This window comes from Paenibacillus tyrphae, assembly GCF_000722545.1.
In the GTDB taxonomy this organism is placed as follows: Bacteria; Bacillota; Bacilli; order Paenibacillales; family NBRC-103111; genus Paenibacillus_G; species Paenibacillus_G tyrfis.
The window spans coordinates 341,245-502,994 of record NZ_JNVM01000010.1 but is presented as its reverse complement, the minus strand read 5'-3'; the positions used below and the strand labels follow the sequence as shown (position 1 = coordinate 502,994).

Annotated in this window: 158 protein-coding genes, 1 tRNA gene, 1 pseudogene, 3 riboswitches and 1 other annotated feature (1 of these 164 running past the window's edge); of the genes and pseudogenes, 52 read left to right on the top strand and 108 right to left on the bottom strand. The window is 53.1% G+C overall.

The window, feature by feature from the left end; genetic code table 11:
* Positions 1 to 189, top strand: a 189-nt coding sequence (locus tag ET33_RS39750; protein WP_235206715.1) for a hypothetical protein, incomplete at its 5' end; no start/stop codon positions are given.
* 22 nt (positions 190 to 211) lie between these two features.
* Here the strand turns inward: ET33_RS39750 and ET33_RS14705 are convergent.
* From ET33_RS14705 to ET33_RS14695, 3 genes are all read right to left on the bottom strand, one after another.
* Positions 212 to 5,575, bottom strand: coding sequence for a S8 family serine peptidase (locus ET33_RS14705; RefSeq protein ID WP_036682449.1), 5,364 nt, complete (start codon positions 5,573 to 5,575; stop codon positions 212 to 214).
* 375 nt (positions 5,576 to 5,950) lie between these two features.
* Complete coding sequence (melA, locus tag ET33_RS14700; RefSeq protein WP_036682447.1) at positions 5,951 to 7,249, bottom strand: alpha-glucosidase/alpha-galactosidase; 1,299 nt, start codon at positions 7,247 to 7,249, stop codon at positions 5,951 to 5,953.
* A gap of 117 nt (positions 7,250 to 7,366) precedes the next feature.
* The gene (locus ET33_RS14695) at positions 7,367 to 7,795 is read right to left on the bottom strand and encodes a disulfide oxidoreductase (RefSeq protein WP_036682444.1); all 429 of its coding nucleotides are present in this window, start codon (positions 7,793 to 7,795) and stop codon (positions 7,367 to 7,369) included.
* A gap of 61 nt (positions 7,796 to 7,856) precedes the next feature.
* Between ET33_RS14695 and ET33_RS14690 the strand changes: the two genes are divergently transcribed.
* Positions 7,857 to 8,717 (top strand): AraC family transcriptional regulator, encoded by an 861-nt coding sequence (locus ET33_RS14690; RefSeq protein ID WP_036682441.1) that lies wholly within the window; start codon positions 7,857 to 7,859, stop codon positions 8,715 to 8,717.
* Between the two features lie 77 nt (positions 8,718 to 8,794).
* Positions 8,795 to 9,298 (top strand): hypothetical protein, encoded by a 504-nt coding sequence (locus ET33_RS14685; protein ID WP_051775340.1) that lies wholly within the window; start codon positions 8,795 to 8,797, stop codon positions 9,296 to 9,298.
* Between the two features lie 70 nt (positions 9,299 to 9,368).
* Here ET33_RS14685 and ET33_RS14680 read toward each other — a convergent pair whose 3' ends face one another.
* From ET33_RS14680 to ET33_RS14670, 3 genes are all read right to left on the bottom strand, one after another.
* Complete coding sequence (locus tag ET33_RS14680; RefSeq protein WP_036682439.1) at positions 9,369 to 10,586, bottom strand: glucose 1-dehydrogenase; 1,218 nt, start codon at positions 10,584 to 10,586, stop codon at positions 9,369 to 9,371.
* Positions 10,583 to 12,622, bottom strand: a complete 2,040-nt coding sequence (locus ET33_RS14675; protein WP_036682437.1) for a glycoside hydrolase family 15 protein — start codon at positions 12,620 to 12,622, stop codon at positions 10,583 to 10,585. Before ET33_RS14675 ends, ET33_RS14680 begins: the two co-directional genes overlap by 4 nt.
* Positions 12,623 to 12,917: 295 nt before the next feature.
* Complete coding sequence (locus ET33_RS14670) at positions 12,918 to 13,355, bottom strand: hypothetical protein (RefSeq protein ID WP_036682434.1); 438 nt, start codon at positions 13,353 to 13,355, stop codon at positions 12,918 to 12,920.
* Between the two features lie 222 nt (positions 13,356 to 13,577).
* Between ET33_RS14670 and ET33_RS14665 the strand changes: the two genes are divergently transcribed.
* The gene (locus tag ET33_RS14665; protein WP_235206714.1) at positions 13,578 to 14,192 is read left to right on the top strand and encodes a helix-turn-helix domain-containing protein; all 615 of its coding nucleotides are present in this window, start codon (positions 13,578 to 13,580) and stop codon (positions 14,190 to 14,192) included.
* Positions 14,193 to 14,459: 267 nt separating this feature from the next.
* Here ET33_RS14665 and ET33_RS14660 read toward each other — a convergent pair whose 3' ends face one another.
* Complete coding sequence (locus tag ET33_RS14660; RefSeq protein WP_036682428.1) at positions 14,460 to 15,719, bottom strand: helix-turn-helix domain-containing protein; 1,260 nt, start codon at positions 15,717 to 15,719, stop codon at positions 14,460 to 14,462.
* On the bottom strand, positions 15,716 to 16,387 hold the full coding sequence (locus ET33_RS14655; protein ID WP_036682426.1) for a class I SAM-dependent methyltransferase: 672 nt from the start codon (positions 16,385 to 16,387) through the stop codon (positions 15,716 to 15,718). Before ET33_RS14655 ends, ET33_RS14660 begins: the two co-directional genes overlap by 4 nt.
* A 1,201-nt stretch (positions 16,388 to 17,588) precedes the next feature.
* Here ET33_RS14655 and ET33_RS14640 point away from each other — a divergent pair.
* The 5 genes from ET33_RS14640 (at position 17,589) to ET33_RS14625 (ending at position 21,191) form a co-directional block, all read left to right on the top strand.
* Entirely contained in the window at positions 17,589 to 18,176 is a 588-nt protein-coding gene (locus ET33_RS14640; protein ID WP_036682418.1) for a CPBP family intramembrane glutamic endopeptidase, read from the top strand.
* Positions 18,177 to 18,365: 189 nt separating this feature from the next.
* Positions 18,366 to 19,040, top strand: coding sequence for a hypothetical protein (locus ET33_RS14635; protein ID WP_036682415.1), 675 nt, complete (start codon positions 18,366 to 18,368; stop codon positions 19,038 to 19,040).
* On the top strand, positions 19,037 to 19,594 hold the full coding sequence (locus ET33_RS14630) for an accessory gene regulator B family protein (RefSeq protein ID WP_036682413.1): 558 nt from the start codon (positions 19,037 to 19,039) through the stop codon (positions 19,592 to 19,594). The genes ET33_RS14635 and ET33_RS14630 overlap by 4 nt, the downstream gene beginning before the upstream one ends.
* Entirely contained in the window at positions 19,591 to 19,713 is a 123-nt protein-coding gene (locus ET33_RS38425; protein WP_127485958.1) for a cyclic lactone autoinducer peptide, read from the top strand. The genes ET33_RS14630 and ET33_RS38425 overlap by 4 nt, the downstream gene beginning before the upstream one ends.
* 326 nt (positions 19,714 to 20,039) lie before the next feature.
* Positions 20,040 to 21,191, top strand: coding sequence for a phosphodiester glycosidase family protein (locus ET33_RS14625; protein ID WP_036682410.1), 1,152 nt, complete (start codon positions 20,040 to 20,042; stop codon positions 21,189 to 21,191).
* A 68-nt stretch (positions 21,192 to 21,259) separates the two neighbouring features.
* Here the strand turns inward: ET33_RS14625 and ET33_RS14620 are convergent, their stop codons facing one another.
* The 4 genes from ET33_RS14620 to selD all read right to left on the bottom strand — a co-directional run bounded on the left by ET33_RS14620 (position 21,260) and on the right by selD (position 24,435).
* Positions 21,260 to 21,664 (bottom strand): YtxH domain-containing protein, encoded by a 405-nt coding sequence (locus tag ET33_RS14620; RefSeq protein WP_036682408.1) that lies wholly within the window; start codon positions 21,662 to 21,664, stop codon positions 21,260 to 21,262.
* A 6-nt stretch (positions 21,665 to 21,670) separates the two neighbouring features.
* Positions 21,671 to 22,114 (bottom strand): DUF948 domain-containing protein, encoded by a 444-nt coding sequence (locus tag ET33_RS14615; RefSeq protein WP_036682644.1) that lies wholly within the window; start codon positions 22,112 to 22,114, stop codon positions 21,671 to 21,673.
* Positions 22,115 to 22,278: 164 nt separating this feature from the next.
* A complete protein-coding gene (mnmH, locus tag ET33_RS14610) occupies positions 22,279 to 23,310 on the bottom strand; it encodes a tRNA 2-selenouridine(34) synthase MnmH (protein ID WP_036682405.1) in 1,032 nt (343 codons plus the stop codon).
* Positions 23,311 to 23,376: 66 nt separating this feature from the next.
* Positions 23,377 to 24,435, bottom strand: coding sequence for a selenide, water dikinase SelD (gene selD, locus ET33_RS14605; protein ID WP_036682402.1), 1,059 nt, complete (start codon positions 24,433 to 24,435; stop codon positions 23,377 to 23,379).
* A gap of 151 nt (positions 24,436 to 24,586) precedes the next feature.
* Here selD and ET33_RS14600 point away from each other — a divergent pair, with 151 nt between their 5' ends.
* Positions 24,587 to 25,222, top strand: a complete 636-nt coding sequence (locus tag ET33_RS14600; RefSeq protein ID WP_036682400.1) for a bifunctional 4-hydroxy-2-oxoglutarate aldolase/2-dehydro-3-deoxy-phosphogluconate aldolase — start codon at positions 24,587 to 24,589, stop codon at positions 25,220 to 25,222.
* 679 nt (positions 25,223 to 25,901) lie between these two features.
* Here the strand turns inward: ET33_RS14600 and ET33_RS14595 are convergent.
* From ET33_RS14595 to ET33_RS14580, 4 genes are all read right to left on the bottom strand, one after another.
* A complete protein-coding gene (locus tag ET33_RS14595) occupies positions 25,902 to 26,468 on the bottom strand; it encodes an NAD(P)/FAD-dependent oxidoreductase (RefSeq protein ID WP_036682394.1) in 567 nt (188 codons plus the stop codon).
* A 74-nt stretch (positions 26,469 to 26,542) separates the two neighbouring features.
* Positions 26,543 to 28,009 (bottom strand): sensor histidine kinase, encoded by a 1,467-nt coding sequence (locus ET33_RS14590; protein ID WP_036682391.1) that lies wholly within the window; start codon positions 28,007 to 28,009, stop codon positions 26,543 to 26,545.
* On the bottom strand, positions 28,006 to 28,713 hold the full coding sequence (locus tag ET33_RS14585; protein ID WP_036682388.1) for a response regulator transcription factor: 708 nt from the start codon (positions 28,711 to 28,713) through the stop codon (positions 28,006 to 28,008). The genes ET33_RS14590 and ET33_RS14585 overlap by 4 nt, the downstream gene beginning before the upstream one ends.
* Positions 28,706 to 29,968 (bottom strand): hypothetical protein, encoded by a 1,263-nt coding sequence (locus ET33_RS14580; RefSeq protein WP_051775350.1) that lies wholly within the window; start codon positions 29,966 to 29,968, stop codon positions 28,706 to 28,708. The genes ET33_RS14585 and ET33_RS14580 overlap by 8 nt, the downstream gene beginning before the upstream one ends.
* 296 nt (positions 29,969 to 30,264) lie before the next feature.
* Here ET33_RS14580 and ET33_RS14575 point away from each other — a divergent pair, with 296 nt between their 5' ends.
* The 3 genes from ET33_RS14575 (at position 30,265) to ET33_RS14565 (ending at position 33,201) form a co-directional block, all read left to right on the top strand.
* On the top strand, positions 30,265 to 31,392 hold the full coding sequence (locus ET33_RS14575; protein ID WP_036682387.1) for an LCP family protein: 1,128 nt from the start codon (positions 30,265 to 30,267) through the stop codon (positions 31,390 to 31,392).
* A 63-nt stretch (positions 31,393 to 31,455) separates the two neighbouring features.
* The gene (locus ET33_RS14570; RefSeq protein WP_036682385.1) at positions 31,456 to 31,668 is read left to right on the top strand and encodes a hypothetical protein; all 213 of its coding nucleotides are present in this window, start codon (positions 31,456 to 31,458) and stop codon (positions 31,666 to 31,668) included.
* A 123-nt stretch (positions 31,669 to 31,791) separates the two neighbouring features.
* Positions 31,792 to 33,201, top strand: coding sequence for a DUF2339 domain-containing protein (locus tag ET33_RS14565; protein ID WP_036682381.1), 1,410 nt, complete (start codon positions 31,792 to 31,794; stop codon positions 33,199 to 33,201).
* Between the two features lie 51 nt (positions 33,202 to 33,252).
* Here the strand turns inward: ET33_RS14565 and ET33_RS14560 are convergent, their stop codons facing one another.
* Positions 33,253 to 33,891, bottom strand: a complete 639-nt coding sequence (locus tag ET33_RS14560) for a helix-turn-helix transcriptional regulator (RefSeq protein ID WP_036682379.1) — start codon at positions 33,889 to 33,891, stop codon at positions 33,253 to 33,255.
* Positions 33,892 to 34,163: 272 nt separating this feature from the next.
* Here ET33_RS14560 and ET33_RS14555 point away from each other — a divergent pair, with 272 nt between their 5' ends.
* Positions 34,164 to 34,784: a GyrI-like domain-containing protein gene (locus ET33_RS14555; protein WP_036682376.1), complete on the top strand. Its 621-nt coding sequence runs from the start codon at positions 34,164 to 34,166 to the stop codon at positions 34,782 to 34,784.
* A 31-nt stretch (positions 34,785 to 34,815) separates the two neighbouring features.
* On the opposite strand, the gene ET33_RS14550 is transcribed toward ET33_RS14555, so the two are convergent.
* Together ET33_RS14550 and thiD are read right to left on the bottom strand one after the other, a co-directional pair.
* Positions 34,816 to 35,253, bottom strand: a complete 438-nt coding sequence (locus ET33_RS14550) for a DUF86 domain-containing protein (RefSeq protein ID WP_036682373.1) — start codon at positions 35,251 to 35,253, stop codon at positions 34,816 to 34,818.
* A 136-nt stretch (positions 35,254 to 35,389) separates the two neighbouring features.
* Positions 35,390 to 36,199, bottom strand: a complete 810-nt coding sequence (thiD, locus tag ET33_RS14545) for a bifunctional hydroxymethylpyrimidine kinase/phosphomethylpyrimidine kinase (RefSeq protein ID WP_036682371.1) — start codon at positions 36,197 to 36,199, stop codon at positions 35,390 to 35,392.
* A gap of 198 nt (positions 36,200 to 36,397) precedes the next feature.
* Between thiD and ET33_RS14540 the strand changes: the two genes are divergently transcribed.
* Together ET33_RS14540 and thiO are read left to right on the top strand one after the other, a co-directional pair.
* Positions 36,398 to 37,042: a thiamine phosphate synthase gene (locus tag ET33_RS14540; RefSeq protein ID WP_036682368.1), complete on the top strand. Its 645-nt coding sequence runs from the start codon at positions 36,398 to 36,400 to the stop codon at positions 37,040 to 37,042.
* The gene (thiO, locus tag ET33_RS14535) at positions 37,039 to 38,187 is read left to right on the top strand and encodes a glycine oxidase ThiO (protein ID WP_036682365.1); all 1,149 of its coding nucleotides are present in this window, start codon (positions 37,039 to 37,041) and stop codon (positions 38,185 to 38,187) included. Before ET33_RS14540 ends, thiO begins: the two co-directional genes overlap by 4 nt.
* Here thiO and ET33_RS14530 read toward each other — a convergent pair.
* Positions 38,182 to 38,847 carry a tetratricopeptide repeat protein gene (locus tag ET33_RS14530; RefSeq protein ID WP_036682363.1) on the bottom strand — a complete coding sequence of 222 codons (666 nt, stop codon included), beginning with the start codon at positions 38,845 to 38,847 and terminating at the stop codon, positions 38,182 to 38,184. The genes thiO and ET33_RS14530 overlap by 6 nt on opposite strands.
* A 164-nt stretch (positions 38,848 to 39,011) precedes the next feature.
* Between ET33_RS14530 and ET33_RS14525 the strand changes: the two genes are divergently transcribed.
* Positions 39,012 to 39,287, top strand: a complete 276-nt coding sequence (locus tag ET33_RS14525) for a hypothetical protein (RefSeq protein WP_036682361.1) — start codon at positions 39,012 to 39,014, stop codon at positions 39,285 to 39,287.
* Between the two features lie 191 nt (positions 39,288 to 39,478).
* On the opposite strand, the gene ET33_RS14520 is transcribed toward ET33_RS14525, so the two are convergent.
* Positions 39,479 to 39,718, bottom strand: a complete 240-nt coding sequence (locus ET33_RS14520; protein ID WP_036682359.1) for a hypothetical protein — start codon at positions 39,716 to 39,718, stop codon at positions 39,479 to 39,481.
* A 134-nt stretch (positions 39,719 to 39,852) separates the two neighbouring features.
* On the opposite strand from ET33_RS14520, the gene ET33_RS14515 reads away from it, so the two are divergent.
* From ET33_RS14515 to ET33_RS14500, 4 genes are all read left to right on the top strand, one after another.
* The gene (locus tag ET33_RS14515) at positions 39,853 to 40,479 is read left to right on the top strand and encodes an FMN-dependent NADH-azoreductase (protein ID WP_036682357.1); all 627 of its coding nucleotides are present in this window, start codon (positions 39,853 to 39,855) and stop codon (positions 40,477 to 40,479) included.
* A 238-nt stretch (positions 40,480 to 40,717) separates the two neighbouring features.
* Positions 40,718 to 41,857 carry an MGDG synthase family glycosyltransferase gene (locus tag ET33_RS14510; RefSeq protein ID WP_036682355.1) on the top strand — a complete coding sequence of 380 codons (1,140 nt, stop codon included), beginning with the start codon at positions 40,718 to 40,720 and terminating at the stop codon, positions 41,855 to 41,857.
* Between the two features lie 39 nt (positions 41,858 to 41,896).
* Positions 41,897 to 43,075 (top strand): MFS transporter, encoded by a 1,179-nt coding sequence (locus ET33_RS14505; RefSeq protein ID WP_036682352.1) that lies wholly within the window; start codon positions 41,897 to 41,899, stop codon positions 43,073 to 43,075.
* Complete coding sequence (locus tag ET33_RS14500) at positions 43,068 to 44,441, top strand: polysaccharide deacetylase family protein (RefSeq protein WP_051775339.1); 1,374 nt, start codon at positions 43,068 to 43,070, stop codon at positions 44,439 to 44,441. The genes ET33_RS14505 and ET33_RS14500 overlap by 8 nt, the downstream gene beginning before the upstream one ends.
* A gap of 154 nt (positions 44,442 to 44,595) precedes the next feature.
* Here ET33_RS14500 and ET33_RS14495 read toward each other — a convergent pair whose 3' ends face one another.
* The 10 genes from ET33_RS14495 to ET33_RS14450 form a co-directional block, all read right to left on the bottom strand.
* The gene (locus ET33_RS14495; RefSeq protein ID WP_036682349.1) at positions 44,596 to 44,916 is read right to left on the bottom strand and encodes a hypothetical protein; all 321 of its coding nucleotides are present in this window, start codon (positions 44,914 to 44,916) and stop codon (positions 44,596 to 44,598) included.
* Positions 44,917 to 45,302: 386 nt separating this feature from the next.
* Positions 45,303 to 46,274: an ROK family protein gene (locus tag ET33_RS14490; RefSeq protein ID WP_036682347.1), complete on the bottom strand. Its 972-nt coding sequence runs from the start codon at positions 46,272 to 46,274 to the stop codon at positions 45,303 to 45,305.
* Positions 46,275 to 46,318: 44 nt separating this feature from the next.
* Positions 46,319 to 47,128, bottom strand: a complete 810-nt coding sequence (locus tag ET33_RS14485) for a DeoR/GlpR family DNA-binding transcription regulator (protein WP_036682345.1) — start codon at positions 47,126 to 47,128, stop codon at positions 46,319 to 46,321.
* 166 nt (positions 47,129 to 47,294) lie between these two features.
* The gene (locus ET33_RS14480) at positions 47,295 to 47,555 is read right to left on the bottom strand and encodes a YciI family protein (protein ID WP_010491653.1); all 261 of its coding nucleotides are present in this window, start codon (positions 47,553 to 47,555) and stop codon (positions 47,295 to 47,297) included.
* Positions 47,556 to 47,595: 40 nt separating this feature from the next.
* Positions 47,596 to 48,558, bottom strand: a complete 963-nt coding sequence (locus tag ET33_RS14475; protein ID WP_036682340.1) for a D-2-hydroxyacid dehydrogenase — start codon at positions 48,556 to 48,558, stop codon at positions 47,596 to 47,598.
* Positions 48,559 to 48,777: 219 nt separating this feature from the next.
* Positions 48,778 to 50,517: a hypothetical protein gene (locus ET33_RS14470; RefSeq protein WP_036682337.1), complete on the bottom strand. Its 1,740-nt coding sequence runs from the start codon at positions 50,515 to 50,517 to the stop codon at positions 48,778 to 48,780.
* 49 nt (positions 50,518 to 50,566) lie between these two features.
* Positions 50,567 to 51,805, bottom strand: coding sequence for an efflux RND transporter periplasmic adaptor subunit (locus ET33_RS14465; protein ID WP_036682334.1), 1,239 nt, complete (start codon positions 51,803 to 51,805; stop codon positions 50,567 to 50,569).
* Positions 51,806 to 51,863: 58 nt separating this feature from the next.
* Entirely contained in the window at positions 51,864 to 53,438 is a 1,575-nt protein-coding gene (locus ET33_RS14460) for a DHA2 family efflux MFS transporter permease subunit (protein WP_051775338.1), read from the bottom strand.
* A 33-nt stretch (positions 53,439 to 53,471) separates the two neighbouring features.
* On the bottom strand, positions 53,472 to 54,125 hold the full coding sequence (locus ET33_RS14455; RefSeq protein WP_051775337.1) for an efflux RND transporter periplasmic adaptor subunit: 654 nt from the start codon (positions 54,123 to 54,125) through the stop codon (positions 53,472 to 53,474).
* Positions 54,126 to 54,143: 18 nt separating this feature from the next.
* Positions 54,144 to 54,593 carry a MarR family winged helix-turn-helix transcriptional regulator gene (locus ET33_RS14450; RefSeq protein WP_051775336.1) on the bottom strand — a complete coding sequence of 150 codons (450 nt, stop codon included), beginning with the start codon at positions 54,591 to 54,593 and terminating at the stop codon, positions 54,144 to 54,146.
* Positions 54,594 to 54,808: 215 nt separating this feature from the next.
* Between ET33_RS14450 and ET33_RS14445 the strand changes: the two genes are divergently transcribed.
* The 4 genes from ET33_RS14445 (at position 54,809) to ET33_RS14430 (ending at position 57,699) form a co-directional block, all read left to right on the top strand.
* Positions 54,809 to 55,246 carry a MarR family winged helix-turn-helix transcriptional regulator gene (locus ET33_RS14445; protein ID WP_036682329.1) on the top strand — a complete coding sequence of 146 codons (438 nt, stop codon included), beginning with the start codon at positions 54,809 to 54,811 and terminating at the stop codon, positions 55,244 to 55,246.
* Positions 55,247 to 55,351: 105 nt separating this feature from the next.
* Positions 55,352 to 55,534, top strand: a complete 183-nt coding sequence (locus ET33_RS14440) for a hypothetical protein (RefSeq protein ID WP_036682327.1) — start codon at positions 55,352 to 55,354, stop codon at positions 55,532 to 55,534.
* Between the two features lie 207 nt (positions 55,535 to 55,741).
* The gene (locus ET33_RS14435) at positions 55,742 to 56,446 is read left to right on the top strand and encodes a FadR/GntR family transcriptional regulator (RefSeq protein ID WP_036682324.1); all 705 of its coding nucleotides are present in this window, start codon (positions 55,742 to 55,744) and stop codon (positions 56,444 to 56,446) included.
* On the top strand, positions 56,443 to 57,699 hold the full coding sequence (locus ET33_RS14430; RefSeq protein WP_036682321.1) for a CynX/NimT family MFS transporter: 1,257 nt from the start codon (positions 56,443 to 56,445) through the stop codon (positions 57,697 to 57,699). The genes ET33_RS14435 and ET33_RS14430 overlap by 4 nt, the downstream gene beginning before the upstream one ends.
* Positions 57,700 to 57,831: 132 nt before the next feature.
* On the opposite strand, the gene ET33_RS36405 is transcribed toward ET33_RS14430, so the two are convergent.
* Together ET33_RS36405 and ET33_RS14420 are read right to left on the bottom strand one after the other, a co-directional pair.
* Positions 57,832 to 58,869 carry an HD-GYP domain-containing protein gene (locus ET33_RS36405; protein WP_235206719.1) on the bottom strand — a complete coding sequence of 346 codons (1,038 nt, stop codon included), beginning with the start codon at positions 58,867 to 58,869 and terminating at the stop codon, positions 57,832 to 57,834.
* A 162-nt stretch (positions 58,870 to 59,031) separates the two neighbouring features.
* A complete protein-coding gene (locus ET33_RS14420; RefSeq protein ID WP_036682319.1) occupies positions 59,032 to 60,603 on the bottom strand; it encodes a basic secretory protein-like protein in 1,572 nt (523 codons plus the stop codon).
* Between the two features lie 209 nt (positions 60,604 to 60,812).
* On the opposite strand from ET33_RS14420, the gene ET33_RS39745 reads away from it, so the two are divergent.
* A complete protein-coding gene (locus tag ET33_RS39745; RefSeq protein WP_235206713.1) occupies positions 60,813 to 60,941 on the top strand; it encodes a DUF6254 family protein in 129 nt (42 codons plus the stop codon).
* A 45-nt stretch (positions 60,942 to 60,986) separates the two neighbouring features.
* Here ET33_RS39745 and pflA read toward each other — a convergent pair whose 3' ends face one another.
* The 5 genes from pflA to ET33_RS14395 all read right to left on the bottom strand — a co-directional run bounded on the left by pflA (position 60,987) and on the right by ET33_RS14395 (position 68,003).
* Positions 60,987 to 61,712, bottom strand: a complete 726-nt coding sequence (gene pflA / locus ET33_RS14415) for a pyruvate formate-lyase-activating protein (protein ID WP_036682316.1) — start codon at positions 61,710 to 61,712, stop codon at positions 60,987 to 60,989.
* On the bottom strand, positions 61,709 to 63,982 hold the full coding sequence (gene pflB / locus ET33_RS14410; RefSeq protein WP_036682314.1) for a formate C-acetyltransferase: 2,274 nt from the start codon (positions 63,980 to 63,982) through the stop codon (positions 61,709 to 61,711). Before pflB ends, pflA begins: the two co-directional genes overlap by 4 nt.
* 33 nt (positions 63,983 to 64,015) lie before the next feature.
* Positions 64,016 to 66,640, bottom strand: coding sequence for a bifunctional acetaldehyde-CoA/alcohol dehydrogenase (gene adhE, locus ET33_RS14405; protein WP_268808317.1), 2,625 nt, complete (start codon positions 66,638 to 66,640; stop codon positions 64,016 to 64,018).
* A gap of 190 nt (positions 66,641 to 66,830) precedes the next feature.
* Positions 66,831 to 67,361, bottom strand: a complete 531-nt coding sequence (locus ET33_RS14400; RefSeq protein ID WP_051775334.1) for a hemerythrin domain-containing protein — start codon at positions 67,359 to 67,361, stop codon at positions 66,831 to 66,833.
* A gap of 363 nt (positions 67,362 to 67,724) precedes the next feature.
* Positions 67,725 to 68,003 (bottom strand): alpha/beta-type small acid-soluble spore protein, encoded by a 279-nt coding sequence (locus tag ET33_RS14395; protein WP_036682308.1) that lies wholly within the window; start codon positions 68,001 to 68,003, stop codon positions 67,725 to 67,727.
* A gap of 110 nt (positions 68,004 to 68,113) precedes the next feature.
* On the opposite strand from ET33_RS14395, the gene ET33_RS14390 reads away from it, so the two are divergent.
* On the top strand, positions 68,114 to 69,064 hold the full coding sequence (locus ET33_RS14390) for an SPL family radical SAM protein (protein WP_200879209.1): 951 nt from the start codon (positions 68,114 to 68,116) through the stop codon (positions 69,062 to 69,064).
* On the opposite strand, the gene ET33_RS14385 is transcribed toward ET33_RS14390, so the two are convergent.
* Positions 69,059 to 69,535 carry a hypothetical protein gene (locus ET33_RS14385; protein WP_051775333.1) on the bottom strand — a complete coding sequence of 159 codons (477 nt, stop codon included), beginning with the start codon at positions 69,533 to 69,535 and terminating at the stop codon, positions 69,059 to 69,061. The genes ET33_RS14390 and ET33_RS14385 overlap by 6 nt on opposite strands.
* A 64-nt stretch (positions 69,536 to 69,599) precedes the next feature.
* Here ET33_RS14385 and ET33_RS14380 point away from each other — a divergent pair, with 64 nt between their 5' ends.
* The 4 genes from ET33_RS14380 to ET33_RS14365 all read left to right on the top strand — a co-directional run bounded on the left by ET33_RS14380 (position 69,600) and on the right by ET33_RS14365 (position 73,654).
* Positions 69,600 to 69,935, top strand: coding sequence for a hypothetical protein (locus ET33_RS14380; protein ID WP_036682306.1), 336 nt, complete (start codon positions 69,600 to 69,602; stop codon positions 69,933 to 69,935).
* A gap of 105 nt (positions 69,936 to 70,040) precedes the next feature.
* Positions 70,041 to 71,366 (top strand): glycosyltransferase family 2 protein, encoded by a 1,326-nt coding sequence (locus ET33_RS14375; RefSeq protein ID WP_036682304.1) that lies wholly within the window; start codon positions 70,041 to 70,043, stop codon positions 71,364 to 71,366.
* Between the two features lie 42 nt (positions 71,367 to 71,408).
* A complete protein-coding gene (locus ET33_RS14370) occupies positions 71,409 to 72,509 on the top strand; it encodes an acyltransferase (RefSeq protein WP_036682301.1) in 1,101 nt (366 codons plus the stop codon).
* A gap of 5 nt (positions 72,510 to 72,514) precedes the next feature.
* A complete protein-coding gene (locus ET33_RS14365) occupies positions 72,515 to 73,654 on the top strand; it encodes a glycoside hydrolase family 18 protein (protein ID WP_036682299.1) in 1,140 nt (379 codons plus the stop codon).
* A 60-nt stretch (positions 73,655 to 73,714) separates the two neighbouring features.
* Here ET33_RS14365 and ET33_RS14360 read toward each other — a convergent pair whose 3' ends face one another.
* The 4 genes from ET33_RS14360 to ET33_RS14345 all read right to left on the bottom strand — a co-directional run bounded on the left by ET33_RS14360 (position 73,715) and on the right by ET33_RS14345 (position 77,352).
* Positions 73,715 to 74,377 carry a hypothetical protein gene (locus ET33_RS14360; RefSeq protein ID WP_036682297.1) on the bottom strand — a complete coding sequence of 221 codons (663 nt, stop codon included), beginning with the start codon at positions 74,375 to 74,377 and terminating at the stop codon, positions 73,715 to 73,717.
* A 131-nt stretch (positions 74,378 to 74,508) separates the two neighbouring features.
* Entirely contained in the window at positions 74,509 to 75,303 is a 795-nt protein-coding gene (locus tag ET33_RS14355; RefSeq protein WP_036682295.1) for a sugar phosphate isomerase/epimerase family protein, read from the bottom strand.
* Positions 75,304 to 75,465: 162 nt separating this feature from the next.
* On the bottom strand, positions 75,466 to 76,323 hold the full coding sequence (locus tag ET33_RS14350) for an amidohydrolase family protein (RefSeq protein WP_036682292.1): 858 nt from the start codon (positions 76,321 to 76,323) through the stop codon (positions 75,466 to 75,468).
* A 63-nt stretch (positions 76,324 to 76,386) separates the two neighbouring features.
* On the bottom strand, positions 76,387 to 77,352 hold the full coding sequence (locus ET33_RS14345) for a Gfo/Idh/MocA family protein (RefSeq protein ID WP_036682289.1): 966 nt from the start codon (positions 77,350 to 77,352) through the stop codon (positions 76,387 to 76,389).
* Positions 77,353 to 77,599: 247 nt separating this feature from the next.
* Here ET33_RS14345 and ET33_RS14340 point away from each other — a divergent pair, with 247 nt between their 5' ends.
* Positions 77,600 to 78,367: a hypothetical protein gene (locus ET33_RS14340; RefSeq protein WP_036682287.1), complete on the top strand. Its 768-nt coding sequence runs from the start codon at positions 77,600 to 77,602 to the stop codon at positions 78,365 to 78,367.
* A 97-nt stretch (positions 78,368 to 78,464) separates the two neighbouring features.
* Here ET33_RS14340 and ET33_RS14335 read toward each other — a convergent pair whose 3' ends face one another.
* The 10 genes from ET33_RS14335 to ET33_RS14290 all read right to left on the bottom strand — a co-directional run bounded on the left by ET33_RS14335 (position 78,465) and on the right by ET33_RS14290 (position 87,405).
* The gene (locus tag ET33_RS14335; RefSeq protein WP_036682285.1) at positions 78,465 to 79,217 is read right to left on the bottom strand and encodes an ABC transporter permease; all 753 of its coding nucleotides are present in this window, start codon (positions 79,215 to 79,217) and stop codon (positions 78,465 to 78,467) included.
* Entirely contained in the window at positions 79,199 to 79,981 is a 783-nt protein-coding gene (locus ET33_RS14330; RefSeq protein WP_036682283.1) for an ABC transporter ATP-binding protein, read from the bottom strand. The genes ET33_RS14335 and ET33_RS14330 overlap by 19 nt, the downstream gene beginning before the upstream one ends.
* 27 nt (positions 79,982 to 80,008) lie before the next feature.
* Positions 80,009 to 80,896 carry a cation diffusion facilitator family transporter gene (locus tag ET33_RS14325; RefSeq protein WP_036682281.1) on the bottom strand — a complete coding sequence of 296 codons (888 nt, stop codon included), beginning with the start codon at positions 80,894 to 80,896 and terminating at the stop codon, positions 80,009 to 80,011.
* Between the two features lie 186 nt (positions 80,897 to 81,082).
* Positions 81,083 to 81,460 carry a (2Fe-2S) ferredoxin domain-containing protein gene (locus tag ET33_RS14320; protein ID WP_036682279.1) on the bottom strand — a complete coding sequence of 126 codons (378 nt, stop codon included), beginning with the start codon at positions 81,458 to 81,460 and terminating at the stop codon, positions 81,083 to 81,085.
* 178 nt (positions 81,461 to 81,638) lie between these two features.
* Positions 81,639 to 81,839: riboswitch (cobalamin riboswitch) on the bottom strand.
* A gap of 73 nt (positions 81,840 to 81,912) precedes the next feature.
* The gene (gene rpmG / locus ET33_RS14315; protein ID WP_010491717.1) at positions 81,913 to 82,062 is read right to left on the bottom strand and encodes a 50S ribosomal protein L33; all 150 of its coding nucleotides are present in this window, start codon (positions 82,060 to 82,062) and stop codon (positions 81,913 to 81,915) included.
* A gap of 33 nt (positions 82,063 to 82,095) precedes the next feature.
* Positions 82,096 to 83,319, bottom strand: a complete 1,224-nt coding sequence (locus tag ET33_RS14310) for a GTP-binding protein (protein WP_036682277.1) — start codon at positions 83,317 to 83,319, stop codon at positions 82,096 to 82,098.
* 193 nt (positions 83,320 to 83,512) lie between these two features.
* The gene (locus ET33_RS14305; RefSeq protein ID WP_051775332.1) at positions 83,513 to 84,475 is read right to left on the bottom strand and encodes a ferrochelatase; all 963 of its coding nucleotides are present in this window, start codon (positions 84,473 to 84,475) and stop codon (positions 83,513 to 83,515) included.
* Positions 84,472 to 85,545: an ABC transporter substrate-binding protein gene (locus tag ET33_RS14300; RefSeq protein ID WP_081890323.1), complete on the bottom strand. Its 1,074-nt coding sequence runs from the start codon at positions 85,543 to 85,545 to the stop codon at positions 84,472 to 84,474. Before ET33_RS14300 ends, ET33_RS14305 begins: the two co-directional genes overlap by 4 nt.
* A 13-nt stretch (positions 85,546 to 85,558) precedes the next feature.
* Positions 85,559 to 86,359: an ABC transporter ATP-binding protein gene (locus ET33_RS14295; RefSeq protein WP_036682275.1), complete on the bottom strand. Its 801-nt coding sequence runs from the start codon at positions 86,357 to 86,359 to the stop codon at positions 85,559 to 85,561.
* Entirely contained in the window at positions 86,356 to 87,405 is a 1,050-nt protein-coding gene (locus tag ET33_RS14290; RefSeq protein ID WP_051775330.1) for a FecCD family ABC transporter permease, read from the bottom strand. The genes ET33_RS14295 and ET33_RS14290 overlap by 4 nt, the downstream gene beginning before the upstream one ends.
* A 223-nt stretch (positions 87,406 to 87,628) precedes the next feature.
* Here ET33_RS14290 and ET33_RS14285 point away from each other — a divergent pair, with 223 nt between their 5' ends.
* The 5 genes and pseudogenes from ET33_RS14285 to ET33_RS14270 all read left to right on the top strand — a co-directional run bounded on the left by ET33_RS14285 (position 87,629) and on the right by ET33_RS14270 (position 90,828).
* Positions 87,629 to 87,976, top strand: coding sequence for a hypothetical protein (locus ET33_RS14285; protein WP_036682273.1), 348 nt, complete (start codon positions 87,629 to 87,631; stop codon positions 87,974 to 87,976).
* Positions 87,977 to 88,100: 124 nt separating this feature from the next.
* Positions 88,101 to 88,236, top strand: a riboswitch (cyclic di-AMP (ydaO/yuaA leader).
* Positions 88,237 to 88,242: 6 nt separating this feature from the next.
* Entirely contained in the window at positions 88,243 to 89,004 is a 762-nt protein-coding gene (locus ET33_RS14280; protein WP_088834040.1) for a CAP domain-containing protein, read from the top strand.
* Positions 89,005 to 89,146: 142 nt separating this feature from the next.
* Positions 89,147 to 89,230: riboswitch (cyclic di-GMP riboswitch) on the top strand.
* A 66-nt stretch (positions 89,231 to 89,296) separates the two neighbouring features.
* Positions 89,297 to 89,479: a hypothetical protein gene (locus ET33_RS14275; protein ID WP_036682270.1), complete on the top strand. Its 183-nt coding sequence runs from the start codon at positions 89,297 to 89,299 to the stop codon at positions 89,477 to 89,479.
* Between the two features lie 312 nt (positions 89,480 to 89,791).
* Positions 89,792 to 89,872: pseudogene (locus tag ET33_RS39740) on the top strand (helix-turn-helix domain-containing protein); the annotation flags it as partial.
* Positions 89,873 to 89,970: 98 nt separating this feature from the next.
* The gene (locus tag ET33_RS14270; RefSeq protein ID WP_036682267.1) at positions 89,971 to 90,828 is read left to right on the top strand and encodes an NAD-dependent epimerase/dehydratase family protein; all 858 of its coding nucleotides are present in this window, start codon (positions 89,971 to 89,973) and stop codon (positions 90,826 to 90,828) included.
* A 48-nt stretch (positions 90,829 to 90,876) separates the two neighbouring features.
* On the opposite strand, the gene ET33_RS14265 is transcribed toward ET33_RS14270, so the two are convergent.
* From ET33_RS14265 to ET33_RS14225, 9 genes are all read right to left on the bottom strand, one after another.
* On the bottom strand, positions 90,877 to 91,275 hold the full coding sequence (locus ET33_RS14265) for a DoxX family protein (RefSeq protein WP_036682264.1): 399 nt from the start codon (positions 91,273 to 91,275) through the stop codon (positions 90,877 to 90,879).
* 81 nt (positions 91,276 to 91,356) lie between these two features.
* A complete protein-coding gene (locus ET33_RS14260) occupies positions 91,357 to 91,668 on the bottom strand; it encodes an ArsR/SmtB family transcription factor (protein WP_036682262.1) in 312 nt (103 codons plus the stop codon).
* 438 nt (positions 91,669 to 92,106) lie between these two features.
* Complete coding sequence (gene htpG, locus ET33_RS14255) at positions 92,107 to 93,987, bottom strand: molecular chaperone HtpG (RefSeq protein ID WP_036682259.1); 1,881 nt, start codon at positions 93,985 to 93,987, stop codon at positions 92,107 to 92,109.
* A gap of 165 nt (positions 93,988 to 94,152) precedes the next feature.
* Positions 94,153 to 94,638: a YbaK/EbsC family protein gene (locus tag ET33_RS14250; RefSeq protein ID WP_036682256.1), complete on the bottom strand. Its 486-nt coding sequence runs from the start codon at positions 94,636 to 94,638 to the stop codon at positions 94,153 to 94,155.
* Positions 94,639 to 94,676: 38 nt separating this feature from the next.
* Positions 94,677 to 96,215, bottom strand: coding sequence for a 2-isopropylmalate synthase (locus ET33_RS14245; RefSeq protein ID WP_036682254.1), 1,539 nt, complete (start codon positions 96,213 to 96,215; stop codon positions 94,677 to 94,679).
* A 97-nt stretch (positions 96,216 to 96,312) separates the two neighbouring features.
* Positions 96,313 to 96,542: a binding site (T-box leader), on the bottom strand.
* Positions 96,543 to 96,590: 48 nt separating this feature from the next.
* Positions 96,591 to 97,160, bottom strand: coding sequence for an isochorismatase family protein (locus ET33_RS14240; RefSeq protein ID WP_036682249.1), 570 nt, complete (start codon positions 97,158 to 97,160; stop codon positions 96,591 to 96,593).
* The gene (locus ET33_RS14235; RefSeq protein ID WP_036682247.1) at positions 97,157 to 98,269 is read right to left on the bottom strand and encodes an AbrB family transcriptional regulator; all 1,113 of its coding nucleotides are present in this window, start codon (positions 98,267 to 98,269) and stop codon (positions 97,157 to 97,159) included. Before ET33_RS14235 ends, ET33_RS14240 begins: the two co-directional genes overlap by 4 nt.
* An 80-nt stretch (positions 98,270 to 98,349) precedes the next feature.
* Positions 98,350 to 98,751, bottom strand: a complete 402-nt coding sequence (locus tag ET33_RS14230) for an Rrf2 family transcriptional regulator (protein ID WP_036682245.1) — start codon at positions 98,749 to 98,751, stop codon at positions 98,350 to 98,352.
* A 172-nt stretch (positions 98,752 to 98,923) separates the two neighbouring features.
* A complete protein-coding gene (locus tag ET33_RS14225) occupies positions 98,924 to 99,829 on the bottom strand; it encodes a DMT family transporter (protein ID WP_036682243.1) in 906 nt (301 codons plus the stop codon).
* Positions 99,830 to 99,925: 96 nt separating this feature from the next.
* Between ET33_RS14225 and ET33_RS14220 the strand changes: the two genes are divergently transcribed.
* Positions 99,926 to 100,804, top strand: a complete 879-nt coding sequence (locus tag ET33_RS14220) for a LysR family transcriptional regulator (protein ID WP_036682241.1) — start codon at positions 99,926 to 99,928, stop codon at positions 100,802 to 100,804.
* A 70-nt stretch (positions 100,805 to 100,874) separates the two neighbouring features.
* On the opposite strand, the gene ET33_RS14215 is transcribed toward ET33_RS14220, so the two are convergent.
* Complete coding sequence (locus ET33_RS14215; RefSeq protein WP_036682239.1) at positions 100,875 to 101,237, bottom strand: winged helix-turn-helix transcriptional regulator; 363 nt, start codon at positions 101,235 to 101,237, stop codon at positions 100,875 to 100,877.
* Positions 101,238 to 101,433: 196 nt separating this feature from the next.
* Here ET33_RS14215 and ET33_RS14210 point away from each other — a divergent pair, with 196 nt between their 5' ends.
* The gene (locus ET33_RS14210; protein WP_036682237.1) at positions 101,434 to 102,600 is read left to right on the top strand and encodes an MFS transporter; all 1,167 of its coding nucleotides are present in this window, start codon (positions 101,434 to 101,436) and stop codon (positions 102,598 to 102,600) included.
* Between the two features lie 70 nt (positions 102,601 to 102,670).
* Here ET33_RS14210 and ET33_RS14205 read toward each other — a convergent pair whose 3' ends face one another.
* Together ET33_RS14205 and ET33_RS14200 are read right to left on the bottom strand one after the other, a co-directional pair.
* Positions 102,671 to 103,141: a VOC family protein gene (locus tag ET33_RS14205; RefSeq protein ID WP_036682234.1), complete on the bottom strand. Its 471-nt coding sequence runs from the start codon at positions 103,139 to 103,141 to the stop codon at positions 102,671 to 102,673.
* A gap of 133 nt (positions 103,142 to 103,274) precedes the next feature.
* Positions 103,275 to 103,946: an O-methyltransferase gene (locus ET33_RS14200; RefSeq protein WP_036682232.1), complete on the bottom strand. Its 672-nt coding sequence runs from the start codon at positions 103,944 to 103,946 to the stop codon at positions 103,275 to 103,277.
* A 125-nt stretch (positions 103,947 to 104,071) separates the two neighbouring features.
* Here ET33_RS14200 and ET33_RS14195 point away from each other — a divergent pair, with 125 nt between their 5' ends.
* The gene (locus ET33_RS14195; RefSeq protein WP_036682229.1) at positions 104,072 to 104,974 is read left to right on the top strand and encodes a LysR family transcriptional regulator; all 903 of its coding nucleotides are present in this window, start codon (positions 104,072 to 104,074) and stop codon (positions 104,972 to 104,974) included.
* A gap of 7 nt (positions 104,975 to 104,981) precedes the next feature.
* On the opposite strand, the gene ET33_RS14190 is transcribed toward ET33_RS14195, so the two are convergent.
* From ET33_RS14190 to ET33_RS14145, 10 genes are all read right to left on the bottom strand, one after another.
* Positions 104,982 to 105,518 carry a DUF5991 domain-containing protein gene (locus ET33_RS14190; protein WP_036682227.1) on the bottom strand — a complete coding sequence of 179 codons (537 nt, stop codon included), beginning with the start codon at positions 105,516 to 105,518 and terminating at the stop codon, positions 104,982 to 104,984.
* Positions 105,519 to 105,694: 176 nt separating this feature from the next.
* On the bottom strand, positions 105,695 to 106,927 hold the full coding sequence (locus ET33_RS14185; RefSeq protein WP_081890322.1) for an ISL3 family transposase: 1,233 nt from the start codon (positions 106,925 to 106,927) through the stop codon (positions 105,695 to 105,697).
* A gap of 19 nt (positions 106,928 to 106,946) precedes the next feature.
* Complete coding sequence (locus ET33_RS14180) at positions 106,947 to 108,128, bottom strand: MFS transporter (protein WP_036682222.1); 1,182 nt, start codon at positions 108,126 to 108,128, stop codon at positions 106,947 to 106,949.
* Between the two features lie 79 nt (positions 108,129 to 108,207).
* Positions 108,208 to 108,498, bottom strand: coding sequence for an ArsR/SmtB family transcription factor (locus ET33_RS14175; RefSeq protein ID WP_036682219.1), 291 nt, complete (start codon positions 108,496 to 108,498; stop codon positions 108,208 to 108,210).
* Positions 108,499 to 108,640: 142 nt separating this feature from the next.
* Entirely contained in the window at positions 108,641 to 110,017 is a 1,377-nt protein-coding gene (locus ET33_RS14170; protein WP_036682216.1) for an MFS transporter, read from the bottom strand.
* A 177-nt stretch (positions 110,018 to 110,194) separates the two neighbouring features.
* A complete protein-coding gene (locus ET33_RS14165) occupies positions 110,195 to 110,620 on the bottom strand; it encodes a MarR family winged helix-turn-helix transcriptional regulator (RefSeq protein ID WP_036682214.1) in 426 nt (141 codons plus the stop codon).
* Between the two features lie 194 nt (positions 110,621 to 110,814).
* Positions 110,815 to 112,176, bottom strand: a complete 1,362-nt coding sequence (locus tag ET33_RS14160; RefSeq protein WP_051775329.1) for an MDR family MFS transporter — start codon at positions 112,174 to 112,176, stop codon at positions 110,815 to 110,817.
* Positions 112,177 to 112,205: 29 nt separating this feature from the next.
* Positions 112,206 to 112,874, bottom strand: coding sequence for a FusB/FusC family EF-G-binding protein (locus ET33_RS14155; protein WP_036682612.1), 669 nt, complete (start codon positions 112,872 to 112,874; stop codon positions 112,206 to 112,208).
* A 265-nt stretch (positions 112,875 to 113,139) separates the two neighbouring features.
* Positions 113,140 to 114,066 (bottom strand): NAD(P)-dependent alcohol dehydrogenase, encoded by a 927-nt coding sequence (locus ET33_RS14150; protein ID WP_036682210.1) that lies wholly within the window; start codon positions 114,064 to 114,066, stop codon positions 113,140 to 113,142.
* A gap of 98 nt (positions 114,067 to 114,164) precedes the next feature.
* Positions 114,165 to 116,819 (bottom strand): LuxR C-terminal-related transcriptional regulator, encoded by a 2,655-nt coding sequence (locus ET33_RS14145; protein ID WP_036682610.1) that lies wholly within the window; start codon positions 116,817 to 116,819, stop codon positions 114,165 to 114,167.
* A 197-nt stretch (positions 116,820 to 117,016) separates the two neighbouring features.
* Here ET33_RS14145 and ET33_RS14140 point away from each other — a divergent pair, with 197 nt between their 5' ends.
* Positions 117,017 to 117,904, top strand: a complete 888-nt coding sequence (locus tag ET33_RS14140; protein ID WP_036682208.1) for a fructose bisphosphate aldolase — start codon at positions 117,017 to 117,019, stop codon at positions 117,902 to 117,904.
* A gap of 63 nt (positions 117,905 to 117,967) precedes the next feature.
* Here ET33_RS14140 and ET33_RS14135 read toward each other — a convergent pair whose 3' ends face one another.
* The gene (locus tag ET33_RS14135) at positions 117,968 to 118,558 is read right to left on the bottom strand and encodes a DJ-1/PfpI family protein (RefSeq protein ID WP_036682207.1); all 591 of its coding nucleotides are present in this window, start codon (positions 118,556 to 118,558) and stop codon (positions 117,968 to 117,970) included.
* Positions 118,559 to 118,661: 103 nt separating this feature from the next.
* Here ET33_RS14135 and ET33_RS14130 point away from each other — a divergent pair, with 103 nt between their 5' ends.
* Entirely contained in the window at positions 118,662 to 119,540 is an 879-nt protein-coding gene (locus ET33_RS14130; protein ID WP_235206712.1) for a LysR family transcriptional regulator, read from the top strand.
* 175 nt (positions 119,541 to 119,715) lie between these two features.
* On the opposite strand, the gene ET33_RS14125 is transcribed toward ET33_RS14130, so the two are convergent.
* Positions 119,716 to 120,705, bottom strand: a complete 990-nt coding sequence (locus ET33_RS14125; protein WP_051775328.1) for a translation factor GTPase family protein — start codon at positions 120,703 to 120,705, stop codon at positions 119,716 to 119,718.
* Positions 120,706 to 120,741: 36 nt separating this feature from the next.
* The gene (locus tag ET33_RS14120; RefSeq protein WP_036682202.1) at positions 120,742 to 121,653 is read right to left on the bottom strand and encodes a LysR family transcriptional regulator; all 912 of its coding nucleotides are present in this window, start codon (positions 121,651 to 121,653) and stop codon (positions 120,742 to 120,744) included.
* 180 nt (positions 121,654 to 121,833) lie between these two features.
* Between ET33_RS14120 and ET33_RS14115 the strand changes: the two genes are divergently transcribed.
* Positions 121,834 to 122,298, top strand: a complete 465-nt coding sequence (locus tag ET33_RS14115; protein WP_036682197.1) for a DinB family protein — start codon at positions 121,834 to 121,836, stop codon at positions 122,296 to 122,298.
* A 137-nt stretch (positions 122,299 to 122,435) separates the two neighbouring features.
* Here ET33_RS14115 and ET33_RS14110 read toward each other — a convergent pair whose 3' ends face one another.
* The 3 genes from ET33_RS14110 to ET33_RS14100 form a co-directional block, all read right to left on the bottom strand.
* Positions 122,436 to 123,458: an alpha/beta hydrolase gene (locus ET33_RS14110; RefSeq protein ID WP_036682192.1), complete on the bottom strand. Its 1,023-nt coding sequence runs from the start codon at positions 123,456 to 123,458 to the stop codon at positions 122,436 to 122,438.
* A gap of 133 nt (positions 123,459 to 123,591) precedes the next feature.
* Positions 123,592 to 124,236, bottom strand: coding sequence for a PadR family transcriptional regulator (locus ET33_RS36400; RefSeq protein ID WP_051775327.1), 645 nt, complete (start codon positions 124,234 to 124,236; stop codon positions 123,592 to 123,594).
* Positions 124,237 to 124,590: 354 nt separating this feature from the next.
* A complete protein-coding gene (locus ET33_RS14100; RefSeq protein WP_036682187.1) occupies positions 124,591 to 125,745 on the bottom strand; it encodes an MFS transporter in 1,155 nt (384 codons plus the stop codon).
* Between the two features lie 129 nt (positions 125,746 to 125,874).
* On the opposite strand from ET33_RS14100, the gene ET33_RS14095 reads away from it, so the two are divergent.
* A complete protein-coding gene (locus ET33_RS14095; protein WP_036682184.1) occupies positions 125,875 to 126,765 on the top strand; it encodes a LysR family transcriptional regulator in 891 nt (296 codons plus the stop codon).
* A gap of 73 nt (positions 126,766 to 126,838) precedes the next feature.
* On the opposite strand, the gene ET33_RS14090 is transcribed toward ET33_RS14095, so the two are convergent.
* Both ET33_RS14090 and ET33_RS14085 read right to left on the bottom strand, forming a co-directional pair.
* Positions 126,839 to 127,537 (bottom strand): formylglycine-generating enzyme family protein, encoded by a 699-nt coding sequence (locus ET33_RS14090; protein WP_235206711.1) that lies wholly within the window; start codon positions 127,535 to 127,537, stop codon positions 126,839 to 126,841.
* Between the two features lie 5 nt (positions 127,538 to 127,542).
* The gene (locus tag ET33_RS14085) at positions 127,543 to 128,196 is read right to left on the bottom strand and encodes a TetR/AcrR family transcriptional regulator (protein WP_036682178.1); all 654 of its coding nucleotides are present in this window, start codon (positions 128,194 to 128,196) and stop codon (positions 127,543 to 127,545) included.
* Between the two features lie 188 nt (positions 128,197 to 128,384).
* Here ET33_RS14085 and ET33_RS14080 point away from each other — a divergent pair, with 188 nt between their 5' ends.
* The gene (locus ET33_RS14080; protein WP_036682175.1) at positions 128,385 to 129,008 is read left to right on the top strand and encodes a flavin reductase family protein; all 624 of its coding nucleotides are present in this window, start codon (positions 128,385 to 128,387) and stop codon (positions 129,006 to 129,008) included.
* 239 nt (positions 129,009 to 129,247) lie between these two features.
* Here ET33_RS14080 and ET33_RS14075 read toward each other — a convergent pair whose 3' ends face one another.
* Complete coding sequence (locus ET33_RS14075) at positions 129,248 to 129,688, bottom strand: Lrp/AsnC family transcriptional regulator (protein ID WP_036682172.1); 441 nt, start codon at positions 129,686 to 129,688, stop codon at positions 129,248 to 129,250.
* 148 nt (positions 129,689 to 129,836) lie between these two features.
* Here ET33_RS14075 and ET33_RS14070 point away from each other — a divergent pair, with 148 nt between their 5' ends.
* Positions 129,837 to 130,814 carry an oxidoreductase gene (locus ET33_RS14070; RefSeq protein WP_036682169.1) on the top strand — a complete coding sequence of 326 codons (978 nt, stop codon included), beginning with the start codon at positions 129,837 to 129,839 and terminating at the stop codon, positions 130,812 to 130,814.
* Positions 130,815 to 130,856: 42 nt separating this feature from the next.
* Here ET33_RS14070 and ET33_RS39230 read toward each other — a convergent pair whose 3' ends face one another.
* The 4 genes from ET33_RS39230 to lpdA form a co-directional block, all read right to left on the bottom strand.
* On the bottom strand, positions 130,857 to 131,213 hold the full coding sequence (locus tag ET33_RS39230; protein ID WP_152570634.1) for a hypothetical protein: 357 nt from the start codon (positions 131,211 to 131,213) through the stop codon (positions 130,857 to 130,859).
* Between the two features lie 186 nt (positions 131,214 to 131,399).
* Positions 131,400 to 132,536, bottom strand: coding sequence for an ABC transporter permease (locus ET33_RS14060; RefSeq protein ID WP_036682162.1), 1,137 nt, complete (start codon positions 132,534 to 132,536; stop codon positions 131,400 to 131,402).
* A complete protein-coding gene (locus ET33_RS14055) occupies positions 132,520 to 133,152 on the bottom strand; it encodes an HlyD family efflux transporter periplasmic adaptor subunit (protein WP_036682159.1) in 633 nt (210 codons plus the stop codon). Before ET33_RS14055 ends, ET33_RS14060 begins: the two co-directional genes overlap by 17 nt.
* 25 nt (positions 133,153 to 133,177) lie before the next feature.
* Positions 133,178 to 134,578: a dihydrolipoyl dehydrogenase gene (gene lpdA / locus ET33_RS14050; RefSeq protein WP_036682154.1), complete on the bottom strand. Its 1,401-nt coding sequence runs from the start codon at positions 134,576 to 134,578 to the stop codon at positions 133,178 to 133,180.
* A 153-nt stretch (positions 134,579 to 134,731) separates the two neighbouring features.
* Between lpdA and ET33_RS14045 the strand changes: the two genes are divergently transcribed.
* Positions 134,732 to 135,304, top strand: a complete 573-nt coding sequence (locus tag ET33_RS14045; protein WP_036682149.1) for a TetR/AcrR family transcriptional regulator — start codon at positions 134,732 to 134,734, stop codon at positions 135,302 to 135,304.
* A gap of 293 nt (positions 135,305 to 135,597) precedes the next feature.
* Here ET33_RS14045 and pdxR read toward each other — a convergent pair whose 3' ends face one another.
* Positions 135,598 to 137,079: a MocR-like pyridoxine biosynthesis transcription factor PdxR gene (gene pdxR / locus ET33_RS14040; RefSeq protein WP_036682145.1), complete on the bottom strand. Its 1,482-nt coding sequence runs from the start codon at positions 137,077 to 137,079 to the stop codon at positions 135,598 to 135,600.
* Positions 137,080 to 137,188: 109 nt separating this feature from the next.
* On the opposite strand from pdxR, the gene ET33_RS14035 reads away from it, so the two are divergent.
* Positions 137,189 to 137,818 (top strand): pyridoxamine 5'-phosphate oxidase family protein, encoded by a 630-nt coding sequence (locus ET33_RS14035; protein ID WP_036682140.1) that lies wholly within the window; start codon positions 137,189 to 137,191, stop codon positions 137,816 to 137,818.
* Positions 137,819 to 137,848: 30 nt separating this feature from the next.
* The gene (locus ET33_RS14030) at positions 137,849 to 138,457 is read left to right on the top strand and encodes a LysE family translocator (RefSeq protein WP_036682138.1); all 609 of its coding nucleotides are present in this window, start codon (positions 137,849 to 137,851) and stop codon (positions 138,455 to 138,457) included.
* A 319-nt stretch (positions 138,458 to 138,776) separates the two neighbouring features.
* On the opposite strand, the gene ET33_RS14020 is transcribed toward ET33_RS14030, so the two are convergent.
* Positions 138,777 to 138,852, bottom strand: a tRNA-Ala gene (locus ET33_RS14020).
* Positions 138,853 to 138,981: 129 nt separating this feature from the next.
* Entirely contained in the window at positions 138,982 to 139,464 is a 483-nt protein-coding gene (gene nrdR, locus ET33_RS14015; RefSeq protein ID WP_036682132.1) for a transcriptional regulator NrdR, read from the bottom strand.
* Positions 139,465 to 139,563: 99 nt separating this feature from the next.
* Here nrdR and ET33_RS14010 point away from each other — a divergent pair, with 99 nt between their 5' ends.
* Positions 139,564 to 139,788, top strand: a complete 225-nt coding sequence (locus ET33_RS14010; RefSeq protein WP_036682129.1) for an alpha/beta-type small acid-soluble spore protein — start codon at positions 139,564 to 139,566, stop codon at positions 139,786 to 139,788.
* 85 nt (positions 139,789 to 139,873) lie between these two features.
* Here ET33_RS14010 and ET33_RS14005 read toward each other — a convergent pair whose 3' ends face one another.
* The 5 genes from ET33_RS14005 to polA form a co-directional block, all read right to left on the bottom strand.
* Positions 139,874 to 140,455: a lytic transglycosylase domain-containing protein gene (locus tag ET33_RS14005; RefSeq protein ID WP_036682126.1), complete on the bottom strand. Its 582-nt coding sequence runs from the start codon at positions 140,453 to 140,455 to the stop codon at positions 139,874 to 139,876.
* A complete protein-coding gene (gene coaE, locus ET33_RS14000; protein WP_036682122.1) occupies positions 140,452 to 141,048 on the bottom strand; it encodes a dephospho-CoA kinase in 597 nt (198 codons plus the stop codon). Before coaE ends, ET33_RS14005 begins: the two co-directional genes overlap by 4 nt.
* A 41-nt stretch (positions 141,049 to 141,089) precedes the next feature.
* Positions 141,090 to 141,773 (bottom strand): sporulation membrane protein YtaF, encoded by a 684-nt coding sequence (gene ytaF, locus ET33_RS13995; protein WP_036682118.1) that lies wholly within the window; start codon positions 141,771 to 141,773, stop codon positions 141,090 to 141,092.
* A gap of 87 nt (positions 141,774 to 141,860) precedes the next feature.
* Entirely contained in the window at positions 141,861 to 142,724 is an 864-nt protein-coding gene (gene mutM / locus ET33_RS13990; protein WP_036682114.1) for a DNA-formamidopyrimidine glycosylase, read from the bottom strand.
* 45 nt (positions 142,725 to 142,769) lie between these two features.
* A complete protein-coding gene (gene polA / locus ET33_RS13985; RefSeq protein WP_036682111.1) occupies positions 142,770 to 145,457 on the bottom strand; it encodes a DNA polymerase I in 2,688 nt (895 codons plus the stop codon).
* 181 nt (positions 145,458 to 145,638) lie between these two features.
* Here polA and ET33_RS13980 point away from each other — a divergent pair, with 181 nt between their 5' ends.
* On the top strand, positions 145,639 to 146,409 hold the full coding sequence (locus ET33_RS13980; RefSeq protein ID WP_036682108.1) for an HAD family hydrolase: 771 nt from the start codon (positions 145,639 to 145,641) through the stop codon (positions 146,407 to 146,409).
* Here ET33_RS13980 and ET33_RS13975 read toward each other — a convergent pair.
* The 12 genes from ET33_RS13975 to ET33_RS13920 form a co-directional block, all read right to left on the bottom strand.
* Positions 146,406 to 148,208 (bottom strand): GGDEF domain-containing protein, encoded by a 1,803-nt coding sequence (locus tag ET33_RS13975; RefSeq protein WP_161783542.1) that lies wholly within the window; start codon positions 148,206 to 148,208, stop codon positions 146,406 to 146,408. The two genes, ET33_RS13980 and ET33_RS13975, sit on opposite strands and share 4 nt — an antisense overlap.
* 117 nt (positions 148,209 to 148,325) lie before the next feature.
* Entirely contained in the window at positions 148,326 to 149,348 is a 1,023-nt protein-coding gene (locus ET33_RS13970; protein ID WP_036682106.1) for a response regulator, read from the bottom strand.
* A 37-nt stretch (positions 149,349 to 149,385) separates the two neighbouring features.
* Entirely contained in the window at positions 149,386 to 151,209 is a 1,824-nt protein-coding gene (locus ET33_RS13965; RefSeq protein ID WP_036682103.1) for a cache domain-containing sensor histidine kinase, read from the bottom strand.
* Positions 151,206 to 152,231 (bottom strand): response regulator, encoded by a 1,026-nt coding sequence (locus ET33_RS13960; protein WP_036682098.1) that lies wholly within the window; start codon positions 152,229 to 152,231, stop codon positions 151,206 to 151,208. The genes ET33_RS13965 and ET33_RS13960 overlap by 4 nt, the downstream gene beginning before the upstream one ends.
* Before the next feature lie 166 nt (positions 152,232 to 152,397).
* On the bottom strand, positions 152,398 to 153,951 hold the full coding sequence (locus ET33_RS13955; RefSeq protein WP_036682095.1) for a type 2 periplasmic-binding domain-containing protein: 1,554 nt from the start codon (positions 153,949 to 153,951) through the stop codon (positions 152,398 to 152,400).
* Positions 153,952 to 154,101: 150 nt separating this feature from the next.
* Complete coding sequence (locus ET33_RS13950; RefSeq protein WP_036682091.1) at positions 154,102 to 154,971, bottom strand: carbohydrate ABC transporter permease; 870 nt, start codon at positions 154,969 to 154,971, stop codon at positions 154,102 to 154,104.
* 14 nt (positions 154,972 to 154,985) lie between these two features.
* Positions 154,986 to 155,942 carry an ABC transporter permease gene (locus ET33_RS13945; RefSeq protein ID WP_036682089.1) on the bottom strand — a complete coding sequence of 319 codons (957 nt, stop codon included), beginning with the start codon at positions 155,940 to 155,942 and terminating at the stop codon, positions 154,986 to 154,988.
* Between the two features lie 169 nt (positions 155,943 to 156,111).
* On the bottom strand, positions 156,112 to 156,771 hold the full coding sequence (gene phoU / locus ET33_RS13940; protein WP_036682086.1) for a phosphate signaling complex protein PhoU: 660 nt from the start codon (positions 156,769 to 156,771) through the stop codon (positions 156,112 to 156,114).
* A gap of 35 nt (positions 156,772 to 156,806) precedes the next feature.
* Complete coding sequence (gene pstB / locus ET33_RS13935) at positions 156,807 to 157,595, bottom strand: phosphate ABC transporter ATP-binding protein PstB (RefSeq protein WP_081890320.1); 789 nt, start codon at positions 157,593 to 157,595, stop codon at positions 156,807 to 156,809.
* Positions 157,596 to 157,597: 2 nt separating this feature from the next.
* Complete coding sequence (pstA, locus tag ET33_RS13930; protein WP_036682079.1) at positions 157,598 to 158,455, bottom strand: phosphate ABC transporter permease PstA; 858 nt, start codon at positions 158,453 to 158,455, stop codon at positions 157,598 to 157,600.
* Positions 158,452 to 159,390: a phosphate ABC transporter permease subunit PstC gene (pstC, locus tag ET33_RS13925; protein WP_036682077.1), complete on the bottom strand. Its 939-nt coding sequence runs from the start codon at positions 159,388 to 159,390 to the stop codon at positions 158,452 to 158,454. Before pstC ends, pstA begins: the two co-directional genes overlap by 4 nt.
* Positions 159,391 to 159,584: 194 nt before the next feature.
* Positions 159,585 to 160,514: a phosphate ABC transporter substrate-binding protein gene (locus tag ET33_RS13920; protein WP_036682075.1), complete on the bottom strand. Its 930-nt coding sequence runs from the start codon at positions 160,512 to 160,514 to the stop codon at positions 159,585 to 159,587.
* 211 nt (positions 160,515 to 160,725) lie between these two features.
* Here ET33_RS13920 and ET33_RS13915 point away from each other — a divergent pair, with 211 nt between their 5' ends.
* Positions 160,726 to 161,750: the 5' portion of a methyl-accepting chemotaxis protein gene (locus tag ET33_RS13915; protein ID WP_036682073.1), read on the top strand. The gene runs 955 nt beyond the window's last position; only the first 1,025 of its 1,980 coding nucleotides appear in the window; it begins with the start codon at positions 160,726 to 160,728; its stop codon lies off the right edge, out of view.

Genomic DNA, 161,750 nt, shown 5'->3' with positions numbered 1-161,750 from the left:
GACTTACAGGAATACTTTGAAATCCGTGAAAATACCGCTAATTCTAATCAAGTTCACGGGTTTCAAGAGCGGCTGGAGGGATATACCCCACCGCGTATGCAGAGAATTTCTACGCGAAGCGGGTTTCTCGACAAGCTAAGACCCCTGCGGCTAACCGCAGAGGTCTTTCAACTGGTACGCATCGCATAAGCCGAAATGAAGTAGCCTTCGCTTACTTGATCGTAATTTTGTGCACCGCCGTATTTTGAGCCCCTTTATCGTCGGTGACGGTCAGCTGCACCGTATAAGTTCCAGCCGTTGTAAAACGGTGCTTCGCTTTGACGCCGGTGGACGTTCCGCCGTCGCCGAACTTCCATTCGTAACGGACGATTTTTCCGTCCGGATCGCGGGAGGCAGAGCCGTCAAACGTAACCTGCTGCTTCTTCTTTGCCGTATCCGGCGCAGAAATGGCCGCAACCGGTGGCACATTGGCCGGAGGCTGGGTGCTGGTTACGTACACTTTGCCGGGCGCTTCGAATTCCGCTTGGTTGCCTGCCCGATCCCAGACGCGGACAACGACGACTCCGCCGTTAAGCACTAAGGACGATGGGGTCTGATAAGTGCCCTCGTAGTGTCCCGGTCTCGTTTCCGTCAACGGAATCTCGTTTCGCGCCTTGCTGCTCAGCAGAAGCGGCACTTCGACGCGGAAAGAGGCATTCAGGCCGGGCGCGCTGTCGAAGGAGACATGAAGCGGCTCTCCTGCCTTAAGACGAACATCGGCCGCAGGCGAAAGATTATTGATTTTCGGCAGGGACAGATCGACGTACACGGAACGGGTGACCGTCGTTTCATTGTCGGCAAGGTCTTTCGCCGTTACCGTAACAAGGTTCTGGCCTGGATTGATCAAAATGCGGTGAGCGAAGGTGCCGTCGTTGCCAATCTCGGCCCGCTGCCCGTTCACCGTCAGCGTGCTGAGGAACTGGTCGGTTGCCGTCCCCGTAACATGAAGCACCTCACTATTGGTTCTTGCTCCCTCCACCGGAGAGAGAACGACCAGTTCCGGCGGTGTTTGGTCCAGCGTGACCGTGACGGGCTCCGAACGGTCCGTCGCTTTGCCGCCTACGACCGCTTCGGCGCTCAGCAGGTTCGCCCCGGGCTTAAGCTGCACGGTCAAGCTGAACTGTCCGTTCTGCACGGTCGCGGTTCCTGCCAATTCCGTCCCGTTATACAACTGGACGGTCGCTCCGTTTGCCGGCGAAGTTCCCGTGACGGCAACGGTCGGCTGCTTCGTGTAGAGGTCATCGGCAGGCGCCGTAATGACGGGAGCGTTCACCGAATAGCGAACGATCGCGCGGATCATGTAGTTGCCCTCTTCTTTGGGAGAAGCGCTCCACACGCCGCTGACGCGCTGCCAGCTGCGCAGTGCATTCTTCCCGTTCTCGTCGGTTGCGAGCCCAGGCGAATTCGGATTGGCAACAGTCTGGATATAGACGACGTAGAAGTCGCCCTGTACGGTCACGGGGTCGGCCAAATCCAGCGTCGTCCATTGATTGTTGCGAAGCGCGGTGCCGTCGAACGGACCGGCAAGCTGACGTCCGGGAGCCCCACCGGCGCCGGAAGCGTCATAAATGGCGTATTTGAACGCCGTCCCGCCTGGCTGCGGCCATTCCGTGTTCCAGAAGCGGAGCGATACGCCCGTCACTTGCGCGGAACCGGACTCCGGCGTCATCCGAACGGCCCAAGCATTGTCGGCCGCATTGAAAGCTCTGGCATTTTCGGGCGTGCCGTCGTCGTAGGCGATTTCACCGGGGAAGCCGATGAACGGTTTCAGAGTGACCGGAAGCTCCACGGTGCCTTTCGGCGTAACGGTGACCTTCGCGGTTTTGCTATAGTAATCCTGTGCCGAAATGGAGAGCGTATAGGTGCCTTCCATCACATCCAGATTGAACCCGCCATAGGCATTCGTCGTCACAGGGGCGACTCTGGGATCTTCCAGGAGAAGCACGACTGCGCCTGCAATCGGCTGACCGGTACGCTCATCCTTCACGGTGCCGTTAATCTGGCCGTGAGGAATGGCTTCCAGATTAAAGTTGGCTTTGACGTTGGTCCTGTCGGTAATCGTGACCGACTGTGTCCGCGGATAATACCCGTAAGCTTCCGCTTTCAAAGTGTAGCTGCCTGCCACATGATTCAAGCTGTAGCGTCCGGTAGAGGCATCCGTTTTGACGGAACGGCCGGTCTCAAGCACGGTGACGGTTGCGCTCGCAGGCAAGCTTTCCGTTCCGATGCTGCCGTTGTTCACGACAGGCTTGAACTCGCTCTTCTCGGTTCTCGAGATTTTGTAAAGCGGATTGTCATAAACGGGCTTCGGCTTTTGCAGATTCAGCTCGGGAGCCGTATTCTGCGTCTGCACGGCGGTCGTCACATTTAGTACTTGGAAATTGTCAATGTACCATCCGGCTTTCGTTACGGTGCCGTCGCTCTTCAGCCTGAAGCGGATTTTCACTTCGTTCCCGGTGTATTTGTCTAGATTGTAATAAACGGGGCTCCATTGCTTTCCGTTCGTGCTATGCGAAAATTTGCCCAGCTCGGACCAGGTGTCTCCCCCGTTTGTGGATATTTCCACATATCCGTAATCGTAGCCGCTTTCGATTTCATACCAGTGCTGGAACGCCAGCGTCGCATTCGTCACATTCGTCAGATTGATGCTCGGGGAGACCAGCGAAGCATCCGCATTGTTCTCGTAAGTCCCGTCCAGATCGGTTCCCCATACGTTAGGCTTGGATACGGCTTCAGCCGGTCCGGGAGCAGAAGGTACTCCCCGTTCCCATTCGTCTTTGGCTCCACTGTGAGTCCAGCCGTTATCCGTATCCGAATCGAAAGAGTCGCTGAACAGGACAGCGGGACGACGAACGGTCAGCGAGACTTCGTTCGACTTGACGCTTTCGTTACCGCTGTAATCCTTGGCGGTCACGGCATAATAGTAGGTGGTATTCTCCACCGTATTCGTATCGGTATACGTTGCCGACGTCACCGTGCTGATGGCTTCATAACCCGAACCGGAGCGTGTGGAACGGTACACCTTATACTCCTTCAGATCTTCATCGGCGGGTGGAGTCCAAGTCAGCGTGACATTGCCGACAGGGTCCGCCGAAGCGCTCAAACTGCCAGGGGCTGCCGGGGCGGTACGATCCGGCGGCTGGATGGAAAGATCGTCGATATACCATCCCGCCTTCTGCATCGAGGCGTCGCTGGTCAGATTGAACATCAGGGAAATTTCTTGGCCCGCGTAAGGCTTCAAATCCACATACTGCGTTTTCCAGCCTCCGCTGCTGCCCGTGAAGGTTAACAGCGGCACGAAGGCATCGTCGCTGGACTTGGAGGCGATGTACACCTTGCCGAAGTCGATATTATTTTCCAAGTCGTACCAATGCTTGAAGGAAAGCAGCGCTCCTTCCGGACTTGTCGTAAGATCGATCGGTGGGGCTAGCAAATAGGAATTGGCGTTGGCCGGATAAGTGCCTGTCAGATTGGTGGCGACCACCTTTTGTCCGGAATAAGCGCGTCCCGGACCGCTGGTCGGAACGCCCCAAGCCCAAGTATTCCCTTCGCCTCCCGTGGTAAAGCCCATAAAATCTTTCTCGAAATCCTGAAAATATCCCGGCTTGACGCCGCTGGATACCGGGATTTTATAAACGTTGCTGTTAAAGCCGTTGTTGCCGTAATCGTTTACGCGGATATAATATTCCAGCCCTTTCGTATCAAGCAGAAACGCTGGGATCGTCGCTTCATAGATACCGTCCTTGCTGTCGCCCGACTTGCGCTCCATCGGAATGTACGTATAATGGTCCGTTCCGGAAACTTTGGCAAACAATTCGACGGCGTTCACAGCCACATTATCGGTAACATGGGCAGACACCCGGGCATCCAGCCCTTTGAAAACGAGAGTCAAAGGCGTATGCTCCAGTACGGGAGGTTCGTCATCGTCCCCGGCGACTACGACCTTGCCGGATACGGTGCCGACTCCCTGCAGGACGGACCCGACCGCATCAAGCGCGTTGACGATGCCGTGACCGTATCCGTTGTTCGGGGTCGCAGGATATTGGCTATCCGTTCGCTTGGTTGCCGTATCCATAAGGATTTGCTCGAGTTGATCCACCGTCAGGGAATGGTTGGCTTGCAGCAGAAGCCCGGCAATCGCGGTCGTATGCGGACCGGCCATGGAGGTACCGTTCCAGCCGCCCTCATATTTTCCGCCCGGAACGGAAGAACGGATGTTGACCCCGGGAGCCGAAACCTCCGGTTTAATCTCGCCGTAAGGAGAAGGACCGAGGAGTGAGAAATCGGCCAAATTCTTGTTGATGTCGGTCGCTCCGGTGGCGAACGCTTCCGGATAGTTGGCCGGATTGGCTACAGAGCCGGGTCCGCCGGGATTCGTCGCTTTCTTGTTCCCTGCTGAAAATTCGGGGAAAATTTGCGCGTCCCGCCAAGCTCGAACCATAGGCCGGAACCATTCGTCGAGTCCCGCGCCGCCGCTCCAAGAGTTGTTCACGACATCCGGCGCCAGCTCGGGGTGAAGATTGCCTTGCGCATCTTTGGGAGCCAGCAGCCATTGGGCGCCGTCAAGAATAATGGCGTCGGTCGTGCTCGGATTGAAAATCCGCACCGCGATCCATTTGGCCCCGGGGGCGACGCCGATTTGGTTCGAACCGTTCACTTCCGAACCGACCATCGTTCCCATCGTATGGGTGCCGTGGCCGTCTCCGTCCGCAGGCAGCGGCGATCTGCTGTGGGGGTCGTACCAGCTCAGCTCCGGATTCACGACATTCCCGGAAGCGTCCAGTCCCCGCCACTTGCGCTGCAGCGCGGGATGCGTGTACTCCACGCCCGAATCGAGGTTGGCCACAACGATGCCGGTGCCGTCAATGCCCTTCGCCCAAACCTCGGGAGCATTGACCTGCGAGATGTTCCACTCCACATTGTCCGGCTTGATGGCATCCGGTTTCACATGGTCCTGTTTGACTGCATCTGTTTTTGCCGCGGCCTCTTTGTCGATTTCCACTTTATCCAGGAATCGCTCTTCATTCGGCAAAATTTTGTCGACTTCCGGGAGCTGGGCGATATTGTCCATGACGGATTTGCTGCTCGTTACCGCCATGGCATTGACAATATAGAAGCTCTTATAGTCCTTGACTCCCCCCTGCTCAAGCTCTTTCTTCAGATAGTGTTCCAAAGATTGCTGCGAGCGGGAAGCCGTTTCGCGGAGCGAGCTGACAACGGAGCTCCGTCTGGCGAGCTTGATTGCGGCCGGTGTGGCCTTTTCGAGAGTCAACTTTTGCAGGGCATTTTTGGAAGCGGCTGTCGTATCCGCCTGCTCTTTCATTTTAACGAGGTAAGTGACGTATTCGTCATCGGCAAACTGCTTGCTGAGCTTCGAAGAAATTTTATCGATGGCGATGCGGGGAGAGCTGGATTTGAGATCGGTCTTTTGAGAGACGCTTGTGTTATCGGCACTGGCCGGATAACTGAAGGTGAGGGAAAGAAGAATGGCCATCCCCAGGGAAAGATGCTTGCTTAACTTTTTGTGCTTCAACAATATTCATCCGCTCCTTTGACTTGGTTTCAGCAAATTCGTGGCAGCCTCCAGAGAACATCTGCGGATTCTGGTTGCTTTCAAGTCATGCCTTACCGGAATGAGAGTTTGCGGACAATCACCTCCAAGCAGGGACGGAGCAAGGGAATTCGTTTGTCAAAGCATATCCCTATGAGATTTTAATAGAGTAGTTGATAATGATGATAGTATAATATTGTAAAATAAGATGTACAAGAACAATTATGTAAATTTATACAATAAAATAAAAAAATGGTATGCAAGCACTACAAAAAAGCGCCCAAGAGATCGATAGTCCGGCCCCTTCGCGCGCTTGAAAATTTTCAATGTATCTTATTTACCATACTTTCGACAGCTTATTCACCGATATTTCGGCAGCCAATCGCCATGAGCCTCGATCAGATCGTCGCACAGCGCCACGATGTCGTCGATCGACAGCTCTGCCGACGTGTGCGGGTCCAGCAGCGCGGCATGGTAGATGTGCTCTTTTTTGCCGGTGATGGCCGCTTCCAGCGTCAGCAGCTGAGTGTTGATGTTCGTGCGGTTGAGCGCGGCAAGCTGCGGCGGCAGATCCCCGACATACGTTGGCGTCACGCCGCTCGCATCAACAAGGCACGGTACCTCGACGCACGCTTCCTTCGGCAAATTCGTGATAAGTCCGGTATTCATCACGTTGCCGCCGATCTTGAACGGCTTATCCGTCTCCATCGCTTCGAGCATATACGATGCGTACTCATGCGAACGGCTGTGTGTCAGGCTCTTGTCGTTGACCAGTTCCTCGCGCATCGTCTTCCATTTCTCGATCTGGTGGATGCAGCGGCGCGGGTATTCGTCCAGCGGAATGTTGAACTGCTCGATCAGCTCGGGATACTTCTTCTTGATAAAGTAAGGGTGATATTCGGCGTTATGCTCCGAGGATTCCGTGACATAATAGCCAAATCGGAACATCAGCTCGTAGCGCACCATATCCCCATGCTTCTCCTTCTGCTTCTCCGAAGCGCGGCGCTTGATCTCGGGATACAGGTCTACGCCGTCCTTCGTCGCCTCCAGCAGCCAAGCCATATGGTTGATGCCTGCGATCTTCGCCTGCACCCCATCGCTGTCCAGCCCCAAGCAGTGGAACAGATGCGGCACGCAGGCCTGTACGCTGTGGCACAGCCCCACCGTCTTGACACCGCCGTATGTAATCATCGCATTGGTCAAGACCGCCATCGGGTTCGTGTAATTGAAGAACCAAGCGTCCGGACAAACCTCTTGGATGTCCTTAGCAAAATCCAGCATGACCGGTATGGTGCGCAGGTTCCGAAAAACGCCGCCGATCCCTATCGTATCGGCAATCGTTTGACGAAGGCCGTACTTCTTAGGAATTTCAAAATCCGTAATCGTGCAAGGATCGTACCCGCCGACCTGGATGGCGTTCACGACATATTTCGCGCCGCGCAGCGCTTCCTTCCGGTTCGTATACGCTTTCACCGTGCAGCCGCTGCCGAGCGAGCTTTTCAGATTGTTCAGCATGTTCTCGGAATCCTTCAATCGCTCCAAGTCGATGTCGAACAATGCCAGCTCGAACTCCTGCAGCGCCGGCGTGAGCATGACGTCGCCGAGCACGTTTTTGGCGAATACGGTACTGCCTGCCCCAAGAAAAGTAATCTTTGCCATCTTTTTTTGCCTCCCCGCTTGTGGAAACGTCATTGTCTTGCTGCTTTGACTATACTCCGCTTCGCCGGGAATGCATATGGACACAAACCACTTTCGTATGGAGAAATGTAGTTCGCCTTATTTCTTTTCAGCAACCCACATCAAAATTTGCAGAACCGTAATCAGCACGAATGCGACCAGCGCCAGGAACGGAATCGTGACGAACCCGAACCAATCGATATAGTCCAAGTCGCATGGAACCGGGCCGCACGCCGCTGCTCCGGTCTTGAACCAGTCGGTCTTCTGCATGAGGTAATGGTATAGCGAAATGCCTCCGCCCCAAATGGACATCGGCAGAACATACAGGTACATATGTCGTTCCTTGCGCACGGCTGCGATGCCCAGTATAATCACGAGTGGATACATCAGGATGCGCTGGTACCAGCACAGCTTGCATGGGGTAAACTGCATAATCTCCGAAAAATACAGGCTCCCCAGCGTAGCCGTGAGCGCCACAACCCATGACAGATGGTGCCCGTTCTCCCGGATGGTCTGTCTCCATTTCATTCGACGATCTCTCCCTTCTTTCTTGTCTACATCATATCAGAACTGACGGAGGTGTACCATCATAGCTCACGTCTATCACGAGGCGGCGTTTAACCCTCACCCCGGCAAAGGCGAGCTGACCGCGCTGTTCGCTGGCCACGCCCAGACCGCGGTGCAGCACAAGGTCGGACCGCAGGTGCTGGACTATTATCTGGTGCATACGGTCGTTTCGGGCCGGGGCAATTTTCGCTGCCTGCATCGGGATTACCGTCTGGAACGAGGGAGCAGCTTCTTTATTTTTCCCGGCGAGCTGGTCACCTACGTTTCGGATTCTTCGGAGCCGTGGGCGTACCGCTGGGTCGGCTTCAAGGGCGAACGGGCGGCCGAGTTTTTGAGCAAGGCCGGCATCTCCCCGGATAAACCGGTGATTTCCTCCGACCGGCTGCGCCGATTGACAGCGCTTTATTATCAATTGGAAAAGACGCTGCAGCTCGCCAAACCCGGCTGCGATATGCAAGCAGGCGGCTACTTGCGCCTCATGTTCGGCGAATACGCACAGGACCGGATGCGCGAGGAGGTGCCGAAAGAGGAAGGCTCCGTTATTCAGCAGCAGGTGGAACAGGCGATTCGGTGGTTGACGTTGCAGTATTACCAGCCGATCTCCATCGAGCAGATGGGCCGAACGCTCGGATACCACCGGACGCACCTGTCCAAAATGTTCAAGCAGCACACCGGCCTATCGCCCATGCAGTTTTTGTTGAAAATTCGCATGGAACGGGCGAAGCTGCTGCTTCAGGGGCCACTGACGATTGAGCAGGTCGCTTCCTCCGTCGGCTTCGGCGATGCGCTGTACTTTTCCAAGCAGTTCAAAAAATATTGCGGGCGCTCGCCCTCCGAATACCGTCTCAGCCATCAGGTCCATCCGTACGACTGCGAAGGCTAGCAACCTTTGAGCGGACTGGCGCGTCTTGAGGGGAGGAAGACTCCAACACCCGAGCGGAAAGGAGAACTATGTTCCCGATGAGACGCTATTTCCCGGCAGCCTTGCTTCTGATCTGGGTCCTTGGGCTGATATGGCCTGTGGGAGAGGCAAACGCGCTATCCTGCGCCAGACAACCGTCCGTCAATGAAGAATTCGCCCGCAGCACGGTCGTATTTCACGGCAAAGCCGTTGGCGAGAGAAAAAACGGAGCAACCACGTTCGAGGTGACAGAAGCCTGGAAAGGCGTCGCTTCCGGCAAAATCGACGTGCGGGTAAGTACCATGTGGATGCCGGTGCAGCAAGGCGAGGCGTATCTCGTCTACGCCGCCCAGAAAAACGGGGTGCTGACCGCGCACCTCTGTGGCCGAACTGCGCTGTGGGAGCAGGGACTCGCAGATACGGCGTCATTTCCCCCGACATCGGCTACGTTAAAAAAACCCCCGGCAGCACCTTGGAGCTTGACGGTTGCAGGAGCGATCGCGGCACTCGTATGTTTGGTTATGCTGACGAGCTTCATCGTTGCTCGCCGTGATCCCAAATAAGATAAGCGGACAGTCCTTTGCCAGAAGGCGCTGTCCGCTTATTTTCTACGCATGTTAGAAAAACAGTGCCTTACACCGAGAAGCTGTACGCCACCTCGTCCGCTTCGTGCCGGACCAGTCCGGACCATTGCTCCCTCGGTACAAGATCGACCACGGCTTTGACGGCGATCCGGCCGAAATCCAGCTGTGGCACCTGCTGAAGCGTCAGCCGGTCGGTCATCAGTCTGCCCAGCAGGCCGGGAAAACGGGCTTCCATCTGCTTCAACCGGTACAGCCCGGTTTCAAAATCCTTGCGCGACGCGTTCACCGAGCCGAGCACGCATTTATTCTCCAGCACCAGCTCCTGGTTAATCTGATCGGAGGAAATCCGGATGCTCCGGTTGCCTGGGGTTACCCCGAGGAGCGCCAGCACGCCGTTCGGCCCCAAGGCGGCCATCGCGTCGAACGCGAGCGGGCTGTAGCCCGTGCATTCGAAGATGAGGTCCGCGCGCCGGCCGTTTCGCTGCAGGAACGTTCCCAGCGCGGATACGGCGGGAGCTGCCCCGGAGCCCGCCGGGGCGGCCGCTTCGTCTTCCGCCCGCGCGTACGTCGCTCCGCAGGCCCGCACCAGCTCGGCCCCGATCGAATCGTCCGGCGACTTGGACCATACCACGGTATCCAGGCCCAGACACCGGCACGTCAGCGCAGCGAGCAGCCCAAGCGGCCCCGAGCCGAGCACCACCGCCGTCCTCGGCTGCCAGACGAGCCGCTGCTGAATGCGCTGCACTTCGTTCCATACTTTCTCGACAATGCTCTGCGGCTCGGCCAAGATCCCGTAGGCGAGACTTCCCGCGGGCACCTTGACCAAATATCTCGCATCCTCGACATAATAGTCGGATAAATACCCATGGGCGCCCCGAATGCCGCGTTCCGTATACTTCCCCGTTTCACAAAAGTCCTGCTGCCCGTTGCGGCAGTTGACGCATTCCGGTTCCGCGCACGGCCTGCGCACCAAGGCGCAGACCGCGTCTCCCGGCGCGAACCCCGTGGCCGGGTCCGCCTCTTCCACGACGCCAAGCGATTCGTGCCCGATCGTCAGCGACGTTTCGCCCGCCGGCGGCACGCCGTACTTTTCGCTCATAATCTCGCGGTCCGTCCCGTCAAGCCCGATGCAGAGCACGCGGACGAGCACGTCCGTCTTCGTCTGCCGCCCGAGACGCTCGACCTCGACCAGCTCCAGCTTCGGCGAAGCTGCCCCGGCACCCGCTCCACCTGCGGGTGCAAGGCCGGTTACGCGCACCGCCTTCATCGCTTCTCCCCCGCCGCATGGAGCAGCTTCGCGTCGCTTCGATCCTCGCGGCCCCGTTCCTGGTGCCGGAACAGCTTCAGCTTCGCCAAATATTCCTGCACCACCTTGACGAACGTCGCGTGGGACCAGGTCAGCGGCGAAACGGACATCGGCTCGCCGCTGAACGGATGCACCTGTTCGGCCAAAATCCCCGAAGGCAGCGCATGGCTCATCGTCCATCGCAGCAGATCCTCCGCCTCCTTCAGCTCCGCTTCGCTCTTCGCCGCGGCAATCACGTATTCCGCATACCAGAGCGTGCAAATAAACCACGGGTTGCCCGGCACCTTGGAAACATCCTTCGTCACCTGATGATAATAATCGTTGGAATACCGGGCGAGCCCTCCCACTTCCGTCTGTACCCAGAGCTGCTTACGGATTGCTTTCATGGTGGAAACAACCCGCGGGTCGTCCGGCTCAAACATCCCGAAGTCGAATATCGCGTACATGCTCGCATCTAGCGTTAAATCCGGCTCGTACGCCTGCTTCTCGTCATTCCAATAGAGCGAACGGATAAACCGCAGCTCCTCCTCGGAATAAAGCGAGTGCTCGACCGCCTGCTTCACGCTGCCCGCCTTATCCCGGTAGTGCATCGCCCTCAGCTTGTCCCCGAAATGCTCGGCGAAGCCCGCGGCGGCAAGCAGCCCCGCATAGACGCTCGCAACCGTGAACAAATGCACGCCGTAACGTTCCTCCCACAGGTCGTGCGAAGGCAGCGGCAATCCCGAAGCATCGGTATACCGCGCTATAAAATCGGCCGAAGGCAGGACGAGGTTGTCGTAATCGTCGCGCGCTTCGTCCAGTGTCCGAGCCTGCCGGTGATGATGCCACAGCGCGAACAGCACAAGCGCCGTCTCGTCCTCCTGGATGGCAAGCTGCTTCTCGCCGCGGGCATTGACCCACGGGTGCCAGCTTGAACCGACGGACCCGTCCGGGTTGTACTTGTGGAGCAAGTAGCCGTCCTCCGACAATCCCCCCTTGCAAAACTGGAAAAATCGTTTCGTCAGCGCATGGTAGCCGCTTCGGTCAAGCGCATGCGCGATCAGCGCGCCGTCCCGCGGCCACATGTACGAATACGTGTCTCGTGCAAACTTCAAAATATCCGAATCGTTAGCAGCCAGAATGGCCCCCCGGTTGTCCGTATTCGTGCGGACCACGAGCAGGCTGCGTTTGTAAAAGGAAGCGATGTCCGGCTCAAGCAGCTTCAAATCGTGCCGGTCGTGTCCGAGCCACTGCCCCCAGTAGTTGTACGTGCGCTGCAGCAGCGCTTGCGGCGTAGCCGAACGGACCGTGCGTTCCAGCTTGCGGAGTTCCTGATCTTCCCGGGCGAAGCAAATCCAGAACCAGGCTTCCTTCGCCCCCTTGGCCGGTACCCGCAAGAGCAGCTCGACCGTTCCGTCAACCGACCCTTGCGCAATCGGATTGCCGCCGAGCCGTCCGTCTTCCGCATCCCGCCATGTCCCTTCGAGCCGGTTCATTTCCTTTTGCCCGGTCGCATACGAAGTAATTCCCGCTTCCTTCTGATCCTGCCCCCGGCCCGACAACGACAAGTACCGGTGCCCCTTGTAAAATACAAGCGATCTTAATTCCGGATCGTAGTAGACCGTATCGCCCATGCCGTTGCCGTACAAATGCAGGTCCAGATGGAAATACAGTTTCACCTCGCGTTCCCGGTCCCAGTCGTTTTCCACGATCACCTTACGGATGAATACATTCTCCTGTACGTCCACGCCATCGCGGAGCTGTAGCCTGAGGCCGAGCCGCTCGTGCGTGCAGTCGACGTTCGTAATCAGGGTATCGTTCAAATAGCCGGACTGCTTCTTCAGCTCCGGGTGATCGATCCAGAAAAAATCTTCCGCCGTCCATACGCCAAAATGCGATAAATGATCCAGCGCTTGATTCTCCTGACCGACATAAGGGAAATAAATATCCCGAACATTGTAATGGACGTCAAAATTCATAAGCACGTTGCCGTTGCCTATAGGCAAATCACGGGCCATAACGCTTCATCCCCTTCCTGCTCACCCTAATTTTCCCCATGAGTGGAAGGAATTTATGCATTCGACATAAAAACCCGTCGCATCCTTTGGTATATTATGGTATACTAAAAGTAAATGTAAGAAAAACTTTTATCGAAGTCTATTCATGGATGAGCGACCGCGGTTTAGCGGAAGTTTTTCTTGTGATATAGAATTTGTTCAGCTTCGCTGAAAATTTATAAATTCTATATCGTTAAGAAAAGGCCGACCTGTAGAGGCCAGCCTTCGTATGAATATGGTTATGGGCAAGTGCCGCTTATTTGCGTTTTCTTCCGTGTTTCACTAAGGTCATGCGACGGGTGTGGCGCAGCCAGGAGTAATAGGCTTTCAAATCACGAAGTTGTATATCCTGAGACACGCGGCCCAAGAACGTCACGACAATCATTTTATGCAGAGGATTGCCTGCGATATCGGTTTCATCCTTCAATTCAACAAACTCGGCGACCATCACAAGGTCATCGTCAATCAGGTAAACATCTTTTTCATTTGCATAATAAGGTTGGACTTTACAGTTCTTCAGTCTTTCCCACAAAAAGGAGCAAATATGTTCAATTCCGCCCTGCTCGTTCTCCACACGCTCCGACCATCGGCTGAGCGCATGGCTGGTAATGACGATATCTGCTACTTTATAACCATTAAATTCAATATAGTAGGGTTCGTAGGTGCTCCAACGGTTCATAACTTTGTCTCTCATTACAATCCCACCCCCTTTTGTAAAGCTAAAAAAGTGTGCTACTTCTAATGTAGTATTCGTATTACATAGAGTCAAGAGGCAGATCATCAGATAAACGCTTTTTTAGAAATTGCTATTTCTTTTCATACGTTTGTCCATTACAATAGTTTCAGAGAGGAGTGACCAGGTTTGGGACAACCAATTCCCGATTTCGGAAAATTTCTTGAGGGTCTTCGAGGTTCGATGTCTTTGCGAGAAGCGGCTCGCAAAAGCGGTCTTTCCCATGCCTACATTCGGGATCTTGAGCTTGAGCGAAATCGTTCGACCAATGACAAAATAACCCCGTCGCCTGACACGCTTCAGAAGCTGTCGGCTGCATACGGCTACCCCTATACCGACTTGATGATTAAGGCAGGGCATCTGATGAGCAGTCATGTTGCATCGTCATTCGCCCCCAAGCAAAACGAGGATATGGACCTGTCGAACGTTTACTTCATCGAGATCGGCATGAAAGAAATTACGTATTACCAGAAAGGAGCGACAATTACGAGGAGCATTGAGTCGCTGCTTGATTTCAGCAGCTTTTTGGACCGGTTGGAAGAGAACGATTTCAAGAAGATGGACACCGATCTTTACGTCAATTTCAATCACATCCGCAAATATGACGAACGGCACGGCCGGCTTTATTTTAATGAAAACGGCGAGGGACCGCACGTCACCATCTCAGCAATCCGCCAACGGAAATACCACGAACAACTTCTGCGCAAAGTGGCGATCAACACCAAAAAAAGCCTGGAATTTTCCTTCAGTAAAAGCGGCAAATCGGCAGCTTTCTCCACAGCGGAGAAGAACGTCTAGTTTCATCCTACACCAGTGTGCCTATCACCGCCCGCGAGCGCGAACGACTGCCGCGGGCTATTTTTGTATCCGATCCTGCCAGTAAGAGCGCGAGTAAATAGCGGTTTGTATTATTCTATGCTTCTGGCTCCCGTTTAGAATGGATTCGCTGAGAGTGTTCATAGTTTTTTAGCCGCTCGCCCTGGAGCTTGTCCTTCTTTATTGCTACCATACTCCAAATTAATCCACGTTACGAAATTTGTCACCCCCTTAAAAGTGTAACCTCCCTTAATAAATTCGCACCTGGGTACGAAACAGCTTCTCCGTATCCTCAGGCGCCATGTTGACTTTGGCCAGCAGCTTATACGCTTCCTTCAAGTATTCGACGGAATCCGTTCCCGGCTGCTCTTGAAAAAACTGAACGACCTCCAGCAGCATTCCGGTACAGCTCTCGTCCCCCAGAGCGAAGCGTGTTTCCGATAAAATCAGCTTGGCTATATGGATGTTACGGCTATTCCAGCTTTGCTCGATAATCTGGCGGCAGATCGTCTCCGCTTCCTCGTATTCTCCGCATCGGTTATGCAGCTTCGCCAGCCGCAGCCGCGCGATCTCGACAAAATAAGGCTGCTTGGTCGCCTCTCCGATTTCCAAAGAACGGCGCTGATGCTTGAAGGCCAGCTTGTACTCTCCCATATCAGCATACAAATCCCCGATATTATTGTTAAAGATCAGCTCAAACGACGGATGATACGCAAAATAAGCGGCAGTCTGCTTGTATTCTTCCTCCGCATCCGTATACTTCCCAACGGCCTGGTAGCTTTTGCCCAGCAGATTATGCGAGCGGAACCGGGAGATCGGGGAAAGCCTCTTCCTGCTTTTGACAGCCTGAAGGAGCGAAATGGCGGTATGGTATTCTCCGATTCCATAGCGATAGGCAGACATTGTCAGCTGAACCGAAATCGCAAGCTCCTGCGGAACGCTGTGCCGCTGCACAAGAGCGTAAGCTTCTTCAATCCATGCGGAGGCATGGCCCGGATCGATGTTCACATACATGAACGAAAGCCGGTTTAAGCCGGCGGCGAGCATGGGAATGTCCTGCAGCTCTCGGGCCAAATCAATCCATTGCTTGTATTCGATCTCGGCTTCCTTGAAATTTTGCCGAACGTCTTCGACAAATGCCTGTAGTGCATGCAGGTCGGCCCGGTACACCGGTTTTACCTCGAACCGTATCCCCTTCAACTGTTCCATCCACTTCCGGATCGTCTCGTAATCTCTTTCTTTCTCGTATCTCTCCTGGAGATAATCGAGAATAAGCCCCAGCGCTTTCTGGTCGGGGTCCTTCCGACTCATCCGTTCCAGCCAATCGAGAATCGGCATTCCAAGCCGGTCCAGCAGCTTTTCGACGATCGTGATGTGCGGAAAGTAGTCCTCATTTTCAATCCGTGAAATCATACTGCGGGTACAAATGCCCTCGGAAAGCTCCTTTTGCAGCATCGGGACGGCTTCGCGCCTGGAGCGAACGAGCTGTCCGAAATGATCCAGGTTCATAGCAAGCTTCCCTCCTTATCCGCTCCGATCATCCATAGATTGCTGCAGTACGATTTGGTGATCCAATCAAGCTTGGCATACGTCTCTTGAGAGATATGACGGCTTCGCGCGCCGGTCATGGATCGGATCTTCAGCCCGCAGTCCAAAAGCAGCCGATGCAGCTCGACCGGCATCAGCATATTGTAATTGGTCGGCTCGCCCCGTAGACGCTTCAGCGCATCTTCGTGCGGCAAATTACCGGGACCAAGGCAAGCGACGACCATTCCGCCTCCCGGCTTGATCACCCTGGCCATTTCACGAATCATTCCGTACGGATTCCGCACCCATTCCACCACCGTACAGCAGAAGACATAGTCGAAAGTCCCGTCTTCCTCGGGAATCGGGTCGCAATCCGATAAATACGCCTTGACCTGCCTTGCCTTGGCACTTTCGACCATGGCCGGAGAAATATCGATGCCCGTCGCGAGAAAGCCCATCTCGTTCAAGCGCTTCGTACCGGTCCCCGGCCCGCAGCCGACGTCAAGCACGCGCCGCCCTCCATCCCGGACCGCAAATTTCGCAAAATATTTTAGCAGCAAGCTTCGGCTGCCGTTATCCCACAAGTCTTCATTCGAAAAGAAGGCGCTAAATTCGTCCCACCATGCTCCGCTATAAACGTCAACCGTCATTAGGCGTATCCTCTCTTTGTCTGCAGACGATCGCTCCATCCCTCTTCGGACCGAGCCGTTCCTATGCCAAAACATGGCATAAGGTCGCTTGAAGTTCAACACGGACTCTTGTACACTGTAGCTTTGGAGCAAAAAAAGCCTGCTTTGGTTACGTGCAGTCCACTATCTCTAACACTACCAAAGTCCGGGCTTCTTTGCCATGATTGCTTAAACCAAACGTAGTGATAGATTAGAGAGTTTGTCGAAAAGCAGGATAATACGGCGTAAGGATGTGTACTATGGAGCAGCTTGGTTTGTTGGCGGTTTTGTCGGTGGCATTCTGGTTATCGTTATTTACCATGACTCTGGCGCTGTTCAGGCAAAACATCAAACCTCATCTTAAAAGCATAATTATCAGTTCCCTCATCATGACTCAAATTTCTATCATTACTCAGACAAAGTTTTTAATTCTCGGATTAGTCGTACTACAACCTGTTTTTACCGTTCTATGCTTTTGTCGTTTTTCAGACTTCGTCTGATTCATGCATTTCTTGTAAGTTTAGTTGTTTATCTGTTTGTAATTATCTCCGAAATGTTGTTGCATGCGGTTGTTAGTCGTTTTCATATTGAAACTTTCATTTTATTAGCTCAGAAAAGTGCGTTACTCCCGGCTGGTGTCTTAAGTATTTTAAATTTTGTAGTGACTGTCATTTTATTAAAATTACGAGTCGGCTTTACTTTTATCTCCTTTAATCGAAAACATAAGGTAAACATTCGTTTCGCTATAAGTCTATTTGTTATATTGGCTAGCGGGCTTATTACAATGATGCTCATCATTTCTTCTTTATATTTATGGGAGACCCAGACCTTGTTAGCTTACGGGATGGGTACGATTCTATTAATAGGCCTCATACATTACTTGTACGTCAAAGAACTGTCGGATACATAAGGGGAGAGATGAAACAAATATTAATTTCGGAGGAAGTGTATCATGGAGCACATCGGTCTGTTTTCTGCTTTATGCGTCATATTTTGGTCCACGGTATTTCAATGCTCAGTATTACGCTTTTTCATTTTGAAAAATGGATTTCTCTTAGTCTGCTTGCAGTTTTTTTCGTTTTTCTGCTGATTATTTTCTATCTATATATAAAAGATTCGAAAGAAGATTAGTTGTGGAATTAGAGAGGTGTCCATATCATCAACATTAACAGGAGTAACAAAAATGAATAGACGATATGCATATATCTTAATAGTATTCTATTTATTTTCCGGACCTGGCCCAATATTATTTTTCTTGAATAAATTTACTGTTTCTTTCTTGCCAATCGTTACTCTAAGCGTAATCCTTTGCTTATTAAAAAATGAAATACTCTTAATCAATTTCAATCAAATTATAAGAAATATACAAAATTATAGCTTAGCTTTTAATGGTTTAAAATATTGTATTTTTTCACATGCCCTATCAACTTTGATATTTGGGTTTAGTGCTATTGTCACTGACGATTTAATAAACTCCTATCTAATCGTATCTGTGAATTCCGTTATTATTGCGCCTATTGTAGAAGAGACGGTATATAGGAAAATTATATTTGGATTTTTAAATAAACAGTATAACTTTTGGATAGGGTCAATCGGTTCATCATTTATATTTTCAATCGGTCATTTAAATCTAGATCGTTTCCTCGCTTACTTTTTAGTTGGAATGGTTCTTTGCTTCGTTTACAAAAAGGCAGGCAATCTATTCCCGGCGATGCTAGCTCATGCCTCATTAAACTATATTTCCATTTTAGTAAGAACATTAAACGGATAATATACAACAGTTAAAATTCGCTAATTTTCGACAAAAATTTTCTTGTGTACTTATTATGTGTATATTAAACTTATCTTGAAGTAAACGATTCTAAAGTTTTCCAAAAACAATTTAGTATTATGATAGGACTTTTTTACCACATGAATTGTAATAGCCATCTAACTAATAGTTTTTCAAAGGGGATTCCTCATGGTTACTTTTCTTGTAAAAATGGTGTCTACGACTATTGAATTTTTCGCAATGGTGTTGTTGGTTTTATCCGCTTTCCGTATATATTTTCGATATGCACTACATAAAGTATTTTTTATCGCTTTAATTCTATCTTTAGTTTCGTTTTATGTACGTGATTTTCTGGGACAATTTAACTATGCTTTTTTGTCTATATTTGTAATCGAAATCGTGCTGCTAACCTTATTTTTTAGACTTCCTATTCTTTTTTCATTTTTCATGTGCATCATTGCCAATATTGCAACAGCCATTTTCGAAGGTGTTGTCACTGCTATAGGTATGCAGATGAATTTAACGTCAGTGCAATTAATACAGACCAATCTAGTTCACTTTGTTACTTGGCAATTAGTTGTTACAGCCCTTCAAGTGTTGCTAATCCTTTTTTTACAACGCTATAAAATAGGCTTTCACTTCACAATAAATGATTCGATGAAAAAATACAATTTTTGGTTGTCAGCTATACTTATCATAAGCGTATTCGCACTTCAGGTGCAAACTTTAATATTCGGAGAATTAAAATACCATGTTGCAATTCCAATCATATTGGCAATCATTTTTCTTATTGGTATCGTGCTTTCGTATAAACATAATCAAAAACTATGGAAAGCAAGAAGAGAAAGGCTATCCAAGAGATGAATCCTATCGATTCAATGGCAACGTACTTGGCAAAAGTTATACGAAAGCATAATGAACATGCCGGATCAGAAATAGCTTTAAAATATGCGTTGAGTTTAACAATCAATACGAGTCTTGCTATAATCTTTTCCTTGTTGATATCCGTTTTTACAAATCGTTTCGACGAAACGCTTATTGGTATAAGTATATTTTTGTTGATTCGCTATGTTAGCGGAGGAGTTCATTTATCTTCTTCGCTGGCTTGCTGTATTATTTCAATTTTTATTTTTACAACTATCGCCAATGTACCATCTGAGTATACAGAAATATCCATGTATCTTAATACTATTTCCTTTATGATCTTGCTGTTTACAGCCCCTAACAATATTAAAGATGTCAGCCGAATTCCTCAAAAATTTTACCCTTTACTGAAAATAATTACATTACTAATTATATTCAGTAACTTTTTTATCAAATCTACAGTTTTTACTGCCGCCTTCATGATACAAGCAGTTTTAACAACACGATTTTCCTACAAAATTATTAATTATTTTGAGAGGAGGCAACCGCATTGAAAAAAAAATTAGCTATTATTGCAAACTCACTGCTAATGGCTCTGGCCGCTTTTTTTGTAGGAACAAATTCATTAACTATGAACCGCCCAGAAACACCGGAAGAACTTCTTAAGAAATAACGCCTTGGCTTTCTGGGCTGGTAGTCCGTAGATCTGCCAGCCTTATCCATGCCCGTCGACGCCCCGCGAAGGTCGATTATCTCTCGCCTTTTGAGCCACCCTCCCTCTTCCTCCAATAACGCCTCTAAATTTTCCGAAGGGCTTATTACACACATCGACAAAGAAACGGACGATTACCAGCTTCTCCGCTAAGAAGCAGCTCGAATTCCGTTCTTCCCAAGGCTGCGACAAGATTCACATTTTAAGTTTTCTTCATGCAACTTTTTTCGCTGTATTTCGTTTATAAAGGAGGATGGAGTCTAACCACCATGGAAAGGATTTGAATTATGTCCGTACCGATGCCCGGCAGTCCTCGTACTCAAACGACCTCTGCCGCTGCCGCAAAGAAAAAAAAGAAGCCGGTTAAAAAGAAGAAACGGCGTTCGTCCACCTTGGCCTCAATTACACTTTATACGTTCTTTTTCATGTTTTTGTTCGGAAGTGTGTTCAGCTTGTGGTTTTTTCTAACGGAAACCGGCACGAATCTGCGCTTGATGATGGCTGATACGATCATTTCGACACAGCATCGCGATTGGGCGAAATACCTCATCGGCGAGGAAGAGCTCAAAAAACGGGTTGACCGGTACTGGGCGCAGTTCGACACGTATTCCGAAATCAAGGATAAGGACCTTGTTCGTGTAGACCATAAACCAGCGACAGCGGCTGTCGAAAAAAAGCCTCCGGTTGAAGTAGAAGACATTGAGGGGAAAAATTTTAAAGGCAAGCTGCTGATCGTGAACGATCCGAAAACGCTGCGCATCGCCGTTCCGGGCACACGCAGCAAGGGAGAAAAGGTTTCCTCGATGGTTAAACGATTGGGGGCCATTGCCGGCGTCAATGCGGGCGGGTTCGTCGATCCGGAATGGAAAGGCAACGGCTTTCAGCCGACCGGCCTCGTCATGTCGGGAGGAAAGATCTTCTATAACGACGGCGGCATGAACACGCGCAATCACATCGTTGCCATCGATAAGGAAGGCAAGCTGATTGCGGGCAAATATACACCGAACGAGCTGATCAAGATGGGCGTTCAGGAAGCAGTCACCTTTGCTCCCAAGTTTATCGTTAACGGCGTGGGCATGATCAAAAATCAGGCCGACGGCTGGGGGATCGCTCCCCGCACCTCGATGGCGCAAAAAGCCGACGGCACCATCATGTTCGCCATCATCGACGGACGCCAGCCGGGATACAGCATCGGGGCGACGTTGTACGATATCCAGAACATTTTTCTGGAGCATGGCGCGGTGACAGCGGCCAATCTGGACGGCGGCTCCTCAACCGTACTAGTCAAGGACAACCAGATCTTGAACAAGCCATCCAGCGAATACGGCGAGCGGTATTTGCCTACCGCCTGGCTGGTGTTCGAAGACCCGGCCAAAGCCAATATTAAAAACATTTGGGAAGGACTCGACCCAAACAAGATCGATCCGTCCAAATGGTAAAAATACGCCAAAATCAAACGGGATCTTGGGCATAACGCCGAAGATCCCTTTTTTTTGCAAGTCAAGCTTTAGTGCTCCTCTCGTTCCACCGTCGTGGCTGCGATAGACGCTTCGGCTGCAGCTACATCGTCTGTACCGTTTTCCGGTTTACTGCTGCGCCACGATTTCACTTCCTGACTCACTTGAACCGTCGCCTGCTTCGCTTTTCCCGTCACCTCCGACGTTGTGCGTCCGATGCTTTCCGCCGCAGCCTGCGCTTTATCCGATACGACGGAGACGATCCGCTTCGATTTTTCCGCAACGTCACCTGCGATTTGCTGCGTCTTCTCGCTCACCTGATGATAGCCCTCTTTCAAGTCGGCGCGTAGCTCGCGTCCGGATTTAGGCGCAAACAGCAGTGCCGTCACCGCACCAAGCACACCGCCGATTACGGCTCCGACGAGCAAATCCTTATTTCTTTTTTCCGCTGCCATCGTTCTTCACTCCTTTGATTTCATGGGTCTGGAAGCTTGCAGGCGATGCCAGAGCTGCAGGCCAGAGGCTGTCAGCTCCATCAGGTCGTTTGCGGTATCCCGATGGCTATGTAACGCTTTGCGCGCCTCAAGTGCCGTGCTTTCTATGGACTGCGATACGGACTTCACGATTCGGGATACACGCTGTACCGCTTCTCCCGTCTCCTCCGCTGCCGCAAACCAAGCATCGACCGCTTGCATTTTGCCTTGCAGGTCCCGCATAACCTCGGTTGACACAAGAAGTAAGCTTTCCGTGCTCTCCGCGGTTTGCCGTACTTGCTGCTGCATCGTGTCAAGCGCGGTCTCCGCACGCCTCAGCGCAAGAATCGCCAAATACGCGAAGCGTATAGCCAGCCCGATGAGCACCAGAAATGCAAAAATGCAGGCCGCCACTCCCCATTGCCACCACATGGCCTTCACCTCCGTCATCCCATCCGCTTCTAGACGAATGCCTATGAGATAGTACAGTATAAGACGGAGGCGCCCATTTTGACACAACTTCCGGAAAAAAGGACGAGGAGCTTGCCAAAAAAGGCAGCAAAAAAAGCCCGGCTGCCCGGGCTTTAAAGTTTGGCTTAGAACAGCCGCTTCAGCTCTTGCTCGATTCGCTGCACGGCTTCATCCGCATGACGGACGCGGAGTCGGATCGGCTCCGTGGTGTAACTTTCTTCCGCATGCTCGTAGCGCGGATCGTAGTAATATTCGAGCAGCAGCCTCGTGGCTTCCTCGAATTCATGATCCAGCAGATGCCGCTCGATTTGCGCAGCAATTGGCGTATGAAGCCGGCGGTGAATTTGCCGAAATGCGGCGAGACAGGCTTCCGCGTGCTCCTCCGGCCGATATTCCTGTACGATGTGCCGTATCCGTTCTTCCAATGGTACCTCGATCCGGATCGGGATGCCGCTTGTTTTGGCTTCTGCCAAAAAGCCGGGCATCACCACCCGGCCGATTCGGCGGCTTTCAGCCTCCATCAGCACGAAAGGTCGGTCCTGATAGCGCAGCAGCTCGTGGACAAGCAGCGATTCGAACGTCTTTTGGTTGTTCGGCACAAGTCCGATCTGCCCAAAGATGGAGCCGCGATGTCCGGCCATCCGTTCAAGATCGAGCACAGGGTAGCCCCGCTCGGCCAGCTTGTGGAGAATCAGCGACTTGCCGGTGCCGGTATGACCGGCGATGACGACGACCTTGGGCTTGAGCTCGAACGACTCAAGCGTCTGTACGACCCACTGACGGTAGGCCCGGATGCCTCCGGCTAACCGGTAGGCCCGGATGCCCATAAGCGACAGCAGCGTGGCCGACGTCCGGCTTCGCATGCCGCCCCGCCAGCAGAAAACGGCTTTGTTCGGACCAAGCGCCTGAAATTCCCGGATGAAGGCCGGAAGCTTGGCGGACACGATCTCAAGCCCGCGCTGCTTGGCTTCTTCAATGCTAATCTGCTTATAGGTTGTGCCGATCTCCGCCCGCTCCCGATCATCGAAAAGCGGTATGTTCAAGCTGCCGGGGATCGTAAATTCTTTGAACTCTCCCGGAGAGCGGACGTCGACGAGCGTCAGCTCCCGTTCCTGATGCAGGCGCAGCAGCTCCTGCACGGTAATGTCTTGTTGCAACGCGTCCTCGCTCCTTTACTTCATATGGGACGTGCTGCAGCATAGCTGCACGTCCTAGGCGGCTGCTTACAGCGATTCCAGAACGCGGATTTCGCCCGGATGGTCGGCAGTCGTCTCGCCGATGATCGCAGCCTCGACGCTTGCGCGGCGCAAGTCGCCCAGCAGGGCGTCGGCCTTGTCCGCGGCGACGGCGATCAGCAGCCCGCCAGAGGTCACCGCGTCGCAGAGGATCCATTGATCAAACTGATCGATGGATTCGGCGAAGGCGACGGTGCCTTCGAGGTGCGCATAATTGTTCTTGGTACCGCCCGGGACAAAGCCCGCCTCGGCCAGCTCGCGGACGCGCGGCAGCACCGGCACTTGAGCCTTCCCGATGCGCACGCCTACGCCGCTGCCTTTGGCCAGCTCGGCCGCATGGCCGAGAAGTCCGAAGCCGGTCACGTCGGTACAGCCGTGCACGTCGTACGGCTCCATCGTTTCCGCAGCCGTCTTGTTCAACGTGGTCATTACCTTGGTGACCCGTTCGATTTCTTCCGGACTAAGGGCGTCTTTCTTGATTGAGGTCGTCAGGATGCCGACGCCAATCGGCTTGGTCAGGATCAGCTTGTCCCCCGGCTGGGCCCCCGCATTCGTCTTCGCTTTGGCCGGATGCACCAGTCCGGTGACGGCAAGACCGAACTTCGGCTCGTTATCGTCAATGGAGTGGCCTCCTACGAGCGTCGCTCCGGCTTCTTTGACCTTATCGCCCGCGCCGCGCAAGATGTCGGCCAGTACTTGTTTATCCAGCTTTTTGATCGGAAAGGCCACGATGTTCAGCACCGTTAGCGGCTTCCCGCCCATCGCATAAATGTCACTGAGCGCGTTAGCCGCCGCAACCTGACCGAAAGCGTAAGGATCGTCGACGATGGGCGTAAAGAAGTCGACGGTTTGGACCAGCGCCAGCTCGTCTGTCAGCTTGTACACCCCGGCATCGTCGCTCGTATCGAGACCGACGAGCAGGTTCGGGTCGGGCGTCGCCGGCGGAAGGGTCCGGATCACCTGCTGCAGATCCGCGGGACCGATTTTGCAGCCGCACCCGCCTTTTGTAGAATAAGAGGTTAATTTGATCGGTTCGTTAACGCTCATCTTTCAGATCAGCTCCTAAACATGATTTCCATAAAGTACAGGTTAGCACAGTTGGCATTTAAAAAAAAGCAGGTATAATGAAGTCAATGAAATGGCGGCCTATCTCTGCGATAACAGGATAAAAACAGGTCATAACGGGAGGATACAGCGGATGAATCGGGAACAAGGACTGCAGTTGATCGAGAAAGTAAAGATCGTCGCCATTGTGCGCGGCGTGGAGGAACAGCATATCGAGGGATTAGCGGATGCGCTGGTCAGCGGCGGAGTGCCGGTCATGGAAGTGACGCTGAACACGCCGGGAGCGCTTGGCATGATCGAACGGCTTCAAGCCCGGTTCGGGGAACGGATGTACATCGGCGCGGGGACCGTCGTGGACGTGGACGACGCACAGAAAGCGCTGGACGCCGGGGCGTCGTACTTGGTTACTCCGAACACGGACGAGCAGGTGATCCGTTACGCTGCGGAGCGCGGCGCTCCGATTTTCCCGGGAGCGATGACGCCGACGGAAGTTGTGAAAGCATGGAAAGCCGGAGCGACGGCGGTGAAAATATTTCCGGGCGCCAGCCTCGGAATCGGCTATATCAAGGAATTGATGGGCCCGCTGAATCACATCCCAATGATGGCGGTCGGCGGCGTAAACGAGGATAACATCGCCGAGTTTATGAAGATCGGCTGCTACGGGGTTGGCATCGGCGGCTCGCTCGTGAACCTGAAGGAAATTGCCGCCGGCAACTTTGATTGGGTGCGGGATAAAGCGGCCCGGCTCGTAGAGCGATCCAGAGAATGAATCACGTCGGAGGAGCCCTGCTCCTGCTGCTTTTAAAGCAACCCTTGAATCGGCCTGACCCGCACTTTCGGCGCAAGTGTAAAGGGTTCCTTAGCGACGAAAGTTACAAGTGGCGAGTTGGAGAGTTATAAGCAGCACTGGACTTTACAAGTCGTGAGTGGGGAGTTACAAATTGAAGAGATATAAGCGATGGGTATCACAGAGGATAGTTACAAGTGACGATCTACGAATGGCGAGTTACGACCCGAGAAAGTTATCGGCGGAGAGACGGGTTGTCGAACGCAGGCGTTTGTAACTTGGGTCCATGACAAAATAGAGGAAATACCGTGCGTTATTCGATTGAACTTCGCCGGCATATCCTCAATAGCGGAACCGGAAATACCTTAATGCCTTCGTTCTCGGCAGCTTGAACATTTTTCGACAAGGTTAAAGCACTTTGAGTTCCGCTATGTACTCGTCAACAGCCCAAAGCATTCTAATAACGCATCCGGGTTCCTCTATTTTTAAGCCCTATCGACCAGCCCCCTTGCTACCCTCTCAGATTGCGCATTTGGACAGCTACAAATGTAGCCTGTCGCGAAAAGGAAATCAATCCGATGGCCCGCAGGAAGCCGAAAATGAAGTATAAACTCTAAAAAAACGGCGGCCCTCCATAGCTGGAGGCCGCCTTTTTGCACATTTACGCTTTCAACACGTCATGGTCGACATACCGTTCGCCGTTCAGTTCGCTGATCAAATTGATCGCAACCTTGACCCCGTCGCCCGCGGTAATGATCGTATGCACGCTCACGCCCGCTGCGGTCCCGGCCGCCCAGATGCCCGGCACGTTCGTCTTGCCCTCCGGGGTAGCGTCGACTACGGTCTTGATCCTCGGCTCGGTTCCCGGCTTCGTATTTACGCCGATCTGCTGCGCCAGCTCGGCGTTAAGCCCCGTGGCGAGCACGACATGCTTCGCTTCGTAGCTTCCGTTTTCCGTCTCCAAGCGGAATCCTTCGCCTTCCTTCGCAACGGTGACGACTTTGCCTTGTACCAGCTCGGCTCCGAACTTGGCCGCCTGCTTCTTCCCGATCTCCACCAGGTCCGGCCCGGTAATCTCCGCTACGCCGTAGTGGTTCTCCACCCAAGCGCGTTTCGTAATGCTCTGATCGCTATCAATCACCAGCGTCTTCTTGCCCGCCTTCGCCGTGAAGAGGGCAGCGCTTGCTCCTGCAGGTCCTGCTCCGATAATCGCTACATCGTAAGACATCATTCATCCTCCCTTTCCAGAAAGTGAAAAAGTCGAACGTGCGAATGGATGCGGATTCGCCTCGATCTTTTCCATTATCCCCCATTGGAATCAGGCTTGTCAAATGACGTGCCGGAGACTTCCGCCCCCTGAGCCTCAGCCTCTTCCAACGGCAGACGGACCGTTACGGTCGTTCCTTCCCCTTCTGCCGAATCTAGCCGAATCGCGCCTTGATGCAGGTCGACGATTTCCCGGCAAATGGCGAGTCCGATGCCGGTTCCTTCCGCTTTCGGGTCCGCCTGATAAAACTTCGTTTGGACGTTTCCTAAATGCTCGCGCGATATCCCAATACCGTTATCCGCAACGCGCACGACGGCGTCCCGGTCCTCCCGCTCCAGAGAAATAGCAATGTGTCCATCCGGCCCGGTAAATTTGAGCGCGTTATCGATCAAATTCAAACAAACCTGCTTCAGCCGATTCGTATCCCCGATGACCGTCACAGGTTCGGAAGGTACGCTCAATTGAAGGTCGATCCGCTTTTGCTCCGCCTTGGAACGCATTTGCAGCACCGCCTCCCCCAGCAGCTCGTTCATCGGCACCCGGGCGAGATCAAGGGTAATGCTTTTCTCGTGCAGCCTGGAGAAGTCAAGCAGCTCCTCGACGAGACCGATCAAGCGGTCGGTTTCCTTCGTAATAATGCCGAGCCCGAGCCGCGTCTCTTCCTTGTCGTCCATGCCGCCGGTCAGAATCGTTTCGCTCCAGCCCTTAATGCTGCTTAGCGGCGTCCGAATCTCGTGAGAAATGGAAGAAATAAAATCGTTCTTCAGCGCTTCGCTGCGCACGATCTCGCGGGCCATATAATTCAACGTCCCCGCCAGCTCGCCGATCTCGTTGTCATACGATTCGTTGACCCGTACATCGAAGCGGCCTTTGGCCATCTCGGCGGATGCAGCCGTCATCCGTTTGATCGGTCGGACGATCGAATTGGCGAAGGGAAGGCTGACGAGCAGCACCAGCAGCAGCACGACGACGCCGACACCCGCCGATACGGCGTAGATCGTGCGCAGCACCCGGTCTACCTCCGTCAAGGAAGTGACATACCGGATCACCGCCAGCGTCTGCCCTTGATAGACGAGCGGATTGGAGACCGCCATCACGCGCTCGTTGGTTACCGCTTGATTGCCGGTCCACACCCCCGTCCGGCCCGACCAAGCCTCCTTCACATCGCTAGTCCGAATACTCTCCTGGACGGCAAAACCGCTGGATGCCGCCAGCACCGTGCCGTTACGGTCCACAATTTCCAGCTCCGCCGTTTCGTAAGCGAAATACTGCACCATGCGGTTCAAATGCTGGCTCAAATTATTGTAAAACAAATCCCCCGCAAAATTGGCGTAAAAGTTCGCCGAAACGACGGCATGGTTGGTCAGCACATTGGCGATGCCGTTATAATAAAACTGGCGGACGGCAAAGAAAAAGACGCCTTCCATCAGAATAAGCGTTAGCAGAACGATCCCCAAAAAGCGCATGACGACCTGCCGCCTCAGACTTCTCCGCAGCTTCATGTCGAGGCGTCCCGCCCTTGCCAGCGGTAGCCGAAGCCCCATACCGTCTCGATGAATTTCGGAGCGGACGGGTCCTCCTCTACTTTTTGACGGAGCCTGCGGATGTTGACATCGACGATTTTCGGATCTCCGATGTATTGGACGCCCCAGATCTCATCGAGCAGATCGTTTCGGCTCAGCGGGGAGCCTTCTTTTTCGATCAGGCGCTGGATCAAAGCAAACTCGGTTGGGGTCAGATCGATCCGTTCTCCGTTTTTGCGGAACTCGACTTTCTCCGGATGAATTTCGAACGGACCGGAGCGCAGCGTGCCGCTGTCCTCCCCGCCGGCCGGCTGCCTACGGACACGGCGCAGCAGCGACCCGATGCGCGCCATCAGCTCCCCCGGACTGAACGGCTTGCCGATATGATCGTCCGCTCCGAGCGACAGCCCCATCACTTTGTCCTGCTCCTGTACTTTGGCGGTCAGAAAGATGATGCCGATCCGCTCATTAAATTCCCGCACCCGCCGGCATACCTCGAAGCCGTCGATTCCCGGCACCATGACGTCGAGCAGCGCAATATCGAAGCTATCGTCCTGCTTCAGCAGTGCCAGCGCCTCGTCTCCGGTAACCGCCTCCGTAATGTCGTACCCCTGCCGCTTCAGGTTGACGACGACAAAGCTGCGGATCGAATCTTCGTCTTCCAGAATAAGTATTTTACCCATGCGTCTGGTTCCCCCCTTCGGCTCTTGCTTCCGATAGCAAGCGGAAAAAGCTTCGATAAGCCGCCCCGTTCGCATCGATGGCATACACTTGATCCATCGTCCGACTCAATACGGTCCATGACTTATTGTCCTCCGTCCATTCCGCCTGCGGAAATATCCGAATCTCGGCCAGCAGCTTCCCGTCCCCGGTATTCACGAAACGGACGGCCCCCTCTGTCTTCTTCACCGTAAACCGGCCTTTCCACTCCGGCGGAATGTCAAAGGTATATCCGTATTCACCGTTAAAATAACGTTCCAGCACCGTCGTAAGTCCCCGTACGCCGTCCCATTTGGCAAACGTCTCGATCCAAGGGATGTTGACCATCGCCTCGTTCTCGTAGCCTGGCGGATCGTACATGCCGGATATTTCGATGATGCCGTCGCCGTCGGCGTCTTCGCTTTTGCCCGAGTAAGCTTTGTAGGTCGTTTGAGGATTTAGCGCCCGTTTGAGCTTCCCTCCCTCGTACACAAGCAGCTCGGTATTCGAGGAATGAGCGCCTACCGAAGCATCGAGCACGACACCCCGCTTGTCCGCCGACACGCGCCCTCCGAGCACGTTATAATAATCGTTTACGGTCGAATCCAAACGGACGCTTCCCAGCTTGCGCAGCTCGTTATCATATTGATAGAGGGTTGCGTTGGACGACACTCCCCTGTCGTGTACAATGACCGTTAGATCTTTCTTTCCGTCTCCGTTCAGATCGTCAATGACATAGTCCGTATACGGCAGCTCCAGCTTCTTCACCATCCGTCCGGCCTCCAAGGAATAGACCGCCAAGCCTTTGGCCGATTCCGCTCCCGTCGAATAGCCCGCGATAACGTCCTTCCGCCCCTTTTGCACCACATCGTCAAACGTCAGCGAATCCAGCTCGAAGCCGGCGCCCTCGAACCGGTCAAGACGCTGCCACGAGCCATCCTTCATTCTCCATATTTCGCCATTCAGCTGTTCCTTGTTTTTGATCTTATAAAAGAACACCGCTTCCTCGCTGCCGTCACCGTCCAAATCGATCAGCGAGAACGCTCCCTTCTGCTCCGCCTTACGGGGGCGGATCAACGCCGCGCCTTCCGGCAGCGACCGTTCGATCGTTAGCTTCAGCGCCTCCTGCTCGGCCGGGAGCTTCGGCAGCCGCATATATGCCCCCGGCTGCTCCATGAAGCCGCAGCCCGTACAGCCTAAAACCAGCGCCAGCCAAGCCGCCGCCGCTTTTCTCTTCATCGTCATATGTCACTCCCCAAGCGGTGGTCCGAACGTCCGGGTTTCGTTTTTTTCACATGATAGCCTTTCCTCTTGCAAAAATCAATCGACGAGGCCGGGAGGCGTGTGATCCGGCTCATTTTTTAGGATGAAAAAGAGCACCTCTATTCCATTGTAATCGTTTGTCAAAAGAAGAAGGTAACAAAACGATGACAAAAGATTTGGCGAATTTTTAATATTTTTGTAACCTTTTGCTCCATGTTTTGCGTTATTATGGTAGACAGTGTTTCGAAAGAGCCTTGACAGGAGGTTGAATGATGGTTCCTTCCCGACAAAATCTGACGATCAAACCCCGCAAAACCTTGCGGAATGTTATTATAGGTCTTGCCCTGCTTGGCGTAGGCGCCGTCGCTTACGCCGGATATTTGCTGCATCAAGCCGACAAAGCGCTGGAAAATATGTCCGTGGCCCCGCCGGTAAAGACGACCCAGCAAGGATTTAACGGTCTGGTTGGTTCTACGGAGAACTTCAAGCCGATGACCTTTTTGCTGACAGGGATCGACAACCGCGAAGGCAGCGGCGGCTCACTGAACACCGATGTGCTGATGCTTGTCTCGCTGAATCCGGAGACCCGCTCCGCCACAGTCGTTTCCATCCCCCGCGATCTGGAGATGAAGCCGAAGGAGTTCGGTCTTTCCAGCCAAAAAGCGAACTACTATTACGCATACTATTACATACAGGATAAGGACACCGCGATTCAGAAGACGAAAGAGCTGTACGGCAACATGTTCAACGTACCGATCGATTATATGGCGGCGATCAACTTCGACGGCTTCCGCAATGTCGTCGACGAGCTCGGCGGAATCGAAATGAACGTCGATATGGATATGCGCTACGTCGACGATGAAGACGGTACGGATATCAATCTGAAAAAAGGGTTTCAGACGCTAAATGGCAAGCAAATGCTTGATTTCTTACGCTACCGCAAATCCAACCGGGGCACCGAAGAGTCCTCGGACCTCGCCCGCAACCAGCGCCAGCAGGAAGTACTCGATAAGCTCCTGCAAAAGATGACGTCGTTCAGCGGGATTACCCAATGGAGCGGATTGCTGAAAATCGCCGGAGAAAGCGTAAAAACGGATATTCCTTCTGATGAGCTTCGCCGGTTTGTGCTTTCCTTCCAGAAGCTGAAGCCCGACCATATCGAATTCATCCATTTGGACGGACGATGGGACAGCCCTTTCATTGTTGTAAAAGAAGACGAGCTTACCGCAGCGATCGCCTCTTTGCGGACGCAGCGGGGCCTTCCGGCCGAAATCCCGGGGACTACCGTAACCGGTTCGACCTACAGCTTGTACAGCAAGCGCTTCGGAATCGACCCCACTCCTGTAAAAATTAAGGAAAAGGAAACCGGCACGATGATCAAGAACAGCAGGTCCCGCTAACCGCGGCAGACCTGCTGTTTTTTTTATCTAAAGATGATAGCCAGCCGGAGGGAGGTCCATTCCATGATACTGAATGTACTGGTCATCTGCTTTGCGGGGATTTCGATATGCGTTCTGCTGAAACCGTCGTCCGAGAAGCGGCACAAGCAGTCGGAGCCGTCGGCGATCGTCGCCGATGAACGCCCCGCCTTCGAACTTGCGGCAGTCCATTTGAACGAGCTTTCCGCCGCTCCCCGTCAGCAGCTCGGTTCGGAAAGCGTTCCGTTGAACAAGTAACCGGCGAAATCAGAACATGCGTTCCAGTACTAGATGAAATTAGTACTTATCCCCTCCTCCCCCGTTCCCTTACAATTATTGTAACTCAGTACGGAACACGATATCGGGGGAGGAACGTTAGGCATGAAAGAACGGCTGCACAGGTTGCCGTCATTTTGGCCCGGAGCCGTGGTAATTCTGGGAGTCTTTTTATACGGGCTCTGTCTTACGCTAGGGCAAGGGCCTCCGTCGGGTACAGGCATGCTGGCCACTGCGGCAGGAGCCGGCTGGGTCGCCTTCAAATGGCGGTCAAGACTCCTCTTGAACGTATCGCTGCTCGGAGGATGGCCGGCGCTCCTGATTGTAGGCCCGGGCCCGGATGAAGGCTGGATGCTCTGGGCCGGCTTATTGGCATTGAATATCGTCTATTTTACACTCAGTCTCCGGCTCGATTGGAACGAGTTAAAATTCACCGCATTCGCAGGCACCTGGCTGTTGTATTTCGTACTTTACTTGAAGCTCCAGCCAGACGCCGAAGGTTGGAGCCTTGCGTACCGTTATGCGCTTCTGATTTATATTTTTTACATTGGCGCCTTGTCCGTCTCGATATGGAAGAAACGGGCAGACGAAGGCACCGACCTGTTTCTGGGTATCGCGAACGCCGCCGTCTTCGGCTTCTGGGCATTCGTCTTAGGGGAGCGGGTCGTACCGATCGCCTACCCGATGCTGTTCATGGGGATGCTGTACGTCATCCTGGCCTGCCTGATCCGACGCTGGTTAGCCGAATTATCCACGATCGTCCTGATGAAGCTGTTCGGCGGGATGATGCTCATCCTCCTCGCATCGCTCCACTTTCTCAAGGAACAGACCCTGGAACCGGTCACCCATGTATTTCTGTGGCTTCCCACCGCTATCGCCATGCTGGGACTCGGCACCGTAAAACGATGGGACGCGCTCCGAGGGGGAGCGGCCGTCGTCTGGCTGGGCGTCTTCGGCTACTGGCTTTTTAGCGCATGGAATGCGGCAGAGGCGAGAGACCCGTTCGGCAACCCCTCCCCGTTCGTCCACGGGAATATGCCGGCTTGGGCGCTGCTGGCCGCCGTAGGGTTTTATTTGTCGGCCAAAGGCCGCTTCGAACGATTGCGGGAAGACGACAACCGGATGTTGTCCAATGGATTCGCCTTCCTCAGCCATCTGGCCGTCGGCGGAGGACTTGCTTGCGGAACGCACAACTTCTTCGCCTATTACGGGCTATCCCCACGGCTTAACCTGCAGCTTACTCTATCGGCCGTCTGGGGCTTGTACGCGCTATTGCTGCTGTTGTGGGGCGCTTACCGGGGGCGAAGGCCGCTTCAGGCCCTGGGCTCCCTGACGCTGATCTGCCTCGCTGTCAAAACGATACTGTTCGATCTGTCCGGGAGTCCGGCGTTGGATAAGGTTATCGCGTTTTTCCTGTTCGGACTGCTGTCTGCCGGCATTACTTATACGACGAACCTTCGAACGGTCCAAAACCAACGACCCAAGTCCGAAAACGACGCGGCTCCCCCTTCCTGAAACGGCAAAAAACCATCTCTTGCGGAAGATCCGGCAGAAGAGATGGTTTTTTTATTGGTTTGGCCGAATGGCATACGTACATTTGCCGCCGCCTTTGGCGAGACATTCCGTCCGTTCCACTTCGGCTTCCGGACCGAGCAGACGCTGAAACATCGCGAGCTCGCATTGGCAAGCGTGGTTATATTGATTGGCTACCTGAGAGATCGGGCAATTGTACTCCTTCAGCAAATACCCGCCACCCTCTGTCGGCTCCAATTCGACCATGTAGCCATTCGCATTCTGAATCTCGGCAAGCTCTTGAACGCGTCCGTCGAACGGCTTGTCTTTCATGCGCTCCCCATAGCGGCCGATCAGCCTCTCCTTGCGCCGCTCGAACAGCAGGTTCACGTTGCTTTCCCCCAAGGAAGCTTCCAGCTCTTCCAACAGATCCAACGCGAGATGCTGATACTTTTTAGGAAATAAGTCGTCGGCATTCGATGTCAGCGAATACAGATTCGAAGGTCGTCCCATCGCCTGCCGCACCAGCTTCGATTCGATCAAATTATCCCGCTCCAGCGTGTTCAGGTGCCGCCGCACCGCCATTTCCGTGATGCCTAGCTGCTTCGACATGTCCCCGACGCTGAGTGCCCCTTTGGTCTTGAGCATCGTGAGGATCACGCGCCGCGTCGATACGTCCGTTTCCTGGTTCATGCGGTCTCACCGTCCTTCTTGTATGCAGGCCGCCTGTTTCATTCTGGCGAAGCTATGCTGTACCGTATGAATAAAAATATTGTATACGAAATGAGACGATAAGTAAATTAATATACTACTATGTATGTAAAATACTAACCGAGGAAAAGGCTGGCGGAGAATAAAATAGAGCAAAATTCGAAGCTGCTCCGTTACCCTGACAATAGGTTGTCAGGGATAACCCGTTATGCTGGGGCTATATCCTATTCGAAACGAAGAGAGGACGTGCACGAATGGACAAGCTCGATCTTGCCAAAACGTACAAAACCTATTACAAAGCCGGCACGGAGCCGGAGCTTGTAGGCTTCGGCGAAGCGCGATACTTGACGATTGCCGGGCAAGGCGACCCGAACGGCGAGCGGTTCGCCCAGGCTGCCGCGGCGCTGTACGCAGCCGCTTACGGTGCCAAGGCACTTGGCAAAGCGCAGGGGACCGATTTTACGGTACCGAAGCTGGAAGGGCTGTGGTGGATGGATTCCGGCAAGCCCGCACTGGAAGTCCCGCGGCAGGAATGGCACTGGAAGCTGCTGATCCGTATGCCCGACTTCGTTACCCGGGCCCTGGCGGCCGAGGCCAAGGAGAAGACGACCCTGAAGAAAAAAGAGCTTGCCGACGACATCGCTCACGTGGCCTACGAGGCAATGGCCGAAGGGTTGTCCGTGCAGATGCTTCACGTCGGCCCTTATGAGACGGAGCCGGAAACGGTGGAGCGCATGCACGCTTACATGGAAGCGCGGGGACTGGTTCAAAACGGATTGCATCATGAAATTTATTTGACCGATCCCCGAAAAACTCCGCCCTCCGGCTGGAAAACGATTCTGCGCTTCCCGGTAGAACAAAGGGACCTGTCCTGATGCGGACGGTCCCTGATCTGCAGCAGCGGCGCTACAGCATTTCTTTGCGGATAAATGCCGGTACGGCTTCGGCAAAAGCACTCAGCGCCCCGGGCAGCTTCGCGATCATCGGATGCAGCCCGCTGCGCGGCAGCGTGTTATATTCCTGCGTTAGCGGACGGCGCAGCTTCACAAGCTCCGTCAGCACGAGCGCGACGTCGGCCCCGAACACGCCTTCGCCGGCGAGGATCTCGACGATGTCCTCATAGCTGCTGGCGTCCCGCATCATGAACGCGTCGATCAACAAGCTGCCGACGTCGGTCACCGTCTCAATCGCCAGATGCAGCGTCCGCTCCTGCGCCAAATGCAGCAGCAGCTCCGAATCCGCTTCCGGGGTCCCCCAAGCGGACTCCAAGGCAGCGCAAGCTTTCAGTAAATCCGGCACGAAGGCCAGCCGGGCATCGATTTGTTCTTGATTGACATAGTACATATCGCTTATCTCCGTTTCTTCTTTTTCCACTTGGACCACAGCACGATGGCGGGGAAAAAGGCGATGAGCAGGACGATGAGCAAAACCGCCTGCATCAAGTATTCATAGCTCATGATATCGGATGCTCCTTCGTCTGCTATTCGGCCGTGGTGCGCTCGCGCACGTACGCCCAATGGTTTGTCGGACCGTGACCGGCGCCGATGCCGAGCGTATGCCGGATGGCAAGCGTAATAAATTGCTTGGCCGTATGGGTGGCCTCCAGCAGCGTCTTCCCTTTGGCAAGCTCCGCGCAGATAGCCGCAGAAAAGGTGCAGCCTGTCCCATGCGTATGACGGGTTTCGTACCGCTCAGCCGTCAGCAGGTGGAACGCCTCGCCGTCGTACAGCACGTCTGTCGGATCGCCGCTTCGGTGGCCGCCTTTGACGATCGCCGCACCCGCCCCGAATTCCTTGACGATGCGCCGCGCGGCTTCCTTCATGTCCTCTATCGTCGTAACCGAAAGGCCAGTAATAACCTCCGCCTCCGGGATATTGGGCGTCACAAGCGCAGCCAACGGCAGCAGCTTCTCGCGCAGCGCGTTCTGCGCATTGCCGGCAAGCAGGCTGGCTCCACCCTTGGCGACCATCACCGGGTCGACGACAAGCCGCTTCAGCCCGTGCTTGCGGATGCATCCCGCGACCAGCTCGATAATTTCCGGCTGCGACAGCATGCCGGTTTTAGCCGCGTCTGCTCCGAGATCGGACAGCACGGCGTCGATCTGCTTCTCGATCCCCTCCAGCGGGATATCGTAAATGCCGTGAACGCCCAGCGTGTTCTGCGCGGTGATCGCCGTGATCGCGGACATCCCGTACACGTCGAGCATTTGGAACGTTTTCAAATCCGCTTGAATCCCCGCTCCGCCTCCGCTGTCCGAGCCTGCGATGGTCAATGCTTTGAAGATCGTCATGCTGCACCTGCCTCCCGAGTCGCTATACCTTCCATAAGTTTAGTCTTCTCCTTCCCGACCGTCAAGAAGCCCGTCAGGGTCGCGGCCCCGGGTTCGTGATCATTTTATGACAAGTGGGACAAACGCTTTGACGCCGCGGAAGCGAAAGCGTTATGATGAAACTACATTTTAATGGAGAAAAGGAAGGTCCGATCCCGTATGTCCCGGAGAACCCATGCGCTGCACGTCATTACGACCGGCAGGCAGGAGCTGGAAGAGGTAGCCGCCATTGTGTCCCGCTGTCCGTTCGAGCTGGTCGACGCGCTGCACATCCGCGAAAAGCACCGCAGCGCCAGCGAGTTGGTGCGTTGGCATGCGCGGCTGAAGCCGCTGCTGCCGCACACGGCGGTCCTGCTGAACGACCGCCTGGATGCCGCGCTGGCCGCTGAAGCGGATGGCGTACAGCTTACCGGCGGCAGCTTGTCGCCGGCCGAAGCGCGGGCCATCGCTCCGCGCGGCATGACGCTCGGCTGCTCCGTCCATTCCGCCGAGGAAGCGGCTGAGGCCGGCCGGCAAGGAGCCGATTACGCGCTCTTCGGCCATGTGTACGCAACCGGCTCGAAGCCCGGTTTGAAGCCACGCGGCTTGGCCGGACTGGCGGAAGCCGTGGAAGCGTCGGACGTGCCTGTCCTGGCGATCGGGGGCATCGAGCCGCATCTTGTGGACGACGTCTTGTCCACCGGAGCGGCCGGCATTGCCGTGCTGTCCTCAGTGCTGCAGCACGCGGACCCGGCGGGACAAATTGCCGCATTCCGGGAAGCTCTCGATCGGACGAAGCATACCCCAAGGAGAGGATTGTCATGAGTACGGATTCAAGTCATAGCGGTACCAAGCCGACCGTTATCATCGTCGGCGGCGGCATAATCGGCTGCAGCGCGGCCTACGAGCTCAGCAAGGCCGGCTTTGCCTGCACGCTGATCGAGAAAGGAGCGCTGAATCAGGAGGCGTCCATCGCCGCCGCAGGGATGCTGGGGGCGCAATCCGAAACGCACCGGCCCGGCCCTTACTACGAGCTGTGCCGACTGAGCCAGCAGCTATACCGCGCTTGGACGGACGAGCTGGAGCAAGTCAGCGGCCTTACAGCGCAGTATGTCGCCGAGGGAATCATCCGCGCGGCCCTTACGGAAGAAGATGAGGCCGAGTTGCGCGGCCGCTTGTCGTGGATTCAGGACGCCGAGTGGGTACAGCCTGCAGAGATGCTGAAGCTGGAGCCCGAGCTGACCGCTGCCGTGCACGGCGGGCTGTATTTGCCTGCCGATCATCATGTGCATCCGGTATGGCTCGCCAAGACGCTGCAAGCCGCGATTGCCAGACAGGGCTGCACGATCCGCGAGTGGACGCCGGTCATCCGGCTGCTGACGGAGCCCGGAAGCGGCCGAATTCGCGGCGTACAGACGTCGGAAGGCCCGCTGTATGCAGACCTCGTCGTGCTCGCTACAGGCGCTTGGAGCCCGGCGTTGACCGAGTCGCTCGGGCTGAGCCTGCCCATGTTCCCGGTCAAAGGCCAGTGCATCTCGCTTAAAACCGAAGCGCCGCTCATCCGCTCCACCGTCTTCACCAAGGGCTGCTATGTCGTGCCGAAACGGGATGGCAGCTACATAGTCGGCGCAACGCAAACGGAAGCCGGCTTCGACAAGCGGCCGATCGCCAGGGTCATCGGCGAATTACACGCCAAAGCGGCAGCGCTGCTGCCGCGGCTGGCCGATGCCGAATTCGTCTCCACTTGGGCAGGGCTGCGGCCCGGCACGCGGGACGCCCTGCCGTTCCTCGGAACGTGGGACGCTGCGCCAGGTCTAATTTTCGCTACGGGCCATTACCGCAACGGCATTCTGCTCGCGCCGGCCACCGCGCGGATTGTCGCCGAGCTGGCGCAGGGCCGGCCGACTTCGGCGGATTTGGCGCCGTTCACGCCCGCCCGGGCTGCTGCAGATACAGCCGCCGTTTTATGATTTCATACGGGCGAGAAGCGCCCAGCGCCGTTCGTGGCGCCGCTTGTATTTGGGAAGCCCCCGGTATAGTTCCATCGCTTCGCGGAACGCCCGGCGGGCTTCTTCGTTTCGCCCGAGCCCCCGGTACAGCAAACCGAGCCTGTAGTACGCTTCACAGGACGAAGAGTTGACCTCCCTGAACCGTTCCAGATACCGGATCGCCTTCTCCGGATCGCTTCCTGCGAATACTTCGCCGAGCCGCAAATAAGGCTCGCCGTATTTGACCCGCGGGTTCAGCTCCAGCCCACGCAGCAGGAGACACTCGCCCTCCTCCGTCCGTCCCAGCTTCAACTCACAGATGCCCTGCTCGCTGAGCACGTCCGCGGAATCGTCCATCACTTTCGCCACCTCAACCAACAGTTCGAGCGCCGCGCCGTATTTTTTTTGCTCCATATAAATTCGGGCGATTTCCAGCTTGGTCGACGTATGATGCGGATTGAGCCGAAGCTCATCTTTCAGGCGGGATAAACGCCGCGCCCGCTTCAGCGGCTGGAAAATGCTAGGGGTCAAGCCGACAAAACGGCGGTCAACCATATACAGGATGATCAGCAACACGAGAAAGGCCACAAACGGATTTCCGGTGACCCACCATAATAAAGAAAAGATGAAGATTTTGCTCACGCCTGGCGACCTGCCTTTCGCTTGTTCTCCCACCGATTATACCACAAATTGCCATAACCGGTCAGGCAAAAAATCAGTTGTGAACGTTTCCCGAACAAGCAGGAATTTACCGGCTGCTTCACGAATGGTTTGTCCATGAAGCAATCGGGGGGAACAATCAGTCCATGAGTACAGCAAATGAAGACAAAGCCGCCAAGTGGCAAAAAACGCGGCAGTTGGGCAAAGCGAAATATGTCATGTACTACGGCGTTGCCATGTGGGGAATCTCGCTGGCGGTGCTGTTTACGGCAATCGAATGGCTGACGCAGCAAACGCTTACGCCGTCCTGGTTTACAATCCGCATCATCGTATTCGGGATTATCGGCTTTCTTGTCGCGAACTTCCGATGGGACGGCAACGAGCGCAAATATGCGCCGCGCCCGCCGAGCAAGAAACGCTGAACTGCGCAAAATAAGAAAAGCTTCTTATCGAAGCCTTCTCGAAGAAGATACATTCGTGTCTTAGCGGAAGCTTTTCTTGAAATGATAGAATGGTTCAGCTCCGCTGAAAACTTATACATTCTATCATTATAAGAAACAGACGGCCCGCCTCAAGGCGCAGACGTCTGTTTTTTGTTTCCGCGCCGTACAGCTTACACCTTCTGCAGCCGCGCTTCCCCTAGCTGCAGCCGGATCTGCTCCGTAGGCGGCATGCAAATCGTTGTCGTACCAAGTCGATATCGCGGTCCGCGTCTTTTCCAGCTTTCCAGCACCATCGCCATATTGCAATCGTTATCCTGCGACTCCGCAAACAACACCACCAGATGGTTGTCCCGCCCTTTCCTTTCCGTCGCTTCGCTGCGATTAGCTTCCCACTCCCGGAAACCGGCCATACCTTTTTATTTTAAATTTAAAATAACACTTGACTTTAGTAAGTTACATGTTTTATTATACTTACATAAAGTAAGTTATTAATTTTGATTGACCCTAAACCTTTTTCGCCAAATTAAAAGGAGGCTTTATTTTTATGTCCAACGTACTTTTTATTAAAGCAAACGACCGCCCGGCCGATCAGGCAGTAAGCGTAAAACTGTATGACGAATTCCTGAAATCGTACCGCGGAACGCATCCGCAAGACCAAATTACCGAGCTCGACCTGTTTGCAGCCAACCCGCCTTATTACAATTCCGTCATGATGACCGGCCTGTTCAAGCAAGGTAAAGGCATGGAGCTGACAGCGGAAGAAAAAGCAGCGGCCGATGTCGCCAACGCTTATCTGGATCAATTCCTGGCTGCGGACAAAGTTGTCTTCGCGTTCCCTCTCTGGAACTTCACGATTCCGGCTCAATTGACGACGTACCTGTACTACCTCTGCCAAGCCGGCAAAACATTTAAATATACGGAGCAAGGGCCGCAAGGTCTCGTTACCGATAAAAAGGTCGCTCTGCTGAACGCGCGCGGCAGCGTTTATTCCGAAGGACCGATGGCGTCCATTGAAATGTCGCTGAATTATGTTAAAACGATCATGGGCTTCATCGGCGTAACGGACCTGACTACGGTCGTTGTCGAAGGCCATAACCAATTCCCGGATCGTAACGCAGAAATCGTGGAAGCCGGTCTTCGCCAAGCCGCGCAAGCCGCATCCACATTCTAATTTCACAACTGCCATACACCGTCGGCCCCTGCTCAAGGGGCCGATTTTTTTGGCTTTGAGCCTAAGTTGCGCTCCGGGCGAATAGGATGTCCTATGGGACAAATCAGAAAATTTACTCAATTTTTTGTACCTTTTCGCAAACTCGTATATGATAATGAAGGGGCCTTTCATTGCCCTCCTTCCCCAACTTCACCATTGTTTCGCGAATCTGAATGAGAACTAAGGTGCGTGAAAAACTATGACTGAAGCCAACCCCAATATTTTGATTTTATATGCCAGCTATGGCGACGGACATCTTCAGGTCGCCAAGGCGCTGCAGCAGCGTTTTGCCCGCTTGGGAATCGACCGGGTCAAACTTGTGGACCTGCTTGCGGAGGCCCACCCCTTCATGAACGCCATTACCCGTTACGTTTATCTGAAGAGCTCTACCCTGGGGCCGGATTTATACGGCTGGAGCTTTTATTTGACCCAGCATTTAAAGCACGATACGGCGTTTACCAAAATGCTGAACCGGTTCGGTACGCGTAAATTCAAGCAAATGCTGCAGGCCGAACGGCCCGATGCGATTATTTATACGTTTCCGCTGCCGGTCGTCTCCGGACTGATATCCAGCACAGGCAGCACCGTCCGGACGTATACCATATTAACCGACTTTGTCCTTCACCAACGCTGGATTCATCCGGACATTGATAAATATTACGCAGCCACGGAGCAGCTAAAGCGGCAGATCGCCGCTTCCGGCGTGCCGGAGCACCGTATCGACGTGAGCGGCATCCCGCTCCGCAGCGCGTTCAGCGAGCCGATCCGGCGGCAGCACGTCTGCCGGAAGTACGGCCTTGAGCCTTCCAAGCCCGTCGTTTGCCTGATGGCCGGAGCCTACGGCGTCTTGAAGCACATCAGCGGGATGGGACGGGCGCTGCTCCAGTTGGACGAAATCGAGCTTGTTTTTGTATGCGGCAGAAACAAACCGCTCAAGGAGCAGATCGAAGCGTCGTTTGACAGGCATCCCCGCGTCCGCATTCTCGGATACGTGGAGCACATTCACGAGCTTATGGCGATCTCGTCGTGCTTAATTACGAAAGCCGGAGGCATTACACTCTCAGAAGCCTTGGCCATGCGTCTGCCAGTTATCGTCTTCCGCCCCCTCCCCGGCCAGGAGAAAGAAAATGCCCGCTTTTTGGCGCAGCAAGGAGCAGTCGAAATTGCGCAGCGCCCGGAGGAGTTGACTTCGCTCGTGAAGCGGATCGTCTCTCTCCCCGGACAAGCGGAACGAATGAAGGCAGCCATGGAGGAATTGTACCGCGGAGATGCGGCGAAGGCGATCGTCTCGGATATGCTCGCAGATCTCTCCCCGACCAAGACCGGACTTTTCGGCTAGAGCGGGAGCCCGGCTTTTGCTTTGTCATTCAGGAGGTGTATGGATCAGGTGCTGCGAAAAATCGCAATGGACAAAGACGTACTACCGCTTGCGCTCATTTTGTTTTTAGTCGAATTCGTTCGGGGCGCCTATCTGGTCTCCTTTTTGCCGACCTATGCTACGGGTATCCTCGGTCTTTCCGTGGCCGTTGTCGGCGCCGCCGTGTCCGTCCATTACGTCTCGGATACGGCGATCAAATGCTTGGCAGGTTATTTGCTCGACCGCTTTTCGCTGCGGCTTATTCTTCATTCCGGGTTGTTCGTTTCGCTGCTCGGCCTGCTCGCCATGTACTACTTCCATCAGGCATGGGTGCTTATTGCAGCGGCCGCCGTATTCGGCATCGGCGTCTCTCCGGTATGGCTTGTCTGCCTTAGTAAAATTAAGGAGGAAAATCGGGCGTCCCAAATGGGCATCCTTTATACGATATGGCTGATCGGCTTAGGGTCCGGACCGGTCGTTATCAACTTTTTGATCGATAAAGGATACCGGCTGTCCTTTTGGCTGATGGTCGGCTTGTGGGCTCTCGGATGGGTGCTTGCGCTGCGGATGAAAAACGAAGTCTCCTCCAAACAGACCTACATCCCGCTAAAACGCCAGGCCGAGCTGCTGTGGGAACGAATGAAAACGATGAAGCCGCTGCTTCCGGGCATGATTCTGCAAACGGCGGCCGCCGGCATGCTCGTGCCGATCCTGCCCAGCTTTGCCGCGAATACGCTGGGCGTCAGTCACAGCGGCTACTCGCTCATCCTGATGGCCGGCGGCGCTTTAACGGTCCTATTCCTGATCCCGATGGGAAAATGGTCCGACCGCCGGGGACGCAAATGGTTTCTTATCTTCGGATTCGGGGCGATGGCCGCCGCTCTCTTCCTTCTGACCCGGGTTACGTCGCTGCCTACCGCCGTCTTGATCGCCGCGGTCCTCGGCTTTGCCTACTCCGCCGTCCTTCCCGCGTGGAACGCCCTTCTGGCGGACTATGTGCCGAAAAACCAGCAGGGCCTCGGTTGGGGATTGTTTTCGAGTGTGGAAGGGATCGGTGTCGCTATCGGTCCGGCAATCGGCGGATGGCTGGCCGCCGCGTTTCATGAACCGGTCGCCGTATTGACAAGTGCAGCTCTGTTAGGGGGGATTGCTTTGTTTTATTGTTTCGTTCCCGTAGAAAGAGTGATGGAACATGGCTGAATCGATCACGATTCTCGTTATCGTCCTAACTTTATATACGCTGATCCCTACATTTCTCATGCGCGTCTTCTCGCTAGGCGCGTACCCGAAAGAAAACACCGAGCACGGCATTGCGCTCACCTTCGATGACGGTCCCGACCCGAAATATACGCCGATTCTGCTCGACCTGCTGGCGCGGCACGGCGTCAAAGCGACCTTTTTCGTGCTCGGTTCCAAGGCTGAGCGTTTCCCTGAATTGATTCTGCGCATGCACAATGAGGGTCACCTGATCGGGGTTCATAACTATGTTCACCGTACCAACGCCTTGATGATGCCTTGGAAGGTCAGAAAGCAAATTAACCGGACCGCCAAGGTGATCGAGAAGATTACCGGCAAGTCCCCTCAATTTTATCGTCCGCCCTGGGGGGTTGTGAACATCTTTGACTTTTTCCTGTCCCGTCGTTTCCGCATCGTGCTCTGGTCGCTGATTGTCAGAGATTGGCTCAACCGGACGGGCAAGGACAAAATCAAGCAGCGGTTGTTCACTCAGCTTCAGAGCGGTTCGGTGATCGTGCTTCATGACAGCGGCGATACGCTTGGGGCGGACCCGGATGCGCCGGAGCTTATGATCGCCGCGCTCGATGAATTTTTGACGGAAACGGCGCGCCGCGGCTTTACGTTCGTCCGCATCGACGAACGGTTTCCGCTGAACGAGCCGGAGGATCGCCTGCCTTCAGACCGGTCGAAGCGAAAACGATGGATTGCTGCGGTCTGGCTGCAGTGGGAGCGGCTCTTTCAAGGACTGCTTCATGTGCGGCCGATCGATCCGTTTAACGCGCTGCTCCAGTTTCGGCTGTGCCGGTATCAAGGTAAACGGATTCCGCTGAATGACGGACAATTCATCGAACCGGGCGACTGCGTCATGGAGCTTCACCTCGACAATGCGACGCTGCTTGGCTTGGGGATGCAAGCCAGATCAACGATACAGTTGGCCGTGCAATTGATCCGCGCGATGGAGCGCTCCTTGCCGCTCGTATCTGAACGGCTGGCAAGCGATCCGACGCTTCGGGACGTGAAAGGCTTATACGGCGTCTCAATCATCCATCGCGGCGCTTCCCAGCTCGGATTTACCGTCTCCGATCTGCCCAAGGGCATCTTTTTATTCTGCTCCAAGCTGTACTTACGGTGGCTGCTGTACGTCATCCACCCGCAGGGCAAGCGAAGACTGGATACGAAGACTGCGCTGCTTACGCCGAAAATGATCGCGATCTCCGCAAACGAGGTGCGCCGAAGATACCCGTCGAGAAGCTTCCACAATCCGGAGCTGACCTCCAACCCGCTGACGGCCGGAAGAGGCTACGACGAAAGCATGTATCAAGGGATGTAAACGCCAAAAACAAAGAGCCTGCAATCGGGAAGATTGCAGGCTGTCAAGGAATTTATATATTAAAAAAGGGGGTCGATTGTTATTATAGGCAAGGAACGTTAACGCAGGATGAAATTCAGATTACAGTTTTGTTACATTTGAATGATTGCTGTAACTAGGCGTCTGCTTCTGAGGCCGGGTCGCCGCCGATCTTTTTTTTCATGATCAGTTGAGCGAAAAACAGCAGCACCTCATTATTCGCAAACGAAACGCCCAATCCGAACAGGCCGAACATCCGAGAAAACTGCTGTTCGGAGCCCGCAAAAGCCGACGACCACCACCAGACCGCACCCGCCGTCAGCACAATGTTGACCGCCGTCCCCGCCAGAAACGAGAGCAGCAGCTTTTCCGTCTTCCACATCATCATAATTCCAACGAGTCCCGTTACTACAAATCCGGCTCCCAACATGAGCCAATAAATCGCATCGTATGTCAAGGCAAGTCCCACTCCTGTTCCGTCGCATGTTTATCCCTTCCAAGGTTACCATGAAAGAAGAAGCGGTACAACCGGTTGATTAGTTCGCCGCAAAACTGTCAAACTCCCGCCGTCTGGTCATCTTCCTTCAAGAAGCGTATAATAGAATGGATTACCCATTCAGGAGGTGCCGAGATGGCCAAAAGTCAAGCATGGAAACAACGGCGGAAGCTGGAGCGTGAAGGCTCTCACAATCCCGAGCTGAGCCGAGGAAGCTGGCATGGCGTCGTTCCTGTCGAACGTACGACCCCGACGCTGCATGAGAAACAGAGACGTTTAATGGATAAGCACAAAAAGAAATGGAACCGCACGCTGCCCCCGGACAGTGACGGTTCCATTTTTTATTATTATACAATATCGGTTCCGTTCAGACGCTGCTTCGCATACAGTGCGCTGCCGACGATGCCCGCATCCTCAATCCGTTCCGCAGGCTTGATGACGAGATTGTCCAGGTAGAACGAAAGCGTGGACCGCTCGATTTCTTTGCGCATCGGCGCGAACAATCTCTCGCCTGCCAGCGACCCGCCGCCGCCGATCACGATCGCCTCCGGGCTGAACAGCGGAATCGCCGCCGCCAAGCCCCGGCCAAGCAGCGTCCCCGTACGCTCCATTATAGCAATCGCCGCAGGGTCTCCTTCGTCGTACGCGCGGGATACGTCCGCGGCCGTCAATTTCTGGAGGTTGTCTCCGGAGAAACGCTCGGCCAATATCGTCGATTCGCCCCGCTGTACCGCTTCCCTCGCTTGACGGGCAATGCCCGTTGCCGAAACAGCCGTCTCCAGGCACCCGATCATCCCGCAATTGCAATGGTAGTCCAGATCCGGAACGGGAATATGTCCAAATTCGCCGGCGCGTCCACCGCTGCCGTAATACAGCCTGCCTTCGTTCACCATCGCCGCCGCGAGGCCCGTCCCGACCGTAAGGCCGAATACGTGCTTGTAGCCTTGTCCGGCCCCGGCGACCGCCTCACCGTATACATACATCCGCACATCGTGGTTGAGGTAAACCGGCAGTCCGCCGAGATGCTTGCTTAGCTCCGACGTTATCGGGACGTTTTTCCAGCCGAGGTTGACGGCGAGCACCGACACTCCGTTCACATGGTCGACGAACCCGGGAATCCCGATGCCGACCGCCTCCGGCGATACGCCGGATTCCGCGATTAATCCGCTCACGGCCTTCCCCAGCCGCTCGATCACGTTCTCGCTTCCCCGCTGCGCCTCGGTCGCCACCTTCGTCATGCGCAGCGTCCGTCCCGTCTCGTCCGTCAAACCGCAAACCATATTGGTACCGCCGATATCGATTCCTACGTAATGTTTCACCGGATCTCCTCTTTTCTATGCGTTTCGCTCTAGTAATCTCCCCATCAGAGGACGGGAGCCGCCAGCTCCGCCAAGTACAGCGCGATCCCCTGCTCTTCCAAATACCGCTTCAGCTTCCCGTCGACCGGCTGGTTCGTAATGCAGCCCTCCACGGCTGTCAGCGGCGCGATGCTGAACAGCGAAGTCCGGCCGACCTTCGTATGGTCGAAGACGGCCACCGTCCGGCGCGACCGCTTCAGCATCAACCGGGCGATATCGGCTTCCTGCTCGGAGAAGGTGGTTAAGCCTTGCTCCTCCGTAACGCCGTCCACGCCGAGAAACATAATACCGATGTTGACGCTGTCCACAATTTTCTCCGCAAGCGGGCCGCACAGCTCGAAGCTGTTGCTTCGCATCACTCCGCCGGTCAGCACCACTTGAATGCCGTCGCTCTCGGACAGCTCCATGGCGATGTTCACCGCGTTGGTCACGACGGTGATGCCTCTGCGCAGCTTGAGCTCCCGGGCGATTAGAAACGTTGTGGTCCCCCCGCTAAGCCCGATGACGTCGCCTTCCTCCACCAGCGAAGCGGCCTTGGCTGCAATGGCTTCCTTTTCCAGCCACAGCAGCTCCTTCTTCTCGTTGAAGGGAACTTCCCTGCCGGTAGACGGAGACGGCGTATCCAGTTGCGCACCGCCCAGGCTGCGGATCAGCCCGCCCTGCTTCTCCAGCAGGTCCAAGTCGCGCCGGGCGGTCGCTTCCGAGCATGCGAACTTGTCAATAATGTCTTGAATCGTAATTTTTCCTTGGCGTTTCAGCAGGTTCATAATTTGCTCGCGCCGCCGGTCGCCTTTGCTGAGCATCTTTCCGCTCATGGCGTCCCCTCCTGTCGTTCCCATCCGTTTGACAATCTAATGAAATAATAAAGCATTTTTTTGACGATATCAATCAATTTCAATCAAACGGGAAGAAGGGGGCGTTTCTTTGGGAGCGAACGCTTCCAAGCTGTTCCAAGGAGCGGCAGAGCGAGTTGAAACGAGCTTACTGCACCATGTCCCACTCGTGAATCTCATAGCGGCGGGCGCCGTGGAGCACGTACGGATCGTTCTCCGCCCAGGCGGTCGCCTCTTCCAGCGACTCGGCCTTGTAAATGACCATGCCGCCGGCGCCGTCCGTAAACCGTCCACTGGCGAAAATGCGCCCTTGCCCGCGCTGCGCCTCCAAATAAGCCAAATGCTCGGGACGGTAAGCCGCGCTCTTCGCTTCATCCAGCATCGGCAAAAACACAACGAAATGCTTCATTGCCCATCATCCTCGTTTCTGTATTATACTGACGGGCCGATTATTCCGGCACCGTATTGACGGGCTTTCCTTCGAGGAAAGCCCGGACATTCGCGCACGCCGTGTCCATCAGGCGGGACCGCGCTTCCTTCGTCGCCCAAGCGATATGCGGGGTGACGATGCAGTTCGGGGCCGCGAGCAGCGGGTTGTCCGGGTGCGGCGGCTCCGCCGACAGCACGTCCAGACCCGCGCCCGCAAGGCGGCCTTCGCGCAGCGCCGCGGCTAGGTCGCTCTCGACGACGAGCGGGCCGCGGGCGGTGTTGATCAGCATCGCCGAAGGCTTCATGAGGGCGATGCGGTCTTGGTTGATCAGCCCGTGCGTCGCGGGCGTGAGCGGGCAGTGCAGGCTGATGACGTCAGCCTGCTGCAGCAGCTCCGGCAGCGTCACCCATTCCACCCCCTCCACGGGGGTGGAATGGGTGCGTCCGCTGCCGACGGCGATGACGCGCATGCCGAACGCTTCGGCGATGCGCGCGGTTTGCCGCCCGATGCGGCCGAGCCCGATCAGGCCCATCGTTTTCCCCGCCAGCTCCACGAGCGGCGTCTTCGTGAAGCTGAAATCCGGGGAAGCGCTCCATTCCCCGGATTTCACCGCTTCGGCGTGCCGCCCGACGTGCTGGCACAGCTCCAGCAGCAGGGCGAACACGAACTGCGCCACCCCATGCGTGCCGTAAGCCGGCACGTTGGCCACGACAATGCCGCGTGCCGCCGCCGCTTCCGTATCGATAATGTTGTATCCTGTCGCCAGCACCCCGATGTAACGAAGGTTCGGCAGCCGTGCGATCGTATCCGCCGACAGCGGCGTTTTGTTCGTCAGCACGATGCCGGCATCCCTTGCCCGATCTACAATCTCCTCGACCGGCGTCCGGTCATACAGAGCAACCGTCCCCAATCGTTCCAGCCCTTCCCAGCTCAGGTCGCCGGGATTCAGCGTATAGCCGTCAAGTACGACAATCTGCTCCATTCCAGCCCTCCATGTCAGCACCTAAAGTCCCGTTCCACCTACTCTTCCGACAGGACGAAGCTTGACCCAATTATCTCCATCATACCGCTTTTTCCGCGAGGCGTAAATTGAATCCGCCCCCGTTCTCCGCTTCATCCTTCAACGAAAAAAGTCCCGCCCGCAAAGTCTTCTCAAGACCTTGCAAGCGGAACTTTATGTCAAGCCTAAAAAAGTTTACAGTTACGGCTGCTGCATCGTACCGATGAGTCGGCGAGCCGGACCGTACGGCGTGTCGACCGTTTCATATACCCGCAGCGTCAGCGGATGATCGAATTGATCCGACGGCGTGTCGGTAAAGTAAATCGACTGCTCGCCGTTCTCCACGCGTCCCTCTCCCGTCAAGCTGAGCGTCTGTCTGGCCACTTCGCGGGTATCGCTGCCCTCGATCACCAACTGCAGCTTGGAATAGCCGGCGTCCACGATGACCGGTTCGGTCGTCTTCAGATCGACGTTCCACTTCAGCTTGTACGTATAGGTGTAAGATTTTGTCGTCGGGTTCGTACCGGTCGTATAAGTCAGCGACCAGTCTTTCACGTTAAGGCCATAAGGATAGAAAGAAAATGTCGCATCGTCGTTCTTCGTCTGATTCACGTTCAAACCAACCTGCCCGATTGCCGTTTTGTACGGTGCGGCGGTTTTGCTATCGCTGAACTTCAGTGTAAAATGATCCCCGTCGCCGGCAAGCGGCAGCATGAAGGTGTAATTCATCACGTACGCCGTTCCGGGCAGCACCTCTTGCGCCGCCGTCTTTTGCTGGCTGCCCGTGTACGAGGAGCCGCTCGCGCCGATTAGCTCCGCCGCCAGTTGAGGCACCGGCAGCGGCTTGTCGCTGCGGTTATCCAGCTTCAGCTTCATGACGCCGGTCTGATAGCTCTGCCCTTTGTTTTCGTACAGCCGAAAGTCGACTACCGATACGGCCAGATCGGGATGCACCGCGCTGTTCAGCGGATCGAACGCGAGCCGCGTGCCGAAGCCTTCTACCGTAGGAAGCCCGCTTGGGCTGCCGGGCTGCGTCTCGGGAAGCGCAATGCGCAGCCGGCCGACGGAATAGCTTACGGCTGCCGCCGCATCTGTCCGGTTCGGAATTTTGTAGCTTTCCGGCGTCTGCACGGTCAAGCTTTCGAGCGGCTTGTCGGCTTCGTAAGGAATCGAGATGTATAAGTACTTTTTCTCTTTCGGATCGACGCTGACGGCCGCCTGCTCCTGGCGGGACCCTTTGTAAATTTGACCTGCCGCCTTGCCGTCCACCGTAAACGCCGGAACCGTCTCCGTCTGTGTACCGGTATTGGTTACCAGCAACTGAAGCAGCTCGACGGGTGCTCCGTCCTTGAATTGTTTGGTCATGCCGACCGGCGTATACTCCAAGGAAGATTCGATTCCCGGGATGGTAAACGGCGTCCCCCATGCTTTGACGGGAATCGAACCGTTATCCGCCGCGTCCCCGTACCAGACCAAGCTGCTTACCGGCAGCTTCAGCATAGAAGTCTCCACTTTCGGATAGACATCTTTGTTCACGTCCACCCATACGAGATCAGTCGGCTGCACGGCATCGGTACGGTCGATTTGTGCCATATAGCTAAGCTCGACCGAAGAGGACGCGGGTACGGAGCTAGGATTGTCTGCGCTTGGCTTAAGCACATAGCTGGTACCCGCCGACGTGACGACGCGCAGCTCGTAATCCGGCACGCGAGCCGCACTCCCCCAGACGTTATACATCTTCACGACGACTGCGATGCGCGCGCCGCCGTTCGCCCGTTCGCTGAGCAGGCTCTTCACCTTCACCTGCACCGGACCGGACAGCACGGCCGGATACCGCACATCGATGGCCGGCTGCGGATTTTCCGCCCGTACGGCCCCTTGAAAAGACAAGGCCAAGGACACAATCAGCGCCGTTGAAACTACTCTTTTCCATGTATTCATAGGATGTCCTCCATTATTCGTAAGTCGTTCGTCTGTCGGCGGCGAAGCCTCAGTTGCGGACAACCGCCTTGTCTTGATCCTTCAGCTCCCGCTGCCCGGATACGATTACCTGCTCGCCTTCCTTCACCCCGCTGAGCACCTCCCGGTTCGGTCCGCTCTCGCGCCCGAGCGTTACTTGACGCTTCTCCGCGTGATCGCCAGCCAGGACGAAAACGAAGCTATTGTTCCCTTCCTTCACGATGCCCGAAGTCGGCACGGTCAGCGCCTCCTGCTTCGCATCGCCGCTAAGCTGCAGCTTCACCCGCATACCCGGCTTCAGCTTCCGGTCCGGGTTAGACGCGGTCAGCTCCAGCACATAGGTTTTGCTTTGCGGGCTCATCACATCGGCCATATAGGCGACGGTCCCCGTCATTTTCTCGCCCGTGTCTTGGATGACGAACGGAATATCCTTTTTACCGCGGACCAGCTTCGCCGTCGTCTCGGTCACGTCGGCATGCAGCTTGATCGGATCGATCTGCTGAATGACACCCGCGACATACCCGGGGGCGACCGTCACGCCTTGCTCGGGATACAGATCCGTCAACAGCCCGCCAATCGGCGCCTTCACGTCGAAGTCCGACAAGTTTTTCTCGATATCCTGCAGCGCCAGATCCGTGCTTTCGATCTGGATTTGCAGCGGAGCGAGCGGATCGGTCGCTTCCAGATTCGCAAGCTGCTTCTTCGACGTATCCAGATCGAGACGGGCCGTTTTCAGCTGGGTCTCTGCCTTATCCACCTGCGATTTCGGGGCCGTGCCCGCATCGTAGTCGTTGCGCGCGTTATTGTACGCTTTTTCGAGATCCGCGATTTGCAGTTCCAGCTTCTCGATCGTATTGTTCAGGACGCCTTTATTGGTGGCAATATCCTTGCTTGTTTTGTCCAATTGCGATTCGAGATTTTGCCGGGACAACCGGTTTTTCTCCTTGTTGCGGACGGCATCCGTGGAATCGAGCCGGAACAGCACTTCGCCCGTCGCGACCGCGTCCCCGCGTTTTTTGAGCAGCTCCGCCACGTCGCCGTTCGCTTTGACGACGACATTCGCCTGCGAGGACGAAACCGCATCGGCGTCCTGCTCCGACGAACCGTCCAGCTGCATCTTTGAGACGGCAGCCACCTTCACGGGCTTGGGCCCGCTCTCCCCCGCGTTCGCGGTCGAGCAGCCCGCGGCTGTGGCGGCGGTCAGCAGAATGGCCAGCCCAGCCAGCGCGCTCCGCTTCCAGCCGGCGGTTTCTTTAGTATTATAGGTCATGGAATTCCCCGCTCCTTTGCTTTGCCGAACGTTCGGCCGTCCGTTCGTCCTGTTATGTTTATTCGCCCATCATATGCACGCCGCCGGCCCCGCCTTTGGCTTTTGCGCCTTTGAGAAACAAGCTGAGAACAACGGCAAGCAGCGAAAGTCCGGCGGTCAAATAAAAGACGTCGTCCAGCGCAATGATCGTCGATTGAATCTGCACCTGTCCTCCGATATAGTTCAGGGCGCTTATTTTGGCCTGCGCGGCCGACTGCCCCATTGCAATAAATTGATTTTGAATTTTCGTCACCTGGTCGATCACCGTGGTCGATACCATATTCAGCTGATCGGACAGATAAGCCGTATGAAAATCTTTCCGGTCCCCGAATAGCAGCGACAGCCAGGCGATGCCGAACGCGCCGCTCACCTGCCGGATCGTATTGGAAAGCGCGGTCCCTTGGCCGACCTTCTCCATTGGCACGGTATTCATGCCTACGGTCTGTACCGGCATCATCATAAGCCCCATGCCGACCGCACGAAGCGTCAGCCAGAAAATGATGGTCGCGCGCGAGGTTTCCATGCTCAGATTCGAGGTCAGAAACAGCGCCGCCGCCGTAATCAGCAGTCCGATAACCGCCAAGGGACGCGCCCCGAATTTATCGAACAACCCGCCGGCGATCGGCATCATAATGCCGGAAGCGATCGCTTGCGGCAGCAAAATCAAGCCGGTCTCGACCGCAGACAAGCCCGAAATGTTCTGCAGGAAAATCGGGAGCAAAAACAGCATCCCCATCATGATGACGGTCACGAGACTCGAAACGAGCAGCGACAATGTATACATGCCGTTTTTTAGCAGGCTTAAATCGAGCATCGGGTCCTTCACGGTCAGCTCCAAAATGACGAAGGTCACCAGGAACACGATCCCTATGGTAACAAATACGACGACTTCGCTGTCGCCCCAGCCCTTCTCCGACACTTTGCCGATGCCGTAAAGCAGCGTGGCCAGCCCGGTGCTGGACGTGATAAATCCCCAGACGTCGAACCGCTTCTTGGCCTCCATCTTAAATTCCTTAAGCACGGCCATGGACAGGAAAATGTCTACAATCCCGATCGGCACGTTGATCGTAAAAATAAGCCGCCAGTCCAAATATTCGACGATATAGCCGCTCAGCGTCGGGCCGGTAGCCGGGGCGAACATGATCGCAATCCCGAACAAGCCCATCGCCATGCCCCGCTTCTCGACGGGGAACATGCGGAAAATCATCGACATGCTGATCGGCATCATCGCGCCGCCGCCGATCGCCTGAATAATCCGGAACACAATCATGCTTTCGTTGCTCCATGCGATGCCGCACAGTCCGGAGCCGATCGTAAAAATGATCAGCGAAATGACATACATCCGCTTATAGCCGAAGCGGTCGCCCAGATATCCCGTCGCCGGCACGAGCGCCCCGCTGACTAGCGAATAAGCCGTGACGACCCACTCGATCTGCGATTGGCTGACGCCGAAGACGTTCATCATTTTAGGGATCGCCACGTTGACGATGCTCGTATCGAGAATAGCCATAAAGACGCCGAGAATAATGGCCAGCATGGCGAGTCCGGACCCTTTGGAAGAGGCTTTAGCCTGATCTGTGGCTTGGTCGTTCATTCCGAGTGTTCCTCCTTCCGTTCCCGGATGCCCCTATTTCTCGATTTTGACGGTTGCATTCAAGCCCGGAATGAGCCGTTTCCCGTGGGTATCGTCCAGTGCGATTTTGACCGGAATCCGTTGAACCACCTTCGTATAATTGCCGCTGGCGTTAGAGGAAGGAAGCAGGGAAAAAGAAGAATTAGTCCCGAGGCCGATCCGCTCAACCCGTCCCGTAAACTCCGTGTCCTTGAACGCGTCGATCCGGATCGTCACTTTGTTGCCCACTTGGACGCTCGTGATTTCCGTTTCCTGTAAATTGGCCGTAACGTACAGCTGATTCAGGTCGGCGCTCAAAGCAAGCGTCCCGCCCGGCGCAACCGTCTGATCCTTCACCGCGTTCGATTGGATGATCGTTCCGGAGTCTGCCGCCATGATTTCCGTCGTCGTGGCCGGGGTCGTTCCTTTGGCCGGCGACGTTTCCACGATGCCGAGCACGTCGCCTTTGCCGAACGAGTCGCCTTCCTTATAGCGCCACTCGATCAGTTTCCCGGCGGCCAGCGAGCCGATGGCGCGCAGATCGCCCTGCACTTTCGCATCCTCCGTCGTTATGTACTTGCTCGCGATATTGTAGTAGTACGCACCGGCGGTCCCTCCCCCCACCAGCACCAAAGCCAGTACGGTCAATATAATGATCTTTTTCTTCATTCGGATGAAGCTCCTTTCCTAAGGTCCCGTGTCGGTGTCTGCATGCATAGCCAGCGTGGAGATCATTTTGCGGACCAATGCGATAAACTGCTCCGTCTCTTCCTCTGTCAAGCCGCCGAACATTTGCATCAGCAGCTTTTGCTTGAATAGCCGAAATTCCTTCATGTGACTGGCCGCTTCATCGGACGGCTCAAGCCAAACGACGCGGCGGTCCGCTTCGTCCCGGGTCCGCTTCACAAAGCCGGCTTGCTCCAGCCGGTTCAACGCGATCGTCGTCGCGCTTGCCGATAGCTGCAGTTCCTCCGCCAGCTCGGTCACAGTCACCCGCTGCTTGCCGCACAAGGCATGCAGCAACTGGATTTGCTGCCTCGACAAGTCTGCATCGGGCGGCGACCAGCGGCGGGCGTGACGTACGGCGACGGCAATCAGTCCTTCCAGCTCCGTCAGCTTTTGCTCCAAATTACTCAAGACTTCCCTCCTCTTATATTTTTAGATTAAAATAGTTTTACAGTACAATGATTTAACATTAAATAAATTAACACGGAAAATTTTTAACGTCAATCAAAATTTTTCATGACAAACCAAGGCGCGGAAAACTTTTTGAAACCAAAGGGGGCAACTTACGTATTACTTAATATTTTGTCGAACTCTATCTTTACCGGTAACAATTTAAGGGGGCTATTATGGTACACCGACAAGATTTATATGAGCTGGAGGAAGCGTTCCGCTTAATGTTTCGCAAAGTGAAAGCCAGTTGGACCCGCTTTGAAGCGCACGGCGTCTCCGCCTCGCAAGCGGTTATTCTGGAAAAATTGCAAAACGAAGGTCCGCTGAAGGTCTCACAAATCGCCGACGCGCTCTGGATCACGTCGGGCGCGGTGACATCGCTTTCCGATAAGCTGATTTCCGGCGGATTTGCCGAAAGAACCCGCTCTGAGGAAGACCGGAGAGTGGTCTATATGGAGATTACCGATAAGGGAAGAGAAATTATCGAGGAGCTTCACCTGCACCGCCAGCGAGTGGTCGAGGAATATTTCGGAAAGCTGCCCGATGAGGACATTAAACATATGACCCGCATCTGCAAAGCGATATTGACTGAAACGCAAGAAGTAAACGTATAAGCGGCGAAGGCAACCCGGTCGGGAAGCCTTCGTTTTGCTTTTCTATCATTTTTTCGCGAAACGTTCATAAACTGGTAGCATACGGCAGGAAAGGATGCGATCAACTTGGTCCATACGATCTCGTTTCTCATGTGCCTGATGCTGCTTGGCATGATCATTGTCGCTTTTATGGCTGCGCTAATGGAGTTCATTCTGCACGATACGACGGATTACGATATGGAATTTTTATGGAATCATAAGTACACGCTGGAGGATTTGCATCTGGACGGACGGAAGGAAGAAAAATGACCGGCATCAGACATTTGCTTATTTTTATGAAAGTATAGGAGGCTCCCGGGCGTCGATATCGCTCGGGAGCTCTCGTCATTTATATCACGCTTTTTTCGCGGCGGAAAAAGCGACACGATTTCCTACGTCGCACATGTCTTGCCTGAGGAACGGATACGTGCTATATTATCCAATATCCCAATCATCGGATGTTTGGAGGTTTACATGATGGAACTGAAACAAACAACGCGCTCCACCCTGGTGGAACAGGTCGTTTCCCAGATGGAATCGCTGATCGAATCCGGCCAATGGCCGGTCGGATCGCGCATCCCGGTCGAGCCCGAGCTGGTCAAGCAGTTGGGCGTCAGCCGGAATACCGTTCGCGAGGGAGTGCGGGCCCTGATCCATGCCGGACTACTGACGGCACGCCAAGGCGACGGCACTTACGTGCGCTCTTCGAGCAGCCTCGGCCCCGCTCTCGTGCGCCGGCTGCGGCGCTCGAACGCCACAGAGACGCTGGAGGTACGCTGCGCGCTCGAACAGGAGGCGGCAAGGCTGGCCGCCATGCGGCGTACGCCGGGGGAGATCGAGACGTTCCGCTCCCTGTTGTCGGCATGTGATGCCGCCGCGGCCGCGCAGGACATCGAAGGCTATATCGAAGCGGACCTGAAGCTGCATCACGCGATCGTCCGGGCGACCCGCAACAGCGTATTGATCGACTTGTACGAGCATATGACCGATGCCTTGGAATCGTCCATCGACCAGACCCTCGACCTCTCGATCATCGTAGACGGAGCTTCTCGCTCGCACTGCCAAATGGTCGACGCCATCGCAGCCCAAGACCCGGATTCGGCCGCCGAAGCCGTGCGCCGCTATATCCGGGAATCGCTGAACCTGCTGCAAGAAGATGTGCACAAGGAGGGCTCCCTATGATTCCGGCTCAAGATGCCGTCAGCTCCCGAGTACAGACCCGTACCGGTCTAAGTCTGCTTATTATCGGCATCGTCCTGATCGCCGCCAACCTGCGGGCTCCGTTAACGGCCGTCGGGCCGATTATCGGAGAAATTCGCGGGGAAACGGGTATTTCCAATACGTGGGCGGGCATGATGACCACCTTGCCGCTGCTTGCTTTCGCGCTCCTCTCGCCGCTCTCGCCGCGGATCGCCCGGCGGCTGGGCATGGAGCATACGCTGTTCGCCGGACTGATCGTCCTGCTGACAGGCATTTTGCTGCGCTCGGTGTCTTCGGTCACGACGTTGTTTGCAGGCACGGCGCTCATCGGTGTCGCCATTGCCGTCAGCAACGTGCTAGTGCCTGCCTTGATCAAGCGGGAGTTCCCGAACAACGTCGGAACGATGACCGGCATTTATTCCGTCTCTATGAACCTGTGCGCCGCCATCGCTTCGGGGGTCAGCATCCCGATTTCGCAGGGGCTGGGCTTGGGATGGCGGGGGGCGCTCGGCAGTTGGGCGCTTCTGTCCATCGTCTCCCTCGCCGCTTGGCTGCCGATGCTTCGTTCGCGCCAGCGTCCGCAAGCAGTACAGACGAGTGCCGACGCCAAAAAAAGCGATTCACTCTGGCGTTCCCCGCTCGCTTGGCAAATTACGCTGTTCATGGGACTGCAATCGCTGTTCTTCTACGTCAACATTTCCTGGTTCCCTGCCATATTGCAGGATCGCGGCATGAGCGCGGTATCCGCCGGTTGGATGATCTCGATCATGCAGTTCGCCAGCCTACCGGCGACGTTCTTTATGCCGATCCTTGCCGGGCGGCGTTCCGATCAGCGGGGCTTGGCCGTCGGCGTCGCTTCCCTATTTTTAGTCGGCTATCTCGGTCTGCTGCTCACCGATACGGATTGGCTCGTTCCGCTCTGGGTCGTTCTCGTCGGCGTCGGTGCAGGGTCCGGCTTCGGCCTGGCCGTCATGTTCTTCGCCCTGCGCACGAAGTCGGTTCGGCAATCGGCAGAGATGTCCGGCATGGCTCAATCGTTCGGGTACTTGCTGGCCGCGGTTGGCCCGACGCTCTTCGGCTTCATTCACGACGCCACAGGCGGCTGGACCCTTCCCCTGGTCCTGCTTCTCATCGCCGCAGTCGGGCTGCTGTTAGCCGGATTGAAGGCCGGGAAATACGGGTACGTGGCCGCATCAGATTCGAAGGAAGCGGACGCTGCCGAGGGGAATCGCTGAGTGGTACGTCAAAACGCGGGAAGTCCTGGGAGGACTTCTCGCGTTTTTTTCATGTGCAAGCACCAAAAAAAGCCCGATACGATCGATCGGGAACGATCGGTATCGGGCGAGAACGCCGTATATTCATCCCGGTCAAGCCGGCTGCACTTGCCCTACGCTTTGCGGCTCCGCCGCCGGCAGCTTGCCTTGACGGCTAAGAACCCTTAGCAGCGCATTGGCAACCTCCGGGTCGAACTGCGTCCCGCTGTGCCGCCGCAGCTCTTCAGCCGCCGTCTCCGTCGACAGCTTCGCTCGGTAGGAACGGTTCGTCGTCATCGCGTCGAAGGAGTCGCTGGCCGCGAGGATGCGCGCCCCCAGCGGGATTTCTTCACCTTTTAAGCCCATCGGATAGCCTTTGCCGTCCATCCGTTCATGATGATGCCGGACCATCTCGGTGACGCCGAGCTCCTGCAACCGTTTGATGCCTTTGACGATTTGGTAGCCATCCTCCGCATGTCGCTTCATAATGTCGTATTCCTCTTCGGTGAGCCGGCTCTCCTTCTTGAGAATTGACTCCGGCGTGCCGATTTTGCCGATATCGTGAATGAGTCCGGCCAGATGAACAGCTTCCGTCTCCCGCTCGGACAAACCCAGCTCTACGGCGATATCCCTAGCGTAATCGGCCACATTCTTCGAATGGAACGCCGTATACGGATCGCGCGCGTCGATGCTTTTGGAGAACGAGAGAATCGTGTTCATGAACAGCTCCTCGTACTCTTCGCGCTGCCGGAAGTTGCGCCGGGACACGATAACGACCCGCTGCACGAGCAAAGCGAGCAGCAGCAATCCTCCCGCTCCGGCCAAACCGGGCCATCCGGCCCCTGTAAAATACACCCACAACGCCGTAACCCCCGTCGAAAATGCGCCGACCAAATAAACATTAAACACGAATAAAGCAAATATAAGCACGGGAACCGCATATAACCCGAGCAGCGCCGGCGATTGGACATTCGTATTGATCCAGACCGCGGCGAGCAGGCTGACGAACATGACCAGCCACAGCCCGTAGCTGATTTTCCTTCCCAGCGATACCGGACAAAAATACGTATTGCCGCCGATCCGAATCCCCGTATGCCATAGCTCTTCGGACTCCATGGCCTCCATCTCGGATCCGGATTTGATCCATTTCATCTTCACTGTCGTTCCCCTCCCGTAGTATGGATTGGCAGAACCGGGTAATTCGACCTACATCACCCTAAGCGTACACCCCGGGATGGGCCTTGTCAACGACAGTTCCGCGACGAAAGTCTCAGAAACAGGACGAAAGAATACGACGGCGGCCGGATCAACCGCTTACGGATTCGGCAAAGAGCGCTGGTACTCGTTCCACAGTGAGAGGACATCAGAACCCGTCAGCTTTTGGAATACACTCTCGTTCCATTCCACGCCGTCGAATGGCGACAGGCTCTGGTTCAGCTCCTGCAAAAATCCGGGGCGCTTATGCTCGTCGATCCAAACGAAGAAATTGCCCGTCACCCCGTAGCTGTCCTTCCAGGTGCCTCCTTTTCTCACTGCAAGACGGTCGTGGTAACCGACTTTGAAGCGGATCGCATCGGCCATGCCTTCGATCATATACCCAATCTCACCGTAGCGGTCGTCATCCAATTGATAAAGATGCGTCAGCTCATGATACAAAATGCCCAAAATCTCGTGCCGCAGAGGCGTGTTGGAATTGCTGACGTTTTTCAGATGCCGCGAGCTGATGGTGACCTGCCCCCCACCGGCCCAAGCGACCCCATCCTCGTCTTTGATGAAAATGACGACCTTTTTCGGGCCCACGTCCATCCGGTTCGGGTGTCCGTACAAAATTTCATTTAGTTTCAAAATAATCAGCTTGATTTGCTCCTGCGCATCCGGAAGAGCTTGATCGAACAGCTTGCCGTTTCCTTGGGCATCCATATTGCGGATTTCAATGCTGGGCACGATGCTTTGTAACGGGCTGTCTTTAGGGATGAACTCGATTTCCGCAAGCTGCAGCTCGTTGCCTCCGTTGGCTTTCATATCTAGCTTATAATAGCTGTATTTCGCGTCGGAACGGACGCTGTAGCCGGTACGCTGATAGCGGTATCGGAACTGCTCTCCCTTGCGGGTATCCAACGTGACCCACTGCTTCCCGTCGTTTGACGCTTGAAGCGTCCATTCGGCCGGATCGCGTTCCTGGAAGTCGTTAGCCGAAGTCAAAGCATAACCGTCGATGGCAATCGGCCGATCGAAACGATAAGTGACCCAACCGGACTTCTGGAAGGTCAGCCATTTGGTCAGACTGGACCCGTCGTTCAGCTTGTCCTTGCCTTCATCCGGCAGGTTTTCACCGCTTGCCGTAATCTGTGCCTTGGCCGGTTCGGGCCACTGCTGCGCATCGTAAAGCTTCACCTCGGCGAGCTGAAGAATCGATCCGCTATGGTTGCTTAATTCCAGCCGATAATACTTATACGCCGTTTGGTTCGGGATGTTGTACGTCTTCGTCTGGTATCGCCAATCGAAACTTTCATTCTGGCGGGTATCCAGCACCGTCCAGTCCGTTCCGTTGTTGGAGCCCTTCAAAGTCCAATCCTTCGGGTCGCGCTCGGGGAAATCGTTTGCGGCGGAAATCGAGTAGGAAGCAATCACATAAGAGCTTTGGTTCGGAAAAGCATACTGGAGCCATCCCGTGCTTTGAAAGGTCAGCCACTTGGTCTTTAAGAGATTATCGAACGCGTTCTCCTTCTCCTCCTCTGCCGGGCTTTGGCCGTTGGACGTCACCGTGCCGCCTTGCGTTCTCTCGATGGGAAAGGCGGCTGCTTGAGCGGAAGCATCGGCAAAGACCGACGTGGCCGCACCTGCAAGCATCATGGCAGCTAACAAAAAAATTCGACTCTTCTTCATCCCTAATATTCCTCCTTATCGTATACTCGGCCTTTCAGCCTTAGAAAGCGCATGAAACGATGATCGCGCCACCCTCCTCTCTGCACAAGCGAAACTATTAATATATTAACAAAAATACTATATTATTCCAATACATGAAATAACCTTTCTGCCGCCATCCTAAGGAGGCAAGGCCGATTTTTACCATGCCCTAAAGGAGCTGAATTGCGATGAGCCATTCGAAACGCCGCAAGGAAAACCAATGGAAAATCCGCAAGCAAAGCCAGCAGCCGCACGGTAAAATCAAGTCCTTGGCTGCGTATTCGGACGAGTACGACGCGCAGCAGTCAGGCCGCTAAAAACGCGAAAAACCCCGCGGACGGCATGTCCGCGGGGTCTTCCTTCTAGGCTTGCTCTCTTCCTTGTTCAATCAAACGTTTCGCCCGCTCAAGCTCCCGGTCGCTTGGTGTCGGCACATGCTCCAGCGGATAGGCTTTTCCGAGCTGCTCCCACTTGTAGACACCCATCCGGTGGTAAGGCAGCACCTCCAATTTATGCACGTTGCCCAGCGAACCGATGAAGCGGCCTAGCTCCATCAGGTCCGCCGCGTCGTCAGTAATGCCCGGGATGAGCACATGGCGGATCCAGACCGGCTGTCCGCGGTCCGATAACCAACGGGCAAACCGGAGTATTCGTTCGTTCGGCTGGCTTGTCAGCGCCTGATGCTTGTCGCTGCGGATATGCTTAAGGTCCAGCAGGACGAGATCCGTCACGTCCATCAGTTCCCCTGCATGATCCGGCTCACAGAAGCCTGACGAGTCCAGCGCGGTATGCAAATTCCATCGTTTCTTCGCTTCCCGAAACAGCGCGGCCACAAAGGGAGCCTGAAGCGTAGGTTCGCCGCCGGTCACGGTCAATCCGCCGTTCGAGCTGCGGTAATACGGAAGAAACGGCTCGATCTCGTCCAGCACGGACGCGACCTCTACCACACGGCCTGTGGCCGTCTCCCACGTGTCGGGATTATGGCAGAACCCGCACTGCAGGGCGCAGCCCTGCATGAAGAGCACGAAGCGGATGCCCGGCCCGTCTACCGTGCCGAACGTATCGAGCGAATGGATGCGTCCTCTCATCCGATCGAGCCGTGGAACGTCCGGTTGATGACGTCAAGCTGCTGCTCCCGGGTCAGCTTGATGAAGTTGACGGCATAGCCCGATACGCGGATCGTCAGCTGCGGATATTCCTCAGGATGCTCCATAGCATCGAGCAGCTGCTCGCGATTGAACACGTTCACGTTCAAGTGGTGGCCGCCGCTTGTCGCATAGCCGTCCAGCATCGCGACGAGATTTTGCGCTCTCACGTCAGTCTCCCGGCCGAGTGCCTTCGGCACGATGGAGAACGTGTTCGAGATGCCGTCGAGGCAATGCTCGTAAGGCAGCTTGGCTACCGATGCCAGCGAAGCGAGCGCGCCTTTGCGGTCGCGGCCGTGCATCGGGTTCGCACCTGGTGCGAACGGTTCGCCGGCTTTGCGGCCGTCCGGCGTGCTGCCGGTCTTCTTGCCGTAGACGACGTTCGACGTGATCGTCAGCACGGACATCGTAGGCAGCGCGCCGCGGTATGTCTTATGCTTGCGAAGCTTGTTCATAAAGGACTCGGCCAGCTCCACGGCCATCAGGTCGACCCGTTCGTCGTTGTTGCCGTACTGCGGATACTCGCCGGTAATCTCGAAATCGACGGCGATTCCTTTTTCGTTGCGGATCGGCCGCACCTTGGCGTAACGGATGGCGCTCAAGCTGTCCGCCACGACGGACAAGCCCGCGATGCCGCAAGCCATCGTCCGCAAAATTTCCCGGTCGTGCAGCGCCATCTCCAGCCGCTCGTAGGAGTACTTGTCGTGCATATAATGAATCACGTTCAGTGTGTTCATATAAAGCTTCGCGAGCCAATCCAGCATTTTGTCGTATTTGCTCATGACCTCGTCGTACGAGAGCTCATCCGACGTAATCGGCACCGATTCCGGCCCGACCTGAATGCCAAGCTTCTCGTCGACGCCTCCGTTGATCGCGTACAGCAGCGCTTTTGCCAGGTTCGCTCGCGCCCCGAAGAACTGCATCTGCTTGCCGATCCGCATGGCGGATACGCAGCAGGCGATCCCGTAGTCGTCGCCGAACTGCAGACGCATCAAGTCATCGTTCTCGTATTGAATCGAGCTCGTTTCGATCGACACTTTGGCGCAATATTGCTTAAAGGCATCCGGCAGCTCGGCCGACCACAGTACGGTCAAGTTCGGCTCCGGCGCCGGGCCGAGGTTATAGAGCGTGTGCAGGAAGCGGAAGGAGTTCTTCGTTACCCGCGTCACGCCGTTCATTCCCATGCCGCCGACCGATTCGGTCACCCAAGTCGGGTCGCCGCTGAACAGCTCGTTGTAATCCGGCGTGCGCAAAAATTTCACGATCCGCAGCTTCATGACGAACTGGTCGATCAGCTCCTGCGCTTCTTCCTCCGTCAGCGTGCCGTTCTGCAAATCCCGTTCGATGTAGATGTCAAGGAAGCTGGAGACCCGACCCAAGCTCATTGCGGCGCCGTTTTGTTCCTTAATTGCGCCGAGGTAAGCAAAATACAGCCACTGTACCGCTTCCTGCGCATTCGTGGCCGGGACCGAGATGTCGTAGCCGTACGATTGCGCCATGCGCTTCAGTTCGTCCAAGCTGCGGATTTGCTCGGACAGTTCTTCCCGGGCGCGGATAATGTCTTCCGTGATCGAATCGGTTTCGAGCTGGAGCAAATCGTTCTTCTTGTCTGCGATCAGCCGGTCCGTGCCGTAAAGCGCTACGCGGCGGTAGTCGCCGATGATGCGACCGCGGCCGTAGGCGTCCGGCAGCCCGGTGATGATCCCGGCCTTCCGCGCAGTCTTCATCTCGGTCGTGTAAGCGTCGAATACGCCCTGGTTGTGCGTTTTCCGGATGTCGGTGAACAGCTGTACCAATTCTTGCGGTAGTTCGAAACCGTAAGCTTTGCAGGCGTCGACCACCATGCGAACGCCGCCGAACGGCTGGACGGAACGCTTGAGCGGGGCGTCGGTCTGGAGACCGACAATCCGCTCTTTCGCTTTATCAATGTACCCCGGCGCATGCGAAGTAATGGTGGAGACGGTGTGGAGGTCGATGTCCAGCACCCCTCCGTTTTCCCGTTCCTTGCGCATCAATACGCTAAGCTGCTGCCATAGATCCGTCGTCGCTTCCGTCGGTCCGGCCAGGAATTCTGAGTCTCCCGTATAGGGTGAAATGTTCCGATCGATGAAATCTTTCACGTCGATTCGATGCTGCCACTTGCCCGACACGAACTGACGCCAAGCCTCCGATTGTTCGGGATTCCGGTTCAATTCCGTTTCTTTCAAGCTCATAGTTGGGTCTCCTCTCCAAGATGTCGTCTCTTTTTACTCGAATTTCCCGTAGAACGCATTGCGGTAAACGTCCGCCAGCTCCGTCACGAGCGGCAGTCGCGGATTCGCGGTCGTACATTGGTCCTCGAACGCGCGGTCCGCGAGCCCATCGACCTTCGCTTCGAAGTCTGCCGGATCGAAGCCGAGATCCTGGAATCTCTCCGGAATGCCAAGCGATTGATTCAGCTTGCGCACCGCTGCGATCAGGCTGTTGACGCCTTCTTCCGTCGTCTTCGCCGGCAGGCCCAGCACTCTAGCAATTTCGGCGTACCGTTTGTCCGCGATGAAATGATTGTATTTCGGGAACGATGCGAACTTGGTCGGCTTCTGCGCATTGTACCGGATGACGTGCGGCATCAGAATCGCGTTCGTACGTCCGTGCGCCGTATGGTATTCGCCGCCCCATTTGTGCGCCAAGCTGTGGTTGATGCCTAAGAAGGCATTGGCGAAGGCCATACCGGCAATCGTCGAAGCGTTATGCATTTTTTCCCGTGCCAGCGGGTCGCCGGTGTGGAACGAATTTTCCAGATGCTCGAATACGAGCTGAATGGCTTTCATCGCGAGTCCGTCCGTATAATCGTTCGCCATCACCGAGACATACGCTTCAATCGCATGCGTAAGCACGTCCATCCCCGTATCCGCAACGGCCGTTTTCGGCAAGCTGTAGACGAATTCCGGATCGATAATTGCCACGTCCGGCGTCAGCTCGTAATCGGCAAGCGGGTACTTGGTGTTGCCTTTATGATTATCGGTAATGACTGCAAAGGAAGTTACTTCCGACCCGGTGCCCGATGTCGTCGGAATCGCGACGAACTTCGCTTTCTGACCAAGGCGCGGATATTTGTACACCCGTTTGCGGATGTCGAGAAACTTCTGCTTGAGCGAATCGAAGCTCGTATCCGGATATTCGTAGAACAGCCACATCGCTTTGGCTGCGTCCATCGGCGATCCGCCGCCCAGCGCGATAATGCAGTCCGGATTGAATGCAGCCATACGGGCTGTTCCGCGGTCTACCGTATCGACGGAAGGATCCGGCTCAACCTCGGAGAACACTTCGATAGCAACGGGCTGCTTCCGCTTGCGCAGATAGTACTCCAAGCGCTCCACGTAGCCGAGCTTCACCATCATCGCGTCGGTGACGATCATCACTCGTGTAATATCGGGCATTTTCTCCAAATATTGCGTCGAGCCTTTTTCAAAATATACTTTCGGCGGCACCTTGAACCACTGCATATTGACCGTCCTTTCGGCGACACGCTTCAGGTTGAGCAGGTTGACGGCGGAAACGTTGGCAGTCGTCGAGTTATGCCCGTAGGAGCCGCAGCCGAGCGTCAGCGAAGGCAAGTTCGTGTTGTAGAGATCTCCGATCGCCCCGTGAGTCGACGGCGCATTGACGATGACGCGTCCGGTTTGCAGTCGAGCCGCGAATGCCTGAATGACATCCTCGTTCTTGGAATGGATGACCGAGGAATGCCCCATGCCGCCGAAGGCGACGACTTCTGCTGCGCGCTCGATGCCTTGTGCCGCATTCTTCACTTTATAGCAAGCGAGCACCGGGCTCAGCTTCTCCGCAGACAGCGGGTAGGCGTCGCCCACGCCCTTCAGCTCGGCTACGAGCACCTTCGTATCGCTTGGTACCGTAAGGCCAGCCATGGCTGCAATCTTAACGGCCGGTTGTCCGACGATGACCGCATTGACCGCACATTTCTCGGGGTTAATGACCAGCTTCGACACCGCTTCGGTTTCTTCGGCGTTCAGGAAGTAGCAGCCCAGCTCCTTCATCAGCTTTTTGGCTTGCTCGTAAATCGGTTCTTCCAGAATGACCGCTTGCTCGGAAGCGCAAATCATCCCGTTGTCGAATGTTTTGGACAGAATTAGGTCTGTTACCGCCTGCGGCAGATCAGCTGTCTTCTCGATGAAGCAAGGAACGTTGCCCGGCCCTACGCCAAGCGCCGGCTTGCCGGTGCTGTATGCCGATTTCACCATGGAGGAACCGCCTGTTGCGAGTACCAGCGCTACGTCCGGGTGATTCATCAGAAGCTGGGTCGCCTCGACGGACGGATTCTCTACCCACTGAATGGCGTACTCTGGAGCTCCGTGCTTCACAGCCGCTTCCAGCAGCGTAGAGGCAGCCGCTACGCTGGAGCGCTGCGCCGACGGATGGAACGCGAAGATGATCGGGTTGCGCGTTTTGGCGGCGATCAGCGACTTGAACATCGTCGTTGAAGTCGGGTTCGTGACCGGCGTAACCCCGGCGATGATCCCAACCGGCTCAGCCACCGTCTTGTAATGCTCGTACGGATTGTTATCGATCACGCCGACCGTCTTGTTATGCTTGATGCTGTGGTAGATGTACTCGGTAGCGAAGATGTTTTTGGTGATTTTGTCTTCATATACCCCGCGACCGGTTTCTTCCACCGCCATCTTCGCCAGAACCATATGCCGGTCGAGCCCGGCAAGCGCCATATGCTGCACAATGTCGTCCACTTGGGATTGATCCAGCTTCAGATATGCTTCTTGCGCTTTTCTTGCCCGGGCTACGAGCTTATTCACTTCCTCGAGCGCGGCTGCTTTTGCGTCAGCTTTCACTTCTTTAACGGCCATTGATGTTTCCTCCATTCGTGTCGTCTAACAATAGTATAGATGGTTCCGGGCTTATTCGTCCAGAATTTGGTTGTGGAACAACGCGGCAGTCGTTGCAAATCCATGAAGTGCCTTTCGGGCCATCGCCCTTCGTCTTGCCGCATTGCTCACAGGTGATAAGATTCATCGGCATCCTCCTTCCTTTGGCCTGACTCAAAGCTTTATATTAAGAAAATAAACTATCGATATCGTCAAGAATCTGTTCCGCCATCGGATAGACGACGTCTTCCTCCAGATTCAAGTGCTCGTTCAGAATGAGGCAAGCCTGAATCAGATGCGAGCTCGTTTCCCGGATGGCTTCCCGGCTCGGCAAGGACAGCCGATCCACCGATTCGATAAAAGAATCGATGAACGTTTCCGCAAGCTCATGATCTTTTTCCATCACCCAGAAGGACGGCATCATGGACGGACCGGAATATTTATTGAAATAACTGCAAAGTAAAGGGAACAGCTCCCGCTCCTCCCAGGTCGCATGCCGGTCCAATTCGGTGCGGAAATCCGTAATTTCCTCCCGCAGCTGCTGGAGAAGCGCCATCGCTTCCGGAACAGTTTTCATCTTTCCGACAGATTGAGCCTTGGCTTGCACCGCGGACAGCCGGACTTTTAAGGCGTCGTGCTCTTCCTTGAGACGGTCCACCGCGTCCATAAACCGGGTCGGACGCGCGCTTTGAACGCTGGCTTCCGTTATCGTACTCATTGAAACAATCCTCCTCGTATTGGGATTGCCTTCATTGTAACCGCGATGGAAGAAATACACTGTGAAAAAAATCACTAGTCACAAAAGGGACATAATCCGACAACAAAATCCGACATGAACCCGGGTTAATTTCGTTGTTGAAATCCGATAAATACGGCAAATTCCGCTTGTTTCTGCAAATTCCTTTTTACTCGTTTCAATATATTTCGATATCATTCGACAATCTTGTGAAAATTGAAGATACGTTACCGCACCGGACCTCTTCTCCGAAATCCGCCTAATTTTCAGAACGACAAAAAAGAGCTCGGTCTGCAGACCGGCCCTTTCGGATGGAGCTTGGTTTTCATGAGGTTGTTCTGCGGGTCAGCGTTTAGCCAACTGTTCTTGGGCGAGCCGAATCATCTCGCGCACCATGCTTCCGCCGATTGGCCCGCCGATCTTGCCCGCTTGTTCGGTCGAGAGCTGGCCGTTATTTCCGGGGCTCAGCGGAATACCGAGCGTCTTGGCCACCTCGTATTTCACCAGATCCGGGCGGTTCGGATCGACGGCATAGCCTTCCCGGCGCATAACCTCCGACTTCAGCCGGTCCAGCGCCTGATTCGCTCCGGGCACGACCGGCGTGCGACTGCGTCTTCTTGCCATCGCAGTTCCTCCTTTGTTTCCCAGTTGCAGGAACATTTGTTCCCGTGTATACTTTAACCTAATAAACAGAACATACATTCGTGTAATTGTTAATTATGGAGGTGTTCGCCTTGCCGCTGCATACCCGGTACGAGCCTGTTCGTGCCAAGCAACTGCTGAATCCCGTTAAAGCCCCGTCCATGCCGTTCGATTGGTCGATCAATCCGTACCGCGGCTGCCAGCACGGCTGCAGCTTCTGCTATGCCCGTTCGACCCATGCCTTTCTCGGAATGGAAGCCGATGATACGTTTCAGCATCATATCCTGTACAAAGACAATGCGCCGGAAGCGCTGCAAGCGCAAGTCGAACGCATGCTGCGCGCCAAGGGCGGACGAAGCAGGCTGGGCCGAATCGCGATCGGCACCGCTACGGACCCTTATCAGCCGCTCGAGGGCCGCTTGAAGCTCACACGCCAATGTCTCGAAGTGCTGGCCGCCTACCGGCTGCCGGTCAGCATAACGACGCGCTCTCCCTTGATTTTGCGCGATATCGATCTGCTCCGCAAGCTGCCTGGAAGCTCGGTCAACATCAGCCTGAATACGCTCGATAAGCGCATTTGGCGCAGCTTTGAGCCGATGTCTCCCGCTCCGGCCCAGCGGATCAAAGCGCTTCAAGGGCTAAGGCAGGAAGGCATCGAAGCCGGAATTTTTATGGCTCCGATTCTCCCCTTCCTGACCGACCGGCAGGAAGAAATGGAGCAGGTCGCAGAGCAAGCCGCCGAAGCCAAAGCGTGCTTCGTCATGGGATCGGTACTCCGCTTGAACACGGCCGAAGTGAAATCGTGGTTTTTCGGGACGCTCCGGGAAGCGTATCCCCACTTGGTCGGCTCGTATGCCGATTGGTACGGACATTCCCCGGCCGCCCCCAAAGCGTACCGGGAGCAGATCCGCTCGCAGCTTGCCCGGCTTCTTGAACGGGTTGGCATTCCCGCATACCTGCCTGAGATCGGAACCAAGCCGACTCAAGCGGAAAGCCCCGAAGACGATAAGCCGGTGCAGCTCGCTTTTGCGCTCGATCTATGAGGACTTTCGGAACCCTTTCCACAAGCGGTACAACAAGAACAAGACCACGCCCCAAATAAGGATACCGAGAATCGAGAACCCCCCATGTACCGGCGCGCCCCCTCCTCCGAACAAGCCGAACGGGTTCAGGATGCTGCCGAGAAGCGCGCCGGCCGCAAAGCCTCCGAAGATGCCGCCCAATCCGCCCCGGGCAGGAGGTGGGGCCATTCCCGGTGCCGGAGTCGCGGGGGTTGTCCGGACGTTGCCTACGGGCGTCCTTACGCCGGGCGACGGCGTATATCCCCTTCGGCCGCTGGAATAGCCTCCTCGTCCCGAGCGGTAAGCCTCCGTTTGGTAACGGCCCTGGGGACCGCCAAGCATATCGATATCTTCCTGGCTATAAGGAACCGGCAGACTCCCCTCCTGCGCGCTCGCCGGGGCGGACAACGCGCATAGAAGAACGATCCATAACGAAAGCAGCAACTTTTTCATGCCACACCTCCTTCGCTTCAGGCAGCGATAGGTAAAGTATCCTTCTGAAGGATGGCGGCTATGCATGATGGGCCAAACAAAGACGCATGCAGAAGCCGTCCACATAGCACAACTCGACCTCTCCGGTGCTGACCGCTTCAGTTTCGCATCCGCTCTCTCCCTTTTACGGCAGCAGCTCGCTCGTTCGTTTCCCACCAGTCATGTTCTGTGCCTCCTGCAACAAGATTTCCAAGCAAACTCCCCCAAAAGCTCAGGAAAAAACAACCCAAACCTAACAAATCTTGTGAGTATGAACCATGAAGAAAATGGATGTATTAGGAGATTCCCGCAGAAAAATAGCAATGTATTCGTTTTATTGAAATTTGTAGCAGTTTTACACGAATTGGTTCGTCTACTATGATAGTTAAAAAGGACTAAGTTTTACAGGATAAACCCGGTCCTAAGCCGCGCAGGCAGCCGTTTCACCGCAAAACAGAGATAAAGAAGAAAGTAGAGGGAGTAGGAGATGCAGTACGTTTTATATGTCACAACGGTCGTGTTCCTTGTCTTTCAGCTGTTGTACACGGTTATTCCCTTGCTGTTCGGCAGGGTGAAGAAGCTCGACGAAAGCCTGCCCGAGAAGTCCATTTCGGTGTTGGTTCCCGCCTACAACGAAGAGCTTACGATCAAAAATTGCATCGATGCGATGAATGGCTTGAGCTACCGCAATCACGAGGTGATTATCGTCAACGACGGCTCCAAGGACGATACGCTGTCGAAGCTGCATGAGCTGTTAGTTCTGGAGTCCCGGTACCGGGAGCCCGGCGGACAGCTTATCTACAAGCCGGTCAAAGGCTTCTATCAATCGGCGAGGTACCCTCATATTTTCGTTATCGACAAGCATAACGGCGGCAAAGCCGATTCGCTGAACGCGGGCATTGATTACGCCGTGTCCGACATCGTGATTACGCTCGATGCCGACAGCATGCTTGAAGCCCGTTCCCTTCGGTACGTGAGTCAATATTTCCATGATCCTGAAGTGATCGCCTTGGGCGGCACGGTGAAGATCGTTCAGGGCGCGGAGAAAAAGGACGGCGTCATCGTTGAGAAATTTACGGGAAAAGGAATCATCAAGAGCCAAACCATCAACTATATCCACGGCTTCTACGTCCGGAAGCTGACGCAATCCGTCTTTAATTCCATCGTCGTCATCTCCGGCGCGTTCGGCGCGTTTTACAAGGATATTCTAGTCAAGGTGAATGGCTTTCGCAGCACGGTCGGCGAAGATATCGATATTACCTTAAAGATTCACGAATATATGAAAGCCAACCGGTTGGCCAAAAAGCTCGTCTACGCGCCGGAAGCGGTCTGCTATACCGAATGTCCGGAAAATATGGCCAATTTCTACAAGCAGCGGATTCGTTGGCAAAAAGCGTTCATCGACTGCATCCTCCTTTATTGGTCCAAGCTCTCGCATCGCTTTAGCCAGGGCGTCAGTCTGTTTTTCGCCATCGACGGATTTGTTCTCGGCACGATTACGGCGTTCACCAGTTTGATCTATATCGTTCAATTGCTGATAAGCCGTCAAAACTTGGGGCATGCGCTGATCCTTTTCGCCATTACGGTCGCAGTTAATGCGGTGCAGATGATCATCGCCTTTTACCTATGCAAAAAATTCGGAAGCACCTACACGATGAAAGATTACATCCGCATGTTCCTGTTCAGTCAGGCGGAACTGCTGACGTATAGGAACGTCCTGCTGTATATCAATATTATCGGAACGCTCAAATATTTCGATAACGACGAAGGCTGGGGATACGTGGAGCGGAAAGGCGTCGCTTCCATTAGCTGACCCCCTGCAATTCATTGACGACGGACTCGGTAGGAGGATGTTATGGACAATCTAATGAAAAACAACCGCATCATCTACATCGACATGCTGCGGATCATCTCCATTCTCGCCGTAATCATCCTGCATATCACTGCGGATTTGCTGACCCGGACGAATGATTTCAATACGATATCCTGGTGGATCAGCAATGTGCTGAATTCGGTCGCCCGATTCGCGGTTCCCGTCTTTTTCATGATTAGCGGGGCCATGATTTTGCGTACCAAGGTCACCTCGTACAGGGAATTTTATAAAAAGCGCATCTTACCGCTGGCCATCCCGCTTGTAAGCTGGTCGCTCATCTACGATGCCTACAACCAATACTTTATTCTCAAGAGCAACTTGGCGATCCTTCAGTTTTTTACCGATTTCGTCTATCGGCTCATCGTCGACCGCAATTACATACACCTGTGGTTCCTGTATGCGATCATCGCCATCTATGTCACGGTGCCCTTGGTTAGCCGGCTCGTCAAAGCTTGCTCGGAAAAGGAACTGCGGTATTATTTAACCCTATGGTTCGCGATAAGCATCGTCTACCGTTTCATTACGGACTTGGTGTTCCGGGTCGCCTCCGAAAGCATCTATATCCCGATCCTGAACATCCCTTTGTTTATGGGATATCTCGGTTATTTCATCCTCGGCTACTATCTCTTCCATTACGAGCTGCCTGCGAAGGTGAAGTCGCTGCTGTTTAACATCGGAGTCCTATCTTTTTTCGTGACGCCGGTTGCGACTTATTTTGCCTCCTTCTATAGCGGGGTCCTGGACGAAATGTTCTACGGCAATTATTCGATAACGACCTTTTTCATGGCGGTCGGGCTGTTTCTCTACTTTCAAGAGAAGAATTCTGTTTTGGGCGAAAAGCTGAATTACAAAATTCAGAGGCTGATCGGTTCCATAGCGAAGGCGAGCTTCAGCATTTATTTGATCCATCTTTTAGTCGAGCTGACCATTTCGCGCAGGGTGGAAAGCGAAGGCTCCGCCCCGGAAACCGTCTTCACGCTGCTGCTCAATCTGGGCATGGTGTTCGTCATCAGCTACATCGTCGTAAAACTACTGAATCTCAATAAATTCGTGACGCGCTTACTATTCGGCGGAAGAGGCTAATGCACATGAAAATCAGCATCTACACCAAGCTCTTTATCGCCCTGCTGCTCGCAGGAATGGGGATATACTTCTATGTCCAGCAGCAAACAAGCGATCATAAAATCACTTCGGTCTATATCGTTCCGAGCGGCGGTGGCATCGATCGGATCAACCTGTCGAATCCGCGCGTCGATATCGGCTTTATCGCTTTTGCGAAGATCGATAAAAACCGGCTTTATTTCCACACGAACCCTACCGCCGATGCCGAAATCAAAGACAATATCAAGACACTCCGAGCGAATAACCGCCAAACGAATCTTGTGCTGGGCGTAGGCGGCTATGGGGCCGACGGCTTCTCGGACGCGAGTCTGGCGGAGAACCGGGGACCATTTACGGACAATATCGTGGCTATGGTGAAAGAGCTGGACTTGGACGGCATCGACATCGACTGGGAGTACCCGGCTTCGGATGCATGGAACACGCAGAAGTCCCGGCCCGAAGATACGCAAAACTTCACTTATCTCATGAAGGAGCTCCGGGAGAAGCTGAATCGGCTGCCGCATAAGAAACAAAAAAAATATTTGCTGACTTTCGCTTCGGGGACCCAGGATTGGTATTTCCATAATGTCGAAGTCAAGAAGGTCGAGAAATATGTCGATTTCATCAATGTGATGAGCTATGACTTAACCGGACGTTGGTCGCAAACGACGGGCTATAACTCCAATCTGTACGCCGATGCGGGGAGCAAAACGACACATAGCGTAGACTCCGTGATCACGATGTATCTGGAGCGCGGGATCGATCCGCGGAAGCTCCTGATGGGCATTCCGGCTTATTCCTACGGCTGGGAAGAGGTCAAGAGCGACAGCGACGGATTATATGCGGAGGGCAAGCCGATCGACATCGACAAGGTGGACCTGAGCTACAAAACGATTGAAGCGAAGTACATCGGCAAGAACGGCTTCAAGCGTTACTACGATGATCACGCCAAAGCCGCTTATCTGTACGACGGTAAGACGTTCATTTCGTACGAGGACAAGGAAGCTTTGAAGGCCAAAATTGCATACATTCAACAAAAGGATTTGGCCGGCGCCATGGTGTGGGAATATTCCCAGGATGCGGAGCATGGATTGGTCAAGTTTCTTTCGGAGCAGCTGCAAATGTAGAGGGGATCGACAAGCGCACCTTACCGCAAATACGATAAGGTGCGCATCCATAAAACCGATTTATTCGGAATAATCTTTTTGAAAAAAAAGCAAAAGCAAATAAATCCAGAAAAAGAAAATACAAAACATAATCATGGAATATGCGTTATTATACCCATACACTGCGGCGAACACCCCGACAGGAATAAGCATGCCGATACCGATCAGACTTCCGAGAATGCTCCGATTGACCCCGGTCCAACTTTCCTTCCGCAGCCGGTGAGAGGAGATGAAGGTGAAGCCCCAGTTTTTCTTTTTCACCATCCATGCTATGCCGAGCCCGAGCAGAAACGATACCAGCTGTAGTATTAATATTGGGTTCGTCGTGATATCGTTGTAATCGTTTATCCCGTAATCGGTACCATAGATGATTAGCAGCAAAATCATGCCTTGAAGCAGCAGGTAAAGCCCGTAAGCAAAAAACAACATGATCATTGCGTAAAACCAGCGAATGCGGTAAACGAATTTTAAAAATATGTACATGGCAATCAATTGAACTATCAAATCCAGCGTCGGCAGGAACAAAACCATCCGTATAAATAAAGACCAGCCGGCAAGACCAATGCCTAGACCGGCAACGGCCCAAAAACGATACGATTTCCTATATCGGAACAGCACGAATATCAATACAAATATGGTAACCGTCTCTAATGTGGAAAGCGCTATGGAAATGGCAAATTCCATGTACTCTCCTCCCCGCTATCCTTTATGTCTTTGATCTTCGTGTGCAAAATAGCTGCAGATCACTCCTTCCTTCCGACGGCGGTCGGGATTTACGAGGGCCGGCTATCTGCATCCAGCCTCTCCCTCCATCTTTAAGACGGATTTCCGCTCCAAATGTTACGCAAAATTTGCAAATCTTCGAGCGCCGCTTCATACAATGCTTCCCGGTCTTCATTCACGCGGACTCCCTCGGTAAATTCCAGCGTAAACGAGCCGCGAAAGCCCATGCGTCTCATCAATGCCAGCCGGTCTTTAATGAGCTCCGGCCGACGGCTTAAGCGGATGAAATGGTTGCCCCCGTCACGAAGCTGCACGTGTGCATGAGTAATCGCGGACCCCAGCCTTTTGAACCAATCTTCGAGTTCTCCCATGCAGTAGAACGGATGCACGATCGCTTGGAATGGCCCGTTCCCTAACTGGTGCAGCATTTCCGCCGCGGCATCGGGATGCTCCGCGATGGTTCCCGGGTGACACTCGCATAATATTCGGCAATCTGCAGGCAGCAGCTCCACCCAGCGCTTGACGTTGGCGATGTAAACCGGAAGCTGGGCCGGATCGGCACCGAGATTGAATTTCACCGCCGGCGCACGCAGCCGGTTCACCAGAGCCGCAGCCTCCTCACGCTTCCTCTCCGCCTCATCGCCATCCTCGAATCCAATATACGAATTGACGATCGCTATGCGATCCGAAGCCTCCAACGCTGCTTGCTCCCGTTCGTCCGCAAGAATCGCATGATTTTCCCACAGCTCCAGACCGTCGAAGCCGTCTTCGCGAAACCGTTCCTGCCAATCGCTGACTGCATAGGACGGCTTGCGCTCCGCCGCCCACCGGTTCCGTTCCAGCAAAATCGTGCCGATATACAACTTGTTCTCGTAAGACTGTGCCATCCGAGCAGTCCTCCCGCATCAAAACATCTTCAAGGAAGCATAGCCCACGCCGAAGCTTTCGTCAAGAACGCGATCCCCCGCTGCCGGGGAATAACGGACCGTTTGTGAAAAAAAGAGACCGCGCCATAGGACGCGTGTCTCTTCTATGCTATACCTGCGTTTTTACGATCCGCTTACCGATAGATGCTCCAGCTTGTAAAATCGAAGGGCGTTGCCGCCGAAGACGGCTTCCCTCTCCGATTCCCCGAGCCCGTCGGGAAGTGCGCTGTCCAGCAGATCCACGACCTGATCGTAGCTTGCCGCCAGCAGGCAGACGGGCCAATCGCTGCCGAACATGACCCGGTCCGTGCCAAAAACGGACACCACATGCCTCACATACCGGACGATCTGCTCCGGCTTCCAATTCCGGTGATCGGCTTCCGTGACCATCCCCGACAGTTTGCAGTACAGCCGCGGGTTGGACGCGGCAGCCTCCGCCAATTGAGCTCTCCATGGGTCCCATTCGCCTGCGGCGATTTGCGGCTTCGCAATATGGTCGATCACCGCCCGCAGGTTCGGCGTCTGTTCCAGCAGCTTGAGCACCGCCGGCAGCTGATGCGATTTGAGCAGCAGATCCACCGGAAAGTCTTCCTCAGCAAAAAATCGCATTGCCTCGACGATGTGCGGCCGGAGCATATCTTCCGCCCGCTCCATCTCTTGAATCATGGTCCGAAATCCGACAAACGCCGGATGCCGCTTGAAATTCCGGTACTGCTCCCGGTAATCCGGGCGCTCCAGATCGATCCAGCCGACGACCCCAGCAATGCGTTCGGAGCGCCCGGCCAGCTCCAGCATAGAGTCCGTGTCCGACAGCGTAGACGCCGCTTGAACGACAATCGTCCGGTCGATCCGGTTCGCCGTCAGAGGAGCTTCCAAATCGTGCGGCTCGTAGTCCCGGTATAATACGCTCATCTCCGGCGTAATCCAGCTATAATCTCCTCGTTCCAGCTTCCAGTAATGCTGGTGCGCATCGACTCTCACCTTAGTTCCTCCTTATGCATGCCGCTATCTCTGCAGAGAATTATGCTCATTTTCGCTCCTATTTTATATGTCGTGCAGCTGAATATTCAGAGCCCGGCCTTCGCCGTTCGATTCGGCCGCATAATATACCAGCCCCTGCGTCCGAAGGTAATCGCGTCCGCTTGTCTCGCTTTCCCGGCCTTCGCGCAGCGAATCCAGAAACTCGGTGAGCGTATCCGTTGCCACGACGTCGCTGTAATCGTCGAAGCGGGTGACGGCACCGTCCTTGAACACAAGCAGCTCCTTATCTTTCACTTCGATGACGCCCGTCGTCCCTTCGATACGCCAATTCCCGCCCCATTCGGTTTGTTCGCCCCGGGACGTAATCGAGCCGGTATAGCTTACCGCGATCCCGTCCTCCATCTCCAGTAATGCGTACAGGTTAATGTTCGCCTGCTCCGCGCTCCAGCTGCCGACTGGATTGAAATTCCGGGCAAAAATCCGGACGCCCTCCTTCCCGGTCAAATAGCGCATCAGATCGAAATGGTGCACCGCGATATCGTCCAACAGGCTGACGGTATAGTTGCGCTGCGTGTGATGGTACCGGTAAAACTGAACATCGATGGTCGACACCGTGCCGATCGTTCCGGCGTCGAGCAGCGATTTCAGCTTCCGCATATACGGGAAGCGGCGGTAGTTTTCCGCGATCATGAACGGAATCTGCTCCTTCACGGACCGCTCCACGATCTGAATCGATTCGTTGTAATCAAAAGCGATGGGCTTCTCGCACAGCACCGGCAGCCCGAGATCGAACACCCGGTTGTTGATGGCGGTATGCACATGAGGCGGTGTCACATTGACGAAAATATCCGGTTTTTCGGCTGCAAGCGCTTCCTCTAGCGAGGTATAAAAAGGCGTATCGTCCACGCCGAGCTTCTCTTTCAACGCCGGATTGGGTTCGACGACCGCCACTTCCATCCCCTCGTGCTCCCTTAGCTTCTTGTACATGCCGAATCCGGCGACTCCCAAACCCGCCAATAGCGCTTTCATAGGCTGACGAACCTCCGCTTCTATTCTTAGTCGTGAAACATTCGCTAAATTGATTCCCATTTTAACGCAACGTTTTTGAAATGTATAGATCAAGATCCGACAAAGCCGCGCATAATGAACAAGGGGTTAACTCGGTTCCGCTGAAAAACAAGCAGTTTAGGCATACATTTATATTCCCTTGCAGATGCTGTATACTCTAGTTGGAACGACAAACGCGGCAGTATAAACGAAATGGAGAGAAGATCAGGTGCAACCATTCCTTATCGAGCCTGCGGCTTATACCGCTTTTAGTGACGAGGCGGCACTCATTGAGCAATGCAAAGAATGGAATTTGCTTTCGGAGAAAGCGACCAAAGCCAAAAGCTTTTTCTACAAAAGAAATGGGCTAGTACTGGCCTGCCGGTTGATCGGCTATGTCGATAAAATGACGGCTGTCATCGAATTGGAAGACAAGCGGCTGCACTGCATCCACCCGTCTTACCTGAAGGAGATGCAGGCTTCAACTTATGGGCAAAAGTCTGCCGTCGGTGCAGAAGAATCGGCGGAACCGGAGAGCGCCGTTTCAGCGGTTACGGCAACCGAAACATCAAGCGTGTCTCCTGCAAAGGAAACCCCGGAGCTTGAAGCCCCCGAGGCTAAGAAGCCTCAGGCCGAAGAGCCAGAGGCCGCAGAACAGCCGCCAAAGGGGAAGACCAAGAAAGAAAAACCGCTGAAGCTGCAGCTTCCGGAAGAAAAAGTTAAAATGACCGCCACGGTAAAACAATTTACAACCGTACCGAACAATTTCTCCGACAATGACGACGAAGTGATTATTTACGAGGCGGTTTCCATCGTCGAGCCGGCGACCGAAATCGGCGAAGCCTGGTCCAGCAACAGCGCCACGATAAAGAAGCTGGAACTTGAAATCGGCGACACGATTACCTTTGAGGCAAAGATTATAGCCAAGAAGCTTACGCGGCACCCCGTACCGTACAAAATCAACAATCCGTCCAAAATTCAAAAACAAGAATCTTGACAAGTCCAAGAGGCTGTCCTAAAATTCTCGATTCCACGCATTAAAATACCCTTCATCTCCACTTTACAGGCGGATTTGAAGGGTATTTTAGCGCATCCTATCCGCCCGGCCGCAAGCGGCCGTCACGGGTAAACCACAGCTTATAGCTGATCAATCCCAGCAGCATTCCCGTAATCGCCGCCGAGGAGGAAAGCACAAACATGATCAAAATCTGATACCGCACCGCTTCGACCGGATTCGCCCCCGCTACGATCATCCCGGTCATCATCCCCGGAAGCTGAACGAGGCCGACCGTCTTCATCCCGTCGATCGTCGGGATCATGCTGGACTTGATCGAGCGCTTGAGCGACTCCTGAATCGCCTGCCGCAGCGTCGCGCCGAGCGCCAGCAAAGCTTCGATCTCGCCGCGGGAGGATTCCAGCTCCCGCTTCATCTGGTTCAGCAGCAAGCCCGAAACGATCATCGCGCTGCCGATCGTAATGCCGCTAATCGGGATGATGTATTGCGGCGTCGGCTGAATGATGCCGAGGCCGAGCAGCAGCGTCATCGTGATCGCTTCCGTGGCCGTAATCGCTACGGCAATGCGCAGCCGGATGCCGGCGATGCCTTTGGCACGCTGCCCGGCGTTCCATGATGCGACAGCAATCATCACGCCGACGATCAGCACTATAAACAAGGGATCGTCCGTATGGAAGACGAACTGGAGCACATACCCGACAAGCAGCAGCTGCACCGCGGATCGGATGGTGCCGATCGCTATGTCTTTCTCCAGGCCGAGCTTCTGCCAGACGGAGACGAGCATGGTCACGACGACGAACACCAGCGTGCTGATTAACGCCAGGTTGGACATTCCGCCTCCTCCTTTCCGGAGGGGGCCGCAACAGATAACGCTGCCGCGAACCGGCGCCCGGACTCCGTGTCCGGGGCAAGAAAAAAGGCCTGCGTCTCCCGGTTCTCCAGCAGCGTTCCCTCGGCCATAAACCATACGCGTCGGCTGACGCTGCGGGCCTGCTCCAGATCGTGCGTGACCCACAGCTGCGCGGTTCCTTCCCGCTCGTTCCATTCCCGCAGCAGCCGCTCGGCCGCCGTCCGGCTGTGCGGGTCCAGGGATGCGGTAACTTCGTCGAGCAGCAGAACATCCGGCCGAAGCAGCAGCGAGCGGACCAAGGCGAGCCGCTGCTTTTCGCCGCCGGACAGCTCGCCCGCCGGCTTGCTCCAAGCCATCCCGCCGAGGCCGAGCGCTTCCATGCAGCGGGTGGCGAGCGGGCGGTCGAACGGGCGGCGGTGCAGGCGGCTGACCGCGCTCAGATTGTCCTCGACGGTTCCCGGCAGCATGACGGCCTGCTGAGCGACGTAAGCTACCTTCGTCCGCCACTCCTGCGGCTTCCATGCGGAAGCCGGCTTGCCGCCCAGCCGCAGCTCTCCCTCATCTGCGGCGTCCAGCCACGCGAGGATGCGCAGTAGCGTGCTTTTGCCCTGGCCGGAAGCGCCTAGCAGCGCGACCCTCCCGCCTTCCTCCAGCTCGGCTGTAACGCCGCTGAATAACGCAGCACTTCCCTCACCGTCCCGCTGCCGGTATTTCGCAAGCTTTTCCATCGATAATACCGATGCCAATCGCGAGCGCCCCCTTTTGCAAAAAGCTTATTCGTACCATGGATTCAAGTGGATGAGCACCTCATCGACATCGGCATGCCGCTCCATAATCGACCGCTTGATCTGCCGGGAAATATCGTGTCCTTCCTGAACCGTAAGCTCACCTGGAATGCTAACCCGCAGATCGACCAAAATATAATGCCCATGCTCTCTCGCCCGAAGCCGGTCGATCCGTTTCACCTGTGGAATCGTTACGATAAGAGCCGCGTATTCGCCCAGCTTCTCCGGCTTCACCGCTTTTTCCATCAGTACGTCGAACGCTTCCTGTCCCATCGAGTAAGCCAGCTTCAGAACGAGAATCGAAACGATAATCCCGGCGAGCGGGTCGCCGTAGGCCAAGTACGGAATGCTCCAAGCCTCGCCGAGCATCGCAAGCGCGATGCCTACGACGGCCGCAAGCGACGCGTACACGTCGGCCAGATGGTCGTAAGCCGTGGCGATCAGCCCTTTGCTGTTCGTCCGTCTGCCGATCCGAATCGTGTACATATACAAGGCCTGCTTCCAGGCCAAAGAAACCAAGGCCGCGGCCAGCGCCAGTACGCTGGCTTCCGCCGGTTCCTCGAACAGCGCGGCAGCGGCATGATAGCCGATGAACAAGGCGGCGAGCGCCAGCACAATGGCTACGAAGGCGGAGCCGAGCACCTCGGCTTTGCCGTGTCCGTACGGGTGATCCTCGTCCGCCGGACGCTTGGAAATCCGCATCGAGCTTAATGCCGCGGCCGTCGCAATGACATCGCCGGCATTGTGCACGCCGTCCGCAAGCAGCACTTGGCTGCCGGATAGAGAGCCGACAATCAGCTTGAGCAGTGTCAGAACGATATTGCTGATCAGACTGATCCACACTGCCACGATGGAAGCATTGTTCCCCTTACTCATCATTTATGACCCCCGTCAGAACTTTTTCCCATAGGAAACAAAAAACCCCTGGCCGTCCGGCCAAGGGTTGGAAAAGCTTTTTTATGACGAAAATCAATCCTACGCAAAATCATAACCATCACCACGCTCAAAAAAATAACATTTAATCATTATAGCACGGAATCCGGAGGGATGCAAAGCCGATGCTTAACGCTCGACCGAAGGCTGCGGTTTCGGAGTTCCTTCAGCCCCGCGGGTCGTCCCGACGAATCCTTCCTGATACGTATAGAGGACCTGCTCCCGCATCGGACGTCCGCCGAGCAAATGCTCCTTCACCAGCTCCCGGCCCAGCTCGGGGGTCATTTCTTTGTACCAGACGCCCTCCGGATAGACGATGACGATACAAGCGTCTTCGCACCGTCCGTTGCACCGCGTTCTTGTCGTGTGAACGACCGCATCCGCCTGCTGCAGGGCAATCTCCTCCCGGATCGCCTTGGTTACCTCCTCGCCTTGCTGCCTCATACAGCTCCCGCCGTTACAGATCAGCACATGGTGGCGCGTACCGGACAAATTCCATGTTGTCATTATTCCCGCCTCCTCCTTTTCGAAAAAAAGAAAAGGAGCATTCCAACCCTGTCGGTTAGAAATACTCCTTTCAGACCCGTATCTGCATGCCCGAATGCTCTGTCTGTAAGACAGCAGCTCCGTGCATCGGCATATCCGTTCTTCGTATCCTAACACCCCCCTATGCTCCGTAGGGTCAGCCGTGTTATCGGATCAGGCAGGTATCCTGGCTTAGGGCATCCCGCTCGGCGCCTTCCCGAAGACATGTCTTCAGTGGCGTGCTGCCGAGCGATAGCTTGAATCAAGCACCCTTCACAGTGGCGGGACCGCGACGGATTTGCACCGTCTTCCCTTTTAAGCTTCGGACGAGGTCCGAAGCACCTAATATTCCCGGTATTCGGTTGTTATGAACCTAACGATACCCGAGGGAAGGAGGCATTGTCAATATGATCCTGCCGCGTAACTATTGCGTCCTACCGCGTTTCCCGGTGCAGGGTTACCTTCTTGAGCCGGGGGCAGTATTTGCGAAGCTCGAGCCGTCCCGGATGAGTTTTCTTGTTCTTGGTTGTCGTATAATTCCGATCGCCGCATTCCGTGCAGGCTAAAGTAACGATGACACGCATAAGGGACTCCTCCTTTCCGGCCAAATGGCAAATTTATTGCAGCAACGACGCTTCCAGTTGCTCCGTCGATACGTTCGGCAGCCTATCGGACAGCAGGCTCCAGTCCCCGGCCATTTCCTCATCCGTGAGCAGGCACGCGTCCAGCTCGGCCGTGATCCGCCGCCTGTCCGGGGCGATCCCAATCAGGACCAGCTTCGTCGTTCGGTCCCCGAAGACGGGGTCCCAATGCTGCGCCAGCTCCGGTTCCTCGGCCAGTATGGCCTGACGCTCCGCTTCCGGGAGCGCGGCCACCCAGTAGCCGGCAGGGCCGAATTGAATCGAAGGGCCGGCCTGGCTCAAGCTTTGCGCAAGCGCGTTGCGGCTTGCCAGCCACACCGTCCCCTTCGCGCGGACGATGTCCTCCGGCCAGTCGGACATCCACGCCGTTAGCCGTTCGGGATGGAACGGACGGCGGCGCTCATACACGAACGAGGAGATGCCGTACTCTTCCGTCTCCGGCGTATGATGGTCGTTCATCAGCTCCTGCATCCAGCCCGCCGAGGTGCTTGCGGCTTCGAAATCGAACAAGCCGGTGTTCAAAATCTCCTCCGGGTTCACCTGTCCTCGCTCGGTGCGCAGCAGCTTCGCCCGCGGCTGAAGCTTTCTCAGCACACCCTCCAGCTCGTTCAGCTCCTCCTCTTCGACCAGATCGCACTTGTTCAAAATAAGCACGTCGCAGAACTCGATCTGGCTAATCAGCAGGTCGACCACATCGCGCGTATCGTCCGCGCCTACGGCCTGCTGCCTCTCCAGCAGCGATTCGCCGGAGGAATAGTCGTGCCAGAACCGGTAGGCGTCCACCACCGTCACCATACAATCCAATCGGCACCACCGGGACAGATCGATGCCGTGTTCTTCGTCGATATAGGTGAACGTCTGCGCCACCGGTACCGGCTCGCCCACCCCGGTCGATTCGATCAGGATGTAATCGAACCGGCCTTCGAGCGCCAGCCGCTCCACCTCGCGCAGCAGGTCTTCCCTCAGCGTGCAGCAGATACAGCCGTTCGACATTTCCACAAGCTTTTCCTCCGTGCGGGACAATCCGCCTCCGTTTTGAACCAGCGCCGCATCGACATTCACCTCGCTGAGATCGTTGACGATGACCGCCACCTTCAAGCCATGTCGGTGATTCAGTACATAATTTAAAATGGTCGTCTTCCCGGCGCCCAAATAACCGCTCAGCACCGTTACCGGTATTTTCGTCGTATTGTGTTCCATTGTCAGCAAACCTTTCTTAAACGTAATTATTACTAATAAAATTCATTGTACTGAGGCGCCCATCGTTTGTCAACGAACAAATTTCAGTCCGCAGCATGTACCCGCCTTTGTCGGAGCAACTGACGCTCGTTGTTTTTATACAAAAAAAGACCCGCAGCCCGGCATCAACGATAGCCGGAAGCAGGTCCTCGCTTTATTCATTTTTAGTTCCAAGCACGCCAGCCGTGCCGTATGCATCGTCCTTGCATCTGATGCGGCGGGCCGCGTAACGGCTCAGCATATCCATAAACTCGTACGCATCGTTCAGAAACTCCGTGCGCGCGAACTCCATCCCGTGCCTCGTGGCCGTCTCCCAACAGTCAATGCCTGCGTCGTACAGCACCTCCACATTCTCGGTCATCGACATCAGCTCGCATACGACAACGGCTTTGCGTCCGGCCGCGGCCTCCGCCTCGATGACCTCCCGTACATCCGGGCCCAGCCAAACTTGCGGCGCCGGTCCCCCGCTACGGTACGCCAGCCTCCATGGACAGCCGCCCGCCGCCCTGGCGACGCTTGCCGCCAAAGCTTCAAATTCCGTGCAAAACCGCTCGTTAGCCTGCGGCAGCCCCGGCTGGCTGTGCGCGGTGAAAAGCACGACGAAATCGCTCCGCCCTTCTGCGGACATCCAGTTCACCGCCGAACGGAGACGCCGCCCCAACAGGTCGACGAACCGCGGCTCGGCCCACCAGCCCTCGATATCGACAACCGGGAGGTCCACGCCGAATCGCTGAAGTGCGTCCCGAACCTGCTTACGGTACGCTCCCGTGCCGGACCGCGTATACAGCGGCGTTACCGGAAGCGTCGCCACACGACGCACGCCGTCCCGGATCATTTGTTCCACCGCATCGGGAACGAAAGGCGGCGTATGCTTGCAGCCGACGTAGACTCTAACTTCGTCCAAAAGCAGCGCTCCGATCCTTCGCTCCAGCGCTTCCGCTTGTCTTAGCGTGACGGAGGCGAGCGGATCGCAGGTACCAAGCTGCCGGTAGCGCCAGATCGCATCCTTCAGCCGCTCTTCACCCGGAGGCTGCCCGTGAAAGATATGGGTATAGAACGGCTCAATCTCGTCGATGGACCGGACCAGCCCGTACATCGGCAGCAGTATCCCGATCATGCTCCGGCCTCCTTTTTCACGCCGGAAGCCGACTCCAATACATCTGCAATCTCTGCGATCGAATCAACGACGGCCGGATTGGCGTTCACAAGCTGCTTGGCCGCCATGACCCGGACCCGGCCTTCTTTCACCGCCTTCAGAGTGCTCCAGCCCGGATTCCCGGTCAGCTCCCGGAACGCCTGCTCCTTCTTCCCTTCCCAGTCGGAAAGCAGGATGCAATCCGGGTCCGCCTGAATAATCTGCTCGATCGTCGCTTTCGTCGTGCGGGGCAGCCCCATCGCTTCGGCAGCAGGCATGCCGCCTGCCAGCCGTACCAGATCGCTGGATATATTATCCGGTCCCATCATATACGGTCCCGTATTCGGTCCTACCGGCGAAAGCACGAGCACCGTCGGTTTGGAGACCGCTTTACGCTCCTCCACTTTGTTCCGGGCGGCATCCAGCTTGCCCTTCATCCGATCGGTCACCGCCTTGGCCTTCTCCTCTTCGCCAAGCGCCTGCCCGATCAGGTTCAGTTGGTCCATGATTTGCCGAACGGTGCCCCATTCCTTAAAGGTCAACACGGGAATGCCCGCCTGCTTCAAAATCGGATCGGCATCCCTCTCCCCGTCATGTATCGTCGTCATCAGCACCAGATCGGGCTTGTAGGACAGCACCTGCTCCGGATCGAGCTTCGTCGCGCCCGTTATTTTGGTTCCGATCAGCTTGCCTTGCTCGGCATGAACGGACAACTGCTCGTTGTCCAAGCTGCGGGGCGCAACGACGAAGCGGGAAGGATCGGCCAGCTCCAGCGCCATCTCGGCCGTATCCAGCGACAGCGCGGCGATGCGCTCGGGCTTGGCCGGAACGACCACCTCGTGCTTGCCGCCTGTCACAATCGTTCTCGGATAGGCTCCGGCCGGAGCCTTCCCCTCCTGTCCGTTGACAGGTCCGGCGGTAGGCGCCGCTTGGGAACCGCACGCCGTCGCGAGCAGCAGCAGCGCGATCGTTCCTCCGAGCCGCCAAGGCTTGAAGCCCGATCTTTTATTTTTCATTTGATCCCGATGCAGCATGACTCTCACCTTTTCCATTTTTTCTTTATCGTTAATAAGCCGCCTGCATCCGGACTTCGTCCAAGGCGGTCACCGCAGGCTTGCCGGTACGTTCGTCACGGCGGATCGAGGCTTCCACCCCGTACGCCTGTCGGAGCCGTTCGGAAGTCACAACGCACTCCGGCGCCCCGGAAGCCAGCACATGCCCGTGCCGAAGCAGGATCAACTCGTCGCAAAACCGCGCCGCCAAATTCAAATCGTGCAAAGCGGCAACGACGAGCAGCCCGGCATTCGTTCTTTCCTGCAGCAGCTTCATGACACGCAGCTGATGCCGGATATCCAGCGCCGAAATCGGTTCGTCGAGCAGCAAAATCCGCGGCTGCTGGGCAAGCGCCTTAGCGATGAACACCATCTGCCGCTGTCCGCCGGACAGCTCCGTCACCCTCCGGGCCGCCAACGGGTCAATCCCGGTTGTGCCCATCGCCTCCCGCACCGCTTCGCGGTCAGCCGCAGAGGCGGAAGCAAACCGCCCCCGATGGGCATAGCGCCCCAGCATCACGATCTCTTCCACCGTAAAATCAAGCTCCGCGCTCAAATCCTGCGGCACATACGCAATATGGCGGGCAACCGCTTTGGGCTTCATCCGGTGCAAGCTGGCCCCATCCAACAGCACTTCTCCGGCAGCGGGCCGGCGCAAGCCGCCCAAGGCGCGAAGCAGCGTCGATTTGCCGCTGCCGTTCGGTCCGATCAAGCCGATGAAGCGTCCGGGCCTCATCTGCAAATTGACGTCATGCAGGATCGTCTTCGATTCGGCTCGCTGCCACAGCTGCCGTACCGCAATAACCGTACTCATGCCACCGCCCCTTTTCCGGATTTCAATACCATTCCCAAGAATAACGGCGCCCCAATCAAAGCACAGACAACGCCGACCTGCAGCGTCACCGGCTGGAGAACCATCCGGGATATCAGATCCGCAACAACTAAAAATATAGCTCCTCCAAGCGCGCTGGCCGGCAGCAGCACCCGGTGATCCGGTCCGGTCCATAAACGGATCATATGCGGAACGACCAAGCCGACGAACCCGATGATCCCGCTTACCGCAACGGCCGAGCCGGTCATGAGCGAAGCGAGGCCCAGTATCAGATAACGCACCGCGCGCACCTTCATACCGCTGCTTTGGGCATGCTCGTCGCCAAGCAGCAGCAAGTTCAAATCCCGCGCGAAGGTGCAGAGCAGTACGCAAGAGATAAGAATCGGCAAGGCAATCAACTGCACGTGCCCCCAAGTCCGGGCTTCCAGCCCGCCTTGGAGCCAGAAAATAATGCTCCGCAGCTCCTGCTCGTTCCGCGAGCTGGCGACCAAGATGTTGATAACGGCGGACAGCAAGGCGTTCAGGCCGATCCCAAGCAGCAGAAGCGTCGTGACCGTAGAACCGCTGCTCCACCGCCAAACCGCAAGAATAACGCACACGGCAAGCAGCGCTCCGGTAAAAGCAGCAGCCGGCAGAAGCCATACCCCCAGATGCGTCAAGCCGAAATACAAAGCGCACACGGCCCCGGCAGCGGCTCCGCTGGATACGCCGACATAGCCCGGCTCAACGAGCGGATTGCGAAACAAACCTTGCATCGAAGCGCCCGAGATGCCAAGCGCCGCGCCTACAAGCGCGCCGACCAGCACGCGCGGCAGACGTACCTGCTCTATTACCAGCCGCTCGCGTTCCCCCGCCGTGCTGTCCACCGGAAAGGCCAACTTTTCCAGCAGCAGCGTAAATGTTTGTTTGAACGGAACATACACGGGTCCGAAACCGGCGGCCATTACGATACTGGCTAGGAGAAGCACGAAAAGCAGTCCAAAAACAAAAAACGGGGAGGAAAACAAAAGATGCCGACGCTTGAACAACAGGAATCCTCCTTATGATTTCGAGATACGCCCGCTTACCAAGCTATTCGGCTGCGGCGGCAAAAGAAACATTTGTCTATGTACAAATATTTTTACCTAATGCAAAATTTATTCTATAAGGAAATTTTCTTATAGTCAATAAAATTTGTTATTTCAGGGAAACATTCAAGAGAGCCCGATGGCTCTTCACTCGGCTTTTACTATGGAGGAGGTCCTTCAAATCATGTCCGCTGTTCTCGGCTTTACGTGTCTTTTTATCGGCCTGGTGATCGTCAATGCCGTCTACTCGTATCAAAGCAAACACATCGATCCCGCCTTCGGATCAACGTTTCTTTTTCAATTGAAGATGCTCCCTTTGTTTCTTCCCGCGAATCTGTTAATCGGGTACGGTGTTCGCTGGGTACAGCAAAGCTTCGGTCAACTAACAACGGCTCTCGTATCAGCCAAAATCATCGAGCTTCTGGTATGTCTGCTTATGGGATATATGTTCATGCAGGAGATGCCGACGTGGAAAACTTGGGTCGGGCTTCTCATTATCATTGGCGGGTTTATACTGATGAAGTGGAAGTAAGCAGCGCTGCGTCTGGAAGACTTTGTGGGGTGAAATCTAGCGATCCTCGTGATAGACTGTAAGGGCCCTTGAGAGACCGGGTGGGACGAGACGTTCGGCTTCACCGGTTCTGTCGAGAGGACAACTACATTCAAGGCCGAAGCTTCTTTCGAAGCGCGGGGGAACCCATCTTTTGGGGTGAAGCCATAACTCTATGGCCGGGTGATTGCTCTTTGACCCGAACCCGTCAGCTAACCTCGCAGGCCGAAAAAAGGAGAGGATCTTTTTTGAATCGCATGAAAAAAACTGCTTTGGTGAGTGTTTTGGCCCTTACTTCGGTGTTCGGAGCCGGTATGGCATCTGCTTCCGCAGCACCATGCCCCGTTACCGATAACAATACGTTGTCGACGATTTCTCAAAAATACGGCATTGATCTGTCCTCGCTGCTTAAGTCGAACCCGCAGCTTTCCAATCCGAATGTGATTTGGAAAGGAATGATCATCAACCTTCCGGGATGCGATAACGGATGGCAGCCAACGACTCCGGTGAAACCGCAGCCGGTTCCTGCTAAGCCACAACCGACGGCGCCGGTGAACACTCAGCCGACAACGCCAGCCAAGCCGCAGCCGACGACTCCGGCACAACAACCGGATTCCGGTTCCCAGCAAGGGACAAATCAATCCGCTTTTGCCAGCCAAGTGGTGAATCTCGTGAACCAAGAACGCGCGAAAGCCGGCCTTCAGCCGCTTGCTTCCGACAGCGCCTTGACCTCTGTGGCATTGGCCAAAGCGAAAGACATGTATAATAACAATTACTTCGATCACACGTCTCCGACGTACGGGTCTCCATTCGATATGATGAAATCTTTCGGCATTCGTTTTTCGTATGCCGGTGAAAATATCGCAAAAGGCCAGCGTTCTCCGCAAGAGGTAATGAATGCATGGATGAACAGCCAAGGTCACCGTCAAAATATTTTGAGCCCGAACTTTACGAAAATCGGCGTTGCTTACTACAACGGCGAATGGGTTCAAGAGTTTATCGCGAACTAATAGCAAATCTCATACAGATATCGGATCGGTCCCCTTACTGGGGATCGATTTTGTTTTTTTTGAAAAATAGGCATTTCTAAAATTTTTTTTAGAAAATTCCGTATGAAACGATACAGACATATTCAATTGTTTACTGGTATCATGAAGTCAGGTAGGCAATGAACTCGAATCTGTATATGGGCACTTGGATTCGAAGGAGCTAGTAGTGCAACCGGACCATCTTTCTTAGCCGTCGCTAGGAAGGGTGGTTTTTGTTTTTCAATCATTTTTTTCTAACTAGGGGGTATCCTAAATGAAGCAACCGATAGATTGTCAACTTCTCATCGAACAATTAGAGATCCCGCTGGAAAAATTCGAAGCGTGGAAAAAAGAACAACTTAAACATATGAACACAGAAACCCATGAAATAGCCATGAACGGGAACGGGACGGCGGATTATTTTGAAGATTCTCTGCGTCCGTCTTCCGAAATTTGATTAAGGTCATTCCCCACAAAAACTTTCCCCACCAGCCAGATTGCCGTTTCCCAAGGACGGGGGCATTCCGGTTCTCCACATCCCCGCATTCGTCGCTCCGGGAGATTTGTCCCATCTTGAGGCGTCTCCCGGCGAATCAGACTAACAGTCCGCAGTCAAGGCAATATGACCTTCGCTTCGTGCATCCAGATGGGGACCGCTTTAATAATTGCCTAAGACCGTGTACATACTAACAACAGACAGAGCAGGATAATTACTTATTCCTTCAACCCTTCTGCAACTCTCGCCAAATGAGGGAAGGACGAATATGTCTCGCTGGAGATCATCGATAAGATTTGTACGCATTTCGGCATTCAGCCGAACGTTATCATGGAGCATAAAAAGGATCGATAATGCCTTCATTGTCACAAAATTGCGCCCGTCACTGTCTTGTATAATGAATCAAAAATACAAGGCATATTTAGAATGCCGTTCAACGGGAGGCAAGGTGTATGAAAATATTGGTTGCCGGAGCAACCGGTGTCATCGGACGTTCGCTGCTGCCTATTCTGGTACGGGAAGGCCATGATGTGATTGGCATGACGCGGAATGAAGCCTCGAAAAGCATCATTATGGAAATGGGGGCATCCCCACTGGTTGCAGATGCTTTAGACCAGGAGTCCGTGATCGACGCACTTCGGGAAGCGCGTCCGGAAGTCGTCATCCATCAGCTCACTTCTTTAAGCAATTACAACTTGGAGGACAATGCCCGAATCCGAATAATCGGAACCCGAAATCTGGTCGACGCCTCGCATGCGGTCGGGGTGAAACGTATGATCGCACAAAGCATATCGTGGACCTACGAGCCGGGAAATCATCCTGCCACGGAAGAGGTTCCTCTGGATTCGAAAGCGCCGCAGCCGCGAAAAAGGACCGTTGACGCAGTGCTGGCTCTGGAGCAGGCGGTCGCCGAAATGCCGGAATACGTCATTCTTCGATACGGTCTGCTCTACGGTCCCGGAACGTGGTACGACCGCAACGGACTGATGGCCGAGAAGGTGCGGCGCAAGGAGCTAAAGGCGACGGAAGGAGTAACTTCCTTTCTGCATGTCGAAGATGCGGCGCGAGCAGCGGCTGATGCGCTGAAATGGCCGAACGGGCCGGTGAACGTCGTGGACGACGAACCCGCTCCGGGAACGGAGTGGCTGCCCTTCTATGCCGCAGCAATCGGCGCACCCGTGCCGGATATCCAGGAAGGCAGCAATCGCGGCGAACGCGGGGCAGCCAATGCCAAGGCGCGAAAAGACTATGGCTGGAAGCCGCTTTATCCGACTTGGCGCGAAGGCTTCCCGGCAAGCTTGCAATCCTAAGCGAAAAGGGCCGTCGGGATGATTCCCCCGACAGCCCTTAACGCCGTTCTATGACAATCTTGCTGGCTGACTTTTCGTTGCTTGCCCTTGCAGCTTGCGGTGATGAAAAATATATGAGCCGGCAATTAATCCGAAGCCGATGAAGAAAACAAGCCAGCCGCTTGCCGGGTCACCTACTGCAATGCTCGAATACATTGCCCCTGCCAAATCAATGACAAACCCCGCATAAGCCCATTCCTTAATTTTGGGAAATCCCGGAACCAGGAGCGCGATAACCCCTAATAATTTCGCCGTGCCGATAAACGGTAGGAGATAAGTGGGATACCCCAGATGATCGAATAATACCACAGCTTCGGGAACCGATAAAATATCCGGAATCGAACCTAACGTCATCAACGCCGCCAGCAATCCTGTAAAAATCCAGTAAACAGTTACGATCTTCTTCATTCCCATCCCTCTTCCTTCATTCGGAGTCGTGTTAGTCTCATCCCGATTTACTTAAGCTTTGCCAACTGCTCTTCGAGACGCTCACTTCCTTTGCAGCTCCTGCATGTAATTACCCAAGCGGTCGAGCTTCTCATCCCAGCTGTGGCTAAACGATTCTAGCCATGCCCCCAGCTCCAGCAGCGGCTGAGGTCTAAGCTTGCAGATCCGCCGGTTAGCGATCGCCTGCACCTCGACAAACCCTGCGGCGCTAAGCGCACGAAGATGCTTGGAAGTTTGCGGCTGACTGAGCCCAAGCCGATCGGCAATTTCCCCCACGGTTAAGGGGCCTTCCCGCAAGAGCTCAACCATGCGCAGCCGATTCGGCTCGGAAAGAGTTCGAAAGGTCGAATTCATGTTCTAAATATACCCGATTAGGAATATTCCCGTCAAGGAATATTGAAGATGTTTTTTTAGCTACTCCCCCCACCCTGCAGGACGAACGACAAAAAAACCGACCCCTGCGAGGGTCGGCTAGAGTGTTGAGAAAGAGGTTTTGACTAAGATAGAGATACATACGGAGGTGGGGTATCCACTGGAGAAGCGATAGCGGCCACCTTTGTCTTCGGGAAATGTCCGCTAACAAGCGGCTTCCAATCAAATTTCCCGAGGACCCGGGGTCCCCGCAAAGTACTAGGATTAAGCCTCCCAGATTCAGCTTCACTTTGCGGGGTGGGGCAGCGGTCGGAAGTGGATACCCCCCCCCTCGTAACCTCTATTATCTTAATTAGCCACGTTCTTAACACTCGGACCGCCCCCCTCTAGGGCCGGTTTTTATGTGCGTGAGCCTGTATTTTACACCATAATTTTACAAATATCGTTCGTAAATTCGACCGGATCTTCTATCGGCAGCCCTTCGATCAACAGAGCTTGGTTGTACAAGAGTGCCGTATACAGATTCAGCTTCTCTTTATCCTGCTCGTATGACGTCTCCAGCGATTGGAATACCTCATGATGGATATTGATTTCCAGAACCTTTTCCGCCTTAACACTAGGATTGTTCGGCATGGCGTTCAATATTTTCTCCATCTCGATACTGACGTCACCCTCCGTAGACAGACATACGGGGTGAGACTTCAACCGCTTCGAGGCTCTGACACTGGTTACTTTGCCTTCCAGCAGACCTTTCATGTAGTCGAACAGCTCTTTGTGATCGTTTTTGTCGGCATCGTCGTTGTCCTTGTTGTCTTCCGCTTCAAAGCCCAGATCGCCGCTGGAGACGGACTTGAATTCTTTGTCCTTGTATTTCATCAGCATCTTGACGGCGAACTCGTCGATATCGTCGGTAAAGTACAAGATTTCGTAGCCCTTCTCGGCGACAAGTTCGGTTTGCGGAAGCTTCTCGATTCGTTCGTTCGACGGTCCGGAAGCATAGTAAATATACTTTTGGTCCTCCGGCATTCTCGATACGTAATCCTCCAGCGTGACCAGCTTCTTCTCCTTGGAGGAGTAGAACATGACCAGATCCTGCAGCACCTCTTTATGGCTGCCGTAATCGCTGTAAACTCCGAATTTCAGCTGTCTGCCGAACGATTTGTAGAACTGCTCGTATTTCTCTCTTTCATCCTTAAGAAGGCTTAGTAGCTGGCCTTTGATTTTGCTTTCGATATTTTTGGCGATCAGCTTCAATTGGCGGTCGTGCTGCAGCATTTCTCTGGAAATGTTGAGCGATAGGCTCTCCGAATCGACCATCCCTTTGACGAAGCTGAAATAGTCCGGCAGCAGATCGGAGCATTTGTTCATGATCAGCACGCCGTTGGAATACAGCTCCAGCCCCTTCTCGAATTCCTTCGTGTAGTAGTCGAAAGGAATATTTTCCGGGATAAACAGGATCGCCTGATATACCACGGCCCCGTCGGCGCTGATATGAATATGCTTGATCGGCTTGTCGAAGCCGTAATGCTTCTCCACATAGAATTTCTCGTAATCCTCGGCCGTCAGCTCGCTTTTGTTTTTTCTCCAGATCGGGACCATGCTGTTAATGCGCTGCTCTTCCGTGTAATCCTCAAATTCGTTGTCGCTGCCTTCCTTCAACCGCTTGGAGGTAACGTCCATCTTAATCGGATAGCGGATAAAATCCGAATATTTCTTAATGATTCCCTTCAGACGGTATACTTCCAAATACTCCTCGTAGCTCTCGTCCTCGGTGTTCTCTTTGATCTTCAGAATAATTTCCGTACCGATCGTTTCTTTATTGCAAGGCTCAATCGTATAGCCTTCCGCGCCTGCGGATTCCCACTTGTACGCGCTATCGCTGCCCAAGGCTTTGCTGATCACCGCTACCACGTCGGCGACCATAAAGGCCGAATAAAATCCGACGCCGAATTGGCCGATGATATCGTGGCCGTCCTTGAGTTCGTTTTCCTTCTTGAAAGCGAGTGAACCGCTCTTGGCGATCACACCGAGGTTCGTCTCCAACTCTTCCTTGGTCATCCCGATCCCGGTATCGAGGATTGTCAACGTTCTGCTGTCCTTGTCCGGAATCACTGTGATATAGTAGCTGTCTTTGTCGAAAACCAGCGTATCGTCAGTTAACGCCTTGTAGTAAATTTTGTCGATGGCATCGCTGGCATTCGATATCAATTCGCGAAGAAAGATTTCTTTTTGCGTATAAATCGAATTGATCATCATTTCCAATAATCGCTTGGACTCGGCTTGAAACTCTTTCTTTTCCATTACGAAATCTCTCCTTTTTGGACAATAAAGGGTAACAATGGCTGCAAACGCCCACGCTGTTAGCACTCTCTATCTTCGAGTGCCATCCTTTATTTTTTATAACATTCCTCCTTTTTAATGTCAACCCAAAAGAAAAAACGCCTGGAAGCCCAAGCGTCTAGCGTTTTATTCCTTTTTGACGGACGTTACTTGCCCGTGCGTCATAGCGGCCAGCTCATCGGGCGTCAGCTTGAATACGGCTTTCGGATGTCCCGCCGCCGCCCATAAGGTCGGGTATTGAAACAGGTCTTCGTCGATCATCGTCAAAATCGGCTCCGGATGTCCGATCGGCGTAACGCCCCCGATGACAAAGCCCGTATGCTCCCGCACGAAATCCGCATCGGCCTTGACAAGCTTATCGTCAATGCGACTGGAGATGAGCTTCTCATCCACCCGGTTCACGCCGCTCGCGACAACCAGAAGCGGCTTATTCGACGGCTTGAGCCGGAAAATGATCGATTTTGCGATTTGCGCCACCTCACAGCCTATGGCGTCCGCGGCTTCTTGGGCGGTTCGAGCACTGTCCGGCAGTTCTACTACCCGGTTCGGATATCCCAACTCCGTTAATTTGTCCTGCACGCGCTGCGCGCTTTCCTTTAACTGACTGCTCAAAACGTTTCCCTCCGATAGGTCCGGACTGTCGATCCGGCCTATTTTTCGTCCTTCACAAGGTCCAGCAAGATACCGTTAATCCCGTTCAGGAAAGCATTCGCACTGGCCTTGATAATGTCCGTGTCCATCGCCCGTCCGGAGTAGATTTTGCCTTGATGCTCAATACGAATGTTGACCCGGCCGACAGCCTCCATGCCTCGGGACAAGCTGTTGATTTTATAGTCCTTGAGCTGGATATCCAGACCAACCAACGTTTTGATCGCGCTGTACAAGGCATCAATCGGACCGTCGCCCACGGCGCTGCCTTTCATCGACTCCGAGCCCTTGTTCAATTTGACAGCAGCCGTCGGGTTCTGATCGTTGCTCACCACCTGGAAGGACTCCAGCTCGTATAATTGCTTGCTGCTCTGCTCGACGGTCCGGTGATTCGTGACGAGATAGAATACGTCGTGATCGTAAACTTCTTTCTTCGCATCGGCCAAGGCAAGGAACTTCGCGAACAATTGCTCGAAATCGTCGGCATCGCTCGTATCGAAGCCCATTCTCGCGACGCTATTCTTGAAGGCGTGCCGTCCGGAACGGGCGGTCAGGATCAGCTCCATGCTATCCGCACCGACCTCTTCAGGCGACATGATTTCGTATACCTGTTTGTCTTTCAACAAGCCGTCCTGATGGATGCCGGAGGAGTGCGCGAAGGCGTTCTCGCCGGTAATCGCTTTGTTGACCTGCACATCGAGCCCCGTCAAATGGCTGACCAGCCTGGACGTTCGGTGCAGCTCCGTCGTATTGATATCGGTAAAGGCGTTAAAATGGTTCTCTCTGACCTTAAGCCCCATCACGACTTCCTCCAACGAAGCGTTGCCTGCCCGCTCGCCTAAGCCGTTGATGGTGCATTCGACCTTTTCCGCCCCGTTCTTGATCGCGCTCAGCGTATTGGCCGTTGCCAGACCGAGGTCGTTGTGACAGTGCACGCTAAGAATCACGCGGTCGTCCAAATTTTTGAGCCGTTCGTTGATTTTGCGGATCAACTCGCCGAATTCCTCCGGAACGGCATAACCTACCGTATCCGGCACGTTAATCATAGTCGCTCCCGCTTTCACGACGGCCTCGATCGTCTTCCACAAGTATTCGAAATCCGACCTTGATGCGTCCTCCGTGGAATACTGCACTTGCGGAAGCAGCGTCTTGGCATACTTGACCGCGTCAACACCCATTTGCAGGACGGCTTCCTTGGAGCGGCTGAACTTCTTCTCCACGTGGATGTTCGAGGTGCCGAGCACAATATGAATAAGCGGATTCTGCGCCAGCTTAATGCTTTCATAGACCGCGTCGATATCGCTTTTGACCGCCCGGGCCAAGGCTGTGATCGAGACGCTGTTGCCTACGCTGCGGGCAATTTCTTGGACCGCTTGAAAATCTCCCGCGGACGAGGCAGGAAAGCCTGCTTCGATAATATCTACATTAAGCCGCTGTAACTGCTGGGCAATCTCTATTTTTTGATGAAGATTCAATTTCGCGCCTGGAACTTGTTCACCGTCACGCAGCGTAGTATCGAACACTATAATTTTACGTTTCATCCTCTGTTCCTCCCGTAATCGCATTTTTCTATATCTATATGTGAAGCGGGGTTGATTAAACCCGGAATTTAACCAACAAAAAAACCCCGTCTCTATGTATAGAGACGAGGTTGAACCCGCGGTACCACTCTAATTCATTTCCTAAGAAATGAGCTCAATTCGATGGCCATCACCATCTATCCCTGTAACGGTGGAACTCCGGCTTACCCTACATGTCAGGCAGCTGTTCATAGACGAGTTCGAAATGAACGACGTTACCGTTTCGCACCAACCAACGGCTCTCTGAAAGGTCATTGCACTTCTACTATTTCTAATCTTCACATTTGAATATTGAATTATTGGTTATTATAGGGTAATCCGATCGACTTGTCAAACCTATTCTGCACCGCCTGCTTCCGCCAGAAATTGCTCGGCGCTTCTGACCTTGCCGATTCGCGGGAAAATGTAGTTGCAGGAAGCTTCGTGCTCCTCCTTGCTGAAGGTCTTCATGGCATCCGTGATGAAGATTTGGTGATAGCCGAACTGAAATGCTTCCCTCGCCGTGCTTTCCACCCCGATATTGGTGGCGATTCCGCACAAGACGATCGTATCGATCCCTCTCCGGCGAAGCTGAAGATCCAGATCCGTACCGAAAAATGCGCCCCACTGCCGTTTCGTGACCACGTAATCGTCCGGGCGAACGCCCAGCTCCGGGACGAACTCGGCCCAGCCTTGAGGAGGCTGAACGGCCTGAACCGGCTGATCCGTTGCCGGCATTAATCTGTCCTGCCCGTCGTGGAAATCGACATTGACGAAGGCGATAAACCCGCCTTTCTCACGGAACAACCGGACAAGCGGGACAGCCTTCTCGACCACGTCTTGTCCGTTCGAGGTTGCCACGATTCCCTTCTGCAAATCGATAAGGACCAAAGCTGTTTTTTGAAAATTCACTTGTAATGGCATCATTGAGTTTCCCTCCGTTTGGTTTCTTTGCGATTATATCGGAACATCGCCTTCAACAAAGGCGGTACCGCGAAAAAGATAAAAAAGGTACGAAACAACTGATAGCCGGCCACCATTGACAAATCCGCATGAATCTCATGGGCGATAATGCCCATTTGATCCATCCCCCCGGGAGCGAGACTTAACAGCCCGGTGGCGGCGGAGACGGACTGGAGCTTGGTCAGCAGCACGCTCAAGCCCAAGGCCCCCAGCATCAGCAGCAGTCCGCTGCCAACCGCCAGCGAGATCGTCCGCACCTTATGCGTCAACCGGCCCGGCTTCAGCATCAGCCCTACGTGAACGCCAATCAAGAGCTGCGCCGCGTTAAGGACAAAGGACGGAAGCGGCGGTCCCTGAAAGCCGGTCCATTGAAGAACCGCCGTTCCGATAGCCGGACCCAGCAAAAACGCGGTCGGGAATTTGATCTTGTTCCCCAAAATGGCGCATCCCACGCTGACCAGCGCATAAACGAGCAGGTTCAGAATCATCCCGCTGTCCCAACCCGCCGAAACGGCGGACAACGGAGCGCCGGACCCCGAACCTTCGTGCGCTTGCCCGAAGAGCGGACTCGTTACCAGCAAGGGCACGCACGTGATGATCAGGATCAGCCGGATCACCTGCGTGACGGTGACGACTGTGAGATCGACCCCGTCGGTTTCCTCCGCCAACACAAGAACCTGCGTCAGCCCTCCGGGTATGCTTCCCAGCAGCGAGGATTTGTAATCGATCTCCGCCAGCCTGGAGACGGGATAGGCGATGCCCGCGCACCAAAGAAGCAGCAGCAGCGTCATGAGCAGCATTGACGGCAGCTGATACGACATTTCCTTCAGCGCCGCCGCCGTCATGGCCAGCCCGATCGTGTACCCGACGACGATCATGCCTGCGTTTCTGAACTGCCCGGGCCATGCGAAACGTCCCTTGAACACATTCGATCCGATCAAAACGGCGAACATCGGACCCAGCAGCCAGGGGATCGGCAGATGCAGCAGCTTGAACGCGATGCCGCCGATGACAGCCGCAATCAGAGAGTAGGCGATCCCGGTGAAGCGGATCGGGGTTTTTCGTTTATCCATTACTCTCCCTCCCTATCTTTCTATCGTTATTTTGAATAATATGTGCATTTTTATGCACATATTAGAGTAAAAAAAAGAGATCATTCGAGCAGGTCGGCAATCGTATAGGTGCCCAGCACATGGTCTACCTGCACAATAATGTCGGTCATGAGTTTCTGAAACGATTCGTTGACCTTTTTTCCAAACAAATGATTTCCTGTCGTATCCAGCATCTGGTTCCATAAGGGCTCTTCTTCGTGCAAAGCGTTATAGATCTCGGACAGCGTAATCTCTCCGGGCTTTCGGGTCAACTGATAGCCCCCTGCTCTGCCCTGCTTCACTTCCACAATGCCGGCTTCCGCCAGTTGAGCTAAAATTTTGCGAAGCGCTGTCGGCTCGCAGCGGATCTCTTCCGCCATTTCGGCACTGGAACGCTGCTCCGAAGATAAGGCGAGTACGATTAAAGCTTGCAGCCCGAAGCCGAACCGCTTGATTTGTGCCATGTTGCCCTGAACAGCCTCCTCCGGCCACTGCTTTTAATGTGCTTAATTTAGCACACTTTAAAACAAAAAACAACCCCGACTTTTATCGCGCCCGCATCAAGCCCGCCGGCCAAACGCAAGCTCACGTCGGGGGTTATCTTTTTTTTCGCCAATTGGCGCTGTTCCGATCCGTTTACCTCTGTAATCCTGTCGGCTTTTTCACCAAGCGTATCGATCTTGCATTGACCAGCAGAATGCTGCCGACGATGAGCACGAGTCCCGCCACCAAATTGACCGATATCCGCTCGCCCAGAAACAGGACGCTGCAAGTAATCGCAATCAGCGGGATCAGAAACGTAAACGCTCCGACCTTACCGGCTTCGCCGGAGCCGACAAGCTTGAAGTAAGCGAGCCAGCCTAGCGCAATAACGAAAACCGAAATAAACAGCAGACTCGATACGAACGGAACGTTCCAGACGATATCCGTCCATTTTTCCAGGACAGAACCCGAACCCAGCAGCAAAATGCCGCCGATCATCAATTGAAGCGCCACGGCCCAGACCATATCGACCCGCGCCGACATTTTCTTCGTATACATGGTACCCAAAGCCCAGCTCACTGCACAGCCGAGAGCGAGCACGATCCCGGTAACGGACAGATGTCCGGCCAGACTGCTTGCGCTGATCTCGAATACGCCAAGGAATCCGAGCACAAGCCCGATCCATTTCAAGCCGAACATCTCTTCTCCCAGCCACAGCCAAGATAAAATCCCGAGCAATACGGGCTGTAAGAAAACGATAGCCGAGAAGAGACCGGCCGGCAAATAGTTCAGTCCTATCGTTTGAAGGCCGTAAAAAAGAATGATGTTCAGTACGGACGAAATCACATAAACGGGCCACGTCTGCTTCCAATTGAGCTTCTTGTAGCCGGGCAAGGCGACGCAGATGAGAATCAATCCCCCGATGCACGTCCTCAAGCCTGCAAATAACAAAGGCGGCGAAAAGGAAAGCGTATATTTGGACAGCGGCCAGTTGATTCCCCAGACGATAACGAGAAAAGTGAGATACAAAGCCGCCCGCGAGCGTGAGAGCTGCAACACGATGAACACTCCTTGTTGTCAATGTTTACTCATGATACAATAACTATCGAAATAAATAAAATGAATGTTTATTATAAGGAGCATACCATAAGTGTTATGACCCATTCCCAAATTCAACTGTTCGTCAAAATCGCCGAAACCGGGAGCTTTACCAAAGCCGGTCATGAACTGAATATGACACAGCCTGCCGTTAGCCGCGCCGTCTCCACGCTGGAAGCTGAGCTCGGCGTGACTCTCCTGATCCGCGACCGCCGGAACGGGATTATTTTGACGGACATCGGCGAACGCCTCTTGATTGTGTTCCGGGATATTTTGCAGGGCTTCGAGAAGGTGGAGCAAGAAGTGATGGCCGAAAAAGGCTTCGAAGTCGGGACGATTCGGATCGGCTCTTTCCCCTCGGCTTCCGCTTATTTTCTGCCCAAAATTTTCAGAGTCATCGGGGAAAAATATCCCCGCATTCAATTCGATCTGTACGAAGGCACCATCGATGACCTCAGAGAACGGCTGGCCTCCAGAATGATCGACGTCGCTTTTCTCATTCCCCCGCACGATGAATTTGAAATTACTCCCTTGCTGAAAGAAGAGATGTTTCTGTTCATCCGGGACGACCATCCTCTGGCAGACCGTTCGACCATTCATTTACAAGAATTGAGCGACGAGGCGATGATCATCTGCAACGGAGGCTATGAAATCCCGATCTTTGAGCGATTCCGGGAAGCCGGGGCCCGTCTCCAGGTCAAATATATCGTCCATAACGTGAATACCTCGTTGAACATGATCCAAGAAGGTCTCGGTGTGGCGATCATGTCGAACATCTCGGTTGCCCTGTCAACCTTGCCTCCCAACGTTCGAATGCATGCTCTAACGCCTCACCCTTACAGAGAAATTAACCTGGCGGCTCCTTCCCTGCAAGAAGCTTCCATTGCTGTAAAGTTGTTTATCCAGACCGCACGAGACTTGTTCGGGGAATCTTAAAAGCCGTGCGCTCCGGCAAACGTGAAAGAACCGCGAATCCCAGCGATGGGACCGCGGTTCTTTCTTTTTATCAGACTTGCCTTTGTTCCTCCGGCGGGTTCCCGGCCTCCGACTTCCCCCACTTGGCGGCCCATTTCTCCATTTCCTTGAGCGCAGCCTGAAAATCCAAACCCTTTTCCGTCAACGAATATTGTACGGTTACGGGGACCGTAGGAAAAACTTCGCGGCGGACAATCCCGCTGTTCTCCAAATGCCGCAGTACGTCCGTCAAAGATTGCGTCCTGACGACCGCCACATCCCGATGAAGCTGCTTGAACCGTTTGGGCCCCTTGGACAGCTCGGCAATGACTAGGAAAGCCCATTTCGCTCCCAAAATTTGCAGCACCGAGCAGATGCTCGAGAACCCTTTCTCCTCTTCCTTTGCAGGCTCCATGCCCTTCACCAACTTACTTTTATTTAGTTAGTCAAAACATTTGGATAATATCCAAACATTTTGCCTCCTTACGTAAAATACGTACCCTTATTATAATACAACCAAGAGATCTCGCAATCCCAACCGCCGAATCGGCATGCGCCGGCCATGACCCGATTTCGGCTGCTGTCCCGGACAGCGGAAAGGAATGATTCAAATGCATCGCATGTCTATTTATACTCTTGCGCTTGGCGTGTTTGTAACGGCAACCTCCGAGCTTGTCGTATCCGGCATTCTTAATGTCATTGCCGAAAGCTTAAACATTTCCCTTGCCCTTGCCGGGCAATTGATTACCGCTTACTCCCTTGCCTTCGCCATTGGCACCCCGGTCGTCGTGTCCGTCACTGCCCGCTTGGGACGCAGACAAGTATTGCTAGGCTCACTGGCGCTTTTTATTGTGGGCTGCTTGGTATCGTTCGGTAGCTCGAACATCGTCATCCTGATGGCCTCCCGCGTCATATTGGGAGTAAGCGCGGGCGTTTATCTTGTCGTAGCAATGGGCGTGGCCGCCAAATTGGTCCCCCGCGAGAAATTGGGCAGCGCCATCGGCACCATCATTCTAGGCTTTAGCAGCGCCATGATCTTGGGCGTTCCGATCGGGATCGCGATCACGAATTGGCTGAATTGGCAATCCATCTTCCTGATTCTGGGCTTGTTCAGCTTAGGGATTACCATCGTCATCTGGCGTCTTCTCCCGGATATCGAAGGGGATGCGCCGGTTTCATTCCGGCAGCAGTTCAAAGTGCTGGGAAGCGTCGTTGTCGTAAGCGGCCTGCTGCTCACGTTTTTCCGGGAGTCGGGAAATTCGATCTTGTTTACTTATTTGACGCCGTATCTTCAAGGCAGCCTTCATGTCAAAGCCTCGAACATAAGCTTCATTATGCTGGCTTTCGGCATTTTCGGCGCCATCGGCTCCCGGCTGGGCGGCTACGGCGTCGATCGATGGGGAGCGGCCCGAGTCATTACGTTCAGTATTGCCGTTCATATCACCGCACTGGTCGCGCTGCCATTCGTTTCCGACATACCTGGAATCGGGTTGGCGCTGCTGGCCGTCATCGTCTTTTCCATGTTTGCAAACGGCCCGGCGATCCAAAGCTATTTTATTCAACAAGCGCCGGAGTCGTCGAATCTTGTGCTTAGCCTGAATACATCGATCGTGCATTTGGGATTGGCCGCGGGAGCTGGAACGGGAGGACTTATGATCAACGCCGCTTCCACCCTCCAGTATAACCCTTGGACCGCGAGTTTCATGCTGGTGATCGGACTGGCGGCCGCCTTGGTCAGTTTCACGAGAGGGAAGAAGGTTGCGGTCAAGCCCGCTTAACGGTGAAGATAAAAAGAAGGCCGTACCCTCTTCAAAAGAGAGTACGGCCCGGGATGGCGCGTAGCCCGAGCTATCCCTCATAAGCCCGCTTTAAAGCTTCGATGTCCAGTTTATCCATTTGAAGCATGGCCTGCATCACGCTCGCCGATTTCCTGGCATCTTTGTCCTGCAGCAGCTCGCCCAAAATCTTGGGAACGATCTGCCACGACAGCCCGTACTTGTCCGTGAGCCAGCCGCATCTTCCTTTCTCCCCGCCTTCGGAGAGTTTCTCCCACAGCTCGTCGATCTCCTGCTGTGTCTCGCAGTTCACGAAGAACGAGACGGCCGGGGAAAAGGTGAACTGCGGACCGCCGTTTAAGGCCATAAATGTTTGCCCGTTGAGCTGGAACGTTCCCGATATGACCGTTCCCTTCGGACCTCGTCCGCCTTCTCCGTAGCGTGTAACGCTTTCGATCTTCGAATCTGCAAAGATGGAGGTATAAAAATTCATCGCTTCTTCCGCTTTGCCGTCAAACCACAAGAAAGGGGTAATTTTTTGCATACGCATTCGCTCCTTTTGCATTCGATTGGAATGAATGTCCTCTCGCCTGACCTTACAACTCCATCTTAGCATACAAAAAGGGACGCGGCTTCTTGCGGATTGCTGTTCTGCCTCGCGCATGGCTTTCGCCGAATTATCCGTTAACGACTCCTAAGACGAACCCATCGTATCCCTTACTGCCAACAGTCTGAATCGCCGTAGCGGATATCCGGTCTTCTTGCGCCAGCAGGTCATAAAACTCCCTGACTCCATTGACACGGGGGTCTGTGCTGGCTTCGTCAATAATCTCGCCGCCGCGGATGACATTGTCCCCGATAATGATCGTCCCGGGGCGGGAAAAGCGAAGCGCCCATTTCAAATATCCGGGGTTATTCGGCTTATCCGCGTCAATGAATATGAGATCAAAAGGTGCGGTTCCTTCTTCTTCCAGCCTAGCCAACTGCTCAAGCGCGTTCCCTACCCGGAGCTCCACGACGCCCTCCACCTGAGCAAGGGATACATTCGCCTGCGCTACCTCCGCATGCCGCGGATCGAGCTCCAGGGTAACGAGACGCCCGTCCGCCGGCAGCGCCCTCGCCATCCAAATGGTGCTGTAGCCTCCCAAAGTTCCGATTTCAAGAATACGTTTGGCGTTTTGCATCCGGACAAATAATTGCAGCAGCTTTCCTTGGGCTGCAGATACGTCGTACGGCGGCAAGCCCGCTTGCCGGTTTGCGGACAAAACCTGCTCCAGCACGGTGTCGTGAGGAATAAGTTTCTCCGTTATATACTGATCGACCCGGCTCCACATTTCCATTGCATCCATGTTACCCCAGCTCCCTTGTTTTGATTTTGACTTCCGCATTGATTTTAATTGATTCGAAACCATAAATATAATATATTGTTTTTACTATTTCATATATTTTATATATAGAACTAAGGAGACTTGTCATGAATCTTCATGCCCTGCGACTATTTCATACGATCGCTTCCACAGGAAATGTAACCCGCGCCTCCGAACTGTTGAATATTAGCCAACCGGCCATTACGGCCCAGATCAAAAAATTTGAAAAGGAGCTTTCCATTTCTCTATTGAAGCCTAGTGGAAGAGGAATTGCTCTGACGGATGCCGGAGAAAAAATAGCGCTGCTCGCAAAAAGGCTGTTCGCGGTAGAACAGCAGATCGATCAATTTTGTCACGAATACCGCGACGGCACGAACGGACATATTCGATTGGCTGCGACCTATTTGCCGGCCCAGTTTCTGATTCCCGCTTGGATCGCGAAGTTTAAACAGCAGTACGAACAGGTAGAAATGACGATTACAACGACCAATTCAAGCGATGCGCTCAAGCAGCTTTTACAGATGGAAGTGGACCTTGCGGTTTATGGAGGACTGGCGGAGGAATACCCGGATGCGATTCAAACGGAAGAGTTGTTTCGCGATGAGCTGTGGTTCGTGGTAGCGCCGAATCACAAATATGCGAATCAGCAAGTTTCGCTGGGCGAAATGATGAAGGAGCCTTTCGTCATGCGTGAGGAGGGAAGCTCGACACGGGAAAGATTGCTGGCTTTATGCCGAACCTACAGCGTATCCAAACCCCGAATCACGCTGCAGTTTAACGGATTGCATGAAGCGATCATGGCCGTTATCGCCGGATATGGCGCCAACTTCGTTTCTTCGTTGGTCGTACGGGAGTATGTACAGCGCGGCGAATTATGCCGGGTTTACGTCGAGGGCGTCCGGCTGCAAAATACAATTGCCATCTGTACCCGCAAAAACGAGCCTTTGTCCGCCGCTGCTGCAAATCTCGTACGGATTATTCGTCAATCCGGAGAGGATGCGGCACAATAGACCGAGCTCAGCTTGAGCCAGCCGCCTTCTCAAAGTAAGTCTTGCCGGATTCGGCATGATCCTTGAGCATGGGGTGAATTTTCCCCCAAAACGTGTTCAAAGCCGAATCTGTTTTTTCCAGTCGCAATAAGACGTCTCCGGGACTATATGGCTCCCATAAGTTATCGGGTAAATACTTTTCAAAAATGATTTTTATCCCTTTGCCGTCCCCCTCCACTTGTGCTTGAAGTCTTTCCATCGTTTGAAAGCCATCAATATCTATTGTCGCGTAGTAGCTTTTATCCTCTTTATATATCGAAATTCGATAAAACCTATTTTGATCCGGAGGGGCGTATTCCGAAAATTCATACTCCCCGACCCACGATTCCATTGGTGAAGAGGCTATGGTCGGTTTCACTTCTTCCGGTTTGTTTCCCGAAGGCGCATGCTGAACGTTATCGTTTAACGCCGAAGATGGAGGATTAACGCCGCATCCGATCATCGAAACGATGACGAGGGCGAGGATTGCGCTCCCTATTGATCTCGCGATCACTTTATTTATCATTTATGGGATTCTCCTTGTCGTTCACTTACATCGATCCTTCCAATCGTTTCCTCCCCTTTACAGGATTTCAGTATATCTAAAAGATGGAAAAAATTCAAAAACGAAATTAGGCGGTTTCGGTCGATCACCGGGAAATTATAAAAAATGAGTATACGGATTTTATAGTGGAAAAGGGCTTATAATTCGCCCTTCTCCAATTTCTCAATCATGGTTGAAATGTCGATACCAAAAAGTTCTCTACGCTCCTTTGTAAGTCCTTCTGTAAAGAATATTTTGGCTCGTAAGGCTTCAAATGAATAGCCCCTGCCTAAACGGTGAATGACACGGACAAGGCTGTTCAGAGACTCCGTATAGGCGTTTGTGATGCGATGGTCGAAGTAGGCGAATATCTCTTTTTCCCAGTTTGCCACAGCCTTTGTAAGAGGCTCAAAAGCGGATTGGAGTTCCTTGGGTATTTTAGATTTCCAAAGGTAGTATTGGAGGAATGCCTTTTGTCTTGTATCGCTTTCCCAAATATCGAAAAAGGACTCCTTTAATTCATACGCAATACCGAGAGAGGGGTAATTCTCAATCCACAGGTCAAGCGTTATCTTTTCCATCTCCGTGAGCTCTTTGTGGCGTTTCGGAAGGATAAAACGGTCGTGCATAAGCCCCCGACGTTCCTTCGGTGTTAAGCCCTCTCGAAGCTGTTTGCGAATGGTTTCTAACGCTTGGTTCGCCATACGGACAACATGAAACTTATCAATAATGATAGTCGCCTTGGGCAATACAGTCTTTACAGCGTCCTTGTACGGTTGCCACATATTCATAGCAACGTACTGTATTCGTCCTCTGTTTGGAAGGCGTGAGAGGTAGCCTACAACCTTTTCCTTGCTCCGATTGGGCAGAACGTCTAACAAAGTACGTTCCTCGATGTTGGTCAAAATGCATCTTGGTTTAATCATGTGAATTTGGTCTATACCAAGCCAATTAGGGGTTTCAAATCGTAACGTTTCTTTCAGACGGTTACTATAATCCCGAAAAATATTGCGTATCGTCTTTTCGTTAAGCCCTACGTCCTCTGAAATACTGACGAATGTTCGTTTAAGACTTTGCTTCTCAATGTAAGTCAACAATCGCTTGGTGCAGTTCCGTCTTTCGTCAATGGTGTGGTCTAAACGTTCCCAGAAGGTTTGAGAACATTCACGACAACGATACCTCTGACGCTTTATAAGAAGCCCTACACACTTTCCGTGGATAGGCAAGTCCATACAAACCTGTCCCCTATTATCGTGCTTATAGAGGTTCGCATTGCATCCACAATGAGGGCAAGCTGAAGGTGGAGAGTTCGTCACCACTTTTATTAGAAAATCAAACTGATTCTCAAGAATACTTAGTATGTTGAATTTTGGAAGATTTAGAATATCCATTTGAATTTCTTCTGTGCATTTACGATGCATGTTCCTTTTTCGTTTTCGAGTGAGTAGTCAAAATACCGCTAAACATAAAAGATAACAATGAACCGGCAAAGCAAATAGCCGCAAATATGCCTACGGCGGAAAAACCGTTAAAAGTCGCATAAATCAAGCCTGCGATCCAAGAGCCGAGTGTTGTCGCAGCGTACATGATCGAATTGGCCAAGCTTGAGATCGTGCCACGGATTGTCGGATTTAACGAATTCAGCAGTCCCAAAATCAGCGGAAATGCGATTCCCATATTAACAAAAATTAAAAAGCATACACCTTCGAAAACCGAAACCGATGGAAGGTGAGGCAAAGCAATAAAACATGCAATAGAGACAAGAAAACCCACAACCATCGTATTGAAACGGTTTAACCTTTTGATCACATAAGCACCGCTAATGCTCCCGACCATATTTCCAAGACCAAGAAAAAACATCACGTACCCCACTTGATCAATCGAAAGGTGAAAGCGGTCCGTCATCCATTTTCCAATGAAAGAAAAGGCAGCAAAGAATCCGCATTGAAATAAGAAATGAGCCAGGAAAGATCTTCTCGCTATTCGGCTTGTCAATAGTGGGACGTATCTTTTAAATATTGGAATCTTGGATCTTTGGTCATGCTTCGGTTTCATTTCGGGCAAAGCATAAAAAATAAATATCGCCACCAACAACGAACATACTCCGATTGTAAAAAAAGGATAAGACCAATGGGTTGTAGCAAGCAGGCTTCCAATAGGTATGCCGAACGCCTGGGAAGCAGCCAAACCTGCCATTACGATTCCCGATACTTTGGCGATCTTTGGCGCAGGAAACAGAGCAGGAATCGAGGCCCAGACTTGAGGCGCTGTAAATGCTGCGCTGACTCCGGCTAAAAAACGGAATAAAAACATCGACCAAAAGCCTGTGGCAAAGCCACATAAAATTGTTGAAACCGAGAAGCAAACCATGCCGGAAAGCATCACTTTTTTTCGATCCCACCCATCGGAAAGCGGTCCGGCAATCAATGCAAATACGGCATAACCTAAAGCATAGGCTCCCACCATCCAACCGGAATACTCGGTCGAGATATGAAACAAGCTCTGAAGAGTGGGGATGAGCGGAGAAATCAAAAATGTATCGGTACCGATCACAAACATGATGAGGAAAAATAATGCTGTTAATTTTTTCATGCTATTTACCTTCTCCTATCGTAATTAGTTTCGTAGTTAAATAACTATTGAACTAATAAACAAAAAAATAGATTTCTTTCTACAGCGTATCCAGAAATCCAGGCAAGCAAGTTTGAAAAGTCTCTATATCGATACTCATATACTTCGTTTGAGCTTCTTTTCGTACCTTGATCAATTTCGCCTCCCTTAATGTACGCAAATGATACGAAGTATTCGATTTCGAAGTATCGCGAATGTCCATTACTTCTCCGCAATTCATCTCCTTCTTGTTGGTGTACAGAGTTCGAATGATATCCAGTCTTGTTTCATCAGCTAATGCCTTAAATATTTTGACCCTTTGCTCATCATTAACCATTATTTGAGTAGTCATAAAACCATTGTACTACGATATCGCTACAAATCAAGGCTTTAGCAAATTACCACCATATTCTCCGATTTATAAGTGAGATGCTTTTAGTTTGTCTCCACTATAAACGTCGCCCCGAAAGGACAAAGAAGCTGTTCATGGAAAGTTAGTCCGCTCTCTTGGCAATACGGAATGATACGAGAAAGCTCAGGACGATGAAGAGCAGCTGAGTCAATAAGGCCAGCATGATTCCCGTAAAGATACCTTGGCTAGAATGCTCGCTTACAGCGATTAAAGCGCCGCCGATTCCGATGCTCACTCCCGGGCAAAAAGCGTCGACGAATTGAAGATACGCGGAAATCTCGCCTTCCTCCCCCGAGCGGGCATGCTGCAGCGCAATGGCTCCTGTCGTCGGATTGGCCAACCCAATGCCGAAGCCGGTAAAAATTTGCGATATGACGGCAAACCCGATTCCCCCACTCTCCAACCCTACAGCAGTGATGACCAGCGATACGCCGACGATCATTAAGCCAATACCGGCTGTAACCCGCTTTTTTCTGCCGCGGCCGCTATCCTTTTCGTCCAGTTTGGATTGCAGCCAAGCTGCGGTGGACCAGCTTAATGCACCTGCGGCGACGATCAGCCCGGCAAGGTCTGCGGGCAAGCCTTTGACCTCCGTCAGAGCCAAGACGACATAGCTCTCGGTAGCAACATAGCACGCAACATACAGCCCCCTTGAAACAATGGTGGCCGGCAGCCCTTTTTTGACGGTAAACGTTCCCGCAGGGAGCAGTTGCTGCAGTGGCCGGACCATGATGATCAACCCGATAAGCGCAAGTGCAATGCCCTTCCAATCGGAAACAAAGCCCAGCCCGCTCAGCAGCAGACTTGTACCTGCCGTCAGCAATACAGCGTATCCTTCCTTGCGTCCGCTTTTTTGAACTGGAGCGCTAGCCGTTTGAAGCTTGCGAAAGGAAGGAAGCGTCAGCAATACGGCCAAGGCGATCAAGGGCAATACAAGCCAAAATACGAATCTCCACGAGACATATTCGGCCAGCAGCCCGGCAATATACGGACCGATCAACGCCGGCAAAATATAAGCGCTGGAAAACGCGGCCAAAATTTTCGTCCGGAGCGCATCGGGATAGCTTAACGTAATGCTGTAGTACACGCATGTGACAATAGCGCCTGCGCCAAAGCCTTGAAACGCTCTCCCCGCGATTAACATCGGCATATTCACGGAGGTGGCGGCAACCAAAATACCGGCTACAAAAATAACGATAGACAAAGAAAAAGAGCGATGCACGCCGATTTTGCCGATTTGCTGGCCGATAACCATCGTGCCTAATATTTGCGTCAACAGAAATGCGCTGAAGATCCAGCCGTATAACGAGATGCCGTTCAAATGCTGTGCCAAATCCGGCGCGATGGTCGTAATTGCCAAGCCCTCGAACGCTACGGTAGTTACAGCCAAAATGATACCGATGGTCAATGCCCGATAACGAGCGTCAAAAATGGCTGCCTTGCTTTCACCTTTTTCCATTCTCTCATCCCCTATTTACTTGCTAGAACATTAGTTGCTTTAGCAAGTATAAGTTATAAAAAAATTATAGCTGTTAACACCTAAGCTGCATTAAAGAAACTAAAAAATAGTCTTGTCTATAGTTGCTATAGCAATTATATGATTAAAAAAACGCAAAGCAGTAAAACGGACAAATCTCTACAAATCCTTCACGTTATTGTACATAACGGCAAGTATTCTTCTAAAAGTCTCGACTTCTTCCTCGGACAAGCCTTCGACCGTTTTCTTATAAGCTTCGATCGACGGAGCAAGGATGTCCTCCTTGATATCTCTGCCCTTCGGCGTTAAATATACCCGCAGCGATCTGCGGTCCGTCTCGTGGGTTACACGATAAACGAAGCCCTTCTTTTCCAGCTTGAACAGCATCCGGGCAATGTTCGTCTGATCTTTATACAGCCTTTCCGCAAGCTCTTTTTGGGTGATCCCCTCCTTCTCCCAGAGAATGACCAATATCTCCCATTGGTCCACGGTAATATCGAAAGGGTTAACGACCTTTTGATAATAATTGTTAAGCTTCAAATCCGCGCGGTGTACGATAACGCCGATATACTTTTCTAATTCCAATGGCAGCCTCCACCATAGTCGACATGATTATAGTTGCTATGACCATTATAATTTGCGTAGTTGGGAGTGTCAATCGGAAAAATGGTTACTTTTTCATTGGGTGCTTTCGGTGAGCATCTTTACCCGCGATACATCTAAAAGCAAAAAAGCAGCTTCGAGGTGACATCACCTGAAGCTGCCTTTTTCTTATCTGCTTACGTCTTCTTTTGTGCCGCAGCGCCCTTTTCGTCACCGAACAGCTCCCGATTGGAAATGCCCGGAAGCCCCAGCGAGACTAGAAAGGCCAGCACCGTAACGGCGGAGACGCAGATGAAGACCACGTGAATGCCGTGTGCCAGATCCGCGGCTTCGCCAGTGGACGCGAATGCATTGAACACGACGCCGAAAATCGCGATAAACACCGTCTGACCAAGCGTGTTCATGAGTGCACTCGTCGACATGGCGATGCCGCGCTGGCGGTTTTCAACCGCGTTCTGCATCAGAATCATGAGCACGGTTCGGCTAACACCGAGGCCGAAACCCGCCAAAAGCATGATGACGAAGAACACCGGCACCGGTGTGGCCGTCGTGATCACTGCTAGCATCCCCCCACTGAGCATGAGCAGACCTGCTCCGAGGACGGCGACCCGCTTGGGCGGAAACCGTCGCATGAGCTTGCCTGCGGCTGTCGCGCCGAGCGGCCATCCGACCGTCGCGATGGCGACCGCGAAGCCCGACACGATCGGTGATTGATGCTTGAGCGATTGCAGCCAAAGCGGGAAATAGACCGTCGTCGCGATAGGAAAGGCGTACGCCAGAAAGCTGAACAGGTTCGGAATGAGGATAGCCCTGTTCCGAAATAGCTCCAGCGGCATGAAAGGCTCGGATACGCGCCGCTCGACCGCCACAAAAGCAATGCCAAACAGCACGAACATAGCTGCGAATATCAGATTGACCGGCGAAAGGAAGCCGCTCTCTCCCCCGAACAGCAGCACAATGAGCAGCGACGAAATACTCGCCAGAAACGAGACCGCTCCGATCCAATCTATGGATCTGCCCGCCGGCCGGAACGTCTCCCTGAACGCGAACGATAGCAGCAGCAGCGACGCCAGACCGAGCGGCAGGTTGAGGAAGAAAATCCATCGCCAGTCGGCGAATTGGACGATCAGCCCTCCGATCAGCGGTCCGACGATGCTGGACAGAGCCCACACGCTGCTGAAAATCCCCTGCAGTCGGGTCTGTTCCTCCGGCGTATAGATGTCGCCGATGATGGTCATCGTGATCGGAAAGATCGCCCCGGCACCTAGTGCCTGCACAGCTCGGAAAATGACAAGCTGCAGCATCGTTGCCGCCGCCCCGCAGAGGACGGAGCCGAGCAAAAAAACGGCGATGGCGATCATGAGAATGCGCTTGCGGCCGTACAGATCCGCGAGCTTGCCGTAAATCGGCGTGGTGACGGCCGTGATGAGCAGGTAAACGGAGAACGTCATGTTCATCAGTTCCATGCCCTTCAAATCATCGACGATGGATTTCATCGCCGTGGTGACGATCGTCGCTTCCATCGCGCTCAAGAACATGACGATGAGAATGGATACGAGAACCTTAATTACGATTCATGGGTTCCCACCACCTCTCGTACGAACTTTTCAAGCGCGGTGACATCCGTGATGTGCTTGTTGCAGACCTCGCTGTCCACACACAAATAGTTGCCGATCGCCTTGTAATAATCAGGCGAAGCGTTCGCCGGCTTCGATTTGGTGACTGCCGAAAACAACGCAACTTCCGCATGCCGGTTGCACAAAAAGCATACGCTTTTATTCGCCGGGATAAATCTTCCTTCCATGCCGACGAGCTGCCCGTTCAGACGGTACACGATGAACAATTTATTTGTCGCGATGTCCACCCAGCCAAAATAAGTGACATAGCGGTAATCGATCGCGGTTAAATCGGGAAGCTTCAATTTTTTGTTTTTGGGGAACAGCTTGGCAAGCTGCTTTCCCGTCACTTCCGGAAATTCCGTCAAATAAGGCTCCAACGAATGCAAATAATGCTGGAATTCTCTCTCCGTACGCAAAGCGGAAACACTTTCCAACATCTGCTTTTGAAGGTCGGCGGCATCCGGGAAGGCTTCCATAATATTGAAGTGAGCGTTATATCTTACCGATTCCACCACTTTCGGATCGGTAACGGAATGGCAGGCCCGCTCCAGCAGATCGACCTGCTTTTTAATGAAGTTATATTGATGGTTTCTAATGAATGGTACTGGTTTGACCATGGCTCTCAGCCCCTTATTTTTGATGAATACAAAAATAGGTGCAAAGCCCATCAATTAGAAACGATCCAAGCCTTCTCGGGCGACAAGGTTAACGAAATCACCATCCGGCCCATGCAAAGTATCGCCCTAATGTTAGGCTTTGCATGAGCTGCTTCTTGTTCCGGCAAAATACTTTGCCATCTTTACCGCCTCCATTCATCCGCCATTATAAAAGAAATCGGCTTTAGCCGCAATTGCAAAATCAATTATAACGAATGTCGCCTCATCACAATTTACGATCATGCCCCACCGTGATGGCTACGCATCCCGTCTTATGCCCTTTTTCGACATACCTGTGAGCGTCGGACATTTGTTCGAACGAGTAGCGCCGATCTATGATCGGTTTTAGCGCCCCCTTCTCCATCAGCTCTTTGAGGAGCAATAAATCTTCCGTACGGACCTTCGCTATTCCCTGCCCTACGACAGAGACGTATTGCCCGTTCGGTGCCAGCGCTTGCTTGCACTTCGATCTCGAACGTTTCCCTACCGCATCGAAGACGATGTCGTAGAGCTCTCCTCTTTTCGCTAAATCCTCTTTCGTGTAATCGATGACCTTGTCGGCTCCGAGAGATTTCACCAGTTCCAAATTGGCTGTACTGCATACCCCGGTAACCTCAGCACCAAAATACTTGGCAAGCTGTACCGCAGCGGTTCCTACCGCTCCCGAAGCTCCATAGACAAGAACTTTTCGTGCGCTCTGAATATTTCCTTTTCTTAGAAAATGCAATGCCGTCGTTCCCCCAAAAGAAACGGCAGCCGCTTCCTCATAGGTCACATTGCCCGGGATTAAGGCCAGCAATCCATCTTCGCACAAGCAACTATATTCGGCATAAGCGCCAAAACGCATTCCCGTGAACGCAAAAACCTTTTCGCCCACCTTATATCGGGTTACATTTTTTCCCACCGCTTCAATTTCTCCGGCTAGCTCGACTCCGAGTATCGGTTTTCTAGGCTTTCGGAAACCCATCATGATACGCATAGGGATCCGATACAAGAAAGGACCGTTCAACCCCCGGACTCTGCAGTCCCCTGAATTTACGGTCGTCGCATGAATTTTTATCAGAACTTCATTTTCCTTGGGAGCCGGTTTTTCGACCTCTCTCAGCTCCAAAACATCCGCCGGTCCGTATTTGGTGTATACGATCGCTTTCATGGGGTTCCTCCAGACCACATTTTGCAATTAGTATACCTGGAGCGCAGTATGAATATATAGCTACTTAAGTATGGTTTTGGCCATGGCTGTGCGCCGACTTACAACAGCCCCAACTCGCGGGCACGCGCCACCGCTTCAGTACGCCGCTTTACCTGCAGCTTGTCGAAGATGTTCCGGTTATACCCTTTCACCGTGCTTAACGCAAGGAAAAGCTGCTCGCTAATCTCATGATTTGAGAGTCCTTGGGCGACGAGCTGCAAAATCTCCAACTCTCGCACGCTCAGAGGCTCGATTAGGGACTTGGCTGTCCGGACTTGGTACGGACCGGATTTGCTTCCGCCGTTCAATCCCTCCGCTTCAAATTCACCAAGCAGCTTACCCGCATACTCCGGCATCCTCTCATGAGTAACCGCTTCGCGCAGCAGCCTTCTCATCGGAATGCCTTCATCGACGAAGGTCCGAATACAACCGGTGGGCTGGGCTAATGTCAGAGCTTCCGCCAGTAGCTGCACGGCTTTGAGCTTTTCGCCGTGCTTATGGAGAGCGACGGCTTGCAGAATCGTGATTTTGAGCCGCTCATCCTCCCACCCCTTGGCTTCTGCCTGCTCTCGCAATGGCTCAAGCAGCGCCAGCGCTGCGGACACGTCGCCTTGTGCCAGATGAACCCGTGCCTGGCTAGCGGAAAGCTCGTGCTTTTGCGCCAGACGAGCCGCGGCCTCCACATGGCCTTGTTGAAGCAAAACAAGCACCTGTGCGGCAGCGATATGAGGCGTCTGCTTCACGAAATTTTGCCGGCGGGCGATATGATCGGCCTTCGCTAAACTAGCAGCCGCTTCGGTCACCTCTCCCCGTGCAAGCTTCAGCCGGGCGAGAACTACCTCGACTGCAACGACTCTGTCCGTATGCTGCAGCTGCTGCGCCAGTTGGACAGCTTGCTGCCCGTGGTGCATCGCGGTCTCCAGATCGTTCCATTCGTAAAAAATACGGGCCAAGCCCAGATGCGCTTCGCATGCAACCGGGAGAGGCGGATCGCCGGCCAATTGCAGAGCGTGCCAGTAGGTCTCAGCCGCGGTATACAGCTGATTGTCCGCTTCCTGGATGTACCCCAGACCGAGTGTAGCCATCATCGTGATCATCAAATGCCCGATCGTCCGGCTGATCGATAAAGCTTCGGTATAGGCTTGGCTTGCCGCCGCACGATCCCCCCGGAGCTGGTAAGCATAGCCCAGCGTCCACGTCGTGGCCGTACGGACAGGCAGGTTGTCCGGGTGCAAATATTCCAAGGCGCGCCGCGACTCAGCAATGATGGCGTCTTCCTGGTGCGTGTTGACAGCCAGCGTGGCACGTATAGCGGCGATATGCCCTATTAGATCCCGGGTCTTAGCGTCTTGCGCGGTACATTGAAGCCCTTTTTCCGCAGCTTGCAGCTTCTGTTCAACGCCAGCCGGTTGACCGGCCATCAGCAAGGCAGAGGCATGCATGACGCTCAACACGGGCCTCGCGTCCAACTCTTCCTTCGGCATCGAATCCAGCCAATTCAGGACAGGGGCTACCGCACCGCGGAAGAGCAAAGGCATCCCTTCCCCCTCGATCAGGCGTACGGCGCGTTCAACATCATGGGCGGCTGTCGCATGGCGAAAAGCTTCAAGCTCCAGGCCATGGTCTTCGTACCACTCGCTGGCACGCAGATGCAGTTCCGCTGCGCCCCGCTTGGACGAACCGACGGTGGTTTGGTACAACCGCTGCCGCAGCAAATCCGCAAAGAGATGGTGATAACGGTACCAACGCCTCTCATTGTCCAAGGGAACAATGAACAGGTTGGCGCGTTCGAGATATTGCAAGGTTTCTTGTCCGGAAAGAAACTCATCGGTTCCCCCACGGAGAACGGCATCGCACAGCGGGCCACACAACCTGTCAAGGATGGACGTGCGAAGCAAAAAAGCCTGAATGCTTGCGGATTGCTGCTGCAGCACTTCTTCAACCAAATAGTCCAGTACAAAATGATGGCTGCCGGTAAAGGATCGGATCAAGCTGTCAGCGTCTTTATGTCCCTGCATGGAAAGCGCGGCCAATTGCAGGCCGGCAATCCAGCCTTCCGTGCGGGATTCAAGCAGGGCGACCTCTTCCTCCGAAAGGCTGAGACCCATGACCCCGCCTAGAAATTCAGCCGCTTCGTGAGATGTAAACCGCAAGTCTGCGTTGCGGATTTCAGTCAATTGATCCCGCACGCGCAGACGGGCCAAGGGCAGATTGGGGTCCTCGCGGGTGGTGATGAGCAGATGCATCTGTGTCGGCATGCGTTCCAGCAGAAAGCCGAGGGCATCGTCAATCGGCTTGGAATCTATCATGTGGTAATCGTCAAGAACGAGAATGAAACGGTCCGGAATGGCGGTGATTTTATTGAGCAGCGCTGTCAAAATCGTTTCCATCGGCAGAGGGCCCGGGGCTTGGAGCATACCAACCATGCCCTCTCCACTGTGGATTCCGATCGTCTGCAAAGCAGCGAAGAGATAAGTCAGAAAGCGCGCCGGATTGCTATCCGCCTCTTCCAGTGACAGCCAAGCGGCACGTTCCGGGCAACCGGCGAGCCATTCGCTGACAAGCGTGGTTTTACCACACCCTGCCGAAGCGGAGATGAGGGTTAATTTGCGGTGCATCCCCTCGTGCAGACGCTCGATCAGGCGGGGACGAAGGACAGCTTTTGACCGGGGAGGAGGGATATACAGCTTGGTGGACACAATTGGGATAGACATCATTATCACCGTTTCTCCGAAGTCCATTGTGGCGGATACATTTTCCTAATTATGTTCGACAGTTTAACCGGATTTCCCTTTTGCACCCCTACCCAGCATCCCGGTGATCTTCATCAATGTATGTTTGCAACTAAAAGTGCTATAATAAAAGAATTCAAGATGTTATTCAGTTCCACAATAAGGGAGGAGAAGCATTCATGAATACAAAACAATTAGAGAGAATCCATACCGGAAAAGGCTTTATCGCGGCCTTGGACCAAAGCGGCGGCAGCACCCCTAAAGCGCTGGCCCAGTACGGCGTTCAAGAATCAAGCTACTCTAACGAAGAAGAGATGTATGCACTAGTACATGAGATGAGAACGCGCATTATTAAAAGTCCTGCGTTTGATTCCCAGTACATTTTGGGCGCGATCTTATTTGAGAACACGATGGACCGCTCTATTGACGGCCAATTGACAGCCGATTATCTTTGGGAGAAGAAAGGGATCGTGCCTTTTCTGAAAGTCGACAAAGGGCTTGCCGATCTGGAAGACGGGGTTCAGCTCATGAAACCCATGCCTGATTTAAACGACCTGCTGAAACGGGCGGTGGAACGAAACATTTTCGGGACAAAAATGCGCTCGCTGATTAAAGAAGCCAATCCGGCCGGAATCAAAAAAGTCGTTGAGCAGCAGTTTGCCATCGGGAAACAAATCGTGGAGATGGGACTCGTTCCGATCATCGAGCCAGAAGTGGATATTTACAGCACGGATAAAGCAGCATCGGAAAAACTGTTGAAGGACGAAATTTCCGCTCAATTATCCGCCCTCGACAAAGATGCAAAGATCATGCTTAAACTTTCCATACCGACGGAAAACAATTTCTACAGCGATCTGATGAAGGACCCGCACGTCGTACGAATTGTCGCTTTGTCAGGCGGCTATTCGCAAGCGGAAGCCAACGAAAAGCTGGCACAAAATCACGGATTGATCGCGAGCTTCTCGCGTGCTTTATCGCAGGACCTCACCGCCGGGCAATCCGACGAGGAATTCAACGCACTGCTGTCCAAAACCATTCAAGATATTTACGAAGCCTCCATTAAATAAAAATATCACGACCCCGAACTTTAACTAAGCTCGGGGTCTTTTCTTGTGTCGTGCGGTCTGAGTTTATACGAGGAATCCCATGAGCCTTTTGACGTTGTTGGCATTTTCCGTAGAAGTAAGAGATTCAAGAAGGTCGAAGGCTACAGCGAATGCGGTCGACGGGTTAAAAGAAGTAATGATATTCCCGTCTCTTACAACAGGCTGGTCCGGAATCACGTGGGCTCCCATCGCTTCCAACTGCAGCTGCCGCTTGCGGTTGTTCAGATTGTAGGTCGTCGCCTGTCTTCCTTGCAGAATGCCACTTTGGCCAAGCGGTAAAGCCCCGACACAAATCGAGGCAATGATCTTCCCCTGCCTGTCGAATTCACGTATAAATTCAAGGACATCGGGGCGATAAGCATCCTCATAAAATCCGGCCTCTTCAAAACCGCCAGGCAGCGCCAATGCATCGAATTCTTGGACGGTCACCTCTGAAATTACCTTTTCGGGAATGACTGTAAAATTCCAGGTACATTTTAATTCATTTCGAGTTCCGACGGTAACGAGCTGCGTTGATCCATCCCCCTCATCCTTGTTCCATCCGATCACATCTGTAAACACGCTTGCTTCCACGGCTTCAAAGCCATTCGGTAAAAGTAAACATACTTTTTTCATATCGTTCATCTCCTTTTGTAAGAATCATATGATACAATTACTTATTAGTAAAATTGAAATAACTAATCTTTATATTTAGAATTTCTGATAACAATACACATCTATGGGGGGGATAAAAATCGACATTCGTCAATTTCAATCCTTTAAAGCCGTTGTGGAATTGAATAGCTTCACAAAAGCAGCTCACGCTCTTCAGTACTCACAGGCCACGATTACTTCTCATATTCAGCAAATCGAGCATGAAATCGGGGTCCCCTTGTTTGATCGATTAGGAAAACAAATTAAACTCACCATGGTTGGACAGGAACTGTACCATTATGTAGTAGAATTGCTATCCGCATATTCAAAAATAAAACATATTTCTTCCGATGACTCTACGGTCAAAGGCCAGCTCCGCATTGGCGCATCAGGAACCCTAACCGCATACAAACTAGGGCCCGTGCTATCAAAGTATAAAAAGAATTACCCTGAGGTTACAATCTCTCTTATCAACGATCATTGTTCCGCCTTACGACAGAGACTCCACTCCGGAGAGCTAGACATTGCGATCACCTTAGAACCGTGGGTATGCGATCCGCAGCTCATAACCGAAATTTACTTGGAGGAACCGTTAGTCTTTGTAGGAGAAAGTAATCATTCCATAAAGACTATCGAAGAATCCAATGGCGAGTGTATCATTTTTAGCGAGAAAAATTGTGCGTTAAGGCGATTTTTTGAGGAGTACTTAATTCAGAAAGGTATAGATACGTGTAATTACTTGGAATTTAACAGCATGGAGGCCATGAAGGAGTGTGTTGTAAGCGGGTTAGGGATTAGCTTAATGCCTTCCATCAGTGTGGAAGCGCTGCTGCGCGACAAAAAAATGAAAGTTATAGAGTCCGCTTGTGAAACTCTAATGTTTTACGCACAAATTATGTATCATAAAAACAAATGGTTGTCTAAAGCTCACCGGAAGTTCATTGAGATGGTTAAGAGCGGATAAAGCTTTTCCGGTCCATTTAATCCCTCTGTGCATATCCCAAGTATTGATCAAGCCAAAATGCCTTCCGAAGAACCCCTCGGAAGGCAAAATATCTGGTGAACACCAAGTCGCCGCGATCCGGCACATACGGATTCGTTACCACGACTCCATGATCTTTCTCCGTCGATCGCATGTACTACTCCCAAAACGATTCGATAAAGTTGTTTAAATGATATTCCTCTTCTTCCTTTCCCCATTTACTCCAGTAAAATAAATCTTCATAATTAGCATCTCGAAAACTTGATTCATGGATTATAGTTTCTTTCATATTTTCCGGAACTGCATCGTAATATCCAAATACCGCAGAACAGTTCCCTTTTCCTCCGATTTTAAAACTCAATGTTTCAGTAAATTTCGTTAATTCCCTTAACGGAACATCTGCAGTCCAGATCGACATTCCGTCTTTCGATTCAATTTCTTCTTTTCTTCCCCACATCGAGGGTATTTCTTTTATAACATCAGGTAAATTGCATTCTGCAGCTTCAACCGTTAATTTCATTATGGGTTCTAAAATCACGGGGTATGCTTGTTTCATCCCATTCTTTAATGCCAATGATCCTGCAATCCTGTAAGACATTTGACATGAATCATATTCATGAAATGACCCGTTATATAGCGTTACTTTCACATCCACAACCGGAAAATTACCTAATACCCCACAAGTCATAGCCCGCTGAATGCCTTCGTGAACAGACGGAATATACTCGCTTGGTATTACATTTTCGCCAACAATGTTATTTACAAATTCATTACCGGTATCACGCAATTTGGGTTCAAGTTCAATCCAACAGTGACCGTATCTGCATAAACTTGATGACTGCCTTACAAATCTGCCTTCAGATCTCACGGTTTTCCTTATGGTTTCCTTGTATAATGCCTGTGGCTTTAGAACATCGATATCTAAATGAAACTCGCTTGATAAACGGTCAACAATGCTATGGAGATGTTGTTCCCCGTTACCTGCAACGATCGTTTGCTTACTGGTTTCATTTAAATAAACCATAAAATTGGAATCTTCTTCTGCACACCTTTTTAATGCCAGCAACATTCTTTTTAGGTCATTCATTGTTTTTGGTTTATTAATTGTAATGATCATATACGGCTCAAAAAAGTTGATTGGGCGCATATACATCACCTCCACATCCGGATTCTAAAATTAGCTTCACCCTAACGAGCGGCTAGTGCGATCCACTACATTTTGAATAAAAGATTGCAGTACTTCCATGAACAATCTTGCCGCCTGCCCCAAAAATTTGTCCTTACGATAAATGATACAGATGTCTTGACTCGGGGTAGGATGCAGCAGTTTAATGGCTGTAATGTTTTCACGATTCAGAGAATCTAATAGCATTCGGGGTAAAATGCAGGCCCCAATCCCCTGCTCCACCAGCAACAGCAGCGAAGATAACGTCGAGGTCACGATGGAATTGTCCAGCACTACGCCTTTCTCCTGACAATGATAATGAATTAACTTCGTAATCTGGTGTTCAGGACCGAACATGACCAGCTTCAATTGCTGGATTTGTTCGAACGGGATCGCCTTCGACTTCGCCAGAGGGTGATCCGATCGGATGGCCAAAGCAAATTCCTCGTGAAAAAGCGGTTCGATGACAATACGTTCGTCGGGATTTTCAGGTACCGTTGTTACACCAAGATCCCGCGTGCCTGCGACAACCTCTTTATACACTTCCGTCGATTCCGTCACGGTAAGCGAAAGCTTGGGGTAGGACCGATGGAAATCGACCAACAAAGCGTCAAACAGCAAATCCCCATCGCCGGGAAGTATCCCGATATCCAGCTTGCCGCCTTCCATCTTTTTCAGATCCGAGATCGCCCTTTGAACATAATCCATCCGTTCAAAGATAAGCTGACTTTGCTCCAAAAGGATTTGGCCTGCTTCGGTTAACGCGATTCGTTTGCCGATGCGGTCGAATAGAGGAAGCCCCAGCTCGTTTTCCAAAAACTTAATCTGCTGGCTGAGATTCGACTGTGTGGTGCAGAGAGTTTCGGCTGCTTTGGAGAAATGCATCTCCTTACATATAGCAGCAAAGTATTGAAGCTGTCTGAGTTCCATTCTTCCGCAACTCCTTTGTAAAAATCATCGTTTGAGCATCAAAAACATCGTCCAGACCGGTCATTAGTTAAAGTGATCATTTTCATCGGAATTACGTGATTGTTGCGCCATGTATGAGAAGCTACACTTGGATTATGAAAGCGAACCACATTAACCATACATTGAGGAGGCACTTAAATCATGACTCAATCGATTATTCACACAAGTCAAGTTCTGCGTCAAGTCGTCATCGGGCAGGTTCAAGGAATTTCGGAGGCGCAATTCGACGTTCAACCGGCAGGCTTCAATAATACCATCCGCTGGAATGTCGGTCACATAATCTATTGGCTGGATAAGTACTCTACCCTTAGCTTCGGCTCACCGTCCGCTATTCCTGGACATTACGAGACGCTGTTTGGCTCGGGAACCAAGCCTTCGGATTGGAACATGACACCTCCATCTAAGGATGAGCTGATCCAAGGGTTAACGGCGCAGCTTTCCCGCTTCACGGAGCTGACGCCTGAAATGCTGGATAATGCGCTTGAAGCACCGTTTGTGATGGGGCCGTTCCAATTCAACACCGCCGGGGAATTATTCAACTTCGCGCTGATTCACGAAGCCATTCACCTTGGCACGATAACAAGCCAGCTTAAAACGATCCAATGAAACTTGGCAGCTCCGATCTTCGTCCATAAAAAAAAGCAGCCCTTATCGGGCTGCGTGGCCCCGGGCTTCATCAAGCTCGGGGCCATTTCATCATCGATACTCTATCGCGTTTCTCCCCTGCTTCATCGCTGCCAGCGTTATTGACGACTTACAGCTTGTAATATCCAGGGTCCAATTAATTTCGCCGCATTATTCAGGATGGTTAAATGTTTCTCGCCGGGCACAATCTCGGTGAATGATTCATGGCTCACCTGCGTCGCCAGACCGGCGAATGCCACAACTTTCTGCGGATTCATAATTTCATCCTCGGCCCCTACCCACAGACCGAATGGCCTGTCAATTCCGGCAACTTCCTGCGACGGCCGCGTAGGGTTGAGCGCAAGCGCCATATTGACACTGTTGTACTGGACAAGCCCTATACCCGAATTCATCTGTTCTTCCGAATAATTATACCGGACTCCTGCTGCGTGTCCTTTCAGCAATCCGCCAGTAAGCTCGTGGGCAACGAAAGCTTTGACACACACCGTAGCGAAATTGCCGTTGCCTTCATTCATTGTGTACGATTTCGGACCAAAATCCGGTGCTACGAACAAATAGCCATTTACGAATTCGTGATGCGGGGAATTAATATAATTGACCACTAGTCCGGCTCCGGCAGAATGACCGCCTAAAAATACAGGCACGGAAGGAAACTGACGATGCGCGGCACTTATCATGCTTGTTATATCATCGTACACTTGTTCTACACTTGGCGCATCTCCTCGATCTCCGGCAGACAATCCATGGCCTCTAATATCCGGCAGGTACGTTGCGATTCCATAATTTTGACTTAACTGTTCCCCTATCGGTTGGTAGCCTGCCCCGCTGTTAGCGCCTGAGCCGTGATAAAATATGACAATTGCTTTCGGATTGGCGGGAACGTAACTTCGGTAAGCCAATCGAATATGATCGTTCGACTCCACATATTGAACATGATCGGTTGCCAGCCGATTCCCGGTGCCCGCATCGGCAGGGCCAACACCTTCCGACGATACGTCAGAAACCACGTTGTCAGAAAATCGGCAGGATGAAAGCGGAGTTGCGGCATAAGTTACAATACTCGTGAAGACAATCATCAGAATACCAAGGACAATCAGCAATAGTCTCTTGATGGTTTTCATATCATCCTTCTCCTGCCTTATCCGCGATGAATGCGGTCGAAATCATCTCTTAACGAAACCAGGCTTTCGCTTCCGAGTTGTTTAATATCCATATAACAATGATCGGGAGGTTAACATAGCTGCGGCGTAGGGGCTACTCCTTTTTCATTTGCTTTTGTTGGAGGGTCGAGGAGAGCAGCGCCGCTTCAGCTTGATTGCACCAGTGCAATACCATTTCTGCGAACTCTACTCCGTAGCGCTTTAGCATCGACGGACCTTGAAGAGACGAATCGTCCCCCGGACGATCCCACGAACTGCCTGGCTGGACTTCTTGAATTGCACCCAAGAACCATTCGAAGCTGGTCCGTCGCTCCCTTATCAGATGCATTAGCAGCTCCGGTCCCTCCTGACTGGCAAATAAAAATTTAACAAGATTCTCGTCCCGAATTTGTATCGGAGCGGACGGGGCAGAAAGCCAGTTGCGCAAAGCTTCCCGGCCCATGTCCGTAAGCTGCCACCGCTGACGCGACCTCGGTCCTTCGATGCCGTTCGGCGCTTCAATGAGTTGTAACGCCTCAAGCACCTTCAATTGGGGATATAACTGTCCGTCACTAATTCCCCAAAAAAAACCAACCGATCGTTTCGCCGCCTCGCGAATTTCATAGCCGCTTCGGGGCTGCAAAGAAACAAAGCCTAGAATAGTCCAAGCCGTCGGGGTAAGTTCCAAATGGTCCCCAGCAGGCCGTGCCGGATTCGAATTCATTTCCTTGCTGTCATCATCCTTGATATGCAATGCCAATCACCAGCCTTTTGCAACAATAATATCTCTCCCAGAGATATTATTGCACTCTTCGGCATCCGTTGTCAAACCTAAACAACCGTTATCATAATGTGTTCCATCTGCGGGAAGATCATACGTGTGCTGGGGTTTCTAAGCCGGGGTCGAAAAGCCCATGCTCATGCACCGATGCAAAAGCTTCTGCCGGACATCGAATGCCAGACCGTGTGTACACATCTGAGCGCACCAGGATGCAGGGAAGAGCAAAGGCATTACCATGAGCCTGTCCCGTAAGGGTTCGCCCGCTGATAATGCCTCCAGTGAATCGTTTCATTCCAAGCTAGCAGTTTGAAGCATTCTATTTAGTCAACCAAGTTAGTAGCTTTCTTGACCTTCAGTCTTACGCCTTGTAATGAGCAGCTGTACTCCGATCATTGCCACAGTAATAACAAGCATGGAGAGAAGCGCAGCATTAAAGCTTCCACTATAATCATAAATTGCTCCAATTAACAATGGCCCCATCGCACCTATAATATAACCTCCACACTGAGACATCGCCGACCACGCCCCAGCTTCCTCTGATGTATTCGTCTCAACAATCGGCAGCATAAGTGCCAATGGAAACAATCCTCCTGCGCCCAATCCTAGACATATGACAGCCGGCAGCATGGGCAGATGGAGCAATAACATAACAATTCCTATAAGCTCGGACACACTGCAGAGGATTAGGAAAAATCTTCGTTTGCCGAATCGGGCTACAAGACCGGGAACCGTTAATGATACGGGAATTTGAATAATGGTAAAGATGGTAAGGAGCATAGCCGAGCTTGCCGGGCTGTACCCAAAGCTATGTGCAATTGGCGAAATCCATGCCGTAACCGAATAAAACATACTTGCCATGAGTCCAAAAAATAACGTTAAAAGCATCGCTCTTTTATTGTGGATGGGCAGCTTGGAACGTACCAAACTTTTTTGGCCGGCTCGGTTTCGAAGAAAAACCGACCAAACGAGTAATGCAATAACGCCTAAAATTGCCCAGCATGACAAGGTCAACGTTAAGCTGTGATGGCTTCGATTGTAAATAGGAATAGAATATGCGGAAGCAATTGCCGCCCCTATGGTCATCGATGCGGAATATATACTTATAATACTTGGCTTCGTAGGGAAATACTTTTTAATAAATCCGGACAGCAGAGGACCCGCCAAGCTGATCCCGATCCCGCCGATCAAGGCGCTAACAACCAATATAAAGACTGAGCTAACGATCCCCCGCAAAGCGGTTGCCCCCGTAATTAGGATTAATGCAAAAAAAATGGTGCGCTCCAGACCCCATCGATCACGTAATGCTGTTGCCGCAGGAGCAAAAATCCCCATGCATAATACAGGAAATGTCGTGAGCAGACTTGCTGTTAGCCCGCTCATTCCGAGATCACCTTGCAGGGTACCCAGCAAAGGGGCGACAGATGTAATAATCGGTCTTAGGTTTAAAGCTGCAACAAAAATAGCTAGCAGTAAATAAAGCTTTTTCATCTGTATAGCCTCCTTCATTCTTATCTGTGTAACACACATTTAAGTATATGGATTTAAATTTCATTGATCAATCCTATAATCTATATTATTATGATAGTAAAATACTATCATTTAAGCAGGAGTCGTTGCATGGACACTCGAAATATACAGTACTTTATGGCCGTATTCGACCATCTTCATTTTACGAAAGCCGCCGAGGAGCTTGGAATCTCACAGCCAACATTAAGTCAGCAAATTCGCATACTTGAAGCGGAGTTTGGCACACCGCTTTTTGACCGCATCGGTAAAAAGGTGGTTGCGACCGAAGCCGGCAAACTCCTGCGGCAATATGGAACGAAGATGCTGCAAGCAGAGCTGGATGCCAAAAACGCCATTAAAGAACTTCTGTCCGGAGAGCGAGGTACGGTTCAGCTAGCCGTATTGCCCTCCGATTTGGATTTTCAGCTCGTTCCGCTGTTCGTCCAATTTAAGTCGAAGTATCCCGGCATCCAGCTGCAAGCTTTCTCCACTATATACATACAAGAAGAAGTGCTGAACCATAAAGTCGATATCGGGATTGGATTACAAGGTCCGGCGGATAAAAGATTAATTCAAATTCCGCTCGGATGTGAGCCCTATCATTTGATCGTGCATTCGGCAAGTGAGCTCGCCAACAGGAAGGAGATCACGCTGCAAGAACTGCAGCATCATTCATTAGTGATGTATCCCAAAGGCTATTTGGGTCGCGATTTGGTTGATGAGGCGTGTAGAAATGAAGGATTTGAATTAACTACCGTTATGGAGACCAGTTCAGCCATTTCGCTGCTGCAATTAGTGTCTGCTGGCGTAGGCGCTGCGATACAGCCTAAAGGATTGCTTAGACAAAACCCGGAACGACCGGATCTCGTAGCTATACCGATTGCAGGACCAACACCTGTACGTCATCTGGAGCTAATGTACTGTGCCGATCGATTTATTAGCAGCTCTCAACAGCAACTAACGAATTGGCTGATCGACTTCTTTAAGAAAGAAACCGATTAGCGACAAAAAATAAAGCAGGACAACGCTCTTACAGGGCATAAGAACGTTATCCTGCTCTTGCTTTTCCGCCGCCTTATAGGGACCTGGCAAGACGAAAGCCGAGATCGTCGATTCGAAACGTAGGGTGACTGCGGCGGCGGCACGTTGCCCCACAGCCTCTAGCCTCTTCCGCCCAACTGCCGCCGCGGAAAATTCGATAGGAACCGTATACTTTCTCATCGTATACATCCCAGCACCACTCCCAAACGTTTCCTAACATATCATGGAGTCCCCACGCATTCGACCGCTTTTGACCTACCTCATGTACCGTGCCCCCAGAGTTTTCATCATACCAGGCGATTTCATCAAGCTCACCGTACCGGTAACCGCCCGTCCCTGCTTTACACGCATACTGCCATTCCGCTTCCGTAGGAAGACGATAACCAACCGCCTCCGGGTTCCAGACGACACTTTCACCATCATCGCTTATCGAGTAACATTCCTGTAGACCCGAGTGCCGGGATAGCAAATTACAAAATAAAATCGCATCGTTCCACGAGACATCCACAACCGGAGCCTGCGGTTCGTCATGAGGTCCGACTGTCTTATGCACGATTGAGGAGTATAACGCCTTCGTAACAGGAACCGGTGCAAGCAAAAAAGAATTCACCTGTGCCGTCCATGCCGTTTTTATCCGATCGTCCCTTAATTCAACTTCACCTGCTGGAATTTTCACCATTGGATACTCCACATAACTACGCCGTTCGTTTAACACCTGCCTGCCTCCGTTCATGTTCATCATCCGCCGATAAACTTTTTCACGTAATCTTCGCAAATGTACCGGTTATCTTCACCATTGGCTGGCGGAATATTCGCTACTCTAAAAAAGCTTAGACCTATTACCATCGCTAACAGCCCATAGGCGGCGCTTTGGGAATCTTCTACAGACATTTGTCCCTTCGTGTTGCCGTAATCAAAAATCTTGGCTATGCCATGAAGATCAGCCAAATAGCTCTTGGATACGACTTCCTGCAAGTTGCGATCCAGTACGGCTTTTGAGAAAAACTGCAGAAAGAGCCTTGCTTGATCTTCGTACGGGATAAACATCTTTTCAATTCCATCCAGCTGCGAAACGTTAATCCTCTTCTCCGTGTCATTACCGTATGGCGGCAGAATATGTTTCAACGTAACGTCAATCATTTCGCCGGCTGTCATCGTGCTTTCAATCTCGGATTCTATCTTAAGACTGTAATAGGCCAAGAACGACTTGAAGGCCTCGATCGTCAGATGATCCTTATTTTTATAATAATAAGCGACAACTCCCTTGGAGCATCCGGCATATTCGGCCACCTTATCCAGCGTCATGCCATCCATCCCGTGAAGGCTGATACAGGTTAACGTAGCGTTTATGACGTCGGCTCGGCGCTTGGGTTCCATTCCTAATTTGGGCATGAATTCACCTTATTCTTTTTTATACTGACCAGACAGAATAAATAAAGTGTACCTAAGGAAGGATCATATTGTCAATCACAATTCCAAAGCTTTTGACATCTTGCTGTCTTACTCCATATCCATATCTCCCCTAATAAACTTGTGATATATTCATGAAAAATCGATCACTAAGGAGATGTGGATTGGTTATGCATAAGGTAATCGAACCCAAAATTCTTTATTTCGGCACCTCTGTCGTGCTTATAAGTACGATCAACGAAGACGGCACGCCCAATTTAGCTCCCATGTCCTCCGCCTGGTGGCTCAATCAATCGTGTATGCTCGGTTTAAGCAGCAAGTCTCAGACCGTTCAGAATTTGATCCGTGAACGCGAGTGTGTACTTAATCTCCCGTCCATCGACTTGATTCCCGCGATTGATCGGCTGACCTTGTTAACGGGTCGAAATCCGGTGCCCGAATCCAAAGTAATGAGGGGCTATAAACATAAAGCGGATAAGTTCGGTATTGCAGAGCTAACCCCGCTTCCGGCACAACTTGTTCAACCACCGCGCGTCAAAGAATGCCCCGTCCATCTGGAAGCCAAGCTGGTGAAACTACATCCGTTCGAAGAACCAAGTTCCCTTGTCGCTATTGAAGTCCGCATCGAAAAAATTCATATCGAAGAAGATCTTCTAATGGATGCAAACTCAAACTATATCGATCCTTCGAAATGGAGTCCGATGATTATGAATTTCTGCGAATATTTCGGACTTAGCGAGCAACTGTCTGCTTCAAAACTAGCGCCGGTCTTCGGACCGGGTTCTGTAAAATAAATACCGAAAAAGAGGCTGCAATTACAAAAACCTTCAACCCACGCTACAAGTGGAATGAAGGTTCTTTTGTAGTCTCCCGAATCTACATCAGGCCGTCGGTAAAACCGAATGGGTTGACCTCTTTAAATAGCTATATGGAGCCTAAGGGAATCGCCCCCCCTGACCTCATCATTACCAGCATTGCGCTCTCCCACGTTGGTTAGTTTCACTACCTAAATTATGAACAGCTTTCAACTACCTTATTCCGCCTCATGGCTTGGAACAAGACTTTTATCCTCGAATGCCGTCGAGAGAACAATTAAGGTCGTTGAAAATCCCAAAGGGCTGCACTTATCAAGAAAGCTACCCAACGATTCCGTTGTCTCGGTTAACACCTTCATTAAAAAGTTATACTCTCCGCTGATTCTGTAAAGGTCAACAATCTCAGGGCACGCTTCGCTGAAAGCAACGAAATCCTTACAATTACTCGTTCTAAACAAAACAAATGCTGTTGTATGCTTGCCCAGTTTTTGCGGAGAAAGCTGCGCTCGATAAGCGGTAATAATTCCTTGCTCCTCTAGCTTCCGAAGTCTTTCCGTTACAGCCGGTTGCGACATCGCAATCGTTCTGCTCATCTCGGACATAGGGATCCGGGCATTTTCGTGCATCAAAGATAAAATTTTCAAATCAATTTGATCCATAAGCAAAACCACCTCATTATTAAAGGTATTTTAATTAAAATAACGAAATATTTTAGTTATTTTATATATTATACCTCAATAATACTATGTAATTTATAGGTTATCCATAATAAAATATCAATTAATAAATCGCAAAGGAGAATACAATATGACCTTAACCGTAAATGATTCCCTATCTATAGGCAACTTAAACTTAAAAAACCGGCTCATCATGGCGCCGTTGCAACAGTACATGGGTACTCCCGACGCGTTTGCCGTTGACCACCACATTGAACACTACGGCCGAAGGGCAAGACATGTAGGGCTCGTCATCTTGGAATCCACCGCAGTCTCCGCAAACGGAAGACTATGGAAAAACGATATCGGGATTTTTACGGATCAGCACGTGAAACCTTTGATGAAAATAACGGCTACCATCCACGCGCATCAAACTCCCGTGTTCATCCAGTTGTCGCATGGCGGCAGGAAATCTTCGCCCGACGTTACGAATTCATTAGTCGCTCCCAGCGCGATTGCATTCGACGATTATTATGGCATTCCGGAGCCGCTATCTCTTGCGGGTATTGAACGTATCATTGAGGAATATCGTCTTGCGGCAAAACGGAGTATAGAAGCAGGGTTTGACGGAATTGAGATTCATGCGGCGCATGGCTTCTTGATTCACCAATTTTTATCGCCATTGTCCAACACGCGGTCGGATGCTTACGGAGGCAGCTCCGAAAACAGGGCAAGGTTCTTGAAAGAGGTTCTCATGGCGATCAGAGAAGAAGTCGGCAGCGACTATCCGGTGATCGTCCGGATTTCCGCCACAGACTATTGCGAAGGAGGGCTAACCCCTGAAGAGTGGGCGAGAATGCTTAAGCCGCTTGAATCTGAATTGGATGCGATCCATGTCTCTTCAGGCGGGCTTCTCCCCATACAACCTAGTGACGTATATACCGCTTATCAACTGCCTCATGCGGCTGCCATTAAACAACATTTTAAGATTCCCGTCATAGCCGTCGGCAAAATTTATACCCGCAGTCTCGCCAATCGTATATTAGAGGATCAATTAGCGGATGGTATCGCCATCGGCCGCCCTCTCTTAGAGGACCCGGATTATGCGGAACGTTTATTGATCAGTTGACGATTGGACGTTCTTGAGCCGAATAATGGCGAACGTCCGTAATCAAGAGGGATGATCGCTCCTCTGGGCTTTGCCCAAATAAAGTAGAGGAACCACTCTCATGGCTCCCCCCTTATCGAACCGCACGTGCCCTACTAAGGCATACAGCTCACCAACGTGATTCACCTTGAAATCAATATGTCGGACGAGGGCAGGAGTATAATACTCTTGTCCTCTTTCCTTTTCTTTACACAACTTCTGGGCATGTTTTGCTTTCTGCCTGTTTCTCTCCAAGGTCTCACAGTCGATTTCGCCGGCCCCTTTGTTTTCCTTTACCTGCAACCACGCTTCATGAAGTATTCGTTCAAACAGAATTTGCCCATAAATACTGTGCCATTTTAGCTTCAATACCTGATTCAAGTCTATCGCCCACGTTTCATCATACCCGGTCCATCCGTTCTTACCGCAGTAACGTGACAGTTGTTCGGTACACATTCAAGTGTTTGTCCACGAGGTCGTTCCCCTTCCGTTCAGCAGAGGTTTGGTCATCTGCCTACTCCCGTACTGCCCCTTAATGTTAATAACCTAACCTCTCAAATCCGCATTTTATTTCGCGATGGAATTCACTTTACGCACTTCCCGAAGCATCAACAAACCGATGAACAAGGATGCAGCCCCTATAATGACCAGCAATGCCCCGATCTCCAAGCCGTATGCCGTTAGTGCACCGTCCCGATACCCCATTCCGCGTATGAACCTGTTAAGCCAGTTCATTGGCAACGGCCAAGCGGTGACTTGAAAAAAAGTCGGTAACGCAAGTGGGGTGAGCTGAATTCCGGTCACAAGGAACGACGGATACAAAATAATGCTCATCCGCGAGCTTACTTTAGAAGAATCTTTGGCCGAATAGCCGATGAACATCGCCAACAGGGACAAAGCCAAAGAGTAAAGCAACAAAGGTACGATAAATAGATAAGGCGCCGCTTCGAATCGCAAGGTCCCAACTTGCTTTAATAATCCATAGCTTAGAAGCAATGAGATTGCGGTCAGAATGGCATAAGGCACACTGCGGGCCAAAAGCTGCAGAGGCGAAGAACCGCTATCCAGCAGCTTCTCCTCCTTTCGAAGACGAGGAGCGATAGAGCCGGCAGCACCGGTTGTAAGCATTAACGCGACGATGTTCACAAAACCAATTACCATCGTGCCGATAAAGTCAGTTGTGGGATTAAATAGCATTCGCTGTTGAAGCGATAACGGAGCAATGAGCCCTTTTGACGTTTCGGAGTCAACCCCTTGCAGGGCGAGGCGGGTCATGGAAAGCGTCATATTTTCCGTCGTTATGATCTCCTGAATGGCTGTTCGAATTCCGGTTAGCCCCGAAGGCATTGAATTGTCCATTAAAATTCCGATATTGGAGGATAGCCCTTGTAGCTTGCGTAGCTCCAGCTGGGTGGGAAGCACAATAACGGCAACGGCTTTTTCGTTCGCCAGCAGTGTTCCCGGATCCATGGGGCTTGGGAATACGTTTGTCACCTTCATATATTGGGATGCATTAATTTTGGCAGTCATTTCCCGCGAATACGCACTATGGTCCTCGTCAATGACAACAACCGGCGATTTATTAATCTGGTTGTTGGAGAACATTAACCCGAAAAACAAAGCCGCAATGAGTGGAGCTATAAAGATCGCAATAATATATTTGCTTCCTGCTACGTATTCCCACTCCTCAATCAGCGATTTCATCGAGGTTCACCTCTGCAGTCATGCCCGGAAGGAGATCGGCATTTGCGTCTATAGATATTCTGACGGCATACATGCTTAAATCAGCTTGTCCTTTTTCGCGCGTCATGCGTAAGCTTGCAAATTGAGGAGCGGATGCGATTGTAGCGACAACTCCGTCAACATTCACGGGGCGATTCAAGTACGGAATTCGAACGTTAACGCTTTGACCAACCTTGAGCTTTTGAATCTGGCCTTCTTGTATATAAAAGTCCGCATAGAAGGCGTTTTTTTGCAAAATGGCGACCGGCTTCCCTTGTGCGAGACGATCTCCCGGCTTTACGGCAATTTGGCTAACCGCTCCGTCATCCGGCGCCAACATATCCGCTTCGCCCCCTTCGGCGAATTGAACTTTAAATAAAGGATTGCCCTTTTTGACGGAACCGCCAACAGCAACGTTCATATAGAGAACTGTCCCCGGACCCTTGTCATAGACGACGGTTTTCTGCTCCGCTTCAAGCACGGCTTGTTTTCTGTACTCCGCCTGGCTGACGGCATCTTTCCCTTTTACAGCAAGAAGCAAACCTCCTGCGACAAGTAAGATTGCGATGCCAAAATATAAACCCATTTTCAGCTTCATTGTGTTCTCCCTCTCTTGATTGTTCCTAAATAGCCTGCATTTTGTTTATTTCATCGTGTTTTTTTGCGGCGTTGCCGGCAGCCTCCATGATCACTTCTCCCATGGTGGGATGGGGATGGATTGTCATCGCCAAATCCTCTACGGCTGCTCCCATCTCGATCGCCAATGCAAGTTCTGAAATGAGGGTTGACGCCTCTGCCCCAACGATTTGCCCGCCTATGACGATGCCTGACGCCGGATCGGCGACCACTTTGACAAACCCTTCCGCCGCTTTCAGCGCCAATGCTCTGCCGTTTATCGTAAATGAAGATTTCCCAATGACAGCCGGAATCGCTCTTGCCTTGCACTCGGTTTCGGTTAACCCGACGCTCGCCAGCTCCGGCTCGGAAAAAACGACAAGCGGAATCGCTTTGTATTCGACGGCAGAAGGCTCGCCCGCAATGGCTTCCGCCGCAACCTTGGCTTCATAAGAAGCCTTATGGGCAAGCGCCGGTCCGTTTGAAATATCGCCAATTGCGAAAATATGCGGAATCGCCGTTCTGCATTGTTCGTCTGTTTCTATCAATCCTCTGCTCGTTGTCGGTAATCCGATGCGGTCCAGCCTCAAGCTCCCGTCCGTATTCGGTTTTCTTCCAACAGTCACTAATGCATACTCCGCTCGAACAAGATGCTGTTCATCGTTTTTTAAATAGTGGAGGGTTAGCCCGTCCATATCCTGTTCAGCTTTAACGGCTTTCGCCCCCGTTATGATGGTGACGCCGTCTGCGTTCAACTGCCTAACTACAGGGGCTGTAAGGTCCGCCTCAAATCCGGGCAGCACTTGTTCTCCTCCCTCGAAAATCGTCACCTTGGTGCCGAATTTGGCAAACATTTGTCCCAGCTCTACGCCAATATATCCGCCGCCGATAACGACCAGACTGGTAGGAAGCTGAGAAAGCGACAGCGCTTCTGTGGAAGACAAAATACGATCGCCGAATGGCAAAGCCTGCAGCTCTATCGGACGAGAACCCGTTGCCAAAATTGCGTATTTAAAAGAAATCAATTGTTCCGTTTCCGACCCTTTAACCACAACTGTATGTTGGTCAATCAAGCTTGCCTCACCTTCGAGAATCGTTACTCCAGCACTTCTTAACAGGTAATGCACTCCGCCGGCCTGCTTGTTTACGACCGCTTGTTTGAACGCCTGAGCCTCCTCAAAGGAAGCCGAGGCGACCGCATGATTCCATTGCCTGTGCAAATTGTAGCGGTGCGCTTCCGCTATCAACGATTTGGAAGGTATACAGCCTACATTCGTGCACACTCCGCCAATTTGGCCGCGTTCGACAACGATCGTCTTCATTCCAAGCTGCGCTGATCGCACCGCGGCCGCATAACCTCCCGGACCTGAGCCAATGACCAAAGTGTCTATCCGTTTAAGCTGACTCATCTCCCTTGCACCTCCCTTTCTAAAATATGATGTTCATAATATATTATTATCATCATATTTTAAATCAGTCAACAGTTCCGTAAAATTGACGCATTTAATTATGACGACTATAATATTTTCAGGGATGAGTTTATGTGCAAAGAGGTGAATGCGATGCCATATCCTGAAGGTCATAAAATCAAAGTTCGGGGCCGTATAATCGAAAGTGCTGCCAAAGCGTTTCGTACGAATGGAATACGCGACATCAGCGTTCCATTCATTATGAAAGGAGCCGGTCTGACACATGGGGGATTCTATTCACACTTTGACAATAAAGAACAACTAGTCTCGGAAACTTGCCGCTATGCCATAAGCGATACGATATCACTTTTGCAGAAAGCGGCCGAGAAGGAGGCGGGAGAACCTAAGATCGATGCGGTTATCGATTTTTATTTAAGTCCGTATCATCGAGATCATACTGAGATGGGTTGCATTCTCCCCGCCCTTTCCAGTGAAATATCCCGATTATCCGAAGAGGTACGTCAGGTCTTCACCCGCGATTTGCAACGGATGATTGATTTTATTGCCGATCTGGCGGAAATCAATAAATCCATTGGGAGTGCAGTGCTTAGCATGATGGTCGGAACGCTTGTACTAGCGCGATCGGTTAATGATCCCAACTTTAGCGACAGCCTCCTGGAATCAGGCAAACAGCAGGCTAAAGGGTTAATAAAGACTAACCAATGAAAGCAGCCGTGTCGGCTGCTTTTGGATCATTTGCCAAACAAGTAAATGGCATGTCTGCCGATTGCGCTTGTGTATGGTGGAGCCTAGAGAGGATGAAGGGCTTCCCTACCCCGGACCCCAACAAATAAAAAAAGCAGCCTATCGGCTGCTGCTTCGTTTTATTTATGGAGCCTAGGGGGATCGAACCCCTGACCTCATCGCTGCCAGCGATTCGCTCTACCGCATTGGTTAGTTTAACTGCCCATGATTATATATGGTTGAACCAAGGGGAGTATCCTTCAAAAACCGTCTTCTCAGCAGTAAATTACGGCTCTCGTTTTATCATTCTTTCTTCCCTTTACTGCTCTGTTCATTACCTTGAATAACTTATTCAAGCCATCTTGCAAGCTATAATCATCAACAGATGAGAAACAAATGCGGAGATGATGGCATTCGGGAGCATGTGCATAAAATGCTGAACCTGGCATGAAAGAAACTCCTTCTTTTTTCGCCTCATATAATAGATTGTCGGTATTTACACATGCAGGAAGTGTAATCCAATAATTGAGTCCTCCCGTTGGAACGTTCACCGTAACCACATCCGGCAATTTCTTCAGCATTTCCGTTATCATGTCTCGTCTTACTTCTAATGCCGTCCTAAGCTTTTCAGTGTGTGCACTGATTCGTTTGGATTCCAGCAACAACGATACCACCTTTTGATTTAGCAGAGGCGTCCCTAAATCGGATAAGCCTTTCGCTGCAATAAGTCGGCTTAATAGTGTTCCATTGGCTGCCAAAACCCCGATTCTGCAACCTGGACCAATGATCTTACTCCCTTTCAAATAGATCACATGGCCATATGTATCAAGGCTTTTCAGCGGCAATGGGGGACATCCATCAAAGTATATTTCACTCCATGGATCATCTTCTACAATCAGAGTATTTGTTCGTTGTGCAATATGTAAAAGTTCTAGTCTTCGAGGAAAGCTTAATACTGCGCCAGTTGGATTTTGAAAGTTTGGTATCGTGTATATCAAGCGCGGCTTATATTTTTCGACGAGTGGATCTAGCAGATCAACCCGTAAGCCTTGCTTATCAACAGGAATCTGAATGATCGTTGCTCCTCTGGCCCTAAATATATCAATTGCTGCGGGATAGGTGGGGGCTTCTACCATGATGAAGTCGCCAGGTCCTACAAAACTTTTAGCAACCAATTCAATTCCTTGTTGCGAACCACATGTAATGAGTAAATCCTGGGGACTCGTCTTCAGTTTATGTTCTTTCTTCAGATAACGAGCATAAACTTCTCGAAGTTCTTTATCTCCTTGAATTTCTCCGTACGTTGAAATTGATTTCGAATTTTGTAGCAAATCGTCCGATATTAGTTTCTCTATGAACCGATTAGGGAATAAACCAGGGTCTATCCTAGAAATGGAGAGATTAATTTTTTCATGAGACTGGGCATGGTTGGGGAATTGTGCTCTTGGCAAATAATCTTGGACGGATAACTGCCATGCATAAGGTAATGTGTTTGGGCTTTTGGGTAATGCCTTTTGTTTTCGTTGATTCACGAAAGTCCCTTTTCCTTGTATTCGAGTAATGAAATTATCTTTTTCCAAATCACGATAGGCTTGAATAACCGTATCGGTACTAACTTTTAATTCTTTTGACAGGTTGCGAACAGACGGTAATAACGCCCCCGGGGCGATTAAATTGGATAAAATTTTGTCTGCAATCGCCTGATAAATTTGCTTGGTTAGAGGTATTTCTGATGCACGGTTCAGTTCCCATTTCATATATTTCCCGCCTTAAGTGTTAGGGTTAGTGTTTGACTGTATGGGTGGTACTCTACGTATACTTAATTTGATTATAACAAACTTGTGAAACTCAACTGGAGGAAACCCTATGCGTAGAAAGGAATTTGCAATGACGGAAGCAGAAAACAAGATGGAATTGGAGACGTTCTTAAACGAAATGAGCTTCGGGTTTCTCGGAACGATCGGAGCGGACGGAAAGCCCTCCGTAACTCCGCTCAATTATGTATACCATCATGGATCAATCTATTTCCACGGAAGTAGAATTGGAGAGAAAATGAACAATCTATCCCTCAACGAAGAAGTTACATTTGTCATCGCCAAAGAATACGCAATTATCCCATCTTACTTTGAAGACCCACTACTGGCTTGTCCGGCAACCGCCTACTACAAATCCGTGCGGATAAACGGACGGGCAGTTGCCGTCAGTGATCTACGCGAAAAGGCGGATGCCTTGGAAGCGTTCATGCGCAAGCTGCAGCCCGAGGGCGGCTACAAGACGATTGACGCCGATGATCCCGATTACAGCCCTCGACTGAAAGGAGTAGGGCTCGTCCGCATCGATGCCGATCATACAAGCGGGAAGTTCAAATTCGGACAGAACTTGAAGGAGCCAGTCAGAAACGGGATCATCGAAGGACTTGCAGAACGCGGTCTTCCGCAGGACGCTGAAACGATTGAACTGATGCGCCGCTACTGTCTGCACGCTAATAAAGACTAAAAAGCAAAAATACATTTCTGGAGAATCTACATGACTGATTACTTCATTTTTTTGTTGGCCTTTGCTGTATCTGCAGCTTCACCTGGGCCAGAAATTGCCGGACTTCTATCCCGAACTCTTTCTGGTGGGATGTTCGCCAGTCTGCCTCTCGCCATAGGTATGATTCTTGGCAAATTGCTTATGTTCACAGCTGCGGTTGTAGGACTTACAGCCCTTGTTAAAGTACTAGGCCCAATATTCGTAGCGCTGAAGTTTTGCGGTGCTGCGTATCTTGTCTGGTTGGGTATTAAGAAATGGAAAAATGCGGGGCGTGTGCTTGCGTCAAACGAGAAAACAAAACCCGTCAACTTCGTTGTTGAAATCGGACTGGGCCTAGCAATGACTCTATCTAATCCAATTGCTATCATCTTCTACATGGCACTTCTTCCAGGTACGATTGATGTCTCAGGTTTAACACTGTACAGCTACGTTATTTTGTGTTCAATTATTATTTGTGTAATGATTGCGATTGTGGTCGGCTATGGCCTAATGGCAGAGGTCGCAAGAAAACTGTTCTCTTTGTCGAATTCCAAGGGACTCATTGATCGCTCAGCAGGTGCGATGATGTTTGGGGCTGCCTTCTTGATAGTAACGCGCTAGGAGTCTAAAAGGCATATGTCTGAAATTCTTAGGCATAGCGGTATCCAAGTAACCCTAGATATCTATTCCTATGTTATTTCAATCATTCATAAAGAAACCGCTAAACAATATGGTGATATGTTGTTTAGAGAAATGAAAACTCGCTCAGTCCACCCCTTACGACTAAGCGAGTTTTTTATTGTCGAGAATTATTATACTCTGAAGAATACTGCCTAAAAAAAGACGAAAAAACGAAGAAGTGTGATAATCAAAACATAAGAATCGCCAGCCAAAAAACAAAAAAACGCTCGAAAAGCCAAGCGTCTCAACGTCTTTTTTATGGTGGAGCCTAGGGGGATCGAACCCCTGACCTCATCGCTGCCAGCGATGCGCTCTCCCAGCTGAGCTAAGGCCCCTCGCTATTCGGTTCTTTTGTCGCTCTTCTCTTTATTATTTCAGCGGCGACAAAATTGATAATAGCATAGCCCTTGGGGGCTTGTCAATCAAATGAATTAAAGTTGCATTTTTCTGAAAAAAATAATCCACTACAGCTTATTCGCTTCCCCGCCGGTCTGATGCTTCGACAGCAGCTCGGTCAATTCCTTCATAAACATATCGATGTCTTTAAATTGACGGTAAACCGAGGCGAACCGGATATAAGCGACCTCGTCTACGGGATACAGCTCGCTCATGACAATCTCCCCGATCTCGCGGCTGTCCACTTCAGCATGGGCCGTCGTGCGGATTTGCTTCTCTACCTCGGAAACGATCATCTCCAGCCGTTCAACGGATACCGGACGTTTCTCACAGGCGCGGATCAAGCCCCGCAGCATTTTTTCCCGGTTGAATTCCTCCCGGCTTCCATCCTTCTTAATAACAATGAGCGGCGTCTCCTCGACCATCTCAAAGGTCGTGAACCGCTTCTGACACTTCTCGCATTCGCGGCGGCGCCGGATCGATTTATTCTCATTAGCGGCACGCGAATCCAATACCTTCGTGCCGGAATAATCGCAATATGGGCATTTCATCGATCGTTTCTTCCTCCCCCTATTTCCCAATAGCTCCCTGTCATGAAGTCCGGGCAATCGCACATAATAGGACTACCAACGACAAGGAGGTGAACAGACATGGGTGCAGGTCAATCCCGCAGCAGCAATCAATTGGTAGTGCCTCAAGCGAATGCAGCGTTGGATCAACTGAAATACGAAGTAGCGCAGGAACTGGGTATCGTGATTCCTCAGGACGGTTACTTCGGTCACATGGCTACTCGTGATACTGGTGCGATCGGTGGTAACATCACTCGTCGCCTGGTGCAAATCGCCGAGCAGTCTCTTGCCGGTCAATTCAAATAATAACATGTTTTGAAGAATACGCAAGAAGTATCGGGCTTAAGCTCCCGTCCAAGGTGCTTGTCCGATACTTCTTTTGCTTGTAAGGTTAAGCGGCGCGCTCTCCCCACTCTTCCCCATACAATTTAACATACTTGTTATAATAATACATTACACGCTGTATGTAATGTCTCGTTTCCCCGTAAGGAATGCGGTCCGCATTTTGAAGCGTTCCGTCCCATTCGTTCTCCTGGAGCCAGCGGCTGACTTTGCCGTGCCCCGCATTATAGCCTGCAAGAACCGCTATGCGATTTCCGTTAAACTGCTTATTCAACCAATTAAGATACCATGAGCCCAGCTCGATACTGACCGCCGGATCGTTAAGCCTGTTTCTGAATTCTTCATTAAAACGCGCCTTGTCGATAATCCAATTCGCCGTATCCGGCATAAGCTGCATCATTCCATATGCGCCCTTCTTGGATTCCGTTTCCGTCAAATAGTTGGATTCCACCCGAATGACGGCGGCCACAAGAAAAGGATCGAGATCGTATTTTGCGGCGTTTTGGCGTATTTCCTGTTCGTAATGGATCGGATACAGCATGCGCCCCACATAAGTGCTGCTTAAGAACAAAAAGATAACAAACGTCAGCAGCAGCAAGGCGAACACCCGCTTTTTCCGCCAAAAGCTCATGATAGCCCCCTTTCATTCCAGAAAGCTTCAACCTGCTTTTCCGTTGCCTCTAGGGTGCCCGAATTATCGATGACCCAATCGGCGAGCCCTTTCTTCTCTTCGATCGGCATCTGGGACAACAGCCGTTTCTCCGCCTGCTCCGACGTGATTCCGTCCCTGGCCATCAGACGCTGAAGCTGCACTTCGCGCGGCACATAGACGACCATCACCTGCTCGTACATGGCCTGCTGCCCCGATTCATATAAGAGCGGCACGTCGACGACGACCAGCTTGTCCGGCTGCTCCGCCGCGTAGGCCTGCATTCTCTCGCGTATTAATGCGCGAATGGGCGGATGCAGCAGATTTTCCAGATCGCGAAGCGCCTCGCGATTGCCGAAGACCCGCTCGCCCAGCTTTTTGCGATGAAGAGAGCCGTCCGGCAGCAGCAGATCGTCTCCGAACCGCCGGATCACTTCAGCCAGAACGGGGGTTCCCGGCTCCACGACCTCTCTCGCAATCCGGTCCGCATCGATCAGCAGCGCACCGCGCCGGACGAGCATCTCGGCCACCGTGCTTTTGCCGCACGCAATTCCCCCGGTTAATCCGATGTTCATGGTCATTCCCCTATTATATCCAAGATGATGTTGTTGTATGGTCAGAACAGTTTCATGATGCCCATCAGGATCAAGACAAATCCGGGCAAAGCGGACAGCTTGCGAATCCATTTCAGCTCCGCATAGCGTAATCCGATCTGCAGACCGATTCCCAGAAACGTACCGCAACCCAGCGCAATGACCGCTGCCGTCAGCCACGGCGTGAAGCCGAGCAAGGCGGCGCCGATCCCTGCCCCGAAGGCGTCCAACGAGAGCGCCAAGCCCAGCAGCGTCGCTTCGTAGGCCGATATGTTCCCGGAACGGTCCACATCCGCCATGGACGGCGTGCGCAGAATTTGAATGACCAGACCGAACCGTTTCAGTTCAAGATAAAACACTTCTTTGGCCGTCGCCGGCCCCGGCGCGGGGACTGGCGGCTGCGGCTCGTTCGCCTGCCCCGCTTGCGATTCCTGCCGCCTCTGCTGGATCAACTGATGCAGCGCCCACAAGCCGATCCCCATCAAAATGACGGCGCCGATATCTTTCGCCACGGCCGGGTCGACAAACCGACTCATCCAGACGCCAATCTGCATCGAAACGTAAATGATAACGCCCGACCAAGCCGCGATGATCGCAATCGAAGTGAGCGAAATCCGTATTTTGCGGAGACCGTACGTGACGCCTACCCCGAATCCGTCCAGGCTGACGGCAAACGCAAGCAGAAGCAACGAGACGACAGACAACATGACGTTCCCTCCTCACCTGTAACTGCACACCATACTATATGGCTGTTCTGGGCGGAGGGTGCGTATTTGCTGTTCTGGAAGGACCCGTTAGCTTTTGAGCGTTTCCCGTTTCCCGCGTTTACTCTTCAGCGGCTGGCAGACCGGACAAAAATGGGTGCCGCGCCCCGCTAGCACCGTCTTGACAATCGCCGTGCCGCAAGTCAGGCAAGCCTCGTCCTTGCGTCCGTACATTTTCAGCTGATGCTGGAACATCCCGATCTCGCCTTGACCGTTAACGTACGACTTGATGGACGACCCGCCTGCGGCCACAGCGTCTTTCAGCGTCTCCACAATCGCTTCGTGAAGCTTGGCCGTTTCCGCTGCACTCAGCGTATGGGCTTCCCGCTCCGGATGGATTCCGGCCAGAAATAACGCTTCATCCACATAAATATTCCCGATGCCGACAATGTATTCCTGATTCAGCAGCAGCGGCTTGATCTTCGTCTTGCGCTTTCCGATCTTCCCGCGGAAAGCTTCCGGCGTAAACGCCTCGTCCAGCGGCTCAAGGCCTAGCTTCTTGAGCGGCGCCTCCAGCAAATCCGTATCCTTCGGATAGACGTGCATCGTTCCGAACTGCCGCACGTCCTTGTACCTCAGCTCCGTGCCATCCGTAAAATGAAACACGACATGCGTATGCTTCTCCATCGGTTCATCCGAGCGGTATACCCCATAGCGTCCCTCCATCCGTAGATGTGAGACAAGCGTATAATGGTCAAGCATGAACCGCAAAAATTTTCCACGCCGCTCAACCGAGCGAATCGTTTCTCCCTCAAGCATAACGGCAAACGCCTGTATGTCGTCCGGATGCTGAATAATCCGGGGCAGCAGGACGGACACGCGCTCGATCTTCTTGTTGATCACCAGTTCATTGAGCGTACGGCGCACCGTTTCGACCTCCGGCAATTCCGGCATGATGTCTTCCCCCTCCTCCATTCCGCCCGAACGAAACCCGGCGGATTACTTCGCCTCATACCAGTTCTCCCCGGCATCGACGTCGACCTTCAGCGGCACGTCGAGCTTCAGGGCCGATTCCATCACTTCGGCGACCATTCGTTTCATCAAGTCAATCTCTTCCTCCGGCACTTCGAACACCAGTTCGTCATGCACCTGCAGCAGCATGCGGCTGCGCACGCCTTCTTCCTTCATCCGCTTGTCCAATTGGACCATCGCCAGCTTGATGATATCCGCGGCCGTTCCTTGAATCGGCGTATTCATCGCGGTACGCTCGGCGAACGAACGCAGGTTGAAATTCGAGGCGGTAATTTCCGGCAGGTAGCGGCGGCGCTGCAGCAGCGTCGTTACGTAGCCGTCCTGACGGGCTTTTTTGACGATATCGTCCATATATTGGCGAACCCCTTGGAACACGGCAAAATATTGCTCGATAAACTTCGCCGCGTCCTTACGGGTAATGTTCAAGTTCTGCGACAACCCGTAATCGCTGATGCCGTATACGATGCCGAAGTTGACCGCTTTGGCCTGACGCCGCATATTCGAATCGACTTCCGCTTCGGATACGCCGAATACGTCCATGGCCGTTTTCGTATGAACGTCCATGTTTTCGCGGAACGCTTTGATCAGCTTCTCGTCCTGCGAAATGTGCGCCAGCACGCGCAGCTCGATCTGCGAGTAGTCGGCAGTCAGAATTTTCCACCCGGGCTCGGAAGGGAAAAACACCTTGCGGATTTTGCGGCCTTCCTCCAGCCGGATCGGAATGTTCTGCAGGTTCGGATACTGGCTGCTGAGCCGTCCGGTCGCCGCGATCGTCTGCTTATAGTACGTATGCACCTTCCCGGTAGAAGGACGCACTTCCTTAAGCAGGCCTTCCACGTAAGTCGACTGCAGCTTCGCCAGCGTCCGGTAATGAAGAATATGACCGACCATCGGATGGTACGGCTCCAGCTTCTCCAGCACTTCGGCATCGGTCGAATAGCCGGTTTTCGTTTTCTTGATCACCGGCAGACCAAGCTTCTCGAACAAAATTTCCCCTAACTGCTTCGGCGAGTTGAGGTTAAATTCGATTCCAGCCGCGTCGTAGATCGATTGCATGATGCCTTCAAGCTGGCTTCCAAGCTCCGCGCCGTAGGCTTTGAGCTCCTCCGCGTCCACCTTGATTCCTTTGCGCTCCATCGAAGCCAGGACGAGCGCCAGCGGAAGCTCCAGCTCGTAAAACAACGGGTGCATTTCGCTCGCTTCGAGCGCTTCCTTCAGCTTCGGCGTCAGCCGATGGACCGCGGCGGCTTTGCGGCACAAATAGGCGGTCAGCACGTCTTCCTCGGGCACCTTGAATTTCGCGCCCTTGCCGAATACTTCCTCGTCGGCCGGAAGCGGACGCAGTCCGTAGCGGGACGTTAGACCGTCCAGCGTCAGCGACGACTCCGTCGGATCGAGCAAATAGCCGGCGAGCAGCGCATCGAAGCCGATGCCCCCCAGCTCGATCCCGCGCCAGGACAGCACGATGATGGCGCGGTGCAGATCGTAGACGGATACCTCCCGCTTGTCTTCCGAAGCGAGCCACTCCCGTATCGCAGAGGCGTTATCCTGCTTAAGCCGTTCCACCGGTACATAGTAGCACACGGCCTCCGCGCCCTCTTCTTCGCAGTAAAAGGACACGCCGATCACCTCGGCGTTATGCGGATTGTCGCCCGCAGCCTCCACATGCAGCGCATGGACATGCGGCAGCGCCGCGATCAGCTCGGCCAGCTTGTCGTCCGTGACCAGCACCGCCGGCGGCTCCGTACCGGCCTCCTCCGTCTCCGCTGCCCCGGCAGCTCCAGCGCCGGAAGCGGGCAGCTGCAGCCGCTCCATTAACGACTTAAACTCCAGCTTGCGGAACATCTCGGCAAGCTCCAATTCCTCATATCCGCGATAAGCCAGCTCGTCCCACGAAAAATCGACTGGCACCTCCCGGAAAATCGTCGCAAGCCCCTTGCTCATCCGGGCGCTGTCGGCATTCTCAGCGACCTTCTCTCCTAGCTTGCCTTTAATCTGCGAGGCGTTCTCCAGCACGTTCTCGACCGAGCCGTATTCGTGCAGCAGCTTAAGCGCCGTCTTCTCTCCAACGCCCGGGATGCCCGGAATGTTGTCGGACGTATCGCCCATCAACCCTTTCAGGTCGATAATCTGATGCGGCTTAAGCCCGTACGTCTCTTCGATGTGCGCCGGATCGAACAGCTCGACCTCGCTGATGCCTTTACGCGTCAGCGCAATGGTCACCTGCCCGCTCGCAAGCTGCAGCATGTCCTTGTCCCCGGTGACGACGACGACCTCGGTGCCGCCTTTCTCGTCTGCAATGCGCGTCAGCGTGCCGATGATGTCGTCGGCCTCGTAGCCGTCCAGCTCGAACTGGCGGATGCCGAACGATCCGAGCAGATCCCGAAGCAGCGGAAACTGCTCGGACAGCTCTGGCGGCGTTTTTTCACGGCCGCCTTTGTATTCTGCGTAATCTTTATGTCGAAACGTCGCTTTCCCTGCGTCGAATGCAACCAGAAAGTGCGTCGGCTTCTGCTCCTCCAGCAGCTTGAGCAGCATGGTGGTGAACCCATAGACGGCGTTCGTGTGCAGCCCCTTGGAATTGCTCAGCAGCGGCAGCGCAAAAAAAGCGCGGTAAGCAATGCTGTTCCCGTCGATCAAAATAAGCTTGGACATGGATACACCCCATTCAGGCAGTTTCCTACTCTATACATGATAGCATAGGACAGCATAAGAAAAAAACCTTTGGAAAGCTTTCTCGAAAAAGGGGTGTACGCCGTTTTTGCCGCATAAAATGAACTAACTTTTGATCCTTGACGGCGCCTTTCGAGCGGAAAGGAGATCGGAGGCTGGGTTCATGAAAGAGACGGTTCGTTTGAACGGAAAACGCGCGATTTTTTTCGATGTCAATCAGACGCTGGTGCAGCAGGGACTCAGCTTCGAGCAATGCTTCGCAGAGGTGTGGGACGATTATTCGGCCAGATGGGCGGCGGAGGACCGCCCGAAGGCGGATTTGCTCTGGGAGCAGTATATCACCCGTTGGCAGCAGCGCAAAAAAGGCCGGACGACGTTCAAGCAGCTCGACGAGCTGCAGCAGCAATGTCTGCGGGAAGCCTTCGAGGTGCTGAAGATTCCCGCTTCCTCCGGCGCTCTACGAAGCTTCATGCAGGATATCCGCCGCCTGCAGGTATCGGCGAAGTCCATGGCGCCGCTGACGGCCAAAACGCTGGAGGAATTGTCCCGTACATACCGCCTCGCCATCATCAGCAACAGCCCCCGCAGCGAAGTGCTGATGATGCTGCAGCGGTTCGGGCTGGAATCGTATTTTCCCGAAGAACGCGTCTTTACGGCGCAGAAGCCGGCGGACAAGAAGCCTGCGCCTTATCTCTTCAAGACGGCGCTCCAAACGATGCAGCTTGCGCCTAGGCAGGCACTCATGGTAGGGAACTCGTGGAAGCATGACGTATGCGGCGCCGTCAAGGCAGGCTTGGATGCCGTATGGCTCCATCCCGGAGCAGCCGGGCCGTCCGCCGAATCGGGAGACAAAAAAATTTCCCAGCAGCGGCTGGGAAAGCGTAAGGTGTATTTGATCAAGCAGCTGGATCAGCTTCCCCAGCTCTTCGGTTAAAGTTCAATCGGCCCGTCGTCCTCCGGAACGCCGACCGCATCGCTGCTAAAGGCGCTCCCGCGGTGCGCTTTCGACTGCTTCTTCAGCTTGGCCGCCGTTTCGGAAATTTGCTCCGGCGTTACGGCGGCGGCCGCCTTGCAGACCACAAGGGACAGCGACAGTGTGACGCCGTCGCTATCGATCCGGTTGCCCTGCCGGTCTTCGACATACGTCCAATCGTCCTCGTCGTAGAACGCTCTGACCCCCGCATCGAACCGCCGTAAAATTTCGCCGCACAGCTTCTCCGGTTCCTCGCTCGCCGTAATCGCAATAAAATCATCCCCGCCGATATGGCCGACGAAATCGAACGGCCGCCCCAGCACACCCATCGCCTGCTGAATGCAGTCGGCGGTAAATTGAATGAGCTGATCGCCTTTTTGAAAGCCGTACCGGTCGTTAAACCATTTGAAATAATCCAGATCGGCATAGATGACCGAGAACGGCTTCTTGTCCGTCAGCCGCTTGCTCAGCTCCCGGTAGATTTGCAGATTGCCCGGCAGTCCCGTGAGCGGATTGGCGACCTTGGCGCTTTCCATGCGGGCATTCGTGATACATTCGAGAATCGACCTTATGGAAGACATCCCCAGCATTCGCCCTTTGGAGGTGATGATCACGAGATCGTACAAATTTTGAATGTCCCGCGATGTCGCGAGCTGGGACACCTCCTCGACCGACATCTGCTCGTCCACGATCAGGGGCGAAGGGTCCATCACCTGATCGATCGGACGGTTCCAGAACAGCGAATAGCCGTACTGTCCCGCAAGCTGCTGGAACAAGCGGTCCCGCATAATGAGGCCGATGGGCACCCCGCCCGAAACGACCGCCGCGCCAAGCGCGTTCGCATTTTTCTTAAAATACCCGGCGACCGTCGAGATGGGCGTCGAGTTTTCAAAGGACTGATACGGAATCGACAGATCGCCGATGGCCCAGAAGCTGCCCGCGGTTTCAACAAATTTGCGGTGCAGCAGAATATAATTTTTCAGCTCCGGCTGCAGCAGGGCTTGCTCCGTTCCGGGACGGCCAAGCAAAAAGCCTTGTCCGAAATGCACGCCCATGCGCGTAAGCTTCATCAGTTCCTCGGCCGATTCGATGCCCTCTGCAATCAGGTGAACGCCCAACTTCTCGGCGAACGACAGCAGCGTTTCGAGGATGTACTCCTTCGTTTTGTGGCGGTGAATGTCCTTGATGAGCGAGCGGTCGATTTTGATAAAATCGGGCTGCAGCTCGGCAATGGCTTGCAGCGAGGAATACCCCGCCCCGGCATCGTCGATCGCGATCCGGTATCCTTGCTGGCGGTAATGGTCCAGAATCGTTTTGGCCGCGTCGAAATCTTCGATGGAGCTGCGCTCCGTAATCTCGAACACGACATTCCCCGGCGTCAGCCCCCGCTGCTCCAACAGCTCCAGCGTCCGGCCCGGCTCGAACTGCGGATCGTTCAAAATTTCGGCGGACAGATTCAGAAACAGCATCTCCTCCTCCGTCCGGGTCAACGCGCCCTGAATCGCCTTGGCCCTCGCAAGCCGGTCCAGCGGATACAGCAAGCCTTCGGACTCCGCCGCCGCGAACAGCTTGAGCGGAGAATGCAGCGGGCTGCCCTCCGGTCCCCGGGTTAACGCCTCGTAGCCGAAAACGGTGCCGTCCTTCAGCGAAATAATCGGCTGATAAACGGACGTTACGGCTTGTTGATGTAAGATGTGCTGCAGCTCGCTATGAAGCGTCGAACCGTCGATCGGTTGCTCCGTCATTTGTTCTATCGTCATGACCATCCCTGACTTTCCGTGTCTTTGGATCTACTATACCATGGGAATTTTATCCCAGTGTTAACACGGAACGTCCCGGTTTGTTAAACGATTGTAAATATTTGCGGGGAGGCCGTCTTATTTGATGCCGATCGATTGGCGGTACTCGGAAGGGGAACAGCCGACCGCCTTTTTAAACAGGATGGAGAAGTGCGGATAGCTCTGGTAGCCGACGGCCATGGAGACGTCGATTACTTTATAGTGGGGAATTTCCAGCAGCCGCTTGGCCATTTCCATCCGTTTGCGGATGCGGTACTGCACGAACGTCTCGTTCGTCGATTTTTTGAACAGGTGGCTGAAGTAAGTCGGCGCGAGGCCCATTTTCCCGGCGACCTCCTCCAGGCTGATGTCCGTCGCAAGATGTTCGTCGATATACGCTCTCGCTTCTTCCCAGACGTTCTTCAGGTTGCCGCCGCGGTAGGTTTGCAGCAGTCCGGACAGCTTGAAAATCTCTTCCTCCAGAAAGGCCAGGGCTTCCTGACGGGCACGAAAACTTCGCCGCTCGAGAGGCTCGGGAAAGAGGAAGATGTCTCTGGCGTTCAGCCGCTTCACCAGCAAGCGGAGCACGTCGTTGACGGCTGCGTTCATCCGCTCAGGCAAAGCATGCGCTTCGAAATACCGGTCCTTCCCTTCCGTCCAGCAGGCGGCAGCCGCGTCCGGGTCGGCGCTCCAGATCGCTTCCTCCAACGAATCGAGCCACTGCTCGTATTCCGAAATGGACGGCGCATCGGCCTGAGCCGGTTTCAGAACGCGGTCCAGCACCGAATACAGCTCGCCAGGCGTGACCGGCTTGAGCAGGTATTCCTTGACCCCGTATGTCAGGCATTTTTGCGCATACGCAAATTCTCCGTAACCGGAGATGACGACGGTTTTGACGGAAGGCCGGGTTTCCGAGATGATTCTGCACAGCTCAAGCCCGTCCATACGGGGCATCCGAATATCCGTGAGAACCAGATCGGGCGGCGTCTCCCGAATCAAAGCGGCAGCCTCCTCGCCATTGGCCAAGACGGTAACGCGAATCCCTCCCGTCCCATACCGTTCGACCATGCGGGCAAGCCCGAGCCGGATCATCGGCTCGTCTTCGACGACGACAACATGCATCCCAATCCCCCCTTCGCTCAACCGCAACCGTCGGCGCTCATGACGGCCTTCCTGAGGAAGGCATGATCATCGTGACTTTCGTTCCCTCGTCAAGCCGGCTCTCGATGTGCAAACCGTATTGCTCGCCGAACACCATCTGAATGCGCCTGTGCACGTTAACAATGCCAATTCCGCCCTTCTTGCCGGCCGCATCGTCCCCTCCGTCGACAAGACGGTTCGCTTCCAGCTTCTCCCGCAGCTCCGCCAGACGGTCTTCCGGGATGCCGTTCCCGTTGTCCTCGACGCTGACCCAGAACGTCCCGTCCCCTTCGCCCGCATCGATCCGGATGCAGTGATAATCCTCCACGCCGCCTTCGAACGCATGCTGAAATACGTTTTCGACGAGCGGCTGCAGCGTCAGCCGAACCATCTTGTGAAGCAGCAGCTCCGGCTTCACGGCGACGTCGATCTCAAACTCCCGCCCGACCCGGTGTTTCAGCACGATCATAAAGTTAAGCACATGCTTCAGCTCGTTGGCTACCGTGATTTCCTCCAGATTCGTCTGTACGGAATAACGCAGCATGTAAGCCAGCGCCCGCACAATCTCCGAAATTTCGTCCGAATCCTCAACGAAGGCATAACACACAATCGTCTCCAGCGTATTGTATAAAAAATGCGGATTGATCTGAAGCTGCAGCGATTGGAACTCCGCCTTTTGCCGCTCCATCTGGATTTCATGGTTTTTCAGCTCCGCCTGATACACCTTGTCCACGAGTTCCGACAACCGGTTGACCATCAGATTGTAGCGGATCATCAGCTCCATGATTTCGTCCCGCTGCCGCTGCTCGGGAAGCGGAATAGTCGCCCAGTTACCCTTCTCGGTCTCCCGCATGCCTTCCTTGAGCATCCGGATCGGCCCGGTAATCGACTTGCCGAAACGGAAGGCCAGCCATAACGCGAACACGAGCGTAAACAGACCGACGACGATCGAAGTGACGCGAATCGTATCCACCGGCTTCCGCAGCTCGGCCATCGGCATGGACACGACGAGATGCCAGCCCGAATACGCGGACTTCCGGCTCTGGTACAAGCGCCGCTCTCCGTTTTCCTCCGCCACGAAGGACTGCAGGCCCGATTCGACGATGCTGCGCTTCAGCTCGGGCTGTACGGTTTCCCCAATCCGCTCCCTTTGGGGGTGATACACGATCCGTCCTCTCTCGTCGACGATGAAGAAGAAGCCGGTGCTGGTGAGCTCAATGCCTTTCCACAGCTCCGAAAGCTCGGCCGAACGTAGCTCGATCGCGAGGATGCCTTGCGGCTCCGAAGACGTTAAGCCGCGAATTTGGCGCACGAGCGTGATCGTCCGGTTGTTCTGGCTTTCGATAATGCTGCGGTTCAGCACGCTGAGGCTGCCGTATGGCGACGTATTCGTTTTAAAGAAGGCCAGCTGCTCCTTGATTTGCTCCGGTGTAAACGACGTTCCCGTGACTTCGTTATAGTAATACACGGCGTTCCCGTTGAAGCTGATCGAATAAACGGCCGTAATCTCGGGATTCCGTATAAAGATCGGGTCGATCACATATTCCTTGATCTGCTTCTGAATCTCATAGAATTCGTATCCCTCCAGCCCTGCCGGCAGGTCGATAAAACGTTTGACCTCCTTGTTGGTCAGCAGCGAAACCATGGATCGCTCATACGATTTCAGATACAGATCCGTATGGTAAGCCGCATTGCCGACCATCTGGGACAGCTGGCCCTCCACCATCCGGTCCAGTTCCTGAGACGAGGCGTAATACGTGACGATACCGACCGTCGTCAGCGAGACGATAATGACGATCAAGAAATAGAGGAACAGCTTCCGGTACAGGCTCGCCTTTTTCATTTGATCCCCAGTTGGCTGCGGTATTCCGAAGGCGAAATGCCGACGATCTTTTTAAACGTTTTCGTAAAATGCGGATAGTCGTCGTACCCGACCTCCAAAGCCACGTCCACAATACGAATATGGGACTGGGCCATCAATTGAAGCGCTTTCTCCATCCGGCGCTTGATCCGGTATTGGACAAACGTTTCGGAGGTCATTTTTTTGAACAGCGAGCTGAAATAAGTCGGGGTCAGCCCGACAAGCTCGGCCACTTCCTCCAGAGTGACTTCCTTGGACAAGTGCTGATCGATGTAGGCCTTCGCTTCTTCCATCGGGTCCTTGAATTGCCCGCGGCGTGCCGAGATCAACTTCCGGTATATCGCCTGCAGCGTCTGCTCGAAATCGTCCAGCAGCTCGGTCTTCGTATGACCGGCAATCGCCTCCTTCGTCTCCGGGGACACCGAAAAAGCGTTCCGCTCCTGCAGCCGCTGAACAAGCAGGCGGATACAATCGCCGAGCAGCTCCCGAAGCTTCGCGGCGGACAAGCCGGAGTCGAGATAGTAGCCCCGCCACTGCTCCAAATACCGGGCAAGCTCGTCCGTTTGGTTGGCCCAAATGCACTGCTCCAGCTTCCCTACCCATTCGACGTATTTGGATACCGGCACGTAGCCTTTCATTTTCCGTTTGAGCACCGTATCCAGCGCTTCATGCAGCTCGGGCTTCGTCGCGGGCTTGAGCAAATATTGCTTCACGCCGTAAGCCAGACATTTTTGCGCGTACTCGAAATCGTTGAACCCGGAGATGACGACCGTTTGAATATCGGGGAATTCTTCGTGAATGCTGCGGCACAGCTCCAGTCCGTCCATCTTGGGCATCCGGATATCGGTCAGCACGATGTCGGGCTCGTGCGCGCGGATCAGCTCCAGCGCTTTCGCTCCGTTCTCCGCAGTAGTGATGCCGTCGAACGCGGGACTGTACTGCTCCGCCATTTTGACCAAGCCTCTGCGGATGACCGGCTCGTCGTCCACGATGAGCAAATGCATGGAACACCCCTCCTGTAAGGTCCGCCTAAGGGAAAAGTATCCGCTCCGGACAAAGCCGGGAACGGATACTTCACCGTGATCTGTATGATGATTTTACTATGCCTTCGGGATGCAGGGCAATGAGATAGTTGGCCTTGACGGACAGCGGCTTTCCGGTCGCAGACCGTTACTTCACATTGTTGCGGACAATGACGCCTTCCTTCTTGTTGTAGCGGTCCGTCGCTTCCTTAATGACTTCGTTGCCGCCTTTGGCTTTGTATTCTTCGATGACCTTCGGCCAATCGGAGATCGGCTCCTTGCCGTAGATCATTTTGACCATATGGTCGATGATCAGCTTCGGGGCCGTATCGGTCGTCGGCATCAGATCCGGGTATTTGGCGAACGCATTCAGCGTCGGCGTGAATTCGATCGTACCGAGCCCTTCTTTGGCCAGCACCGTATCGAACGCTTTCGCCAAGTCCTTGCCGTCCTGGGACAAGGAGGAGCGGAGCTTGTTGATGGTAATGTCATGCGCCCACCACAGATTGTTGCGGAAGCCCTCTTCGTCCACTTCTTCTTTCGTTTGCGGGAATTTGTACTTGATCTGCCCGTTCTCTACGGTGTAGTTCTCGCCTTCCACCCCGATGCTGAAAAACTTCTCCGCTTCGTCGGTCAGCATCCAGTCCAAAAATTTGACGATGCTGATCGCCGTTTCCTTCTTTACGTTTTTGTTGATATACAAAGCGGTGGATAAGGAGCCGTACAAGAGATGACCGCCGTATCCTTCCGGGCCTTTCGGCGACGGAATAATATCGATTTTGGCCTCGGGCACGACCTTCTTCACCTTGGTACGGTAGTTGGCCATCCCTTCCGCATTGGCGGACCACATGCCGACTTTACCGGCCTCGATATTTTTACCGTAGTCGGTCGACGTAACCGTCGCAAAATCTTTCGGAATCAAGCCTTCGTCGAACATCGTTTTGTAGGCTTGGAGCGCTTTCGTCATATTTTCCACGTCAAAAAATTTCGGAACAACCTGCCCATCCTGCAGCTCGAATTGGGAACCGATGACGTCGTAGGAGCCGAAAATCGTATCGGCATACTTGAATTTTTCCCGGATCTGGTACGGATTCTCGACGCCGAGCTTTTTCATCGCGCGCATCACGTTCAGCATGTCCTCGACCGTCTTGGGCGTGGGCAGGCCCGTTTTCTCCAGCAGGTCCGTCCGGATGAAGAGCGCACGCCGCGACGGATTGGACAGCCATGCCGGAACGGCGTAAATTTTGCCCTGGTAGCTGACCTCGTCCCAAGCCTGCTTCGGCACCTGCTTCATCAGATTCGGCGCATATTCTTTCAGCAGATCGTCCAGCGGCATGAACAGCCCGGCCTCCACCGAGCCGGACATCGCCTTGCTGTTCACGCTGCTGCCCTGAACAACGTCGGGGATGTCGTTACCGGCGAACATGACGGCCATTTTCTGGTCGAATTCCTTGAGCGGGAGAAAGCGGATATCCATGTCCACATTTGCCAGCTTCTCCAGCTTTTTAACCCATTTGTCTTCGTTAATATTCGGCGAGCTTTCCGCATATGCATTGCCGCTCGTGTTCAGCGAAATCGTAAATTTTGTCGGCCCCTGCTTCCCGTCGGCACCCGGCGCTTCGCTTTCATTCTTGCCGCCGCCGCATCCGGCTGCCGTTACTGCCAGCGAACCGACCAGCACCGTACTGATGAGCTTTTTCAAGTCGAACCCCTTCTTTCGCTTAAAAAGTATGTGGATGTGCATGCTGCCCCATTCAAATGATAGCGATTTCAAATCAATCATAGAATTGGCTAACTTATTATCACAATGTGTTTTTTTACGATGGGGCCTGTTCTGTCGTCTGATGAACGGTTACGATTTGATCGAGCCGATCAGCATCCCTTTGACAAAATAGCGCTGAAGAAACGGATAAATCATCATGATCGGAATCGTCGCCACCGTAATAATCGCCATTTTGATGCCTTCCGGCGACGTGTTCGTAAACTGCGACAGCTGGTCGGACGAGCCGAAGAAGTCGGTAATGACGATTTCGCGCAAGCGGACCTGCAGCGGGTAGAGCGCCCGGTTATTAATATAATACAAGGCATTGGAGTACGTATTCCAGTGCGATACCGCATAGAACAGGCCCATGGTCGCCATCGCCGGCTTGGACAACGGAAGCACGATGCTCCACACGATACGCATTTCGCCGCAGCCGTCCATCCGGCCGCCATCGATCAGCTCGTTCGGCAGGTTGACGAAGAAGGAACGCATGACGAACAGATTGTACGCGCTGATGGCGCTCGGGATAATTAACGCCCACACCGTATCGAGCAGGTGCAAGTTCTTGACCAGCAAATAGTTCGGAATCAGCGGCGCCTGGAAAATCAACGTGACGAGCACCATAAGCAGCACGTACGTACGGCCCGCATATTCCGGCCGCGATAGCGGGTAAGCGAGCGCCGCGGTGGCGATCAGATTGATGACCGTTCCGACGACGGTGATGAACAGGCTGACCGAGAAGGAGCGCCAGACAGAGGCGTCTTTTAAGATCAACTGATAATTTTCAAGCGTAAATTGTACCGGCCACAGCGTCACCTTCCCGCTGTTGATCGCGGCGTCGGCGCTGAGCGATTGGGCGACCACGTGAAGCAGCGGCAGGATCATCGTCGCCGCAAGAATCGTAAGCACAACATAGTTCAATACCGAGAATACCCGTCCCGCCGGAGTTATATGATTCATCTGCATTCACCCGCCTAATATAGTCCTTGTCCGGTCGCTTTGCGGCTTAGCGCGTTGCCAAGCATGATCAGCGCCAGCCCGACGACCGATTTGAACAGCCCGACGGCGGTCGTGAAGCTGTATTGACGCCCCACCAAGCCGACCCGGTAAATATAAGTGTCCATAATATCCCCCGACCCTTCGTTGAGCGAATTGAGGAACACATAGACCCGCTCGAATCCGAAATCGAGGAAATGGCCGATATGCAGCAGGAACAAGATGACGATGGTCGGCATAATTGTCGGAATCGTGATCGATATCGTCTGCCGCCAGCGGTTCGCGCCGTCCATGACGGCCGCCTCGTACATTTCCGGATTGACCCCGGCCAGCGCCGCCAAATAGACGATCGTCCCCCAACCGCTGTCTTTCCAGATGCCCGAGCTGACCAGGATGGTGCGGATGTACGAATCTTCGCCCAAAAAATAAATCGGCTCGATCCCGAACCAGCCCAGCAAATGATTGACGACCCCCGTCGTCGGAGACAAAATGCCGATCGCAATCCCGCCGACAATGACCCACGACAAGAAGTGCGGCATATACACCACCGTCTGAATAATCCGCTTGAACATCAGCAGCCGCATTTCATTCAGGAGCAGCGCCAGCACGATCGGAAACGGAAAAGCGAAGATCAAATCGTAAAATCCGATCAGAATCGTGTTTTTTAAAATACGCAAAAACTCGTCATAGGCGAACATCCGCTGAAAATTTTCAAGCCCGATCCACGGACTCCCCGCAATTCCTTTAAAAATGTTGTAGTTTTGAAACGCCATGACCGAGCCCATCAAAGGAACGTATTTGAATATCACGAAATATAAAATGCTGGGCAGCGAAAGGATATAAATGGCCTTGTACTTCTTCATCAGCCTCCACGTTTCCCGGGCCCGCGACGGTTTAACTGCGGAACGTACCGCCCTCTCCAGCTTGGCTTCCATGCTGCATTCCTCCTTTATGGTTCGATCTTACTATGAGGGGGATTCGTTTCAAATGGAGAAAGTTGCACGGAAGCTGTGTTTTTTTACGATGGCAAAAAAAGCAAAAAGTCCCACCCGCGCCTTGGTGTAAGCGCGCGGCGGGACTCCGGCCGGAGCCGTTCGGTATCCGCTATACGTTCAAATCTTTCCGTTTGCCTGTGACCATAAAGATCACGCCTTCTCCGATATTCGTCGAATGATCGGCGACGCGTTCAAGGAAATGAGCAGCCAGCATGAGCTGGGACAATTGTCTGTTTTTGGCAAAATCCGTGCCCATCAGCATGATGATATCGTTCATGATGACGCTGTACAGCTTGTCGACTTCGTCGTCCTTCTCGGCCAGCGCCGCAGCCCGGTGAACGTCGCGTTCGGTATAAGCCAGCAGACTTTCCTGCAGCATATTCTGGGTCAGCTCCGCCATGCGCGGAATGTCTTCGAGCGGCTTCACCAGCTCTTGACCGTTCAACCGGATGCAAATTTTGGCGATATCGACGGCATGATCTGCAATGCGTTCCAGATCAGTGGCGATCTTCAGCGCCATGCTGATAATCCGCAGATCGCTAGCCATCGGCTGCTGCAATGCGATCAGCCGCAGTGAATCCTCTTCGATTCTAGCGGTCATCTCGTCGATCTGATCGTCCTCTTCGATCGTTTGCCGGGCCAAGCTCTCATCCAGCCGCGCTAGCGATTCGACGGCTTGGCGGATGAGCCTTGCCACATTGTTGCCCATGTCAAGCAGGTCTTTTTGAAGCAGATCCAGCGATTGATGGAAATTGAACCGGTTATCCACGAATAAAGCGCTCCTTTGTCCGAACGGCCGAGAACTTATCCGAACCGTCCGGTAATGTAATCTTCCGTCCGTTGGTCGGAAGGCGTGGTAAAGATTTTGTCCGTTTTGTCGGACTCAACAAGCACGCCGTTCAAGAAGAACGAGGTGTAGTCGGAAATCCGCGCAGCTTGCTGCATGTTATGTGTAACGATGATGATCGTATATTTCTCCTTCAATACCTGCGTCAGCTCTTCGACCTTCAGCGTCGAGATCGGGTCGAGCGCAGACGTCGGCTCATCCATCAGCAGCACATCCGGCTCGACGGCAAGCAGACGCGCAATGCACAAGCGCTGCTGCTGACCGCCGGAGAGACCGAGCGCCGACTTGTTCAAGCGGTCCTTGACCTCATCCCACAGGGCGGCCTGCACCAGGCTGCGTTCGACGATTTCGTCGAGCACGGCTTTTTTCTTCGTGCCGTGAATCCGCGGGCCGTAAGCGATATTGTCGTAAATGCTCATCGGAAACGGGTTCGGACGCTGGAACACCATGCCGACCTTCTTGCGCAGGGACACGACGTCCGTTTCCGGGCCGTAAATATTTTGGCCGTCCACATAGATGTCGCCGGTAATGCGCACGTTGTCGATCAGATCGTTCATCCGGTTCAGGGTGCGCAGAAAAGTCGATTTCCCGCAGCCGGAAGGGCCGATCAACGCGACGATGGAATTTTGCTCGATCGTCAGCCCAATGTTATGCAGTGCATGATTTTCACCGTAATATAAATTTAATTGCTCTACTTTGATTTTATTCGCAACCTTTGGGTTCGCGATTGCACTCGCTGTCGCCATAGTCATTTCCCTCCGGACAATTTTTTCTGCAGCATACGGCTTGGAATACCGATTAACAGGTTAAAGATCAGCACGACGATCAACAGCAGCGCGGCGGAGCCTTTAGCAATGTTCTTGGCATCCGGCACGATCGCTTCGGATTGGACGTACCAGAGATGAACGGACAGCGTCTCGCCCATGCTGAGCGGATTGAAGTCCGGGAAGAAACGCGATACCGACAGCCCTGCGGTATAGATCAGAATGGCCGATTCCCCGAGGGCGCGGCCCGCGACAAGCGTGATCCCCGTAATTAAGCTCGGCAGCGAAGCCGGGAGCAGCACCTTGCGGATCGCCTGCCAGCGGGTCGAGCCGAGGGCGAGCGACGCTTCCCAGTACGATTCCGGAACGGATTTGATTGCTTCTTCCGTTACCCGCACAAGCACAGGCAGATTAAGCAGCGACAAGGTGATCGCCCCGCCGATGATCGAAAATTTCAGACCCATCCAGTTGACGAACAACAGGAAGCCGAACAAACCGAAGACGATCGACGGCACGGAAGACAAAGCTTCGACCGAGACGCGCACGATGTCCGTAAACCGGTTCTTCTTCGCATAAATGGCCAGATACACGCCGGCGCCGATACCGATCGGCAGCGAGATCAACAGCGAGAGGAACAAAATATAGAAGGAGTTGAACAACTGTGGGCCTACGCCGCCGCCGGCCATAATCTCCGAAGGCTTGCCGGTGATGAAATTCCAGCTCAGCATCGGCAGCCCGTCGCCCAAGATCCGGAATAGAAACCAGGCCAGAATCAATATAATAACAGCGCCCGTTGCCCAAAAATAGAGCGTGGCGATCCGGTCGGTCGTTTTGCTTGTCATTTCACTTCACTCCTCTTTGCGACAATGCGGATGATCAGGATCATGGCCAGCGAGATCAGAAGCAGCACAAGTGCCATCAGGAACAAAGCGTTGTTCCACGTGCTGCCGTAATGGGTGTTCCCTATGTCCTTGACGATCGCCGTCGTCAGCACCGTAGCCGAGCTGAGCAGCGAATCCGGCATTTGCGGCGAGTTGCCGATAACCATGAACACAGCCATCGTTTCTCCGATTGCTCGTCCCATCCCGAGAATGATCCCGGTCAGAATGCCGGGCCGGGCCGCAGGAATAAGCACGCGCCAAATCGTCTGCCAGCGCGTCGCACCAAGCGCGAGCGAAGCCTCTTCCAGGCGGCCGGGCAACGCGCGGATCGCGTCCTCGGAGATGGACAGAATCGTCGGCAGAATCATGATCGCCAGGATGATGGCCGCCGGCAAAATCCCGTACCCGAAGCCCTCATTAAACTTGGCGAGGAACGGAACGATCACCGTAAGACCGATCAAGCCGTAGACGACCGACGGAATCCCAACGAACAAGTCGGTCGCCGGACGAAGAATTTCACGCACCCACTTTGGCGCGATTTTAGCCATAAAGACCGCACCCGACAGCGCGAGAGGCACCGACAGCAGCACCGACAAGAAGGTCAGCAGCAGCGTGCTGTACAGAAACGAGAACGCGCCGAATTTATTTTCCGACGGGGTCCAGTCGGTCGAGAAAAAGAACTCTACCGGCGTTACGCCCGAAAAGGTTTTGACTCCTTGCCAACCGACGAAGACGATCACGGAAAAGATGATGAACGTGACGAGCGACGCGCTTCCTATAAATATCCATCTCATCACTTGGTCGTTTCTGTTCTGCGCTCTCGTCCAGCGGTTCATCCGATGCTCCTCCCGCTCTTCCTTCACACTTTCCGTCAGCTGATCGGCAAATGAATTCATCAGCTATTACCCCCTGGTTCGAATAGTTCCACACGTGTTCCTTAGCTCAAAACCATCATAGAGTACGAATGTAATAACAGAACATGAGAATTGTTAAGGTAATGTAAAAATTGCGCGGGTTTCGACAAATCGGCATAGCTGGACATAAAAAGAGCAGCGACATGATGCCGCTGCTCTCGTAGATGACTAGACGATTATTTTTTCAACAGGTTGGCCGGAAGGAATTTGAGCTCCTCGACTTTTTTGTCTTGGAATTCCGGGCTCATCAGGTAGTCGATGAATGCTTTGGCTGCGCCTTTGGCTTCGCCTTTCGTGTACATATGCTCGATGCCGTACAACGGATATTTGCCGTCTTTGATCGCGTCTTTGCTGAAAGCTACGCCTTCGAATTTCAGAGCTTTCAAAGTATCGTTAATATAAGGCGTGTCTACATAACCGATCGCGCCGGTCGTTTGACCAACGGTTGTAGCCATAGCGCCGCTGGATTCTTGCGTTACGCCGTCTTTCGTGAAGTCTTTGCCGTCCAGAACGATTTTCTTCACGAGCGCACGGGAACCGGAGCTGTCCGGACGGTGAACGATCGTAATTTTTTGATCTTTGCCGCCAACTTCTTTCCAGTTCGTGATTTTACCGGAGAAAATGTCTGCTGCTTGAGCTTTGGTCAAATTGTCGATCGTAACATCTTTATTAACGATGATGGCAAAAGACGCAACTGCTACGATGTGGTCGACAAGACCTTTGTCTTTATATTCCGGGCCGGCTTCGATGTCGGAGTTTCCGATATCGGACGTGCCGTCCGCTACGTTTTTAAGACCTGTACCGGAACCGCCGGCGGTCGGGTTGATCGTTACTTTCGGGTTTTTCTTCATGAACTCGTCCGCAGCCGCTTTAACGAGCGGAAGCAGGGCGCTGGAGCCGGAAGCCGTTACCGTACCGGTGATCTCTTCTGTTTTAGCCGGTTGGTCTGCCGGTTTTTTGTCCCCCGTTGTTGCCGTTTTGTCTCCACCTGCTGCCGAATTATTCGGTGCCGGATCTGTCTTCGTACCGCAAGCGGAAAGAACCCCCAACATTAAGATCGAAACCATGGCCAAGCTTAAACCTTTTTTTGACAGCTGCTTCAACATTTCAGCATGTCCTCCCTTTGTTTTTTGTTTACTAGGACATCGTACCAACCAATTGTTAAGTGAAAACCATCGGAACGTAAACGGAATGTAAAAGTTTAAAGCTGCTAAAAGTTAACAATCGTTTTACAAACTTCCGTTCTTCTATTAATACTTTAGTCCTACACTGGCATCAGAATCGGGATTAACTAGAAAGAAAGAGTGGAGGGTTTCTATGAAACTAACAGGCGCTATGACGCTTAGACAGAAGCTGATCGCCGGTTTGTCGGCTATGGTGGTCTTGTTTATGTGCGTTGCGTTATTTAACGTAAACCAGATGCATCGGATCAAAAGCCAATTGGGCGTTCAAAACGAGAAGGTGGAGCTCAAGCTGATGGCGCTTGAATTGAAGGAAATGGTCCAGGAGCTCAATATTATCGCCTCCGGCTTGGAAATCTCGAAGAACCCGGACTATATCCCCAAATATAACGAAAAAAGAAAGCTGTACGATCAAATGGTCCAGCGCATCGGCGAAACGGCCGATACGGATGAGAAATCCGTGTGGCGGAGCAAGCTGATTCTGCTCACCGGAGAATATACGAATACGTTCGACGTGGCGGCCAAGGTCATTCAGGACAAGTCGTTGACGAAAACGGACGTCGATAAAAATATGGAGTACCTGTATAACGAGTCGCAGCGGATTATGAGCGAAATTTTCACGTATGTCGATCATTTCTACGTCTCGTATGCGAGCGATGCCGCCGCTGCCGTAACGGCGACGCAGGATGGGTTGGATCGAACCGTTGCCGTCATGATCACCGCGTTCGCCCTGGTGGCGGTATGCGTAACCGCGATCGGCGTCCTTGTGATTCGCTCGTTCACCGGACAGATCCGCCGGCTGCAGCATGCCGTAGGGCGAATCGCGGACGGAGACCTGCGGCACAAAATCGGAAGCCGCTCCCGCGACGAGCTCGGGCTGCTCAGCCAAAGCTTCGATCATATGGTCGATCAAGTGCGGGGCATGCTGCACAGCACGAAGCAGATCGCTTCTTCGTTAGCCGGACATTCGCTTTCGTTCCGCGAATTCTCGGGGTCGACGGCGGCCGCCAATCAAGACATTCTGCGTGCGATCCAAGACATTTCTGCCGGAGCGGAGCAGCAAGCCCATTACTCGGAGCACAGCGCCTACCTCATCACTGGCTTGGCCGAGGAAATTCGTAAAATCAACGAATATACGGATACGATGCAGCGAAAAAGCCG

Coding starts and splice junctions, on each gene's coding strand:
- ET33_RS14385 (WP_051775333.1), bottom strand. CDS start 69,535: ATGAAAAAGTTGCTGCTTTCGTTATGGATCGTTCTTCTATGCGCGTTG.
- thiD (WP_036682371.1), bottom strand. CDS start 36,199: ATGACGATCTTCAAAGCATTGACCATCGCAGGCTCGGACAGCGGAGGC.
- ET33_RS14685 (WP_051775340.1), top strand. CDS start 8,795: ATGAGACGCTATTTCCCGGCAGCCTTGCTTCTGATCTGGGTCCTTGGG.
- ET33_RS14300 (WP_081890323.1), bottom strand. CDS start 85,545: ATGGAAAAGGTGAGAGTCATGCTGCATCGGGATCAAATGAAAAATAAA.
- ET33_RS14570 (WP_036682385.1), top strand. CDS start 31,456: ATGATACTGAATGTACTGGTCATCTGCTTTGCGGGGATTTCGATATGC.
- ET33_RS14375 (WP_036682304.1), top strand. CDS start 70,041: ATGCAGTACGTTTTATATGTCACAACGGTCGTGTTCCTTGTCTTTCAG.
- ET33_RS14510 (WP_036682355.1), top strand. CDS start 40,718: ATGACTGAAGCCAACCCCAATATTTTGATTTTATATGCCAGCTATGGC.
- ET33_RS14005 (WP_036682126.1), bottom strand. CDS start 140,455: ATGAGCTTTTGGCGGAAAAAGCGGGTGTTCGCCTTGCTGCTGCTGACG.
- ET33_RS14160 (WP_051775329.1), bottom strand. CDS start 112,176: ATGTTCTTGAGCGCGATGGAAGCGACGATCGTCACCACGGCGATGAAA.
- pstA (WP_036682079.1), bottom strand. CDS start 158,455: ATGACAAGCAAAACGACCGACCGGATCGCCACGCTCTATTTTTGGGCA.
- ET33_RS14055 (WP_036682159.1), bottom strand. CDS start 133,152: ATGAAGCTGAAAATGGGTTTATATTTTGGCATCGCAATCTTACTTGTC.
- ET33_RS14635 (WP_036682415.1), top strand. CDS start 18,366: ATGGTTACTTTTCTTGTAAAAATGGTGTCTACGACTATTGAATTTTTC.
- ET33_RS14620 (WP_036682408.1), bottom strand. CDS start 21,664: ATGGCAGCGGAAAAAAGAAATAAGGATTTGCTCGTCGGAGCCGTAATC.
- ET33_RS14205 (WP_036682234.1), bottom strand. CDS start 103,141: ATGCAAAAAATTACCCCTTTCTTGTGGTTTGACGGCAAAGCGGAAGAA.
- ET33_RS14215 (WP_036682239.1), bottom strand. CDS start 101,237: ATGGAGCCTGCAAAGGAAGAGGAGAAAGGGTTCTCGAGCATCTGCTCG.
- ET33_RS14500 (WP_051775339.1), top strand. CDS start 43,068: ATGGCTGAATCGATCACGATTCTCGTTATCGTCCTAACTTTATATACG.
- ET33_RS14430 (WP_036682321.1), top strand. CDS start 56,443: ATGATTCCGGCTCAAGATGCCGTCAGCTCCCGAGTACAGACCCGTACC.
- ET33_RS14470 (WP_036682337.1), bottom strand. CDS start 50,517: ATGAATACATGGAAAAGAGTAGTTTCAACGGCGCTGATTGTGTCCTTG.
- ET33_RS14460 (WP_051775338.1), bottom strand. CDS start 53,438: ATGAACGACCAAGCCACAGATCAGGCTAAAGCCTCTTCCAAAGGGTCC.
- ET33_RS36405 (WP_235206719.1), bottom strand. CDS start 58,869: ATGAAATGGATCAAATCCGGATCCGAGATGGAGGCCATGGAGTCCGAA.
- ET33_RS14505 (WP_036682352.1), top strand. CDS start 41,897: ATGGATCAGGTGCTGCGAAAAATCGCAATGGACAAAGACGTACTACCG.
- ET33_RS14245 (WP_036682254.1), bottom strand. CDS start 96,215: ATGAAACGTAAAATTATAGTGTTCGATACTACGCTGCGTGACGGTGAA.
- ytaF (WP_036682118.1), bottom strand. CDS start 141,773: ATGTTGTCTGTCGTCTCGTTGCTTCTGCTTGCGTTTGCCGTCAGCCTG.
- ET33_RS14630 (WP_036682413.1), top strand. CDS start 19,037: ATGAATCCTATCGATTCAATGGCAACGTACTTGGCAAAAGTTATACGA.
- ET33_RS14615 (WP_036682644.1), bottom strand. CDS start 22,114: ATGTGGTGGCAATGGGGAGTGGCGGCCTGCATTTTTGCATTTCTGGTG.
- ET33_RS14565 (WP_036682381.1), top strand. CDS start 31,792: ATGAAAGAACGGCTGCACAGGTTGCCGTCATTTTGGCCCGGAGCCGTG.
- ET33_RS14085 (WP_036682178.1), bottom strand. CDS start 128,196: ATGCCCAAATTAGGAATGGAACCCAAGCGCCGAGCCGACGTCATAAAC.
- ET33_RS14220 (WP_036682241.1), top strand. CDS start 99,926: ATGACCCATTCCCAAATTCAACTGTTCGTCAAAATCGCCGAAACCGGG.
- ET33_RS14325 (WP_036682281.1), bottom strand. CDS start 80,896: ATGAGTAAGGGGAACAATGCTTCCATCGTGGCAGTGTGGATCAGTCTG.
- ET33_RS14625 (WP_036682410.1), top strand. CDS start 20,040: ATGTCCGTACCGATGCCCGGCAGTCCTCGTACTCAAACGACCTCTGCC.
- ET33_RS14185 (WP_081890322.1), bottom strand. CDS start 106,927: ATGGATATTCTAAATCTTCCAAAATTCAACATACTAAGTATTCTTGAG.
- ET33_RS14270 (WP_036682267.1), top strand. CDS start 89,971: ATGAAAATATTGGTTGCCGGAGCAACCGGTGTCATCGGACGTTCGCTG.
- ET33_RS14125 (WP_051775328.1), bottom strand. CDS start 120,705: ATGCGCCCAATCAACTTTTTTGAGCCGTATATGATCATTACAATTAAT.
- ET33_RS14660 (WP_036682428.1), bottom strand. CDS start 15,719: ATGAACCTGGATCATTTCGGACAGCTCGTTCGCTCCAGGCGCGAAGCC.
- ET33_RS14455 (WP_051775337.1), bottom strand. CDS start 54,125: ATGAAGAAAAAGATCATTATATTGACCGTACTGGCTTTGGTGCTGGTG.
- ET33_RS14655 (WP_036682426.1), bottom strand. CDS start 16,387: ATGACGGTTGACGTTTATAGCGGAGCATGGTGGGACGAATTTAGCGCC.
- ET33_RS14400 (WP_051775334.1), bottom strand. CDS start 67,361: ATGAGTACGATAACGGAAGCCAGCGTTCAAAGCGCGCGTCCGACCCGG.
- ET33_RS14170 (WP_036682216.1), bottom strand. CDS start 110,017: ATGGAAAAAGGTGAAAGCAAGGCAGCCATTTTTGACGCTCGTTATCGG.
- ET33_RS14695 (WP_036682444.1), bottom strand. CDS start 7,795: ATGAAATGGAGACAGACCATCCGGGAGAACGGGCACCATCTGTCATGG.
- ET33_RS14030 (WP_036682138.1), top strand. CDS start 137,849: ATGACTGATTACTTCATTTTTTTGTTGGCCTTTGCTGTATCTGCAGCT.
- ET33_RS14010 (WP_036682129.1), top strand. CDS start 139,564: ATGGGTGCAGGTCAATCCCGCAGCAGCAATCAATTGGTAGTGCCTCAA.
- ET33_RS14200 (WP_036682232.1), bottom strand. CDS start 103,946: ATGGATGCAATGGAAATGTGGAGCCGGGTCGATCAGTATATAACGGAG.
- ET33_RS14445 (WP_036682329.1), top strand. CDS start 54,809: ATGGTACACCGACAAGATTTATATGAGCTGGAGGAAGCGTTCCGCTTA.
- ET33_RS14670 (WP_036682434.1), bottom strand. CDS start 13,355: ATGAGAGACAAAGTTATGAACCGTTGGAGCACCTACGAACCCTACTAT.
- ET33_RS13975 (WP_161783542.1), bottom strand. CDS start 148,208: ATGACGATAGAACAAATGACGGAGCAACCGATCGACGGTTCGACGCTT.
- ET33_RS14115 (WP_036682197.1), top strand. CDS start 121,834: ATGACTCAATCGATTATTCACACAAGTCAAGTTCTGCGTCAAGTCGTC.
- ET33_RS14560 (WP_036682379.1), bottom strand. CDS start 33,891: ATGAACCAGGAAACGGACGTATCGACGCGGCGCGTGATCCTCACGATG.
- ET33_RS14600 (WP_036682400.1), top strand. CDS start 24,587: ATGAATCGGGAACAAGGACTGCAGTTGATCGAGAAAGTAAAGATCGTC.
- ET33_RS13965 (WP_036682103.1), bottom strand. CDS start 151,209: ATGAAAAAGGCGAGCCTGTACCGGAAGCTGTTCCTCTATTTCTTGATC.
- ET33_RS14080 (WP_036682175.1), top strand. CDS start 128,385: ATGCATAAGGTAATCGAACCCAAAATTCTTTATTTCGGCACCTCTGTC.
- ET33_RS14150 (WP_036682210.1), bottom strand. CDS start 114,066: ATGAAAGCGATCGTATACACCAAATACGGACCGGCGGATGTTTTGGAG.
- pstC (WP_036682077.1), bottom strand. CDS start 159,390: ATGAATTCATTTGCCGATCAGCTGACGGAAAGTGTGAAGGAAGAGCGG.
- ET33_RS14110 (WP_036682192.1), bottom strand. CDS start 123,458: ATGAAAACCATCAAGAGACTATTGCTGATTGTCCTTGGTATTCTGATG.
- ET33_RS14260 (WP_036682262.1), bottom strand. CDS start 91,668: ATGAATTCGACCTTTCGAACTCTTTCCGAGCCGAATCGGCTGCGCATG.
- mutM (WP_036682114.1), bottom strand. CDS start 142,724: ATGCCGGAATTGCCGGAGGTCGAAACGGTGCGCCGTACGCTCAATGAA.
- ET33_RS14585 (WP_036682388.1), bottom strand. CDS start 28,713: ATGGGTAAAATACTTATTCTGGAAGACGAAGATTCGATCCGCAGCTTT.
- ET33_RS14555 (WP_036682376.1), top strand. CDS start 34,164: ATGGACAAGCTCGATCTTGCCAAAACGTACAAAACCTATTACAAAGCC.
- ET33_RS14675 (WP_036682437.1), bottom strand. CDS start 12,622: ATGGCCCGTGATTTGCCTATAGGCAACGGCAACGTGCTTATGAATTTT.
- ET33_RS14210 (WP_036682237.1), top strand. CDS start 101,434: ATGCATCGCATGTCTATTTATACTCTTGCGCTTGGCGTGTTTGTAACG.
- ET33_RS39745 (WP_235206713.1), top strand. CDS start 60,813: ATGAGCCATTCGAAACGCCGCAAGGAAAACCAATGGAAAATCCGCAAG.
- ET33_RS14475 (WP_036682340.1), bottom strand. CDS start 48,558: ATGGAGCAGATTGTCGTACTTGACGGCTATACGCTGAATCCCGGCGAC.
- ET33_RS14195 (WP_036682229.1), top strand. CDS start 104,072: ATGAATCTTCATGCCCTGCGACTATTTCATACGATCGCTTCCACAGGA.
- ET33_RS14465 (WP_036682334.1), bottom strand. CDS start 51,805: ATGACCTATAATACTAAAGAAACCGCCGGCTGGAAGCGGAGCGCGCTG.
- ET33_RS14335 (WP_036682285.1), bottom strand. CDS start 79,217: ATGTCCAACCTGGCGTTAATCAGCACGCTGGTGTTCGTCGTCGTGACC.
- polA (WP_036682111.1), bottom strand. CDS start 145,457: ATGTCCAAGCTTATTTTGATCGACGGGAACAGCATTGCTTACCGCGCT.
- ET33_RS14345 (WP_036682289.1), bottom strand. CDS start 77,352: ATGAAAGCGCTATTGGCGGGTTTGGGAGTCGCCGGATTCGGCATGTAC.
- ET33_RS14135 (WP_036682207.1), bottom strand. CDS start 118,558: ATGAAAAAAGTATGTTTACTTTTACCGAATGGCTTTGAAGCCGTGGAA.
- htpG (WP_036682259.1), bottom strand. CDS start 93,987: ATGGAAAAGAAAGAGTTTCAAGCCGAGTCCAAGCGATTATTGGAAATG.
- ET33_RS14575 (WP_036682387.1), top strand. CDS start 30,265: ATGGTTCCTTCCCGACAAAATCTGACGATCAAACCCCGCAAAACCTTG.
- ET33_RS14060 (WP_036682162.1), bottom strand. CDS start 132,536: ATGAAATCGCTGATTGAGGAGTGGGAATACGTAGCAGGAAGCAAATAT.
- ET33_RS14275 (WP_036682270.1), top strand. CDS start 89,297: ATGAAGCAACCGATAGATTGTCAACTTCTCATCGAACAATTAGAGATC.
- pflB (WP_036682314.1), bottom strand. CDS start 63,982: ATGAGCTTGAAAGAAACGGAATTGAACCGGAATCCCGAACAATCGGAG.
- ET33_RS14265 (WP_036682264.1), bottom strand. CDS start 91,275: ATGAAGAAGATCGTAACTGTTTACTGGATTTTTACAGGATTGCTGGCG.
- melA (WP_036682447.1), bottom strand. CDS start 7,249: ATGGCAAAGATTACTTTTCTTGGGGCAGGCAGTACCGTATTCGCCAAA.
- ET33_RS14120 (WP_036682202.1), bottom strand. CDS start 121,653: ATGGAACTCAGACAGCTTCAATACTTTGCTGCTATATGTAAGGAGATG.
- rpmG (WP_010491717.1), bottom strand. CDS start 82,062: ATGCGTGTCATCGTTACTTTAGCCTGCACGGAATGCGGCGATCGGAAT.
- ET33_RS14100 (WP_036682187.1), bottom strand. CDS start 125,745: ATGAAAAAGCTTTATTTACTGCTAGCTATTTTTGTTGCAGCTTTAAAC.
- ET33_RS14360 (WP_036682297.1), bottom strand. CDS start 74,377: ATGGAATTTGCCATTTCCATAGCGCTTTCCACATTAGAGACGGTTACC.
- ET33_RS14680 (WP_036682439.1), bottom strand. CDS start 10,586: ATGAAGGCGGTGCGCGTAACCGGCCTTGCACCCGCAGGTGGAGCGGGT.
- ET33_RS14305 (WP_051775332.1), bottom strand. CDS start 84,475: ATGATCGGGATACTGCTGCCGATGTACGGGCTGGTCCGGTCCATCGAC.
- ET33_RS13980 (WP_036682108.1), top strand. CDS start 145,639: ATGAAAGAGACGGTTCGTTTGAACGGAAAACGCGCGATTTTTTTCGAT.
- pdxR (WP_036682145.1), bottom strand. CDS start 137,079: ATGAAATGGGAACTGAACCGTGCATCAGAAATACCTCTAACCAAGCAA.
- ET33_RS14180 (WP_036682222.1), bottom strand. CDS start 108,128: ATGAAAAAATTAACAGCATTATTTTTCCTCATCATGTTTGTGATCGGT.
- ET33_RS14355 (WP_036682295.1), bottom strand. CDS start 75,303: ATGGCACAGTCTTACGAGAACAAGTTGTATATCGGCACGATTTTGCTG.
- ET33_RS14520 (WP_036682359.1), bottom strand. CDS start 39,718: ATGGCCGGTTTCCGGGAGTGGGAAGCTAATCGCAGCGAAGCGACGGAA.
- ET33_RS14075 (WP_036682172.1), bottom strand. CDS start 129,688: ATGGATCAAATTGATTTGAAAATTTTATCTTTGATGCACGAAAATGCC.
- ET33_RS14640 (WP_036682418.1), top strand. CDS start 17,589: ATGAATAGACGATATGCATATATCTTAATAGTATTCTATTTATTTTCC.
- adhE (WP_268808317.1), bottom strand. CDS start 66,640: ATGGAGGAAACATCAATGGCCGTTAAAGAAGTGAAAGCTGACGCAAAA.
- ET33_RS13920 (WP_036682075.1), bottom strand. CDS start 160,514: ATGTTGAAGCAGCTGTCAAAAAAAGGTTTAAGCTTGGCCATGGTTTCG.
- ET33_RS14480 (WP_010491653.1), bottom strand. CDS start 47,555: ATGAAGCATTTCGTTGTGTTTTTGCCGATGCTGGATGAAGCGAAGAGC.
- ET33_RS14130 (WP_235206712.1), top strand. CDS start 118,662: ATGGGGGGGATAAAAATCGACATTCGTCAATTTCAATCCTTTAAAGCC.
- ET33_RS14145 (WP_036682610.1), bottom strand. CDS start 116,819: ATGTCTATCCCAATTGTGTCCACCAAGCTGTATATCCCTCCTCCCCGG.
- ET33_RS14320 (WP_036682279.1), bottom strand. CDS start 81,460: ATGACAACATGGAATTTGTCCGGTACGCGCCACCATGTGCTGATCTGT.
- ET33_RS14420 (WP_036682319.1), bottom strand. CDS start 60,603: ATGAAGAAGAGTCGAATTTTTTTGTTAGCTGCCATGATGCTTGCAGGT.
- ET33_RS14070 (WP_036682169.1), top strand. CDS start 129,837: ATGACCTTAACCGTAAATGATTCCCTATCTATAGGCAACTTAAACTTA.
- ET33_RS14665 (WP_235206714.1), top strand. CDS start 13,578: ATGTCTTTGCGAGAAGCGGCTCGCAAAAGCGGTCTTTCCCATGCCTAC.
- ET33_RS14090 (WP_235206711.1), bottom strand. CDS start 127,537: ATGAACGGAGGCAGGCAGGTGTTAAACGAACGGCGTAGTTATGTGGAG.
- coaE (WP_036682122.1), bottom strand. CDS start 141,048: ATGAACATCGGATTAACCGGGGGAATTGCGTGCGGCAAAAGCACGGTG.
- ET33_RS14590 (WP_036682391.1), bottom strand. CDS start 28,009: ATGAAGCTGCGGAGAAGTCTGAGGCGGCAGGTCGTCATGCGCTTTTTG.
- ET33_RS14230 (WP_036682245.1), bottom strand. CDS start 98,751: ATGGCACAAATCAAGCGGTTCGGCTTCGGGCTGCAAGCTTTAATCGTA.
- ET33_RS14140 (WP_036682208.1), top strand. CDS start 117,017: ATGAATACAAAACAATTAGAGAGAATCCATACCGGAAAAGGCTTTATC.
- ET33_RS14515 (WP_036682357.1), top strand. CDS start 39,853: ATGTCCAACGTACTTTTTATTAAAGCAAACGACCGCCCGGCCGATCAG.
- ET33_RS14155 (WP_036682612.1), bottom strand. CDS start 112,874: ATGGTCAAACCAGTACCATTCATTAGAAACCATCAATATAACTTCATT.
- ET33_RS14285 (WP_036682273.1), top strand. CDS start 87,629: ATGTCCGCTGTTCTCGGCTTTACGTGTCTTTTTATCGGCCTGGTGATC.
- ET33_RS14525 (WP_036682361.1), top strand. CDS start 39,012: ATGAGTACAGCAAATGAAGACAAAGCCGCCAAGTGGCAAAAAACGCGG.
- ET33_RS14190 (WP_036682227.1), bottom strand. CDS start 105,518: ATGATAAATAAAGTGATCGCGAGATCAATAGGGAGCGCAATCCTCGCC.
- ET33_RS14580 (WP_051775350.1), bottom strand. CDS start 29,968: ATGAAGAGAAAAGCGGCGGCGGCTTGGCTGGCGCTGGTTTTAGGCTGT.
- lpdA (WP_036682154.1), bottom strand. CDS start 134,578: ATGAGTCAGCTTAAACGGATAGACACTTTGGTCATTGGCTCAGGTCCG.
- ET33_RS14095 (WP_036682184.1), top strand. CDS start 125,875: ATGGACACTCGAAATATACAGTACTTTATGGCCGTATTCGACCATCTT.
- thiO (WP_036682365.1), top strand. CDS start 37,039: ATGAGTACGGATTCAAGTCATAGCGGTACCAAGCCGACCGTTATCATC.
- ET33_RS14395 (WP_036682308.1), bottom strand. CDS start 68,003: ATGGCAAGAAGACGCAGTCGCACGCCGGTCGTGCCCGGAGCGAATCAG.
- ET33_RS14435 (WP_036682324.1), top strand. CDS start 55,742: ATGGAACTGAAACAAACAACGCGCTCCACCCTGGTGGAACAGGTCGTT.
- ET33_RS14595 (WP_036682394.1), bottom strand. CDS start 26,468: ATGTCTTACGATGTAGCGATTATCGGAGCAGGACCTGCAGGAGCAAGC.
- ET33_RS14380 (WP_036682306.1), top strand. CDS start 69,600: ATGATGGGCCAAACAAAGACGCATGCAGAAGCCGTCCACATAGCACAA.
- selD (WP_036682402.1), bottom strand. CDS start 24,435: ATGAGCGTTAACGAACCGATCAAATTAACCTCTTATTCTACAAAAGGC.
- ET33_RS14485 (WP_036682345.1), bottom strand. CDS start 47,128: ATGAGCGGAAAGATGCTCAGCAAAGGCGACCGGCGGCGCGAGCAAATT.
- ET33_RS13950 (WP_036682091.1), bottom strand. CDS start 154,971: ATGAATCATATAACTCCGGCGGGACGGGTATTCTCGGTATTGAACTAT.
- nrdR (WP_036682132.1), bottom strand. CDS start 139,464: ATGAAATGCCCATATTGCGATTATTCCGGCACGAAGGTATTGGATTCG.
- pflA (WP_036682316.1), bottom strand. CDS start 61,712: ATGAGAGGACGCATCCATTCGCTCGATACGTTCGGCACGGTAGACGGG.
- ET33_RS13960 (WP_036682098.1), bottom strand. CDS start 152,231: ATGCATTTGCTCATCGTGGACGACGAGCCGGTCATCCGCAGAGGCTTG.
- ET33_RS14235 (WP_036682247.1), bottom strand. CDS start 98,269: ATGGATAAACGAAAAACCCCGATCCGCTTCACCGGGATCGCCTACTCT.
- ET33_RS14365 (WP_036682299.1), top strand. CDS start 72,515: ATGAAAATCAGCATCTACACCAAGCTCTTTATCGCCCTGCTGCTCGCA.
- ET33_RS14310 (WP_036682277.1), bottom strand. CDS start 83,319: ATGGAACACAATACGACGAAAATACCGGTAACGGTGCTGAGCGGTTAT.
- ET33_RS14240 (WP_036682249.1), bottom strand. CDS start 97,160: ATGATGCCATTACAAGTGAATTTTCAAAAAACAGCTTTGGTCCTTATC.
- ET33_RS14175 (WP_036682219.1), bottom strand. CDS start 108,498: ATGACTACTCAAATAATGGTTAATGATGAGCAAAGGGTCAAAATATTT.
- ET33_RS14550 (WP_036682373.1), bottom strand. CDS start 35,253: ATGTACTATGTCAATCAAGAACAAATCGATGCCCGGCTGGCCTTCGTG.
- ET33_RS14045 (WP_036682149.1), top strand. CDS start 134,732: ATGCCATATCCTGAAGGTCATAAAATCAAAGTTCGGGGCCGTATAATC.
- ET33_RS14295 (WP_036682275.1), bottom strand. CDS start 86,359: ATGAGTACGGTTATTGCGGTACGGCAGCTGTGGCAGCGAGCCGAATCG.
- ET33_RS14540 (WP_036682368.1), top strand. CDS start 36,398: ATGTCCCGGAGAACCCATGCGCTGCACGTCATTACGACCGGCAGGCAG.
- ET33_RS13945 (WP_036682089.1), bottom strand. CDS start 155,942: ATGGAAGCCAAGCTGGAGAGGGCGGTACGTTCCGCAGTTAAACCGTCG.
- ET33_RS13970 (WP_036682106.1), bottom strand. CDS start 149,348: ATGCATGTTGTCGTCGTCGAAGACGAGCCGATGATCCGGCTCGGGCTT.
- ET33_RS14370 (WP_036682301.1), top strand. CDS start 71,409: ATGGACAATCTAATGAAAAACAACCGCATCATCTACATCGACATGCTG.
- ET33_RS14035 (WP_036682140.1), top strand. CDS start 137,189: ATGCGTAGAAAGGAATTTGCAATGACGGAAGCAGAAAACAAGATGGAA.
- pstB (WP_081890320.1), bottom strand. CDS start 157,595: ATGGCGACAGCGAGTGCAATCGCGAACCCAAAGGTTGCGAATAAAATC.